The following is a 216,966-nucleotide window of genomic DNA, read 5'->3' on the forward strand; positions in this document are numbered from 1 at the left end:
CGACTGGCTGGACTGGTACAACTACCACCGACCCCACACCGGCATCGGCGGCCACACCCCAGCCAGCCGCGTCACCAACCTCTCCGGACAGCACAACTAGCGCGGCTCAAGGGGCGAACGGTGACCGTCCGTTCGCCCCTTTTCGCTCACTCCACCGTCACCGACTTCGCCAGGTTCCGGGGCTGGTCCACCTCGTTGCCCCGGGCCGTCGCCAGCTCGCACGCGAAGACCTGGAGCGGCACCGTGGCCACCAGCGGCTGGAGCAGCGTCGGCGTGGCCGGGATCCGGATCAGGTGGTCGGCGTACGGCACCACCGTCTCGTCCCCCTCCTCCGCGATCACGATCGTCCGCGCGCCCCGCGCCCGGATCTCCTGGATGTTGGACACGATCTTGTCGTGCAGGACGGACCGGCCACGCGGCGACGGCACGACCACCACCACCGGCAGGTCCTCCTCGATCAGCGCGATCGGGCCGTGCTTCAGCTCGCCCGCCGCGAAGCCCTCGGCGTGCATGTAGGCGAGTTCCTTCAGTTTGAGCGCGCCTTCCAGCGCCACCGGGTAGCCCACGTGCCGGCCGAGGAAGAGCACCGTGTTCTTCGAGGCCAGCGTGCGTGCCAGCGCGCGCACCGGCTCCATGGTCTCCAGGACCCGCTCGACCTCCACCGAGATCCGGGACAGCTCCCTGACCACCGCCTGGATCTCGTCGCCCCACTTGGTGCCGCGGACCTGGCCCAGGTACAGGGCGACCAGGTAGCAGGCGACCAGCTGGGTCAGGAACGCCTTCGTGGAGGCGACGGCGACCTCGGGGCCCGCGTGCGTGTACAGCACCGCGTCCGACTCACGGGGAATCGTCGAGCCGTTGGTGTTGCAGATCGCCAGCACCTTGGAGCCCTGCTCGCGCGCATGCCGGAGCGCCATGAGGGTGTCCATGGTCTCGCCGGACTGGGAAATGGCGATCACCAGCGACTGCGCGTCGAGGATCGGGTCCCGGTAGCGGAACTCGCTGGCCAGCTCCACCTCGCAGGGGATCCGCGTCCAGTGCTCGATGGCGTACTTGGCGATCAGGCCGGCGTGGAAGGCCGTACCGCAGGCGACGATCACCACCTTGTCGATCTCGCGCAGCTCGGAAGGGCTGATCCGCACCTCGTCCAGGGTCAGCGAGCCGGCGTGGTCGATGCGTCCGAGCAGGGTGTCGGCGACCGCCTTGGGCTGCTCGGCGATCTCCTTGAGCATGAAGTAGTCGTAGCCGCCCTTCTCGGCCGCGGAGGCGTCCCAGTCCACGTGGTAGGAGCGGACGTCGGCCGGGCGGCCGTCGAATCCGGTCACCGTGACACCGTCGCGGCGCAGCTCCACCACCTGGTCCTGGCCCAGCTCGATCGCGGAGCGCGTGTGGGCGATGAACGCGGCGACATCGGAGGCCAGGAACGCCTCGCCCTCCCCGACGCCCACCACGAGCGGGGAGTTGCGGCGTGCGCCGACGACCACGTCCGGCTCGTCGGCGTGCACCGCGACGAGCGTGAACGCGCCCTCCAGCCGCCGGCACACCAGCCGCATCGCCTCGGCCAGGTCGGCGGTCGCCGAGAACTCCTCGGCGAGGAGGTGGGCGACCACCTCGGTGTCCGTCTCGGAGGTCAGCTCGTGGCCCCGCCCGGCCAGTTCCGCCCGCAGCGCGGCGAAGTTCTCGATGATGCCGTTGTGGACCACGGCGACCCGGCCCGCGTTGTCCAGGTGCGGGTGGGCGTTGGCGTCCGTGGGGCCGCCGTGCGTGGCCCAGCGCGTGTGTCCGATGCCGGTCGAGCCCGCCGGCAGCGGCCGGTCGACCAGCTCCTTCTCCAGGTTGACCAGTTTCCCGGCTCTCTTCGCGGCGGCCAGCCCGCCGTCCGCCGGCACGGCGACACCCGCCGAGTCGTACCCCCGGTACTCCAGCCTCTTCAGCCCGGCCATCACGACGTCGAGCGCCGACTGCGTCCCTACGTATCCCACGATTCCGCACATGGGCGGCAGCCTACGGGCGGATGACGTCACGAAACCGTCAGCGCGTGCCCGTAATCGGAAATCCGCGGCGGAACGCGGGGCTGCCGGGCATCCGGGCGGGTGGTTCCCACCGGTGTGAATCGGCCATCTCCCCGCGGTCGAGGCGCGCGAACGCGGTGTTCACGCACACAGGACCCGCACAGAAATCCCACGAACGAGGGGACTCGGCGAGCTGGAGGCGCCAGGCCGGGGCATGGGTGGATTTCGGCCAGCGACCCTCCGCACCGAGGAACTCCCTGTACGAGGGCGTTCGCCTATGTCTAGGGTGGCGCGGCGTGACGGGTACCTGACCATCCCGTCTCTGCGCATGACATTTCAGCGACCGGGGGAACGCCGTCGCCTACGGGGAGGTGCGTGGTCATGCCATCGGCCCAGTCGTCCGAACGCATCGATCCAGCCACCGGCACGCCTGTCCGAGCCTTCTGAGGACACCGGCGCTTCACAGCTCTCACTCCTGCGGCTCTTGGGTGACCCGTCCGGCCACGCACCCTTGAACAAGAAAGGAATGCCTCGTTGCGTTCCAGACCATGGTTCCGCCTGCCCGGAACCCGAAGATCAGCCACGTTCACCTCCGCCGTGACCTCGGTGGCCGCGCTGGCCGTTGTGGCCGGTGTCGCGGTGCAGCCCGGTTCCGTCCGGCTGTCCGCCGATCCGGTCGGTGACTCCTCCCCCTGGTACGAGGACACCGCCGCCGAGCAGTTGCGCCAGGACCAGTGCCTGATGGCGGACGCACTGCGCCTGGGCGGGCCGTCGATGGCCAGTACCGCGCAGGACGGCCTCAACCAGCCTGCCGACAAGCTCCATGTCCTGGCGGACAGGAAGAACTGGGAGCAGACGCCGCTCGCCGTCGCGTTCAAGAAGGACCGGGACGCGGCGGACAAGCAGTTGGACGATCTCGCCGCTCTCCGGGACGGATGGGCGAAGCCCCTCAACGGCCTGTCGACGCCGGGCGGGTTCACCGTCACCGGGTTCGCGTGGCCGCCGGACGGGGAGCAGAGCTTCTACAACCAGACGGGTCTGAGCAAGTGGGTCGCCGACCGGTTCTGGCAGAGTGACGACGGCTTCTACGACGACGCCACGCCGGAGGCCGACGACAAGACGCTCAAGGCGGTCGACGACCTGGGCATCCCCCTCTACGGCAAGGATCCCGAACCGGCCGGGACGACCCAGGACGAGTGGAACCGTGCACTGGACGAGCACGACGCCTTCGAATGGATGCACGGCCGGCCCAGCGCGAACGCGGGTGCCGACGACGCCCGCATCTTCCTGACCTCCGGTGGTTTCCCGCGTACCGCGCCGCAGCCGGGCACGCCCGAGTACCGCATCGCCGTGGAGGACGTGAAGACACGGTTCGCGACCTGCGCGTGGCGTGACCCGCTCGACCCGGACCGGGTGCTGGGCGACATCACGACCACCGCGGCCGGTGAGTGGCAGCAGGAGGTCTCCTCGCAGGCCGCCCAGCGCAACCAGACCGTCGACGCGAACAAGTCCGCGGTCGACGCCCTGTCCAAGGGTGCCAAGGCCCTCAGCGACATGCTGGGCCACTCCTGGGTCGCCGACCACCTCACCCGCTGGCAGGACTACTGGTCCCCCGGCGGCATCGGTTACATCGGGGACGCCCCACTGGTCATCCAGGTCGAAGGGGCCAAGGGCAAGTGCCTCGACGTCCAGGGCGGCGGCAAGACCAACGGCACCCCGGTCCAGATCTACACCTGCAACGGCGGCTCTGCCCAGAAGTGGCAGCTGTGGGGCGCCTACGACGGCGGCTACACCCTGTGGAACGCCAACGCGCAGAAGTGCCTGGAGGTGCTGAACGGCAACAGCGCCGACGGCACGAAGATCCAGATCCGGGACTGCGGCAGCGCCACGGCCCAGCAGTGGAAGTTCGGCGTCCGTTCGGCGGGCGAGCTGCGCAACGCGGCCACCGGCAAGTGCCTGCACCTGCCGTCGTTCGACAACAGCAAGGACGCGGTGCTGTCGACCTGCAACGGGTCGAGCGGGCAGAAGTTCCGGCTCGTTCCGCAGGGGCACACCGGCGACGACAAGCTGGATTACCCGACAGCGGCCCAGTTCACCAAGGCCAAGGCGGGGCTCGCCGCCGCGCAGGCCGGCGCGAAGAGCCAGCTGGCCGTGCTCAAGGCGCAGTTGGCCGTCGCGCAGAAGGCCGCGACCGCCTCGGACACGGCCGTCCAGGCCGCCTACGGCATCGCCGACGCCAGCGGCGCGCCGCGGGGCCGTGGTCTGCTGGTCGGTCAGCAGAAGGACCAGGTCACCAAGGGCGCGGCTGCCGCGCTCGCGGCGCTGGAGAAGGCCGGTGAGACGGCGGAGGCCGCCACCCGTGCCACCGCCGGGGACAGCGCCACCATCGCGCAGCGCGCGCTCGCGCAGGCCGCGCAGTCCAAGGCGGAGTTCCGCAAGAAGGCCGCGGAGACGGCCGAGTGGCAGGCCAAGGCCGCCGCGGACGCCGCCAAGATCCACCGGGACAACGCCAAGAAGGACAAGGAGACCGCGCAGGCCAAGCTCGCCGTCGCCGTGAAGGCGGAGGGCGACGCCAAGGCCGCCGCTGCCGACGCGCACGCCAAGCGGCTCGCCGCCGAGGCCGAGGAGAAGACGGCCAAGGCGGAGAAGGAGAAGGCTGCGGCCAAGCGGGCCGAAGCCGCCGAGCACAAGAAGAACGCCGAGTCCGAGGCGACGAAGGCGAAGGACGCCAAGGACAAGGCCGAAGCGGCCGAGAAGACGGCCGACGACCGGCGCGACGACGCGGTCAAGGCCAAGGACCACGCCAAGGCCATGCGCGACGACGCCTGGGACGCCGAGCAGAAGGCCGAGGCGGCCCGCGCCAAGGCCGACGCCAAGGAGGCCTACGCCGACTCCCTGGACGCCGGGGACGCGGCCGACGCCGCACGCACCGCCGCGAACCAGGCGGACACCGCGGCCGACGACGCCGAGACCGCGGCCGGCCGTGCCCGTTCCGAGGCCGACGCGGCGACCAGGGCGGCGGCCGACGCCGACGCCGCGGCCACCCGCGCCGAGGCTGCCGCCAAGCGGGCCCGCTCCGACGCGGACGCCGCCCAGGCCGACAAGGAGAAGGCCGACGCGGCGGTGAAGACCGCGACCAGTGCGGCGGCCGACGCCATCAGCGCGGCGAAGGATGCCGCGACCGAGGCGAAGGCGGCGGTGAAGCTCGCCGACGAGGCCGAGCAGCACGCCAAGGACGCCAAGACCCAGGCGAACGCCGCCAACGCGGAGGCCGGCAAGGCCGTGGCCGCCGCGGCGAAGGCCGCCGGGTTCGCCCACGTCACCGCGCAGGCGGCCGTGGACGCCGGTGAAGCGGCCAAGAAGGTCGCCGCTCCCGCCAACGACGCGATCCAGCTCGGTTCGCCCTACGTGGACACCGACTCGGCCGCCGGCCTGGTCGTGCTGACCGGACAGGCGTCGAAGTCGATCGCGGAGCAGCAGCAGGCCGTCGCGGACGCGCACGCCAAGAACGCCGCCGCCGAGGCCGACGCCGCGAAGAACCTCGCCGACCAGGCCAAGGGTGACGCCAAGGAGGCCTACACCCACGCGGCCAACGCGGCCAAGTACGCCGCCGACGCCCGCACCTACTCCAAGGACGCCCTCGGCTACGCGGCCGACGCCGCCAAGGCAGCGGCAGCGGCACAGGCCTCACTGGCCCGCACCATCGACTACGACAAGCAGGCCACCGACGACGCCGCGGCAGCCGACAAGGCGGCCGGCAACGCCGAGGGCTACGCCAAGGACGCCCGCGACTCCGCCGACGCCGCCGAACTCGACGCCGAAGCAGCCCGCTCCGCCGCCGCCCAGGCCGAACAGGACGCCAAGGACGCCCGCGCCGCCGCCACCCGCGCCGACGCCGCCGCCACTGAAGCAGAGCAGGCCGCCAAGGACGCCGCGAAGTACGCGGAGGAAGCCCAGGAGGCGGCCGACCGGGCCGAGAAGGCGGCCAAGGCCAAGCAGATCGGCACCGGAACCGTCCCCGACGGAAGCGGCGGCTCGATCGGCAACATGTTCTACGTCATCGACCACATCGAGAAGGTCGGCGCCCCGGAGGTCACCAAGAAGTCGGAGAGCTGCGACGACTGGATCGACAAGCTCTTCTACAAGGGCGACTGCACGATCACCGCGAAGGTCCGGTACAAGGCCGTTCTCGACCTGTACCTGTGCACCGCCGAGGGCATCGACCCGCAGAAGTACATGTGTCCCGCCGACGCGACGGTCTACCTCGGTGAGGTGAAGACCAAGGAGCTGGCCCAAGAGGTCACGCACACCATCACGATGGAGGAGTACCAGAAGAACATCGACCCGATCGACATCCTCTTCGGCAGCTGGATCAAGTGCGCCGAGAAGTTCACCCCGAGCAATGACGGAGGAAGCTGGGGAGGATGCGCCTGGGCGGCCGTGGACGTCGCGAGCCTGTTCGCGGGCAAGCTTCTCAAGCCGCTCGCGGAAGCGATACGCGCCGTGGATGCATCGATCGTCACCGGCGTCGGCATCCGGGACGCGTTCAAGGCCCTCAAGTCCCTCGAAGGCGTGGACGCGGCGGCGGTCGCCGCGATCGAGACCGAGGTCGAGCTGTACGAGGACGTGGTGACCGCGTGCACCCGGAACAGTTTCCCCGGGGGCACACAGGTGCTCATGGCGGACGGAAGCCACAAGGCGATCCGCGACATACGCGTCGGTGACGCGGTCCGTGCGACGGACCCGGAGACCGGCCGGGCGTCGGCACGTCGGGTGACCGACACCATGCGGCACGACACCCGACGGCTCCTCGACATCACGGTTGCCGGCGGACGACTGTCCAGCACGGCGGGCCACCGGTTCTTCGTCGAGGGCCGTGGCTGGACCCTGGTCTCCGCCCTGCACGTGGGTGACAGCCTGCGCACGCCGGACAGCACGTTCCGTACCGTCACCGCGGTCAGGGACCGAGCCGGCCTGGCTCCCCGCCAGGTCTACGACCTGACGGTCGACGGCATCCACACGTTCTACGTCGGCACGGAAGGTGCTCACCCGCAGAGCGTCCTGGTGCACAACTGCCAGGACATCGTCGCCGACGAGGGCGTCGACGGGGCTCACACCGTCAGCGAGCACGTGAACAAGACCGACAGGCAGATGGAGGACAAGGCTCTCGACCCGCGCACCACAGGCGGTGTGGCCACCCGTTGGGCCAGCCTCGACATCGCCCGGGAGGCAGTCGACAAGGCCGTCACCCAGTGGCTCGAGCACAGTCCGAAGCACCTGCAGGAACTCACCAAGTGGCAGACCGAGCAGTCGCAGCGAATGGGGCGCAAGCTGCCGACGAAGTTGAAGACGATCCGCTGGGAAGTCAGAGACATCGAGACCAACGGCGGTCCGCTGGGCCACAAGTGGGTGAAGACCGGCGATACTGCCCAGAAGAGCGAAGTCACGTCCAGGTGGGTCAACGTGCAGCTGAAGTACATCGGCAAGAAGAACGCACAGCACCCGCACGGCAAGTGGGTCGTGTACACCTCCTACCTGGAGGGGTGACCGAGGGGTGACCATGACGGACGAGCCCGGGAACGACAGCGAGGACGGCTTCCTCGAGGGCCTCTACACGACCGACATCGGGCTGACCTGGCTGGCCTCCCAGTGGGAGGTGCTGGAGGACGCCTACAGGACCTACGTCCAGTCCCATCCGGACGGCGGCCCCGTCATGGTGTGGCTCAGCATCGCGGAGACGTCGGTCGAGGAGTTCGACCGCTCGAAGGCCGCCCAACTGGGCCAGGACGTCCAGCGGCTGCTGGGCTCCGCGCTGCCGGACGAGACCCTCCGCACGGTCTGGCTCGCCGCCACCCACGGCGTCTTCGACCCGAGCGAGCACGGCATGAGCGCCGGCGCCTGGCTGCGGAGAGCCGGAGAGACATGGCTGGCCCGGGTACGCCGGGACGATCCGGCGTTCACCCCGCCGCCGCCACAGCCGGTGGTGAACGGGGAGCTGCGGCGGGCCGTGCTGGACGTGATCCGTCCGGTCGCGGACCAACTGAGCCACGCGGTCGGGAACCCTCCGTTCGGTACTCCCGTGACCGGCCTCGTCCCCGCACTGGAACGGGTGGTCACCGAGTCCTGCGCGGACCTCGGCTACCGGCTGTTCCTGCGTGCCATGAAGGCGTATCACGTACCGGCCGACAGACCGGCCCTCGTCGCCCTCGGCGAACGGTTCGGCTACCCGGAATGGGTCGTACCCGAGGGGCTCAACGACCGGGTCGACTGACGCCCGGACACAGGGGCGGGTGGGCGGACTGTCCACCCGCCCCTGTGGCATGTCCCGGGCCCGGCGCCCACGTGACGCACCCCACCCGCCACCCCGTTCGTACTCCGTTAACAATGGACTGTGATCTCACCGGTCTCCCCGATGCCCCGGAGCGCCCACCGGCACAGGCCGGAGGCGACTCCCTACGTCGACCTCACCCGCGCCGAGTGGAGCGCGCTGCGAAACAAGACGCCCCTGCCGCTCACCGCCGAGGAGGTGGAGAAGCTGCGCGGCCTCGGAGACGTCATCGACCTGGACGAGGTGCGGGACATCTACCTCCCGCTCTCCCGGCTCCTCAACCTCTACGTCGGCGCCACGGACGGCCTGAGAGGGGCGCTGAACACCTTCCTCGGTGAGAAGGGCTCCCAGTCCGGCACCCCGTTCGTGATAGGCGTCGCCGGCTCGGTGGCCGTGGGCAAGTCCACCGTCGCCCGGCTGCTGCAGGCCCTGCTCTCCCGCTGGCCCGAGCACCCGCGCGTGGAACTGGTGACGACCGACGGCTTCCTGCTGCCCACCCGGGAGCTGGAGGCCCGCGGCCTGATGTCGCGGAAGGGGTTCCCCGAGTCCTACGACCGCCGGGCCCTCACCCGTTTCGTCGCCGACATCAAGGCCGGCAAGGCCGAGGTGTCCGCGCCGGTCTACTCCCACCTCATCTACGACATCGTGCCGGGCGAGAAGCTCACCGTCCGCCGGCCCGACATCCTGATCGTGGAGGGCCTGAACGTCCTCCAGCCCGCGCTGCCCGGCAAGGACGGCCGTACCCGGGTCGGTCTCGCCGACTACTTCGACTTCAGCGTGTACGTCGACGCGAGCACCGAGGACATCGAGCGCTGGTACCTCAACCGCTTCAGGAAGCTGCGTCGCACGGCCTTCCAGGACCCGTCGTCGTACTTCCGCAAGTACACCCAGGTCTCCGAGGAGGAGGCCGTGGACTACGCCCGCATGCTGTGGCGGACCATCAACAAGCCGAACCTGGTGGAGAACATCGCCCCGACCCGCGGCCGGGCCGGCCTCATCCTGCGCAAGGGCGCGGACCACACGGTGCAGCGCCTGCGTCTGCGCAAGCTGTGAGCCGGCCTGTTAGATGGGGCGCATGCTGCATCTGCGTCTGATCACCCCGGAGGAACGGACCGACGAGGTGGTCCGTCTGATCGAGGAGACGGTCGGCACCACCCACCTCGTCGTACTGCCGGGTGCCGCCCGTGACCCGGCCGGGGACGTCGTCCTGTGCGACGTGGCCCGCGAGGCGGGTGACGGGCTCATCGCCGGGCTGCGGCGCCTGGGCCTGGACGACACCGGCTCGATCGCCGTCGACGACATCGACCTCTCCCTGTCCCGCCGGGCCGACGAGGCGGAGGAGGCGGCGCCGGGCGAGGGCGCGGACGCGGTGCTGTGGGAGGGCCTGACCGAGGCGACCCACGAGGAGTCGACGCTGTCGTTCACCTATGTCGCGTTCATCACACTGGCCACGATGATCGCGGCCTGCGGTGTGGTGCTGGACAACGCCATCCTGATCGTGGGCGCGATGGCGGTGGGACCGGAGTTCGGTCCGCTGGCCGGCATCTGCACGGCCCTGGTCCGGCGCCGCCCACGCCTGGCGTGGCGGTCGGTGATCGCACTGGTGGTGGGCTTCGCGGCGGCCATGGCGCTGACGAGCGCGTTCAGCCTGTTCATGGACGCGGTCGGCCTGTTCCACAAGTCCCAGCTGGAGGCCGACCGGCCCAACACCGGCTTCATCTACGCCCCGGACTGGTTCTCGTTCGTCGTGGCGGTGCTCGCCGGGATCGCCGGCACGCTGTCACTGACCTCCGCCAAGTCGGGTGCCCTGGTCGGCGTCGCCATCTCGGTGACGACCGTGCCCGCCGCCGCGAACGCGGCCGTGGCCCTGGTCTACAGCGACACCCACCAGGCGGTGCGTTCCTCGGAGCAGCTGCTGCTGAACCTGATCGGCATCATCGTCGCCGGGACGCTGACGCTGCTCGCCCAGAAGTTCTTCTGGCGACGGCGGGGCCAGCCGGCCTGAGAGGTGCCGGGGACCGCAGCCGGCGGGCGGCGGTCCCCGGCATCTCTGCCCGGCGTCAGCCCAGCGCCGACTTCACCGCGTCGGCCAGCCGCCCGGCGACCGCCCGGGCCTGGTCGATGTCCGCGGCCTCGACCATCACCCGGACCAGCGGTTCGGTGCCGGAGGGGCGCAGCAGCACCCGCCCGGTCTCCCCCAGCTCCCGCTCCGCCTCGGCGACCGCGGCGGCGAGATCCGCGGACGTCCCCACCCGCGACCTGTCCACGTCCGGCACGTTGATCAGTACCTGCGGCAGCCGCTCCATCACGGACGCCAGCTCGCGCAGCGTGCGGCCGGTCTCCGCGACCCGCGCCGCCAGCAGCAGGCCGGTCAGTGTGCCGTCGCCGGTGGTGGCGTGGTCGAGGATGATCACGTGGCCGGACTGCTCGCCGCCGAGGGCGTACCCGTGCTCCTTCATCTCCTCGAGCACGTACCGGTCGCCCACGGCCGTCTGCACGAGCCGGATGCCCGCCCGCTCCATGGCCAGCTTGAAGCCGAGGTTGGACATGACCGTGGCGACCACGGTGTCGGCGCGCAGCGTGGAGCGCTCCCGCATCGCCAGCGTGAGGACGGCGAGGATCTGGTCGCCGTCGACCTCCGCACCGGTGTGGTCCACGGCCAGGCATCGGTCGGCGTCACCGTCGTGCGCGACACCGAGGTCCGCGCCGTGGGCGACGACCGCGGCCTTCAGCTGGTCCAGGTGGGTCGAACCGCAGCCGTCGTTGATGTTGAGCCCGTCCGGCTCGGCGCCGAGGGTGACGACCTCGGCACCCGCCCGGGCGAACGCCTCGGGCGAGACCCCCGAGGCCGCGCCGTGCGCTTCGTCCAGGACGATCTTGAGTCCGTCGAGCCGGTTGGGCAGGACCGACAGCAGGTGGGCGATGTACTGCTCGGAGCCCTCCTCGTAGGACCGCACGCGGCCCACCCCGGCGCCCGTCGGCCGCTGCCAGGGCTCGCCGTGCCGGTGGGACTCGTAGACCGACTCGATCCGGTCCTCCAGCTCGTCGGCGAGTTTGTGGCCGCCGCGGGCGAAGAACTTGATGCCGTTGTCGGGCATGGCGTTGTGGCTGGCGGAGAGCATCACGCCGAGGTCGGCGCCGAGCGCGCCGGTGAGATGCGCCACCGCGGGGGTCGGGAGCACCCCGACACGCAGGACGTCCACGCCGGCACTGGCCAGGCCGGCCACGACCGCCGCCTCCAGGAACTCCCCGGACGCGCGCGGGTCACGTCCGACCACCGCCGTCGGCTTGTGGCCCTCGAAGGTGCCCGCCTCGGCCAGTACGTGCGCCGCGGCGACCGAGAGGGCGAGTGCCATCTCGGCCGTCAGATCCGCGTTGGCGACACCGCGCACGCCGTCCGTGCCGAAGAGTCGTCCCACTTGTCCTCCTGAGGAAACGTCATTGTCGGAAGCGGAGGGGTGCCGCGTCGGGTGGCAGGCGCCTCGGCATCCGATCACACAAGCCTTTGAGCGTCTTGTGTCGTTATACGCCCTTGGCTGGGATAAACGAACGCCCCGGCGGCACATATGGCGTGCCGCCGGGGCGTTCGGAGTACGCGGAGCCGAAGCCCGTACCACGTACGAGCAGGCAGCGAAGCTTAGCGCTTGCTGTACTGCGGAGCCTTACGGGCCTTCTTCAGACCGGCCTTCTTGCGCTCGACCGCACGGTCGTCACGCGTGAGGAAGCCGGCCTTCTTCAGCGGGCCGCGGTTGTTGTCGACGTCGGCCTCGTTCAGCGCACGGGCGACACCGAGACGGAGCGCACCGGCCTGACCGGAGACACCGCCACCCGCGATGCGGGCGACGACGTCGTAACGACCTTCCAGCTCGAGCACCTTGAAGGGCTCGTTGACCTCCTGCTGGTGCACCTTGTTCGGGAAGTAGTCCTCGAGGGTGCGGCCGTTGATCTTCCACTTGCCGGTGCCCGGAACGATCCGGACGCGGGCGATGGCGTTCTTGCGGCGGCCCAGGCCGGCGGCCGGCTGGGGCTCGCCGAAGCGGGAGGCCAGGGACTCCGAGGTGTACTCACCCTCGACGGGGACCTCGGACTCGGTGGTGTAGCTGTCGATGTCAAGCTCTTCGAGCGGCTGCTCGGCAGTGGTCTCGGCCACGATTCTCCTCAGATTCTCTTCGGTCTTAGGGGGTGGCCGGACTTACTGCGCGACCTGGGTGATCTCGAACGGCACCGGCTGCTGGGCAGCGTGCGGGTGCTGGTCACCCTTGTAGACCTTCAGCTTCGAGAGCATCTGACGGCCCAGAGTGTTCTTGGGGAGCATGCCCTTGACGGCCTTCTCGATGGCCTTCTCGGGGTTCTTGTCGAGCAGCTCGTCGTAACGGACGGAGCGCAGACCACCCGGGTAGCCGGAGTGGCGGTACGCCATCTTCTGGGTCCGCTTGTTGCCGGACAGGTGCACCTTGTCGGCGTTGATGATGATGACGAAGTCACCAGCGTCGACGTGCGGCGCGTAGATCGGCTTGTGCTTGCCCCGGAGAAGGGTGGCTGCGGTGGTGGCGAGACGGCCCAGGACTACGTCCTGAGCGTCGATGACGTGCCACTGGCGCGTCACATCGCCGGGCTTGGGGCTGTACGTACGCACGGTTCGTAGCCTTCGCTTCGAGTGAATGGTCCTAAACAAGGTCACCGAAACGATCACGACAGCCCTGACCGCACTGCGGTGACGCAAACCGCGTGCTGGTCGCTGGTCATCGGCCCGGTGGACCGGTGTAAGGGCCCGTCCCGTGAGAATGAGCAAGCCAATACACAACGAAGAAGTAGGTTACCGGTCGGCCCCCGGACGGGTCAAAACGAGTCCGTGCGACACCCCGCACGAAACGCCCCGGAACCGGACGGCGGACAAAGACGGCATGCCGCCCGACGCTCTCCGGCACCCCCCGCGCCCCGTCTAAGATGCGCCCCATGACTTACGGGCAGGGGGGACCCCAGTCTCAGTGGGATCCCTGGAAACCGCATTCCCAGCAGCCGTGGAACAGCGCAGCCGACGACGGGTCGCCGGACTGGGCCGCGCTCGCCGAGGCCTCGGAGACGCGGAACAAGCGCCGCAAGCTGCTGTTCACAGCCGGCGGCGCGCTCGCCACCGTCGCGATAGGCACTGCGGTCGCCATGGCCGTCGTCTCCGCGAACGGCGGTGACGACCGCGCGGGCCCCGGCAGCCTGCCCGCCAGCGCCTCGCTGCCCGGCACCGGCACCGCGACGCCGTCGTTCGCGCCCACCAGCGCCCCGCCGCCGCTGGACCCCAAGGAGTTCATCTCCAGCGCCAGGAAGGACACCGCCCCGCTCAGCCCCGACACGCTCTTCCCGGGCACCCGGCTGACCATCGGCGGCACGGTGTACAAGAAGGGCCTCACGGCGGACACCACGAGCTGTGCCACCGCCGCCGGCGCGACCCTGCCCAAGATCCTCACCGCCAACGGCTGCACCCGTCTGATGCGGGTGACCTACACCGACGGCGGCATCGGGGTCACCGTGGGTGTCGCCGTCTTCGACACCGCGGCCCAGGCCACGAAGGCCCGCTCCCAGACCGACGACAGGAGCATCGTGCGTTCGCTGTTCGGCAAGGGGGTCAAGCCGTTCTGCGACGGGGCGTTCTGCCGCTCGACCCGCAACGCCTACGGCCGCTACGCCTACTTCACGATCTCCGGCTTCACCAGCGGCAAGGACGTCACCACCAAGGACACCACGGTCTTCCGCACCGGCAACGACCTCGCCCAGTTCACCGTCAACCAGATCCACCGCCGCGGACAGGCCCAGGCGTCGGCCGCCGCCGAACGGTAGCGCCGGGCGGCAGCCGCCGGGCGCCCGGCAACGCTTCGGACGCAGCCGCAGCGGTACCACCGCCGGCTCCAGCCGGGTACGCAGGGTCGTCCTCGACACGCCCTCCGACCGCCCGGGCTCGTGGAGGGGGACCCGGCCGGCGCCGGACGCGGCGTCTCCAGAGGCGCCCGTCCACTACCCGCGTGACAGGACCAGCCACCGGCAGTGGCAGGGCGTCTTCGCGAGGGAGTACACGGACCGCGCGGGTGCCTACCACTCCGGTGACGCGGCCTACCGCACACCCGCCATCGGCGCGGCCAAAAAGCGGGCCGGAACCGACGTGCTCGAACAGCGGGACCACGGTCCCCAGGTGCACCCGCAACGTCACTGACAGATATCGCAACCCGTGGCTCGGGAGAGCGACCGCTTGTTCCGGGCCTCCTTGTTCCGGGCCGCCAGCAGCTCGTCGGCGGGATAGCCGACCTCCTCCAGGGTCAGCCCGTGCGGCCTCACGACATGAACGGCGGAGTCCCGCACCCCGGCGGCCAGCACCTTCCCCGGCCACTCCGGCCCCCGGTGCCCGTCACCCACGAACAGCAGCGCCCCGATCAGCGAACGCACCATGTTGTGGCAGAACGCGTCCGCGCGCACGGTGGCGGTGATGATCCCGTCGGCCCCCCGGACCAGGCTCAGCTCCTGGAGCGTCCGGATGGTCGTGGCCCCCTCCCGGCGCTTGCAGTAGGCGGCGAAGTCGTGCTCCCCCAGCAGCGCCCGGGCCGCCTCGTTCATGGCGTCCACGTCGAGCGGCCAGTCGTGCCACAGCACGTGGTGGCGCAGCAGCGGATCCACCCCGCCCGGCTGGTCGGTGACCCGGTACGCGTACCGCCGCCAGACCGCCGAGAACCGGGCGTCGAACCCGGCCGGGGCCTCGGACAGCCGCCACACCCGGACGTCCTTCGGCAGCCGCCCGGCGAGCCGCTTGAGCAGCTTCTCCCCGTGCTCCGCCCACAGCCCGGCCGGCAGGTCGACATGCGCCACCTGCCCGCGCGCGTGCACGCCCGCGTCGGTCCGCCCGGCCACGGTCAGGTCGTACGTCTCCTTCGACCGCGTCACCGTCCGCAGGGCGTCCTCGATCTCCCCCTGCACGGTCCGCCGGCCGCCGGCCTGCTTGGCCCAGCCGTGGAAACCGCCGCCGTCGTAGGACAGGTCTAGGCGGATGCGTACGAGTCCGGGCTGTACTTCGTCACTCACGTAGGGATCCTCTCAGGGCGGAGTCGTGGGCGGAGAACGCGAGAGCGGGCCCGCCCCGGAGGGCGGACCCGCTCACAGCGTCAGGCGGAGCCTCAGGCGTCCTTGGACTCCTCGGCCGGAGCCTCGGTGGCCTCGGCCTTGGTCTCCTCGGCCTTGGCCTCGTCGGACTCCTTGACCGCACGCTTGGTGGCGGCCTCGGCCTCACCCACGGCGTTCTGCTGCACCGTCAGCGCCTCGACCAGCTCGATGACGGCCATGGGCGCGTTGTCGCCACGGCGGTTACCGATCTTGGTGATGCGGGTGTAGCCACCCGGACGGTTCTCGTACCGCGGGCCGATCTCGGTGAAGAGCGTGTGCACGATGCTCTTGTCCGTGATGACCTGGAGCACCTGGCGGCGGTTGTGAAGGTCGCCCTTCTTCGCCTTGGTGACCAGACGCTCGGCGTACGGACGCAGCTTGCGCGCCTTCGCCTCGGTGGTGGTGATACGGCCGTGCTCGAAGAGCGCCTTCGCGAGGTTCGCGAGGAGCATCTTCTCGTGCGCGGCGCTGCCGCCCAGACGGGCACCCTTGGTGGGCTTCGGCATGGTGTCTCTCCTAGGTGTCTGCCCCGGCCGTGTCAGGTACCGGGGTCAGTGTCCGAGCGGGCGATCGCCCGTCGGAGATCCGGGCGCCTTGTGCAAGGCGCCCGGAGGGTCCGCGCCCCGAGGGGCGCGGGGGACCGTGCGACCGGCCACAGCGGGCCGGCAGCCGGAATCCGGCGGCCGAACCGGGTTCTAGTACTGCTCGGTCTCGACGAACCCGGCGTCCGCGTCGTCGTCGGCGCCGAAGGCGTCGGCGGCGGCGGTCGGGTCGAATCCGGGCGGGCTGTCCTTCAGGGCCAGGCCCATGCCGGCCAGCTTCGCCTTGACCTCGTCGATGGACTTCGCACCGAAGTTGCGGATGTCCAGCAGGTCGGCCTCGGAGCGCGCGACCAGCTCACCCACGGAGTGGATGCCCTCACGCTTGAGGCAGTTGTAGGAGCGGACCGTCAGCTCCAGCTCCTCGATCGGCAGCGCGAGGTCGGCGGCCAGGGCGGCGTCCGTCGGGGACGGACCCATGTCGATGCCCTCGGCGTCGATGTTCAGCTCGCGGGCGAGACCGAACAGCTCGACCAGCGTCTTGCCCGCGGAGGCCATGGCGTCACGCGGACGCATCGCCTGCTTGGTCTCGACGTCGACGATCAGCTTGTCGAAGTCGGTGCGCTGCTCGACACGCGTGGCCTCGACCTTGTACGTGACCTTCAGCACCGGCGAGTAGATGGAGTCGACCGGGATACGGCCGATCTCCTGGCCCACCTGCTTGTTCTGCACGGCGGAGACGTAACCGCGACCGCGCTCGACGGTCAGCTCCATCTCCAGCTTGCCCTTGCCGTTGAGCGTGGCGAGGACGAGGTCGGGGTTGTGCACCTCGACACCGGCCGGGGGCGCGATGTCGGCGGCGGTGACCAGACCCGGGCCCTGCTTGCGCAGGTACATCACGACCGGCTCGTCGTGCTCCGAGGAGACGACCAGCTGCTTGATGTTGAGGATCAGGTCGGTGACGTCCTCCTTGACACCCGGCACGGTGGTGAACTCGTGCAGCACGCCGTCGATCCGGATCGAGGTGACGGCGGCACCCGGGATCGAGGACAGGAGGGTACGGCGCAGGGAGTTGCCGAGGGTGTAGCCGAAGCCCGGCTCCAGCGGCTCGATCACGAACCGGGAGCGGAACTCGTCGACGACCTCTTCGGTCAACGAGGGACGCTGAGCGATCAGCATGAGTGGATCACCTTCATTCGTGGACGCCCGCTATTTGACGTCCGACGGAGCCGTGCGTTCTCACCGCACGGGTATGGCAAGGGTACGGGCGATACGGCCCTTTCACAGAGCCGTACCGCCCGAGAACCACAGACCGGCACGCGGCCGACGCGTCAGACGCGGCGACGCTTCGGCGGGCGGCAGCCGTTGTGCGGGGTCGGGGTGACGTCCTGGATGGAGCCGACCTCGAGACCCGTGGCCTGAAGGGAACGGATCGCGGTCTCACGACCGGCACCCGGGCCCTTGACGAACACATCGACGCGGCGCATGCCGTGCTCCTGCGCGCGGCGGGCAGCCGACTCGGCGGCCATCTGCGCGGCGAACGGCGTGGACTTCCGGGAGCCCTTGAAGCCGACGTGGCCGGCGGAGGCCCAGGAGATCACGTTGCCGGACGGGTCCGTGATGGAGACGATCGTGTTGTTGAACGTGCTCTTGATGTAGGCGTTGCCATGAGCGACGTTCTTCTTTTCCTTGCGGCGCACCTTCTTGACGGCGCCCTGACGTCCCTTGGGGGGCATCTACTTACTCCTAGGGAGGTGGTCGGTCCTACAGCGAAGACCGTGGACAGATGTCCGCTGCGGACTACTTCTTGCCCGGCTTCTTCTTGCCGGCGATGGCGCGACGCGGACCCTTGCGGGTACGAGCGTTGGTGCTGGTGCGCTGACCGCGGACGGGCAGACCGCGACGGTGACGGAGACCCTGGTAGGTACCGATCTCGACCTTGCGGCGGATGTCGGCCTGGATCTCGCGACGGAGGTCACCCTCGGTCTTGATGTTGTTGTCGACGTACTCGCGGATCGCGACCAGCTGCTCTTCGGACAGGTCACGGACGCGGGCGTTGGGGTCGACGCCGGTCGCAGCCAGCGTCTCCTTCGAGAGGGTCCGGCCGATGCCGAACACGTAGGTGAGCGCGATCTCCACGCGCTTGTCGCGCGGGATGTCGACACCGGAAACGCGTGCCATTCAATGGCTCCTGGTGAATCTTCGGAGGTCTTCCACAGGACCGGCTCCCGGCCGCCGTACCAGGTACGAACCGGGTCCCCGGCCTCCGACCGGGGGTGTCAAGCCGCTCGCGACGACTTGGGCCCTGCGTATGAACATATTCAGCTCGCGTCGCGCGAATCTCTGCGATAGCGGTGCAGAGGGTGGTGTTCCTGCGTCAGCCCTGGCGCTGCTTGTGGCGCGGGTTCTCGCAGATGACCATGACCCGGCCGTGACGGCGGATCACCCTGCACTTGTCGCAGATCTTCTTGACGCTCGGCTTGACCTTCATGGGGTGAGGTTCTCCGGGTCAGTGCCATCGCTCCGGGCGGGCCCGGGGCTCGGGCAAGATCTACTTGTACCGGTAGACGATCCGGCCACGCGTGAGGTCGTACGGAGAAAGCTCCACCACGACCCGGTCGTCAGGGAGGATGCGGATGTAGTGCATACGCATCTTGCCGCTGATGTGCGCCAGGACCTGGTGGCCGTTCTGGAGCTCGACCTTGAACATGGCGTTCGGCAGAGACTCAACGACAGTGCCCTCGATCTCGATGGCACCTTGCTTCTTGGCCACGCTTTGCCCTTCGAATCGACTACCTTGATCGACCCTCGGGCGTTCCCTGAGATTCCCTTGCGGGAGCATGCGGACATGCGGGTGCACGAGAGCCGACGAGTCAGTCTACGTCGGCGCACCCGGAAAGGCGAATCGAGGAAGTCTGCCCCATGCGGGCGATCCTTATGCGAGAGGGTCCGGAGCGGTCGTGATGCCGTACTCCGCCAGCTTCGCCCGGCCGCCGTCCGGAGCGGTCAGGACCAGCGGCCCCTGCTCGGTGAGGGCGACCGAGTGCTCCCAGTGGGAGGACCAGGTGCCGTCCGTGGTGATGACGGTCCAGTCGTCCTCGAGGACCTCGGTGCGCGGCGTGCCGAGAGAGACCATCGGCTCGATCGCCAGGCAGAAACCGGGGACCAGCTTCGGGCCCTTGCCGCGCCGGCGGTCGACGTAGTTCAGCAGGTGCGGGTCCATGTGCATCTCGGTGCCGATGCCGTGGCCGCCGTAGTCCTCGATGATCCCGTACCTGCCGCCGCCGGGCTTGGGCTGGCGGCGGATGTACGTCTCGATCGCCCGGGAGATGTCGACCAGGCGGCTGCCCGGCTTCATGGCCGCGATGCCCGCCCACATCGACTCCTCCGTCACCCGCGACAGCTCGATCAGCTCCGGCGCGTGGCCGGAGCCGACGAACGCCGTGTAGGCCGCGTCGCCGTGCCAGCCGTCGACGATCGCACCACAGTCCACGGAGATGATGTCGCCGTCCTTCAGGACGACCTCGTCGGAGGGGATGCCGTGCACGACGACGTCGTTGACGGAGGTGCAGATGGTGGCCGGGAAACCGCCGTAGCCGAGGAAGTTCGACCGCGCGCCGTGCTCGGCGAGGACCTTGCGGGCCACCTCGTCCAGGTCCTTGGTGCTGGCACCCGGCACGGCGGCCTCGCGCGTGGCCGCGTGGATGGCGGCGACGACCAGGCCCGCCGCCCGCATCCTGGCGATCTGCTCGGGGGTCTTGATCTGCACCATGGGGGGCCTGCGCTCTCCGTCACTCACGTCGACTGGGTTACCTACACAACAGTACGGCCGCGGCGCCCAGGGGGTCTCCCCGGACGGCATCCGGGAGGAGGGGGGCACCGCGGCCGGAAAGGACCGGGATCTACTGCTCGGCCTTCTCGCGCTTGAGGGCCTCCAGCGCCCGCTGCGTGATCTCGTCCACGGGGCCCAGGGCGGAGATCGTCACGACCAGGCCCTGCGCCTTGTAGTAGTCGATGATCGGCTCGGTCTGCGTGTGGTAGACCTCCAGCCGCTTGCGGACGGTCTCCTCGGAGTCGTCGTCGCGCTGGTACAGCTCACCACCGCAGACGTCGCACACGCCCTCCCGCTTCGGCGGGCTGTACGTCACGTGGAAGACGTGCGAGGAGTCGTTGCGGCAGATGCGCCGGCCGGCGATCCGCTTGACGACCTCGTCCTCGGGGACCTCCAGGTCCAGGACCGCGTCCAGCGTGATGCCCTCGGTCTCCAGCAGCTCGTCCAGGGCCTGGGCCTGCGAGACGTTGCGCGGGAAGCCGTCCAGCAGGAAACCGTCCTCGGCGTCCGGCTGCTCCATGCGGTCCTTGGCCATCGCGATGGTGACCTCGTCGGGTACGAGGTTGCCGGCGTCCATGTAGGACTTCGCGAGCTTGCCCAGCTCGGTCTGCTGGCTGATGTTGGCCCGGAACAGGTCGCCCGTGGAGATGTGCGGGATGCCCAGCTTCTCTGCGAGCCGAACAGCTTGCGTTCCCTTACCAGCACCCGGCGGCCCGACGAGGACGATACGCATCAGCGGAGGAACCCTTCGTAATTGCGCTGCTGGAGCTGGCTCTCGATCTGCTTCACCGTCTCGAGGCCGACACCCACGATGATGAGGATGCTGGTGCCGCCGAAGGGGAAGTTCTGGCTTGCCCCAAAGCCCACCAACGCCATTGTCGGTACGAGAGCGATCAGGCCCAGATACAGCGAACCCGGCCAGGTGATCCGGTTGAGCACGTAGCTGAGGTACTCAGCGGTCGGTCGGCCAGCCCGGATGCCCGGGATGAAGCCACCATACTTCTTCATGTTGTCGGCGACTTCCTCGGGGTTGAAGGAGATCGCCACATAGAAGAACGCGAAGAAAACGATCAGCAGGAAGTACGTGGTGATGTAGACCGGGTGGTCGCCCTTGGTGAGGTTCTGCTCGACCCAGGTCTTCCAGCCCGACTTGTCGTTCCCCGCGAACTGGGCCACGAGTGCCGGGATGTAGAGCAGCGACGAGGCGAAGATGACGGGGATCACACCCGCCTGGTTCACCTTGAGCGGGATGTAGGTGGACGTACCGCCGTAGGACCGGCGGCCGATCATCCGCTTCGCGTACTGCACCGGGACGCGGCGCTGGGCCTGCTCGACGAAGACGACGAGCCCGACCATGACCAGGCCCACGGCGATGACGGTGCCGAACTCGATCCAGCCGCCGGCCAGCGTGCCCTGCTTCTTGATGGCCCACAGCGCGGACGGGAACGTCGCGGCGATCGAGATGAACATCAGGATCGACATGCCGTTGCCGATACCGCGGTCGGTGACCAGTTCACCGAGCCACATCACGACGGCGGTACCCGCGGTCATGCAGATGACCATGGTGATCGTCGTGAAGATGGCCTGATCGGGAACGATGCTCGACGCGACCGAGCAGCCGCTGAAGAGAGCGCCGCTGCGGGCGGTGGCGACCAGGCCGGTGCCCTGGAGGATGGCGAGCGCCACCGTCAGGTAGCGCGTGTACTGCGTGATCTTCGCCGTGCCGGCCTGGCCCTCCTTCTTCAGGGCCTCCAGGCGTGGGATGACCACGGTCAGCAGCTGAAGGATGATGCTGGCGGTGATGTACGGCATGATGCCGAGCGCGAAGACCGTGATCTGGAGCAGCGCGCCACCGCTGAACATGTTCACGAGGCCGAACAGGCCCTGGTTGCCCGACGCCTCGTTCACACACTTCTGGACGGCCTGGTAGTTGACGCCGGGGATCGGGATGTGGGTACCGACCCGGTAGACCACGATGATGCCCAGCGTGAAGAGCAGCTTCTTGCGCAGGTCGGGCGTCCTGAACGCCCGGGCGAACGCGGTGAGCACGGTGCCTCCTGCGACCCCCGCGCAACTGCGTCAAGGGTGACGGTCTGAGGTTCGACGAATACGAAAAAGAACAGTGCAGGCCACCATACCGGCGACACTGCCTCCCTAGGAACGACCAACCGGGGATACCTCATTGTGAGGTATCCCCGGTCGGGTTCGTCTACGTCATCGAGGCGTCGCCTGAGCGACTCAGACGAGCTCGGTGACCGTACCGCCGGCGGCGGTGATCTTCTCCTTGGCGGAACCGGAGACGGCGTCGACCGTCACCTGGAGCGCCACGGAGATCTCGCCCTGGCCGAGGACCTTGACGAGGCTGTTCTTGCGAACGGCACCCTTCGCGATCAGCGACTCGACGGTGACCTCGCCACCCTCGGGGTAGAGCGCGGCCAGCTTGTCGAGGTTCACGACCTGGAACTCGGTCTTGAACGGGTTCCTGAAGCCCTTCAGCTTCGGGAGACGCATGTGGAGGGGCATCTGGCCACCCTCGAAGCGCTCCGGAACCTGGTAGCGGGCCTTGGTGCCCTTGGTACCACGACCGGCCGTCTTACCCTTCGACGCCTCACCACGACCCACACGGGTCTTCGCGGTCTTGGCGCCCGGGGCGGGACGGAGGTTGTGGATCTTGAGCGGGTTGTTCTCCGCCATGATCAGTCGACCTCCTCGACCGTCACGAGGTGGCGGACGGTGTGCACCATGCCGCGGAACTCGGGGCGGTCCTCCTTGACGACCACGGTGTTGATCCCCTTGAGACCAAGCGACCGCAGAGTGTCACGGTGGTTCTGCTTGCTGCCGATGTAGGACTTGACCTGCGTGATCCTGAGCTGAGCCATTACGCAGCACCAGCCCCGGCACGCGCACGCAGCAGAGCCGCGGGAGCGACGTCCTCGAGGGGCAGACCACGGCGAGCCGCGATCTCCTCGGGACGCTGCAGGCCCTTCAGGGCCGCCACGGTCGCGTGCACGATGTTGATCGCGTTCGACGAGCCGAGCGACTTCGACAGGATGTCGTGCACGCCGGCGCACTCGAGCACGGCACGCACCGGGCCACCGGCGATGACGCCGGTACCGGGGGAAGCCGGCTTGAGCAGGACGACGCCCGCAGCCTTCTCGCCCGTGATCGGGTGCGGGATGGTGCCCTGGATGCGGGGGACCTTGAAGAAGTGCTTCTTGGCCTCCTCAACACCCTTGGCGATGGCGGCCGGCACCTCCTTGGCCTTGCCGTATCCGACACCCACGGTGCCGTCACCGTCGCCCACCACGACCAGCGCGGTGAAGCTGAAGCGACGACCACCCTTCACAACCTTGGCGACGCGGTTGATCGCGACGACGCGCTCAACGTACGCGGTCTTCTCGGCGGCAGCTGCGCCGCCGTCACGGCCCTTCCGGTCCCGCCGCTCGCCGCCACCGGCACCGCCACCGCGGCGCTGGGGTCCAGCCATTGGAATTACCTCTCTCTGTTTCCGCTAGCTACGGAACCGGCTCAGAACTTCAGGCCGGCTTCGCGGGCGGCGTCCGCCAGAGCGGCGATGCGCCCGGCGTACTGGTTGCCACCACGGTCGAATACGACAGCCTCGACACCGGCGGCCTTGGCACGCTCGGCGACCAGGGCGCCGACCTGCTTGGCCTGCGCGGACTTGTCGCCCTCGCCACCGCGGATCGTGGTGTCCAGGGTCGACGCCGACGCCAGGGTGTGACCCTTGATGTCGTCGATGACCTGGGCCACGATGTGGCGGTTGGAGCGCGTCACGACGAGGCGCGGACGCTCAGCCGTACCCGAGATGTGCTTGCGGATCCGGATGTGGCGACGCTTGATCGCGGCGCGCTTGTAAGCGTCGCCCTTGAGGATCTTCTGTCCGTATGCCATGGCTTACTTACCCGCCTTTCCGACCTTGCGGCGGATGACTTCGCCCTCGTACTTGACGCCCTTGGCCTTGTACGGGTCGGGCTTGCGCAGCTTGCGGATGTTGGCCGCAACCTCGCCGACCTTCTGCTTGTCGATGCCCTCGACCGAGAAACGCGTAGGCGCCTCGACCTTGAAGGTGATGCCCTCGGGGGCCTCGACCACGATCGGGTGGCTGTAGCCGAGCGCGAACTCGAGGTTCGCGCCCTTGGCGGTCACACGGTAACCGACACCACTGATCTCGAGCTTCTTCACGTAACCCGTGGTCACGCCGGTGATCATGTTCGCCACCAGCGTGCGGGACAGGCCGTGGAGGGCCTTGTTCTGACGCTCGTCGTTGGGGCGGGTGACGTTCAGAACGCCGTCCTCACCCTTGACGATCTCGATCGGTGCCACGACGGTGTGGGTCAGTTCGCCCTTGGGGCCCTTGACCTTGACCGTACGGCCGTCGATGGTGACGTCCACGCCGGCGGGAACCGCGATGGGGAGCTTGCCGATGCGCGACATAGCTGTTTCCTCCGTTCCCTTCCGCTACCAGACGTAGGCGAGGACTTCCCCACCCACGCCCTTCTTGCCGGCCTGCTTGTCGGTGAGGAGACCGTGCGACGTGGAGATGATCGCCACGCCGAGGCCGCCCAGCACCTTGGGCAGGTTGGTGGACTTCGCGTACACCCGGAGACCGGGCTTGGAGATGCGCTTGATCCCCGCGATGGAGCGCTCACGGTTGGGGCCGAACTTCAGCTCCAGGACGAGGTTCTTGCCGACTTCGGCGTCCTCGACCTTCCAGCCCGTGATGAAGCCCTCCTGCTGGAGGATCTCCGCGATGTGAGACTTGATCTTCGATGCCGGCATCGTCACGGAGTCGTGGTATGCCGAGTTCGCGTTCCGCAGACGCGTAAGCATGTCTGCGATCGGATCAGTCATGGTCATGAATTGGCCTTCGGCCTCTCTCGCCGGGGTTTCCTGGTGCGCCATCCCTCTCCCCGATCCGAGACGGGACGGGTGCGGCGCGGTGGACCTACGGCGTAGTAAGTCGTACGGGCGGCAGACGCCCAACCCCGCTAGCCTACGGCATGCGGAGACGGGCCTCTGCCGACCCAGATGCTTACCGAGAGCTTCCGGAATCCCTGGAAGGGGATTACCAGGAGCTCTTGGTCACGCCCGGCAGCTCGCCACGGTGAGCCATCTCACGAAGGCACACGCGGCACAGGCCGAACTTGCGGTACACGGAGTGCGGACGGCCGCAGCGCTGGCAGCGGGTGTAGCCACGCACACCGAACTTGGGCTTGCGAGCAGCCTTAGCGATCAGAGCCTTCTTCGCCATCTCGCTCACGCCTCCTTGAAGGGGAAGCCGAGGTGACGAAGGAGCGCGCGGCCCTCAGCGTCGTTGGTCGCCGTGGTGACCACGGTGATGTCCATACCCCGGACACGGTCGATCTTGTCCTGGTCGATCTCGTGGAACATGACCTGCTCCGTGAGACCGAAGGTGTAGTTGCCACGGCCGTCGAACTGCTTGGGGGACAGACCACGGAAGTCGCGGATGCGCGGCAGCGCGAGCGACAGGGTGCGGTCCAGGAACTCCCACATGCGGTCGCCACGAAGCGTGACGTGGGCGCCGATCGGCTGACCCTCACGCAGCTTGAACTGCGCGATGGACTTGCGGGCCTTGGTGACGGCCGGCTTCTGACCGGTGATCGTGGTGAGGTCGCGGATGGCGCCCTCGATCAGCTTGGAGTCGCGGGCGGCGTCGCCCACACCCATGTTGACCACGATCTTGACGAGACCGGGGATCTGCATGACGTTCTCGTACTTGAACTCGTCACGCAGCTTGCCCGCGATCTCCTCGCGGTACTTCTGCTTCAGACGCGGAGTCGTGGTGGTAGCCATCAGATGTCCTCACCCGTCCGCTTGGCAACGCGGATCTTGTTGCCCTCGTCGTCGAAGCGGTAACCGACGCGCGTGACGACCTTGTTGCCGTCCTTCTCCACGACCAGCTGAACGTTGGACACGTGGATCGGGGCCTCGGTGGTCACGATGCCGCCGGCCTGGGAACCGCTGGCGGTCGGGCCGGCCTTGGTGTGCTTCTTGACCCGGTTGACACCCTCGACCAGGACGCGGTCCTCGCGCGGGTAAGCGGCAATGACCTTGCCCTGCTTGCCCTTGTCCTTGCCGGTGATGACCTGGACCAGGTCGCCCTTCTTGATCTTCATGCTTACAGCACCTCCGGAGCCAGCGAGATGATCTTCATGAACTTCTTCTCGCGCAGCTCGCGCCCGACCGGGCCGAAGATGCGGGTGCCGCGAGGGTCACCGTCGTTCTTCAGAATGACGGCGGCGTTCTCGTCGAAGCGGATGTACGAGCCGTCCGGACGGCGGCGCTCCTTGACGGTGCGAACGATGACCGCCTTGACGACGTCACCCTTCTTCACGTTGCCACCGGGGATCGCGTCCTTGACGGTGGCGACGATGACGTCACCGATGCCCGCGTAGCGGCGACCGGAGCCACCGAGCACACGGATGCAAAGGATTTCCTTCGCACCAGTGTTGTCGGCGACGCGCAGTCGCGACTCCTGCTGGATCACGTCTATCTCCTGATCGTCTGCCGGTTCCCGGCAGGGGCCTCAGTGACGAGGACCCCTGCCGAGCCTGGCGGAACTGACCTGCGGGTTTGCCCGCAGGAATTACTTGGCCTTCTCGAGGATCTCGACGACGCGCCAGCGCTTCGTCGCGGACAGCGGCCGGGTCTCCATGAGGAGGACACGGTCGCCGACACCCGCGGCGTTCTGCTCGTCGTGGGCCTTGAGCTTGTTCGTACGGCGGATGACCTTGCCGTACAGCGCGTGCTTGACACGGTCCTCGACGGCGACGACGACGGTCTTGTCCATCTTGTCGCTGACGACGAGACCCTCACGGGTCTTGCGGAAGCCGCGGGCCTCTGCAGTCTGCTCAGTCACGTTGCTCTCACTCATCAGGCGCTCTCCACCGTCTCGATGCCCAGCTCGCGCTCACGCATCAGGGTGTAGATCCGCGCGATGTCCTTGCGGACGGCCTTGAGCCGACCGTGGTTCTCGAGCTGACCCGTCGCCGCCTGGAAGCGGAGGTTGAACAGCTCTTCCTTGGCTTCGCGAAGCTTCGCCAGAAGCTCCTCGTCACCCAGTTCGCGCAGCTCGGACGCCTTGGTACCGGCCGACATCACGCTTCACCTGCCTCGCGCTTGACGATCCGGCACTTCATCGGCAGCTTGTGGGCTGCGCGAGTAAGCGCCTCACGGGCGATCTTCTCGTTCGGGTAGGACAGTTCGAACATCACCCGGCCCGGGTGAACGTTCGCGATCCACCACTCGGGGGAACCCTTACCGGAACCCATGCGGGTCTCGGCGGGCTTCTTGGTCAGCGGGCGGTCCGGGTAGATGTTGATCCAGACCTTGCCGCCACGCTTGATGTGGCGGGTCATCGCGATACGAGCCGCCTCGATCTGGCGGTTGGTCACGTACGCCGGCGTGAGGGCCTGAATGCCGTACTCGCCGAACGCGACCGTCGTACCACCCTTGGCCTGACCGCGGCGCTTCGGGTGGTGCTGCTTGCGGTGCTTGACCCTACGGGGGATCAGCATGTCGGTCAGGCCTCCGTTCCGGTGCTCTCAGCCGGAGCGGACGCGGGAGCCTCGGCCTTGGGGGCCTCGGCGCCGGCAGCCTGCTGCGGCTTGCGACCGCGCCGCTCGCCACCGCGGCCACCACGGGCCGGGCGGTCGGCACCGCCACGGGCCGGGCGGTTACCCGCACGGGCCGCAGCGTTCTCGGCGCGGACCTCGGCGATGTTCTTGACGTCGCCCTTGTAGATCCAGACCTTCACACCGATGCGGCCGAAGGTCGTCTTGGCCTCGAAGAAGCCGTAGTCCACGTTCGCGCGGAGCGTGTGCAGGGGCACGCGGCCCTCGCGGTAGAACTCCGAGCGGGACATCTCGGCGCCACCGAGGCGGCCACCGCACTGGATCTTGATGCCCTTGGCGCCGGCCTTCATCGTGCCCTGCATGCTCTTGCGCATGGCACGACGGAAGGAGACGCGGGAGGAGAGCTGCTCGGCGACGGCCTGGGCGACCAGCTGGGCATCGGTCTCGGGGCTCTTGACCTCGAGGATGTTCAGCTGGACCTGCTTGCCCGTGAGCTTCTCGAGGTCACCGCGGATGCGGTCGGCCTCGGCGCCACGGCGGCCGATGACGATGCCCGGACGAGCGGTGTGGATGTCCACACGCACGCGGTCACGGGTGCGCTCGATCTCCACCTTGGAGATGCCGGCGCGCTCCATGCCGGACGTCATCATCCGACGGATGGCGACGTCTTCCTTGACGTAGTCCTTGTACAGCTTGTCGGCGTACCAACGCGACTTGAAGTCGGTGGTGACACCGAGCCGGAACCCGTGCGGGTTTACCTTCTGGCCCATTACCGGGTTCCTTCCTTGCTGCTGACGACCACGGTGATGTGGCTGGTCCGCTTGCGGATCCGGTAGGCACGGCCCTGGGCACGCGGACGGAACCGCTTCAGGGTCGGGCCCTCGTCGACGTAGGCCTCGGAAATGACGAGGCTGTCGACGTCGGTGTGGTCGTAGTTGTGCGCGGCGTTGGCGATGGCGCTGTCGAGCACCTTGCCGACCGGCACGGAGGCGGCCTGCGGAGCGAATCGCAGGACGGCCTGGGCCTCCGTGGCGTCCATGCCACGGATGAGGTCCACCACGCGGCGGGCCTTCATGGGCGTGACGCGGATGTACCGCGCCTGGGCCCTGGCTTCCATGGTTGTCCCTTCAGTTACTTACGTGTCTGAATGCGATCCGCTGCTAGCGGCGCTTCGACTTCCGGTCATCCTTGACGTGGCCCCGGAAGGTGCGGGTCGGCGAGAACTCGCCGAGCTTGTGGCCGACCATCGACTCGGTGACGAACACCGGGATGTGGGTCTTGCCGTTGTGCACCGCGATCGTGTGGCCGAGCATGGCCGGGACGATCATCGAGCGACGGGACCAGGTCTTGATGACGTTCTTGGTGCCGGCTTCGTTCTGCGAGTCCACCTTCTTGATCAGGTGGTCGTCGACGAAGGGCCCCTTCTTCAAGCTACGAGGCATCTCAACCCGTCCTTAGCGCTTCTTGTTCGTCTTGCGGCGGCGGACGATGTACTTGTTCGACGCCTTCTTGGGCGAACGAGTACGGCCTTCCTTCTTGCCCCACGGGGACACGGGGTGGCGACCACCGGAGGTCCGGCCCTCACCACCACCGTGCGGGTGGTCGACCGGGTTCATGACCACACCACGGACGGTCGGGCGAACGCCCAGCCACCGCTTGCGGCCCGCCTTGCCCCAGTTGATGTTGCTCTGCTCGGCGTTGCCGACCTCACCGACGGTGGCGCGGCAGCGGACGTCGACCAGGCGGATCTCACCGGACGGCATGCGCAGGTGGGCGTAGGCGCCCTCCTTCGCGAGCAGCTGCACGGAGGCACCGGCGGAGCGGGCGAACTTGGCACCGCCACCGGGACGGAGCTCGATCGCGTGGATCGTGGTACCGACCGGGATGTTGCGGAGGGCCAGGTTGTTGCCCGGCTTGATGTCGGCCCCGGGACCGTTCTCCACGGTGTCGCCCTGCTGGAGGTTACGCGGGGCGAGGATGTAGCGCTTCTCGCCGTCCGCGTAGTGCAGCAGCGCGATACGCGCGGTGCGGTTGGGGTCGTACTCGATGTGCGCGACCTTCGCCGGCACGCCGTCCTTGTCGTGACGACGGAAGTCGATCACGCGGTAGGCGCGCTTGTGTCCGCCACCCTGGTGGCGAACGGTCACACGACCGGCGTTGTTACGGCCGCCCTTGCTGTGCAGGGGACGGACCAGCGACTTCTCCGGCGTGGACCGCGTGACCTCGACGAAGTCGGCGACGCTGGCGCCACGACGGCCCGGCGTAGTCGGCTTGTACTTGCGGATTCCCATTTCTCAGTCCTCGTCCGATATCGGACGATCCGACCGCCCTCAGGCGGTCGGACCGCCGAAGATGTCGATACGGTCGCCCTCGGCGAGGGTCACGATCGCGCGCCGGCTGCCGGCACGCTGACCGAAGCCGGTCTTCGTGCGCTTGCGCTTGCCCTGGCGGTTGATCGTGTTGACCCCGGTGACCTTGACGTCGAAGACCGCCTGGACGGCCTGCTTGATCTGGGTCTTGTTGGCGCCCGGGGCGACGATGAACGTGTACTTGTTCTCGTCGAGGAGCGCGTAGCTCTTCTCGGAGACGACCGGCTTGAGCAGCACGTCACGGGGGTCCGTGAAGGACTTGCTCAGCGGGGTCTCGACCGTGTTCTTGCCCTCGGCGGCGTGGCGACGCGCCTTGGCGACGCGCGCGGCCTTGGCGGCCTTGGCGGCCTTCGAGGCGATAGCGGGGTGACGGATGGCCATCAGACCTCGCTCCCTTCGGTGTCAGTGGCCTTCGGGCCGGACACGAAGGACTCGAAAGCGGCCTGGGTGAAGACCACGTCGTCCGAGACGAGAACGTCGTACGTGTTCAGCTGGCCCGGCTCCAGGATGTGGACCTGGGGCAGGTTGCGGGCGGACAGCCACGCGGCCTCGTCGGCGCGCTCGACGACCAGGAGCAGGTTCTTGCGCTCCGAGATCTTGCCGAACAGGCTCTTGGCGGCCTTCGTGCTGGGGTTCTCGCCCTCGATCACGCCGGAGACGACGTGGATGCGGTTGTGACGGGCCCGGTCGGTGAGGGCGTGGCGCAGGGCCGCGGCCTTCATCTTCTTCGGGGTCCGCTGCGAGTAGTCACGCGGCTGCGGGCCGTGGACGACGCCACCGCCGGCGAACTGCGGCGCACGGGTCGAACCCTGACGGGCGCGGCCGGTGCCCTTCTGGCGGTACGGCTTCTTGCCGCCACCACGGACTTCGCCGCGGGTCTTGGTCTTGTGCGTGCCCTGGCGGGCAGCGGCCAGCTGTGCGACGACGACCTGGTGGATCAGCGGAATGCTGATCTTTTCGACGTCGAAGATCTCCGCGGGGAGCTCGACCGAACCGGCCTTGTCGCCCGCCGGCGAAAGGATGTCAACAGTGCTCATCGGTTACCTCAGGCCCCCTTGGCCGCGGTGCGGACCAGGACGAGGCCGCCGTTCGGACCGGGAACCGCGCCCTTGATGAGCAGCAGACCCTTCTCCGCGTCAACGGCGTGGACGGTCAGGTTCTGGGTGGTGACCCGCTCGTTGCCCATGCGACCCGCCATGCGGAGGCCCTTGAACACGCGGCCCGGGGTGGCACAGCCACCGATGGAGCCGGGCGAGCGGTGCTTGCGCTGGGTGCCGTGTCCGGCGCCGAGGCCCTTGAAGTTGTGACGCTTCATGACACCGGCGAAACCCTTGCCCTTGCTCTTGCCGGTCACGTCGACCTTGATGCCGGCCTCGAACACCTCAGCGGTGATCTCCTGGCCGAGGGTGTACTCGCTGGCGTCAGCGGTACGGATCTCGACGAGGTGGCGGCGGGGAGTGACGTCGGCCTTGGCGAAGTGGCCCTTGAGGGGCTTGTTCACCTTGCGCGGGTCGATCTCGCCGAATGCGATCTGGACGGACTCGTAGCCGTCGACATCGTTCGTACGGACCTGGGTGACGACGTTGGGGCCGGCCTTGACGACGGTGACCGGAACAACACGGTTGTTCTCGTCCCACACCTGCGTCATGCCGAGCTTCTCGCCCAGGATGCCCTTGATCTGCTTAGCCATCTCTCAGATCACCCGGCCTCAGAGCTTGATCTCGATGTCGACACCGGCCGGGAGGTCGAGTCGCATCAGAGAGTCAACGGTCTTGGGAGTCGGGTCGAGGATGTCGATCAGGCGCTTGTGCGTGCGCATCTCGAAGTGCTCGCGCGAGTCCTTGTACTTGTGCGGCGACTTGATGACGCAGTACACGTTCTTCTCAGTGGGCAGCGGCACCGGGCCCGCGACCGACGCGCCCGTGCGCGTCACAGTCTCGACGATCTTCTTCGCCGAAGAGTCGATGACCTCGTGGTCGTAGGCCTTGAGCCGAATGCGGATCTTCTGTCCCGCCATGGCTACTCAGTAGTCCTGTCTCTTCTCACGCTCTGGAACCCGGTGGTTCCGTATCCTTTCTTCCGACCCACGAGGTCGGGCGTGTCGCGTTCCCGCTGACACGGATGTCCCTTGTTCGAACATCCCTGCGGGGGAATGCACACGGCCCTTCCGGAACCGTAGGCCGGGGGCGAAAGGCCCACCGGGTGCCTGGCCGGTGCCGCACCGCACTTCCCGAAAGATTCCCGTACGTCCGCCCCAGCGCTGCCGTGGTGGCAGTTAGGGCGACGAGTACTGTGGGACTCGCTTCCGGTCCTCCCGGCGGGAGGCGCGCAGCATCAACACTCGACCGAGCAACTCGGACAGTCTGCCATACAGGACAGGTGCTCCGCCAATCGAGCGGAAGAGATTACCCCGATAGTGACGTAGGTCAAACCCGGGGCCGTCGCGACCGCTACACCCGCCGGCTCTCCAGCGGGCCCAGGTACGACGCCGGCAGGCCTCCCGTGTCGATCAGCAGGCGCTGGAGCACCACCGTCGGGTCCACCATCCAGAATCGCAGCGGCTGGGCGCCGGCCCTCGTCACCGTGTGCCGGGTGGCCGTCGCGTTGATGTTGTCCGAGGTGTGCCGGGCCCATACCGCGTTGAGCGCGCCGTCGTCGGCTCCCGCCGTGATGTCCACGGTGCGGACGGGGCCGTCGTCGAGCGAGATGCCGTAGCGCAGGCCGGTGGTCCGGGGCAGAGCCGCGTTGCGGGGGGAGAGGTGGGCCCAGACCGTCACCTCGGTGCCGGGCTCCGCCAGGAGGGTCACCTCGTACTCCAGGTGCGGGGAGGAGCCGCCGGGGGTGCGGCGGGCCGCGGTCACCGGCCAGGGGGTCACACCCGCGCCCGTACGTCCGATGCCGTCGATACGGCGCCACGGGCCGACCGCCCGGTGGTGGTGCTCGGCGTCGATCGCCACGTATCCGCCGGCCTCCACGAATCCCCGCGGGGCCCGCGACGACGGCCGTTCCGTCACGCAGCGCACCGGCACCGACGAACCGGCCCCGGTCACGGTCAGCGTCGCCTCCGCGCGGCCCGTGGGGGCCCGCGACCAGTCCACGCCGACCTCCAGCCGGACCTGCTGTTCGACCCGGCCGCTCGGGCGGTCCACGCGCAGCCAGGGCGCCGACGTCCGCACCTCGTAGGTGAACGGCGTCCGGCCCCGGTTGAAGATCTCCACGTACTGCTGGGGGCGGGTCTGGCAGGGGCTGAACGACGGCAGCACCGCCTCCCTGCCGCCCGCGGCGCCTCCCGGCCACCACTCCCCCGCGTCCTCCGCCCCGTCGACCGACACGCCCAGCTCCGCCGCCTGCGGCACCTCGATGCGCCGGACGGCCGGGAAGAGCACGTCCGGCAGGGCGACGCCGTCCTTCTCCGGCTGCTGCCAGCCCGCGTCGGGCCCGTACCGGTCCACGTCCCCGTAGTCGATGTGCGGCTGGGTCTGGAAGCCCCGCCATTTCCCGCCCGCCACCGCGGAGCCGAAGCGTTCGGCCAGCGCGAGATCGCGGGCCAGGGCCGCTTCCGCCCGTGCCGCGAGGTCGTCGGCCGTGGACCGGCCCTGCCGGGCGTGGAGCAGGTTGGTGAACTCGGCCTCCCGGAGCTCGTACAGGTTCGCGGTCGCCGTCACCGCGTAGCCGGCCAGTTCGAACCAGGCGTCCCGCAGCCGGGCGGGCAGCCGGCGCTCGATGTCCTGCGCGCGGCGGCCCAGCTCGCGCCACTCCGCGGTGACCCGCTCCAGTTCGCGGTGCGCGAAGTAGTACGGGCTCCGCTGGTCGTCGTTGACCACCGTGCCGGCGGACTCGGTGATGCGGCGGTTGAGGAGTTCGGGCTTGCGGCGGGCCTGGAGCCGGCCGTAGGCCGCCAGGAGTGAGGCGATCCGCCGTGCCTGGGCGTCACCGAAATTCTGGCGGGCGTAGCGTTCCTCCCATGCTCCGAGGCGCTCCAGGGGCCAGGCGGCGGGGTTCCAGGCGTACGTCAGGAAGAACTCGGTGGGGAGTTCGTTGCCCTTGAGATCGCCGACGTTGGCCACCCACAGGCCGTGGTTGCCGTAGGCGTGCGCCTGGTGGAGCTGGTCCCAGACGTTCCGCAGGTTCGCCGTGTCGACCCACTTGTAGTTGCGGCCGGCGCCGACGTAGTCGAAGTGGTAGTAGAGGCCGTAGCCGCCGGCGCGGGGACCGTCCGGGTGCTTGCGGATGTTGCCCCAGTTGTCGTCGGTGAGGACCACGGTGACGTCGTCGGGCGCGCGCAGGCCCCGGTCCCAGTAACGCTGCACCTCCTTGTACAGCGTCCACACCTGCGGGGTCTCGGACGCAGGGCGTCCGGTCACCTCCTCGATGATGCGGCGCTGGTCGGCGATGATCTGCTGCATCAGTTCGATGCCGTCGCCGTCGGGGAGTCCGGTGTCGCCGTTGCCCCGCATGCCGAGGGTCACCACGCCCTCGAAGTCCTGGTCGACCATGCGCTGGATGCCGGCGCGCCAGTACCGGCGGACGGCTTCCGCGTTGCGGCGGTACGACCAAGCGCCGTTGCCCCCGTAGGGGTCCGTCCCGGAGCCGGCGTGCCGGTTCCACTCCTCGATGCCCCGCATCATCGGCGCCTCGTGGGAGGTGCCGATGACGACGCCGTACTCGGCCGCCCGCCGGTGGTTCTCCGGGTCGTCCTCCGCGAAGGCCCGGCCCCAGACCGCGGGCCACAGGTAGTTGCCCTTCAGGCGCAGCAGCACCTCGAACACCTTCGCGTAGAAGTCCGCGTTGAAGCCCCCGGGGTGGCCGGGCGCCTTCCCGGGCCCGAAGTACGCCGGCGCCCAGGTGCCGAGCGCCGGGTTCTCGTCGTTGACGAAGATCCCCCGGTACCTCACCACCGGGGTGCCCTGGGTGAAGCGGCCGGCCTTCACCCACACCGCGTCGCGCCGGGCCGGCGGCACGTCGTCCCACCAGTGCCAGGGCGAGACACCGATGCCGTACGAGACGTCGTAGGCCCCGAAGACGGTGCCCCGCAGATCGCTGCCCGCGATGACGAACGCCCGCTCCACGCCGGGCAGCGGGCGGTCCACGACCGTCTGGAGCGAGGTCTCCCACTTCCCGCGCACGCCCGTCACGTCCAGCTTCCCGGACCGGACCAGCCCGTCGATCAGCGGGCTGCGGCCGATCGTGCCGAGCAGGACCGGGAAGCGGCCGAGTGCGGCGCCCGGACGCACCCCCGTGACCCGCGCGAGGTCCTCCCGCAGGTCTCCCGCGACGCGTACGACGCCGGGGTGGTCCTCGGGGCTCACCACCACGGGGGCGCCGACGAGGGAGAACACCCCGTCCGTGAAGGAGACGTAGGCCCCCGGGTCCGTCACGAGCGGCCCCTCTCCCGCGGCGGACGCGGTCCCCGGCGTCCCCACCGGCAGCGCGGCCAGCCCGGCACCCAGGACCGTCCCGCCCACTACCGTCCTACGGCTGACGTGCGCAGAGGACATGTGTCACCCCTCCAACTCCTATTTGGTCAGTGACATGACAAATAGTGGGCGGAGGGAGCGGCGGGGGGAACGGGTCGTGCACGCCGAATAGTTTCGGGACACAAGCAGAGGAGGCCCGTACGACCGGAGTCGTACGGGCCTCCTCTGGGTCAGCTGGTGACCTGGAAGCAAGCGGAGCTTACTTCAGGATCTTGGTGACCTGGCCGGCGCCCACCGTGCGACCACCCTCACGGATGGCGAACTTCAGGCCCTCTTCCATGGCCACGGGCTGGATGAGCGCCACCGTCATCTCGGTGTTGTCACCCGGCATGACCATCTCGGTGCCCTCGGGGAGGGTCACCACGCCGGTCACGTCCGTCGTGCGGAAGTAGAACTGCGGACGGTAGTTGTTGAAGAACGGCGTGTGGCGGCCACCCTCGTCCTTGGACAGGATGTAGGCCTGCGCCTCGAACTCGGTGTGCGGGGTGACCGAGCCCGGCTTGATGATGACCTGGCCGCGCTCGACGTCCTCGCGCTTGATGCCACGGAGGAGCAGACCGACGTTCTCACCGGCCTGGCCCTCGTCGAGCAGCTTGCGGAACATCTCGATACCGGTGACCGTGGTGGTGGTCTTCTCGGTCTTGATGCCGATGATGTCGACGGTCTCGTTGACCTTCAGGACACCACGCTCGATACGGCCGGTGACGACCGTACCGCGACCGGTGATCGTGAAGACGTCCTCGATCGGCATGAGGAACGGCTTGTCGACCTCGCGCTCGGGCTGCGGGATCGACTCGTCGACGGCGTTCATCAGGTTGAGGACCGAGTCCACCCACTCCTTCTCGCCCTCAAGGGCCTTCAGAGCGGACACCTTGACGACCGGGAGGTCGTCGCCGGGGAACTCGTACTCGGAGAGGAGCTCACGAACCTCGAGCTCGACGAGCTCCAGGATCTCCTCGTCGTCCACCATGTCGGCCTTGTTCAGCGCGACGACGATGTACGGCACGCCGACCTGGCGGGCCAGGAGCACGTGCTCCTTGGTCTGCGGCATCGGGCCGTCGGTGGCGGCGACCACCAGGATCGCGCCGTCCATCTGCGCGGCACCGGTGATCATGTTCTTGATGTAGTCCGCGTGACCAGGGCAGTCGACGTGGGCGTAGTGACGCGCCTCGGTCTGGTACTCGACGTGCGCGATCGAGATGGTGATACCGCGCTGGCGCTCCTCGGGCGCCTTGTCGATGTTGTCGAACGGGGTGGCCTCGTTCAGGTCCGGGTACGCGTCGTGCAGCACCTTGGTAATGGCGGCCGTGAGGGTCGTCTTACCGTGGTCGATGTGACCGATGGTGCCGATGTTGACGTGCGGCTTAGTCCGCTCGAACTTCGCCTTCGCCACTGGGGTCCTCCTGTGGAGTGGTTCTGTACGCCTTACTTCATCGGCGCCAGGTGATCTTTGCTGTAAAGGCCCGGAACCCGGGGCGAACATCCGCGTTTTGCGGCTGTTTGCCCCATGAGGCTCCGGAGTCAAGCCTACGGCGTGTTAACGCGGTGCGTTACTCGCCCTTGGCCTTCGCGATGATCTCCTCGGCGACGTTCCGCGGAACCTCGGCGTAGGAGTCGAACTGCATCGAGTAGCTTGCGCGACCCGACGTCTTGCTGCGGAGGTCGCCGACGTAGCCGAACATCTCCGACAGGGGCACGAGGCCCTTCACGACGCGGGCACCTGCCCGCTCCTCCATGGCCTGGATCTGACCACGGCGGGAGTTGATGTCACCGATGACCTCGCCCATGTAGTCCTCGGGCGTGGTGACCTCGACGGCCATCATCGGCTCGAGCAGCACGGGGCTGGCCTTGCGCGCGGCCTCCTTGAAGGCCTGCGAACCGGCGATCTTGAAGGCGAGCTCGGAGGAGTCGACCTCGTGGTAGGCACCGTCGTGGAGGATGACGCGCACGCCGGTCATCTCGTAGCCGGCGAGGATGCCGAACTGCATGGCCTCCTGCGCACCGGCGTCCACCGAAGGGATGTACTCCTTCGGGATGCGGCCACCGGTCACCTTGTTCACGAACTCGTACGAGGTGTCGCCACCCTCGAGCGGCTCGATGCCGATCTGCACCTTCGCGAACTGACCGGTACCACCGGTCTGCTTCTTGTGGGTGTAGTCGACGCGCTCGACGGCCTTGCGGATCGTCTCACGGTAGGCCACCTGCGGCTTACCGACGTTGGCCTCGACCTTGAACTCACGGCGCATACGGTCGACCAGCACCTCGAGGTGCAGCTCGCCCATGCCGCCGATGATGGTCTGGCCGGTCTCCTCGTCCGAGTGGACCTGGAAGGACGGGTCCTCCTCGGCCAGGCGCTGGATCGCGATGCCCAGCTTCTCCTGGTCGCCCTTCGACTTGGGCTCGATGGCGACCTGGATGACCGGCGCCGGGAAGTCCATGGACTCCAGGATCACCGGCTGCTTGTCGTCGCACAGCGTCTCGCCGGTCGTGGTCTGCTTCAGACCCATGACCGCGACGATGTCGCCGGCGCCCACCGAGTCGATCTCCTCACGCTTGTTGGCGTGCATGCGGTAGATCTTGCCGATGCGCTCCTTCTTGCCCTTGACGGAGTTCAGCACCGAGGTGCCGGACTCCAGGCGGCCGGAGTACACGCGGACGAAGGTGAGCTTGCCGAGGTGCGGGTCGCTCATGATCTTGAACGCCAGCGCCGACAGCGGCTCGTCGTCGGACGGCTTGCGCTTGACGACCTTCTCCGGGTCCTTGACGTCGTGGCCCTCGATGGCCTCGATGTCGACCGGGGACGGCAGGTAGCGCACGACCGCGTCGAGCAGGGGCTGGACGCCCTTGTTCTTGAACGCGGTACCGCAGAACACCGGGGTCACCGTGGTGCCGGTGCCCTTGCCGGAGGCGATGGTGATACGACGGATCGCGGCGTACAGCTGCTCCACGGAAGGCTCCTCGCCCTCCAGGTACAGCTCCATGATCTCTTCGTCGTTCTCCGCGACGGCCTCGAGCAGCTTGCCGCGCCACTCCTCGGCAGCCTCGGTGTGCGTGGCCGGGATGTCGACGGTGTCGTACATCTCGCCCTTGGTGGCCTCGGCGGACCAGACCAGGGCCTTCATCGTCACGAGGTCGACGACGCCCTTGAAGTCGGCCTCGGCACCGATCGGGAGCTGCATGACGATCGGCTGAGCGCCGAGGCGGTCAGTGATCATGTCGACGCAGCGGTGGAACTCGGCACCGGTCCGGTCGAGCTTGTTGACGAAGCAGATGCGCGGGACGCCGTAGCGGTCCGCCTGACGCCACACGGTCTCGGACTGCGGCTCCACGCCGGCGACACCGTCGAACACCGTCACGGCACCGTCGAGCACGCGCAGCGAACGCTCCACCTCGACGGTGAAGTCGACGTGGCCCGGGGTGTCGATGATGTTGATCGTGTGGTCGACGTCCTCCAGCGGCCAGTGACAGGTGGTGGCAGCAGAGGTGATCGTGATGCCACGCTCCTGCTCCTGCTCCATCCAGTCCATGGTCGCGGCGCCGTCGTGGACCTCACCGATCTTGTACGACACACCGGTGTAGAACAGGATCCGCTCGGTGGTGGTCGTCTTGCCCGCGTCGATGTGGGCCATGATCCCGATGTTGCGGACCTTGGCCAGGTCAAGTGAAGTGGTAGCCATAAGGCTTCAGTCTTCTCTCGGTCTCGATGTGGGTAGCGACTACCAGCGGTAGTGCGCGAAGGCCTTGTTGGACTCGGCCATCTTGTGGGTGTCCTCACGCTTCTTCACAGCGGCGCCGAGGCCGTTGGACGCGTCGAGGAGCTCGTTCAGCAGACGCTCGGTCATGGTCTTCTCGCGACGGGCGCGGGAGTAACCGACGAGCCAGCGCAGCGCCAGGGTGTTGGCACGGCCGGGCTTGACCTCGACCGGGACCTGGTACGTCGCGCCACCGACACGGCGGGACTTGACCTCGAGGGTCGGCTTGATGTTCTCGAGAGCGCGCTTGAGCGTGATGACCGGGTCGTTGCTGGTCTTCTCGCGCAGACCCTCCATGGCGCCGTACACGATGCGCTCGGCGGTGGAGCGCTTGCCGTTCAGCAGCACCTTGTTGATCAGCGACGTGACAAGAGGAGAACCGTAGACCGGGTCGATGATGACCGGGCGCTTCGGGGCGGGGCCCTTACGAGGCATTCTTACTTCTCCTTCTTGGCGCCGTAGCGGCTGCGGGCCTGCTTGCGGTTCTTGACACCCTGGGTGTCGAGCGAACCGCGGATGATCTTGTAGCGAACACCGGGCAGGTCCTTCACACGGCCGCCGCGCACGAGCACGATGGAGTGCTCCTGCAGGTTGTGCCCCTCACCCGGAATGTAGGCGGTGACCTCGATCCCGCTGGTCAGACGCACACGCGCGACCTTACGCAGGGCCGAGTTCGGCTTCTTCGGGGTGGTCGTGAACACACGCGTGCAGACGCCACGCCGCTGAGGGGAACCCTCGAGTGCGGGCGTCTTGTTCTTCTCGACCTTGTCCTGCCGGCCCTTCCGGACCAGCTGCTGGATCGTAGGCACTACTTCTCCGGTTTCTGTGTGCCGATGGGTACAGCTAACCTGGAACGTCGCCGACCCACGCGGTCGGGTGTGTCGAATCCGCCAGACTCCCGCCGCGAGGCGGGAAGGACGCGGATCACGGTGGCCGCTCACGGCTCGCCATGCGGTTCACAGGCACGCACAGGAGCCAGGGCACACCCCAGGCACAAGGTATGAGCGTACCTACCTCATGGGCTGTGGTCAAAACAAATGGGGTTCGCGCCGACACGCCGGACCTTGACAATACGTCCGCGGGCACTCCCACGCGATAGCGGATCAGCGGGACGACACTCCGACCACCGCGCCGGGTCGACCTCTCGTCGCAGGTCAGACGCCGCTCAGCGGCCCTCCGGGCGCCGCCGGTCCCGTTCCGCCCGGGCGCCGGCCGTCCCGCCCACAGGGCCCCGCCCCGTACGCCGGAGGGCGGCCACCCCGTCAACAGGATGGCCGCCCTCCGGCTCATGCTCGCTTACTGGTTGTACGGACCGTAGTCGTAGTCCTCCAGCGGAACGGCCTGGCCGGAGCCCGTGCCGAACGGCGAGTAGTCGATGTCGTCGTAGCCGACGGCCGAGTACATCGCGGCCTTGGCCTCCTCGGTCGGCTCCACCCGGATGTTGCGGTAGCGGGACAGACCCGTACCGGCCGGGATGAGCTTACCGATGATGACGTTCTCCTTGAGGCCGATGAGGCTGTCGGACTTGGCGTTGATCGCCGCATCCGTCAGGACTCGGGTCGTCTCCTGGAAGGAGGCGGCCGACAGCCAGGACTCCGTCGCCAGCGAGGCCTTGGTGATACCCATCAGCTGCGGACGACCGGAGGCCGGGTGACCGCCCTCCTGGACCACACGACGGTTCTCCTGCTCGAAGCGGGAGCGCTCGACCAGCTCGCCGGGCAGCAGCTCGGCGTCGCCGGACTCGATGATCGTCACACGGCGCAGCATCTGCCGGATGATGATCTCGATGTGCTTGTCGTGGATCGACACGCCCTGCGAGTTGTACACCTTCTGGACCTCGCCGACCAGGTGGACCTGGACGGCACGCTGACCCAGGATGCGCAGCACGTCGTGCGGGTTGGTGGCACCCACGGTGAGCTGCTGGCCGACCTCGACGTGGTCGCCCTCGCGGACCAGGACCTTGGCACGCTTGGAGATCGGGTACGCCGTCTCGTCGCTGCCGTCGTCCGGGGTGACGACGAGCTTCTTCGTCTTCTCGGTCTCCTCGATCCGGACGCGGCCGGAGGCCTCGGAGACCGGGGCGACACCCTTCGGCGTACGGGCCTCGAACAGCTCGACGACACGCGGCAGACCCTGCGTGATGTCGTCACCGGCCACACCACCGGTGTGGAAGGTACGCATCGTCAGCTGGGTGCCGGGCTCACCGATGGACTGGGCGGCGATGATGCCGACCGCCTCACCGATGTCGACCAGCTTGCCGGTGGCCAGCGAACGGCCGTAGCACATCGCGCAGGTACCGACGGCGGACTCGCAGGTCAGGACCGAGCGGGTCTTGACCTCCTCGACGCCGTGCCGGACCAGCTCGTCGATGAGCACGTCGCCCAGGTCGGTGCCGGCCGGGGCCAGCACCTTGCCGTCGACGACGATGTCCTCGGCGAGGCAGCGCGCGTACACGGACGTCTCGACGTCCTCCGCCTTGCGCAGCACACCGTCCGCGCCCCGCTCCGCGATGAGGAGCTTGAGACCGCGCTCGGTGCCGCAGTCCTCCTCGCGGATGATGACGTCCTGGGAGACGTCGACCAGACGACGGGTGAGGTAACCCGAGTCGGCGGTACGCAGGGCGGTGTCCGCCAGACCCTTACGGGCACCGTGCGTGGAGATGAAGTACTCCAGCACGGACAGGCCCTCACGGAACGAGGCCTTGATCGGACGCGGGATGGTCTCGTTCTTCGCGTTCGACACCAGACCGCGCATACCCGCGATCTGCCTCATCTGCATCATGTTTCCTCGGGCACCCGAGTCGACCATCATGAAGATGGGGTTGGTCTTGGGGAAGTTCTCGTTCATCGCCTCGGCGACCTCGTTGGTCGCCTTGGTCCAGATCGCGATGAGCTCCTGCGTGCGCTCTTCCTTGGTGATCAGACCGCGCTCGTACTGCTTCTGGACCTTCTCGTCCTGCGCCTCGTAACCCTTGACGATCTCCTTCTTCGCCTCGGGAACGACGACGTCGGAGATGGCCACGGTGACACCGGAACGGGTCGCCCAGTAGAAGCCGGCCGCCTTCAGGTTGTCGAGCGTCGCCGCCACGATGACCTTCGGGTAGCGCTCGGCCAGGTCGTTGACGATCTCGGAGAGCTGCTTCTTGCCCACCGAGTAGTCGACGAACGGGTAGTCCTCGGGCAGCAGCTCGTTGAAGAGCGCGCGGCCCAGGGTCGTGCGCAGCCGGAACGAGTCACCCTGCTGCCACTCGGGCTCGCCCTCCTCGCGGACCGGCGGGGTCCAGCCGCGCGGCGGGATGGTGCCCACCGGGAAGCGGATGTCGACCTGCGACTGGAGTGCCAGCTCGCCGGCGTCGAACGCCATGATCGCCTCGGCCGTCGAGCCGAACGCACGGCCCTCGCCCTTGGTGTCACGCAGCTCGCCGTCCGTGGTGAGGAAGAACAGACCGAGGACCATGTCCTGGGTCGGCATCGTCACCGGGCGGCCGTCGGCCGGCTTGAGGATGTTGTTCGAGGACAGCATCAGGATGCGGGCCTCGGCCTGCGCCTCCGCGGACAGCGGCAGGTGCACGGCCATCTGGTCACCGTCGAAGTCCGCGTTGAACGCGGTGCAGACGAGCGGGTGGATCTGGATGGCCTTGCCCTCGACCAGCTGCGGCTCGAAGGCCTGGATGCCGAGGCGGTGCAGGGTGGGAGCACGGTTCAGCAGCACCGGGTGCTCGGCGATGACCTCTTCGAGGACGTCGTACACGACCGTGCGGCCGCGCTCCACCATGCGCTTGGCGCTCTTGATGTTCTGCGCGTGGTTCAGGTCGACCAGCCGCTTCATCACGAACGGCTTGAACAGCTCCAGCGCCATCGCCTTGGGCAGACCGCACTGGTGCAGCTTCAGCTGCGGGCCGACGACGATGACGGAACGCGCCGAGTAGTCGACTCGCTTGCCGAGCAGGTTCTGACGGAAGCGGCCCTGCTTGCCCTTCAGCATGTCGCTGAGGGACTTCAGCGGGCGGTTGCCGGGGCCCGTGACCGGGCGGCCGCGGCGGCCGTTGTCGAACAGCGCGTCGACGGCCTCCTGGAGCATGCGCTTCTCGTTGTTCACGATGATCTCGGGCGCGCCGAGGTCGAGAAGCCGCTTCAGGCGGTTGTTGCGGTTGATGACACGGCGGTACAGGTCGTTCAGGTCGGAGGTCGCGAAGCGGCCACCGTCCAGCTGCACCATCGGACGCAGGTCCGGCGGGATGACCGGGACGCAGTCCAGGACCATGCCCTTGGGGCTGTTGGACGTCTGGAGGAACGCCGAGACGACCTTCAGCCGCTTCAGGGCGCGGGTCTTCTTCTGGCCCTTGCCCGTGCGGATGATCTCGCGGAGCCTCTCGGCCTCCTCGTCGAGGTCGAAGGACTCCAGGCGCTTCTGTAGCGCCGCGGCACCCATCGAGCCGTCGAAGTACGTACCGAAGCGGTCACGCAGCTCGCGGTAGAGCAGCTCGTCGCCCTCGAGGTCCTGGACCTTGAGGTTCTTGAACCGGTTCCACACCTCGTCGAGGCGGTCGATCTCGCGCTGCGCACGGTCGCGCAGCTGCTTCATCTCACGCTCGGCACCCTCGCGCACCTTGCGGCGCACGTCGGCCTTGGCGCCCTCGGCCTCCAGCTCGGCCAGGTCGGTCTCGAGCTTCTTGGCGCGGGTCTCCAGGTCGGCGTCCCGGCGGTTCTCGATCTGCTGGCGCTCGACGGAGACGTGCGCCTCCAGGGAGGGCAGGTCGCGGGTACGGCGCTCGTCGTCGACGTACGTGATCATGTACGCCGCGAAGTAGATGACCTTCTCGAGGTCCTTGGGAGCCAGGTCGAGCAGGTAGCCCAGCCGGCTCGGGACACCCTTGAAGTACCAGATGTGCGTGACGGGGGCGGCCAGTTCGATGTGGCCCATCCGCTCACGGCGTACCTTGGCGCGGGTGACCTCGACGCCGCAGCGCTCGCAGATGATGCCCTTGAAGCGGACGCGCTTGTACTTGCCGCAGTAGCACTCCCAGTCCCGGGTCGGACCGAAGATCTTCTCGCAGAAGAGTCCGTCCTTCTCGGGCTTGAGGGTGCGGTAGTTGATCGTCTCGGGCTTCTTGACCTCGCCGTGGCTCCACTGACGGATGTCGTCAGCGGTGGCCAGGCCGATCCGGAGCTCGTCGAAGAAGTTGACGTCGAGCACTATGCGTCAATCCCTCTCAGGGTTGTAAGTCTGTGGTCTGAAACGGGGGCCTGGGGGTCGGCGGGGCCCTGTGAGCAAGGGCCCCGCCGGACTCCCGTCAGACCTCTTCGACGCTGCTCGGCTCGCGCCGCGACAGGTCGATACCGAGCTCCTCCGCTGCGCGGAAGACGTCCTCGTCGGTGTCGCGCATCTCGATGGACATGCCGTCCGAGGACAGCACCTCCACGTTGAGGCACAGGGACTGCATTTCCTTGATGAGCACCTTGAAGGACTCGGGAATGCCGGGTTCCGGGATGTTCTCGCCCTTGACGATGGCCTCGTAGACCTTCACGCGGCCGGTGACGTCGTCGGACTTGATGGTCAGCAGTTCCTGGAGGGCGTACGCGGCGCCGTAGGCCTCGAGTGCCCACACCTCCATCTCGCCGAACCGCTGGCCACCGAACTGGGCCTTACCACCCAGCGGCTGCTGGGTGATCATCGAGTACGGACCGGTCGAACGGGCGTGCAGCTTGTCGTCGACCAGGTGGTGGAGCTTCAGGATGTACATGTAGCCGACGGAGATCGGGTCCGGGAACGGCTCACCGCTGCGGCCGTCGAACAGCCGCGCCTTGCCGGTCGGCAGCACCATGCGCTCGCCGTCCCGGTTCGGGATGGTGTGCTGGAGCAGACCCGCCAGCTCGTCCTCGCGGGCACCGTCGAAGACCGGGGTGGCGACGTTGGTGCCGGGGTCGACCTGGTCGGCGCCGATGGCCTGGAGACGCTGGGCCCACTCGTCGGCGAGACCGGAGACGTCCCAGCCGCGGCTGGCGAGCCAGCCGAGGTGGATCTCCAGGACCTGTCCCGGGTTCATTCGGGACGGCACACCCAGCGGGTTGAGGATGATGTCGACCGGGGTGCCGTCCTCCAGGAACGGCATGTCCTCGATCGGCAGGATCTTGGAGATGACACCCTTGTTGCCGTGCCGGCCGGCGAGCTTGTCACCATCGGTGATCTTGCGCTTCTGCGCGACGTAGACGCGGACCAGCTGGTTCACGCCCGGCGGCAGCTCGTCGCCCTCCTCGCGGTCGAAGAGGCGCACGCCGATGACCTTGCCGATCTCGCCGTGCGGCACCTTCAGCGAGGTGTCACGGACCTCACGGGCCTTCTCGCCGAAGATCGCGCGCAGCAGGCGCTCCTCCGGGGTCAGCTCGGTCTCACCCTTGGGCGTGACCTTGCCGACGAGGATGTCGCCGGCGACGACCTCGGCACCGATGCGGATGATGCCGCGCTCGTCGAGGTCGGCGAGGACCTCCTCGGAGACGTTCGGGATGTCCCGGGTGATCTCCTCGGGGCCGAGCTTGGTGTCACGGGCGTCGACCTCGTGCTCCTCGATGTGGATCGAGGAGAGGACGTCGTCCTGCACGAGGCGCTGCGACAGGATGATCGCGTCCTCGTAGTTGTGACCCTCCCACGGCATGAACGCCACGAGCAGGTTCTTGCCGAGGGCCATCTCACCGTTCTGGGTGGCCGGACCGTCGGCGAGGACCTGGCCCTCGATGATCCGGTCGCCCTCGTTGACGATGACCTTCTGGTTGACCGAGGTGCCCTGGTTGGAGCGGGCGAACTTGGCCAGGCGGTACGTGATGTACGTGCCGTCGTCGTTGGCGGTGGTGATGTAGTCCGCGGAGACCTCCTGGACCACACCCGCCTTCTCGGCCTTGACCACGTCGCCGGCGTCGACGGCGGAGCGGTACTCCATGCCGGTGCCGACGAGCGGGGACTCGGACTTAATCAGCGGCACGGCCTGACGCATCATGTTCGCGCCCATGAGGGCACGGTTGGCGTCGTCGTGCTCGAGGAAGGGGATCATGGCGGTCGCGACCGACACCATCTGGCGCGGCGAGACGTCCATGTAGTCCACGTCCTCGGGGCCGACGTAGTCGACCTCGCCGCCACGGCGGCGGACCAGCACGCGGGCCTCGGCGAACCGCATGTCGTCACCGAGCGTGGCGTTGGCCTGCGCGATGACGAAGCGGTCCTCCTCGTCGGCGGTCAGGTAGTCGACATCGTCGGTGACCTGGCCGTCGATGACCTTGCGGTACGGGGTCTCGACGAAACCGAACGCGTTGACCCGCCCGTAGGACGCGAGCGAGCCGATCAGGCCGATGTTCGGGCCTTCCGGCGTCTCGATCGGGCACATGCGGCCGTAGTGCGAGGGGTGCACGTCACGGACCTCGAAGCCGGCCCGCTCACGGGAGAGGCCACCCGGGCCGAGCGCCGACAGACGGCGCTTGTGGGTGAGACCCGACAGCGGGTTGTTCTGGTCCATGAACTGCGACAGCTGGCTGGTGCCGAAGAACTCCTTGATGGAGGCGACGACCGGCCGGATGTTGATCAGGGTCTGCGGCGTGATCGCCTCGACGTCCTGGGTCGTCATGCGCTCGCGGACGACGCGCTCCATACGTGCCAGACCCGTACGGACCTGGTTCTGGATGAGCTCGCCGACGCTGCGCAGACGACGGTTGCCGAAGTGGTCGATGTCATCGGTCTCGACGACGATCGAGTCGCCGTTGTCACCGGTGGTCTCGGTCTCGCCGGCGTGCAGCTGCACCAGGTACTTGATCGTCGAGATGATGTCCTCGACGGTCAGGATGCCCGCGTCGAGCGGGGCGTCCGCACCCAGCTTCTTGTTGACCTTGTAGCGGCCGACCTTGGCGAGGTCGTAGCGCTTGGGGTTGAAGTAGAGGTTCTCCAGCAGCGTCTGCGCGGCCTCACGCGTGGGGGGCTCGCCCGGACGCAGCTTGCGGTAGATGTCGAGCAGCGCGTCGTCCTGGCCCTGGGTGTGGTCCTTCTCCAGGGTGGCGCGCATCGACTCGTACTCGCCGAACTCCTCGAGGATCTGCTCGGTCGTCCAGCCGAGCGCCTTGAGCAGAACGGTGACCGACTGCTTGCGCTTGCGGTCGATACGGACACCGACCATGTCGCGCTTGTCGATCTCCATCTCCAGCCAGGCGCCCCGGGAAGGGATGATCTTGGCGGAGAAGATGTCCTTGTCGGACGTCTTGTCGATGCTGGAGTCGAAGTAGACACCGGGGGATCGGACCAGCTGGGACACCACGACACGCTCGGTGCCGTTGATGACGAAGGTGCCCTTGTTCGTCATGAGCGGGAAGTCGCCCATGAAGACGGTCTGGGACTTGATCTCGCCGGTCTCGTTGTTGGTGAACTCGGCCGTGACGAAGAGCGGGGCGGCGTACGTGAAGTCGCGCTCCTTGCACTCGTCGATGGAGTTCTTGGGAGGCTCGAAGCGGTGGTCGCGGAACGTCAGCGACATCGACCCGGAGAAGTCCTCGATCGGGGAGATCTCCTCGAAGATCTCCTCGAGGCCGGACTTGGTGGGGACGTCCTGACCGGACTCCAGAGCCGCCTCGACGCGAGCCTTCCAGGCGTCGTTGCCGAGCAGCCAGTCGAAGCTCTCGGTTTGCAGCGCGAGAAGGTTCGGAACCTCGAGGGGCTCCTTGATCTTTGCAAAGGAAATGCGCAGCGGGGCGGTGCTGGCGCCGTTGTTCATATTCGCGGTCGAGGCAGTGCGCGAGGCGGCCAAGAGGGGGTCCTTCCGAGGGCTCGGACTCACTACGCGCGTACCGGTCCCTCTCGTACACAGAGACGGAAACCCCAGGTCGGGGGGCTCTGGTCGACTGTGCTCAAGAGAGGGCAGACCCCTGGTGACGGGCAGGGGGCAGCTAACAGGCAGCGCAAAGGGTCAGTGTAGCCACTTGGCACACTGATGTCCAATGCGGGTTTTCGAAGACCCTCGTTGTCGTCACCCTCGTCGTCGTCAGCGCCCTCGGCATCCTGCCCTCAACGCACGTTGATACTGCCCTCTTCGTCGTCGATCCATGCCTCGTTCCGGATCCTTGTGACGACGCGTCCTGAGAATTGCGCGCTGCGTGCGGTTCGTCAAGGCCCCCAGCCGGAAGCCGACCGTCCGGAGACACGACGAAGATCACCATACCCCCCGGCGCCGCGAGGACAAGGTAACCGCGGTCGGCTCCACCGATACGCCGAAGAGCGACCACCCGGATGGATGATCGCTCTTCGGTACGTTCGCGTTACAGCCTCCGGGGCACTGACTTCAGCGCCCCGGAAGACCGTGTGCGGCGTGTGTTCGGATCCTGCGGACCCGAAGGGTGTTACTTGACCTCGACGGAGGCGCCGGCGCCCTTGAGGGACTCGGCGGCCTTCTCGGCGGCGTCCTTGGCGACCTTCTCGAGGACGGGCTTCGGGGCGCCGTCCACGAGGTCCTTGGCCTCCTTCAGACCCAGGGAGGTCAGCTCACGCACGACCTTGATGACCTGGATCTTCTTCTCGCCGGCGCCGGTGAGGATGACGTCGAACTCGTCCTTCTCCTCCTCGGCCTCGGCAGCGGCGCCACCGGCGGCACCGCCGGCGACGACGACCGGCGCGGCAGCGGCGGCGGTGACGTCGAACTTGTCCTCGAAGGCCTTCACGAACTCAGAGAGCTCGATGAGGGTCATCTCCTCGAACTGAGCAAGCAGCTCGTCCTGGGTGAGCTTCGCCATGGTGGCGGTCCTTCCACTCAAATCGGCAGGTGCCGGATGTACTGGATAAGGCGGGCGTACGTCGGCCCGCTGCGACCCGCGCCTGTGGTGCGGGTCAGGAAGCGAGCCGAATTACTCGGCACCGCCCTGCTCGGCCTGCTTGGCGCGCAGCGCGTCCACGGTGCGGACGAGCTTCGACGGCAGCGCCTGGAAGACGGAGGCAGCCTGCGACTGCTTCGCCTTGAAGGCACCGGCCAGCTTGCTGAGCAGAACCTCGCGGGACTCGAGGTCCGCAAGCTTCTTGATCTCGTCGGCGGACAGCGCCTTGCCGTCAAGGACACCGCCCTTGATGACGAGATTCGGGTTGTCCTTGGCAAAGTCACGGAGACCCTTCGCCGACTCCACCGGGTCACCGGTGACGAAGGCGACAGCCGTCGGACCGTTGAACAGGTCGTCCAGCGTCGTGATCCCGGCCTCGTTGGCCGCAATCTTGGTCAGCGTGTTCTTCACCACGGCGTACTGGGCGTTCTCACCGAGCGACCGGCGCAGGTTCTTGAGCTGCGCCACGGTGAGACCGCGGTACTCGGTAAGCACGGCAGCGTTGGAGTTGCGGAACTGCTCCGTCAACTCGGCCACTGCGGCAGCCTTGTCGGGCCTCGCCATAGAGCCTCGGCCTCCTTCCGGGTGATTCTGACCGCGCGGACTCGAAGGAGGACTGGGAAAACGAAACGCCCCGGCGCAGGCGCACGGGGCGGGCTCGACCGGCAGCACACGCCTTCGCGTGTGTTCCAGGAGTCTTTCCACGGTCACCTGCGCGGGTCGTCCACTTGTCAGCGGATCCTTCGGCCACCGCACCCTCATTCGAGCGCACGGCAACGACCAGCGGTCTTTGGCTTCTTCAAGAGAGTACGGGACCGGGACGCCGTCGAGCAAATCGGCCCGTTCGGGGCCGGGAGCGGCCCTCGCCGGGGCGTGTGGTGCGGGGCCCTGCCGGTGCGCCGCGCGGCCGGGTGCCGGCGCGGCCCGCGGCTGCCCGCCGGGGTGCCGCTGTCCTCACCGGGCCGGTGTGCGGCGGCGACCGGGGCGCGGGCGGCCGTGGGCGGCGACGCGGGTGCCCGGGGCCGGGCCGGCGCGGAGGGCGGTGATGGTGCCTCCCACGCCCCCTGCGTCCGGGCCGGGCCCTTGTCAGACATGTGCGGCCGTACGCCGTGTGCACGGCCGCCGGCGGCCCGCCGCGGTCCGGCGCCGACCCGGCCCCGGGGCCGGGTCCGTCCTGGTGTCGCCGGTCAGGAGACGGTGCCGGTGCCGCCCGTCGCGGTGCCGGACTTCAGGATGTCGGCGAAGTCCTTGGTGTCACTCGCCGGAGGCGCCTCGGCGGTGACCTTCACGCCGTAGTCGCTGAAGAAGGTGGTGTTCGTCATGGCGCCGTTGGCCGTGTCGGCCTTCTCGGTCTTCTTGACGAGCAGGTTGTCGTCGTTGATCCACAGGTCGACGGTCTCGGTGGTGACGCCCGCCTGGGTCAGCTGCTTCTTCAGGGCCGACAGCTGCTCGGCGCTGAGGTCGCTGGTCTTGTGCGCGAGGTCGGCGACATTCACCTTGCCCGAGTAGTGCGTGGTGTGGGCACCGGAGACCGTCTCCTCGCCGACCTTCCTGACGTCGCCGGAGGCCAGCAGCATCTTCACGGACTGGTTCGGCGTCGCGTTCTGGATCTGGTCCTTCATGTACGACCCGCTGGCGCCGCCGAGCTTGGCGAGGTCGTCGTAGGAGTACCTGAGCCAGTGCTTGCCGCCGGTGTGCTGGGCGTACGCGTCGCTCATGTGCGCGTAGTAGGCGTCCGGCAGATACCGGGCCTCCATCGACGAGGTGCCGGCCTTCTTCATCATCTCGGCCATCTGGCCGCCGGTGTACGTGATGGTGAGGTTGCCCTTGAGGCCACCGGACCAGGTCAGCGCGCCGTTCGCGGTCATCGCCATGAGCTTGCCGACGGACGTGCTGGAGCGCACCTTGGCCGAGTCGGCCTTGTCGGTGGACTGCTCGGCGGTGCGCAGGGCGGCTATGGGGCTGACGTGCGTCACGCTCTTGCCGGCCGCGTCGCTCCCGTCCTTGCCCGAGTCGGAGGAGCCGCAGGCGGCCACCCCGGTCAGCGCGGCCGCGACCGCGATGGAAAGGGTCGTCCGGCGCACGGTCGTGCTGTTCATCTGGTCCCGTTCCTGTTTGGAGTTCTGTGCCTGCACCGTAACCCAGGCCACTGACAGTCGTACGAAAGGTCGCACAAAGAAAGGACGGACCCCGCACCTGGAAGGTTGCAGGGTCCGCCCTTTTCTTACGCGTACCTGACGCGGCTACCGGGCTGAGCGAGGGCTCAGACGGCCGCCGGGTCCTCCTCGACGAGGAGGTTGCGGGTGCGGTTCGGGTCGACCGGGATGCCGGGGCCGATCGTGCTGCTGATCGCGGCCTTCTTGATGTAGCGACCCTTGGCGGCGGACGGCTTCAGCCGGAGGATCTCCTCCAGCGCGGCGCCGTAGTTCTCCACCAGCTTGGTGTCGTCGAACGACGTCTTGCCGATGATGAAGTGCAGGTTCGAGTGCTTGTCGACGCGGAACTCGATCTTGCCGCCCTTGATCTCGGTCACGGCCTTGGCGGTGTCCGGGGTCACGGTGCCGGTCTTCGGGTTCGGCATCAGACCACGCGGGCCGAGGACGCGGCCGAGGCGGCCGACCTTGCCCATGAGGTCCGGGGTGGCGACGACGGCGTCGAAGTCCAGACGGCCCTTCGCCACCTCGTCGATCAGCTCGTCGGCGCCGACGATGTCGGCGCCCGCGGCACGCGCGGCCTCGGCACGGTCGCCGGTCGCGAAGACCAGGACCCGGGCGGTCTTACCGGTGCCGTGCGGGAGGTTCACGGTGCCACGGACCATCTGGTCGGCCTTGCGCGGGTCGACACCCAGACGGAAGGCGACCTCGACGGTGCCGTCGAACTTGGACGTGGAGGTCTCCTTGGCGAGACGGACGGCCTCGAGCGGGGCGTACAGCTTCTCCCGGTCGATCTTGGCGTCCGCAGCGCGGAGAGCCTTGCTGCGCTTGCTCACAACTTGCTCCTGTGTGTTCTGAAAGGAGTCGTGGTCCCTGGGCCGAGCAGGCCCTGCCACGTGCGACCGGCTACGGCCGCATGACTGCTAGGGGTGGGGTTCAGCCCTCGACCGTGATGCCCATGGAGCGGGCGGTGCCGGCGATGATCTTCGACGCGGCGTCCAGGTCGTTGGCGTTCAGGTCGGGCATCTTGGTCTGGGCGATCTCGCGGACCTGCGCCTCGGTGATCTTGGCGACCTTGGTCTTGTGCGGCTCGCCCGAGCCCTTCTCGACACCAGCGGCCTTGAGGATCATCTTCGCGGCCGGCGGCGTCTTGGTGATGAAGGTGAAGGAGCGGTCCTCGTAGACCGTGATCTCCACCGGGATCACCCAGCCACGCTGCGACTCGGTCGCGGCGTTGTAGGCCTTGCAGAACTCCATGATGTTGACGCCGTGCTGGCCCAGCGCGGGGCCGACCGGCGGAGCCGGGTTCGCCGCACCGGCGTTGATCTGGAGCTTGATAAGCCCCGTGACCTTCTTCTTCTTGGGAGGCATGCTCTCTCCGGGTCCTTGCTGAGAGGTTGACTGCCATCCGCGCACCCGGATCCATGCCGTGCACGATCCCGCAGATGGCATACCGCACAACGATAGCCGCTGTCCCCTCGGGACAAGAAATCGTCCAGCTCAGGCGGCCTGCGCGGGCTGTCCGGGCCATCGGCCGCGCAGCCGGCGCACGGCTCCGGCGGCCGGCGGGCAGCACGGGGCGGGTCGTACCGTCCGGCACGGTTTGCCGCGCGGCCAGGGGCCGGCACGCCCGGTGCCACCGGCGGGCCCGATCCGTCGCGGCTCGCCGGGTGCGGCCCGTACGTCCCCCCGCCGCGCAGCCGTCGCCGGTGCGGCTTCACGCGCGCGCCGGACGGAAAGGCCGGCCGTCACCGGCTCCGCACACGCCGAGGGCGCCCCGGCCCGGTTGTCACCGGTGGGGCGCCCTCGGGGCGATGCTCAGTTCTTCTGGATCTGGTCGAAGGACAGCTCGACCGGCGTCTCGCGGCCGAAGATCTCCACGAGGCCCTTGACCTTCTTCGAGTCGGGGTTGATCTCGTTGATGGTCGCCTGGAGCGTGGCGAACGGGCCGTCGGTGACGGTGACCGAGTCGCCGACCTCGAAGTCCAGCACCTGGACCTCGACCTTGCGCTGCGGGGCGGGCTTGCCCTCGGCCTCGGCGGCCTCGCGGGCGGCCTTCTCCTCGGCCTCCGGGGCGAGCATCTTGACGATCTCGTCCAGGGTCAGCGGGTACGGGTCGTAGGCGTTGCCGACGAATCCGGTGACGCCCGGGGTGTTGCGGACGACGCCCCAGGACTCGTTGGTGAGGTCCATGCGGACCAGGACGTAACCCGGCAGCTTGTTCTGCTTGATCGTCTTGCGGTCGCCGTTCTTGATCTGGACGACCTCCTCCTGCGGCACCTCGGCCTGGAAGATGTAGTCCTCGACGTTCAGCGAGACGGCGCGCTGCTCCAGGTTGGTCTTCACGCGGTTCTCGTAACCGGCGTAGGTGTGGATGACGTACCACTCGCCGGGCAGGGCGCGCAGCTCGTCGCGCAGCGCCTGGATCGGGTCGACGGGAGCGGCCGGCTCCTCGTCGGCAACCTCCGCGTCGGCGTCCTCGTCCGCGGGGGCGCCCTCGTCCTCGACCTCGGCGACGGGGGTCTCCTCGTCGGCGTCGTCGGCGTCGTCGCCGTCTTCGTCCTCGACGTGCAGGGCGGCCTCTTCGGCCGGCACGCCCGACTCGGCCTCGGCAGCCTCGAACTCGTCCTGTTCGTCCGCGCCCTCGACGATGTCGAGTTCGTCATCGACCGTCTTGTCCGGCTCGATGGCGTCGTTCAGGTTCGGGTCAGACACGATGGCTGCTTCTTCCTGGATACATAGGGGTGGTACATGCGAAAACGGGCGCCGGTACCACGGCGCCCTTCGCTTTTGGCTCAGCCGAAAACGTACTTGGCCGCGTGGTTGAGCCCATAGTCAATCACGGTCACCAGCGCGATCATGATGGCGACGAAGAAGATCACCACGGTGGTGTACGACGTCAGCTGGTTGCGTGACGGCCAGACGACCTTGCGGAGTTCCGCGACGATCTGGCGGTAGAAGGTGGCCAGGCGCTTCAGCGGGCCCTTCTTGGCGCGCTTGCCGCCCTTACGGGCCTTCTTGGACTCGGGCACCTCGTCCTGGGCATCAGGCGTATCGATGGAGCCCACGGCGTCCGTCATAGTCCTCACCTGATCCCGGGTCGTGGCCGTGCCGCGCCCGGTTTCTGAGCCGCACGGCGGTGCATTGCTGGACGTACATGCGCACACATCCTGGCGGTGTGTGTAGCAGGGCCGGAGGGACTTGAACCCCCAACCGCTGGTTTTGGAGACCAGTGCTCTACCAATTGAGCTACGACCCTTTGTGTGCCCACCAACGTACCGCATCCGGCCGGGTGCTCGGTGTGCACCTGCTGGAACGCGGCTGCTGAAGGCCAACGAGGTGAGAGTGTACGTGGTCCACGGCCCGGCGTCGAACAGAAAGCGCCCGTCCGGGACCCCGCGACCGAAGATCGTCCTGGCCGGTGGCCGGATTCGGACCCGTGTTCACGACTCGACCCGTAGCTGTTCAGTCTGTGAAACCCGTGTGCCGGGGACATTTCCGGTCTGGAACGATGGCCGCATGAGCGCTGCAACCCCTCCCACCGAGCGCCGGGTCTCCGCCCGCGTCGGTGCGATCTCCGAGTCCGCCACCCTCGCCGTGGACGCCAAGGCCAAGGCCCTGAAGGCCGCCGGACGTCCGGTGATCGGCTTCGGCGCCGGCGAGCCCGACTTCCCGACCCCCGACTACATCGTCGAGGCGGCCGTCGAGGCCTGCAAGAACCCCAGGTACCACCGCTACACGCCGGCCGGCGGCCTGCCCGAGCTGAAGGCCGCGATCGCCGCGAAGACGCTGCGCGACTCCGGCTGGGAGCCCGACGTCTCGCAGATCCTCGTCACCAACGGCGGCAAGCAGGCGATCTACGAGGCGTTCGCCGCCATCCTCGACCCGGGCGACGAGGTCATCGTCCCGGCGCCGTACTGGACGACGTACCCGGAGTCGATCCGTCTCGCCGGCGGTGTCCCGGTCGAGGTCGTCGCCGACGAGACGACCGGCTACCGGGTCTCGGTCGAGCAGCTGGAGGCGGCGCGCACGGAGAAGACGAAGGTCGTGCTGTTCGTCTCCCCGTCCAACCCGACCGGCGCGGTGTACTCCGAGGCCGAGACCGACGCGATCGGCCGCTGGGCCCTGGAGCACGGCCTGTGGGTGCTGACCGACGAGATCTACGAGCACCTGGTCTACGGCGACGCCGTCTCCGTGTCGCTGCCGGCACTCCTGCCCGAGCTGCGCGACAAGTGCATCGTGGTCAACGGTGTGGCGAAGACGTACGCCATGACCGGCTGGCGCGTGGGCTGGGTCATCGGCCCGAAGGACGTGGTCAAGGCCGCGACGAACCTTCAGTCGCACGCGACCTCCAACGTCTCCAACGTGGCCCAGGTGGCCGCGCTGGCCGCCGTGTCCGGCGGCCTGGAGGCCGTGGCGCGGATGCGCGAGGCCTTCGACCGGCGCCGCAGGACCGTCGTGCGGATGCTCAACGAGATCGACGGCGTGGTCTGCCCGGAGCCCGAGGGCGCCTTCTACGCCTACCCGTCGGTCAAGGGCCTGCTCGGCAAGGAGATCCGCGGCAAGCGCCCGCGGGACACCGTCGAGCTGGCCGCGCTGATCCTGGAGGAGGCCGAGGTCGCGGTCGTCCCGGGCGAGGCGTTCGGCACGCCGGGTTACCTGCGGCTGTCGTACGCGCTCGGCGACGAGGACCTGGTCGAGGGCGTGAGCCGGATGCAGAAGCTGCTGGCGGAGGCGCGGGACTAGTTCCCTCCCCTCCCCTTCCCTTCCTTTCCTTCGTGCGCGCGTGCGGGCCGTCTCCCTCCGGGGAGGCGGCCCGCTTCTGTGTGCGGGCAAGACCACGAACGGGGAAACGACTACCGGGACGGTGGGGACATACGGCAGGATCTGGGAATGGAGCGTGTACGTGATCTCTCTGAGCTGCCGAAGGCCCATCTGCACCTGCACTTCACCGGCTCGATGCGGCCGGGGACGGTTCTGGAACTGGCCGACAAGTACGGAGTACATCTGCCCGAGACGCTGACGGAGGCCCTCACCAGCGGGGAACCGCCCAGGCTGCGCGCCACCGACGAGCGGGGCTGGTTCCGTTTCCAGCGGCTGTACGACGCGGCCCGCTCCTGCGTGCGCAGTGCCGAGGACATCCAGCGGCTGGTGCGGGAGGCCGCCGAGGAGGACCTGAGGGACGGCTCGGGCTGGCTGGAGATCCAGGTGGACCCGACGTCGTACGCGCCACGGCTGGGGGGTCTGATCCCGACGCTGGAGATCATCCTGGACGCGGTGGACACGGCCTCCCGGGAGACCGGCCTCGGCATGCGCGTGCTGGTCGCCGCGAACCGCATGAAGCATCCGCTTGACGCCCGCACGCTGGCCCGCCTCGCGGTGCGGTACGCGGACCGGGGCGTGGTCGGCTTCGGGCTGTCCAACGACGAGCGGCGGGGCCTGGCGCGTGACTTCGACCGGGCCTTCCACATCGCGCGGGAGGGCGGCCTGTTGTCGGCACCGCACGGCGGCGAGCTGAGCGGCCCGGCCTCCGTCCGGGACTGCCTGGACGACCTGCACGCCACGCGGCTCGGGCACGGGGTGCGCGCCGCCGAGGACCCGCGGCTGATGAAACGGCTGGCCGACCGCGGCGTGACCTGCGAGGTGTGCCCGGCCTCGAACGTGGCGCTCGGTGTGTACGAGAAGCCGGAGGACGTCCCGTTGCGCACGCTCTTCGAGGCGGGCGTCCCGATGGCGCTCGGCGCCGACGACCCGCTGCTGTTCGGCTCCCGGCTGGCCGCCCAGTACGAGATCGCCCGCCACGCGCACGGCTTCACGGATGCCGAGATCGCGGAGCTGGCCCGGCAGTCCGTGCGGGGCTCGGCCGCCCCTGAGGAAGTCAGGGCGCGGCTGCTGGCCGGCGTGGACGACCGGCTGACCCGCCCGGCGGCCTGAGGCCGGGGTGGGCGGGTCGCCCGGCCGGCAGGGCCGGAGGCTCACGCCCACGGGCCTGAAGCGGGCCGCCGCCGGTACGGCTACAGGCTCACGCCCACCGTCACCGGCTCGTTGACCAGCGTGACGCCGAAGGCCGCGCGGACGCCGGCGACCACCTCGCGGGCGAGGGCCAGCAGGTCCTCGGTGGTGGCGTCGCCCCGGTTGGTGAGGGCGAGGGTGTGCTTGGTGGAGATGCGGGCGGGCCCGGTGCCGTAGCCCTTGGTGAAGCCCGCCTTGTCGATCAGCCAGGCCGCGGACGTCTTGGTGCGGCCCTGTCCCGCCGGGTAGGCGGGCGGCTCGACACCGTCACCCAGCCGCTCGCGCACGCGCGCGTGGAACGCGGCGAACTGCTCGTCGGTGAGGATCGGGTTGGTGAAGAAGGATCCGGCCGACCAGGTGTCGTGGTCCTCGGCGTCCAGCACCATGCCCTTGCCCGCGCGCAGCTTCAGCACGGTCTCGCGGGCGTCTGCCAGCGACACCCGGTCGCCGGGGCCGACACCGAGCGCGCGGGCCGCCTCGGCGTACTTCACCGGCGCGGACATCCCGCCGGCGTCCTCCAGCTCGAAGCGGACCCGGAGCACGACGTAGCGCTCGGGGTCGGCCTTGAAACGGCTGTGGCGGTAGGAGAACGCGCACTCCTCGTTGGCCAGCGTGACGGTCTCGCCGGCACGCCGGTCGTAGGCGATCACCTCGGTGATCGTGGAGGACACCTCCTGGCCGTAGGCGCCCACGTTCTGCACCGGCGTGGCGCCCGCGGATCCGGGGATGCCGGCCAGGCACTCGATCCCGGCGAGTTTGGCCTCGACCGTGCGGGCCACGGCGTCGGTCCACACCTCGCCGGCCGCCAGCTCCAGGGTCGTGCCGCGCAGCTCGACACCGCGCGTGGCGATGCGCAGGGCGGTGCCTTCGAAGCCCTTGTCGCCGATGACCAGGTTCGATCCGCCGCCGATCACCAGCAGCGGCGTGCCGCTCTCGTCGGCCTCGCGGACGGCGGCGATCACCTCGGCGTCTGTCGTGGCGGTCAGCAGCCGCGTCGCGGGACCGCCCAGCCGGAAGGTGGTCAGCGGGGCAAGGGGGGCGTCGTGGAGTACCTGCACGGGCCCAAGACTACGAGACGGCTCCGGCACCTCCGACAGCCCCGCACGTCGCACGCGCACGAACGGGCCGACGGAGCCGGGGCTTCTCCCCCGCGTCTCCCCGCCTGACGTGGCGGGGCCGGGACGGGCACGGGGCGGAGAACCGCACGCCCGCGCGTGGGCCTGTCGTGGCCCACGCGTGCGTGCACGCTGTTTCCTCCGCCCGGCGGTCGCGGCGGTCGGTCACCCGGCATCCGGGCGACCGCCGGGTCCCGGGTCAGCGAGAGGTGGTCTCGAGGAGCGGTGCCGAGGGCTGTCCGGCCGCCGGCGCCGACCGGCCGGCGCCGCGGCGGCCCGGGATCAGCAGGGCCGCGACCGCGGCGAGGGCGACCACCGCCGAGCCGGTGACCAGGGCCGGCCGCAGCCCGTCCACGAAGGACTGCGCGGAGTCGTAGCCGCCCTGTGCGGAGAAGATCGACGCCATGACGGCGATGCCGAGCGCACCGCCCACCTCCCGCAGGGCGTTGTTCGCCCCGGAGGCGACGCCCTGCTCCTGGGGGCTGACGCTGGACATGACCAGGGCGGCGGCCGGGGCGAAGTACAGGGCCATGCCGACGCCGCTGATGATCAGGGCGGGCAGCTGGACGGCGTAGGAGGCGTCCGTGGTGGCCACCCGGGCCATGTAGCCGAGGCCGACCGCCTGGAGGAACAGGCCCGCGGCGACGACCGGCCGGCCGCCGATGCGGTCGGAGAGGATCCCGGCGACGGGCGCGACGAGCATCGGCATGCCGGTCCACGGCAGCATCCTGAGGCCGGCCTCGGTGGGCGAGTAGCCGAGCACGCCCTGCATGTACTGGCTGAGCAGGAAGATCGAGCCGAACATGCCGACGAACATCAGCAGGCTGGCCGCGTTGATCCCGGAGAAGGCGCGGGAGCGGAACAGCCGCATGGGCAGCATGGGGGCCGCGGCGCGCGAGCTGTAGAGCACGAAGCCCGCCAGGAGCGCTCCGCCCGCCGTCAGCGCGGTCAGGACGACCGGGTCGGTCCAGCCGTCGGCGGGCCCGCGGACCAGGCCGTACACGATCCCGAAGAGCCCGCCGCTGGCGAGCAGTGTGCCGGGGACGTCGAGCCGGGTACCGGCGCCGTACGACTCGGCGAGTCGCAGCCGGGCGAGCGGCAGCGCGACCAGACCGAGCGGCACGTTCAGCCAGAAGATCCACTGCCAGGAGACGTGCTCGGTCAGGCTGCCGCCGATGAGCGGCCCGGAGGCGACGGCGAGCCCGTTGACGGCGCCCCAGATGCCGTACACGGTGCCGCGTCTGGCCGCGGGGACGGCCGCGGTCAGCAGGGTCAGCGTGAGCGGCATCATCACGGCCGCGCCGACGCCCTGGACCGCGCGGGCCGCGATCAGCGAGCCGATGCCGGGTGCCAGGGCCGCGGCGGCGGAGGCGCCGGTGAAGACGGCCAGTCCGGCGGCGAACAGCCGGCGGCGTCCGAAGCGGTCGCCGAGCGCGGCGCCGGTCATCAGCAGGACGGCGAAGGTGAGCGTGTAGGCGCTCACCGTCCACTCCAGGTCGTCCAGCGCGCCACCGAGGTCCTGGCGTATGGAGGGCAGCGCCGTGGTGACGACGAGGTTGTCCAGGGCCGCCATGAAGCCGGCGACGCTGGTGATGACGAGGGCCCACACGGCACTCGCGCGGGACGGTGTGGTCGTGCCGGGTGCTGCGGTCTTCTCTGGCATCGCTCCCCCTGAGCGTGAAATTCCGGTTAGTTATCAATGACTAACTTGTGTGGCCATGAACTGGCCACGACGGCGGTGAAGCCCGGCGGGAGGACACACGAGGCGCCCTCCCGGTCGCGCTACGCCTCCGGGTGGCCCGTGATCCGGGCGGACGGGTAGAGCCCCTCCCACACCCGGTGGCCGGGCGGAAAACCCATGGCCACGAGGCAGTTGATGAGCATGCCGCACGCCAGGAAGTCGGTCGTCTCCTCGACGTCCGCGCCGAGGACCAGCCGTACGGTGTCCCACAGCCGCATCCAGCCGGCGCGGACGCTCTCGCCGAACTCGCGGTCACCCTCCTGCTCCGCGGACGCCACGGCGACGTACATCTGCATCTGCATCATCAGCCGCTCGGGCCGTTCCGCGATGACCTTGGTGTACGCGTCCGCCATGGCGTGCAGGGCCTCCTCGCCCCGCAGCCCCTGCGATGCCTCCTCGAAGGTCCGGATGGTGTCCTCCACGCAGCGCTCGGCCGCCGCCAGGAAGATCGCCTTCTTGCCCGGGAAGAGCCGGAAGAGGTACGGCTGCGAGACACCGACCCGTCTGGCGATCGCCTCCGTGGAGGTGCCGTGGTAGCCGCCGCGCGCGAACTCGGCGGTCGCCGCACGTACGACACTCTCGCGCCGTTCCTCTGCGCTCATCCTGGGCATGCGAGTAAGTTAGTACTCAATCACTAACTTGACAAGGCCCCGCCTGCGCGCGGGCGCACGTGTGAGGGGCGCCTCCCCGAAAGGGAGGCGCCCCTCACATCCGAACCGCCCGACCGTCAGGCCAGCCGTACGACCGCCCGGGACATGCCCAGCACCTTCTGACCGCCGCTCATGGCGGTCAGGTCGACACGCACGGTGTTGTCGTCCAGCTTGGCCGCGATCTTGGCGCTGACCTCGATGAGGGCGCCCCGGTCGTCGTTCGGGACGACGACGGGCTTGGTGAAGCGGACGCCGTACTCCACGACCGCGCCGGGATCCCCGGTCCAGTCGGTGACCACCCGGATCGCTTCGGCCATGGTGAACATGCCGTGCGCGATGACGTCCGGCAGGCCCACCTCCTTGGCGAACTTCTCGTTCCAGTGGATCGGGTTGAAGTCCCCGGAGGCACCCGCGTACCGCACGAGCGTGGCGCGGGTCACGGGGAAGCTCTGCGCGGGCAGTTCGGTGCCGATCTCGACGTCGTCGTACGCGATCTTCGCCGTCATCGTGTCCTCAGGCCTCCTCGGCCGCGCGGGCCACCAGCTTGGTCCAGGCGGTCACGACGCGTTCGCCCGTCTCGTCGTGCACCTCACCGCGGACGTCCAGGATGTCGTTGCCCGCGAGGGACTTGATCGCCTCGATCGTGGAGGTGACCGTGAGCCGGTCGCCGGCGCGGACCGGGCGGGCGTAGGCGAACTTCTGGTCGCCGTGCACCACGCGGCTGTAGTCCAGTCCCAGCTGCGGGTCCTGGACGACCTGCCCGGCGGCCCGGAACGTGATGGAGAACACGAACGTGGGCGGGGCGATCACGTCGGGGTGACCCAGCGCCTTGGCGGCCTCGGGGTCCGTGTACACCGGGTTGGTCTCGCCCACCGCCTCGGCGAACTCGCGGATCTTCTCCCGGCCCACCTCGTAGGGCTCGGTGGGCGGGTACGTCCGTCCCACGAAGGACTGGTCGAGCGCCATGGCCCGCACCTCCTGATGTCTGCTGTGCTGGCCCCAAATTAGCCGGAAACCAGCCACGGTATGCGCAGGGGGCCAGGCGCGGGCGGGGCTGGACGCCGAGGTGGTGGAAAACGCCGTGAGGCCGCCCCCACGGAAGGGGACGGCCTCACGGACGAGCCTGTTTTATCGCGTTTCGCGATGCGCGGTGTGCGCATTGCAACGCGGGCAGTGCTTCTTCATCTCAAGACGATCCGGGTTGTTACGCCGGTTCTTCTTGGTGATGTAGTTCCGCTCCTTGCACTCCACGCAGGCCAGCGTGATCTTCGGGCGGACGTCGGTGGCAGCCACGTGAGTGCTCCTAAGACGAACGGATGGACTGGTTCAACGCAAGAAAGAGTAGCCGATCGAAGGACCGACCCCGCAATCGGCTACTGTCAGTAGCGGTGACCGGACTTGAACCGGTGACACAGCGATTATGAGCCGCTTGCTCTACCGACTGAGCTACACCGCTTTGATGAGATCAGCCCCCGCCTTGCGACGGGAACCTCTCACACCAGAGCCCCAAAACGGAATCGAACCGTTGACCTTCTCCTTACCATGGAGACGCTCTGCCGACTGAGCTATTGGGGCGAGCGATGAAGACATTACACGGTCCGCCGCCGTTCACCCAAATCCGTATCCCCCCGCCCACCGCGGCCCGCTTCCCCGGCCTCTCACCGGCCTCCTCGGCCTCAGGGGGGGGCGCTCGCCGGGCCGGGCACGGCGGGCGAGGGCCGTGGCGGGCGGGGCGGGAGGACCGGCACGCGCCGCGTGGGCGACGTCGCGGGTACGGACGCCTTCGTGTGCGCGTCAAGGCGCCTTCGTACGCCGGGGCGTCGTCGTGCGTCCGGGCGTCGTCGTGCGTCCGGGCGTCGTCGTGCGTGGCGCGGGCCACGCGGGTGGGCGACACCTGTACCACCTGGGGCGGACCACGCCGGTACGACTATTGCGCTCCTACCCGCCCCGCGCGGCTCGCCACCCTAGGCTCGACTCACTCTGCGTGATCTTGGGGCGTGCACGGCCCCGAGGTTTCCCACCCGGTCCGACCGAGCCCCCGGCCCCGACCCTGGAGCGCGATGCCCGACAGCCAGCCGCAGCCGCACCCGCCGTCGAACTCGCCGGGCTCATCCGGGCCGTCCGATCCGGGCGCCCTCCTGCTCAGCGGGGCCCGGCTCACCGACGGGCGGACCGTGGACGTACGGCTGGGCGGCGGGCGCATCGAGGCGGTGGGCACGACCGGCAGTCTCGCCCCGGGACCGGCCCGCACGGCCACCGCGCGCGTGGACCTGAGCGGCTACCTGCTCCTGCCGGCCCCGGCCGAGCCGCACGCCCACGGCGACACCGCCCTCACCGCCGAGCGCCCCGGCCCGGTGTCGTACGCGCCCGAGGACATCCAGCGCCGGGTGACGGAGGCGGCCCTGCTCCAGCTCGGGCACGGGGCGACGGCGGTGCGCGCGCACGTGCGCGTGGGCGACGTCCAGGGGCTCGGCGCGCTGGGCGCGGTCCTGCGGGCACGGCGGTCGCTGCGGGGGCTCGCGGAGCTGACGGCGGTGGCGATGCCGCGGCTGCTGACCGGAGTGGCCGGGGCCGACGGGCTGGCCGTGCTGCGGGACGCGGTGAAGATGGGCGCCTGTGTGGTGGGCGGTTGCCCGGACCTGGACCCGGACCCCACCGGCTACGTGGAGGCCGTCCTGGAGGTCGCTTCCGAACACGGCTGTCCCGTGGACCTGCACACGGACGCCGCCGATCCGGCCCGGCTGTCCCGGCTCGCGGCGATGGCGGGTGGCCTGCGCCCCGGCGTGGCGATCGGGCCCTGCGCCGGTCTCGCGCGCCTGCCCGTCGAGGTCGCCCGCCGGGTCGCCGACCAGCTCGCGGCGGCCGGTGTGACGGTGGTGTGCCTGCCCCAGGGCGGCTGCGGCAGCGCCGACCGGCGGGGCTCGGCTCCGGTACGGCTGCTGCGTGCGGCCGGGGTGCGGTTGGCGGCCGGCAGCGGCGCCCTGCGCGACGTCTCGAACCCCGTCGGCCGCGGTGATCCCCTGGAGGCCGCCTACCTCCTCGCCTCCGCCCACGGCCTGCGCCCGCAGGACGCCTACGACGCCGTGTGCGCCTCGGCCCGTACGGCCCTGGGCCTGCCCGAGGTCCGCGTGGAGGCGGGCTTCCCCGCCGAACTCCTCGCCGTACGCGGTGACCGTCTGGCCGGCGTCCTCTCCCTGGCCTACAGCCGGATCGTGGTGCACCGGGGCCGGGTGGTGGCCCGGACGAGCGCGGTGCGCGAGTACTGCGACTCGGCGGCGACGGCGGAGCTGGGGCTGCCGCGCCAGGGGCGCGGAGAGCCGTCCTGAGCGGCCACGCGCGCGTGCACCCCGCACGTCCCGCGCCCGCCGGTCCACTCGTGCGGCGGACGCGTCTTCTCGGGCGTACGGTCGGAATCATGCGCATTGTCATTGCTGGTGGTCATGGTCAGATCGCGTTGCGGCTGGAGCGCCTGCTCGCCGCGCGCGGAGAGCAGGTGGCGGGCATCATCCGCAAGGCCGAACAGGGCGACGATCTGCGGGCGGCCGGTGCCGAACCGGTCCTGCTGGACCTGGAGTCGGTCTCGGTGGAGGAGGTCGCGGCGCATCTCCAGGGGGCGGACGCGGCGGTCTTCGCGGCCGGCGCGGGCCCGGGCAGCGGTGTGACCCGCAAGGACACGGTGGACAGGGGCGCGGCGGTGCTGTTCGCGGACGCCGCCGTACGCGCGCGCGTACGCCGCTTCGTCGTGGTGTCCTCGATGGGCGCGGATCCGGCCCACCAGGGCGACGGGGTCTTCGACGCGTACCTGCGTGCGAAGGGCGAGGCCGACGCGTACGTCACCCGGCAGGAGTCGCTCGACTGGACGATCCTGCGCCCGGGTTCGCTGACGGACGACGCGGGCACCGGGCTGGTCCGGCTGGAGGCGCACACGGGTCGCGGCGCGGTCCCGCGGGACGACGTGGCGGCCGTTCTCGCGGAGCTGGTGGACACGCCGGCGACGACCGGGCTCACGCTGGAGCTGGTCAGCGGTTCCACGCCCGTGTCGGTCGCGGTGAAGTCGGTGGCCGGGAACTGAGAGCGGTCGCCGGCCGTTGCCGGTCCGTACCCGCTGAGCGGTGGCGAGTTGACGGGCCAACGAGTCGACGGGACGGCGGGCCGCGGCACGCATCCGCCGGGTCGTCCCGCCGCACGACGTCCCGTCAGAGTCGGCTCGCGTCAGAACAACGGCAGCTGCCCGGGAAAGTCCGGTAGGACGTACCCGTCCAACGACGGCTGGGCCGCCCCGAGTTGTGCCGGCCGCCGGGAGCCGGCACAGGAGACGAGGTCCGCGCTCTCCCGTGCCCCGGGCGGGTCGTGCCGCGCGAAGCGGCCCGCGACGACGGCGATCTCGCGGTGACACACGGGGCAGGTTCTGCGTCGGGAGGACATGCCCGCCAGTGTGCCCGGTACGGGCCGTCGGCGCGTCTGCGCCGGGGTCGGGGCGGGCCCCGGATGTGCCTGCCCGGCTCACGAAGGGTGACGGCGGCGTGGGGCAGGCCCGCGGGCCGTCACCTCATGTCCGGGTCTCCGCCTCCCACCGGTCGGGTCCCACTCCGCGCCAGTCGATCAGCGGTGAGTCGGCCACTTCCTCCGGTTCGATCTCCAGCCCAGCCCGGCGCAGGAACTCCACCAGGTCCCGCACGTTGTGTGCGAGGCCGAGGATCTCGCCGTCCACCCGGACCCGGCGACCGCCGGTCGGGGACGGCAGGTGCACGATGATCGGACGTTTCCCTGCCATGGCTCCAGCATCATCCGGACGGCTCGGGCCCGCACCCGGGCCGGTCATTCGAGAATCCCCAGCGTGGTGTCCGGCCGGCACAGCGGGCACGCGGGGACCCCTTCCTCGGTCAGGGCGCGTACCGCCTGCTCGCGGTCCACGCCTTTCGCCCGTCCCCCGGCGGCCGTACAGGCGCCGGCGTGGACGTACACCGCGCTGCGGCCGTTCAGGCCGCGCTCGACAGCCCACTCGGCGGCGGACTGCCGGGCGCTGAGCCGGCGCTGCCGTCCGGCCTCCCGGCGCTCCTCGTCCGCGATCCACCGATCCATCAGCGCAAGCTGCCGGGCAGCCTGGTGTTCGACGACACGGCGGGCGAAGCGCAGCATGTCGAGACGCGTCAGCGGACGGTCATCGTTCACACGTTCGATTCTAGTGGCGCCGGCACGGCACGCGACAGCGGGGCCCGGCTCGGGGCGGTCATGAGCCCGGCCGGACGGCCCGGACAGCACGACGACGAGGGCCCCGGGACCTGCGCTCGCGGGTCACGGGGCCGAGGACGGCAGGGCGGGTGGAGTTCGTACAACCTTCACCTAATCACGTGCGTCTAGTTGCAGACGGCATGTACCACGCCGCATGAACTCAGGAGCACCGTATGTCCAGCAGCGCGCTGATGACTTTCAAGAGCCACATCGAGGGCAAGAACGCCGACGTGGCCATCTATCACGACCGGGTCGAGTGGACCCGGGGCGGCATGAGCGCCAAGAAGCTCACGGCAGGCTTGCTGACCGGCGGCGCGTCGCTCCTGGCCACGGGGGTCCGCAGCTCCAAGGCGGGCAGCGAGATGATCCCGGTCAAGAGCATCTCCAGCGTAGTGACCAAGCGGGACGGCCTGCTGTACACCAAGGTCGTCGTGGTGGCTTCGGGTAACACGATCGACTTCCGAGTGCCGCACGACTCGGCTCCCGGCATCAAGGCACTGCTCACCGACCTGGTACTCGGGAAGATCCCCGCCCCGAACCAGGCCCCTCCTGCCGCTCGCCCTGTTCAGGCCGCGGCCCCCGCACCGCAGGCGAGCACGCCTGTCGAGCAGTTGCGACAGCTGGCGGAACTGCTCGACGCGGGCATCCTCTCGGAGGAGGAGTTCACGGCCAAGAAGGCGGAGATCCTCGCCCGCATGTGATGCGCGCCTCGCTCACCGCACGCGCCCGCGCCCGGGCTCCTGAGCCAGTACGTCGCGTTCTGGGGCTCACTGTGGAGGAGAAGTACTCCGCCCTCCACAGTGAGCCCGCCCGTCGCCATGGAGTGGAACGAGCCGGAGTGACAGCACGCTCCCCCGGGGTACACCTGGGGGACACGCGCTGATCGGTGCCGGGACACGGACGGTACGAAGTGAGACACGTCCGGCTGGTGGGAGAGGTCTTCCCCGGCGCGGCGGCGCCAGGAAGCGAACCTGGGAAGGCCGAGCCGGCAGATGGGCAGACCGCGCGGAGGACGACCGCCGAGCTGCGGTTCCCCAGCCGCCCGCGACGGTCACCCCACGCCTGCCCCACCGGAAGGTGACTGTGGTGGGCCGTCGCACCGGTCGACCAGGATCATCGCCACATCGTCGGCCAGGGCACCGCCGGTGTGACGGATCAACCCCTGGTGCAGTTGCTCCAGGAATCCCGGCGGGCTCAGGTTGACACCCATCCGCTCCACGGCCTCCGGCAGAGCGAAGAACGTGCCGTCGCGGTCGCGGGCCTCGATCACACCATCGGTGTACATCAACAGGCGGTCACCGGGGACGAACGCATAGCTCTCAGGCTTCCCGGGAAGGTCGGTGATGAGATCCTCGAGGCCGAGGGGCGGCGACGGCAGGCTCGGCATGAGTGGTGACGCCCTGCCCCGGTGCAGCAGCAGCGGTGGTGGGTGTCCACGGTTGACCAGCTGCACCACGGGTTCGTCCGGCACCTGTGCGATGAGAGCCGTGGTGAACCCTTCCAGCAGAACCTCCTGACCGTACGCACCCGGGACGGCGAGCTCCCGTCGCAGCGCAGCCGCGCAGCGGTTCATGACCTCCACCAGGTCGTCCTCGTAGTGAACGGCCTCCCGGAACGCGCCCAGTGCCACTGCGACGGCCCGCACCGCGGACAGCCCTTTGCCCCGGACGTCTCCGACGATCATCCGGACGCCGTACCGCGTCTGCACGGCCTCGTACAGATCACCGCCCACCCGTGCGCCCGTCCCAGCCACGAGGCACAAGCTGCCCGCCCGCAGTGGGCCCAGGTCCGGGGCCACGGGCCGCAGCACGACGTCCTGGGCCGCCACGGCGATGCGGCCGACCTGGTCGAGCTCTCTCTGCCTGCGCTCCTGCATGGCGCGGCTGGTGATGAACCCAGCCACGGAAACCAGGATCAGGGCCAGGAAGTTGCTGTAGACCTGCAGGGTGCCCCACGCCCCGTTGTGCGTCGCGGTGGTCACACTGATCGCCAACGCGAGGGCCGCCGCCGCGGTCGTGCCCTTGGGCCCCAACGTCACTGCGGCCAGCGCCGGCACCGCGGTGAGAAAGGGGCCGGTGTAGATGAAGTGCGCAGGCGTGAGCTCGATGACCAGTACGGCCAGGGCGATCAAGAAGGGCACGCACTGCATCAGCGTGAAGAGGACCCGGTTATGACCGCCCGCTCCCGGCACCGGGGGTGAGCGCAAGAGCGACCTCATGCACCAAGCCTGCCTCGCTGGATCCCACGGCTCCAACCCAGTCCGCCGCGGTCACCCGGTTCATCCTGCACCGGGGACTCCCGATGGCGGCCGGCCCAAGTGCTGGCTCCTCGTGCCGGCCATCATCGGTGGGGTCGCAGGACACGTGATCGCGGAGCCCGTCCGGCAGAGGCGCGGGCGCCGGTGCGCTGCCTGTCCTCATTCGGACATGGCCCAGGGGCCGCGGAATCAGCTTCGCAGAAGACCCGCGACCGCCCCTTTCGACCAGTGGCCCGCCGCGCCCGGGCAAGCCGCGACGTACGCAGCGACCGTTTCCACGTCCCACGCCTCCGCCGAGAGCAACCCGGCCGCCAGGTAGCGCACATAAGCGGCTGACGGGGGGTTCCATGGAACATCGTGCAGCTTCCAGGGGGCGGTGAAGGTCAGCAGGGGTCGCCCGTCCACTTGGCCGGCACATACCAATGTCTCGTAGCGCCCGTCACCCAAGACCGCCGCGCCCCGCGTCAGCACTTCGGTGAGGTCGATCCCTTCACCTGGCTCCCGGTACATCTCCTGGGCCGCGATATCCGAGAACTGCCCCGCCGTGACCAGATGCGCTCGCGCGAGAACCCGCCCTTCTGCCTTCGGGTCGTAGAAGGCTCTTCCGCCGCCCCATACCGGCGACTCGGTCGCGAAGTACATGGCGCCGCACAGTTCGACCGGGATCGAACGGGTGGGCATCCGTGGATCTCTGCACCCGGGACACACCTTCGCGGTTCCGGGTAGCCGGCCGCCCCGGATGTAGAACGCGAGACGATCCAGGTGCATGTTGGAGCCGTACGAGGCGTACCAGACGCACTCGGGGTGGAGATCGCCCGGCGGTGTCGGGTCGATGCTTCGTAGCGCGTTCACGGGTGGTGACTCCTGGAGAACGTCTTCACTCGGCGGATACGTCGTACCCGATGCGTGACGGTCTGTGCGCCGAACCCGGACAAGCGGCCGAGCTCTGGGCGCCGTGCGGGACCGAAGTCCGCGCGGTCGTCTCTTGCTGAAGCACCGGCCACGTAGGGCGGTCCGCCACGTTCCGGTCCCGCCCGAGTCGGTCCACTCGGCTGGAGCGACGCCGATGACGTACCGAAGATCCCGTCCACGCCCCGTCCACACGCATCGGATGGAACGTCCGAACGCTGGACAGCGTGAGACAGTCCTTCGCTCGCCAGGGGGAGCATGACGAAGGGCCCGTGACCTGCTGTGCAAGCAGGCCACGGGCCCTTCGTTCTCAGCGTGGCGGCGCCAGGATTCGAACCTGGGAAGGCTGAGCCGGCAGATTTACAGTCTGCGCACCTAGTGGCACGTGAGCAGCGTGTTTACGCGGGCACTACCCACCCGTCCCACATCGACCCCACAACGGGATCGCCTGGCGCACGGTCTTCCCCTCAGTGAGAGTCGCTGTGATCAAGAGGACCGCTACTTCCATGCGTGTCTTCGTTGGACGTGCTGTGGTTTGCGACCGATCGCTCTCGCTGGTTGGTCCATCGGCCCCTAAGGAGGGGAACTGATGCAGCGAGGACAGCAGCGGCTGTACTTACCGGTGCCGCAAGGTACGGGTAGATGCACGCTGCCGGGATTACTCCGAGCGCCAGCACGATGGGCACGTAGATCGTCAATCGTGTACGGCAGCCCTGTGTTCGCACGGCGCGACCGCGTAAGGTCATGACAACACCTTCTTCCTCGCATGCTTTGGGATGGGTGTGACGAGCGGCCTCCCGATGGCGCGGGGGGCCGCTCCCTGCTTGCTGCTAGTGCGATGCGAGTGCGTCCAGTCCTGTAGTCGCCGCATCGTCGGCATGGCCTTGGCGTCAACCATGCGATCACGAGCGTCGCACTCACGCCCCGAGTATGGAAGCGCGCCTTATTTCAGTGGCCAAGCCCCGTAGGGTGTGCAGGGCGTCCACCCCGTTTCCCGAGCAGGTCAGGATGCACATAGGGGGTGGTTGGGCCACGGGAAGCCCGGGTTTGGAAGGTTGGCCGGAAAGAGCCATCCAATCGGTGCATAACAGGTCGCGCCACCCGCCTTATATCGCAGGTTGGAACCGGTGCCGCGTGTCTGGCCGGCTTCTCGTCGTGATTCACTCGTTTTGACTGACAGGCATTCACTGGGCTCCTAATGGCCCCAAAGGGGCAGCCTGTCGTGGGCAGTCGCATTGGCCGCGCGGCACAACTGCCGTCACACCTGGAGCCTGTGAAGTGCGCCGCTGCCGGACCCCTTAGAGCCGCGCTGCGCGGCAGAGCCACTTTGGGTCCGCCCCGCGTGCCGACATATTCACACGACCAGCAGGCGGCAAAGCGGCAGCTTTACAGACCGCGCAGGAGACATCCTCCTAGCTGCTCTCCAGCCGCACGGTTGAATCTCTGCCCCACGCCTTCCTCAAATGAAGCCGATTCAAGGTGTGCCGGCAGCCCACCGCATCCCACTGCGAGCACAGCCGGTCGACCACCACAGGCTGACGTCCTCTACCGCATGGGTCAGTCCGCCACGGAAACTCGACGGATGGACTGGACGGCACCAGTGAGCGCTGTGATCGGCGGCCTAGTCGCCGTCGTCGCTACCTACCTCACAGACCGCAGGCGCTGGCGCCGCGAGGAACAGGCGCGGGTCAGAGATCGCCAAGAGGTTGCCTACGCGGCGTTCCTGACTGCCCTGTTCGGTGCACGGGAGCGAATCTTTGCCGCGAGCCGATGGCCGCGGAGCGCGTCCGCGCGCAGGAACATGGCAGCCATGGCGGTCCGCGAGCACGACGTCTACGCCTGCCGCTATCAAATGGAGCTGATAGCAAGCCATCTCGTGCGAGAAGCTACGCGAACCGCCCTCGCCGCCTTGCTCGACTACCGGAAGGAGGTCGCATCCGGAAGCCGCTGGGACACACCGGGATGCGAGGCTCGACGGGAGAGGTTCCGTGCCTGCCAGCAGAGCCTGTTAGAAGCTATGCGCGCTGACCTGGGTACTAGCAATTGGACGCAAGCGCCCTGACGCAGCGGCAGCTTTACAGTCCGCGCGACAGACGGCGTGTGGCCTGCACCTCTGGCCGCTTCAGGCTCGACTACCCCGACGATGCCCCACGGTTGGTTACACCCGGTGGTTCAGCGTCCAGCCGAGCTACCGTGGTCGCTGCTCGGCATCCGCGACTGCTACTCAGCAGTCCTTCGGGAGTTCGGGAATGGGCCACACCCTGAGCATCTGCAGTTTCGCAGTAGCGCGCTGCAGGCCGCCACAGGCGTACAGTCTCACCTCACGTTACTCCCTTAGCTGCCACGGCCCTAAAGAGCGCCGAGACTTGTTCCGGCGCAACAGGCTCCCGAATAGCCGTCCCCGCAGGTTCAGCCGGGTGAGGCGCGAAGATCATTGGTCCGGGGGAACCGGGGGGATCGTCTTGTGTAACAAGCAAGGTGGCGACGGGCGCTCGAACAATAACGGTCTCGTGAATCGATCGGGCTGGGATTTCATACATCTCACCAGCCGTCACGTATCGGCGACCGGTCTCCTGCAGGACCACTCTACCTTCGTGAGCGAACTCGTTCACTTTCCCATATGTTACGCGGATCGCGTCATGAGAGCCTTGCGGATCAGGAACTGCCCTGAATGCGATATCGGCCAGCTGACCAAGTAAAACCATACTGCTGAGGCGCCACATGTGATCGTGAACTAGCCCGAGTGCGTCACCGCTCGAAGTGGCCTCGGTCCAAACATGCACGCGCACCCTAGTGCCGCGCGGTAGCCCACCCGCAAGAGCGGTGAGTTCAGCGTGCACAAACCCCAGAGGGTGCTGGAAAGCAGTAAAGCTGTCCGATTCATCGGCGAGAAACCGTAGAAGCTCCGGACCATCAGGAAAATCCTGGTCACTCAGTGGAGCTGTGCGAAAAATATCAACGGCATGCCGGAGTGGGTTCATGTTAGCTGGACCTCCCCATAAAGGGCATGCTTGCGATCTTCTCAAAATCTAGATTCGAGCTGTCGGCCCACCCTGTCAGCAAAGAGTGACTTGGCTGGGCAGAGAGCCTGCTGGGTCGGACCCTAACAGCTTCCAAAGCTTCCCTTACGTGAGGCGCGCGAACATCTCTCCACTGCTGCGGAAACATGCCCTGACCCGACGGCAGTACGACAGCTGGGAGCGCCTTGCTTGCCTGATCCATCTCATCCCGAACCGAAGTGCAGTACCAACCGCCGGCCGGAGCGTAGATGGCCCGCTCCTGCATGTCGGGCACGGTGACGATAAGCCCCGCATCACTCAAGTCGTAGCGTAGCGGGCTGTAGCTGTGAAGGAATGACACTTCAGCCTTGATGCGAGTTCGCTCATTATACCAGGATACCGCGTAGAGAAGAGCAAGTAGCTCATCGCGCACATTCTCAGGACCTGTAGTTCCGGTCCGCTGTCCCGCACTTGCACGATAACTTGCATATCGACGACACAGATCCTCGTCGGCCGGATTCAAGATATGCATAGAATATGCAATATCTCGATTCGTAACGGTCGACAGAGAAGGAAGCGCGGTGCTTCGCTGCCAGCCGCCCAAGCCTCCACGAAAATGCCAAGAATGCGTTGAACTCAAAAGCCCATCAAAGCGGCCACCGATTTCCTCTTGTGGGATCTCAATGACATGAGCCCCCACTCCTCGGATTTCAATATCTCGCCTGATGATGCTTAGGTCAGTTACGACGCCATGCAGCACTTGTTTCTGCTCGACAGCATCCTTCCGGCTAGCCAGCAGAGTCATTAGGAATGCGCTCAGCACCACAATCGCCGCTCCGGACAGGAACTCCTGACTAAGGGAAATTACCTCGAACATGTCGAGCAGTGTGACTGCAACGACTGCCGCAACCGTAAGGTATGTAACAGCATCACCGGGAGACTCTTTTACCGCGTTGAGAATGTGCCTGAATCGAGAGGACGCCATGTTGAGATCATAGCCACCGCCCGGCAACACTGCTGATGAATCTGCATCGAAGCACCTTTAGGCCCTTGCCCGGGGTGCGGTTGTAACCGCAGTAGGTGAAGGTGCCGGTCTCGGTGTCCAGGTGATCCGGCTAGTCCACCGCTCCGCCGCTGGTATACAGCACTGCCAGGCGCCCCGTCCCCTTCACCGGGGACCCGGCATAGGGGAACCCTCCCTGGTTCCCGGTACCAGGCAGCAGCTTGCCGATGGGGTCATCACCGGAGTGCCCGAGGGTCCCACCGGCGTAGACAGCGTCGACCACCAAGTCAGCTTCACCAAGGTCCGCGAACGGGATGTCTAGTGGGGCTGAGCGAGATGTAGGGATCATGGGCTACGTCTACCGCGCATCCACGAGAAGCAGGGTCACGCCCTGCGCAACCAGCTCGCCAAATGGGCCGACACCGTCCGCGACCAGGTCGCCCAAACCTGGCCCGCCATGCCCGACGGAGTCACCGACCGGCCGGCCGACGTGTGGGAACCCCTGCTTGCCGTCGCGGACGCGACGCACGCCGTCCGAGCTGGACGCCCGCCGCGTCCGCCGGGCTCACCGCCGCGTGCTCAGCGCCCGCCGGGACCTGGCCACCGCGGTGAGGGTGGCCCACAGCGGGAAGCCGTGCCGGCTGCGCAGGTTCGGGCGGACCGAGCGCAGCAGCGGAGACCGTGGTCTACCGCGAGCAGAGCACCGGCCGCACCCGGGTGCTGAACGCGTTCACCACGTTCAAACGGGGCTGCCCGTTTCGGAGCTGCGCGCGAAGCAGGGCTCCGTCACCTGGTACGAACACAGCCGGGCCTACGTCGACCGCAAGTGGGCGCCGGCCCCGGCGAAGTCGCGGAAGAACTACGCCGATGCGCTTGCCACGATCACGCCCGCGCTCGTGCGGACGAAGTCGGGCATGCCCGATGCCGCCCTCATGCGGCGGGCGCTCTACGGGTGGGCGTACAACCGAAACCGGTGGGACGAGACCCCACCGGAGGATGTGGCCCGCGCTCTCGCCTGGATTGCCAAGAACTCCATGCCGGTGTCTGCGCTGGAAGATCCTGCGACCGTGCGCCTGGCCCTGGACGCCCTGTCGCTGCGCCTGGACGGAAAGGCTGCTTCCCCGCGCACCGCGAAGAGGAAGCGCGCGTGTCTGAGCGACGTTCTGGGCCTCGCCGTGGAGGAGAAGTACTTCGCCCTTCCAGTCAACCCGCTCACAGCTGTGAAATGGGCCGCGCCCAAGTCGGTGGAACAGGTCGACCCTGAGAGTGTCGCCAACCCCCGTCAGGTGCGTGCGCTGCTGGCCGGAGTCCGAGAGCAGGGGCCCCGCGGGCAGCACTTGGAGGCATTCTTCGGCTGCCTGTACTACGCGGCCATGCGGCCGGCTGAAGCCACTGGGCTGCGCGTGGCCCAGTGCCACCTCCCTGAATCCGGGTGGGGCATGCTCACCCTGCGGCAAGGTGTCGTCCGGGCAGGTCGGGGCTGGACGGATGACGGCACGGCGCACGAGCTGCGGCACCTCAAAGCCCGCGCTGAGAAGGATTCCCGACCGGTCCCCATCCCGCCGCATTTCGTCCGCATGCTGCGGCAGCACATCGCCGTGCACGGGACGGCTCCGGACGGCCGGCTGTTCCGGACCAACCGCAACGGCCTGCTCCAGGAGACGGGATATGGGGAGGTGTGGACGCGGGCCCGCCGGGACGTGCTGAGCGAAGCGGAGACGGTTTCACTGCTGGCCCGCCGCCCTTACGACCTGCGGCACGCCGGGGTGTCGTTCTGGCTCAGCTCGGGTGTGGACGCGATGGAGTGCGCGCGCCGCGCCGGTCACAGCATCGCGGTGCTGCACAAGGTGTACGCGAAGGTGCTGGACCAGACCCGGGAGCGTGCGAACAACCGGATCGATGCGGCTCTGCGGGAGTGGAACGAGCCGGAGTAATCGCCCGCTCCCCCGGGGGACACCTGGGGGACACGCGCTGATCCATGCCGGGATACGGGCGATATGAAGTGAGACACGTCCGCGTCTCGACCACGACGAATCGAACGGACGCCGGTAACGAGAAACCCCCTCTCACCTGCCGTTATGGCTGATGAGAGGGGGTCTTCCCCAATGTGGCGGCGCCAGGATTCGAACCTGGGAAGGCTGAGCCGGCAGATTTACAGTCTGCTCCCTTTGGCCGCTCGGGCACACCGCCGGGGTTGTGCTGCCGTTCGCACCCGCTTTCGGCGGTGCTCCCCGGCAACGACGTAAACAATACCCGATGCCCAGGGGTGCTTCGCCACCCGATTGATCGCCACGTCTCGGGCCACGGGGTGGCTAGGCTGGTGCGGATGCGGCCCGGTGCCCACCGGGCCCGGCGGCTGCCGCCGCGCACGCCGGTACGCATCCGATACGCACCCCGATACAAGGAGCCACAGGACATGGCCGACTCCAGTTTCGACATCGTCTCGAAGGTCGAGCGGCAGGAGGTCGACAACGCCCTCAACCAGGCCGCCAAGGAAATCTCGCAGCGCTACGACTTCAAGGGTGTGGGCGCCTCGATCTCGTGGTCGGGTGACAAGATCCTCATGGAGGCGAACTCCGAGGACCGGGTGAAGGCCGTCCTCGACGTCTTCCAGTCCAAGCTGGTCAAGCGCGGCATCTCCCTGAAGGCCCTGGAGGCGGGCGAGCCGCAGCTCTCCGGCAAGGAGTACAAGATCTTCGCGTCGATCGAGGAGGGCATCTCCCAGGACAACGCGAAGAAGGTGGCGAAGATCATCCGCGACGAGGGCCCGAAGGGCGTGAAGGCCCAGGTCCAGGGGGAGGAGCTGCGGGTCAGCTCCAAGAGCCGCGACGACCTCCAGACCGTGATCGCCCTCCTGAAGGGCAAGGACTTCGACTTCGCGCTCCAGTTCGTGAACTACCGGTAGGCGGACGCCGAAGAGGAAGGGCGGGCACCCGGTGGTGCCCGCCCTTCCGTGCTGTCGTGCCGTGCTCAGTCCCGCGAGTTGCCGAACAGCAGGCGGTAGACGATCAGCAGCACCAGGGAGCCGCCGATCGCCGCCACCCAGGTGGGGCCGTCGTAGAAGTGCTTGCTGATCGGGTGGTCGAGCCAGCGGGAGGAGATCCAGCCTCCGATGAAGGCGCCCGCGATGCCGATGAGGGTCGTACCGATGAAGCCGCCGGGGTCGCGGCCCGGCAGGAGGACCTTGGCGATGGCTCCGGCCAGCAGTCCGAGGATGATCCAACCGATGATGCCCATGCCGTGAACCTGCCCTTCCGCGCTCTGTCCGCACGGCCCGGTTCCCGGGTTTCCCGCGAGGACCGCCGCGCGTCGCGCGCGTGTTCGTGCCGTGTCGGTGAGGAGGACGTCGCGGGACCGTCCGGCGGTTGCCGCGATCAGTAGGGTCTGGCACATGACAAGTACCGGGACCGGTCTGCGCCGCACTCTGGGCGTGCGGGACGCCGTGGTCGTGGGCCTCGGCGCCATGGTCGGCGCCGGAGTCTTCACGGCTCTGGGGCCCGCCGCGCGCGCGGCGGGCCCGGGGCTGCTGCCCGGGCTGGCCGTGGCCGCCGTGGTGGCCTACTGCAACGCCATGTCCTCGGCCCGGCTCGCCGCCCGCCATCCGGCGTCGGGCGGGACGTACGTGTACGGCAGGGAGCAGCTGGGCGCCTTCTGGGGGTATCTGGCCGGCTGGGCCTTCGTGGTCGGCAAGACGGCCTCCTGCGCGGCCATGGCGCTCACCGTGGGCGTGTACGTCTGGCCGGGGCAGGCACACGTGGTGGCGGTCGTGGCCGTGGTGGCCCTGACGGCCGTGAACTACGGCGGTGTCCAGAAGTCGGCGTGGCTGACGCGGCTGATCGTGACGGTCGTGCTCGCCGTGCTCGCGGCCGTGGTCGTCGTGTGCCTCACCTCCGGCCGGGCCGACGCCGGCCGGCCGGCCCTCGGTCTCCCGTCGGGGGCCGGCGGGGTGCTCCAGGCGGCCGGGCTGCTGTTCTTCGCGTTCGCCGGGTACGCGCGGATCGCCACGCTCGGGGAGGAGGTGCGCGATCCGGCGCGCACGATCCCGCGGGCGGTCCCGACGGCCCTCGGGATCGCACTGGCCGTGTACGCGTGCGTGGCCGTCGCGGTGCTCGCCGTCCTCGGTGCGGGCCGGCTCGGGCAGGCGGCGGCGCCGCTGGCCGACGCGGTGCGGGCGGCCGGGGTGCCGGGGCTCGTCCCGGTGGTCCGGGCCGGGGCGGCGCTCGCCGCGCTGGGCTCGCTGCTCTCGCTGGTGCTCGGCGTGTCCCGTACGACGCTCGCCATGGCCCGGGACGGGCACCTGCCGGGCGCGCTGGCGGCCGTGCACCCGCGCTTCCAGGTCCCGCACCGGGCGGAGACGGCCGTGGGCGCGGTGGTGGCCGTACTGGCCGCGACGGTGGACGTGCGCGGTGCGATCGGCTTCTCGTCCTTCGGTGTGCTGGCCTACTACGCCGTCGCCAACGCCTCGGCCTGGACGCTGAGCCGGGCCCCGCTGTCGCGCGTGGTGCCGGCGGCGGGTCTGCTGGGCTGCGCGCTCCTGGCGTGCGCGCTGCCCGTGGCGTCGGTGGCCGTGGGCACCGGGGTGCTCCTGGCGGGTGCGGCGGCCTACGGCGTACGGCGGTGGTGGGCGGCCGGACGCGGGTCGTGACGCGTCGTCAGCGGGTCCGCGGGGGTTGCGGCGTCGGCGTGGTCAGCGGGTCGCGAACGGCTCGTCGGTGCGGACGATGTCGCGGCCCAGCGGCAGCAGGGAGACCGGGATCAGCTTGAAGTTGGCGATGCCGAACGGGATGCCGATGATGGTGACGCACAGGGCGATGCCGGTGGCGATGTGGGCGAGGGCCAGCCACCAGCCGGCCAGGAGCAGCCACAGGACGTTGCCGACGCAGGAGGGGGCGCCCGCGTCGCGGCGCTCGACCGTGGTGTACCCGAACGGCCACAGGGCGTAGACGCCGATGCGGAACGCGGCGACACCGAAGGGGATGCCGATCACCGTGACGCACAGCAGGACGCCGGCGAGCACGTAGCCGAGGAACAGCCAGAAGCCGCTCAGCACGAGCCAGATGAGGTTCAGGACGGTTTTCACTGACGGCCTGCCAACTTCTCGAGCCGGGAGATGCGCTCCGCCATCGGGGGATGCGTGGAGAACATCTTGGACAGCCCCTGGCCCGGGCGGAACGGGTTGGCGATCATCATGTGGCTCGCCGTCTCGATCCGGGGCTCGGGGGGCAGCGGAAGCTGCTGGGTACCGGTCTCCAGCTTGCGCAGGGCGCGGGCGAGCGCGAGCGGGTCACCGGTCAGCCGGGCGCCCGAGGCGTCCGCCTCGTACTCCCGGGAGCGGCTGACGGCCAGCTGGATCAGGGTGGCGGCGAGGGGGCCGAGGATCATGATCAGCAGCATGCCGAGCAGGCCGGGACCGTCGTCGTCGTCCGACCGGCCGATCGGGATCAGCCAGGCGAAGTTCACCAGGAACATGATCACCGAGGCGAGGGCGCCGGCGACCGAGGAGATGAGGATGTCCCGGTTGTAGACGTGGCTCAGTTCGTGGCCGATGACGCCACGCAGTTCACGCTCGTCCAGCAGGCGCAGGATGCCGTCGGTGCAGCACACGGCCGCGTTGCGCGGGTTGCGGCCGGTCGCGAAGGCGTTGGGGGCTTCCGTCGGCGAGATGTACAGCCGGGGCATGGGCCGGCGGGCCTGCGTGGACAGCTCGCGCACCATCCGGTACAGCGCCGGGGCCTCGAACTCGCTGACCGGGCGGGCACGCATCGCGCGGAGCGCCAGCTTGTCGCTGTTCCAGTACGCGTACGCGTTCGTACCCAGGGCGACGAGGACCGCGACGATCAGTCCGGCGCGTCCGAAGAAGCTGCCGATGACGATGATGAGTGCGGACAGCCCCCCGAGGAGTACGGCGGTCCTGAGCCCGTTGTGCCGGCGGTGCACGGTGCGCCCTCCAAGTCGTGCAGCTGGGGAACACTCTGATCCAGTGGACCCTCCCGCTGGTGACAACGCCGGGCGGCTGTCGCGAGTTCCCCGGTGCCCGCGGTGGCGCGCGTCGGCCGTACGGGTGGCGGGCCGGTACGGCGTGGCGCGCGCGGGGCGGCACGAGTGCCCCGCGCGCGTGGCGACTCCTCAGAAAAGTCCGGTGGCCGCGAAACGGAGGACCAGCTGCGGTGCTCCGGACAGGGCGACGCCGAGCACCCCGGTGAGGGCGATGGCAGCCGTGAGGGGGGCCGGGACGCGGTGCCGGGCGGGCTCGCCCTCGGGGGCGCGGAACAGCGCGGCCGTCCACTGGAGGTAGTAGAAGAGGGCGATGACGACGTTGACGGCCATGACGACGGCGAGCCAGCCGAGGCCCGCGTCGACGGCCGCCGAGAACACGGTGACCTTGGCGAACAGGCCGATGACACCCGGCGGCAGGCCGGCCAGGCACAGCAGGAAGAAGGCCAGGAGCAGCGCGGTGAGCGGGTTGGTGGCGTACAGGCCCCGGTAGTCGCTGATCCGGTTCAGGACGCGCTCGCGGCCCACCAGGGCGGCCACCGCGAAGGCACCCAGGTTCACGGCGGCGTACATCAGGGCGTAGGCGACCGTGGAGCCGATCGCCTTCTCGGCGTCCTCGGTGTATCCGGCGGCGGCGATCGGCACCAGCAGGTAGCCGGCCTGGCCGACGGAGGACCAGGCGAGGAGCCGTACCGCGCTGTGCGCGCGCTTGGCCTGCTGGCGCAGGGCGGCGACGTTGCCGACGGTCATGGTGAGGGCGGCCAGCACGGCCAGAGCGGGCCCCCAGACGTCGGCGTACGACGGGAACGCGATGACGGTGACGAGGATGAGGCCGGAGAAGCCGACCGCCTTGCCGACGACCGACAGGTAGGCGGCGACGGGCAGCGGGGCGCCCACGTAGGTGTCGGGCACCCAGAAGTGGAAGGGGACGGCGGCCGTCTTGAAGGCGAAGCCGACGAGGGTGAGGACGACGCCGGTCTGGGCGAGGGTGTGCAGCTGCCCGTCGACGTGCGGCAGCCGCTGCGCGATCCGGGTGAGGTAGAGGGTGCCGGTGGAGGCGTAGACGAAGCTGACGCCCATCAGGCTGACCGCGGTGGCGGTGACCGAGGACAGGAAGAACTTCAGGGCGGCCTCGGAGGACCGCTTGTCGCCGTGCCGGATGCCGACGAGGGCGAAGGCGGGCAGGGAGGCGACCTCCAGGGCGACGATCAGGGTGGCCAGGTCGCGGGAGGCGGGCAGCAGGGCGGCGCCGGCGGCGGAGGACAGCAGCAGGAACCAGAACTCGCCCGGCGGGACGCGCCGCCGCTCGTCGTCCAGATGGGTGACGGAGAGCAGGGCCGCGAGCAGGGCGCCGCCGAGGACGAGGAACTGGATGACGAGGGTGAAGTGGTCGGCGGTGTAGCTGCACGCGCGCGCGTGGCCGTCCGTGCAGAAGGTGCCGCGGTCACCGTCCCGGAGGGGCAGGAGCAGCAGGGCCGCCGCGCCGAGTCCGGCGACGGAGGCCCAGCCGAGGACGGCCTTGCGGGACTCGGGCAGGAACAGGTCGGCGACGAGGACGCCGAGGGCGACGGCCGCGGTGACGACGGGCGGGGCGACGGCGAGCCAGTCGACGGACTGGACCACCGACTGGGCGAGCGGCTGGGCCAGGGCGCTCATCGGGTGCCTCCTGCGAGGAGCTGCTGCACGGCCGGGTCGGTGAGGCCGAGCAGGGCCCTCGGCCACAGTCCGGCGACGACGGTGAGGGTGACGAGCGGGGTCCAGGCGGCGAACTCGTACCCGTGGACGTCGGCGAGCCGCGGGACTTCCCGTTCGGCGCCGCCCATGCAGACGCGGCGGACCACGATCAGCATGTACGCGGCGGTGAGCAGGGTGCCGAACGCGCCGATCGCCATGAAGGTGAGGAAGGCCGGCCGGCTGAGGCCGGCGGCGGGCCGGAACGACCCGAACAGCGCGAGCATCTCGCCCCAGAACCCGGCGAGGCCGGGCAGGCCGAGGGAGGCCACCGCGCCGAAGGCCAGCAGACCGCCCAGGCGCGGTGCCCTGCCGTACAGCGCGCCGCCGGTCCCCTGGGCGAGGGTGTCGAGGTCGGTGGTGCCGGTGCGGTCCTTCAGCCCGCCGACCAGGAAGAACAGCAGACCGGTGATGAGGCCGTGGGCGATGTTGGCGAACAGGGCGCCGTTCACTCCGGTCGGGGTCATGGTGGCGATGCCGAGCAGGACGAAGCCCATGTGGCCGACGGAGGAGTAGGCGATGAGTCGCTTGAGGTCGCCCCTCGCGCCCCGTCGGGCGAGGGCCAGGCAGGCCAGGGATCCGTAGATGATCCCGACGACGGCGAACGCGGCGAGGTACGGCGCGAAGGTGTGGAAGCCGTGCGGGGCCACCGGCAGGAGAATCCGGACGAACCCGTACGTGCCCATCTTCAGCAGGACGCCGGCCAGCAGGACGGAGCCGACGGTCGGCGCGGCGGTGTGGGCGTCGGGCAGCCAGCTGTGCAGCGGCCACATCGGCGTCTTCACCGCGAGCCCGAGCCCGATTGCCAGAACGGCGATGACCTGCACGGACGCGGTCAGCGACCGGCCGTTGTCAGTGGCGAGTGCCACCATGTCGAATGTGCCCGCCTTGATCCCGATCAGGAGCAGGCCGAGCAGCATGACCACGGAACCGAGCAGTGTGAACAGGATGAACTTCCACGCGGCCCGGGTCCGGCCCTCGCCGCCCCAGCGGGCGATGAGGAAGTACATGGGGATGAGCACCATCTCGAACGCGAGGAAGAACAACAGCAGGTCGAGGACGGCGAAGGTCGCGAGGGTGCCGGACTCGAGCAGGAGCAGCAGCGCGACGTACGCCTTCGGGGACGGACCCGACGGCGGCCTGGAGTAGGAGTACAGCGCGCAGAGGAAGGTCAGCAGCGCGGTCAGGACCAGGAGGGGGAGGGAGATGCCGTCGGTGCCGAGGTGGATGCGCACGTCGAGCGCGGGGATCCAGCTGATGTCGGTCGTGGCCTGCATCTTCGACGGGTGGTCGTGGTCGAAGCCGAGCGCGAGGACGACCGCGGCGATGAGGATCACGCCGGTGACGGTCACGCCGTGCCGGAGCACGGCCTGCTCGGGGGACTTCCCCTTCAGCCCGGGCGGGGCCGGGAGGAGGGCGGCGACGGCGCCGAGGAGCGGGCCGGCGACCATGAATGCCAGAAGGAACTGCATCACGGACTCGTTGATATCGAACACGCCTGCTCACACTCCCGAGGCGACGAGGAGGACGGCGACCGCCAGGACGACGGTGCCGGCGAGCAGCGCGCTCACGTAGGTCTGCACATTGCCCGTCTGGGCGCGCCGTACGGCGGACCCGAGCAGCCGGGGCAGGGCGGCGGCGCCGCGTACGTAGGTGTCGACGACCTCGCGGTCGAGGAACCGGACGAGACGCGCCCCGGCCTGCACCGGACGGACGAACAGCGCTGTGTACACGGCGTCCAGGTGGAAGCCGTCGGCCGCGTGCCGGTGCAGCGGGCCGAGCAGCAGCCGCCCGGGGTCGGCCGGGTCCGGGGCGTGGGCGATGTCGCCGTAGGCCGGTTCGTGGGTGGCGATGGCCTCGGCCTCGACCAGCCCGGCGTCGCCCCCGGGGTGGGCGGCGACGGCGCCCATCGGAGTGCGGGCGGCGAGCGGGGCGGTGCGCTGCCAGGCGCCGTAGGTGAGCAGTCCGCCGACCAGTGCGAGGCCGGTGCCGAGGACGGAGGTGAGGAAGGTCGGGGTCAGGTCCCGGCCGTCGAACCAGTCGGGCAGCGCCCGGTAGGCGAGCCCGCCGAAGGCGAGGGAGGGGATCGCGAGGACCCACAGCACCACGGTCATCGTCAGGGGCTGGCGGCCGTGGTCGGGGGCCTCGGCGCCCCGGCCGCGGAAGGCCAGCAGCCACAGCCGGGTGGCGTAGGCCGCGGTCAGCAGGGCGGTCAGCAGGCCGGCGACGAGGACGATCCAGCCGGCGGCGGCGGGGGCGTGCCCGGTGTGGCCGGCCGTCACGTGCTCCGCGGCGCCGAGGACGGACTCCTTGGAGAAGAAGCCGCTGAAGGGCGGGATCGCGGCGAGCGCGAGCAGCGCCACGGTCATCGTCCAGTAGGCGTCCGGGACGCGGTCGCGCAGGCCGTGCATGCGGGACATCGCGGCGAGCGAGTTGGTGCCGGCGGCGTGGATGACCACGCCGGCCGCGAGGAACAGCAGCGCCTTGAAGGCGCCGTGCGCGAGGAGGTGGAAGACGGCGGCACCGCGCTCACCGACGGCGAGCGCGCCGGTCATGTAGCCGAGCTGGCCGATCGTCGAGTAGGCGAGGACGCGCTTGATGTCGTCCTGGGCGAGCGCGGCGAGACCGGAGCCGGTCATCGTGACGGCGGCCATGACGGCGAGGACCACCATCGCGGCCTGCGAGGCCTCGAAGACGGGGAGGAGACGGGCGACGAAGTAGACACCGGCGGCGACCATCGTCGCGGCGTGGATCAGCGCGGAGACGGGTGTCGGGCCCGCCATCGCGTCCGGCAGCCAGGTGTGCAGCGGGAACTGCGCCGACTTGCCCGCCACGCCGGCGAGCAGCAGCAGCGCGATCACGGTCGGGTGGCCGAGGCCCCCGCTCGCGACGGTGCCGAGGACACGGGTGATGCGGAACGATCCGGCGTCGGTGGCCAGCGCGAACAGGCCGATGAGGAACGGCACGTCACCGAGCTTGGTGACCAGGAAGGCCTTCAGGGAGGCGGCGCGGGCCTCGGGCGTCTCCCAGTAGTGGCCCACCAGGAAGTAGGAGCAGATGCCCATGACTTCCCAGCCGACCAGCAGCACGATCAGGTCGCCGGAGTAGACGACGAGGAGCATCGCGGAGGTGAACAGGGAGACCAGCGCGGCGTACGAGGGGTAGCGCGGGTCGTCACGCAGGTAGCCCGTCGAGTACGTCTGCACGCAGGCCGCGACGAACGCGACCAGGACGGCGACGAGTGCGGCGAAGCCGTCGATGTGCAGGCCCAGCTCGATGGGGACGGACCCGGTGGGCGTCAGTTCGGTGTGGCCGTCGACGGCCGCCCCGCCGCCCTGGCGCACGGCCACCAGCGCGGCCAGCACGAGGGAGGCCAGCGTCGGCAGTACCGCCAGCGGGCGCACGAAGCCGGGGGCCGTGCGGCCGGACAGCAGGCCGGCCGCGGCACCCAGGAACGGCAGGAGGGGGACGAGTACGGCGAGAGTGTTCGTGGTCACGCGGCGGCCTCGGCCTTCTCGCCCGCCGAGCCGCCGGGGCCCCTGGTGCCGGGGCCTTCCGTCTCGGGGCCCTCGGCGGTGTCGCGGAGCTTGTCGATGTCGGAGGTGCCGCGGTTGCGGTACACGGCCAGCACGATGGCCAGGCCGATGCCGATCTCGGCGGCGGCGACGGCGACGGTGAACAGGGTCAGCGCCTGGCCGGAGTGCAGGGTGTCCCGCGCCGTCCGGCTGAGCCAGACGTCGAAGGCCACCAGGTTGAGGTTGACGGCGTTGAGCATCAGCTCGACCGACATCAGGACCAGGATGGCGTTGCGGCGGGCGAGGACGCCGTAGAGGCCGGTGCAGAAGAGGAGGGCGGAGAGCACGGCGGGGTAGGCGAGGTGCATCAGCGGGCGCCTTCCTTGCCTGGGGCCGCGGGTGCGGCGGTTCCGTCCCCGGGGGCCGCGGGTTCGGCGGCTTCGTCCGCGTCCGCCTTGCGGGAGAGGACGATCGCGCCGACCAGGGCCGCGAGGAGCAGCACGGACAGGGCCTCGAAGGGCAGCACCCAGTGCCGGAACAGGCTGGAGCCGGTCACCCGGGTGGTTCCGGCGGCCGGGCCGTCCAGGTCGATCCAGGTCGTGCGGAAGGCGTCCACGACGACCCACACCAGGGCGACGGCGGCGGCGACCGCGACGGCCAGGGCGGCCCAGCGGTTGCCGGAGTCGGCGTCCGGGGAGCGGCCGATGGGGGCCCTGGTGAGCATCAGGCCGAACAGGAGGAGGACGACGACGGAACCGACGTAGATCAGGACCTGCACCCAGGCGATGAACTCGGCCGTCAGCAGCAGGTACTCCACGGCGAGGCCGCCGAGCGCGACCACCAGCCACAGGGCGGCGTGCACCAGTTGCCGGGTGGTGACGGTGACGAACGCGGCGCCCAGGGTGACCAGGCCGACGAGCAGGAAGGCGATCTCGACGCCGGTCGGCGACAGGAAGCCGTGCCCGGCCGCGGCGAGGTGCGCGCTCTGTCCGGCCGCCGCGAGGGTGGCTGCGGCGAGGATCACGACCCACCTCCCTGCGGCTGCTCCGGTGCGGCCTGCGAGGCGGCCAGTTTCTCGGCGGTCTTGCGGGCGGCGGCGATCTCCTTGGGCTCCTCCGCGCCGGGGTCCAGGGCGGGCGGGGCCGGGACGGTCCACATCCACTCGCGGAGCTTGTCCCGCTCGTGGGTGAGGTCGCGGATGTCGGTCTCGGCGTACTCGAACTCCGGGGACCAGAACAGCGCGTCGAAAGGACACACCTCGATGCAGATACCGCAGTACATGCACAGGGCGAAGTCGATCGCGAACCGGTCGAGGACGTTGCGGCTGCGCTCGCGGCCGCCGGGGGCGGCCGGCGGGACCGTCTCCTTGTGGGAGTCGATGTAGATGCACCAGTCCGGGCACTCGCGGGCGCACAGCATGCAGACCGTGCAGTTCTCCTCGAACAGTCCGATCACTCCGCGGGTGCGGGGCGGCAGCTCGGGCAGGGCGTCCGGGTACTGCTCGGTGACCGTCTTCCTGGTCATCGTGCGCAGGGTGACGGCCAGGCCCTTGGCGAGGCCGGAGCCGGGAATGGGGGCCATGGTTAGCTGATCACCACCTTGACGACGCCGGTGAGGGCGATCTGGGCGAGGGAGAGGGGGACGAGGAGGGTCCAGGAGAGCTTCTGGAGCTGGTCCTCGCGCAGCCTCGGGTAGGTGACGCGGAGCCAGATGACCAGGAAGGCCAGGACCGCCGTCTTCAGCAGGGTCCAGACCCAGCCCAGGCCGTCGGCGCCCCAGGGGCCGTGCCAGCCGCCCAGGAAGAGCACGGTGGTGAGACCGCACAGGACGACGATGCCGGCGTACTCGGCGAGCAGGAACAGGGCGAAGCGCAGACCGGTGTACTCGGTGTACGCGCCGAAGATGATCTCCGAGTCGGCGACGGGCATGTCGAACGGCGGGCGTTGCAGCTCGGCGAGCCCGGCGACGAAGAAGACGACCGCGCCGACGATCTGCCAGGGCACCCACCACCAGTGGAACGAGTGCAGGATGCCCGGCAGGGAGACCGTGCCGGCCGCCATCGCGACCGAGGCCGCCGCCAGCAGCATCGGCAGTTCGTAGGCGAGCAGCTGGGCGGCCGTGCGCAGGCCGCCGAGCAGGGAGAACTTGTTCGCGCTGGCCCAGCCGGCCATCAGCGAGCCGAGCACGCCGACGCCCATCACGGCGAGCACGAAGAAGACGCCCGCGTCCAGGACCTGGCCGACGGCGCCCTCGCTCGGGCCGATCGGGATGGCGAGCAGCACGAGGAGGTACGGCAGCAGGGCCACGGCGGGGGCCAGCTGGAAGACGCGGCGGTCGGCGCCCGCCGGGACCACGTCCTCCTTCTGCGCGAACTTCACGCCGTCGGCGATCAGCTGGGCCCAGCCGTGGAAGCCGCCCGCGTACATCGGGCCGAGGCGGCCCTGCATGTGGGCCATCACCTTGTGCTCGGTCTGGCCGATGATCAGGGGGAAGGTGAGGAAGACGACGAAGACGACCAGAAGTCGCAGCGCGACGTCCGAGGCGCCGTTCACTGCGGACCTCCTGCGGGGTGGTCGGGGGTGTGCGGATCCGGGTCCGGGTCGCGGGGGGCGTCCGAGGTGTCCGGGCCCTCGGGCTCCCCGGGGTCGTGGGGCTCCCCGGCGTGCGGGTCCGGCTCCGGCCGCGGATCGGGCTGCGGCCGCGGATCGGGCTGCGGCCGCGGATCGGGCTGCGGCCGCGGATCAGGAGTCCGGTCGGGCTCAGCGGCCTGTTCGGGCTCCTCGAACGCCGGGCGGGCGTGATGCCAGGGCGCGTCCGAACTGCGCGGCGCCGCGCCGCGGCCGGCGGGGCGTGCGGCGGCGTCCGGTTCCGTCGGCGTCGGCTCGGTGCCCGCCGGTTCCGGGGTCCGGGCACGCTGTGTGGCCGAGCCCTCCGAGGCGCTGCGAGCGCGGCGCGGCCGTGCTGGTGGCGGCACCGGACCGGGCTCGTATGCCACCGACGCCTCGGCGGCCGGACCTTCCGCCGGGCTCTTGGCCGCCGCCTGGGTGGCGTCACCCTGGGCCGCGGCCTCCTTGCGCGTCGCCGCGTCCCCGGCCTGCGCCGCGTCCTTGGTCCGTGCCGCCTGTGCCGACTCCTCGGCCCCCGTCGTCCGGCCGGTCCCCGCGGCCTGGCTGGCCGATCCCTCCGATGCCGAGCGGGTGCGCCGGGGCGGGCGTTCGCCCGCGGCGCGGGCCGGGCGCTCCGCGGCCGCGCGGCCCGCGGCGCGGGCCGGGCGGGCCGGGGCAGGGGGGAGCTGGCCCTTGAGGGGGCCCCACTCGTTCGGGTCGGGGACGCCCGGGGGCAGCATCTGGCGCCGTTTGGGGCCGCCGTGTTCGGACTCGCCGGGTTCCTTCGCGCCCGGCCAGGCCTTGGCGACGCGGGCGGCGAGGACGAAGTCCTTGCGAAGCGGGTGGCCCTCGAAGTTCTCGGGGAGCAGCAGGTGGTCGAGGCCCGGGTGGTCCTCGAAGACGACCCCGAACATCTCGTGGGTCTCCCGCTCGTGCCAGGCGGCGCCCGCGTAGACGCCGATCGCGGAGGGGAGGGCCGGGGCGTCGTGCGGGACCGTCGTGCGCACGAGGAGACGGCGGACCGGGTTCAGGGCGACGACGTGCGCGGCGACGCGGAAGCCCGTGCCGGGTTCGTCGACCGCGCTGAGCCAGTCGAAGTAGGTGCACGACAGGGTCGTACGGGCCGTCTCCAGGGCGGTGAGCCAGGAGGACGGCGGGACGTCCACGGTCAGGAGGTCGTACGACTCCTCGGCCGTGGCGTCCGTACCGAAGAGTTCCCCGGCGGGGGCGGGCAGCCAGCCGGCCGTGCTCATCGGGCCTCCCCCTCGGGGGCCGGAGCCGGGGGCCGGACCAGGTCGCTCTGGAGGGCGGCGGCCGACGGCCGGGCGGGCCCGGTGCCGTACCGCTCCCCCAGCGACTCGCGGGCGATCTTCTCCTGGAGCTTGAGGATGCCCTGGAGCAGCGCCTCGGGGCGCGGCGGGCAGCCGGGGACGTAGACGTCCACCGGGATGATCTGGTCGACGCCCTTGGTGACGGAGTAGGAGTCCCAGTAGGGGCCGCCGCAGTTGGAGCAGGCGCCGAAGGAGATGACGTACTTCGGCTCGGGCATCTGCTCGTACAGGCGCTTGACGGCAGGTGCCATCTTGTCCGTGACCGTGCCGGAGACGACCATCAGGTCGGCCTGGCGGGGGCCCGGCGCGAAGGGGATGACGCCGAGGCGGATGAAGTCGTGCCGGGCCATCGACGCGGCGATGAACTCGATCGCGCAGCAGGCGAGGCCGAAGTTGAAGACCCAGAGCGAGTAGCGGCGGCCCCAGTTCAGGACGACCTTCATCGGTTCGGGGGCGAGCCGGGCGAGCGTGCCGAGCCGCTTCGGCTCCGGCAGCGGCACGGGCTCCGGGACAGTCGGGTTCACGTCCATGTCAGGACGCCCTTCTTGTATGCGTACAGCAGGCCCACGGTGAGGAAGCCGAGGAAGACGAACATCTCCACGAGGGTCGTCGCGCCGTAGCCGGGGGCGGCGAAGACCGTCGCCCAGGGGAACAGGAAGACCGAGTCCACCGCGAAGATCACGTAGAGGAAGGCGTAGACGTAGTAGCGGACCTGGGTGTGGGCCCAGCCCTCGCCGACGGGGTCGACGCCGCACTCGTAGGTCAGGAGTTTCTCCGGTGTCGGCACGACCGGGCGCAGCAGGCGGCCGGCGCCGAAGGCGACCGCGACGAACAGCACGCCGACGAGGGCGAGCAGTCCGACCACCGAGTAGGACCGGAAGTAGCCGGCCGCGACGACGTTCGCCGCGGCGGTCGTCGAGTCCCCCAACGTCTCCCGCACGTCCGTCCCTCGCTCCCTGACCTCGTGATCTGAGTGAACTCTGTGATGCAACGTGATTCGAGGATCTGTACGCACGGGAGTCTAGGCCCTGATAAAGAACCGGTAAGCAGCCCGTCACGCCATGGGACAGCCGGACCCGCCGGGGGGTGGGGTTTTCCCCCGGCGGCGGAGGGCGGCGTACCGCATGGCGTGAGCGGTGCCGCGCACGGCAGGCTGGCCACCATGACCGCTCCCAGCCCCGCCGCCGGCCGGACCGACGGCACCGACGGCACCGACAGACGTGACGGACGTGACGGACCTGACGGACGTGACGGCACCGGCGTACGTGACCGGCACGACGGCCTCGACCGGCTGCCTCCGCCCCGGCCGGCCTACGACGCGCACACCTGGAAGGAGATCGTGTATCTCCTGCTGAACCTGCCGGTGGCGGTGTTCGGGTTCACGTACGCGTTCACGGTGCTGGTGGCCGGCGGCACCCTCACCCTCACCGTGGTCGGCCTCCCGCTGCTCGCGCTCTGCCTGCTGGGCGCCCGGCAGCTGGGGAAGCTGGAGCGGGCCCGGGCCCGGAAACTGCTCGGGGTGCGGGTGGAGGAGCCGACGCCGCTGCCGCTCTCCAGGGGCGGGGGGCCGGTGCAGCGGTTGTGGCTGGCGCTGAAGGACCCGGTGGGCTGGCGCACGCTGCTGTACGACGCGATCCGGCTGCCCTGGGGCGTTGTCACCTTCTGCACCGTGCTGGTCTCGCTGTTCGTGCTGTGGCCGGTGCTGCCGTATCTGGCACGGTTCCTCGCCAACGCCGACCGGGCGATGGTGCGCGGCCTGCTGTCGCCGTCGGACGAGCTGGAGCGCCGGATCGCCGAACTGGAGTCCGACCGCGGGATCGTGGTCGACACGGCGGCGGCGGACCTGCGCCGGATCGAGCGGGACCTGCACGACGGCGCCCAGGCGCGGCTGGTCAATCTGGCCATGGGGCTCGGCCTGGCCAAGGAGAAGCTGCTGGAGGACCCGGACACGGCCGCCTCGATGGTGGCGGAGGCGCACGGCGAGGTGAAACTGGCCCTTCAGGAACTGCGTGACCTGGCCCGGGGCATCCATCCGGCCGTGCTCACCGACCGCGGCCTGGACGCGGCCCTGTCCTCGGTCGCCTCCCGCTGCACGGTGCCGGTGGCGGTGACCGTGGACCTGCCGGCCCGGCCCGCGGCCGCCATCGAGGGGATCGCCTACTTCACCGTCTCGGAGCTGCTCCAGAACATCAGCAAGCACAGCCGGGCCCGGACCGCCTCCGTCGACGTCTGGCGCGCGGACGACCGGCTGCTCGTCCAGGTCCGCGACGACGGCAGGGGCGGCGCGCGGCTGGACGCCGGCAGCGGTATGCGGGGCCTGGCGGACCGGCTCGGCGCGGTGGACGGCCTCCTCGTCGTCGACTCGCCGGACGGCGGCCCGACGGTGGTCACCGCGGAGCTGCCGTGGCGCGACCGGCAGGAGTGACCGGCCGCAGTGCGGCACACACACGCGCGGGACGGCCGGAGTGCTGACGGCCGCCCCGCGCGTCCGCGCGCGTGCGGCCCGCCCGGGCGACCACGCACGCCCGCGTGCACTGCCCGGACGCGGCCACCCCCGCGCCGTCGTCGCCCGCCGTCCCTCCCGGCACGCCCCCGGGCGCACCGGGAGGGTGGGGAAAACCCCCCGGTCAAGACGCCGACGGACGCCATGGCCCGGGAGCACGGGGCGGGCGACCCTGGTGGTGCGGCTGAGGCGCCGCTCGGACGAGGAGAACGGGACGGCATTCGATGGCCACGGAGTACGGGCGGGAGTACGGACAGGGTTACGGGCGGGGGCGCCGTGCCGGAGGCGGGTACCGGCTGCCCGGCGCGCTGCGGGCGCCCGTCGAGGGGCGCACCTGGCGTGAGCTGGGCTACGTCCTGCTGGGCCTGCCGGTGTCCCTGGTGCTGTTCACCTGGACGGTGACGCTGGTGACGCTCGGCGCGGGTCTGCTGGTCACCTTCCTCGGCATCCCGGTGCTGGCGGCGGCACTCGCGGGCTGCCGGGGATTCGCCGTGCTGGAGCGGGCGCGGGCGCGCGCGCTGCTCGGCCTGGACGTGGCCGGCCCGGAACCGCTGCGGGTGCGCAAGCCGGGTGCGGCGGCCTGGATGGCGGCGGTCCTCAAGAGCGGCACCTCCTGGCGGAACGCGCTGTACGCGCTGGTGCAGCTGCCGTGGGCGGTGTTCACCTTCTCGGTGGCGGTCGCCTTCTGGACGCTCGGCTGGGCCCTGCTGACCTACCCGCTGTGGTTCTGGGCGTTCCCGGCGTACGCCGGCCAGGGCGGCCTCCGGCTGTACGGCGACAACCACCACCGCATCTACCTCGACAACCCGTTCGAGATCACGGTGACCGCGCTGGTCGGGCTGGTGTTCACGCTGGTGACGCCGTGGCTCGTCCGGGCTCTGACGACGGTGGACGGGCTGCTCGTGCGCGGGCTGCTCGGGCCGTCGCCGCTGTCGGCACGGGTGGTGGAGCTGGAGTCGGACCGCGGGACCGTGGTCGACACGGCCGCCGCCGACCTGCGGCGTATCGAGCGGGACCTGCACGACGGCGCCCAGGCCCGGCTGGTCGGCCTGGCGATGGATCTGGGGCTGGCGAAGGAGAAGCTGCGGGAGGATCCGCAGGCGGCGGCGCGGATGGTGGAGGAGGCGCACGGCGAGGTGAAGACGGCCCTCCAGGAGCTGCGTGACCTCGCCCGGGGCATCCACCCGGCCGTGCTCACCGACCGCGGCCTGGACGCGGCCCTGTCCTCGGTCGCCTCCCGCTGCACGGTGCCGGTGACGGTGGACGTCGACCTGCCGGCCCGGCCCGCGGCCGCCATCGAGGGCATCGCCTACTTCACCGTCTCGGAACTGCTCCAGAACATCAGCAAGCACAGCCGGGCCCGGACCGCCTCCATCGACGTCTGGCGCGCGGACGACCGGCTGATGGTGCAGGTGAGCGACGACGGGGTGGGCGGAGCCGGTCTCGCCGGCGGTTCCGGACTGGCCGGGCTCGCCGCCCGCCTGGACGCGGTGGACGGCGTCCTGGTGATCGACTCCCCCGCCGGTGGCCCCACCCGGGTGATCGCGGAACTGCCCTGGCGGCCCTGAGGACGGACGCCGGGCCCGGTATTCGCCCAGGACGGCGGCGGCCCGGCAGGAATGCTGGAATGCTGGACCTCCTTAGGACGTCACGGACGCACGTCACCGCCCATCACCGGGGCGGGCGTGGTCGCCGGACCGGGCTGTGGGGGGCCGAAGGATCGTGGAGGACAGGGTGCGGGTGGTCATCGCCGAGGACTCAGTGCTGCTCAGGGAGGGCCTGACCCGGCTGCTGACCGACCGCGGGCACGAGGTCGTGGCCGGTGTCGGGGACGCGGACGCGCTGGTGAAGACGATCTCGGGGCTGGACGAGCAGGGGCAGCTGCCCGACGTGGTCGTGGCCGACGTACGGATGCCGCCGACGCACACCGACGAGGGGGTACGGGCGGCCGTACTGCTGCGCCGGCTGCACCCGGGGCTGGGGGTGCTGGTGCTGTCGCAGTACGTGGAGGAGCGTTATGCCACCGAGCTGCTGGCCGGATCCAGCCGCGGCGTGGGCTATCTGCTGAAGGACCGGGTCGCGGACGTACGGGACTTCGTGGACGCGGTGGTGCGGGTCGCCGAGGGCGGTACGGCGCTGGACCCGGAGGTGGTGGCCCAGTTGCTCGGCCGCAGCCGCAAGCAGGACGTGCTGGTGGGGCTGACCCCGCGGGAGCGCGAGGTGCTCGGGCTGATGGCGGAGGGGCGGACGAACTCGGCGATCGCCCGGCAGCTGGTGGTCAGCGACGGGGCCGTGGAGAAGCACGTCAGCAACATCTTCCTGAAGCTCGGTCTGGCCCCGAGCGTCGGGGACCACCGTCGGGTTCTGGCCGTTCTCACGTACCTGAACTCCTGACCCGGACGGCCCGGCGTCAGCACCGTGTCAGCGCGCCGTCAGTGCGCCCCGCTTCCGTTGGAGGCGGGCGCCCGGAGGGAGGGCCGGAAGGAAGCCCCCGAGCGGTACCCGGGAAACGCGCGGCCGGACCGGAATCCCGGAGAGGGAGACCGAGGACGCGCGGCCGGGTGAAAGGTCCGGAGGAGAACCGGGAACGCGCGGGGAGCGCCGTTGCCGACGGTGCGGCGACGCGGGACATGATGTGACTCAGCGCGACAGGCCGTCTCGAAATGTCGTCCGATTCAAGGAAGACCTCGGGAAGGCGACCCTAACCGACGTAGGGTTGATCCGGGATGGTCCGTGGGACGACCGCGCCCCGGACAGCCGCCTCGAAGGAGGTCCAGTTCAGTGACCAGCCAGGTCAGCAGCCCAGCGGAGCAGGCCGACGACGGATCTGTCGTGGGAGAACAGCGCAAACCGGGCGGCGCGAAGGACGTGCGGCGCCTGGACCGGGTGATCATCCGGTTCGCGGGGGACTCGGGTGACGGCATGCAGCTCACCGGTGACAGGTTCACCTCGGAGACCGCCACCTTCGGCAACGACCTCTCCACCCTGCCGAACTTCCCCGCCGAGATCCGCGCCCCCGCCGGCACCCTGCCGGGTGTCTCGTCCTTCCAGCTGCACTTCGCCGACCACGACATCCTCACCCCGGGAGACGCGCCGAACGTCCTGGTCGCGATGAACCCGGCCGCCCTGAAGGCCAACATCGGCGACCTTCCGCGCGGGGCCGAGATCATCGTCAACACCGACGAGTTCACCAAGCGGGCCCTCCAGAAGGTCGGCTATGCCGGCTCTCCGCTGGAGGACGGCTCGCTCGACGGCTACAGCCTTCACCCGGTGCCGCTGACCACGCTCACGGTCGAGGCGCTGAAGGAGTTCGCCCTCTCCCGCAAGGAGGCCGAGCGCAGCAAGAACATGTTCGCGCTGGGCCTGCTGAGCTGGATGTACCACCGGCCCACCGAGGGCACGGAGGCGTTCCTGCGGAGCAAGTTCGCGAAGAAGCCGGACATCGCCGCCGCGAACATCGCCGCGTTCCGGGCGGGCTGGAACTTCGGCGAGACGACGGAGGACTTCGCGGTCTCCTACGAGGTCGCCCCGGCCGCCCGGGCGTTCCCGGTCGGCACCTACCGGAACATCTCCGGGAACCTCGCCCTGGCCTACGGCCTGATCGCCGCGTCGCGGCAGGCGGATCTGCCCCTGTTCCTGGGGTCGTACCCGATCACGCCGGCCTCGGACATCCTGCACGAGCTGAGCCGGCACAAGAACTTCGGCGTGCGCACCTTCCAGGCCGAGGACGAGATCGCGGGCATCGGCGCGGCGCTGGGCGCGGCGTTCGGCGGTTCGCTGGCGGTGACGACGACGTCGGGCCCGGGTGTGGCGCTGAAGTCGGAGACGATCGGTCTCGCGGTGTCGCTGGAGCTGCCGCTGCTGGTCGTCGACATCCAGCGCGGCGGCCCGTCCACCGGTCTGCCTACCAAGACCGAGCAGGCCGACCTGTTGCAGGCGATGTACGGCCGCAACGGCGAGGCGCCGGTGCCGGTGGTCGCGCCGAGGACCCCGGCCGACTGTTTCGACGCCGCCGTGGAGGCGGCCCGGATCGCGCTGACGTACCGCACGCCGGTGATGCTGCTGTCGGACGGCTACCTGGCCAACGGTTCCGAGCCGTGGCGCATCCCCGAGATCGACGAACTGCCCGACCTGCGGGTGCAGTTCGCCTCCGGCCCGAACCACACGCTGCAGGACGGCACGGAGGTCTTCCAGCCCTACAAGCGGGACCCGCGGACCCTGGCCCGGCCCTGGGCGGTGCCGGGCACTCCGGGCCTGGAGCACCGGATCGGCGGCATCGAGAAGCAGGACGGCACGGGCAACATCTCCTACGACCCGGCCAACCACGACTTCATGGTCCGCACCCGGCAGGCCAAGATCGACGGCATCGACGTCCCCGACGTGGAGGTGGACGACCCGCACGGCGCCCGGACCCTGGTCCTGGGCTGGGGTTCCACCTACGGGCCGATCACGGCGGCGGTACGGCGGCTGCGGACGGCCGGGGAGCCGATCGCGCAGGCCCATCTGCGCCACCTCAACCCCTTCCCCCGCAACCTCGGCACGGTCCTGAGGAGCTACGACAAGATCGTGATCCCCGAGATGAACCTCGGGCAGCTCGCCACTCTGGTCCGGGCCAGATACCTGGTCGACGCCCACTCCTACAACCAGGTCAACGGCATGCCGTTCAAGGCGGAACAGCTCGCCACGGCGCTGAAGGAGGCCATCGATGACTGACGCCGGCAACGGACTGCTGCACCTGGTCCCCAAGGCCGAGGCCAAGCAGTCGATGAAGGACTTCAAGTCGGACCAGGAGGTGCGCTGGTGCCCGGGCTGCGGTGACTACGCGATCCTCGCGGCCGTGCAGGGCTTCATGCCGGAGCTGGGCCTGGCGCGCGAGAACATCGTCTTCGTCTCCGGTATCGGCTGCTCCTCCCGCTTCCCGTACTACATGAACACCTACGGGATGCACTCCATCCACGGGCGTGCCCCGGCCATCGCGACCGGCCTGGCCGCCTCCCGCCGTGACCTGAGCGTGTGGGTCGTCACCGGTGACGGCGACGCGCTGTCCATCGGCGGCAATCATCTGATCCACGCCCTGCGCCGCAACGTCAACCTGAAGATCCTGCTGTTCAACAACCGGATCTACGGCCTGACCAAGGGCCAGTACTCGCCGACCTCCGAGGTCGGCAAGATCACCAAGTCGACGCCGATGGGCTCGCTCGACGCCCCCTTCAACCCCGTCTCGCTCGCCATCGGCGCGGAGGCGTCGTTCGTGGCGCGCACCATCGACTCCGACCGCAAGCACCTCACGGAGGTGCTCCGGCAGGCCGCCGCCCACCCGGGCACGGCCCTGATCGAGATCTACCAGAACTGCAACATCTTCAACGACGGCGCCTTCGACGCCCTGAAGGACAAGCAGCGGGCCGAGGAGGCGCTGATCCGGCTGGAGCACGGGCAGCCGATCCGCTTCGGTGCCGACGGGGCGAGAGGCGTGGTACGGGACCCGCGGACCGGTGATCTGAGGGTGGTGACGGTGACCGCGGAGAACGAGGCGGACATCGTGGTGCACGACGCCCACGCCGCGTCGCCCACCACCGCGTTCGCCCTGTCCCGGCTGGCCGACCCGGACACCCTGCACCACACTCCGGTCGGCGTGTTCCGCTCCGTCGAGCGGCCGGTCTACGACACCCAGATGGCCGACCAGCTCGACACGGCCGTCGAGCAGCGCGGCAAGGGCGACCTGGGCGCGCTGCTGGCCGGCGGGGACACCTGGACGGTCGTCGGCTGACCCGTCCGCCGGTTCACGAGGCCCGGGGCGGGATGCCCCGGGCCTCTTCGTTCGCGCGCCGCCGCTCGTCGTAGGCCCGGCGGGCCCTCTCCACCTCGTCCATGCGGTGCCGCGTCCAGCCGGCGAGGGCGCGCACCTGTTCCGCCGCCTCGCGGCCGAGGCCGGTGAGCGAGTAGTCGACGCGGGGCGGGATGACCGGTTTGGCGTCGCGGTGCACCAGGCCGTCGCGTTCGAGGGTCTGGAGGGTCTGGGTGAGCATCTTCTCGCTGACGTCCCGGCCCCCGGTCCGGCTGATCGTCCGGCGCAGCTCGCTGAAGCGGTACGGCCGCTCTAGCAGTTCCACGAGGACGAGGACGCCCCAGCGGCTGGTGACGTGTTCCAGGACGAGCCGGTAGGGGCAGAGCGTCTCGGCGTCCAGGGTCCGCCTGCTTACTGTCATGCCAGTACCTTACTTCAAAGTGGGTACTTTCCATTTGATAGCGCCATCCCTACGGTGAGTGTCAGCGAGAGCGAGACCCCCGAGAACCCACAGGAGCGCTGAACCATGAGCATCATCGTCACCGGAGCCACCGGACAGCTCGGCCGTCATGTCGTGGAGCAGCTGCTGAAGAAGGTCCCGGCGGAACAGATCACCGCCGTCGTGCGCGACGAGGCGAAGGGCGCCGGCCTCGCGGCCCGGGGCGTGCGCCTGGCCGTCGCCGACTACAACGCCCCCGAGACCTTCGACGGCCTGTTCGCCGCCGGCGACAAGGTCCTGCTGATCTCCGGCAACGAGTTCGACAAGGGCCGGGCGCGCCAGCACGGCGTGGTCATCGACGCCGCCAAGGCCGCCGGGGTGGCGCTGCTGGCCTACACCAGCGCCCCGGGCGCCCTGACGGCCGCGCTGGCCGACGACCACCGGGCCACCGAAGAGGTGCTGCTCGCCTCCGGTCTGCCCTACAGCCTGCTGCGCAACGGCTGGTACCACGAGAACTACACCGAGCACCTGGCCCCGGTCCTGGAGCACCGGGCGGTCGTGGCCGCCGCCGGCGACGGCCGGGTCTCCTCGGCCGCCCGCGCCGACTACGCCGCCGCCGCGGTCGCGGTGCTGACCGGCGAGGGGCACGAGAACACGACGTACGAGCTGGGCGGCGACGAGGCGTGGAGCTTCGCCGAGTACGCGGCCGAGCTGAGCCGGCGGACCGGCCTGGAGATCGCCTACACCCCGGTCACGGTCGAGGCCCTCACCGGCATCCTGACCGGCGCCGGGCTGCCCGCGCCGGTGGCCGGGATCCTGGCCGGAGTGGATGCCTCGATCGAGAAGGGGGAGCTGGTCGTCTCCTCCGGCGACCTGTCCCGGCTCATCGGCCGGCCGGCCACTCCGCTCGCCGCGGCAGTCGCCGCCGCGCTCGAGGGCTGACCCCGGCGTCTCCCCGACTGTCATGACCGTATGGCGATACGGGCATGACAGTCGAGGGTGCCCGGCGTTACCTTCGTTCTCGCGTGCGTACGCCGGGTGCGCGGGCGGAAGGAGGGGACGTGGCCGGGACGTCCGAGGGTGAGCACCGCACAGGCCTGCTGAACGGCTTCGCCGCGTACGGGATGTGGGGGCTGGTCCCCCTGTTCTGGCCCCTGCTCAAGCCGGCCGGGGCCGCGGAGATCCTGGCCCACCGCATGGTGTGGTCCCTCGCGTTCGTGGCCGTCGCGCTGCTCTTCGTCCGCCGCTGGGCCTGGGCCGGCGAGCTGCTGCGCCGCCCCCGACAGCTCGGCCTCATCACCGTGGCGGCCGCCGTCATCACCGTGAACTGGGGCGTCTACATCTGGGCGGTGAACGCCGGCCACGTCGTGGAGGCCTCGCTCGGCTACTTCATCAACCCGCTGGTCACCATCGCGATAGGCGTGCTCGTCCTGAAGGAACGGCTGCGGCCCGTGCAGTGGGCCGCGGTCGCGGTCGGCCTGACCGCCGTCGTCGTCCTGACCGTCGGCTACGGCCACCCGCCGTGGATCTCCCTCTGCCTCGCCTTCTCCTTCGCCACGTACGGGCTGGTGAAGAAGAAGGTCGGCCTCGGCGGCGTCGAGTCGCTGGCCGCCGAGACCGCGGTCCAGTTCGTCCCGGCGCTCGGCTATCTGGTGTGGCTGACCACGCGCGGCGAGTGCACCTTCGTGACCGGGGGGACCGGCCACGCCGCCCTGCTCGCCTCGACCGGTGTCGTCACCGCACTCCCCCTGGTCTGCTTCGGCGCGGCGGCGATCCGGGTGCCCCTGTCGACGCTGGGCCTGTTGCAGTACCTGGCCCCCGTCTTCCAGTTCCTGCTCGGCGTCGTCTACTTCCACGAGGCCATGCCGGCCGAGCGGTGGGCCGGGTTCGCGCTGGTCTGGCTGGCGCTGATCCTGCTCACGGGCGACGCGCTGCGCACCGCGCGGCGGACGGCACGGTACGCCGTACCGGCGCCGGCCGGCGCCACGGCTCCCGCGTCGGCGCCCACGTCGGCTCAGGCGTCGACTCCCGCCGACGCCTGACCGGCGCGGAACGGATCCTTCCGCGCCGGGTCCGGTTATAAGTGGGAGCCATGACCACACAGGCGCCCGCCCCGCTGCACTGGAAGCTCGTCGTCGACGCGGCCGACCCGCACACCCAGGCCGATTTCTGGGCCGCCGCGCTGCACTACACGGCCGAGGACAACAGCGCCCTCGTCGAACAGCTGCTGTCCCTGGGCGCGCTGTCGGGCGAGGCCACCGTCGAGTACCACGGGCGGCTCGCCTTCCGGGACCTGATCGCCGTACGGCACCCCGACGACCCGTACGACCCGCAGAGCGGCACCGGGCTCGGACGGCGGCTGCTGTTCCAGCGCGTTCCGGAACCGAAGACCGGCAAGAACCGGCTCCACCTCGACCTGCACCCCGGCCCGGACCGGCGCGCACAGGAGGTGGCACGGCTGGAGGCGCTGGGCGCGCGGGTGCTGCGGGAGATGGCGGAGCCCGCCGGCCAGTGGGTGGTGATGGCCGATCCGGAGGACAACGAGTTCTGCGTCCACTAGGGTCTTTCGTTCGGATCAGGCCGGAGAGGGCCCAGGGGTGCGGCCGGGGCCGGCAGGGGTGCGGTGACGGTGGGCGGCGGGGTCAGGGCCGGGCGGCGCGGGCCGCGCGGTCGGACAGGCGGACCATGCGGGCGCGAGCGGACTCCAGGGGGCGCGGATCGTCGGCTGCGGGGCCGGGCTCGGCGCTGAGGTCCGTCCACAGGTCGATCAGGTCGCGCCCCAGCCGCAGGCCCTCCTCGGGGTCGCGCACCGCGCGCCAGGCCGTCGCCGCGCTCTGCACGTTGCCGTAGGCGGCCTCCCCATCCCGTGCGCTGCGGCGCAGCCGGGCCAGGTCCAGGGACAGCCGGAAGGCGCGGACCGGGTCGCCCGCCAGGTAGGCGATGTAGGCGGACAGTTCCCGCAGGTGCAGCACCTCGGCGTGGTGGGTGCCGAGCACGGCGGTGGCCTCGGCGAGCGTACGGTCGACCAGTTCCGCCGCCGCGTCGATACGGCCCGCCCGTACGGCCTCGTTGATGCGGGTCATCGGCTCGGTGAGCAGCTCGGCCCCCTCGGCGGTCTCGGTCAGGGGCCCGTCTCCGAGCACCTCCTCGGCGACGGCGTCGAACCCGCGGGCCGGAGTGGGGGCGACAGCCTCCCGCGACACGGCGAGGACGGCCTCCGGCGGTATGGCGGCGACGGACCTCGCCGGTACGGCGGTGGCGGCATCCGTACGGACGGCGGTGGCGGTGGCTGCCTCCGTACGCACGGCGGCGGCCCGCGGTACGGCGGCGGCCCGCGGCACGGCGGCGGCGGTCCTCGTCGGTGTGCCCGCGCCCGGTTGCGGAGGCGCCGGCACCCGGACCGGCTCCCCCGTCGTCCGGCTGGAGCCGTCCGTCGCGACCTCCAGGGGGACCACCCAGCCCGTGCGGTCGTCGCGGACCGTGGCGCGTATGGGGGCGCCGACGCTGATGGCCAGGCGCTGGAGGTGGTTCAGGACGGCCTGCTGGATCTCCTCGCCCGGTGCCGCGACGACCGGGGCCCCGTCCACCGCCGCGTCCCCCGTGCCGAACACCTGGACGGACGCCGCCGCCGGATGCGCCACGGGCTGAAGCGCCCGCTTCTTCTCGAAGCTGACTCGAGCCATCGGTTGCCCCTCACTCCCCAGGCGCCGCGATCCGGTCGTACGCGTCCCGCCACCCAGTCTGTCGGGTAGGCCGGGTTCCCGCGTCACCGCGACGTCACAGCCTCGCACCAGCCACACTCTGGTCAAATTTACATGCACGTGCATAAGATGCACGTGCCTTGATTCGCGGTACGACCTCACCCACCTGGGGGACCCATGACCCGCCGCTTCCTCTTCGTCCTGGGCAGCGCCCGCGCCGGGGGCAACACCGAGATGCTGGCCCGCGCGGCAGCCGAGCAGCTGCCCGAGGACGTCGAGCAGCGCTGGATCCGGCTCGCCGACCACCCCCTGCCCGACTTCGTGGACCTGCGGCACGACAGCGACCACGTCCGGCCGTCGCCGGACACCCCCGCCGGCCTGCTGCTGGACGCCACGCTCGCGGCGACCGACATCGTGATCGCCTCACCGCTGTACTGGTACTCGGTGTCCAGCCTCACCAAGCGCTACCTCGACTACTGGTCGGCCTGGCTGCGCACCCCCGGCGTCGACTTCAGGGGCACGATGGCCGGCCGTACGCTCTGGGGCGTCGCCGCCCTCGCGGCCGACGAGCCGTCGGTCGCCGCCCCCTACGCCGGCACGCTCACCCACTCGGCCGCCTACCTGAGGATGCGTTTCGGCGGGGTCCTGCTCGGCAACGGCAGCGCGCCCGGTGACGTACGCGGGGACACGGACGCGCTCGCGCGCGCGAAGACGTTCTTCGCGCAGGACGCTCCGCTCGCGCGCTTCCCGCACGAGACGGCCGGCGTCCGAGCCGCGTGGCCCGAGGTCACGCGCTGATGTCCCTCGTCGTGAACCGCGCCCAGGCCGCCGAGCCGAACACGGCCGCGTACAACGCCTGCAGGCCGAGGTCGCGCGTCAGGCCGTCCCAGTAGACGGGGTCGCGCATCAGGTCGGCGAAGGACAGCCAGTAGTGCGGGAACAGATACGGCTGGAGCGCGTGCAGCTGGGGTATCTGGTCGACGATCTGGACGGTGATGAGCAGGCCGACCGTGGTCGCCATGGCCGCGATGCCGCTCTGGGTGAGCGTCGACACGAACAGGCCGACGGCCGCCACCCCGACCAGCGAGGCCGCCACGACCAGGGCGATGAGCAGGGCCCGGCCGAGCCCCTCGGCGAGGCTGATCCGGGTGCCGGAGATCGTGGTCAGGTCGCCCAGCGGGAAGAGCAGCGCCCCGACGGCCAGCGCGGAGACCGCGACGACCAGGGTGGCGAGCAGGCAGAAAACCAGCACCGTCGCGTACTTGGTGAGCAGCAGCCTGGTGCGGCCGGCCGGAGCGACCAGCAGATAGCGCAGGGTGCCGCCGCCCGCCTCCCCCGCGATCGCGTCGCCCGCGACGACGGCGACGGCCATCGGCAGGAAGAACGGCAGGGTGGCGGCCAGCGCGGTGAAGACCAGGAACAGTCCGTTGTTGGTGACCTGCGTGAGGAACGCCGGGCCCGCGCCGTTGCCGCCCGCCCGGGCGCCGTCGCGCGTCTCGATCCGCACCGCGATCCCGATCAGTACCGGCACCGCCGCCAGCACCCCGAGCAGGGCGAGCGTGCGCCAGCGGCGGACGGTGGTGACCAGCTCGCTGCGCAGCAGTCCGAACGTCCACAGCGGGTTCGGCCGGCGCACGGCGTCCGTTCGGGGCGGGTCAGCGCGCGACATCGAAGCCCTCCCCCGTCAGCGCGACGAACGCGTCCTCCAGCGAGGCCCGTTCGACGGTGAGACCCCGGACGCGGACGCCCGCGGTGACGAGGGCGGCGGTCACCTCGGCGAGGTCCCGGGCGGGGGGTTCGCCGGTGACCCGGTCGCCGTCGGCGGTCACGTCCCCGACGCCCTGCTCCTTGAGCACCCGGGCCGCCTCGGCCGCGTCCGGGGTGCTCACCACCAGCCGGCCGCGCGCTCCGGCCGCCAGGTCGGCCACCGGCCCCTGGGTGACGAGCCGGCCCCGCGTCATGACCGCCGCGTGCGTGCACACCTGCTCGATCTCGTCGAGGAGATGGGAGGAGAGGAAGACGGTCGTGCCGTCGGCGGCCAGCTCCCGGATCAGGCTGCGGATCTCCCGCATGCCCTGCGGGTCGAGGCCGTTGGTGGGCTCGTCCAGGACCAGCAGCCTGCGGGGCCGGAGCAGCGCGGCAGCCAGCCCGAGGCGCTGTTTCATGCCCAGCGAGTACGCCTTCGCCTTCTTCCCGGCGGCGGCCGTGAGACCGACCCGGTCCAGTGCGGCCGCGACGCGGGCGCGCCGGGTGCGCGGGTCGGCGGCCGGGTCGGCGGCGTCGTAGCGCAGCAGGTTGTCCCGGCCGGAGAGGAAGCCGTACAGGGCGGGGCCCTCGATGAGCGCGCCGACCTGCGGAAGGACCGTGCGGGCGGCCCGGGGCATGGGCCGGTCCAGGACCCGGACCGTGCCCGCGGTCGGTTCGATCAGGCCCATGAGCATGCGGATGGTGGTGGTCTTGCCGGAGCCGTTGGGGCCGAGGAAGCCGAAGACGCTGCCCGCCGGGACGGTCAGGTCGAGACCGTCGACGGCGAGCTGTCCGCCGCGGTAGCGCTTGGTGAGCCCGCGCGTGGCGATGACGCTCGCCCGCGCCACCGCCGGCCCGGGATCCGGCGTGTGCCCCGGGCCGGGTCTCGCGGCGGACGGTTCGTCCATCGGCTCCCCTCCCCCTCGCTTCGTCGTGCCCGGACGGGCTACTTCGCCGCGTCGGCCGCCTTCACCAGGGCGTCCTTGGTGACCGCGCCGGCGTAGACCTTGCCGTCGTCGGTGATCAGGGCGTTGACCAGACGGGTGGAGAAGACCGTGCCCTTGCCGAAGGCGCCGGAGACCGGCTCGCCGAGCGAGCCGAGGAAGCCGCCGAGGTCACCGCCCTCGGCGCCGGTGGGCAGGCCGCCCTTGGCGCCGGTGTCGAAGGCGGCGACGGACGTCCAGCCCTTGCCGAGGACCGTGGCCCCGCCCAGTCCCTTGGCGAACTCCCCGCCGTCCCGCGGGGCGTGCCCCCGCGCCGGGGACCCGTCCCTGAACTTCCCGCCGTTCCCCGGGGCGTGCTCCCGTCCCGGGGACCCGTCCTTCTCCTCGGTGACCTTCGCGCCCTTGGGCGGGGTGAAGTCGAAGGTGGAGGCGGCCGGTTCGGCGAAGGAGACCCGGGTGAAGCCGGCGTCGACGACGGCGGCACCGCCGCCGCTCGGGGTCAGCGTGAACTTCAGCGGCAGGCCCGTCCGCGCGTCCACGGCGATGCTGATCGCGCCGACGGTGGTACCGGACTGCCTGGGCTTGATCAGCAGCTTGTAGGCGTCGCGCCCGGCGACCTGGGCGGTGCCGTCGACGGTGACGGACGTGGTGTCGTCGACCGATTTCAGGGCCTTGTCGGCGAAGTCCTTCGGCATCGCCGGCGGTTCGGCCCCGTGGCCCCCAGAGCCGGCCGCGGTGGAGTGGTGGACCTCGTTGCTCTTGCTGTCGTAGCCCCAGACGTCCTTGCCGTCGTGGATCAGGCTGTACTCGGCGCCGCTCTCCAGCAGCGACAGCTTCTGCCGGTCGGGGCCGTCGGCTGCGACGCGCAGGGTGTGCGTGCCGGAGACCAGCTCGGTGAGCCTGGTCCGCGGGTCGGCGGAGGAGCCGTCGCCGGAGCCCTTGTCCGCCCCGGAGAGCAGGCTGTTCTCCAGGCCGCCGAGTTCGGGCAGCCCGAGGTCGGTGCTGATCTTCACGGTGCCGGACAGCTGCTGCACGTCCGACCTGGCGATCTTCTCGACGAGCTGTTGTGCGCTGATCTTCGGCAGGTCGGGGTCACCGGAGTCGGCGAGCGCCGGGACGAGGCCGATCGTGACCGCGGCCACCCCCACCACCGCGACCGGGACGGCGTACCGGGCGGCCTTGCGCCGGCCGGAACGCGGGTCCTCGTCGCGCGCGGCGTCCACTGCGTCGTCGGATGCGTACGGTGCCATGTGTGCCTTACCTCCGTCGTCGGCGGCGGCTGTCCTCGCGCTGGTCCACCTGAGCCGCCATTCTCACCCGAATCGGTGAGGAGTGGTGTTTTCCGTAGTGACCATCTGACCAAATCGGCCGCACGGAAGCGTCAGCCCTCGGGGCCAACTCCGTGTACGCCTGCGGTATGACATACGAAGGCGGCATCTCCCCCGACCCGTAGGGGTCGTACGGAAGACGCCGCCCGAAGGGGTGCCGGGCCGGTTCAGCCGGCGCGGTGCACCACCGCGTCGCACAGCTCCAGCAGCGCCGCCTTGGCGTCGCACTCGCGCAGCGGCGCCAGCGCGGCCCGCGCCTCCTCCGCGTACCGCACGGTGTCCCGGCGGGCCTGTTCCAGCGCGGGATGCGCGCGCAGCGCGGTCAGCGCCTCGGCGTGCCGGGCGTCGTCGCTGAGGTCGGAGTCCAGCAGCTCGCACAGCGCGAGGTCCTCGGACCGGCCCAGCCGGGCGGCCCGCTCGCGCAGCCGGAGCACGGGGAGGGTGGGGATGCCCTCGCGCAGGTCGGTGCCCGGGGTCTTGCCGGACTCGTGGGAGTCGGAGGCGATGTCCAGGACGTCGTCGGCGAGCTGGAAGGCGACGCCCAGCCGTTCGCCGTACTGGGTGAGCACGTCGACGACCCTCTCGTCGGCGCCGGACATCATCGCGCCGAACCGGCACGACACCGCCACCAGGGAGCCCGTCTTGCCGCCGAGCACGTCCAGGTAGTGCTCGACCGGGTCGCGGCCGTCCGAGGGGCCCGCGGTCTCCAGAATCTGGCCGGTTACCAGTCGTTCGAACGCCAGGGCCTGCACCCGGACCGCCTCGGGCCCGAGGTCGGCGAGGATCTGGGAGGCGCGGGCGAAGAGGAAGTCGCCGGTGAGGACCGCGACGGAGTTGCCCCAGCGCGTGTTGGCGCTGGCCACGCCGCGCCGCACGGCCGCCTCGTCCATCACGTCGTCGTGGTACAGCGTGGCCAGATGGGTCAGCTCCACGACCACGGCGGAGGGTACGACACCCGGCGCGTAGGGGTCGCCGAACTGTGCCGCGAGCATCACGAGCAGCGGCCTGAACCGCTTCCCACCGGCCCGTACGAGGTGCTGCGCGGCCTCCGTGATGAACGGGACCTCGCTCTTGGTGGCCTCGAGCAAGCCTTCCTCGACAGCCGTCAATCCGGCCTGGACATCGGCTTCCAGAGCCTGGTCCCGCACGCTCAGCCCAAACGGCCCGACGACGGTCACGAGGGGTCTCCTGTCTGCTGCTGTCTGCTGGCGATCACACGGTTTGTCGATAGGTCGCTGCCCTCACTCAACTCAGCGTATCCGGTCCTCTTTCGATCACCGATAGCGCCCACCGGTCCAGCCTGGGCGGTATCAGATCAGAGCGGGCAGGAGTGTGATCGGGTGGTAAGAAGGGACATTTATCGACTTAACGGTAATTTGCCTACGGTGTCGTAATGTCTCCACTTCTTCCGCCCGCCCCCTTTCGGCCAACCGCCCGCACCCGCGGCAATGACGTGCGCCCGATCCCGGTTCCCCCGCCACCGGACTTCAGGACCGGAACGCCCCGATTCCCTTCTTGTCCGTTTTGGAGCGATTTGCTATTTCGTGAATTGGGTCACGCGCCGGTCCGGCCGATCCGCACGCCCACACCCTCCCGAGCCCCTGCGCCATAGGCGAGTTGAGGGTTGGCAGCCGCAAAGGATCAAGTGCCCCATACAGCGTCGATCAAGGTCAAATAGTGCGTTGTGTGATTCCGGCACTTGTTCCCGACATGTGCTCTCGCATACGTTCCCGGCCGTCGGGCGGACGCCTAATCCTGCCGCCGCCCACATCACCCATCCACGAACTCATTCGTACGGCAGGAGCGGGGGACCCAGGTAAGCCGCCGTTCCGGCACGGCACACGCCGCGCCGGAACGGCTAGGGGTGAAGCCGTGCCTTCTCCAGGGCGCGGCCGGGCGCCTCCCCGCCCGAACCCGACAGCTCACCTCGCAGGCGTCGGAGAGGAACACCCATGTCTGCCGCCGTTCAGTACCGCCGCCACCGCAACAGCCGCCTCGTCCGCGCCCTCGCCGCCGCGGGCACCGGCGCCGCCCTCCTCGCACTGCCGCTCGTCGGCGCCACCAGCGCCGCCGCGGCCACCACCACCGCCGTGACGGCCGCCGGCACCCCCGCCGGCTACCCGAACACCCTCGACGGCTGGATCCGCGAGTCGCTCGCGATCATGGCTCAGAAGGGCATCCCGGGCACCTACAACGGCATCTACCGCAACATCATCCGCGAGTCGTCGGGCAACCCGGCCGCCATCAACCTGTGGGACTCCAACGCGGCCGCGGGCATCCCGTCCAAGGGCCTGCTCCAGGTCATCGACCCCACCTTCAAGGCCTACCACGTGGCCGGAACGTCGTTCGACATCTACGACCCGGTCGCGAACATCACCGCCGCCTGCAACTACGCGGCCGCGCGGTACGGCTCGATCGACAACGTGTTCGGCGCGTACTGACCGGCACCGGCGGCGGGCGCTGCTGACATCCCGGTCAGTCGGCCGGGAACAGTCTCTCGAGGACGACGGCGATGCCGTCGTCCTCGTTGGACGAGGTGACCTCGTCCGCGACCGCCCTGAGCTCGGCGTGGGCGTTGGCCATCGCGACGCCGTGGCCGGCCCACTCGAACATCGGGATGTCGTTGGGCATGTCACCGAAGGCGAGGGCCCGTCCGGCCCCGATCCCCAGCCGCTCGGCGGCCAGCGCCAGCCCCGTCGCCTTGGTCACCCCGCTCGGCTGGAGCTCCACGGTCCCCGGCCCCGACATCGTGACCGTCGCCAGCGAGCCCACCACCGCACGCGCCACGGCCGCCAGGTCGTCGTCGGACAGGGCGGCATGACGCAGCAGCACCTTGCTGATGGGCGCGCGCCACAGGTCGTCCCGCCGGCGGACCCGCAGCGCGGGCAGCGTCGGATGGGGCATCCGGTAGCCGGGCTCGATGAGCGTGAGGCCGTCCACGCCGTCCTGGTCGACCGCCGCGAAGACCTGCCCCACCTCCGCCTCGATCTTGCCGAGCGCGGTCTCCGCCAGCTCCCGGTCCAGCCGGACCGACCACAGCAGGCGGCCGGTCCCGGCGTCGTAGAGCTGCGCGCCCTGCCCGCACACCGCGAGCCCCGTGCAGCCGAGGTGCGCAAGGAGCGGCCGTACCCGCGGGGCGGGACGGCCCGTCACCACCAGGTGACGGGCACCGGCCCGCGCCACCCGCGCGAGCGCGGCGAGCGACCGGTCGGAGACGGTGTCGTCGCCGCGCAGCAGCGTCCCGTCCAGGTCGGTGGCGATCAGGGCGTACGCGGGGGTGGGTGCCATGATCAGAGAATACGGACACCGCACCCCGCCGACTCACCTGTCCCTACTGGCACTTACGTGCTGACCGGCCCCAACCGGCCGGTTCCGGCTGGTCCCTGCGGGCCCCTGGACGGTGGGCCCCGGCGGCTTCGGCACCGGCTGCCCGGACGGAGGCGGAACGGGTGACGGGCCCGGACGCAACGCCTCACCCGTGGGCCGCCGCCAGGTGCCTCGCCAGACGCGGGGAGGCGAACTCCGTACCGCAGACGAAGCGCATCACCGGCCCGTACGAGGACGCCGCCGGCAGGCCGGTGAAGTACAGACCCGGTACGGAGGAGACGTAACCGGGGCCGAGTCGGGGCGTGCCGCGGCTCACCGCCAGCCGGGTGCGCAGTCCGTGGCCGAGGAAGTCCATCGCCGCGAGATCGACGCGGTAGCCGGTGGCGGCGATGACGTGGTCGGCGGTGAGCCGCTCGGTCCGCCCGGCGTGGGTGCGGACGGTGAGCACGGGGCTGCCGTCCGGGGCCTCGGCGCCCACCACCCGCTCGACGTCCCGCACCCGCACACCGCTCTCGAAACGTTCGCGCAGCCACCAGGCGCCGAGCGGGCCGAGGACCCGGCGGACCAGGTAGTGGCGGGCGGCCTCGGGCAGGAAGCGGTACGGGTGCGGGTGGTGGCTGAGCGCCCACAGCGACCAGGCGCGGCCGAACGGGGAGCGCGGCCGGAACGCCGGCTGCTGCCAGGGCGGACTGCCGAAGGCGACCCGCCCGCGTCCGCGCGCGACCACGCGCACGCGCGCACCCGCTTCGGCCGCGAGCGTCGCCGTCTCCAGCGCGGACTGCCCGGCGCCGATGACGATCAGTTCCCGGCCGGCGAACCGGCCGAGGTCGTGGTGCTGGGAGCTGTGCGAGACGGGACCGGACGGGGACGGTCCGCCGGTCGCCGCTCCCGCCAGCTCCGGCGGCAGGTGGGCGAGCCCGGCCAGACCGGTGGCGACGACGACCGCGCGCGCGGTGAACACCTCCCCGGAGTCCAGCCCGAGGGTGAAACCGCCGCCCGGGTCCCGGTCGGCCGAGACGACACGCACCCGCTCCAGGCCGGGGACCAGCCTCTGCTGGAACCACTCGCCGTAGGCGGTGAACGTCTCCACCGGGATGATGTCCTCGTCGCTCACCAGGCGGCGGACGCCGGCCGCGTCGCAGTAGTCGGCGAGGGTGTGGCCGGGCTGGGGGCAGTCGAGGTTCGAGGCGGCGGGCGTCGACTTGAGGAGCATGCCCTCCGGCATGTGCTCACGCCAGCTGACCATGGGCTCGCCGAAGACGCGGACGGGGATGCCGCGTGCCCGCAGATGCGCGGCGGTGGACAGGCCGAACGGCCCCGCCCCGATGACTGCAACCGGTCGAATCACGAAGTCCCTCCCCAGGACGCGGTGCGCCACACCGTCGTGGCCTTGCCTACTTCGTGGCCGTACTTCCGCGGCGGTGGGTCCGCCACAGTTGACCAAGGTGCTTCGCGCCCGGGCGCACGAAGCGGGCGAGCATCGTGAGGAACGGCAGCGGGTCGTCACCCGCGAACCAGGCCAGCTCCGTCCCGCTCGCCCGCACCGGTGCGTGCGGTGTCGTGTAACCGCTGCGGTGGTAGGCGAGGAGGGCGGGGAGGTCGATGTTCTCCACGATGTAGCGGTGGCCGGAGCGCTGTTCCCCCTGCGGGACGGCGCGGCCGGTCAGGTGCAGGTGCAGCGCGCGCACGACGTCCACGCCCGACTCGTTCTCGAAGAGCCGGAACTGGGCGCCCACGCGCGGGTTGAAGTCGAGGAGCTTGTACCGTCCGTCGCGCCGGTCGAAGCGCAGGTCGAGGTCGATGACGCCGCTGAAGCCGATCTGCTTGACGAAACGCGCGGCGAGCCCGGCGAGTTCCGGGTTGTCGACGACGTACGCGTTCGCCGTCATGCCGGCGTGCGGCGGCCAGGAGCGCACCTTGACGCCGGTGAACAGGGCGAGCGGGCTGGAGTCCTGGTCGAAGCAGGCGTGCACGATCCAGTCCTCCGCGTCCTCGCGCGGCAGGTACTCCTGGAGGATGACGCCGGGCTCCCCGCCCCAGCCGCGGGCCAGGCTGAGCAGTCCCTCGCGCGTACCGATCCTCGTGGTGCCGTTCACCGCGGGCTGCCTGCGCCGCACGAACGCCTCACGGTTCTTGGCCACCACCGGGAAACGTGTGCGGTCCGCGAAGGCGACGACGTCCTGGTACGACCGTGGGAACGCGGCCGTGGGGCTCGCGACGCCGTGCTCCGCGCACAGTTCGTGCAGCCCCTGCTTGCTGGCCAGCCGGCGCGGCAGCACCGGGTCCACGCGCGGGAAGAGGAAGGAGCCGGCCAGGTGGTCCTGGTGCTCGGCGATCAGGACGGCGGCCTCCTCGTCCGTCGGGATCAGGACGGCCGGGCGGCCGATCCGGCGGCCGATCCGCAACAGGCCCTCCACCAGGTGGCCCGGGTCCTCCGCACCGGTCGTCGGCCACACGAACGCCTTCCTCAGGTACCGGGAGGAGGCCGCCGGCGTGTACGGGTCCTCGGTGATCGCGTACATGGGCACACCCAGGCGGCCCAGGCTGCGGATCACACCGACGCCGCCGTGGTGCAGCGGATAGTGGCCGAACTTGACGATCAGGCCCGGCACGTCGCGGTCGGCCGTCCACGGCGTGCCGGCGGCGTCTTCGGCCACGGGTCCCCCCACGTGTCCCCCTCGTCGGAACGGATCCGCCCCGTCCGCGTCCCGAAAGGACGCTAAGCCGGAACTACCGCCTCCGACAAGATTTATCCGGACATTGCGAACTCTTTAGACACTGAGCGGGCAACCTCCCAGGCGCCTTGGAAGGCACTGCCCAAGACACGTGGATCGGCCGTAACGTGTGGCGCGACCACATGGAACGCAGCGCCATGCATGGCCTGGATGAGAGCGAGGCAGCACCCCATGCCCCCCTTCGACGTCCCCGAGGGCGACCCCTTCGGCCCGCACAACCTTCCCTACGGCGTGTTCTCGCCCGCCGGCAGCACCGAGCGGACGATCGGAGTCCGGCTCGGGGACCACGTCCTCGACGTGGGCGGCGCCGCCGCGGTACTCGGCTCGCCCCACCGCTCGCTGCTCGACGGGCCCACCCTCAACCCGCTGCTGGCCGCCGGCCGGGACACCTGGTCGGACGTACGGCGCGACCTCGTCTCCTGGGTGACGGACCCCGCGCACCGCGCCACGGTCGAGCCGCTGTTCCGCCCCCTGTCCGAGGTGACCCTGCACCTGCCCTTCGAGGTGGCGGACTACGTCGACTTCTACGCCTCGGAGCACCACGCCCGCAACGCCGGCCGGATCTTCCGCCCGGACGCCGCGGACTCCCTCATGCCCAACTGGAAGCACCTCCCGGTCGGTTACCACGGGCGCGCCGGCACGGTGGTGGTCTCGGGCACGGACGTCGTGCGGCCGTCCGGACAGCGCAAGGGCCCGGGCGACCCGGCGCCCGTCTTCGGCCCGTCGGTACGGCTGGACATCGAGGCCGAGGTCGGCTTCGTCGTGGGCGCTCCCTCGCAGCCGGGCCGTCCGGTCGGGCTCGGTGACTTCCGGGAGCATGTCTTCGGGCTGTGCCTGCTGAACGACTGGTCCGCGCGGGACATCCAGGCCTGGGAGTACGTCCCCCTCGGCCCCTTCCTCGCCAAGTCCTTCGCCACCTCGGTGTCGGCGTGGATCACCCCGCTGGAAGCACTGGAGCACGCGCGCGTGGCACCCCCGGAGCGCACGCACCCCCTGCTGCCCTACCTGGACGACACGGCGCCCGGCGTGGATCCCGGCGGTTACGACCTGCGCATCTCCGTCGCGATCAACGACCACGTGGTCTCGGAGCCGCCGTTCTCCACCATGTACTGGACCGCCGCCCAGCAGCTCGCCCACATGACGGTCAACGGCGCCCCGCTGCGCACCGGCGACCTGTACGGCTCCGGCACGGTGAGCGGGCCGGCCGAGCACCAGCGCGGCTCACTGCTGGAGCTGACCTGGAACGGCCGTGACCCCCTCGAACTGCCGGACGGCAAGCGGACGTTCCTGGAGGACGGCGACGTGGTGACGTTCACGGCATGGGCTCCCGGCGCGGACGGACGCCGGGTGGGACTGGGCGAGGTCACCGGACGGGTCGTGACGGCGTGACACCCGGGTCAGCGGCCCCGGGCGGCTGACCCCGTACACCGGCCCCACCGCGCTGTGCCGACGCTCGGCCTCCTCGCCGTCCTCCCGGCCCGGGCGCCCGGCCGTCGCGCGGCCTTGCCGGCCGTCGTCGCGGCCTTCGGCCGACCGGGCCCGCATCGCTGCCGGGCGCCGCCTCCACGGCGTCCGGCACGGCGCGGGCTCGCGCGCGTGACACCGCGGAAGCCGCCCACGCGCGCGGGCGCGGTCCGGCCGGATCGGCGCCGACACCTGACTCCGAGCGCCCGTCTTCGTCATACTGGCAGGGACATGCACCCCACGCGGCGCGCAGCCGCCCGCCGCGTGCCCGGCACCACCGACACCCGCACGCCTCTCCGACCGAGAACCGGAGCCCCGGCATGACCGTCTGCCTGCTCCTGCTGAGCGTCGTCGCCCTGACGGCCGCCGTGCCGGCACCGCGCGCGCTGACCCGCGCCGCCTGGCCCGAGCGGGACCCCGTGGTCGCGTTGTGGGTGTGGCAGTGCCTGGTCGCCACCGTCCTGCTGTGCTGCCTGACCGCGCTGGTCCTCGGCACGGCGGCCGTCTTCCACACCGTCCGCGACCGTGTGTTCGCACCCGCGCCGCCCGCCGTCACCGCCGCGTACGACCTGTCCGCCGCGCCGGCGTGGGCCGCCGCGCTCACCATGCTGCTGGCCTGCGGGGCCGCCTGGACGACGGCCATGCTGGGCCGGGAACTCGTCGAGGCCCGCCGCAGCCGCGGCCGGACCAGGGCGCAACTGCGGGAACGCGCCCCCGACCTGCCGGCCGGACTGCCGGCGGCGCGCGGGCCGATGCTGGTACTGGAGGACGAGTACCCGGACGCCTGGTGGCTGCCCGGACACCCGCCGCAGCTGGTCGTCACCACGGGGGCGCTGCACCGCCTCACCGACCACCAGCTGGACGCCGTCCTCACCCACGAACGCGGCCACGCCCGCGCCCACCACGACTGGCTGCTGCACCTGTCCGCCGCGCTGGCCACGGGCTTCCCGCGCGTGCCGCTCTTCGCCCACTTCTGCGACCAGACGCACCGCCTGGTCGAACTGGCCGCCGACGACACGGCGTCCCGGCGCTGCGGGCACCTCACCACGGCCCTGGCGCTGATCGAGCTGAACCAGCACCGGGGTGTCCTGTCCTGCGACTCCAGCCGCCGTCTGCTCGGCGAACGCGTGGACCGCCTGCTGGAGCCGCCACCACGGCTGCTGCGCCGGCACCGGGCCCTGACGTCGGCGGTGGCCGCGCTGGTGCCGCTGGTGCCGCTGCTGATCACTTTCGCGCCGGGTCTGACGGCACTGTCCTGACCGTCTGCCGGGTGGCGGAGCCTGCCCGGCGACCAGCGACAGCCGGCATCCGGCGCGGGTCCGCCGGGCTCGGGGCCCGTACCGGCTACATCCAGTCGTCGGGCTCCGGCTCGTCCCCCGGCTCGGGCCAGTCGTCGTCCGGGGACGGGGCGCCCCCCGCGGTGGCGGCGGCCGGGGCGGTGGCGCCCGGGGCCGACCCGTTCAGAGAGGCCAGGACCTCCAGTACGCCTTCCCCGTACGTCACCAGCTTCTTCTCGCCGACGCCGTTCACCGTGCCCAGTTCACGCACCGAAGCCGGCCGCTGGGTGACGATCTCCCGCAGGGTGGCGTCGTGGAAGATGACGTACGCCGGGACGCCCTGTTCCCGGGCCTGTTCGGCCCGCCAGGCCCGCAGGGCCTCGAAGGCGGGGAGCAGTTCCCCGGGCAGCTCGGCCGCGGCGGCTCTGGCCCTGCGGTCGCCACCGGAGGCGCTGCCCGACCGCGACCGGGCGACGGCCGGCTTCTTCGGCTCCTTGCGCAGCGGCACCTCGCGCTCCCGCCGCAGCACCGAACCGCTCGCCTCGGTGAGCGTCAGGGTGCCGTACTCCCCCTCGACCGCGAGCAGGCCCTGGGCGAGCAACTGGCGGACCACGCCCCGCCATTCGCCCTCGGTGAGGTCCTGGCCGATGCCGAAGACGGACAGCTGGTCGTGATCGAACTGGATCACCTTGGCGGTGCGCTTGCCGAGCAGGATGTCGATGATCTGGACCGCGCCGAACTTCTGTCCGCGCTCCCGCTGCAGCCGCACGACGGTGGACAGCACCTTCTGCGCGGCGACGGTGCCGTCCCAGGTCTCCGGCGGGGTCAGGCAGGTGTCGCAGTTGCCGCAGGCCACCGGCTCGGGGTCCTGGCCGAAGTAGGCGAGCAACTGGCTGCGGCGGCACTGGGCCGTCTCGCACAGGGCGAGCATGGCGTCGAGGTGGGCGGCGGCGCGGCGGCGGAACGCCTCGTCGCCCTCGCCGGACTGGATGAGCTTGCGCTGCTGTATGACGTCGTTGAGGCCGTACGCCATCCACGCCGTGGACGGCAGTCCGTCGCGGCCCGCGCGGCCGGTCTCCTGGTAGTAACCCTCGATGGACTTGGGCAGGTCCAGATGCGCGACGAAGCGGACGTCCGGCTTGTCGATGCCCATGCCGAAGGCGATGGTCGCCACCACCACCAGGCCGTCCTCGCGCAGGAACCGCGACTGGTGGTCGGCGCGGACCCGGGCGTCCAGGCCCGCGTGGTAGGGCACCGCCGCGATGCCGTTGGCGGTCAGGAACTCCGCCGTGCGCTCGACCGAGTTGCGCGAGAGGCAGTACACGATGCCGGCGTCGCCCGGGTGCTCCTCCCGGAGGAAGGTCAGCAGCTGTTTCCTGGGGTCGGCCTTGGGCACGATCCGGTACTGGATGTTGGGCCGGTCGAAGCTGGCGACGAAGTGGCGGGCCGCCGGCAGGTTCAGCCGCTCGGTGATCTCCTGGTGGGTGGCCCGGGTGGCCGTGGCGGTGAGGGCGATCCTCGGGACGTCCGGCCAGCGCTCGCCGAGCAGGGAGAGGGAGAGGTAGTCGGGGCGGAAGTCGTGGCCCCACTGGGCCACGCAGTGTGCCTCGTCGATGGCGAAGACGGAGATCTTGCCGCGGGAGAGCAGGTCCAGCGTGGCGTCCAGGCGCAGCCGCTCCGGCGCCAGGTACAGCAGGTCCAGCTCACCGGCGAGGAACTCGGCCTCGACCGTGCGCCGCTCGTCGAAGTCCTGGGTGGAGTTCATGAATCCGGCGCGGACACCGAGGGCGCGCAGGGCGTCCACCTGGTCCTGCATGAGGGCGATCAGCGGGGAGACCACCACGCCGGTGCCGGGCCGGACCAGGGCCGGGATCTGGTAGCACAGCGACTTGCCGCCGCCGGTCGGCATGAGGACGAGGGCGTCGCCGCCCGCGACCACGTGCTCGATGACGGCCTGCTGCTCGCCCCGGAAGGCGCCGTATCCGAAGACCCGGTGCAGCGTGGCCAGTGCCTCGCTGTCGGTGGCCAGCGCCTCGCTGTCGGCCGTGCCCGGCCCCTCGGTCACCTGTGGCATCTCACTGATCCCGCCCGTCGCGCGCATCGTCCTGGCCCCCGTCGGTCCCCCGTGTGTCGTCTCTCGACCGCTGCCTCAACCATAGGGGCCCGGACCGACAGCGCCGGAGTTATCCACAGCCTCGGCCCCGGAATGGTGATCCGCGGTGATCCGCACGTGCCGCTGCCCGGCGCCCTCGGAGCGAGGGTGCCGGGCAGCGGCGGGCACGGGCCGGGGATCAGCGGACGAAGACTCCGGCCTGGCCGGCCAGGTCCAGGAAGTACTGCGGAGCCACACCGAGGACCAGGGTCACCGCCACTCCCATGCCGATCGCGACCATGGTCAGCGGTGACGGCACGGCGACGGTGGGGCCGTCGGGCCGGGGCTCGCTGAAGAACATCAGGACGATCACCCGGATGTAGAAGAAGGCGGCGATCGCCGAGGAGATCACACCGACCACGACCAGCGGGGCCGCCCCGCCGTCCGCCGCCGCCTTGAACACGGCGAACTTCCCGGCGAAGCCCGAGGTCAGCGGGATGCCGGCGAAGGCCAGCAGGAACACCGCGAAGACGGCCGCCACCAGCGGTGAGCGGCGGCCCAGCCCCGCCCACTTGGACAGGTGGGTCGCCTCGCCGCCCGCGTCGCGGACGAGCGTGACCACGGCGAACGCGCCGATCGTCACGAAGGAGTAGCCGGCCAGGTAGAAGAGGACGGACGACACCCCCTCCTTCGACGTGGCGATGACGCCCGCGAGGATGAAGCCGGCGTGCGCGATGGACGAGTACGCCAGCAGCCGCTTGATGTCGGTCTGGGTGATGGCGACGATCGCACCGCCCAGCATGGTGATGACGGCCACGGCCCACATGACCGGCCGCCAGTCCCAGCGCAGCCCGGGCAGGACGACGTACAGCAGACGCAGGAGCGCGCCGAACGCGGCCACCTTCGTCGCCGCCGCCATGAAGCCGGTCACGGGGGTGGGCGCGCCCTGGTAGACGTCGGGCGTCCACATGTGGAACGGCACCGCGCCCACCTTGAACAGCAGTCCCATCACGATCATGGCGGAGCCGATCAGCAGCAGCGCGTCGTTGCCCATGGTGCCGGCGAGTGCCGGGTCCACGTCGGTGGCGGTGCCGTCGACGACCTGGGCGATGCGCGCGTACGACACCGAGCCGGCGTAGCCGTACAGCAGGGCGATGCCGAACAGGGTGAACGCGGAGGCGAACGCGCCCAGCAGGAAGTACTTGACCGCGGCCTCCTGTGACATCAGCCGCTTGCGGCGGGCCAGTGCGCACAGCAGGTACAGCGGCAGGGAGAGGACCTCCAGGGCCACGAAGAGGGTCAGCAGGTCGTTGGCCGACGGGAAGACCAGCATGCCGCCGACCGCGAAGAGGAGGAGCGGGAAGACCTCCGTGGTGGCGAACCCGGCCTTCACCGCTGCCTGCTCGTTGTCGCTGCCGGGTACGGCGGCGGCCTGCGCGGCGAAGGAGTCGACGCGGTTGCCGTGTGCGGCCGGGTCCAGGCGCCGCTCGGCGAAGGTGAACAGGCCGGCCAGGCCGGCCAGCAGGATCGTGCCCTGGAGGAAGAGGGCCGGGCCGTCGACCGCGATCGCGCCCATGGCCGCGATGTGCGCCTTCGTGGTGCCGTACCCGCCGGCCGCGAGCGCGACGACCGCGGCGAACGCGGCGCACAGGGCCGCGGCGGACAGGATCAGCTGTGCGTGGTAGCGGGACCTGCGCGGTACGAACGCCTCGACGAGCACCCCGGCCAGCGCCGCGCCGATGACGATCAGGGCCGGTGACAGCTGTCCGTATTCGATCTTCGGCGCGTCGATCTTCGCGATCGGGTCGACCGCGGTTGTCCACAGGCTGTGGACGGCTGCTGCGCTCACTTGGCCGCCTCCACCTCGGGCTTGGGGTCCTTCTTCTGGACGTCGGACATGGTCTGCTTGACCGCCGGATTGACTATGTCGGTGACGGGCTTCGGGTAGACGCCCAGCACGATCAGCAGCGCGATCAGCGGTGCGACGACCACCAGCTCGCGCACGCGGAGGTCGGGCATCGCCGCCACCGCGGGTTTCACCGGTCCCGTCATCGTCCGCTGGTACAGGACGAGGGTGTAGAGCGCGGCGAGGACGATGCCGAGGGTGGCGATCACGCCGATCACCGGGTAGCGGGTGAACGTGCCGACCAGGACCAGGAACTCACTGACGAACGGCGCGAGGCCGGGCAGCGAGAGGGTGGCGAGGCCGCCGATCAGGAAGGTGCCGGCGAGTACCGGGGCCACCTTCTGCACGCCTCCGTAGTCGGCGATGAGCCGCGAGCCGCGCCGGGAGATCAGGAATCCGGCGACCAGCATCAGCGCGGCCGTGGAGATGCCGTGGTTGACCATGTAGAGGGTGGCGCCCGACTGGCCCTGGCTGGTCATCGCGAAGATGCCCATGATGATGAAGCCGAAGTGCGAGATCGACGCGTAGGCCACCAGGCGTTTGATGTCCCGCTGGCCGACGGCGAGCAGCGCGCCGTAGAGGATGCTGACGAGCGCCAGGACGAGGATGACGGGCGTCGCCCACTTGCTGGCCTGCGGGAACAGCTGGAGGCAGAAGCGGAGCATCGCGAAGGTGCCCACCTTGTCGACGACCGCGGTGATGAGGACGGCGACCGGGGCGGTGGACTCCTGCATGGCGTTGGGCAGCCAGGTGTGCAGGGGCCACAGCGGCGCCTTGACCGCGAAGGCGAAGAAGAAGCCGAGGAAGAGCCAGCGCTCCGTGCTGGTCGCCATGTGCAGCGAGCCGCTCGCGCGGGCCTCGGCGATCTGCTGGAGGCTGAAGTTCCCGGCCACCACGTAGAGGCCGATCACCGCGGCCAGCATGATCAGGCCGCCGACCAGGTTGTAGAGCAGGAACTTCACCGCTGCGTACGACCGCTGCGTGGCCGCCGCCTCCTCGCCGTGCTCGTGGGCACGGTCCCCGAAACCGCCGATGAGGAAGTACATCGGGATGAGCATGGCTTCGAAGAAGATGTAGAAGAGGAAGACGTCGGTGGCCTCGAAGGAGATGACCACCATCGCCTCGACCGCCAGGATCAGCGCGAAGAAGCCCTGGGTGGGCCGCCAGCGGCGGTTGCCGGTCTCCAGCGGGTCCGCGTCGTGCCAGCCGGCCAGGATGATGAACGGCATCAGGACGGCGGTCAGCGCGAGCAGCGCGACCGCGATGCCGTCGACGCCCAGCTCGTACCTGACCCCGAAGTCGCTGATCCAGGCGTGGGACTCGGTGAGCTGGTAGCGGGCGCCGTCCGGGTCGAAGCGGACCAGGACGGTGACGGCCAGGACGAGCGTGGCGAGCGAGACGACCAGCGCCAGCCACTTGGCGGCGGTGCGCCGGGTGGCCGGTACGGCGGCCGTGGCGACGGCCCCGAGGGCCGGGAGCGCCGCCGTCGCTGTCAGCAGAGGAAAGGACATCGGTATCAGACCGCCCTCATCAGCAGGGTCGCGGCGACCAGGAGTGCCGCGCCGCCGAACATCGACACCGCGTAGGAGCGGGCGAAGCCGTTCTGGAGCCGGCGCAGCCGGCCGGACAGGCCGCCGAAGCCGGCCGCTGTGCCGTTGACGACGCCGTCGACCAGGGTGTGGTCGACGTAGACCAGGGAGCGCGTCAGGTGCTCGCCGCCGCGCACCAGGACGACGTGGTTGAAGTCGTCCTGGAGCAGGTCGCGGCGGGCCGCGCGGGTGAGCAGGGAGCCGCGCGGGGCGACGGCCGGGACGGGCCTGCGGCCGTACAGGGCCCAGGCGATGGCGACGCCGATGACCAGGCAGACCATGGTGGCCCCGGTGACCACGCCCGCGCTGACCGGCGAGTCGCCCTCCTGGTGGCCGGTGACCGGCTCAAGCCAGTGCAGGAAGCGGTCGCCGATGCTGAAGAAGCCACCGGCGAAGACCGAGCCGACGGCCAGCACGATCATCGGGATCGTCATGACCTTCGGGGACTCGTGCGGGTGCGGCTCCGCGTGCTCGCCGCGGTGCTCGGCGACGGGCTCGGCGCTCGGCGCCTCGGGGGAGCGAGTGGGTCGGTTCTTCCAGCGCTCCTCTCCGAAGAAGGTCATCAGCATCACGCGCGTCATGTAGAAGGCGGTGATGGCCGCGCCGAGCAGGGCCGTGCCGCCGAGGATCCAGCCTTCGGTGCCGCCCTTGGCGAAGGCCGCCTCGATGATCTTGTCCTTGGAGAAGAAGCCGGACAGGCCGGGGAAGCCGATGATGGCGAGGTAGCCGAGGCCGAAGGTGACGAAGGTGACCGGCATGTACCTGCGCAGGCCGCCGTACTTGCGCATGTCCACCTCGTCGTTCATGCCGTGCATGACCGAGCCGGCGCCCAGGAACAGGCCGGCCTTGAAGAAGCCGTGCGTCACCAGGTGCATGATCGCGAAGACGTAGCCGATGGGGCCGAGGCCGGCCGCGAGGACCATGTAGCCGATCTGCGACATGGTCGAGCCGGCCAGCGCCTTCTTGATGTCGTCCTTGGCGCAACCGACGATCGCACCGAACAGCAGCGTGACCGCGCCGACGACGGTGACGGCCAGCTGGGCGTCGGGGGCGGCGTCGAAGAGCGCCCCGGAGCGGACGATCAGGTAGACACCCGCGGTCACCATGGTCGCCGCGTGGATCAGGGCCGAGACCGGTGTCGGGCCCTCCATGGCGTCCCCGAGCCAGGACTGGAGCGGCACCTGGGCGGACTTGCCGCAGGCGGCGAGCAGCAGCATCAGCCCGATCGCGGTGAGCTTGCCCTCGGAGGCGTCACCGGTGTGGCTGAGGACCGGGCCGAAGGCGAAGCTGCCGAAGGTGGTGAACATCAGCATGATCGCGATCGACAGGCCCATGTCGCCGACGCGGTTGACCAGGAAGGCCTTCTTCGCGGCGGTGGCGGCGCTGGGCTTGTGCTGCCAGAAGCCGATCAGCAGGTACGAGGCGAGGCCGACGCCCTCCCAGCCGACGTAGAGCAGCAGGTAGTTGTCGGCGAGGACGAGCAGCAGCATCGCCGCGAGGAAGAGGTTCAGATAGCCGAAGAAGCGGCGGCGGCGCTCGTCGTGCTCCATGTACCCGACCGAGTACAGGTGGATCAGCGAGCCGACGCCCGTGATCAGCAGCACGAACGTCATCGACAGCTGGTCCAGGCGGAAGGTGACGTCCGCCTGGAAGCTGCCGACCGAGATCCACGTCCACAGGTGCTGGGTCAGCGTGCGGTGTTCGGCGCCCCTGCCGAGCAGGTCGGCGAAGAGGACGACGCCGAACACGAAGGAGGCGGTCGACAGCAGCGTGCCGATCCAGTGGCCGGCGCGGTCGAGGCGCCGGCCGCCGACCAGGAGGACGGCCGCTCCGAGCAGGGGCGCCGCGATGAGCAGCGCGATCAGGTTCTCCACGATTCTTCCGACCCCTTACAGCTTCATCAGGCTGGCGTCGTCGACCGAGGCCGAGTGGCGGGTACGGAACAGCGACACGATGATCGCGAGGCCCACCACGACCTCCGCGGCGGCGACGACCATCGTGAAGAAGGCGATGATCTGGCCGTCGAGGTTGCCGTGCATCCGGGAGAAGACGACGAACGCGAGGTTGCAGGCGTTCAGCATCAGCTCGATGCACATGAAGACCACGATGGCGTTGCGCCGGATCAGTACGCCCGTCGCGCCGATCGTGAACAGCAGGGCGGCGAGGTAGAGGTAGTTGACCGGGTTCACTTGGACGCCTCCTCGGGCCGCTTGAACGTCGCCGGTTCGACCCGCCTGCGCTCCAGGCGCTCCTCGGCCCGCTGTTCCAGCGCCCGCAGGTCGTTCAGCGCCTCCGCGGACACGTCACGGACCTGGCCGCGCTCGCGCAGCGTCTTGCTGACGGTCAGCTCGGAGGGGGTGCCGTCGGGGAGCAGGCCCGCGACGTCCACGGCGTTGTGCCGGGCGTAGACACCGGGAGCGGGCAGCGGCGGAATGTGCGTGCCCTCGCGGATGCGCTGTTCGGACAGCTCGCGCTGGGTCCTGGCGGGTGCGGTGCGCTCGCGGTGGGTGAGCACCATGGCGCCGACGGCGGCCGTGATCAGCAGGGCGCCGGTGATCTCGAAGGCGAAGACGTACTTGGTGAAGATGAGGGTCGCGAGGCCCTCCACGTTGCCGTTCGCGTTCGCCCCGCCGGTGCCGGCGAACTCCGTCAGGGAGGCGTTCGCGATGCCGGCGAACAGCAGGACGCCGAAGCCGACCCCGCACACGAGGGCCAGCCAGCGCTGGCCCTTGATGGTCTCCTTCAGCGAGTCCGCGGCCGTGACGCCGACGAGCATCACCACGAACAGGAACAGCATCATGATCGCGCCGGTGTAGACGACGATCTGGACGATCCCGAGGAAGTAGGCGCCGTTGGCGAGGTAGAAGACCGCCAGGACGATCATCGTGCCGGCGAGACAGAGCGCGCTGTGCACGGCCTTCTTCATGAAGACGGTGCACAGGGCGCCGATCACCGCGACCGTGCCGAGGACCCAGAACTGGAAGGCCTCACCGGTGGAGGTCGCGTAGGCGACGAGGTGCTGCGCGTTCATCCGCCGATCACCTTCTCCGAGGCCGGCTCCTCCTCGCCGAAGGTGGACGTGGCCTCCTGCGGGACCTCGCCCCTGGAGACGGCGGTCTGCCGGACCGTGCCGGGCGCGGCCTGTGTCACCAGCCCGCGGTAGTAGTCCTGTTCGTCCGTGCCCGGGAAGATCGGGTGGGGCGTGTCGACCATGCCGTCCTCGAGACCGGCGAGCAGCTGCTCCTTGGTGTAGATGAGGTTGGCGCGGCTGGAGTCGGCCAGTTCGAACTCGTTGGTCATCGTCAGCGCGCGCGTGGGGCACGCTTCGATGCACAGGCCGCACAGGATGCAGCGGGCGTAGTTGATCTGGTAGACGCGGCCGTACCGCTCGCCCGGCGAGTAGCGCTCCTCGTCGGTGTTGTCGGCGCCCTCGACGTAGATGGCGTCGGCGGGGCAGGCCCAGGCGCACAGCTCGCAGCCGACGCACTTCTCCAGGCCGTCCGGATGGCGGTTGAGCTGGTGCCGTCCGTGGAACCGCGGAGCCGTGGTCTTCTTCTGCTCCGGGTACTGCTCGGTCAGCCGCTTCTTGAACATGGCCTTGAAGGTCACGCCGAAGCCGGCGACGGGGTTCTGGAAGCCGGGCTCGGTGTGCCCGGCCTCCTGAGGCTCCTCAGCCATCGGACGCCTCCTTTCCATCCGTAGATCCGTCACTGACAGTGTCCGGTCCACCACTGACAATCAGCTCACGCTCGCGGTGCGGGCGGCGCCTCGGCACCGGCGGCAGCTCCTGTCCGGGCAGCGGCGGTACGGGGAATCCGCCCGCCATCGGGTCGAAGGCCGCCGGCTGCTCGGCGGGTTCTCCGGCGCTCTTCGCCTTGTCGCGGAACATGTCGGCGATGAAGGAGATCAGGAGCAGGGCGAGGACACCGCCGCCCACGTAGAGGGCGATGTCGGCGAAGTCGTAGTTCTCGTTGTGCAGGGCCCGTACGGTCGCGACCAGCATCAGCCAGGTCACGGAGACCGGGATGAGGACCTTCCAGCCGAGCTTCATCAGCTGGTCGTAGCGGACGCGGGGCAGCGTGCCGCGCAGCCAGATGAAGAAGAACAGCAGCAGCTGCACCTTGATGACGAACCAGAGCAGCGGCCACCAGCCGTGGTTCGCGCCCGCCCAGAAGCCGCTGATCGGCCAGGGGGCGCGCCAGCCGCCGAGGAACAGGGTGGTCGACACGGCGGAGACGGTCACCATGTTGACGTACTCGGCGAGCATGAACATCGCGAACTTGATGGACGAGTACTCGGTGTTGAAGCCGCCGACCAGGTCGCCCTCGGACTCCGGCATGTCGAAGGGGGCGCGGTTGGTCTCGCCGACCATCGTGACGATGTAGAGGATGAAGGAGACCGGCAGCAGCGCGATGTACCAGCGGTCGTGCTGCTGCGCCACGATCGTGGACGTCGACATCGAGCCCGAGTACAGGAAGACGGAGGCGAACGCGGCGCCCATGGCGATCTCGTAGGAGATCATCTGGGCGCAGGAGCGCAGGCCGCCCAGCAGCGGGTAGGTGGAGCCGGAGCTCCAGCCCGCCAGGACGATGCCGTAGATGCCGACGGAGGCGATCGCGAGGATGTAGAGCATCGCGATCGGCAGGTCGGTCAGCTGCATCGCGGTGCGGTGGCCGAAGATCGAGATCTCGTTGCCGGCCGGCCCGAAGGGGATCACCGCGATCGCCATGAAGGCCGGGATGGCCGCGACGACCGGCGCGAGGACGTAGACGACCTTGTCCGCGCGCTTGACGACGAGGTCTTCCTTGAGCATCAGCTTCACGCCGTCGGCGAGCGACTGGAGCATGCCCCAGGGGCCGTGCCGGTTGGGGCCGATGCGCAGCTGCATCCAGGCGACGACCTTGCGTTCCCAGACGATGGAGAACAGTACGGTCACCATCAGGAACGCGAAGCAGAAGACCGCCTTGACGACGACCAGCCACCAGGGGTCGCGGCCGAACATCGAGAGGTCTTCAGCGGCGAGGTACCCGCTCATGCCTCCACCTCCTTGGGGGCCTCGCCGGCGCGTGCCGCCGGGCCGATGCGGACGAGGGAGCCGGGCCGGGCCCCGGTGCCGGAGGCCACGCCGGTGCCGGTGGAGTTCAGCGGGAGCCAGACCACCCGGTCGGGCATGTCGGTGACCTGGAGGGGCAGTTCCACGGAGCCGGCGGGGCCGGTGACGGCCAGGAGGCCGCCGTTGTCGACGCCGGCCTCGGCGGCCGTCGCGGCGGACACGCGCGCGCGTGCGGCGTGCCGGGTGCCGGCGAGCGCCTCGTCGCCCTCCTGGAGGACGCCCCGGTCGAGCAGCAGCCGGTGCCCGGCGAGCACGGCCTCGCCGGCGGCCGGGCGGGGCAGTACGCCCGCGGACTGCGTGGGTGCGGCGGCGCCGGGGCCGTTCCAGGGGCCGAGCCGGTCGATCTCCGCGCGCGTGGTGCGCAGGTCGGGCAGCCCCAGGTGGACGTCCATGGCGTCGGCGAGCATGTGCAGGACGCGCGTGTCGGCGGGTGCCGGCCGGCGGGTCATCTGGTCGGGCTTGAGTGCGGCCTCGAAGAAGCGCGCCCTGCCCTCCCAGTTGAGGAAGGTGCCCGCCTTCTCGGGGACCGCGGCGACCGGCAGGACGACGTCGGCGTGCTCGGTGACCTCGCTGGGCCGCAGTTCGAGCGACACCAGGAAGCCGACGTTCGCGAGGGCCTCACGCGCGCGTGCCGGGTCGGGAAGGTCGGTGACCTCCACACCGGCGACCAGGAGCGCGGACAGTTCACCGCCGGCGGCGGCCTCCACGATCTGGTGGGTGTCGCGGCCGTGGCGCAGCGGGAGTTCGGCGACGCCCCAGACGGTGGCGACCTCCTCCCGGGCGCGCGGGTCGGTCGCGGGGCGGCCTCCCGGCAGCAGCGACGGCAGCGCACCTGCCTCGATCGCGCCGCGCTCGCCGGCCCGGCGCGGGACCCACACCAGTTCGGCGCCGGTCGCGGTCGCGGCGCGCAGGGCGGCGGTGAGGCCGCCGGCGACGCCGGCCAGGCGCTCGCCCACGACGATGACCGCACCCTGTGTGCGCAGCGCCTCGGCGGCGTGGGAGCCGGGCTCCTCCAGGCCGACGCCGTCGGCGAGGGCGTCCAGCCACTCGGGCTCGGTGCCGGGCGCGGCCGGCAGCAGCATGCCGCCCGCCTTCTCCAGGCCCCGGGTGGCGTGTGTGGCCAGCGAGAACACCCGCTGCTTGCGCTTGCGCCAGGCCTTGCGCAGCCGCAGGAAGACGCCGGGCGCCTCCTCCTCCGACTCGAAACCGACGAGCAGGACGGCGGGCGCGTTCTCCAGGGAGGTGTACGTGACGCCCGTGCCGTCGAGGTCACGGCCGCGGCCGGCCACCCGGGCCGCCAGGAAGTCGGCCTCCTCGCCGCTGTGCACGCGCGCGCGGAAGTCGATGTCGTTCGTGTCGAGGGCGACGCGCGCGAACTTGCTGTACGCGTAGGCGTCCTCGACGGTGAGCCGGCCGCCGGTGAGGACGCCGGCCCGGGAGCGGGCGGCGCTCAGGCCCTGTGCGGCCGCTTCCAGCGCCTCGGGCCAGGAGGCGGGTTCCAGGACACCGTCGGCGTTGCGGACCAGCGGGGTTTCGAGCCGGTCGCGTGCTTGCGCGTACCGGAACGCGAAGCGTCCCTTGTCGCAGATCCACTCCTCGTTGACCTCGGGGTCGTCGGCGGCGAGCCGCCGCATGACCTTGCCGCGCCGGTGGTCGGTGCGGGTGGCGCAGCCGCCGGAGCAGTGCTCGCAGACCGAGGGTGAGGAGATCAGGTCGAAGGGGCGGGAGCGGAAACGGTAGGCCGCCGAGGTGAGGGCGCCGACCGGGCAGATCTGGATGGTGTTGCCGGAGAAGTACGACTCGAACGGGTCGCCCTCGCCGGTCCCGACCTGTTGCAGCGCGCCCCGCTCGACCAGCTCGATCATCGGGTCGCCCGCGACCTGGTTGGAGAAGCGGGTGCAGCGGGCGCACAGTACGCACCGCTCGCGGTCGAGCAGCACCTGGGTGGAGATCGCTACGGGCTTCTCGTAGGTGCGCTTCCTGCCCTCGAAGCGGGACTCGGCGTTGCCGTGCGACATGGCCTGGTTCTGGAGCGGGCACTCCCCGCCCTTGTCGCAGACCGGGCAGTCCAGCGGATGGTTGATGAGCAGCAACTCCATCACCCCGTGCTGGGCCTTCTCGGCGACCGGTGAGGTGAGGTGGGTCTTGACGACCATGCCGTCGGTGCACGTGATCGTGCAGGACGCCATGGGCTTGCGCTGGCCCTCGACCTCGACGATGCACTGGCGGCAGGCGCCGGCCGGGTCCAGCAGGGGGTGGTCGCAGAACCGCGGGATCTCGATGCCGAGCTGCTCGGCGGCCCGGATGACCAGGGTGCCCTTGGGCACGCTGATCTCGGCGCCGTCGATCGTCAGGGTGACGAGGTCCTCCGGTGGAACCGCCGGCCGGCCCCCTCCGGTGGGGGCGCTGGTGGTCACGGTCATGCGTTCACCTCCGGGCGGTCCGCCCAGGCCGTGGACTTGGCCGGGTCGAAGGGGCAGCCCCGGCCCGTGATGTGCTGCTGGTACTCCTCGCGGAAGTACTTGAGCGAGGAGAAGATCGGGGATGCGGCGCCGTCACCGAGGGCGCAGAAGGACTTGCCGTTGATGTTGTCGGCGATGTCGGCGAGCTTGTCGAGGTCGGACATGCTGCCCTTGCCGGCCTCGATGTCCCGCAGCAACTGCACCAGCCAGTACGTTCCCTCGCGGCAGGGTGTGCACTTGCCGCAGGACTCGTGGGCGTAGAACTCGGTCCAGCGGGTCACCGCCCGCACCACGCAGGTCGTCTCGTCGAAGCACTGCAGGGCCTTCGTGCCCAGCATGGAGCCCGCGGCGCCCACCCCTTCGTAGTCGAGGGGGACGTCGAGGTGCTCGTCGGTGAACATCGGTGTCGAGGAGCCGCCCGGCGTCCAGAACTTCAGGCGGTGTCCGGGCCGCATGCCGCCGCTCATGTCGAGGAGCTGGCGGAGCGTGATGCCGAGCGGGGCCTCGTACTGGCCGGGGCTCGCGACATGGCCGCTGAGCGAGTAGAGCGTGAAGCCCGGGGACTTCTCACTGCCCATCGACCTGAACCATTCCTTGCCGTGTCGCAGGATGGCGGGAACCGACGCGATCGACTCGACGTTGTTCACCACGGTCGGACAGGCGTAGAGGCCTTCGACCGCGGGGAAGGGGGGACGGAGCCGCGGTTGACCACGGCGGCCCTCGAGCGAGTCGAGCAGCGCGGTCTCCTCGCCGCAGATGTACGCGCCGGCGCCCGCGTGCACGGTGAGTTCGAGATCGAGTCCGCTGCCCAGGATGTTCTCGCCGAGGTAGCCGGCCTCGTGGGCCTCGCGCACGGCCTCGTGCAGCCGCCGCAGGACGGGGACGACCTCACCCCGCAGATAGATGAAGGCGTGCGACGACCTGATGGCGTAACACGCGATCACGATGCCCTCGATGAGGCTGTGCGGGTTCGCGAAGAGGAGCGGGATGTCCTTGCAGGTGCCCGGCTCCGACTCGTCGGCGTTGACGACCAGATAGTGCGGTTTTCCATCACCCTGGGGGATGAACTGCCATTTCATTCCGGTCGGGAATCCCGCGCCGCCGCGGCCACGCAGCCCGGAGTCCTTGACGTACGCGATCAGGTCGTCGGGGGACATGGCGAGCGCCTTGCGGAGCCCCTCGTACCCCTCGTGCCTCCGGTAGACGTCGAGGGTCCAGGACCGGTCCTCGTCCCAGAAGGCCGACAGTACGGGTGCGAGCAGTTTCTCCGGGCTGGTGTCCTTCACCTCGGGTACCACGGTCATCACTCCCCCTCCTCGGCGGTGGGCCCTGCCGGGTGGGCGGGGTCGGAGGCCGATGTGTCCTGCGGGGCGTCATGGGAACTGAGGTGCTCGGCCGGCGACGGCTCGTGCGCCGCCCGGTCGTGCGGTTCCCCGGACGCTCCCCTCTCGTGCGGGCCGCCGTCCCGCGGGTGCACCACGCGCGCGGGTGCGGTCTCCCCCTTTGCCAGGCGGAGGCCCACCAGCGACGCGGGTCCCGCGCTGCCGCCCTCCTCGACGGCCCCGGGCCGCTCGTCGGGGAAGCCGGCCAGGATCCGGGCGGTCTCCTTGAAGGTGCACAGCCGGGCGCCGCGCGTGGGCTGTACGGGGCGTCCCGCGCGCAGGTCGTCGACCATGCGCTTGGCGCTGGAGGGGGTCTGGTTGTCGAAGAACTCCCAGTTGACCATCACGACCGGTGCGAAGTCGCAGGCCGCGTTGCACTCGATGTGCTCCAGGGTGACCTTGCCGTCGTCGGTGGTCCCGCCGTTGCCGACGCCCAGGTGCTCCTGGAGGGTCTCGAAGATGGTGTCGCCGCCCATGACCGCGCAGAGCGTGTTGGTGCACACGCCGACCTGGTAGTCGCCGGAGGCCTTGCGCCGGTACATGGTGTAGAAGGTGGCGACCGCGGTGACCTCGGCGGTGGTCAGGCCGAGCATGTCCGCGCAGAAGTGCATGCCGGTGCGGGTGACGTGGCCCTCCTCCGACTGCACGAGGTGGAGCAGCGGCAGCAGGGCGGACCGGGAGTCGGGGTAGCGGGCGATCACCTCGCGCGCGTCCGCCTCGAGCCGGGTCCGGACGTCGTCCGGGTATGCGGGGGCGGGCAGTGCGGGCATGCCCAGGCTGACGCCCCGCTCCGAGGAAGAGGTGGTCACCGGTCGACGCCTCCCATCACGGGGTCGATGGATGCGACGGCGACGATGACGTCGGCGACCTGGCCGCCTTCGCACATCGCCGCCATCGCCTGGAGGTTGGTGAAGGACGGGTCGCGGAAGTGGACCCGGTAGGGGCGGGTGCCGCCGTCGGAGACGGCGTGCACGCCGAGTTCGCCCTTGGGTGACTCCACGGCCGTGTACGCCTGTCCGGGCGGGACGCGGAAGCCCTCGGTGACCAGTTTGAAGTGGTGGATCAGGGCCTCCATGGAGGTGCCCATGATCTTCTTGATGTGGTCGAGGGAGTTGCCGAGTCCGTCCGGTCCCAGGGCGAGCTGGGCGGGCCAGGCGATCTTCTTGTCGGCGACCATGACGGGGCCGGGCTGGAGCCGGTCCAGGCACTGCTCGATGATCCTGAGGGACTGGCGCATCTCCTCCAGGCGGATGAGGAAGCGGCCGTAGGCGTCGCAGCTGTCGGTGGTGGGGACGTCGAAGTCGTACGTCTCGTAGCCGCAGTACGGCTGTGCCTTGCGCAGGTCGTGGGGCAGGCCGGTGGAGCGCAGGATCGGGCCGGTGGCGCCGAGGGCCATGCAGCCGGCCAGGTCGAGGTAGCCGACGTCCTGCATGCGGGCCTTGAAGATGGGGTTCCCGGTGGCGAGCTTGTCGTACTCCGGGAGGTTCTTGTTCATCTTCTTCACGAACTCGCGGATCTGGTCCACCGCGCCGGGCGGGAGGTCCTGGGCGAGTCCGCCGGGCCGGATGTACGCGTGGTTCATGCGCAGGCCCGTGATCAGCTCGTAGAGGTCGAGAATCATTTCACGATCACGGAATCCGTAGATCATGATCGTGGTGGCGCCCAGTTCCATGCCGCCGGTGGCGATGCACACCAGGTGGGAGGAGAGCCGGTTCAGCTCCATCAGGAGCACCCGGATGATCGTGGCGCGTGCGGTGATCCTGTCCTCGATACCGAGGAGCTTCTCCACGGCGAGGCAGTAGGCGGTCTCGTTGAAGAAGGAGGTCAGGTAGTCCATGCGCGTGACGAAGGTGGTGCCCTGCGTCCACGTGCGGTACTCGAGGTTCTTCTCGATGCCGGTGTGCAGGTAGCCGATGCCGCAGCGGGCCTCGGTGACCGTCTCGCCGTCGATCTCCAGGATCAGGCGGAGCACTCCGTGGGTGGACGGGTGCTGGGGACCCATGTTGACGACGATGCGCTCGTCGTCGGCGCGGGCCGCGGACTGGACGACCTCGTCCCAGTCGCCACCGGTGACCGTGTACACGGTGCCCTCGGTGGTCTCGCGCGCCGAGGCGGCGGAGGCCGCGGATGCTGACTGCGTGCTCACGAGTACGACCTCCGCTGGTCCGGAGACGGGATCTGGGCGCCCTTGTACTCGACGGCGATGCCGCCGAGGGGGTAGTCCTTGCGCTGGGGGTGGCCCTGCCAGTCGTCCGGCATCATGATCCGGGTGAGGGCCGGGTGACCGTCGAAGACGATCCCGAAGAAGTCGTAGGTCTCGCGCTCGTGCCAGTCGTTCGTCGGGTAGACGGAGACCAGGGACGGGATGCGCGGGTCGCTGTCGGGGGCGCCGGCTTCGAGGCGGATCAGCCGGTTGTGGGTGATCGAGCGCAGGTGGTAGACGGCGTGCAGTTCGCGGCCCTTGTCCTGCGGGTAGTGGACGCCGCTGACGCCGGTGCACAGTTCGAAGCGCAGCGCCGGGTCGTCGCGCAGGGTGCGGGCGACGAGGAGCAGGTGCTCGCGTTCGATGTGGAAGGTCAGCTCGCCGCGGTCGACGACCGTCCTCTCGATGGCGTTCTCCGGGAGGAGTCCCTGTTCCTCCAGGGCGCCTTCCAGCTCGTCGGCGACTTCGTCGAACCAGCCGCCGTAGGGGCGGGTCGCCGGTCCCGGGAGGCGGACCGAGCGGACCAGGCCGCCGTAGCCGGAGGTGTCGCCGCCGTTGCCGGCGCCGAACATGCCGCGCTGGACGCGGATCTCCTCGCCGCCCTGGCCGCGCCGGCCGGGGAGGTTGGAGGCGGAGAGGTCGTTCTCGGGGTTGACCCCGTTCGCTCCGTCGGCGCCGCCGTTCGCTCCGGCGCCGTGGGTGCCGTTCGCGTCGCTCACCGCAGCAGCCCCTTCATCTCGATCGTGGGCAGGGCCTTGAGCGCCGCCTCCTCCGCCTCGCGGGCCGCTTCCTCGGCGTTCACGCCGAGCTTGGCGGACCGGATCTTCTGGTGGAGCTTGAGGATCGCGTCCATCAGCATCTCGGGGCGGGGCGGGCAGCCCGGCAGGTAGATGTCGACGGGGACGATGTGGTCGACGCCCTGGACGATCGCGTAGTTGTTGAACATGCCGCCCGAGGAGGCACAGACGCCCATGGAGATCACCCACTTGGGGTTGGGCATCTGGTCGTAGACCTGCCTCAGGACCGGCGCCATCTTCTGGCTGACCCGGCCGGCGACGATCATGAGGTCGGCCTGGCGCGGCGAGCCGCGGAAGACCTCCATGCCGAAGCGGGCCAGGTCGTAGCGGCCGGCGCCGGTGGTCATCATCTCGATGGCGCAGCAGGCGAGGCCGAAGGTGGCCGGGAAGACGGACGCCTTGCGCACCCAGCCCGCGGCCTGCTCGACGGTGGTGAGCAGGAATCCGCTCGGCAGCTTTTCTTCGAGTCCCATGTCTTTAAAGGCCCCTCAGTCCCATTCCAGGCCGCCGCGCCGCCATACGTACGCGTACGCGACGAAGACGGTGAGCACGAAGAGCAGCATCTCCACGAGCCCGAAGATCCCCAGGGCGTCGAAGGTGACGGCCCAGGGGTAGAGGAAGACGATCTCGATGTCGAAGACGATGAAGAGCATCGCCGTCAGGTAGTACTTGATGGGGAAGCGCCCGCCGCCGGCCGGCGTGGGGGTCGGCTCGATGCCGCACTCGTAGGCTTCGAGCTTGGCGCGGTTGTACCGCTTCGGACCGATCAGCGTGGCCATGACCACGGAGAAGATCGCAAAGCCTGCCCCGAGGGCTCCCAGTACGAGGATGGGCGCATACGCGTTCACCGCTCCTCGCTCCTCTCAGTCGGCGCTGACTGCTGGCGGTTGCACTGGGCTCACGTCCGCCTCGCGGGTGCCACGAGCCCCGCTCGTCCCGGGCGAAGATCGAGAACATGTGAAGCAGGTCACAAGCCCAACTGCCTCGCATCTTATGCCTGCCGCTCTGTGATCTGCGACACGGGGTATTCCACAAGCTTTGTGATCTCCACCACCTGACGAAGGATCATGAAGCCGGATGATGGGTGATCTTCGTACGCGAAGCGTTCAGTTGATCACCAGAAGTGACATTTCCGCTCGTCACCGCAGGCCGGAGGGGTCGTCTCAATATCAAGATGCTTCCGATGCATGCAAATTGGTGCTGGACGCGAGGGGCTGGTAGGGGATCGCGTTCACACATCAGAGGGAGGGGAGGGGCGGGGTGTGGACGCGGGGGCGGAGCGCGTGCGCGCGTTCACCAGTCGCGCACGGACGGGACGCCATGGATCCGGCGACCGTTCCGTGACCTCCGCCACACCCGTGAAGGGACCGTGAGAACCGGGCTTGGCCAACGACCCTCACCGATGGTAGGCGCGGGGCAATCCGGACGTAATGATCAAAGACCGTGATCAAGGGCTTGATCATGACAGTCCGCAATGTCCGTTAGGGCGTCAATAAAGAGCGACACGCCCGGCATTACGGGGTGCGATTGAGCAACTGTGGCGCACCACACGTTTCTTGAAGATATGAAGGAGCCCCTGGTACCGGTTGTTCCCATGTCCCACACCGCTCACATACGCAGCCACCGGAAGCCCCGCCGCAGCGCGTCGACCCTCGCGATGCGGGCCGGAGTCGCCGGTGGTGTCCTCGGCACCCTGGCGGTCGCCGGGGCGTCCGGCTCGGCGAACGCGGCCGAGCCGGTGACGCAGACGCTCGAACTGCCCACCCTGACGGCCGACCTGGCCGCTCAGGCCGCCCAGTCCGCGGACGCCACCCAGCAGGCCGCCGCGAACTACCAGTTGCAGGCCGAGCGTGACGCGGCTGCCGCAAAGGCCGCGAAGCAGGCCAAGGCGGACCTCGCCGATGCCAGGCAGAAGGCGACGGAGGCCAAGAAGAAGGCCGACGAGGCCGCCCGCAAGGAGGCCGCCGCACGCGCCACGCGCAACGCGGAGCGGACGACGCTGTCCACCACGGCGAGCGGCGACACCAGCACCACGTCCACCTCCACGTCCACGTCCACCAGCACCTCGACCTCCACCGGCACGTCCACGGCCACCGGTTCCGCCGCGGCCGTCGTCGACTTCGTCAGGGCGCAGGTCGGCAAGGCCTACGTCTCGGGTGCCACCGGCCCCTCCGCCTACGACTGCTCCGGCCTGGTCCAGACGGCCTTCCGGCAGGTCGGCGTCAGCCTGCCGCGCGTCTCCCAGGACCAGTCCACCGCCGGCACCCAGGTCTCGCTGAGCAGCCTCCAGCCGGGCGACATCCTGTACTGGGGCAGCGCGGGCAGCGCCTACCACGTCGGGGTGTACGTCGGCGGCGGCATGTTCGTCGGCGCGCAGAACCCCTCCACGGGCGTCGTGGAGCGCCCGCTGTCGTACGACCCGCCCACCGGCGCCGTGCGGGTGCTCTGAGCGCCTCCCGCACCTCTCACGCGCGTGAGGGCCGCGGCCCCTTCGGGGGGCTGCGGCCCTCACGCCGTCTCCGGGCGCCCGTCGAGCCGGGCTCAGGGCGGGCTCACGCCTTCGGGGCCACCCTGCTCAGGCCGTTGATGATGCGGTCCATCGCGTCGCCGCCCGTCGGGTCGGTGAGGTTCGCGAGGAGCTTCAGCGTGAACTTCATCAGCAGCGGGTGCGTGAGACCGCGCTGGGCGGCGATCTGCATGACCTTCGGGTTGCCGATGAGCTTCACGAAGGCCCGGCCGAGGGTGTAGTAGCCGCCGTAGGTGTCCTTGAGGACGCGCGGGTAGCGGCTCAGGGCGATCTCGCGCTGGGCGGGCGTGGCCCGCGCGTGGGCCTGGACGATGACGTCGGCGGCGATCTGGCCGGATTCCATGGCGTAGGCGATGCCCTCGCCGTTGAAGGGGTTCACCAGGCCGCCGGCGTCGCCCACGAGCAGCAGCCCGCGCGTGTAGTGCGGCTGGCGGTTGAAGGCCATGGGCAGGGCGGCGCCGCGGATCGGGCCGGTCATGTTCTCGGGGGTGTAGCCCCAGTCCTGCGGCATGGAGGCGCACCACGCCTTGAGGATCTCGCGCCAGTCCAGCTCCTTGAAGGAGGCGGAGGTGTTGAGGACGCCGAGGCCGACGTTGGAGGTGCCGTCGCCCATGCCGAAGATCCAGCCGTAGCCGGGCAGCAGGCGGTCCTGGGCGCCGCGCCGGTCCCAAAGTTCCAGCCAGGACTCCAGGTAGTCGTCGTCGTGGCGCGGCGAGGTGAAGTACGTGCGCACGGCGACGCCCATGGGGCGGTCCTCGCGGCGGTGCAGGCCCATCGCGAGGGACAGGCGGGTGGAGTTGCCGTCGGCGGCGACGACGAGCGGCGCGTGGAAGGTGACCTCGCGCTTCTCCTCGCCGAGCTTGGCGGTGACGCCGGTGATGCGGCCGGTGCGGTCGTCGGTGACCGGCCCGCTCACGTTGCAGCGCTCGTACAGGCGGGCGCCGGCCTTCTGCGCGTTGCGGGCGAGCTGCTCGTCGAAGTCGTCGCGCTTGCGGACGAGTCCGTAGTCCGGGAAGGAGGCGAGGTCCGGCCAGTCGAGCTGGAGGCGGGCGCCGCCGCCGATGATGCGCAGGCCCTTGTTGCGCATCCAGCCGGCCTCCTCGGAGATGTCGATCCCCATGGCGACGAGCTGCTTGACCGCGCGCGGGGTGAGACCGTCGCCGCACACCTTCTCGCGCGGGAACGCGGTCTTCTCCAGGAGCAGGACGTCGAGGCCGGCCTTGGCGAGGTGGTACGCGGTCGTGGAGCCGGCTGGCCCCGCGCCCACGACGATCACATCGGCGGTGTGGTCGGAGAGGGGCTCGGTCACGGCGGGATCTCCCCAAGGTTCGGAATATGCGTGCCGACCGGCACTGGACATGGGCAGTCTATTCAGCAGAATTGATCACCCGGCTGAAGGGCTGCCCTGTGAACCGACCTCTTCCCGCGGTACGGCTGCGCGTCCCCACGCACGAGGACGCGGTCGCCTGGCACCGGGTCTTCGACGACCCGGAGGTCATGGAGTTCTACGGCGGCAGGCCGGCGGCGCTGTCGGTCTACGAGGAACTCACCGCGCGCCAGCGGCGGCACGACGCGGAGCTGGGCTTCTGCCTGTGGACCCTGCTGGACGCGACCGGCGAGGTGATCGGGTTCACCGGCGCCCAGCCGTGGCGGCCGGACTGGGGTCCCGTGGGTGAGACGGAGATCGGCTGGCGGCTGGGCCGGGCGCACTGGGGCCGGGGGTATGCCACCGCGGCGGCGCGGGAGACGCTCAGGCGGGTCCGGGCGGCCGCGGTGCCGGGTGTGGTGGCGATGGTCCGGCCGGACAACGAGCGGTCGGTAGCGGTGACACGGCGGCTCGGCATGGAGCCGGCGGAGACCTACACGCATCCGGCGCGGGACGAGCCGGCGCTCTGCTTTCGACTCAGCCTGAGTGACGCACAGTAGTTGTCTGTCACGGAAAGACACCGAAGCCTTCCGGGTGGACCGGGCGGGAGTTACCCTTCCAGTACCGCTGGGGGTGACATCTGTGCGTATACCACCCGAAACATCCGACGTGCGCGTCCCGCGTCTGGTCGGTCAGATGGCCGTGGACGCGCGGGAGACGGCCCGGGCGCACGGCCTGTTCCTCAACGCGCCGGACCGCCCGGACTTCCACCGCACCGTCGTCGACTACGTCGTACGCCAGTATCCGCAGCCCGGTGCCGAGGTGCCGCCGGACTCGATGGTGCACGTGTGGTTCGACTTCGGTGAGGGCGAGGGCGGCGGAGGTGTGCGGGAACCGCGCGTTCCCCGGCCCCCGACGGGTGGACTGCCACGCGAACTCGGCGAGCCCGGCGACGCGCTGGAGATGATCGGGCGCTGAGCCGCGCGGGAGGGGCTCAGGCCTGCTTGAAGCCCCGGTGCAGCGCGACGACACCGCCGGTGAGGTTGCGCCACGCCACCTTCGACCAGCCGGCCCCGCGCAGCCGTCCGGCGAGGGCGGGCTGGTCGGGCCAGGCACGGATGGACTCGGCCAGGTAGACGTAGGCGTCCGGGTTGGAGGAGACCGCGCGCGCGGCCGGCGGCAGCGCCCGCATCAGGTACTCGGTGTAGACGGTCCGGAAGGGCGCCCAGGTCGGGTGCGAGAACTCGCAGATCACGACGCGTCCGCCGGGCCGGGTCACCCGGAACATCTCCCGCAGGGCGGCGTCCGTGTCCTGCACGTTGCGCAGGCCGAAGGAGATCGTCACGGCGTCGAAGGTGTCGTCCTTGAAGGGCAGTTCCGTCGCGTCGCCCGCCGTGAACGGCAGCCAGCTGTGCCTGCGCTTGCCGACCTGGAGCATGCCGGTCGAGAAGTCGCAGGGGACGACGTACGCGCCGGTCCGCGCGAAGGGCAGCGAGGAGGTGGCCGTGCCGGCCGCGAGGTCCAGGACCTTCTGCGCGGGACGCGCGTCGACCGCCTTCGCCACCTCCCTGCGCCAGCGCCGGTCCTGGCCGAGCGACAGCACGTCGTTCGTCAGGTCGTACCGTTCCGCCACGTCGTCGAACATCGAGGCGACTTCGTGCGGCTGCTTGTTCAGGGAGGCGCGGGTCACCCGGCCATTCTTGCAGCCCGGTCCCACGGCGGGAGCCCCGGCTTGCGGCGCGGGCCGGCGGCGGCAGCCGGAGTCCGGCGCGGGTCAGCGGCGGCGGTACAGCAACCGGCCCTCGATGACGGTCGCCACGCAGGTGGCGGCCCCGCGGCCGGCGAGCGCCGTCTCGTCCGGCACGTCGAAGACGGCGAAGGTCGCGGCCCGGCCCTCGTACGGCAGGAGCGGCGTCAGGACCGCCTCGGCCAGGGGCCGCCCGGCCAGCGGGTCCAGGGACGGCGGACCCGGCGGCTCCGCGGTCCGCTGCCGGCTCGTCATCCCGGCCCGGCGTACGGCGTCCGCCACGGCCGGGCGCCGCAGCGGCCCGGCCACGGCCACGGTCCCGTGGGCGAGCATCCGCTGCACCCCGCGCCGGGCGCTCGCGCCCCACCGCGCGTCGGTCATGCCGAGGGCGGTCAGGGCCGTTCCGCCGGTGAGCGGCTCGGTGCCGAGCGCGTCGGCCTCACGCGGGTCGGGGTGGTAGGCCCCCTCCAGCAGTTCGGGCCCGTAGGGGTTGAGCAGGCCGGGCGTGAGGAGCCCCGGCCAGCGGCGTACACGCGCCGCCGGGTGTGCGGCGGCCACCTCGTCGTACGGGCCGACGGCCGCGATCGTCCGGCCGTCGGCCAGGAGCGCGCCCCCGGGCACCGGGGCGTACCGCGGGTCGCCGGTGACGAGGAGGTCCGCGGTGTGAAGGGTCAGCACGGCAGGCTCAGTTGGACGCCAGCAGCTTCAGCTCGGGGTGGGCGGTGCCGCCCTCGATGGCCGTGGAGGAGATGTGGGAGGCCACGCGGTCGTCGGCGGGATCGTTCGCCGGGTCGTCGTGGACCACGAGGTGCTCGTAGGTGGTGGCGCGCTGGGCCGGCACCCGCCCGGCCTTCCGGATCAGGTCGATGATCTCCAGGCGGTTGGAGCGGTGCCTGGCGCCGGCCGAGGAGACCACGTTCTCCTCCAGCATGATCGAACCGAGGTCGTCCGCGCCGTAGTGCAGGGACAGCTGGCCGACCTCCTTGCCGGTGGTGAGCCAGGAACCCTGGATGTGGCGGACGTTGTCCAGGAAGAGGCGGGCGATCGCGATCATCCGCAGGTACTCGAAGAGGGTCGCCTGGGTGCGGCCCTTCAGGTGGTTGTTCTCCGGCTGGTAGGTGTACGGGATGAACGCGCGGAAGCCGCCCGTGCGGTCCTGCACGTCACGGATCATCCGCAGGTGCTCGATGCGCTCGGCGTTGGTCTCGCCGGTGCCCATGAGCATCGTCGACGTCGACTCCACGCCCAGCCGGTGCGCGGTCTCCATGATCTCCAGCCAGCGTTCGCCGCTCTCCTTGAGCGGGGCGATGGCCTTGCGCGGCCGTGCGGGCAGGAGTTCCGCGCCGGCGCCCGCGAAGGAGTCGAGGCCGGCCTCGTGGATCCGGGTGATGGCCTCCTCGACGGACACACCGGAGATCCGGGCCATGTGCTCGACCTCGGACGCGCCCAGCGAGTGGATCACCAGCTGGGGGAAGGCGTCCTTGATGGCCTTGAAGTGCTTCTCGTAGTACTCGACGCCGTAGTCCGGGTGGTGGCCGCCCTGGAACATGATCTGGGTGCCCCCGAGTTCGACGGTCTCCGCGCAGCGGCGCAGGATGTCGTCGAGGTCTCGCGTCCAGCCCTTGGCGGTGTCCTTGGGGGCCGCGTAGAAGGCGCAGAACTTGCACGCCGTGACGCACACGTTCGTGTAGTTGATGTTCCGCTCGATGATGTACGTGGCGATGTGCTCGATGCCGGCGTACATGCGGCGGCGCACGGCGTCGGCGGCGGCGCCGAGGGCGTGCAGGGGCGCGTCGCGGTACAGCTCGAGCGCCTCTTCGGGGGTGATCCGCCCACCGGCGGCGGCACGGTCGAGGACGGACTGGAGGTCGGCCTTCTCGGTCACCGGCGTCCCTTTCGCAAGGTTTTCGTCAGGGTTGTGGACGGAACCGAACCAGCCTACGCCAGCGGGTTTCCCGGGCTGACCTCAGGCCGCGTACGCGCCGATCAGCACTCCGGTGAGGACGCCGGCCAGGAGGAACGGGCCGAACGGTACGGCGGCCTTGCGGCTCGCGCGCCGGGCCAGGACGAGCGCGCCGCCGTAGAGGGCGCCGAGGAGGAAGCCGGCGAAGGTGCCGAGCAGCACGGTGGGCCAGCCGTACCAGCCGAGTACGGCGCCCGCCCCCACGGCCAGTTTCACGTCGCCGAAGCCCATGCCGGCGGGGTTGACGAGGTACAGCACGCAGTAGCCGGCGCCGAGGGCGAGGGCGCCGTAGAGGGCGGTGGGCCAGTCGCCGGCGTGTTCGGGAAGCAGGGCGGCGACGCCGAGCAGGGCGAGGGCGGTGACGGCGAGCGGCAGGGTCAGCGGGTCGGGCAGCCGCCGCACCCGCAGGTCGACGGCGGCCAGCAGCACGCCGACGGGCGCGAGCAGCAGCCAGACCGCCAGTTCGGGCCGGGTGCCGGTGGCGGCGGTGAGGGCGGCGCAGACGAGGGCGGTGGCGGTGGCCATGAGGGGTGCGGAGGGAGCGCCGGCGTACGGCCCACCGCTCGCGCCGCACTCGGCGCACCGCGCGGGGCCCAGCCAGCCGCGGACGGGGTGGCCGGTGGGGCAGTGGGTACGCCATGCGTCGCCGGGCGGGACGGCGAAGCGGTAGCCGGCGCGGGGCAGCAGCGTGCCCGCCAGCGCGCCCCACACCCCGGCGACCAGCACCAGCGCCCCCGTGGTCAGCTCCACGTCACCCACCCCCGTCGCCCTGCCTGCTCCCGGTCCCTACCCGGTTCGGACCGGCCGCACCGCTCGCGCGGCCGGGGACCCGGCAGCCCCTACGGCTGGAGCAGCTCGACCTTCACGTCGGCGGGGAAGCCCGTCGTGGGGCCGACCCGGCGGGCGAACTCGGCGACGGCCGCCAGCTGCGGGGCGCCGAAACTGAAGTCCAGGGTGGTGAAGTACTGGGCCAGGGTCGCCTCGTCGAAGGCCTCCCAGCGGGCGGCCTGTTCGGCGACCTTGCCGACCTCCTCCAGGGAGAGGTTGCGGGAGTCGAGGAAGGCCTCGTGGACCCGGTGGGTGATGAACGGCTCGCGCTCCAGGTAGTCGCGGCGGGCCGCCCACACCGCGAAGACGAACGGCAGGCCGGTCCACTCCTTCCACAGCGCGCCCAGGTCGTGCACCTCCAGGCCGTAACGGGGGCCGTCGAGGAGGTTGGCGCGCAGGGCGGCGTCGCCGATGAGGACGGCGGCCTCGGCCTCCTGCATCATCAGGCTGAGGTCGGGCGGGCAGGTGTAGTACTCGGGCTCGACGCCGTACCGCTCCGCGAGCAGCAGCTGCGCGAGCCGGACGGAGGTGCGTGAGGTCGAGCCGAGGGCGACGCGGGCGCCGTCCAGCCGGTCCAGCGGGACCTGGGAGACGATCACGCAGGACATCACCGGGCCGTCGCAGCCGACGGCGATGTCGGGGAAGGCGACCAGTTGGTCGGCGTGCTTGAGGAACTCGACCAGGGTGACGGGGCCGATGTCGAGGTCGCCGCGCACGAGCCGTTCGCTGAGCTTCTCCGGCGTGTCCTTCGTCAGGTCGAAGTCGAGGAGCGTGCCGGTTCTCGCGAGCCCCCAGTAGAGGGGCAGGCAGTTCAGGAACTGGATGTGGCCGACGCGCGGCCGGGTGCGAGAATTGTCCACATCGCGACACTAGACCCCGTGCGTCACGGTGCCGGGACCGGCCCCACCGCCGAACGGCGTACCGCACGTTCAAACGTCCGGGTGACGTGATCTATACCTCTATTGCTTTCGGTAGCCCGCGTGCTAGGCTCGCCGCAAGTTGCAGTTTGGTTTCCCTTGCAGTACAGAGCCTGCGGAGCATGTGACCGCGGGCTCTCGTCGTATTCAGACGAATGCAGTTGTGCAGCACCGTTTCGCACGTGCAGGTTCTGGAGCAGGGCAACCCTTTTGAGCCCAGGGAGGGCTTATGGCTACCGGAACCGTGAAGTGGTTCAACGCCGAAAAGGGCTTTGGCTTCATCGCCCAGGAGGGCGGCGGCCCCGACGTCTTCGTCCACTACTCCGCGATCAACGCGCAGGGTTTCCGTTCGCTCGAGGAGAACCAGCCGGTCTCCTTCGACGTGACGCAGGGCCCGAAGGGTCCGCAGGCGGAGAACGTCACCCCCGTCTGATCACTCCCTGATCGCAGAACCTGAGTGCAGTACCCAAGGAGCCCCGCGCCGTTCGGCAACGGGGCTCCTGCCTTTTTCCGTTCGTTCGCCGTTCACCCCCGCCGCCGCACCCGGAATACGCGGTGCGGAATCCGGGGCTTTCCGGTGCGGTGTGCCTAGGGTGTCCGCCAGACCGTCAGGTCGCCCTCGACGAAGGCGGCCTCCGGTATCGCGGTCGACTTCGTCTGGACGACGAACAGGGCGATGTCCCCGGAGGGGCCCTTGACGCAGATCTCGCTGCCGGCCGTCGCCCCGGCCAGCGGGAGGCGGTGACTCCGCGCGTTCTTCAGGATGAGACGGCACTCGCCGAGGGTGGTGCCGTGCGCACCGAACATCTGGACGAGCACGCTGGTGTCGCTCTCCAGTTCGCAGCCGCTCGTCCCGCAGTCGAAGCGGAGGTCCCCCTTGCGGTCGTCCAGGTCGGCGTCCGGGTCGTCGAGGCTCAGCGAGTTCTTCCGGGTCAGGTCCCGCAGGGGGTAGGAGAAAGCCGGCGGTGCCGTGGCCGTGGCGGCCGACGGGTGCCTTGACGGTGACTTCGGTGACGCCGACGGAGACGGCATGGTCGACTCCTCCGAGTCCGACGTCGACCAGGCCTGCGACCCCGACCCCGACCCGGCGGCCGTCCCGGGGCCGAACCGGTCGGCCACCGCGTCCCTGACCGCCCACACCAGGCCCGTCAGCGTCAGCGCCCCCGCCACCACGGCGGCCGCCGTGATCAGTGCGGTGCGCCGCCCGCGTGTCTTGTGCTCCCCGGGCGCCGGCTGTGGTCCCCCGCCGAGCGACAGCGTGCGCACCGCGGTCGGCTCCGGCACCGGCACCGGAGCCGGGACGACGACCTCCGGTCCGGTGACGTCCCGCCACACGGCCGGGCCGCCACCCGCGTCGGCGTCCGCGCCGAGCCGCCGCCGGCACCACTCCAGTACCTCCGCCGCCGTGGCGCGCTGAGCCGGATCGGCGGCCAGGCACCGGGCGAGCAGCGGACGCAGCGGCTCCGGCAGCAGGGACAGGTCGGGCCGGGAGTGCACGATCCGGTACAGGATGTTGACCGCCGCGCCGTCGCCGTACAGCGGCCTGCCCAGCGCCGCGAACGCCGCGGTCTGCCCGAGCGCGAAGACATCGGTCGCCGCCGTGGCCTCGCCCCCGGACGCCTGCTCCGGGGCCATGAACGACGGCGTGCCGATCGTGCCTCCCGTCGCCGTGTACGCCGTTCCGTCCGCGGCCAGCGCGATGCCGAAGTCGATCACCCGCGGCCCGTCGGCGGCCAGCAGCACGTTCGACGGCTTCAGGTCCCGGTGCACGATGCCCGCGTCATGGATCGCCTGGAGCGCCTCCGCCACCCCCGCCATCAGCCACAGCACCGCCGGTACGGGCAACGGCCCGCGCCTGGCCACGGCCTCCGTCAGGGACGGTCCCGGCACGTACAGCGTGGCCAGCCAGGGGGGTGTGCCGTCCGCGTCCGCGTCGATCAGTTCGGCCGTGTACGCGCCCCGCACCCGCCGGGCCGCCCTGATCTCCCTGCCGAACCGCCGCCGGAAGTCCGGGTCGTCGGCCAGCTCCGGCCGTACGACCTTGATCGCCACGGGACGGCCGCCCTGGGTGTGCGACAGGTAGACCCGGCCCATGCCGCCCGCGCCGAGGCGCGCGGCGAGCCGGTACCCCGCCACCACCGGCGGGTCGTCCGCCCGGAGTGGCTGGAAACCCTCCGTCGCTTGGCTCATCGCCCCACTCCCCCCCGACCCGACGCACCGGCCAACGACAAGCAGCCTAAAGGGGGTTGTCAGTGCTCCCCGCTACGGTCCCTCCCCATGACCGGTACCGACTTCCTCACCGCCACCCGCACCTTCTACGACACCGTCGCCGAGGACTACGCCGGGCACTTCCCCGAACCGCTCGCCGACAGGCCGCTGGAACGGGCGCTGCTCGGCGCGTTCGCCGAACAGGTCGGCCCCGGCGGCACGGTCGCCGACCTCGGCTGCGGCCCCGGCGCGGTCACCGCGCACCTGGCCGAGCTGGGCCTGTCCGTCTTCGGCCTGGACCTCTCCGAGTCCATGGTCGCCATCGCCCGCCGCGATTTCCCCGGGCTGCGGTTCGAGCAGGGCTCCATGCTGGACCTCCCCATCGCCGACGGCACGCTGGCCGGGGCCGTCTCCTGGTACTCCAGCATCCACACCCCGGACGACCGGCTCCCCGCGCTCCTCGCCGAGTTCCACCGCGTCCTCGCCCCCGGCGGCCGGCTCCTCCTCGCCTTCCAGACCGGCGAGGCGCCGCTCCGCCTCGACCGCCCGTGGGGCCGGCCCGTGGTACTCGACTTCCTCCGGCGCCGACCCGACCGGATGGCCGAGCTGCTCACCGACGCGGGCCTCACCGTCCGCTCCACCACCGTCCGCGAGCGGGAGGAGTCGCACGGCGAGTCAGCCCCGCAGGCCTTCCTGCTCGCCCAGAAGAAAGGCTGACCACGCGGCGGGCGTGACGGTGAGGTGGGGGGCGGCGGGGCGCTTGGAGTCACGGATGTGGATGGCGGCGGGGTGGGGGGCTGTCTCCAGGCACTGGCCGCCTTCTCCGCTGCTGTAGCTCGATCTGCGCCAGGCGTAGGCGAGTTCGACGCAATCGCCGCCCTCACCACTGCTGTAGCTGGACTTGAACCAGGCCAGGTTCACGATGCTCATAGCTCCTCCAGCTTCTGCTTTATCAGAGACCGGGACTCCGCAGGACTGAGTGCCACTGCGCGCATGATCCCATAGCGGTCGGCGATCTTCCGGACCTCCTCCCGGTCAGTGATGAGCTGAGGAAAGCCTTGTGCCTCCGTGTACGCCACCTGCATCTGTCCCTTGGGTACCAAGAGGTTGAAGGCACTGTCCAGGTTGGGATGTTCGTGTAGGTGTGTGGGCATCACCTGGATCTCAACGTTCTGCATGCCGCTGACCTCCAGAAGGTGGCGCAGTTGGTCGGCGTGGACTCGCGGGCCTCCGATCGGCCGGTCGAGCACGACCTCTTCCAGGATGTAGCTCACGATAGGCGGTGGCCACCTCTCGAAGACCTGTTGGCGTGAGAGGCGGTCGGCCACCCGCTTCTCGATGGTCTCCTCGCTGAGGAACGGCCGCCGTTTGGCGAACACCACACGCGCGTGCTCCTCGGTCTGCAACAGGCCCTGCACCGCGTGGTTGGAGTAGTGGTGCAGCTCCAGAGCCTCTGCCTCCATCACGGCATAGCTCCGGTACCACTCCGGATGCCGCGTCCGTGCCCTGGTCATCGCCTCCTCGACCTGCGGGATGACCGCCGTGAACAGCCCGCCCGCCTGGAGGATCTCGTCCGCCCTCCGCAGGAACTCCGGCCTCGGCGTCCGCACTCCCCTCTCCATGGCCGAGATCTGGTCGGGGCCGTACCCGACCAGGTTGCCGAACTCCCGTTGGCTGAGCCCCGCCCGCTCCCTCATCAGCCGCAACTGCTTGCCCAGTACGACGAAGACCGCCGTCGACCCGTTCTCCTCCGCGGGTGTCTCCGGCCTCCGCTCGTGTTCTTCCAAGACGCCACCTCCGACGAGTCGTACACCAGCGGTCCGCACCCGTACGACTACGCACAGTCGCCGGGTCTCCCCTGGTCAGCGTAGAGAGAACCGGACACGCTCGGTGATGTGAACGCAGAAATCTCCACCCCCACAACCGAACTCGCGCAACGGCTCAGCGCGACCCCCCGAGGGGCTCGGCTCGCCCGGCGGCTGACCGGCGGTCAGCTCGCCGCCTGGGGATACCCGTACGACGGCGACCTGAGCCACACCGCCCAGCTCGTCGTGTCCGAGCTCGCCGCCAACGCCGTCACCCACGGTCGCGTCCCCGGCCGGGACTTCGAGCTGCGGCTGAAACTGCTGCGCGAGAGGCACACCCTGCGTATCGAGGTGAGTGACACCCGCGGTGACCGCAGCCTGCGGTTCCTGGACGGGGGCCTGCTGGACGAGTCCGGGCGGGGGCTGGTCGTCGTCCAGGTACTGGCGACGCTCTGGGGCGTCACGGAACGGGAGGTGGGCAAGACGGTCTGGGTGGAGCTGGCGGTGGCAGGGTCCCCGCAACCGCGGTCCGTCAGCGCTGGTACAGCCCCTCCACCTCGCGGGCGAAGTCGGACAGGACGCGGTCCCGGCGGAGTTTCATCGACGGGGTGAGGTGGCCCGCCTCCTCGGTGAAGTCCACCGGCAGGACGGCGAAGCGGCGAATGGACTCGGGGCGGGAGACCATGCGGTTCGCCTCGTCCACCGCCCGCTGGAGGACCTCGGTCAGCTCCGGGTCACCGACGAGGAGTTCCGGTGGTACCGGGTGTTTGCCGAGCATCTGGCGCCAGTGCGTGATGCCGTCGGCGTCGAGGGTGATCAGGGCGGCCACGTACGGGCGGGCGTCGCCGACCAGCATCACCTGGGAGATCAGCGGGTGCTGGCGCAGCCAGTTCTCCATCGGGGCCGGGGCCACCGACTTGCCGCCCGCGGTGATGAGCAGTTCCTTCTTGCGGCCGGTGATGGTGAGGTAACCCTCGTCGTCCAGCTCGCCGATGTCGCCCGTGGGCAGCCAGCCGTCGCGGGTCGCGGGGACCACTCCGCCCGCCTGCGGATCCCAGTACCCGCGCAGCACGTGGTCGCCGGCGAGGAGGATCTCGCCGTCGGCCGCTATCCGCACCCGGGTGCCGGGCAGCGGCCAGCCGACCGTGCCCAGACGGGGTTTGAGGGGCGGGGTGACCGTCGACGCGCCGGTCGTCTCGGTGAGGCCGTAGCCCTCGAAGATCTCGATGCCCGCGCCCGCGTAGAACGCGGCGAGGCGGCGGCCGAGCGGGGAACCGCCGCAGATGGCGTACCGGACGCGGCCTCCCATCGCGGCGCGGATGCGGCGGTAGACGAGCGGGTCGTAGAAGGAGCGCTGCGTCTTCAGGGCGCGGCTCGGGCCGCTGCCGGTGCCGGTCTGGCGGGCCTCCAGCGCCTCGCCGTAGCGCTGGGCGACGGCCGCCGCCCGGTCGAAGACCGCCGCCCGGCCGGCGGCCTCCGATCTGGCCCGCGCGGAGTTGTACACCTTCTCCAGCATGTACGGGATGGTCAGCAGGCACGTCGGCCGGAACGCGGCCAGGTCCGGGAGCAGGTCCTGCGCGGCCAGGCTGGGGGTGTGGCCGAGGCGGACGCGGGCGCGGACGCAGGCGACGGCCACCATCCGGCCGAAGACGTGCGACATGGGGAGGAAGAGCAGGACCGAGGGTTCCTCGTCCTGGGACTTGAAGACCGGATGGAGGAGCTCGATGGCGTTGTCGACCTCGGCGAGGAAGTTGCCGTGCGAGAGGGCGCAGCCCTTGGGGCGGCCGGTGGTGCCGGAGGTGTAGATGAGCGTGGCGAGCGTGTCGGGGCCGAGCATGCCACGGCGCACCGCCACCTCCCCGTCCGGCACCGGCTCGCCCGTCCCGGCGAGCCGGGCCACGTCGTCGCGGTCCATCACCCACACGTGGCGCAGGTCGGGCAGGTGCGGGCGTTCGGGGCCGATGGCGGCGGCCTGGGCGACGGTCTCCGTCACCAGGGCGACCGCGCCGGAGTCGTGCAGGATCCAGCGGGTCTGGAAGACGGAGGAGGTGGGGTACACCGGGACCGTGACCAGGCCGGCCGCCCAGGCGGCGAAGTCCAGCAGGGTCCAGTCGTAGGTCGTCCGGGCCATGACCGCGATCCGGTCGCCCGGCACGAGACCCGAGGCGATCAGGCCCCTGGCGACCGCCTGCACCTCGGCGGCGAACCGGGCCGCCGTCACGTCCGTCCAGCTGCCGTCGGCCTGTCTGCGGCTGAGGACGGTCGCGTCCGGGGCCGCTTCCGCGTTGTCGTACGGCAGGTCGGCGAGGGAGCCGTGGGTGACCGGGGGTGCGAACGGGGGGACGGACGCCTCGCGTACGGCGCCGTCCAGCCGGCGTGTCTCCGGTGCGACGAGGACCGGGCGGCCGTCGTAGTCGACGGCGTGGACGGGGGTGCCGGAGGAGGTGGGGGTGTGCGGGTACGGGGTGGACACGGGCGGCTCCTCTGGCATGCGTGCACCTGCGGTGGGCCCGGGCAGCAAGGGGTTACCGCTGGTTAGGCAGGTGATCGTACGGGCCTGCTGTGAGGGGGTTGTGCGGGTCCGGGGAGCATCCGGGGCCGGGAACGTGCAGCCTCGGGGGTTATGTGAGGGACGTTCAACTTCGGACGTGCCAGGAGTGCGGATCGGTCTCGCATCAGGCCCCGGGCGCGGCGACCCGCCTTGCCTTACCTCCGGTAACCTTACTCTGGAGTAAGCATCTTGGACCACGACGCGCGGGAGTCGCACATGGCCGACCGCAGTCGCCCGCTGGAGGCCTGATGAGCGCCGTCACCCTCACCGCCGCCCCCGCACTCGCCCCGCTGCTGGCCCGCGGCGCCCTGCACTCCCCCTTCAAGCGCCCCGCCCCCGATGCGGCCTTCCCGCGCACCCGGCTCGTACTGCCCGGCCTGCGCGTGGATCTGGTCAGACTGACCGCCTACGAGCGCGTCTGCGGCTTCCCCACCGGCGAGCCCGACCTCCCGGTCACCTACCCGCACGTCCTCGGCTTCCCGCTGGCCATGCGGCTGATGAGCGGCCGGGACTTTCCGCTGCCGCTGCTGGGGCTGGTCCACACGTCGATCCAGATCGTCCGCACCGGCGCGCTGCCGGCCGGCGGGGAGTACGAACTCTCGGTGTGGATCCAGGGGCTGATGCCGCACCGGCGCGGCACCGAGGCCACGGTGGTGACCGCGCTGCGGTCCGGCGGGGCCCTGCTCTGGGAGTCCCGCAGCACGTACCTCGCACGGCACCGGGCCCGCCCGGCCTCCCCGGCAGGCGCCCCCCACCCGGCCTCCCTCCCCGAGGGCGCCGCGCTGCCGGTCCTCGCCGAGTGGCGGCTCGCCGGGGACGTGGGACGGCGGTACGGCGCCGCCTCCGGTGACCGCAACCCCATTCACCTGCACCCCCTCACCGCCCGCCTCTTCGGCTTCCCGCGCGCCATCGCCCACGGCATGTGGACCGCCGCGCGCTGCCTGGCCGCCCATGGCACGCCCGACGCGGCGGTCGTCAGGGCGCGCTTCCGGGCGCCGGTGCCGCTGCCGGGCACGGTGACCTACGGCGCCGACGGCAGCGGACGGTTCGCCCTGCGGGCCCCGGGCGGCAAACTCCACCTGACCGGCGAGGTCCAGCCCCTGCCCTGACGGTCCCAGGGGGCACACCGCCATCGCCGGGTGCGGGCACGCGGGGGCCGTTCGTCCCCGCGCCCCTGAGGCACACCGCACCCGACCCACCCAAGGGGCGCGGGGAACCGCGCGACAAGCCACGACGGACCCGCGCCCGGAAAACGGATCGCTGCCAGCCCCCCAGGGGCGCGGGGAACCGCGCGAGCGGCCGCGGCGGGCCCGCCGTCGACAACGGGTCGTTCCTAGGAGTCGGCCGGCGGCGGAGCCCAAGGGTGGCCCTGCATGAGGTTGGCCAGGCCCGCCCAGGCGAAGTTCATCAGGGTCGCCGCCGACTGCCGCGCGGTCACCCCGGGTGTCGCGTTCGCCCACGCGGCGAGCGACTCCGCCGCGCCGACCAGCGCCTCCGCGATCCCGGCCACCTCGCGCTCGGGCAGGTCCGGATCCCGGTGCGCCTCCCGCGCCGCGACCACGACCAGCCGGGTCACGAACGCGACGATCTCCGCGCGCATCGCGGCGACCTCGGCCGCGAAGGGCTCGCCGTGCGTCCGGGCCTGCAGGTGCAGCACGGACCAGGCGTCGGGATGCTCGGCGGTGTGCGCGAAGAACGCCCGCAGCCCGTCCCAGAGCTGCCGGTCGGCGGGCAGGTCCGGCCGGATCCCCGCGCGGACGGCCTCCGTGAGCGCGGCGGCCTCACGGCGGATGCAGGCGGTGAAGAGGCATTCCTTCGAGGTCAGGTACAGATAGACCAACGGCTTGGACACGCCCGCGAGTTCGGCGATCTCGTCCATCGAGGCGGCCATGTACCCGCGTTGGCCGAAGATCCGTACGGCCGCGTCGAGCATCTGCTGCTCCCGCACCGCTCTCGGCATCCGTTTGGTCTTGACGCCACCCATGAGGGCAAGCCTAGTTGGGCGCGGCAGCCCCGCCCTGCGTCCGGGACGCGTCGTCGGCCAGATCCTCCTGGCTGCGGTTGGCCTCCAGGTTGGCCTTCATCCGGTCGACCTTGTGCACGATCTGCACCGAGGCCCGCTCCCGTTCCTTGCGCAGCACGACCCAGCTGACCGGCGCGGAGACGACGAGGGCGAGCAGCAGGACCCAGAGGACGTTGGAGTCGCCGAAGCCGCGCGGGAAGATGCCCGAGTAGACGGCACCCCAGACGACCAGGAGGCAGCCCGCGAAGATTCCGAGGCGCATCAGCGTGTAGCGGAGCATCTCAATCCACTCGTCCGATTCCAAAAGGGGTCAGCGTCCAGTGAAGCACGAGACGTGGGCGGTGACGCAGGGGGGGCGGCGTCAGCCGAGCGGCAGCAGCATGACGATGTCGTCCCGGTCGTCGCCGGGCGCGACCCGGATGGCGTCCGGTACGCGGCCGACCTCCTTGTAGCCGCAGGAGGCGTAGAACCGCTCCAGGCCCAGGCCGCCCCGGCAGGTCAGCCGTACCGCCTCGACGCCCTCGATCTCCCGGGCCGCGTCCGCGGCGGCGGCCAGCAGGTCGCGGCCGTAGCCCCGGCCCTGGTGCCGGGGGTGGACCATCACCGTGTACAGCCACACCCAGTGGGTCATCAGCCGGTGCGTGTTGCGGGTGAGGAAGGCGGTCGCGGCCACCTCGCCGGTCTCGTCGTGGCCGACGAGCAGCCGGGTGTGCCCCTCGGCCATCTGCACGAAGTGCCGTACCAGCTCGGGCCGTACCTCCTCGCGGGTCACCGGGGCGACGAAGCCGACGGCCCCGCCCGCGTTCGTGACGTCCGTCCACAGACCGAGGATGCCGTCGCGGAGGGCGGGGGTGACCGGCGGATCCAGCGTGAAGGTAAGGGGCATGTGAGAATAGTAGCTATTACAGAGGCAGTGGTGCCGGCCATGCGGCCGGGCCCGGGTACCCGTGACGGGGGCCCGGACCCGTGCCGGCGGGACGTCAGACCCGCATCGGCTGGGGGGACTCGCGGCGCGCCGGGTCCGGGCCCTCGTACTCGCGGATGATCTCGTAGCGGGTGTTGCGCTCCACCGGGCGGAAACCCGCGTCCCGGATCAGGTCCAGAAGGTCCTCGCGGGTCAGCTTGTTCGGCGTGCCGTAGTTGTCCGCGTCGTGCGTGATCTTGTACTCGACGACCGAGCCGTCCATGTCGTCGGCACCGTGCTGAAGGGCCAGCTGCGCGGTCTGCACACCGTGCATGACCCAGAACACCTTCACGTGCGGGACGTTGTCGAACAGGAGCCGGGAGACCGCGAACGTCTTCAGGGCCTCCGCGCCCGTCGCCATCTGGGTGCGGGCCTGGAGGGTGTTCCTGACCTTGCCGTCCTTCACGTCCACGAAGTCGTGCTGGTAGCGCAGCGGGATGAAGACCTGGAAACCGCCGGTCTCGTCCTGGAGCTCACGCAGCCGCAGCACGTGGTCGACGCGGTGGCGGGGCTCCTCGATGTGGCCGTACAGCATGGTGCACGGGGTCTTCAGACCCTTCTCGTGCGCCAGGCGGTGGATGCGGGACCAGTCCTCCCAGTGGGTGCGGTGGTCCACGATGTGCTGCCGGACCTCCCAGTCGAAGATCTCGGCGCCGCCGCCGGTGAGGGACTCCAGGCCCGCGTCGATCAGCTCGTCGAGGATCTCCGACGCCGACAGCCCGGAGATCGTCTCGAAGTGGTGGATCTCGGTGGCCGTGAACGCCTTCAGCGAGACGTTCGGAAGGGCCGCCTTCAGCTCCCGCAGCGAACGCGGGTAGTACCGCCACGGCAGGTTCGGGTGCAGGCCGTTGACGATGTGCAGCTCGGTGAGGTTCTCCGACTCCATCGACTTGGCCAGCCGGACGGCCTCCTCGATGCGCATCGTGTACGCGTCCTTCTCGCCCGGCTTGCGCTGGAACGAGCAGTAGGCGCAGGACGCCGTGCACACGTTGGTCATGTTCAGGTGCCGGTTGACGTTGAAGTGCACCACGTCACCGTTCTTGCGGGTCCGCACCTCGTGGGCGAGCCCGCCCAGCCAGGCCAGGTCGTCCGACTCGTACAGCGCGATGCCGTCCTCGCGGGTCAGCCGCTCCCCGGAACGGACCTTCTCCTCCAGCTCGCGCTTGAGCCCGACGTCCATGCCCACACCTTTCTCCGACAACCCGGCCAACGGTATCCCTAGACCTCTTCCGGCAGCTCGCCGACCCGGTTCTCCCACTTCGTGGAGAGCACGATGGTGGTCCGGGTCCGGGACACGCCCCTGGTACCGCTCAGCCGCCGGATCGTCTTCTCCAGGCCGTCCACGTCCGTCGAACGCACCTTGAGCATGAAGGAGTCGTCACCGGCGATGAACCAGCAGTCCTCGATCTCCGGCAGGTCCCGCAGCCGCTGCGCCACGTCCTCGTGGTCGGCGGCGTCCGACAGCGAGATGCCGATCAGGGCGGTCACGCCGAGGCCCAGCGAGGCCGAGTCCACCGTCGCGCGGTAACCGGTGATGACACCGGCCGCCTCAAGCCGGTTGATGCGGTCGGTGACGCTCGGGCCCGACAGGCCGACAAGGCGTCCCAGTTCCGCGTAGGAAGCCCGGCCGTTCTCCCGCAGAGCCTGGATGAGCTGCCTGTCCACCGCGTCCATGCGATCGAAGCCTTCCGGTGAATGTTCCTGAAGTGATGAGAGGTACGTACGTACTGCTACTTGCCCGCCGTGCCGCCGCCGCCCAGCTCGCCCCGCCAGCGCCGGTACAGGCCGTGCCCCACTCCCGCCGCGTCCAGCACCCGGCCACCGACGAAGTCCACCAGGTCCTGGATGTGGGTGGCGCCCGCGTAGAAGGCGGGCGAGGCCGGGACGACCACGGCACCGGCGTCGTCCAGGGCCACCAGGTGCCGCAGCGTCTGCCCGTTCAGCGGGGTCTCCCGTACGGCCACGACCAGCGTCCGGCGCTCCTTCAAGGTCACGCTCGCCGCGCGCTGGAGCAGATCCTTGGACAGGCCGAGCGCCACACCCGCCACACAGGCGGTGGAGGCGGGCACGATGAGCATCCCCTTCGCCGGGTACGAGCCCGAGGACGGGCCGGCGGCGAGATCACCCGCGTTCCAGTACCGCACCCCGCTGACGTCCACCTCGAAGGTCTCCGGCTTGCCGTCCGCGCCCCGCGCCAGCCAGGCGCGCAGGTCGTCCCGCCAGTGGGCGTCGCGGAACGAGATCCCCGTCTCGTCCAGGAGCGTCAGCCGCGAGGCCCGGCTGACCACCAGGTCCACCGCTTCCCCCGCCGCCAGCAACGCGCGCAGCACGGCCGCCGCGTACGGCGTCCCGGAAGCTCCGGACACCCCCACGATCCAAGGCACGCGCTGCGTTTCTCCTGCGTTCACACCTTGAGCGTACCGGCGGACGCGAAAGGGCTCAGGACCGGTGGTACCCAGGCCCTCAGACGGTGAGTCCGCGCACCAGCAGATCCAGCAGCGCGCACACGAACAGGGCAATGCCGATGAAGCCGTTGACCGAGAAGAACGCCCGGTTCAGCCGCGACAGGTCGTGGGGGCGCACGATGCGGTGCTCGTAGACGAACGCGGCGGCGACGACCAGCAGGCCCACCCAGAAGAAGGCACCGGCGTGGGTGGCGACGCCGTACCAGGCGAACAGGGCCGTCGTCACCGTGTGGCAGGCCCGGGCGCCCCAGATCGCGGCCGGGACGCCGAAGCGGGCCGGCACCGACCGGACGCCGACCTCACGGTCGGTCTCGACGTCCTGGCAGGCGTAGATCAGGTCGAAGCCGCCGATCCAGACGCCCACCGCGAGTCCGAGGACGACCGCGTCCCAGGACCAGGAACCGGAGACGGCCAGCCAGCCGCCGATGGGCCCCATGGCCTGGGCGAGGCCGAGGATGGCCTGCGGGAAGTCGGTGAACCGCTTCCCGTAGGGGTAGACCACCATCGGGATCACCGCGACCGGCGCCAGGGCCAGACAGAGCGGGTTCAGCAGGGCCGCCGCGCCGAGGAAGACCACCAGGGCGATCAATGCGCCCGTCCAGGCGTGCTTCACCGACATCGCCCCGGTCACCAGCTCGCGGTGGGCCGTGCGCGGGTTACGGGCGTCGATCTCGCGGTCGATGATCCGGTTGACGGCCATGGCGAAGGTGCGCAGACCGACCATGCAGACCGTGACCAGGAGCAGGCGGGCCCAGTGGATGTTCCTGTCCCACGCGTACATCGCCGTCAGGGAGGCGATGTACGCGAAGGGCAGCGCGAAGACCGAGTGCTCGATCATCACCAGGCGCAGAAACGCCCTGGTGCGTCCCGGCCGCGGCATGGCGGCGGACACCGACGTCACAGTCCGTACTCCTTCCAGCGGCGGTCCACCAGAGCCGCCGTTCCCGGGTCCGACAGGACCATCTCCGGCCACCCGCCGTCACGGGTGTAGCCCTCCTCCGGCCACTTCCGCGTGGCGTCGATGCCCGCCTTGCCGCCCCAGAACTGCTGGTAGGAAGCGTGGTCGAGATGGTCGACGGGGCCCTCGACGACCGTGAGGTCACGGCCGTAGTCCGTGTTGCCGAGCGCCCGCCAGGCGACCTCGTGCAGGTCGTGGACGTCGCAGTCGGCGTCCACGACGACGATCAGCTTGGTGAGGGACATCATGTGCGCCCCCCAGACGGCGTGCATCACCTTCTGCGCGTGCTTCGGGTACTTCTTGTCGATCGAGACGATCGCGCAGTTGTGGAAGCCGCCGGCCTCCGGCAGGTGGTAGTCCACGATGTCCGGGACGATGATCTTCAGCAGGGGCAGGAAGAAGCGCTCCGTGGCCCGGCCGAGGGGACCGTCCTCCGTCGGGGGGCGGCCGACCACGATCGACTGGAGCAGGGGGCGCCTGCGCATCGTCACACAGTCGATGGTCAGCGCCGGGAAGGGCTCCTGCGGGGTGTAGAAGCCGGTGTGGTCGCCGAAGGGGCCCTCGGGAAGCGTCTCGCCGGGCTCCAGCCACCCTTCCAGGACCACCTCGGCCTGCGCCGGCACCTGGAGCGGGACCGTCTTGCAGTCGACCATCTCGGTCCGCTTGCCGGCGAGGAACCCGGCGAACAGGTACTCGTCGATGTCGCCGGGCAGCGGGGCGGTGGAGGCGTAGGTGACGGCCGGCGGGCAGCCGAAGGCGATGGCCACGGGGAGGCGCTCACCCCGGCGGGCGGCCACCTGGTAGTGGTTCCGGCTGTCCTTGTGGATCTGCCAGTGCATGCCGATGGTGCGCTTGTCGTGGCGCTGGAGGCGATAGAGCCCGAGGTTGCGGATCCCCGTCTCCGGGTCCTTGGTGTGGGTCAGGCCCAGGTTGAAGAAGGAGCCGCCGTCCTCGGGCCAGGTGAACAGCGCCGGCAGCCGCTCGAGGTCGACGTCGTCACCGTGCAGGACGACCTCCTGCACCGGGGCGTCCTTCACCTTCCTCGGCGGTACGTGCGCCATCGCCCCGAGCTTGCCGAACGCCTCGCGCACACCGACGAATCCGTGCGGCAGCTCGGGCCGCAGCAGGCCGCCGATCCGCTCGGAGATCTCGGCGTACGACGTGAGGCCCAGCGCCTTCAGCAGGCGGCGGTCGGTGCCGTACACGTTCATGGCGAGAGGCATGTCCGAGCCGCGCACGTTCTCGAAGAGCAGCGCCGGCCCGCCGGACTTCTGCACCCGGTCGACGATCTCCCCGACTTCCAGATGGGGGTCGACCTCGGCCTTGATGCGCCTGAGGTCTCCCTCGCGCTCCAGTGCCCGCAGCAGGGAGCGAAGATCGTCGTAAGCCATGTGTCCCAGTATCGGCCACCCGCTACTCTGGCCGGGTCACCAGGGTCGTCTCACGGTGTGGGGAGTTCGCGCGGCCATGCTCAGGTATCTGCCGTTCCTGCTGGTCCTTGCGCTGTGGATCTACGCCTTCGTGGACTGTCTGAACACCCCCGACGACGAGGTCCGCCACCTGCCGAAGGCGGCGTGGCTGGTCATCGTCCTGCTGTTCGGGGAGGTGCTGGTCGGACCGGTCGCCTGGCTGCTCACCGGCCGGGTGCGGCAGGGTCCCGCGGACGGCACGGCCCCGGGACGGCACGGCGACGCCGCCGCACGCTGGGTCGCACCGGACGACAACCCCGAGTTTCTCGCCTCCCTGAACAAGCGGGACAAGTCGGACAAGGACGACGACCCCCGCCACGACTGATCCCGCGGCCGCCCGGCCGGGCCGGTCACGGTCGGTTATTCACTTCCGCGTTCGGCCTGCCACCCGTTCCGTTGAAATGAACCGGACGGGCATGTCCCGGCCGCGTCCCACGGCATTGCCTTGCAGGGGGAGCCCGCACCCAGGGGTCCCTTTGTGATGGGAGACGCGTGCGAATCACTGACATCCAGCGCTGCGAGGTCCGGCCGGGACGGCTCGTCGAGTGGACGCTGAGCCCGGCGACCGTCGAGGCGGCGAGGGCACTCCCGGACGACTCCCGGCCGCCCGCCTACATCCAGGAGTCGCACATCAGGACGGCCAAGTGCGTACGGGACGACGGGCTGTTCGTGCCGACCTGGCTCGGCACCGCCTTCGACCTGCCCGGCCCGGTCGACCTGGACGTGCTCCAGGAGGCGCTGCGCACCTGGACCGTGCGGCACGAGACGCTGCGCAGCGGCTTCCGCTGGGCGGGCGGCGCGGGCGACGAGCTGCGCCGCTTCACCCTCGACGCGGCCGACGTGTCCCTGCACCGGGAGGTGGTCGGCGACTTCCCCGACCCGGACCGGCTCGTGCGACACCTCCAGGACCGCTTCGACAAGGTCGCGGACGCGCTGCGCTGGCCCAACCTCATCTACACGGCGGTCCTCCGGGACGACTGCGCCAGCGTGTACATGGCCTTCGACCACAGCAACGTCGACGCCTACTCCGTGCACCGGATCGCCGCGGAGATCCACGAGCTGTACACCGCCGGCGCCACGGGCGTCACCGCCGAGACCCCGGCCCCCGTCGCGAGCTACGTCGACTTCTGCGAGATCGAGCGGGCGGACGCCGACCGGCTCGACGGCGGACACGACATCGTCGCGCGCTGGCGGGAGTTCATCCGCCGCTGCGACGGGACACTGCCCGGCTTCCCCATCGACCTCGGCCTGGACCACGGCGGTCCGCTGCCGCGGCAGCAGATGCTGTGCGAGCCGCTGGCGGACGCGGACGACGCGGCGGCGTTCGAGGCGTACTGCCGGCCCCACGGCGGCAGCATGGTCGGGCTGCTGGCCGCGACCGGGCTCATCGTCCACGAACTGGGCGGGCAGCCGGTGTACCGGACGGTGGTGCCGTTCCACACCCGGGTGAAGACGCGGTGGAGCGACTCGGTGGGCTGGTACGTGGGCGGCGCCCCCATCGAGGTGCCCGTGAGCCGCACCCGCGGCTTCCCGGAGACCGTGCGGGCGGTGCGTGCCGAACTCCAGGCGAACCGGCCGCTGGCCCGGATGCCGCTGGCCCGGGTGCTGGCCCTGCTCGGCACGGACTTCCGGCCGACCTCCCCCGACCTGTACTCGATCGTCTCCTACCTCGACGCGCGCGGCATCGTGGGCGCCGAGCGGTGGCCCGAACAGCGTGCGCACGGCCTGCTGCGGGTGTCGTACGGGGACCAGGTGTGCGTGTGGGTGAACCGGCTGCACGAGGGGCTGTGGCTGGCGAGCCGCTACCCGGACACGGACGTCGCGGCCAAGAACATGCGGCTGTACGTCGAGCGGCTGCGGGACCGGATCGCCTCGGTGGCCCACGGACGCCTCCCGGCGGTTTCGTGACCCAACGGTCACCACCGGCACTGGTGTGGATCAACTATCCCTTTCTACACTGTTGTTGAGGGGGAGATGCGGTGCACAGACGGTTGCACGGGCGCGGGGCGCTGTTCGATGTGGATCCGGCCGGCCTCGCGCCGCGGCTCGTGGGCCTGCGCCCGCACCAGCACCGCGGCCATCCGTACGAGCACCCGGACGAACCGCCGTTCGTGGTGCTCACCGGGGGACGCGGACTCGGCAAGAGCGCGGTCCTCGCCGAGCTGCGGGACGCCTACCGGGGGCACACGCCGGTCGCGCTGGCCGACTGCGCGGAGGACCAGTTCGCGGCGCCGCCCGCGGACCGGCCCGCCGCCTCCTGGTCACCGCTCGCGCAGGCGTTGCTGGTGATCGCCGAGCAGCTCGCGGCGCCGGTGACGGGCGCCGGCCGGATCACGTTCCCGCGGCTGATGCCGGGCCTGGTCGCGGTGGCCGCGGGCGGCTGGGGCGACGCCGACTCGGAGCGGATCCGCCGGGAGGTCGAGCGGATCCTGCTGCTGAACGAGAGCGGCACGTGGATCAGCGGGCTGGCCGGACGCTGGGCCGGGAAGGTGGCGGCCAAGGTGGTCGCCGCGGCCACCGGCACCGGACCACTGGTGTCGGGCGCCATCGAGGCGACCCTGGAGTCCGTCGCCGAGGGGTTCACCAGCCGCCGGCAGCAGAAGGCGTCGGTGTGGTACCGCACGTATCCGAACGCGGGCGGCAACGCCCAGCGCGGCCTGATGCTGCTGTCCGGGCACTTCCGGGACGGCGGCGGCTCGCGGGAGCACGCCGAGCGGCATCTGGTGCGGGCGCTGCTGGCCGACCTGACGGAGGCCTACGCGGGGATGCTGCCGCGGATGCAGCGGCTGGGCCGGCCGCTGGTGCTGCTGGACAACGCGCAGTCGGCGCCGGGCCCCGGGCTGATGGCGGCCGTGCTGCGGGACCGTACCGAGGGCATCAGGGACCGGGTGGTGTTCGTCGCGGCCCGGCGCGGCGAGGGCCATGACGAACTGCCGGGCGCGGCGCGGCGGGAACTGGCGGAGGCGGCCCGGCGCTGCGACTGGGCACCGGACGCGGCCCCCTCCTCGCGGGCGCTGCTGCTCGCACTGCCGCCGCTGAGCCAGGACGACACCCTGCACATCGTCGGCGCGGTCCGCGCGGACCTCGCGGTCCCGCCGCAACTGCCGCCCGCCGTGCACCGGCTGACCGGCGGGAACCCGCTGGGGATCGCGCTGCTCGCCGAGTCGGCCGCGCAGGCCCTGCCCGGCGTGTCCTCGCTGGGCGGACTCCTCACGGCCGGCCTGCGGCCCGCCGAGGACCGGCCCGCCGTACCCGCCTACGAGGCGCTGCTGGACCGGCTCGTGCCGGCCGAGCACCTGGACGAGCTGACCGTGCTGGCCGCCGCCCACGACCACGGCTCGGCCTGCGCGCTGGCCGCGGCGCTGCTGCCGGACACCTTCGGACCGGCGAGCGTGCGGGCGCTCCAGACGCTGCTCGTCGAGGAGGGGCTGCCCGCCGTGCCGGGCCGCTTCGTCGGCGACCCGTTCGTGCGCACCCTGCTGCTGCTCCGGCTGCACCTGCGCGACGCCGACCACGCGTCCTGGCGTACCGCCCACGAGACGCTGGTCGCCCACTACCCCGGCCCCGAGCACGCCCGGTACCGGCTGCACCACGAACTCGCCCTCGGGGACACCGGACCGGCGGTCGCCCACCTGTGCGACACCTTCGCCACCGCGGACCCCCGGGCCTGGCTGCGCACCCTGCGCTTCGTCGCGTCCGCGCCCTACTTCCACGCACACGACCCCGAGGGCCGCGACTTCACCGGCTGCGACGACCGGCGGGCCGCGGTCGCGCTCGGCCGCACGGACGCCGGCCACCCCGTGCCGGAGGGCGCGGACGCCGTACTGCACCTGCGGATACGGCGGCTGCTGCACGCGGTGTGGCTGCTGGCGGACCCGCTGGTGCTGCCCGACCCACGGGTGTGCGACCGGCTGCGCTTCGAGCTGGAGCAGCTGTCCAACCTGCGGCCGGCGGGCAACGCGCTGCTGTGGCGGGCCTCCCGGGACTGGCCGGCGGCGGCGCTCGCCGGGCGCCCGATGGACGGCCCCGCGCCGGACGGGGACGACCCGGTGGACGCCGGCGGCACGAACGACCCGGACCACCCGGACGACGCGGACCCCGCGGACGACGGCCCGGACCACCGACGGGGGGAGGCGTGATGGCGCGCAGGGGTGTGGGCACGCGGCTGCGGGAGGGCGTGTGGGAGATCCCGCTGCGCCGCTACGCGGCCCTGCTGGTGACGGTGGCCCTGGTGGCCGGCCTGGGGTTCGCGGTGCGGGCCCTGCTGCACGAGGACCGGTCCTGCGCGGCCGGGGTGTCCCGGCCGGCCGGAGGCCACGAGTGCGTGGGGGTGGCGACCGGACCGTACGACTTCGGGCAGCCCCGGCTGCGGGACGTGGTCCGGGCGATCGGCCGGGAGAACGACCGTCTCCGCTCCGGCAGTTATGTGACGGTGGCCCTGATGCTGCCGTACACCTCGACGTCAGCGACCAACCAGAACGACATCCGCCACCAGCTCCAGGGCGCCTACCTGGCGCAGTACCAGGCCAACCACGACGCCAACGGCGAACGCCCGCTGATCCGGCTGGTCCTCGCCAACCCGGGCGCGACCGGCTCGCACTGGCGGCAGACGGTCGACCGGCTGATCGCGATGACGACGGGCCCGGACCGGCTGCGGGCGGTCGCCGGCATCGGGCAGAGCACCGACCCGAACAAACGGGCCGTCAGGGAGCTGACCCGGCACCACATCCCGGTGGTCGGCTCCTCCATCACCGCCGACGACCTCGCCAACGGGCAGCGGGACGCGGATCCCTTCCCCGGGCTGGCCCGGGTGGCACCGACCAACACCGACGAGGCCCGCGCGCTCGCCTCCTTCGCCAAGGTCAGCGCGGGCAAGGCGCTGCTGGTGTACGACAGGCCCGGCGACCCCTACACGCGCACCCTCCAGCAGTCCTTCGCGGCACTGATCAAGGGCTCGCCGTTCGAGTCGCAGCCGTTCACCCCGCCCGCCGACCGCAGCGAGGAGGGCACGACCGCGAACACGTTCCGGCAGATCACCCACCTGGTGTGCGACACCCCGCGGGAGACGGACACGCTGCTGTTCGCCGGCCGGCACACCCAGCTGCGCCAGTTCATCAACGCCCTGGGCGGGCGCGGCTGCCAGGACCGGAGGTTCACGGTGCTGACCGGCGACGAGGCGTCGTACCTGACCCATGAGAAGGACCTGGACCGCGGCGCGCTGGGACGCAACCTCGCCGTCCGCTACACCTCCCTCGCCCACCCGGAGGCCTGGACGAAGGACCCGGCGCGGACGGGCGGCTCGGCGGCCGACTTCGCGGCGGTGCGGAAACTGCTGACGGCCGCGGACCGCGGGCCGCTGGGCCCGGTCGGCTCGGTCGCCCTGGACGACGGGCAGCTGATCATCGGCTACGACGCCCTGCGGCTCGCCGTGCACGGCATCCGCGAGGCGGTGCCGGCCGGCCGTACCGTCCCGGCGCTCGCTGACGTCGGACTGCAGTGGCCGCAGGTCAAGGGCTCGCTGCGGGTGGACGGGGCGAGTGGCTGGATCTGCCTGGACGTGCACGGCAACCCGTACGACAAGGCGGTGCCGATCGTGGAGCTGACCCCCGCGGGCGCCTCGCGCTTCGTCCGGATCGCCTGGCCGGAGGGGAAGCCGCCGGGGAAGGAGTGTCTGCCTCCGTCGTAGGCGCGACCGGCCTCCCCAGGGGCGGGAGGCGATGGTTACGAAGGGTGGGAAGGCTCCAGTTTCTCGATCAGTCGTTCGAAGTGCGTCCGCCAGCCCCGCTCCGACGCCTCCTCGCCCTGGAACTCGTGCGTGAACCGCAGAGCGGTGCCGCCCTCCCCGTCACGCTCCAGATGGAACCGGATGCGGCCACCGCCCCCGACCGTGTACTCCGCGATCCGGTCCACGTCCCACGCGGTGATCTCCCCGCTGCCCAGGTCGCGCAGGGTGACGGCGCCACCGAGCCGGGGTTCGAGCACGTCGGCGGGGGTGAGCCAGGCCCCGAGCCCCTCGGGCGTGGCCAGCGCGGCCCAGACGTCCTCCATGCGCCGCGGCAGCCGCACCACGAAGTGCAGGATGTGCGTGTTCCCGTGGGTCTGGCTCATGCCCTGTGCGATGGAACCGCTCATGACACCAGCCTGCCCCCGGCACCGGGGATGCGCACGCGGTTACGGGGCCCGGGACGACCGTGTCAGACGCCCGCGTACGAGTGCTTGCCGCTGACGAAGATGTTGACGCCGTAGTAGTTGAACAGCCAGCAGCCGAAGGCGATCATCGCCAGGTAGGCGGCCTTGCGGCCCTTCCAGCCGGCCGTGGCCCGCGCGTGCAGGTAGCAGGCGTAGGCGATCCAGGTGATGAAGGACCAGGTCTCCTTCGGGTCCCAGTTCCAGTACCGGCCCCAGGCGTCGCCCGCCCAGATCGCGCCCGCGATGATCGTGAACGTCCACAGCGGGAAGACGGCGGCGTTCACCCGGTAGGCGAACTTGTCCAGGGACGCGGAGGCGGGCAGCCGCTCCAGCACCGAGGTCGCGAACCGGCCGGGCCGGCCGCCGCCGAGGAGCTTGTTCTCGTACGAGTCCTTGAACAGGTAGAGGATCGTGGCGACCGCGCCGACGTAGAACACCGCGCCGCAGAAGATCGCGGTGGAGACGTGGATGTACAGCCAGTACGAGTGCAGGGCGGGCACCAGCTGGTCGCTGGCCGTGTACAGGACGGTGACCGCGAGCCCCAGGTCGAGCAGGACCGTCGTGATGAGGAACAGGCCGAGCCAGCGCACGTTCTTCCTCAGCGCCAGCAGCGCGAGGTACACGCCGACGGCGACCGTGGAGAAGGTGATGTTGAACTCGTACATGTTGCCCCACGGCGCCCGCTGCACGGAGGCCGCGCGGGCGACGACGCCCACCAGCTCCACGAGGAAGGCGAGCGCGGTGAGCGAGACGGCGATCCGGCCGTACAGGTCGCCCTGGACGTCCCCGCCGTGCGCGCCCGGCCCGTCCGGCACGTCCCGCGCGCCGGACGCCGAGCGGACGACGACCTTCGGCCGCTCCAGCACGGCGGTCCCGCCGGCCTGCCGCACGGTGACGGCCGGGGCCTGCCCGGTCCCGGCCGGCGCCGTCAGCGCCGCGGCCGTCCGGGCCACTTTGCTGCGGCTGCCCAGGAGCCACTCCGCGATGTACGCGAAGAACGCCAGGGTGTAGACGGCCATCGACGAGTAGATCAGCGTGTTGCTGATACTCGCGAGGTGTTCGTTGGTTGCGGCGGCGAGAGTCACTTCTCAGCCCCTTCGGCAGGTACGACTGGGGATTCGGAGGAGTCGTCGCCGGGGTCGGGTGCCCCCGGCGCCTGGTCGTAGAGGATGCCGGCGAGGTCGCCCAGCTCCTCGGGCACCTTCGCGGACTCGCTGCGGCCGAGCCCGGCCATCTCCACCACCGTGACGCCGTCGGCGCCGCGCACCGCACGCACCCACACGCGGCGGCGCTGGATGAACAGGGAAGCGGCCAGACCGAAGATCGCGGCGAGGGCACCACCGAGCGCCCAGCCGCCGCCCGGCTCCTGGACGATCTCGAAACCGGCCCACTCCTTGACGTCCTTCTCGAAGGTGATGGACCCGGCGCCGTCGGGCAGCTTCAGCGAGTCGCCCGGCTGGAGCAGCTTCTTCAGCAGCTGACCCTTGGCGTCCTTGAACGCCTTCATATGGGTCTTGTCGAGCTGGTACACGTTCTGGGGGCCCGCGTCCACGCCGAGGTCGCCGTGGTACGCGTTCACCGCGAGCAGCGGGTTCAGCAGGGCCGGGTACTGCGAGAGCATCGTGCCGCTGCGGGCGCTGAACGTCGGCACGAAGAACGTCTGGAAGCCGAGCTGCTCCTTCACGCCCTTGCCGTCGCGGTAGTCGTCCATCACCTTCACGACGCCGTTGGAGGTGACGTTGCCGTCGAGCGGCAGCAGCGGCACCGCGTCGCGGTAGACGACCTTGCCCCTGCCGTCGCGGACGGTGATGACGGGCGCGTAGCCGTGGCTGACCAGGTAGACCTTGGCGTCGCCGATCTTCAGCGGCTCGTTGACCTTGACGGTGCTCGGCCGCTCCTTGCCGTAGGCGCCCTCGCTGTAGCGGATCCGCGCCTCGAAGGTGCGCGGGGTGCCGCGGTTGGGGCCGCTGGTCTCGTAGGTGGCCCGGAAGTCCTTCAGGTCGAAGCTGAACGGCACGAGGTCGTCGGTGCGGAACAGGCTGCCGGACTTGAAGTCGTCGTACATCGGCAGCGCGTTGGAGAAGCCGTCGCCCTCCACCACCAGCTTGGTGCCGTCGGACTTGTACAGCTGGCCCGAGGCGAAGGCGACCAGCAGCACGATCAGCGCGACGTGGAAGACCAGGTTGCCCACCTCGCGCAGATAGCCCTTCTCGGCGGCGACGGCGTCACCGGCGGCATGGGCGCGGAAACGGCGCCGGCGCAGCAGGGCGAGCGCGGCCTCGCGGACCTGCTCGGGGTCCGCCTCGGTGCGCCAGGTGGTGTAAGCGGGCAGCCGGGTCAGCCGCCGGGGCGCGCCCGGCGGACGGCCGCGGAGCTGGCCGACGAACTGCCAGGTGCGCGGGATGATGCAGCCGACGAGGGAGACGAACAGCAGGATGTAGATCGCGGAGAACCACACCGAGCTGTAGACGTGGAACAGGCCGAGCCTGTCGTAGACCGGCGCCAGCGTCCGGTGGGCGGCGCGGAAGTCCTCGACCTTGCTCGCGTCGGCGCCGGTCTGCGGGATCAGCGAACCGGGGATCGCGCCGAGCGAGAGCAGCAGGAGCAGCAGCAGCGCGACCCGCATCGAGGTCAGCTGCCGCCAGAACCAGCGCACCCAGCCGACGACCCCGAAGCCGGCCGGGGCGGCCTGCTCCTCCCGCGGCGCGGTGGACAGCTGGGAGCCGGCCGCCCCCAGGTCCTCCTGCTCCGCACTCTTGCCGGTGTCGGTCTTGCTCATCGGTCAGATCCCCACATCGAAGCCGTCGGACCAGGTCTGCATGTGCTGGATCAGACCGCTCCAGGCGCCGGTCAGCAGCAGCACACCGGTGAGGATCATCATCGAGCCTCCGATGCGCATCACCCACACATAGTGGCGCTTGACCCAGGCGAAGGCGCCGAGCGCCTTGCGGAAGGCGATCGCGGTGAGGACGAAGGGCAGGCCGAGGCCGAGGCAGTAGACCAGCATCAGCAGCGAACCGCGCGCGGCGCTCGACTCCTGGAAGGAGAGGAGGTTGACCGAGGAGAGCGTCGGGCCCATGCAGGGTGTCCAGCCGACACCGAAGAGGGCGCCGAGGAAGGGCGCCCCCAGCAGGCCGCCCGTCGGCCGCCGGTGGAAGCGGAACTCGCGCATGGTGAACCAGGGCATCAGCCCCATGAAGAACACGCCCATGGCGATCATGAGCACGCCGAGCACCTTGGACAGGGTGCCCTGGTACTCGATCAGGTTGGCGCCGAAGTAGCCGAACAGCGCCCCGCTGGAGACGAACACCGCGCTGAAGCCCAGCACGAACAGGGCGGCGCCGGCGACCATCCGTCCCCGTCGTGCCTCGGCCAGGTCGGAGCCGGCGACGCCGGTGACGTAGGAGAGGTAGCCGGGGACCAGCGGAAGCACGCAGGGCGAGAAGAAGGAGACGAGCCCGGCGAGCAGGGCGACGGGCAGGGCGACCAGCAGGGCGCCGTGCAGAACGGTCTGATTGCGTCCCGGGCCCGCCTCCGCGGCCAGCGTCAGCAGTGCGCTCACGTCACTTCTCCGCGAGGACCGGCTCGACCATCTTCAGCAGGGTCGTGTCGTCGAGCGCCTCCAGGGCGCGCGCGGCGATCCTGCCGTGCCGGTCGATGATGAGCGTGGAGGGCACGAGCTGCGGGTTGAGGGTGCCCTTCTTGAAGCGGAGCATCAGCCGGCCGGTGGGGTCGTAGAGGCTCGGGTACGTGATGCCGCGCGCCTTCTCGAAGGCGAGCGCGGGGATGGTGCTGGCGTCCCGGGTGTTGATGCCGACGAACTGGACACCCTTGCCCTCGTACTGCTTCGAGACCTTGGCGAAGTACTTCCCCTCCTCCCGGCACGGTCCGCACCAGGAGCCCCACACGTTGAGGACGACGACCTTGCCCCGGTAGTCGTCGACGTCGAGGGACTTGCCGTCGACGGTCTTGCCGGACAGGTCGGGGACGGCGGCGCGCTTGCCGGCCGGGACGGTGTCGATGCCGTCGTGGCCGGTGACGAAGTTGGTGTCGCCGCCGCCGCCGGAGATACCGCCCTTACCGCACGCGGACACGGTCAGGGCCGCGACGGCGGCCACAGCGCTGAGCAGGACGGCGCGGCTACGGGTACTCATGTGAAAAGTTTCGCATGCCTGTCCGGCGCATTTCGCGCGCCCCCCTGCCGGGCGGAAAACCGCATTTCAGGGCGTATTTACAAGGGACATATCAGGCAACAGCGACACCGGCCCCCTCAGGTGGCGTCGGAGGAGGCCGCCTTGCCGCCCCGCAGGAACTGCTTCCACCCCCCGGCGGGCCGCTGCCCGACCTCCAGCGTCCGCAGCCGGGCGAGCACCTCGGGCTTCTGCACGTCCATCCAGTCCACGAACTGCCGGAAGGAGACCAGCCGGACGTCGGCGCCCTTCTCCTTCTCCCGCGCGATGTGCCGGAAGGCCTCCTCGACGGCATCCATGTAGATGCCGCCGTTCCACTGCTCGAAGTGGTTGCCGACGAAGAACGGTGCCCGGTTCGTCTCGTACGCCCGCCGGAACCCCTGGATGTACGCCTGCGCGGACTGCTTGCGCCAGGCCGGGTAGTTGTACGCGGGCGCCTTGGTCGAGTTCACGGACTGGTTGGCGAGCATGTTGTAGTCCATGGACAGGACCTCGAACGAACGACCGGGGAAAGGTATCTGCTGGAGGGGCAGATCCCAGATCCCCAGCTTCTTCGCCGGCCATACCTGACGGCCGCCCGGCGAGGAGGCGTCGTAGCGCCAGCCCAGCTCGCGGGCGGTGGGCAGCAGGTTGTCCTGGCCGAGCAGACAGGGCGTACGGCCGCCGGTCAGCTCCTTGTCGTAGTCGAACGGCAGCGACGGCAGATCGGTCCACCCGGTGTTGGTCCGCCACTCCTTCACGAACGCCTTGGCCTGCCGGATCTCGCTCCCCCACTGCTGCGGGGTCCAGTTGCCGACCGTGCCGTGACCGGCACAGAAATGTCCGTTGAAGTGCGTGCCGATCTCGTGACCCTCCAGCCAGGCCCGGCGCACGTTGGCCAGCGTGGCCTTGATGTGCGGGTCGGTGAGGTAGCCGATGTCGGAGGCGCCGCGCGGGTTGTTCGGGGGCTCGTACAGCCGCCGCTTCGCCTCGGGCAGCAGATACAGCCCCGAGAGGAAGAAGGTCATGCTCGCGCCGTGCTCCTTGGCCAGGTCCAGGAAGCGCGGGAAGAGACCGTTGCCGACCTCGCCGGCGCCGTCCCAGGAGAAGACCACGAACTGCGGCGGGGTCTGCCCCGGCTCCAGCGGCTCGGGCCTGGCCGGCTGGTGCGGCTGCCGGCCGGTGAAGGAGGTCGAGCCGTCGCCGATGGGCCGCGCCGGACGCGTGCCGCCGTTGCTTCCCTGCTCCTTCTTCCGCCCGCCGGAACCGTCCGGGTGGCCGGCACCGTCCGAGGACGTGGAGCTCCCGCACCCGGCCAGCGAGGCGGCCGCCGCCGCCCCCGCGCCGAGGCCGAGTGCTCCCCTCCGGGAGAGGGTGCGGGAGAAGGTGCGCATGGAGATCCCCGATCGTCACGCCTGCTGGTGGTCACCCAGTCAGAGGGCACGAAGATCGGGGAGGTTCCTATGATTCTTATGTTTTTCGCAATATCTCTGGCGGAATACCCTAAGTCACACCAATCGGACTCTGTGTTCCCGCAAGCCCGTACGGTCAGGCGCCGAAGGCCTTCCCCTGCGCCGTGCCCCCGCCCTTCTGCGGCTTGGCACCGGCGCGCAGATGGACCGGGACGAGATCGATGGCGGGCTCGCTGTAACCGACCGACACGATCCTGTCGCCCTGGTACGTGAACGTCGTCAGGGACGCGAGCGTGCACTGCCGCCTGCGCGGATCGTGCCACAGCCGCCGCCGCTCGACGTACGACCGCACGATCCAGATCGGCAGCTGATGACTGACCAGCACCGCCTCGTGCCCGCGCGCCCGGTCCTTGGCCGCGTTCAGCGCGCCCATCATCCGCACGACCTGGTCGACGTACGGCTCGCCCCAGGACGGCCGGAACGGGTTGACGAGGTGCTTCCAGTTGTCCGGGTTGCGCAGCGCGCCGTCCCCGACGCCGAACGTCTTGCCCTGGAACACGTTCTCGGCCTCGATCAGCCGATCGTCGGTGTCCAGGTCCAGCCCGTGCGCCTTGGCGATCGGCGTGGCCGTCTCCTGCGCCCGCTCCAGCGGCGAGGCGCAGACATGGGTCACGTCCCGCGGGGCGAGGTGCTCGGCGACCCGGTCGGCCATCTGCCGCCCCAGCTCCGAGAGGTGGTACCCGGGCAGCCGCCCGTACAGGATCCCGTCCGGGTTCTCGACCTCGCCGTGCCGCATGAGGTGGACGACGGTGATGTCCTTGTTGTCACTCATGCCGCTGTGGCCTCCGCAGCCGCCCGGGCCGCCGCCGGAAGGGCGTCGGCGATCTTCTGGATGGCCCGCTCGTCGTGGGCCGTGGAGACGAACCAGGACTCGAAGGACGACGGCGGCAGGTAGACGCCGTTCGCCAGCAACGAGTGGAAGAACGCGGTGAAGCGGAACGATTCCTGCCGCTTGGCGTCCTCGTAGTCACGCACCTGCCGGTCCGTGAAGAACACCGAGAACATGTTGGAGGCGGTCTGGAGCCGGTGCGCGACACCCTCCTTGGTGAGCGCCTCGCTGACGAGGGACCGGATCTGCGCCGAGACGGCGTCCACGGTCTCGTACGCCTTGTCGTCCAGCAGTCGCAGCTGGGCGAGCCCGGCGGCGGTGGCGACCGGGTTACCGGAGAGGGTGCCGGCCTGGTACACGGGCCCCGCGGGGGCGAGGTGGGCCATGACGTCGGCCCGGCCGCCGAACGCCGCGGCGGGGAACCCGCCGCCCATGACCTTCCCGAAGGTCATCAGGTCCGGCCTGACCCCGTCGACCCCGTACCAACCGGCCCGGCTGGTGCGGAACCCGGTCATGACCTCGTCGGAGATGTACAGGGCGCCGTTCTCCCGGCAGGCGTCCCTCAGCCCCTGGTTGAACCCGGGGTCCGGCGGCACGACACCCATGTTGCCCGGCGAGGCCTCCGTGATCACGCAGGCGATCTCACCCGGGTGCCGGTGGAAGGCCTCCTGCACGGCCTGCAGGTCGTTGTACGGCAGCACGATCGTGTCGCCCGCCTGCGCACCGGTGACACCGGGGGTGTCGGGCAGCGCGAACGTGGCGACCCCGGACCCGGCGGCGGCGAGCAGCGAGTCGACGTGCCCGTGGTAGCACCCGGCGAACTTGATCACCTTCGACCGCCGGGTGAAGCCGCGGGCGAGCCGGATGGCGGACATGGTGGCCTCGGTCCCGCTGCTCACGAGCCGCACCTGCTCGACGGGCTCGACACGGGCGACGATCTCCTCGGCGAGCGCGACCTCGCCCTCGCCGGGCGTGCCGAAGGACGTACCGCGGGCGACGGCCTCCTGGACGGCGGCGATGACCTCGGGGTGGGAGTGGCCGAGGATCATCGGCCCCCAGGAGCACACGAGGTCGACGTACTCGCGCCCGTCGGCGTCGGTCAGCCAGGCCCCCTTGCCCGACACCATGAAACGGGGGGTGCCGCCGACGGCGCGGAAAGCACGCACCGGGGAGTTCACACCGCCCGGCGTGACGACGGAGGCGCGGTCGAAGAGCGCCTGTGAGACGGGCGCGTCGTAGGGATAGGGCGTTTCGCTCAGGGCACTCATGACGTGCGTCTTCTCCGACTTCTCGGACTCCGGTTGCGGGGTGACCTCCTCAGGGTAGGCCGCGCCCCGACCGGACCGCGGTCGGCCTCGGGATCGCAGCGCCGCCATCCGGCGGGCATCTGCGAGACTGGCAGCTGATACACACAGCTCCTGCGCACGTAATCATCAGAAGCCGGGTGATCAGGGGCCGGACGGATCCCGTGGACTGTTGTTCCACCGCACGTTTCGGCGGGCGGCCGTGGGGGAGGTCACTGACACGATGATCGGGTTGCGCGGCGGGGGCCACGCGTCCTAGAAAAGCAGTCGGGTGGAGATATGCATCGCGGTGGCGGACTGGGCGAGGGGACTGACGACCTGGGTCCTCGACGTGCCCGGCGGGGAAGGCACCGGCGCGACGCGGAGGAAACGACCGAGAGACGACAGGAAACACGGCAGGCCGACGCACGGCAGTCCGAGGCGCGGCAGGCCGACGCATGGCAGTCTGAGGCCCGACAGGCACAGGGTGTACCGAGCGAGCCCGAGCGGTACGAACGGCAGATCGACCGGGAGCGGATCGACCTGGAGCTGGACCGCGAACTGCACCGGGATACCGACCGGGATCCGGAGCAGCGGCGGGACGGCAGGCAGGACCGGACGGCCGACCGCCGGCTCGACCACCGGGTCGACCGCCTCCGGGCGGAGAGCAGGAATGGTGGTCGGGTGGGGGTGACGTACAAATACTTCGGCGCGCCGGACGGTGCGACCGCGGCCCGCGTTCCCATCTCGATGCGTCCGGAGGAACTCGGCGGGGACGAGCTGGGCATGAACGGCATGTTCACCAAGATCAAGCCGGAGACGATGGCCGCGATGGTCCTGACCGGCATCGAGGGCGTCCCCCTGCACAAGGTGCCACCCCTGGAACTGGTCGTCCTGCACCCCGACTACGCGGTCGTCAAACTCCCCATGACGGTCGTGGACCCCCTGCGGGGCATCGGCGAGGAAGCGGTGGGCGCGGCGGCGTTCATCTGGTCGACGGTTCCGGACCGGGGCGGACCACGCGACGCGTTCAACGTGTACCAGCTGCTGCACGAGTGGCAGGACTTCAGCCACCGGCTGCATGAGGCGGGGCATCAGCCTTATTGCCTGGTATGGCCCTGAGCTGGGTTTCTTGCGGATCGGGCGGGGTCTTCGGGCCTCGCCCTTTTTGGTGCCGGAGGGGGCCGTCAGGCGGCCAGGGCACATTGAGGGCACAGTCGTACTGCTGGGGGCGCGGATGTGCAACCATGCCGTCCAACCTGCGGCAGCAACTCCTTCGCCACCGCCGCAACCGGCACAGCGACGCTGATCACGCCCGCGCGGACAGCTTGGGAGTGAGCAGGTCCAGCGCCTCCTTCCAGCAAAAGCGGTCCGCCCCACCCCCGGCCTTCGGCCGATGCGGCTCGTACGAGCCGAGCAGGACACCCATCTCCCGCAGCCGCTCCAGGCTCTGCCGGTACGCGGGATGCACACTGCGCCGAAGCCCAAGCCGCCCCACGAAGCCCGGCCATCCCGCCCCCCACGCTGAGAAAGGTGCTGGATGTACTCGCCACCACCTGACCCCACGAATCAGCAACGCATGCGCCGAGCCTTCACGCGGTCCGCAGAGACACCGGGCGTCGGTACCCGCCCAGCCTGTGCAGGTGAAGGATGCCGGACAGGACCCGGACGGCGACTCCGGCGGGACTCTGCCGCCGTGTCGTTCCATTTCAAGGTCGAGCCGGCCATTGAGGGGCTGTTGATCGTTAGGGTCGAGATCACCACAGCGACGGATGGGGGAACCATGCATTCAGTGGACAGTGCGCTCGTGCTCGGCCCGGGCGGGCACGTCGGTACCGCCTGGATGGCGGGACTCGCCCACGGGCTGCGCGGCCTGGGCGTCGACCTGGGCGCGGCGGATCTGGTCGTCGGCACCTCAGCCGGCGCGATCGTGGGTGCCGCGCTGGCCACGGGCAAGGACCTCGCACACTTCGCCGACCCCGCCGGCAGCAGCGGCGGCGGTCCCCGGCCGCCGCAGGCCGATCCGCAGCGCATGGGTGAGGTCTTCGCGGTCCTCGGTGCCGGCCTGCCACCGGAGGAGGCCCGTCGGCGGGTCGGGCGGATCGCCCTCGACGCGGCCGATCCGGAGGCCGAGCGGGCCCTGGTCGCGGTGCGACGTCGGCTCGTCGGCACGGACGCCTGGCCGGCTGGGCGTCGCCTGCTCATCCCTGCCGTGGAGGCGGGAGGCGGCGAACCGGTGGTCTGGGATCGCGACAGTGGCGTTCCACTGGCGGCTGCTGTCGCGGCCTCCAGCGCGTTCCCGGGCGCGGCGCCTCCCGTCTCGATCGGCGGGCGCCACTACATCGACGGCGCGCTGCGGGCAGGCACCAACATGGACCTCGCGGCCGGTGCACGTACGTTGGTCGTCGTGGAGCCGATGGCGCGTCAGGCCCCCGGGCGGGCAGCGTCGGCCGCGCCGGGCGCGGAGACGGTGGTGTCGCTGTTCCCGGACGAGGCATCGGCGGCGGCGCTCGGCACGGACCCGTCGGACCCGTCGGCGTGGGTGCCTGCGTTCCAGGCGGGGCGGCTGCAGGCCGCTGCCGCGCGGAAGCAGCTGGCCGACTCCTGGGCGCCGGCGAGAGGCGAAAACTTGGCCTGAACGCCTCCCCAGGCACGTGCCCCGAGGGCACACCCAGGGCACATGAGTGCGGGAAACGGCGTTGACCACTTCAGCCACAGGCTGCATGAGGCGGGGCATCAGCCGTGCCGCCTGGTGTGGCCCTGAGCTGAAAGTTTGGTGGGTTCGGCGGGGTTTCGGGCTGCGTACTGTCCGGGGCCACCACCGCCCGGTGTTCCGCATCGGCCCGCACCACCTCTCCGGCGGCGTCCGGGAGGTACCCGTTCGCCGGCGGCAGGTGCTCACTACGATCGGCGGTCATGGACTGGCTCGAGCGTGTCGCGAGGCTCAGGCAGTGGACCAGGAGCGGGAAGCGGGCCCCGCACAAACCGCTGCTGCTCCTGTACGCCCTGGGCCGGTTCCAGCGGGACGGGGACGGTGAGCTGCGCTACAGCGCGGTGGAGGCGGATCTGCAACGGCTGCTGGCCGAGTACGGGCCGCCGAACAGGACGACGCCCGCCTATCCGTTCCACCATCTGGTGAACGACGAGGTGTGGGAGGTGCGCACGGACCGTGGGTACGGCAGTCCGGGCAGCGGTGTGCGGGATCTCCGGGAGACGGGTGCCACCGGGCGGCTCGCTCCGGGACTGAGGGATGCCCTGCGGAGCGAGCCCGAACTGCTCGGCCGTATGGCGCGGTTGTTGCTCGACCGGCATTTCCCGCCCTCGCTCCACAGTGAGCTGTGTGAGTCGGCCGGGCTGGAGACGGAGCCCGGGGACGTCGTACGGCTCCCGGTGGTACGCAGGCAACGGGACCGGCGCATGCGCGAGCTGGTGCTGACCGCTTACGAGTACCGGTGTGCCTTCTGCGGTTACGACGGCAGGATCGGTACCGTCCCGGTGGGGCTGGAGGCCGCACACGTGCGCTGGTGGGCCTTCGGCGGTCCGGACGACGTCGACAACGGGCTGTGCCTGTGCTCCCTGCACCACAAGCTGTTCGACAAGGGCGTCCTCGGGATCGACGGCGGCCACCGCGTGCTCGTCTCCCAGCGCTTCGTCGGCCACAGCCCCGCCGCCCGCGAGCACGTCATAGCCCTCGCGGGCCGGCCGCTCCTCGGGCCGCAGCCCGGCGCGCGGCCCGTCGCCGCCGGCCACCTCGCCTGGCACGCCGGCCAGGTGTTCCACGGCACGCCACGCCCGGCCGTCACGGCCTGAGCCGCCGGGTGGCCGTGCCGGCAGACGGTCAGGTGCTCGCCAGCGGGTCAGCCGGGCCTGTGCGCGACCGTGAAGTGGCGGTCCGGGCCCGGGTTCTCCAGTTCGTCGAGCACGGCCACCGCCAGGTCCTCCGCGCTGATCCAGGAGCGGCCGTCGGCGTCGGTGAGCAGGGTGTCGGTGCCACGGCGGTAACGGCCGGTCCGGGGGCCGGGTTCGAGGAGGGCGGGCGGGCTCAGGTAGACCCAGTCGGCGCCGGCATGGGTCCGGCAGGTCCTCAGCTGGGCGACGCCGGCCGCAGCGGTCGTCGTCACCTCCGGGGGTACGTACGCGGGGTTGTCGGCCACGAGCAGGCCGGGGTCGCCGGGGCTGCGCAGGGCGCCGGCGCCGCCGGTGACCAGGACGCGGATGCCCAGGTGCGCGGCCTCGTCCAGCACCGTGCGGGTGGCGGTCACCAGGAAGTCCCGGTCGGCGGGGAACGTCCGTACCGCCAGGACGACCGCCTCCGCTGTCGAGTCGGCCAGGGCCCGGCGTACGGCGCCCGGGTCGCTCACGTCCACCGCGAGTGGTGTCACGGCCGGGTCGTCGTGCGCCGGTTTCCGGGACAGGGCGACCACCCGGTGTCCGCGTGCACGGGCTTCGGTCACCACCCGGCTGCCCACCATTCCGGTGGCGCCGAGCACCGCGATCGTCTTGCGCGTCCTCATCGGATCCGTCCCCCTGATATCGGCTCGTGCGCAGTGGTTCTGCCGTCCCGGGCCGCGATCAGCGGGGAGCCGATCGAGGTGGGAGGCATGGGTGAAGTCTCGGGCGCGGCCGCGCATGAGAACAACGCATGGTTGTGATCGCAGTGATGAGTACTGACCATGGATATGTGGATCTTCAGCAGATGCGGTACGCCGTCGCCCTGGCCGAAACCCGTCACTTCACCCGCGCCGCCGAGCGCTGCGGTGTGGTGCAGTCGTCCCTCAGCCACGGAATCGCCGCTCTGGAGCGAGAGTTGGGGGTGACGCTGTTCGCTCGCTCCAGCCGGCGGGTCGAACCGACCGGTGCCGGGGAGGCGTTCGTGGGCCGGGCGCGCGGGTGCCTGGCCGCCGCCGACCTCGCGGTGGCCGACGCCGTCGCGGCGACCGGTGTGCTGCGGGGGCGGCTCGGCGTCGGGGTGATCGTGACCACCGCCGCCGTCGACGTACCGGAGCTGCTCCAGCGCTACCGCGGCCGGCATCCTCAGGTGCGCGTCGCCCTCCGGTCGGGGCGCAGCGACGAGCTGGTGGCGGCGGTCCGCGACGGCGGACTGGACATCGCCTTCGTCGGGCTGCCGGAGGGTGAGCTGCCCGCCGGTGTGGAGTACGTCGCTCTCGATCACGACGCGCATGTGCTGGTGGCGCCGTCCGCGCATCGGCTGGCCGGCGCCTCCCGGGTGACGCTGCGGGAGATCGCGGAGGAGACGTTCGTGGACTTCGTGGCCGGGACGCCCGGACGGGCCCAGTCGGACCGGGCGTTCACCGCGGCGGGGCTGGTCCGTGACGTCGCGTACGAGGTCGGTGTCGTGGAGCTGATCACCGGGCTGGTCGCGCGGGGCCTCGGCGTCGCGCTGCTGCCCTCGGCGTTCGTCCGGCCGGTGGTCGCCGCCGATCCGGGTCTGGCGCTGGTCCCGGTGGCCGACGGGCCGCGGCGCGTGGAGCATCTGGCGTGGAGCCGCTTCAATCCCAGTCCCGCCACCCTGGCGATGCTCGACGTCCTCGGGGTGCGGCGGCCGGCGTGACCGTGACGGTCGGGCGGGGTTCGGGGCGGGGGCGGGTGGGGGGTCGACCTGGGGGACGTGGTCGTGTTCGCCGGCAGGCGCAGGCCCGCGTCGGACGGGGTGCCGGGTTCGGCCGTGTACGTGATGAGGCGCCGGCCCGCCGCCCCGGGCAGGCACAGGTTCCCCAGGCTCAGGCGCCGTGGCCACCACCGCGACGTCGGGTACGGCGCGGTGGCGGTCCTCGGCGGTCCGCGGACCGCGATCGCGGTGAACGCGGCCGTCGCCCACCCCGGCACCCCTGCCGGCGGGTTCTTCCCGCGGCGCGGGGCGCGGTGAACCCACCGGTCAGACCGGCTGGAGCACGTCCGTCAGCCCCGCCTCCTCGAACGCCCGGACCACGTCGTCCCGGCTCTCGGTGAAGTGCGCCCAGCTGTCGCAGTGGGCGGCGACCACCCGGCGCGCCCCGAGGAGCTGGGCGGCGGTCGCGGTGCCCCTGCCGTCGAGGACGAGGAGGGCGTTGTCCAGGACGGGCAGGCGGGGCGCCCCGGAGAAGAGGACGGCGGTGTCGACGGGGCCGTACCGGACGGCGATCTCCTTGACCAGGTCCAGGGAGGCGTTGTCGCCGCTGACGTAGACGGTGGGCAGGTCGGTGGCGGTCAGCAGGAAACCGGTGACCTCGCCGACGATCGGCTCGGATCCCTCGGGACCGTGCAGGGCGGGGGCCGCGGTGACGGTGAGTGTGCCGCCGTCCGGGCGGGGCAGCTCGACGGACTGCCAGGGGGTGAGCGGTTCGGTACGGCCGCCGAGCCGGCCGGCCGCGGCGGGGGTGGTGAACGTGCGGGGCACGTCGGCGAGCAGGGCGCGGCCGGAGTGGTCGAGGTTGTCGGCGTGCTGGTCGTGGGAGAGCAGGACGACGTCGACGGGGTCCAGTTCGGCGAGGGGGATGCGGGGCGGGGCGGTCTTGGTGAGCACCCGGCCGCTGGGCGCCGGGTAGTCGCCGGGGTCGTCGAAGGTCGGGTCGGTGAGGAAGCGCAGACCGCCGTACTCGATGAGGACAGTGGGGCCGCCGAGGACCTCTACGGGAATCCGCATACCAAGTCACCTCATGGATAGAAGGGGTGTCATCCGTGAGAGACGCTAGCCCTGTCTCACGGATGCGCGCAAGCCCTACCATGAGATACGTGAGTGAGCGCGACGAGACACCGGAGAGCACGGAGACGGCCGAGACCGCCGGGGCCGCAGCAACGCCCGGGGCACCAGAGGGAGAGGGCGCGGGAGGGCCGGGGGAAGACCGGGGTTGGCCGCCGGTGCCTGCCGCCCCCGGCGCCGCGCACCATCCCGCGCTCGACCTCGCCAACACCGACGTCGCTCTGCCCGGCGGACAGTCGGTGGACTTCCTCGCCACGCCCGCCGCCGCCCGGCGCTGGCTGGTGGACCGCGGCCTCGCCCCCGCCGACGCCGATCTGCGCGAGACCTGCGCGAGCCGGCTGCGCGCCCTGCGCGTACAGATCCGGGCGCTGCTCGCCGCCCGGACCACCGGCGCCCCCGCGCCCCGGGCCGCGCTGGACGCCCTCAACGAAGCGCTCACCCGGGCCCCGGCCGCGTCTCTGCTGCACTGGTCCCCGGAGCGCGGCCTGTACCGGGTGGCCGCCCACCCCACCACACAGATCGTGGAGCACGCCCTGGCCGCGCTCGCCGCCGACGCCGCCGACCTCCTCACCGGCCCCGACGCCGAGCGCCTCACCGCGTGCGGCTCCGCCCCCTGCAACCGCTATCTGCTCCGCCACGGACGCCGCCACTGGTGCTCCACCCGCTGCGGCGACCGCGCCCGCGCGGCCCGCGCCTACGCCCGCAGAACCGCCACCGCCCGCACCACGCGGGAATGACCGCCCGGCGGCTGGCCGGTCAGCAGTACGGTGATTGGCCGGTCAGCAGTACGGGGGCTGGTTGGTCAGTGACGACGCCACCCGCATCCACACCCCGAACTGCCGGTACAGCGCGGGCAGCCGGTCCGACGCCCGAACCGTCCGCGCGTCGTCGGCCGTCACGCCGGGGATGCCGAGCAGGGTGGCGGCGACCGAGGCGGACTGCCAGCGGACGGTGAGCGTGGCCTCGGCGGTGGACGGCGTGGGGCGGGGCGGAGCCGCGCTCAATGCTCGCCTGACCGTCTCCTCGATGGCCTCGCGGGCCTCCGCCTCCGGCCGCAGCTCGGCCGCGAACCGGTCGCGGGCGTATTTCACGGGCACGGTGGCGACCGACGCGTCCCACTCCGTCATCTCCGCGCACGCCGCGTCGTCACCCGTGAGGGCCACCACGGGCACCCCGAGGGCCGCCGCCGTGGCGTGTGCGAGGCCGATCTCGCCGACCGGGCGGCCGTCCAGCCACATGTCCTCGATCTCGTGCCCCATGAAGCTGTGGCTGAGCACGCCCAGCGCGCCGGCCCGGGAGTGGTAGCCGACGCACAGCACGGCGTCGTACTCCCCGGTCAGGCCCTCCAGCATCCCGAGGCGCTTGGGCTTGCCGCGCACCAGGCGGGCCGCCGGGTGCAGGGCCTCGGGGAGCAGGTTGCGCATCGTTCCGTGGGCGTCGTTGACGAGGATGTCGGTGACGCCGGCCGCCAGCGCGCCCCGTACGGCGGCGTTCACGTCCTCGGCCATCATGGAGCGGCCCCGCTCGTAGTCCCGGCCGCCCGGCTGCACGTCGTCGGCGTCGACGAGCCCCGTGATGCCTTCCATGTCCGCGCTCAGGTAGATCGGCACGGCGTCGACCCTAACCCGGGCCTACGTATTGTGGTTTTCCAACCGCCAGCGGCCACCGGGCTGTTCAGACGTCTGTTCATCGGGGGATTCATGCAGGACACCACGGAAGCGGAGCCCACCGGGGAGGTCTGTGCGCGCAGCCTCGTGCCGACGCTGGCCGTCCTCGTCGTCAGCCTCGCGATCGCCGCCGTCGGCGTGTACGAGTTGTGCGGCTTCGGCCTGCACAGCCTGGACCGGCGCCCGCACCTGTTCAGCGACGGCCTGGCGACCGGCGGGGTGATCGTCGCCACGGTGGCCGCCGGGGCCGCGGTGGGCAACCTGGCCTGGCTGCTGACGGCGGCCCGGCGCGACGGCGACGGCTGACGGGCGGCGGTCGACGGCTCACGGCCGGCGGCCGGCGGGCGGCAGCTCACTGCCGGCGGGATCCGACGTGCGGCCGCCGTCGCACCGGCGGCCCCGTCGGATCCCGCCGACCCGTCAGACCCCGTCAACCCCTGCCGGAGCTCGTCAGCCTGTCAGACCCCGCCGCCCCCGCTGCGCGTGAACCCGCCCCCGGCCGTGAAGCCGATGACGGCCCCGCCGCCCTCCCGCCGGAAGGCGAACGGTGCCCCGCCGTGTGCCGTCGCGACCTCGCGCACGATGGACAGGCCGAGGCCCGAGCCCGGCAGGGAGCGCGCGTCGGCGGCGCGGTAGAAGCGGTCGAAGATGCGGTCGAGGTCGCCCTCGGCGATCCCCGGCCCCCGGTCCCGCACCTCCACCCGGACCGTGCCCGGCCGCGCCGGCCCGGTGACGGTGACCTCGATCGGCGCCCTGCCGTCCCGGTCGAACTTGGCCGCGTTCTCGACCAGGTTGGAGATGGCCCGCTGGAGCATCCCGGGCCGGCCGTCGGTCGTCGTGTCACCGCTCGTGCGCAGCACGATGTCCCGGCCGGTACGGCGCCGGGCCAGCCCGACCACGTCCTCGGCCAGATCGGCGAGGTCCACCCGCTGGGGCGGCTCGCCGTCGGACTGCCCGGCGGCGAGGTCGACCAGCTCGTTGACGAGGTCGGTGAGTTCGCGGGCCTCCTGGCCGAGGTCCGCGACCAGCTCCTCCCGCGCGTCGGGCGGCAGTTCGTCGATCCGCCGCAGCAGGGAGATGTTCGTCCGCAGCGAGGTCAGAGGGGTGCGCAGCTCGTGCCCGGCGTCCTGCACCAGACGCCGCTGGTCCTCCTCGGACTGGGCGAGCCGCCCCAGCATGCGGTCGAAGGCCCGGCCGAGCCGTCCCACCTCGTCCAGACCGGCCACCGGTACCTGGATGCCGAGCTGGCGGGTGCGGGCCACGTCCTCCGCGGCCGAGGTGAGGACCACCAGGCGCCGGGTGATGCGCCGGGCCAGCCACCAGCCGAACAGCCCGGCCGCCACCACGACCGCCGCCATCAGGATCAGCGTGCGCCGCTGCAACGCCCGCAGCAGGTCCTCGGTGTCGCTGAACTCCTGCGCGACCTGGACCGCGCCCCGCCCGTCGCCGAGCGAGACGGTGGCGATGCGGAACAGGTCCTCGTCCACCCGTACGTCCTTGTGCTGGACCACTCTCCCGGCCGTCCGCGCGAGGGCCGTGGACCGGTCCCGGGAGGTGACCGGCAGCACCGGGTTGCCGTGGTCCATGATCTGCCCCCGCGCGCCGAGCACCTGGACGTCGGTGCGGGCGGGGCGGACCAGGTCGTGCCCGGGGCGGGAGGACGAGAAGTCCCCGGGGACCATCTCGTGCTGCCGTACCTCGTCCTGGACGTCCCGGACGACCTGCGTGAACACCGACTGCTGGTCGACGCGGACCAGCCGCGCGGCGGAGTTGTACGACAGGATGCCGACGAGGATCGTGACGGCGGCGGTGACGGCCGCGAAGGAGACCGCGAACGTGGTGCGCAGGGAGACCAGCTTCGGCCGGGGCCGGGCCGGCAGCCGCCAGCGGCGTCCCACCTAGTCCTCCCGGAGCACGTAACCCACGCCGCGCACGGTGTGGATCAGCTGGGGTGCGCCGGGCTCGTCCAGTTTGCGGCGCAGGTAGCCGACGTACACGGCGAGGTTCTTGGATCCGGGCCCGAAGTCGTACCCCCAGATCCGGTCGTAGATCGTGGAGTGGTCGAGCACGATGCCCGCGTTGCGCACGAGCAGTTCGAGCAGCTCGAACTCGGTGCGGGTCAGTTCCAGCTCGCGCCGGCCGCGCCAGGACCGGCGGGCCCGGAGGTCCATGCGGAGACCGGCGGCCGCCAACTGACGGTCGGAGGAGCCGGACGTCTCCCGTCCGGGCCCTTCCCGTCCGGGCCCTTCGCGTACGGCGCTCTCGCGTACGGCGCCCTCGCGTACGACGCCCTCGCGTACGGCGCCTTCGGGGGTGGCGTCGCCGGCGGGCACCGGGCCGGTGCGGCGCAGCAGGGCGCGCAGCCGGGCGAAGACCTCCTCCACGTCGAACGGCTTGACCACGTAGTCGTCGGCGCCGGCGTCCAGGCCGGCGATGCGGTCGGCGGTCTCCACGAGGGCGGTGAGCATGAGGATCGGGGTGCGGTTGCCCTCGGTGCGCAGCACGCGGCAGACCTGGAGGCCGTCGATCCCGGGCATCATCACGTCGAGGACGAGGACGTCCGGCGGGTTCCGGTGGGCCTGGGCCAGCGCTTCCACGCCGTCGGCTACCGCCGTCACCTCGTACCCCTCCAGGGTCAGGGCGCGCTCCAGGGCGTGGCGGATGGCGCGGTCGTCTTCGGCGAGCAGCACAGTCGGGGGCACGCCCCCAGTCTGCCAAGGCCGCCGCCGGTTCAGCCGGGGGCGACGGCCCCGCGATCACCCTTTTTACCGGGCTCTCACCGTCACAGCCGTCAGCCGTCGTCGCGGCGTCACAGCCGTCAGCCGAAGTCCCGGCGTCACAGCCGTCAGCCGAAGTCCCGGCGTCACAGCCGTCAGCCGTCGTCCCGGTGTCACAGCGGCCGTCCCGTCCCGGCCGCCCCCGGTCCCGCCCCCGCCTCCGGTCAGGCGCCGAGCCGGGCGAGCCGGTCCGCGAAGGGGACGACCTCGAAGCCGGCCGTGTCCGTCTCCCCGGTGTCCTCGGCCTCCCCCGAGGACCCCGCGGGCTTCCGCCCGGGCCCCGCGGACAGGCCCGTCATCAGCACCGCCAGTTCCCCCGCGGCCCGTTCGATCCGCCCCGGCAGTCCCTCGGCCCCCCAGTCCTCCGACGCCGCGTACACGCCGGTCGGCACGACCACGGCCCGCAGGTAGGCGAACAACGGCCGCAACGCGTGCTCCAGCACCAGCGAGTGCCGGGCCGTACCGCCGGTCGCGCCGACCAGCACGGGCTTGCCGGCCAGCGCGTCCTTGTCCAGCACGTCGAAGAACGACTTGAACAGTCCGCTGTACGAGGCGCTGAACACCGGTGTGACCACGATCAGCCCGTCGGCCGCCGCCACCGCGTCCTGGGCGGCGGCAAGCCCCTTCCCGGCGAACCCGTTGGTGAAGGCGTGCGCGATCTCCACCGCGAGGTCCCGCAGCTCGACCACCTCGATGTCCACCGGCGTGTGCCGGTCCACCGCGACGGCCAGCCGGTCGGCCAGCAGCCGGGTGGACGACGGCACGCTCAGTCCTGCCGAGACGATGACAAGTCTCATACGGTGGCCGCCTCCTTCGTGGCGAGCAGAGACTGGTGGGTCGGCGCCTCCGGCACGTCCGCCGGGCGCCCCTTGGCGAACTCCTCGCGCAGCACCGGTACGACCTCCTCGCCGAGCATGTCGAGCTGCTCCAGCACGGTCTTCAGGGGCAGCCCGGCGTGGTCCATGAGGAACAGCTGGCGCTGGTAGTCACCGGCGTACTCGCGGAACGACAGGGTCTTCTCGATCACCTGCTGCGGCGAGCCCACGGTCAGCGGGGTCTGCTCGCTGAAGTCCTCCAGCGAGGGCCCGTGGCCGTACACCGGCGCGTTGTCGAAGTACGGCCGGAACTCCCGCACCGCGTCCTGGGAGTTGCGCCGCATGAACACCTGGCCGCCGAGACCGACGATCGCCTGCTCCGGTGTGCCGTGCCCGTAGTGGGCGTAGCGGGTCCGGTAGAACTCGACCATCCGCCTGGTGTGGTCGGCGGGCCAGAAGATGTTGTTGTGGAAGAAGCCGTCCCCGTAGTAGGCGGCCTGCTCGGCGATCTCCGGGGAGCGGATGGAGCCGTGCCAGACGAACGGCGCCACGCCGTCCAGCGGGCGGGGCGTCGCGGTGAACCCCTGCAGCGGCGTGCGGAACTTGCCCTCCCAGTCGACGACGTCCTCGCGCCACAGCCGGCGCAGCAGGGCGTAGTTCTCGATGGCGAGGTCGATGCCGTCCCGGATGTCCTTGCCGAACCACGGGTACACCGGTCCGGTGTTGCCGCGGCCCGTCATCAGGTCGACGCGCCCGTCGGCCAGGTGCTGGAGCATCGCGAAATCCTCCGCGATCTTCACCGGGTCGTTGGTGGTGATCAGGGTGGTGGAGGTGGAGAGGAGGAGCCGTTCCGTCCGCGCGGCTATGAAGCCGAGCATGGTGGTCGGGGACGACGGCACGAACGGCGGGTTGTGGTGCTCACCGGTCGCGAAGACGTCGAGTCCGACCTCCTCGGCCTTCAGCGCGATGGCGACCATGGCCTTGATCCGCTCGCGCTCGGTCGGGGTGCGCCCCGTGGTGGGGTCCGGCGTGACATCGCCGACCGTGAAGATCCCGAACTGCATGGTCGCTCACCCTCCAGTTTGTTGACCGTTCAACTATACCCGCCCAACGGTCCCCCTCCCCCGGTTATTCCGGCCCAGGCCACTCGCCGGGAGGAACAGGCGCAGACCCGCTCCGGCGGGGTCCTCGCGGCCCGCGGGCGCCGCGACGAGAGGGACTCCGGCCGGCCCGGTGGGTCAGAAGGCGTACGAGTCCCCCGTGGCCAGCACCAGCACCGTCAGCCGGTCGTTCGACCGGTTCGCGTCCACCGCGCTCCCGATCCAGACGGTGTCGATGTCCAGCGTCACCTCCGCCGCCAGCTCCGCGAGCCGTACCGGCACACGCAGCTGCTCCCCCGCCGCGTCCGCGGCCAGCGCCCCGGTCGCGCACAGCACGGTCCGCCCGTCCGCACGCAGACACCCGGTGGGCAGCTGCTGCCGGCCTGCCAGTGGCACCGACCAGCGCAGCCGGACGGTGGCGTCCGTGACGGCGCCGGGCCCCTCGTTGCGCGGGGTCAGCCGCAGATCCACCTGGTCCGCCTCCAGCACCGCACTCCCGTGCAGAGCGAGGTCGGCCTCCGGCGCGGGCGCGGCCACCGCGGTCCCCGGGACCAGGACGGCGCCGGCACACAGTCCGGACAGCACCCACGTCCGCATCCGCACGGCTCCTCACCACTTCTCGCTCGTGCCCGGCCCGCCGTACGGATGTATGCCACGCCCGTCGCCGGCCAGGCACCCTCCAACAGGTGACACGGCCACGGCATGGGAAGCTGCCCGCATGCCCGTCCTGCGCTCCGCCGCCCTCTTCGCCGTCGCCGCGCTGTTCGAGATCGGCGGCGCCTGGCTGGTCTGGCAGGGCCTGCGCGAACACCGCGGCTGGCTGTGGATCACCGGCGGTGTCCTCGCCCTCGGGGCGTACGGCTTCGTCGCCACCCTCCAGCCCGACGCCCACTTCGGCCGCATCCTCGCCGCCTACGGCGGGATCTTCGTGGCCGGCTCCCTGCTGTGGGGCGTCGTCGCCGACGGCTACCGCCCCGACCGCTGGGACATCACCGGGGCACTGATCTGCCTCGCCGGGACCGCGGTCATCATGTGGGCGCCGCGGAACGGCGGCTGAGGCCTCACTTACGCTGGACGCGACCGACCCCGACGCAGTCCCAGGAGCAGCCATGGCCCCCGCCGCCCCGTCCGCCGCCTCCCGCATCGCCGTCGTCACCGGTGCGAGCAGCGGGATCGGCGCCGCCACCGCCCGGCAGCTCGCCGCGGCCGGTTACCGCGTCGTCCTCACCGCCCGCCGCAAGGACCGGATCGAGGCGCTGGCCGAGGAGCTGACGGCGGCGGGTCACTCGGCGGTGGCGTACGAGCTGGACGTCACGGACCGCGCGGCCGTGGACGAGTTCGCCACGGCGTTCCAGACGATCGGAGTCCTCGTCAACAACGCGGGCGGCGCGCTGGGCGCGGAACCGGTGGCCACCAGCGACCCGGCCCACTGGCGCACGATGTACGAGACGAACGTCATCGGCACCCTGAACCTCACCCAGGCCCTGCTGCCCAAGCTGGTGGCGAGCGGCGACGGCGTGGTGGTGGTCGTGTCCTCCACCGCGGGTCACGGCACCTACGAGGGCGGCGGTGGTTACGTGGCGGCCAAGCACGGCGCCCACGTCCTCGCCGAGACGCTCCGCCTGGAGATCATCGGCAGGCCGGTCCGGGTCGTCGAGATCGCGCCCGGCATGGTCCGCACGGAGGAGTTCGCCCTGACCCGCTTCGGCGGGGACGCGGAGAAGGCGGCGAAGGTGTACGAGGGCGTCGCCGAGCCCCTCACCGCGGACGACGTGGCCGAGACGATCGCCTGGGCGGTGACCCGTCCCAGCCATGTCAACGTCGACCTGCTGGTCCTGCGTCCGCGCGCCCAGGCGTCGAACACCAAGGTGCACCGGGAACTGTGACACCCACCGGGGACCCCGACTCCGCCGCCGGAGCCGCCGCCGACTCCGCGGAGAGGCGCCGCCTCGCGCAGGAGACCAAGGACGAGCGCCAGGTCTGGTACTTCCTGGCCTACTTCCTCTTCGGCATCCACATCCTGGCGTTCGTCATGATCTACGCGGTCCGGCACGCGAAGTAGCGCGCCGGACCGGCCGGCCCTCAGGCGAACGCCGGCAGGTTGCGTGCGGCCCAGGACGCGAAGGGGGCGGCCGGGCGGTGCAGGACGGTCTCCACGTCCGGGCTGACCCGCCGCTCGGCGGGCAGCGGCTCACCGAGGACGTCCAGCGTGCCGGTCACGGCCTCCTCCGGCATGAACCGGGCCATCGCCGCGTGCGCCTCCTCGCGGGACAGCTCCACGAAGGCCACCTCCTCGCCCAGCGCCGCGGAGAGCGCCCGCGCCTGCCCGCGCGGACTGATCGGCTCGGGGCCGGTCAGCTCGTACACGCGGCCCGCGTGGCCGTCCTCGCGCAGCGTCGCGGCGGCGACCGCGGCGATGTCCGCCGGGTCGACCACGGGCAGCGCCACGTCACCGAAGGGCGCGAGGACGGTACGCCGGGTGCGCACCGACTCGGCCCAGGCGAGGGCGTTGGAGGCGAATCCACCGGGCCGCAGGATGGTGAACTCCCGCCCGGACGCCCGTACCGCCGCCTCGAACGCCCGCAGCCGGGCGTACGCGGGCGCCTCGGGGCGGGTGGCGCCGGCCTGCGACGACACGAGGACGATCCGCTCGACACCGGCGCCCGCGACCACGTCCAGCAGCGCGTCGGGGCTCTCCCCCCGGCTGTTCAGCTCGCCGCCCAGCAGCAGGAACAGCGCACGCGAGCCGTCGAGGGCCGCCCGCATGCCCGCGGCGTCCCCGGCGCTCCCCCGCAGCCACCGCACCCCGGCCGCGGGTCCGGCGGGCCGGTCCCGCCGGGACACGGCGACGACCTCCTCGCCGCCCGCGGCCAGCATCTCCACCAGTGTCCGCCCGATGTTCCCGGTGGCACCCGTCACTGTGATCACAACGCCCCCTGCTGAGCCCAGTTGTTAGTCAGTCAGCTGACTAATTAAGAAGCTACTCTATAGTCAGTCAGGTGACAAACTCAGTGGACCGGCGGGTACGGGCGTCCCAGAAGCGGCGGCGGCTCACGGCGGCGGCGGCCCGGGTCCTGCACGAGCAGGGCGTCGAGCGCACCACCCTCGCCGACATCGCGCGCGAGGCCGGTGTCCCGGTCGGGAACGTCTACTACTACTTCAAGACCAAGGACGAGCTGGTCCGGGCCGCGCTCTCGGAACACCGCGCCCACCTGGACGAACTCACCGCCGCACTGGAGGAGTCGGCGGATCCGCGCGACCGTCTCAAGGGCCTGGTCAGGGCCTGGGTCGACCAGCGTGAGACCGCCGCCCGCCACGGCTGCCCGACCGGCACCCTGGCCGTCGAGCTCGACAAGCGCGCCGACGGCACCCTGGACGCGGAGGCCGGCGCGGTGATCCGGCACCTGCTGGACTGGGCCGCCGCGCAGTTCCGCGCGCTGGCCCTGCCCGCCCCGGACGACCTCGCCCTCACCCTGGTCTCGGCCTACCAGGGCATGTCCCTGCTGGCCAACGCCCTGCGCGACCCGGCGGTCATGACGCGCGAGGGCGCCCGGCTGCTGCGCTGGCTGGACTCCCTCGGGGAGCCGGACGGACCCGGCCGCCCCGGCGCGCGGTGATCAGCCCTTCACGCAGACGACCTGCTTCAGCTTCGCCACGACCCGGACCAGGTCCCGCTGCTGGTCGATGACCTGGTCGATCGACTTGTAGGCGGCCGGGATCTCGTCCACGACGCCGGAGTCCTTGCGGCACTCCACGCCCCGGGTCTGCTCCGCCAGGTCCTGCGCCGAGAAGCGCCGCTTGGCCGCGTTGCGGCTCATGCGCCGGCCCGCGCCGTGGGACGCGGAGTTGAAGGCCAGCTCGTTGCCGAGCCCCCGCACGATGTACGAGCCCGTGCCCATCGAGCCGGGGATGATCCCGTACTCCCCGGAGCCGGCCCGGATCGCGCCCTTGCGGGTCACGAGCAGGTCCATGCCGTCGTAGCGCTCCTCCGCCACGTAGTTGTGGTGGCAGGAGATCTCCGCCTCGAAGACCGGCCTGGCCTTCTTGAACTCCTTGCGGACGACGTCCTTCAGGAGCGCCATCATGAGCGTGCGGTTGTACCTGGCGTACTCCTGCGCCCAGAAGAGGTCGTTGCGGTAGGCCGCCATCTGCGGGGTGTCCGCCACGAAGACGGCGAGGTCGCGGTCGACCAGGCCCTGGTTGTGCGGCAGTTTCTGGGCGACGCCGATGTGGTGCTCGGCGAGTTCCTTGCCGATGTTGCGGGAACCGGAGTGGAGCATGAGCCAGACCGAGCCGTCGTCAGCCACGCAGACCTCGACGAAGTGGTTGCCCGACCCGAGCGTCCCCATCTGTGCGACCGCCCGGCTCCGGCGGAAGTGCACCGCGTCCGCGACCCCGTCGAACCGCCCCCAGAAGTCCTCCCACCCGGACGTGGCCAGCCCGTGGAAGCCGCCCGGCTCGACCGGGTCCTCGTGCATCCCGCGGCCGACCGGGATCGCCTGCTCGATCTTCGACCGCAGCCGCGACAGGTCCCCGGGGAGGTCGTTCGCGGTCAGCGACGTCCTCACCGCGGACATGCCGCAGCCGATGTCCACGCCGACCGCCGCCGGGCACACGGCGTCCCGCATCGCGATGACCGACCCGACGGTCGCGCCCTTGCCGTAGTGCACGTCCGGCATCACGGCCAGGCCCTTGATCCACGGCAGGGTCGCCACGTTCTGGAGCTGACGCAGGGCCACGTCCTCGACCGTCGCCGGATCCGTCCACATCCGGATCGGCGTCTTCGCGCCCGGCATCTCCACGTACGACATACGTTCCTCATTCCCCCGGAATCGACAAAAAGGCTATAAGCGGCAGAACGCAAAAGCGGCGCCAAGGTCGACGAAAAGAGACAGGGGACCGGCGTCCACGGCAGTGCGTGCGATACACATTGTCTCCAGGGGGCGCCCCGCCGCGGCAAGCGAATAACCGGCGGGGACACTGGAGCACCAGCGATCACAGACCGTCGAGAGGAGCCCGACCGTGCAGCGGAAGGCGTACGTACCCGGCACCGCCGCCCTCCTCGCGGCGCTGCTGGCCGGCTGCACGAGCGGCTCCGGGGAAGCCGGCCCGCCCGACAACGCCAACCCGGGCGACGCCGGCACCACCGCGGTCGCCGCCCAGCCCGGCAAGTACCGCACGCTGCCCGAACCGTGCGGCGTGGTCGGCCACGACAACCTGGCCGCGCTGCTGCCCGGCATCCAGCAGATCACCGACCCCGACCAGCGGGACAAGGCCTACCAGGGCGAGGCCACGCTCACGTACGACACCGACCGCAAGGTCGGCTGCCGCTGGAAGGTGGAGTCGGCCGGCGCGACGGACCGCCTGTCGGTCGACTTCGAGCGCGTGGTGTCGTACGACAACGCGGTCAGCGACGACGACCAGGCGCAGGAGCTGTTCCAGGAGAAGGAGACGGCCGCCGACCTGCCCGAGCCGAGCGGCGCCTCGGCGACGGCCGCCGTCCCGACGGCCACCCCCTCCCCGACGGGCTCCGCGGGCGACGACGCCTCCCCGTCCGTGACGCCGTCCTCCCCGGCGGCCTCGGCGTCGTCCGCCGGCGCCCCGCCCGCCGATCTCCAGCCGCGCGCCCTCGCCGACCTCGGTGACGAGGCGTATCTGGACGACCAGCTCAGTACGTCCGGCTCGACGGCCGAACAGCGGACGGTGACTGTGGTGTTCCGCACGTCCAACGTCGTCGTAACCGTCCAGTACGAGGAGCAGCCGACGGCCACCGGAACGGTCCCGGACAGCAAGGAAATGCAGGACAGGGCCGGTGATCTGGCCTCTCAACTGGCCGACGCGTTCACCGGTTGACGGCCGTCGCGGCCTCACCACCGTCCGCGCGCAAAGGAGTCGGACGCGAACCGCACAGCTTCCTCACCGCGTACCGTGGCCCCGCAGGAACCCGCACGAACACCGAGCGTCATGAGTGAAGGAACCATGCAGCGAGCAGCCCAGCGAGACGACCGTGCCCTGGAGGTACCTCCCACGCCGTCGAGGCGGTCGGGGAGCGACCGGCGGGCCAGGCGCCTGCGCCGCGCCCTTGTCTGCGCGGCCGCCGTCCCCGCGATGCTGATCACGGCCGCCTGCTCCTCCGGCTCCGGGGACTCCAAGGCCGAGGCCGGCAGCGAGAACACGTCACAGTCCGCGGCCGGCAGCACCACGCCCTCGGCGAGCGCGTCCCCGACCGTGCGGGCCGCCGCCTACCAGAAGCTTCCCGAGCCCTGCGGTGTGCTGTCGAAGAAGACCCTGACCGAACTGGTGCCCAAGGGTGCGAAGTCGGGCAAGGACGGCGGCTCGGACGACCCGTCGGCACGCTCCTCCTGCTCCTGGGACAGCCTGGACAACAACGGCGTCAAGGGCTCCCAGTTCCGCTGGCTGCACGTCTCCCTGCTGCGCTTCGACTCGGACGCCACGCGCGGCTCCGGCGACGACCAGGCCCACACGTACTTCGGCCGGCAGTCCGAGGACGCGAAGGCGGTGGACGGCGCCAAGAACGTCAAGGTCGTCCCGCTGAGCGGCACGGGCGCGGAGGCGGCGGCGGTGCGCTACGACCTGAAGAAGAAGGAAGGCCTCTTCCGGCAGCAGACGGCCGTCGCCCGGGTCGAGAACGCCGTCGTCACCGTGGACTACAACGGCGCCGGTCTCGCGGGTGAGAAGACCCCGGACGCCGACGACCTGGCGAAGGCCGCGGAGAAGGCCCTGAAGGAGGCGGTCGCGGCCGTCTCCGCGGCCAACGGTGAAGGTTCCGCGCAGAATTCGGCCACGACGCCCCCAGCGTCGCCGTCCAGGTCGGCGTCCAGGTCGCCGTCCGGATCGCCGTCGAAGTCCGCCTCCAAGTCGCCGTCGAAGTCGCCCTCGGCGAAGGCGTCCGCGGCCAGGGCGGCCGTCGCGAAGAGCTGACCGGAGGGTCGTGACGACCTACCGGCAGCGCGTTCGGCGCACACGTGTGCCACTCTGTTGCGCGCAACAACACGCAAGGGGAGGGGAGTACGAGTGGCCGCGCCACCGCCGCAGCTGACTCGGATGCACCGCGTACTCATCGGCGTGGTCGTGACCGGCGCTTTGATCATCGCCGGGATCGGCTTCGCCGGCTCGTACGCGGCCGTCCGTGAGCTGGCCGTCAAGAAGGGCTTCGGGAACTTCTCCTATGTGTTCCCGGTGGGTATCGACGCGGGCATCTGTGTCCTGCTCTCCCTCGACCTGCTGCTGACCTGGATCCGCATCCCCTTCCCGCTCCTGCGCCAGACGGCGTGGCTGCTGACGGCGGCGACGATCGCCTTCAACGGCGCCGCCGCCTGGCCGGACCCGCTGGGTGTGGGCATGCACGCGGTGATCCCGGTCCTGTTCGTCGTGTCCGTGGAGGCCGCCCGCCACGCGGTCGGCCGCATCGCCGACATCACGGCGGACAAGCACATGGACGGGGTCCGCCTCACCCGTTGGCTCCTCTCCCCGCTCCCCACGTTCCTGCTGTGGCGCCGGATGAAGCTGTGGGAACTGCGCTCCTACGAGCAGGTCATCAAGCTGGAGCAGGAACGTCTCGTCTACCAGGCCCGCCTGCGTTCCCGGTTCGGCCGGGCCTGGCGCCGCAAGGCCCCGGTGGAGTCGCTGATGCCTCTGCGCCTGGCCCGCTACGGCGTTCCCCTGGCGGAGACGGCCCCGGCGGGCCTGGCGGCGGCGGGCATCGACCCGGCGCTGCTGCCGCCGGCGCCGCAGTCGCCGCAGCCGGCGGTCGCAGCCGGTCCCGCGGCACTCGCGGGCGCCCGCGCCACCGGGTCGGCGCCCGCCCCGCAGCGGGCGGAGCCGTCCCGCGAGCAGCGTCCGGAGCCGCCCGTGGACGAGGAGAGCCCCTGGTTCCAGGCGCCGCGGGAGATCGAGTACCAGGGCGGCTACGACCCCGCCTACGAGCCGCCCCCCGAGCCGCAGTACGAACCCGAGGAACAGTACGAGGACTGGTACGACGAGCAGCCCCCGGAGCAGTTCCAGCAGCCCTCCCCGGAGGAGACCGGCAGCTTCCCCATCCCGGTGGGCCCGTACCGCACCCGTGAACTGGGCGAGGGCGGCGGCGTCCCGGAGCCGGAACCGACCGAGGAGGACTACTACCAGGTCTTCCGCAAGTCGATCGACGGCAGCTATCCCACGGCCGCCCAGTTCCGGGACGACGTGGAGGCGACCTTCGCCATCGCGCTGCCCCCACCGGAGGCCACCCGTATGGTGAACCGTTTCACCAACCGGCACACGGCGGAACTCCAGGACGACCACATCGCCTGACGGACGACGCCACAGGAAAAGGGGCCCTCCGCGGAGGGCCCCTTCCTCATGCGCCGTCACTCATGCGCGTCCCTGACGCGACGTCAGTCCCCGAGCAGCTCCCGCACCCGCTCCTGCCCCACGGCGAGCAGCAGCGTGGGCAGCCGGGGGCCGGTGTCCCGGCCGACCAGCAGGTGGTACAGCAGGGCGAAGAACGCCCGCTGAGCCGTCTTGATCTCGGCCGGCAGCTCCTTGGGCGTGGCGTCGGCGGAGAAGCCGGCCTGGACCTTCGGCACGCCGTACACGAGGTGCGTCAGCCCGTCGAGCGACCAGTGCGCGGCGAGCCCGTCGAGCAGCAGCCGCAGCGACTCCCGGGACGCGTCGTCGAGGGACTTCAGCAGCTCGGCGTCCGGCTCGTCCCGGACGATGGTCCGCTGGTCGGCGGGCACCTGCGTGTTGATCCACGCCTCGGCCCGGTCGAACCGCGGGCGCACCTCGTCCAGCGAGGCCAGCGGCTGCTCCGGGTCCAGCTCGGACAGGATCCGCAGCGCCTGGTCCTCGTGCCCGGCGGTGATGTCGGCGACGGACGCGAGCGTGCGGTACGGCAGCGGACGCGGCGTCCTGGGCAGGTCACCGGCGGCGGTCCCGACGGCCCGCGTGTAGGCGGCGACGTCCGCGGGCAGGGCGGAGCCGTCGGCGACCTTGCCCGCCAGCTTGTCCCACTCGTCGTACAGCCGCTGGATCTCCTGGTCGAAGGCGATCTTGAAGGACTGGTTGGGCCGGCGCCGGGCGTACAGCCAGCGCAGCAGCTGCGGCTCCATGATCTTCAGCGCGTCGGCCGGGGTCGGCACCCCGCCGCGCGAGGACGACATCTTGGCCATGCCGCTGATGCCGACGAAGGCGTACATGGGCCCGATCGGCTGCTTGCCGCCGAAGATGCCGACGATCTGCCCGCCGACCTGGAAGGACGATCCCGGGGAGGAGTGGTCGACGCCGCTCGGCTCGAAGACGACGCCCTCGTACGCCCAGCGCATCGGCCAGTCGACCTTCCAGACCAGCTTGCCGCGGTCGAACTCGCTGAGCCGGACGGTCTCCGAGAAACCGCACACGGTGCACGTGTACGACAGCTCGGTGCTGTCGTCGTCGTAGGAGGTGACCGTCGTCAGGTCCTTCTCGCAGTTGCCGCAGTACGGCTTGTACGGGAAGTACCCGGCGGAGCCGGAGCTGCCGTCGTCCTCGGCCGCGGCGCCGGAGCCCTCCGCGGCCTCCAGCTCGGCCTCGTCCAGCGGCTTCTGCTGCTTCTTGGCCGGGGCCTTCTTCGTCCGGTACTGGTCGAGGATCGCGTCGATGTCGCCGCGGTGCTTCATGGCGTGCAGGATCTGCTCGCGGTAGGCGCCCGAGGTGTACTGCGCGGTCTGGCTGATGCCGTCGAACTCGACGCCCAGCTGGGCCAGCGACTCGGTCATCGCGGCCTTGAAGTGCTCGGCCCAGTTCGGGTGCGGGGAGCCCTTGGGCGCCGGGACCGAGGTCAGCGGCTTGCCGATGTGCTCGGCCCAGGACTCGTCGACGCCCGCGACACCGGCCGGCACCTTGCGGTAGCGGTCGTAGTCGTCCCAGGAGATCAGGTGCCGCACCGGGTACCCGCGGCGGCGGATCTCGTCGGCGACCAGGTGCGGGGTCATGACCTCCCGCAGGTTACCGAGGTGGATCGGACCGGAGGGAGAAAGGCCGGACGCGACGACGATCGCCGCTGCGGTGGCGTCCGGCGTCACTTTGCCGGGGGCACGGCGCTCCGACTCCTCGATGACCTCATCCGCGAAACGGGAGACCCAGTCGGTGGTCTCGGTGCTCTGAGCCACGATCGGCACGTCCTTCTTTCTGAACGGGTGAAACCCCATTGTCACAGACCCTCTCGCGACCAGGAAAATCACTTTGCCCCCCATGGGATACTGGCCGGGTCTATCCATCCCCACGAGGAGAACGGCACCCCTTCCTATGGCCTCGGTCACGTCCCTCAGCGATTCCGTCCAGCAGCGCCTCGCGTCCGCCCTCTCGGCCACCCTGCCGGAGGCCGCCGACGCCGACCCGCTGCTGCGACGAAGCGACCGGGCGGACTACCAGGCCAACGGCATCCTCGCGCTCGCCAAGAAGGCCAAGGCCAACCCGCGGGAGCTGGCCGCACAGGTCGTCGGGCGCGTGGAGTCCGGCGACCTGATCAAGGACATCGAGGTCTCGGGCCCCGGCTTCCTGAACATCACCATCAGCGACAGCGCCATCACGGCCACGCTGGCGGAGCGCTACGCGGACGACACCGGCCGCCTCGGCGTGCCCTACGCCGCCGCGCCCGGTACGACGGTGATCGACTACGCCCAGCCGAACGTGGCGAAGGAGATGCACGTCGGCCACCTGCGCAGCGCGGTGATCGGTGACTCGGTGGTGCAGCTGCTGGAGTTCACCGGCGAGAACGTGGTCCGGCGCCACCACATCGGCGACTGGGGCACCCAGTTCGGCATGCTCATCCAGTACCTGGACGAGCACCCGCACGAGCTGGACCACAAGGACGCCCAGGTCTCCGGCGAGGAGGCGATGTCGAACCTCGACCGCCTCTACAAGGCCGCGCGCAGGCTGTTCGACTCCGACGAGGAGTTCAAGACGCGTGCCCGCCGCCGGGTGGTCGACCTCCAGGCCGGCGACCCGCACACGCTCGCCACATGGCAGCGCTTCGTGGACGAGTCGAAGATCTACTTCTTCTCCGTCTTCGAGAAGCTGGACATGGAGGTCCGGGACGCCGACATCGTCGGCGAGTCCGGCTACAACGACATGCTGGCCGAGACCTGCCGCCTGCTGGAGGAGTCGGGCGTGGCGGTCCGCTCCGAGGGCGCCCTGTGCGTGTTCTTCGAGGACATCAAGGGCCCGGACGGCAACCCGGTCCCGCTGATCGTGCAGAAGTCCGACGGCGGCTACGGCTACGCGGCCACCGACCTGTCCGCGATCCGCGACCGCGTCTTCCACCTGAAGGCCAGCACCCTGCTGTACGTCGTCGACGCCCGCCAGGCGCTGCACTTCCGGATGGTCTTCGAGACCGCCCGCCGGGCCGGCTGGCTGAACGACGACGTCACCGCGGTCCAGCTGGCCTTCGGCACGGTCCTCGGCAAGGACGGCAAGCCGTTCAAGACGCGTGAGGGTGAGACGGTCCGCCTGGTCGACCTGCTCGACGAGGCGATCGAGCGCGCGTCGGCCGTGGTCCGCGAGAAGGCCCAGGACCTGTCCGAGGGGGAGATCGCCGAGCGGGGCGCCCAGGTGGGCATCGGCGCGGTGAAGTACGCCGACCTCTCGACGTCGGCGAACCGGGACTACAAGTTCGACCTGGACCAGATGGTCTCGCTCAACGGCGACACGTCCGTCTACCTCCAGTACGCCTACGCCCGTATCCGGTCGATCCTCCGCAAGGCCGGCGACGTCCGCCCGGCGGCCCGCCCGGAGCTGGCCCTGGCCGACGCCGAGCGCGCCCTCGGCCTGCACCTGGACTCCTTCGCGGAGGCCGTGGCGGAGGCGGCCAGGGAGTACGCACCGCACAAGCTGACGTCGTACCTGTACCAGCTGGCGTCCCTGTACACGACGTTCTACGACAAGTGCCCGGTCCTGCGGGCCGAGACGCCGGAGCAGGTGCAGAACCGCCTCTTCCTGTGCGACGTGACGGCCCGCACCCTGCACCGGGGCATGGCCCTGCTGGGCATCCGGACCCCCGAGAAGCTCTGACGGACGGCCCTCACCCCTGCGCGTCGAGGAGTTCCCGGGTGCGCCGGGCCAGGGCTTCGCGCACCTCGTTGGGGGCCAGGACCCGCAGGGGCGTCGCCAGGCGGAGGAGATAGCGGGCGAGTCCGTCCGCGTTCGGGCCGCCGATGTCGACAAGAGTGGCGTCGGGGCCGTCGGGGCGATGGGTGCCGACCGTCGCCGGGACGAGCCGTAGCGCCTGGTCCAGGGGCAGGGCCAGGCGGACGGTCGCGGACAGGGGGTACGGGCCGATCGCCGTGTTGTGGGAGACGAGCCGCGCCGGGTCGGGCGGGTCGGTGATCTCCACCGGCCGCCCCGTCAGGGTCAGCCGCTCGACGCGGTCGGCGCGGAAGGTCCGCCAGCCCCGGGTCACGTCCCGCGCGACGAAGTACCAGCGCCGCCCGGTGTGGACGAGCCGGTACGGATCGACCTCCCGCACCGTGTTCCGGCCCTCCCCGTCGCGGTACGACAGCCGGGCCCGCTCACCGCGCCGGCACGCGGCGGCCAGCTCCAGCAGCATGCCGGGCCGCAGCCGCGGCTCCTCGGGCCCGGGCAGCCGCACCAGCGCGTCGTCCCACTCCCCCAGCCGCCCGGCGATCCGCGCCGGCAGCACCTGACGCAGCTTCAGCAGCGCCGACAGCGCGGCCTGGTCCCCGCCGAGGGCGCCGCTCAGCGCCGCCTCCCGCAGCCCCACCGCCACGGCCAGCGCCTCCTCGTCGTCCAGGATCAACGGCGGCACACGCACCCCCGCGCGGAGCCGGTAACCGCCCCAGGGCCCGGCGTCGGAGTCGACGGTGTAGCCCAGTTCCCGCAGCCGGGCGATGTCCCGCCGGACGGTGCGGTCGGTGACGGCCATGCGCTCGGCCAGCTCGGCGCAGGTCCAGGCGGGCCGGCCGGCGAGCAGCGCGAGCAGGCGGAGCAGACGGGCGGACGCGCTGATCACGTGCGGAAGTCTCGCACACGGGCCCGCACGACCAGGACCGGAACTGTCCGGGTCATGGCCTACGGTCGCTCCCATGACCACACCGAGCACATCCGCACCCGCGTTCCGCTACGCCGCCGTCACCCTGGACTGCGCCGACCCCGCCGAACTGTCCGGCTTCTACGCCGGAATGTTCGGCCTGCCCGTCGCCTACTCCTCCGACGACTTCGTCTTCCTCGCCGGCAAGGACGGCGGGCCGGGCCTGGGCTTCAGCCGGGTGCCCGACTACCGCCGCCCCACCTGGCCGGACCCGGCCGAACAGAAGCAGGCCCACATCGAGGTGGGCGTGGACGACCTGGAGGCTGCCGAGGCCCACCTGCTGGCGCGGGGCGCGGCCAAGCCGGAGACCCAGCCGCAGCCGGACCGCTGGCGGGTGCTGCTCGACCCCGCCGGGCACCCGTTCTGCATCACGACCCTGGTCTGACCCGGCGTACCGGCCGTTGTCAGTGGGTGCCCCTACAGTCACCGGCATGGCGACTCTTCCGAACCCGCTGCCCAGGCTGGCCACCGACCCCAGCGGGCGCTCCCTGGGGCTGCAACTCCCGCCCGGCAGACTGGTGGACGAGACGGACGACGGTCCCTGGCACGAGCCGCTGCTGTGGCACGCGGAGAAGCCGTCCGCGCCCGGCACCTGGAAGGCACTGGGGGCGCCGGCGGCCCGCGCGGGGCTGCTCCCGGTGCTGGTGGACCTGGCCGGCTGCCGGGCCGGTATCGAGAACTGGGTGCTGTTGCCCGGTGAGGCGTCGTATCCGGGGGACCACGAGGCCGAGGAGGTGCTCTCGGAGTACTGGCACGAGGAGACCGACGGGCAGTCCGGCGACGAGACCGAGCCGTTCGGTGCGGACTGGCCGGGGCTCGCGCCGGCCGGGGTGCTCTGCGCCGATCCGGACTCCCGTGCCGCGCAGGTCGCCGACGCGGTGCACGGCGACCCGGACACCTGGGCCGAGTGGGTGGAGGAACCGCACCTGGCCCTCGTGCCGGCCCGCCGGTCCGCCGACATACCCGCGGCGCTCGGGTGGACCGGCCCCCTGAACTACGAGAGTGACGTGGCCCGGGTCTGCGCGGTGCTGCGGTCGTGGGAGGAGCGGTTCGGGGTACGGGTGGTGGCGCTCGGCCCGGACACCCTGGTGGTGTCCGTGGCGGCGCCGCCCGCCACCCTCGACGACGCGCAGATGCTGGCCGCCGAGCACTACGCCCTGTGCCCGGACAGCGTCGTGCAGAGCGGGCCGGGGAGCGTGGGGGCGTACGCCAAAGAGCTGGTCGGAGCCACCAGTTGGTCCTTCTGGTGGGACTGAGGCACCCCTGCCGGGGTGCGCTCAGCCGGTCTCCGACGCCGGTTGCCACTTCTCGCCGCCGAGCGGGAAGGCATACGCCGGGCGCCCGTTGTCGCCGCTGGTGCGGAACGGGCGTCCGGCGTCGTCGATCAGCAGGGTGCCGTGCCGGTTCCCGCTGGACCAGGCCAGCTCCAGGTACCAGCTGACGTCGTACGCGGACGCGTCGGCCCTGATGTAGAAGACCTCGGGGTCGGACCGGCTCACCTTGAACGGGAAGTCCCGCTGCCCGGCCTCCGGCACGGGCGCGGGGCGCATCCCGTCCAGGGCGACCGTGAAGGAGTGGGTCGGCACGCCGCCGCCGCAGCCGACGCCCGGATAGCCCATGGCGTAGTCGTTCCAGGCGAGCGGGGACCGTTTGCCCGCCATGCGCACGGACAACTCCTCCAGGACGACGGTCTCCTCGCCGGTGCCCTGCACGGTGAAGGTGACGAACTGTTCCCCGGCCGACACCGCTTGGTGCACGTCCACCCAGGCGGGTGCGTCCTGCTCCGAGGGCGGCGGGGAGACCTCGGCCGGCCGCCGGTCGATCAGGTAGTGCTGGGAGCACGGGTCCTCCCAGGCGAAGGGGTGCGTCGTGACCGTGAGGGGCGGGGCGGCGGACGTCCGCCCGGTCGCGGAGGCAGCCGGCCTGCCCGCCGGCGCGCCGGTGCCGGTGCCGGTGCCGGGGGCCTCGGCGGAGTCGGCCGAGGGCGAGACCGAGCGGGCGGCGGACCCGCGTGGCGTCGGGGTCCCGGCCGTCGGCGTCGTCGGCGTGCGGTGCGGTGCGGCGGCCCCCGCGGTGGGGGTGCCCGCCGTGGCCGCCGAAGTGACCTTGCCGTCCCGCTTCCCGTCCCCCGGGGGCAGGTTCAGGGCGACCGCCATGCCGCCGAGCAGCGCGGTGACGGTCACGGCGGCGAGCAGAACGGACCGGCTCCGCCGCCGCACCCCGGCCGCCGGCTCCCTCATCGGCTCCCGGCCGCCCACCGGCGCCGGTTCCGGCCGGGCCGCCTTCTCCTGCCCGACCGCCTTCTCCGGCTCCGGCTCGGACTTCGCCTCGGACTCCGGCTCCGCCTCGGGTTCCGGCTTCCCGGCCCCCACCGGCGCCGGTGTCCGCGCGGCCCGCACCTGCTCCGGGCTCTTCCGCCCCCGCCCCGCGTCGGCCAGGATCCACCGCCGGTGGAGCTCCAGCAGTTCCCCGGGCGTGGCCTTGCACAGCCTGGCCAGCCGCTCCACGGGCGCGTAGTCGGTCGGTACGGCATCCCCGTTGCAGTAGCGGTGCAGCGTCGACGTGCTCATGTGCAGCCGTTTGGCGAGCGTGCCGTAGCTGTGCCCGGAGCGGTTCTTCACCTCCCGCAGCAGCTCGGCGAAACCGCTCTCAGACGTGCCCTCCGACACCGTTCTCCCTCCCCCACGTCCCACCCCGGCGTTCCAGGCAGGAGCTGTTTCCACAGGTCGAAGCCGGTGTGCGCGTTCCAGCGTCCCGGATCACCGGCAGGTGCTGGCCACCGGGACGGGCCCGCCCACAGGCTGTTGGTCATCCAAGCACGACAACCGGCCCAGCCCGAAAGAGGACTTGCCATGCGTATGCGCCACATTCGTCTGTTCGCCGCCGGCGGCACCGCCGTCGCCGCCCTGGCACTCACGGCGTGCGGCGGCGGGACGGGCACCGAGGACGAGGGCGCCTCCCGGCCGGCCGCGACGGCGGCGGAGCCGGGCGCGGCGAAGACGCCCCGGAGCACCGCCGCCACCGGCACCGGCACCGGCACCGGCACCGGCACCGGCACCGGCACCGTCGGTGGTACGGCGAACGGCACGCCCGTGACCCGTACTCACACGCCCGGCGCCCAGCCCCCCGCCTCCGCCACCCGGGGAAGCGAGAAGACCCGCGCCGGCGGCTCCACGGCGCTGTGCAACGGCACGAACACCACCGTCACCGCCCAGCCGCTCTCCCGGCCCCTCAACCACATGCTGCTCACGGTGAAGAACACCGGGAGCAAGATCTGCGAGCTGCCGTACTGGCCGGTCCTGCGTTTCGACCAGATGCAGTGGGTGCCGCAGGCCGACGAGGCCACCCAGCCGCAGGCCGTGGTCTCGCTGCGGCCCGGCGAGTCGGGGTACGCGGGTGTCCTGCTGTCGGCCGCCGACGGCAGCGGCACCGGCGGGAGGACCGCCCACAAGCTGACCATGGCTTTCCAGGGCTACACCCCGAACAGCAGCGGCGGGCCGTCCGCGACCCCGGCCCTGCCCGCCAAGGGCGTCTACTACGACAGCTCGCTGAAGGTGACGTACTGGCAGCAGGACCTGGACGACGTCGTCAGCTGGTGAACGGCCCCGCGGACCGCCGCAGCTTCTGGGCCGCCTCGGTGGCCCAGTAGGTGAGGATGTTCCGCGCACCGGCCCGCTTGATACCGGTCAGGGTCTCGAAGACGGCGCGGTCGCGGTCGATCCAGCCCTTCTCGGCGGCGGCCTCGATCATCGCGTACTCGCCGGAGATCTGGTACGCGGCGACGGGCACGTCCACGGCGTCCGCGACCCGGGCGAGGATGTCGAGGTAGGGGCCGGCCGGCTTGACCATCACCATGTCGGCGCCCTCGGCGACGTCCAGCTCCAGCTCCCGCAGGGACTCGCGCCAGTTGGCCGGATCCTGCTGGTAGGTCTTGCGGTCGCCCTGGAGCGAGGACCCGACGGCCTCGCGGAAGGGGCCGTAGAAGGCCGAGGAGTACTTGACGGTGTAGGCGAGGACGGCGACGTCCTCGCGGCCGATCTGGTCGAGCGCGTCGCGGACGACGCCGATCTGTCCGTCCATCATCCCGCTGGGGCCCACGACATGGGCCCCGGCGTCTGCCTGCACCTGCGCCATCTCCGCGTACCGCTCCAGGGTGGCGTCGTTGTCGACCCGCCCCTCGGCGTCCAGCACCCCGCAGTGCCCGTGGTCGGTGAACTCGTCCAGGCACAGGTCCGCCATCACGAGCAGGTCGTCACCGACCTCGGCCCGCACGTCGCGCAGCGCCACCTGCAAAATCCCGTCCGGGTCGGTCCCGACCGTGCCCAGGGCGTCCTTCTTGCCCTCCTCCGGCACGCCGAACAGCATGATCCCGGAGATCCCGGCCTCCACCGCCTCCAGCGCGGCCTTCTTCAGGCTGTCCCGGGTGTGCTGCACGACCCCGGGCATCGCCGCGATCGGCACCGGCTCGCTGACGCCCTCCCGGACGAACGCGGGAAGGATGAAGTCGGCGGGGTGCAGCCGCGTCTCGGCGACCATCCGCCGCATGACGGGCGAGGTCCGCAGCCGCCGGGGACGCGTACCGGGAAACGATCCGTACTTCGACATGGCTCCTACGCTACGCCCGCCGGACCCGCGCCTTTGCCGACGGGATGTCGGACGGGAACCCCCCGCCCGCCCACCTCCGGCCGACCGGGCCGGAGGTGAGCGAACGGGGGGCAAAAGGGCCGCACCTCAGGTGGTCGAGCGGCGCCTGCGCGCACCGGGCCGGCGCTCGCTCGGCCGGGTGACCGGGTCGCCGGCCTCCAGGGCCGCCGCGCGACGGCGCATCCCGAACTCGGCCAGTGCCTCGGCCAGCTTGTGCACGGACGGCTCCGGAGCCATCACGTCCACCCGCAGTCCGTGCTCCTCGGCGGTCTTGGCCGTGGCCGGACCGATGCACGCGATCACGGTGACGTTGTGCGGCTTGCCGGCGATGCCGACCAGGTTCCGCACGGTGGACGACGACGTGAACAGCACCGCGTCGAAGCCGCCGCCCTTGATCGCCTCCCGGGTCTCCGCCGGCGGCGGCGACGCCCGCACGGTCCGGTAGGCCGTGACGTCGTCCACCTCCCAGCCCAGCTCGATCAGCCCGGCCACCAGCGTCTCCGTCGCGATGTCCGCCCGCGGCAGGAACACCCGGTCGATCGGGTCGAACACCGGGTCGTACGGCGGCCAGTCCTCCAGCAGACCCGCCGCCGACTGCTCCCCGCTCGGTACCAGGTCCGGCTTCACGCCGAAGGCGACCAGCGCCCTGGCGGTCTGCTCGCCCACCGCGGCCACCTTGATGCCCGCGAAGGCCCGCGCGTCGAGCCCGTACTCCTCGAACTTCTCCCGGACGGCCTTGACGGCGTTCACGCTCGTGAAGGCGATCCACTCGTACCGTCCGGTCACCAGACCCTTGACGGCGCGTTCCATCTGCTGGGGCGTGCGCGGCGGCTCGACGGCGATCGTCGGCACCTCGTGGGGCACGGCACCGTAGGACCGCAGCTGGTCGGAGAGCGACGCCGCCTGCTCCTTCGTCCGCGGCACGAGCACCTTCCAGCCGAACAGCGGCTTGGACTCGAACCACGACAGCTGGTCGCGGCGGGCGGCGGCGGAACGCTCACCGACCACGGCTATCACCGGCCGGCCGCCGTCCGGCGACGGCAGCACCTTCGCCTGCTTCAGCGTCTGCGCGATCGTGCCGAGCGTCGCCGTCCACGTCCGCTGACGGGTCGTCGTACCGGCGATCGTCACCGTCAGCGGGGTGTCCGGCTTGCGGCCCGCCGCGACCAGTTCGCCGGCCGCCACGGCCACGGAGTCCAGGGTCGTCGAGACGACCACCGTGCCGTCCGAGGCACCCACCTCCGTCCAGCAGCGGTCGGAGGCGGTCCGGGCGTCCACGAACCGGACGTCCGCGCCTTCGGCGTCCCGCAGCGGCACACCGGCGTACGCGGGCACGCCGACCACGGCCGCGACACCGGGGACGACCTCGAAGGGCACCCCGGCGGCGGCGCAGGCGAGCATTTCCTCCGCGGCGTACGTATCAAGTCCCGGGTCCCCGGGCACCGCACGGACGACCCGCCTGCCGCCCCGTGCGGCCTCCATGACAAGATGGACGGCATCCCGGGCAGGAGACGGGACCGCAGCCGCCGTTGACGTGCCGTCAACGACCGTGAGCTGCGGCGTGCCCGTGCCCGGCGGTGAGACCGAGGAGGGTTCCGCGTTCGTTTCCACGACCGAGACGCCCTGTCGAGCGTGTGTCCGGATCACATCGAGCACCTCGTGCTCGGCGACCAGGACGTCCGCGTGCGACAGCGCCTCCACGGCGCGCAGAGTCAGCAGTCCCGGATCCCCGGGTCCGGCACCGAGGAAGGTGACGTGACCGTGTTCCAGGCCTGCGGTAAGGGTGGTGGGGCTCATCGTGCTTGCTCCCCCATCAGACCGGCCGCGCCCTGGGCGAGCATCTCGGTGGCGAGTTCGCGACCGAGTGCCGTCGCCCGGTCGTGCGTCTGGGGCACGGGACCGGTGGTGGACAGCTGCACCGTGCGAGTGCCGTCGGTCGTGCCGACCACACCCCGCAGGCGCATTTCCTTGACAATCTGCCCGTCGGCCAGCAGGTCGGCCAGCGCGCCCACAGGGGCGCTGCAGCCGGCCTCCAGGGCGGCGAGCAGTGACCGTTCGGCGGTGACGGCGGCCCGCGTGAACGGGTCGTCCAGTTCGCCGAGCGCCGCGACGAGTGCGGCGTCGTGGGCGGTGTTGCCCGCCCTGCACTCGATCGCCAGTGCCCCCTGGCCGGGGGCGGGCAGAACAGTGTCGACCGACAGGAAGTCGGTCACCTCGTCGATCCGGCCGATCCGGTTCAGTCCGGCGGCGGCCAGTACGACCGCGTCCAGCTCACCGGCGTGGACGTATCCGATCCGCGTGTCGACGTTGCCGCGGATCGGGACGGTCTCGATGTCCAGGCCGTGGGCGCGGGCGTACGCGTTGAGCTGCGCCATGCGGCGCGGCGAACCGGTGCCGATGCGCGCCCCGCGCGGGAGGTCGGTGAACTTCAGGGCGTCCCGCGCCACGATCACGTCCCGGGGGTCCTCGCGCACCGGTACGGCGGCCAGGACGAGTTCCTCGGGCTGCGTGGTCGGCAGGTCCTTGAGCGAGTGCACCGCGAAGTCGACCTCGCCCCGCAGCAGCGCGTCGCGCAGCGCCGTCACGAAGACGCCCGTGCCACCTATCTGCGCCAGGTGCTCCCGGGAGGTGTCTCCGTACGTGGTGATCTCGACCAGTTCGACGGGCCGCCCAGTCACCTGGCGGACGGCCTGAGCCACCTGCCCGGACTGGGCCATGGCGAGCTTGCTCCGCCTCGTCCCCAGCCTCAAAGCCTTCTCAGTCATGCCGGTCGGCCCTTCGTGTCTGTGCTGTCCCCGGCCCGGGAGACGGCGGCGACCGTCTCGGGGTCGAGGTCGAACAGGGTGCGCAGCGCGTCCGCGTACCCGGCACCGCCGGGCTCGGCCGCGAGCTGCTTGACCCGTACCGTCGGCGCGTGCAACAGCTTGTCGACGACCCGGTGCACGGCCTGGCGGATCTCCCCGCGCTGGCGTTCGTCCAGGTCGGGCAGGCGGCCGTCGAGCCGCGCGATCTCGCCGGCGACGACGTCGGCGGCCATGGTGCGCAGCGCCACCACGGTCGGCGTGATGTGCGCCGCCCGCTGGGCCGCCCCGAAGGCCGCCACCTCGTCGGAGACGATACGCCGGACCTGGTCGACGTCGGCCGCCATCGGCGCGTCGGCGGACGCCTCCGCGAGCGACTCGATGTCCACCAGGCGCACCCCGGCCAGCCGGTGCACGGCCGCGTCGATGTCGCGGGGCATGGCCAGGTCGAGGAGGAAGAGGAAGAGGGCCGGCCGCTCGGCGGGCGGCTCGGGCCTGCGCCGCTCGGGGATCCGGGCGCCCGTGGCGACGGTCGCGGCCAGCGCGGTGATCAGCTCGGCGTCCGCCTCGGGCGTACGGCGCTCCCGACGGTCCACCACCCCGTTGTCCACCCAGGCCGCGTGCTGCTCCAGGGTGGCCGCGTCCAGGCCGGCCACGGCGGCCTCGCCCATGACGGAGAAGCCGGGCTGTACGGCGGCCAGGTCGAGCGGGCAGTTGTCGTCGGCGCCGGCGGACGGCGAGATCCGGGCGTTGCCGGCCTTCCCCGCCGGCTGGGCGGTGTGCGCGACGGCCGGCTGCCCGGTGCGTCCCTCGACCGCCTGCGCGACCGTCTCCGCCGTGAGCACCAGGCCCGTCGCCCCGGTACAGGAGACGACGACGTCGGCACGTGTCAGCTCGTCCCGTACCGCCTCCATCGGCACCGCGCGCACGGTCACGGCCGCGTCGCCCCCGGTGGGGCGCTGTCCGTGGTGCTCCGCGAGCAGGAGCGCGAGCCGCTCGGCGCGCTCGAGGGTGCGGTTGGCGACGACTATCTCGGCGACTCCGGCGCGCGCGAGCGTGGCGGCGGCCAGCGAGGACATCGACCCGGCGCCGATGACCAGCGCCCGGCGGCCCGCCGCCCAGTCCTGCACGGCACCGCCCGCGGCCAGCTGTTCCAGGCCGAAGGTGACCAGGGACTGCCCGGCGCGGTCGATGCCGGTCTCGGAATGGGCGCGCTTGCCGACCCGCAGGGCCTGCTGGAACAGGTCGTTCAGCAGCTTGCCGGCCGTGTGCAGATCCTGGGCACGGGCCAGGGAGTCCTTGATCTGGCCGAGGATCTGCCCCTCGCCCACGACCATCGAGTCCAGGCCGCAGGCCACCGAGAACAGGTGGTGGACGGCCCGGTCCTCGTAGTGCACGTAGAGGTAGGGGGTGAGTTCCTCCAGGCCGACGCCGCTGTGCTGGGCGAGCAGCGTGGACAGCTCGGCGACACCGGCGTGGAACTTGTCCACGTCGGCGTACAGCTCGATGCGGTTGCAGGTGGCGAGCACCGCGGCCTCGGTGGCCGGCTCGGCGGCCACCGTGTCCTGCAAGAGCTTCCCCTGGGCGTCCGTGCTCAGTGCGGCCCGTTCCAGGACGCTGACCGGGGCGCTGCGGTGGCTCAGCCCGACGACGAGCAGACTCATGCCGGCATCACGGCGGGTACGTCCCCGTCGGGCCCCTGGTCGGCGGAAGCGTCGCGGGTGGTGGCGGCGGGCCGGGCGCCGTCGCCGGCGGCGGCGATCTCCTCGCCGGCCTTGCGCTGCTCGTGGAAGGCGAGGATCTGGAGCTCGATGGAGAGGTCGACCTTGCGCACGTCGACGCCGTCCGGGACGGACAGCACGGTCGGCGCGAAGTTCAGGATGGACGTGACACCGGCGGCCACGAGGCGGTCGCAGACCTGCTGGGCGGCGCCGGCCGGGGTGGCGATGACGCCGATGGAGACCCCGTTGTCCTTGATGATCTTCTCGAGGTCGTCGGTGTGCCGCACCGGGATGCCCGCGACCGGCTTTCCGGCCATCGCCGGGTCGGCGTCGATGAGCGCGGCCACCCGGAAGCCACGGGAGGCGAAGCCGCCGTAGTTGGCGAGGGCGGCGCCGAGGTTACCGATGCCGACGATGACAACCGGCCAGTCCTGGGTGAGGCCGAGTTCGCGGGAGATCTGGTAGACGAGATACTCCACGTCGTAACCGACGCCGCGCGTCCCGTAGGAACCCAGGTACGAGAAGTCCTTGCGCAGCTTGGCGGAGTTGACCCCCGCCGCCGCGGCCAGCTCCTCGGAGGAGACCGTGGGGACCGAGCGCTCCGACAGTGCGGTCAGGGCTCGGAGGTACAGCGGAAGCCGGGCGACGGTGGCCTCGGGAATCCCTCGGCTACGGGTCGCCGGTCGGTGTGTTCGGCCAGTTGCCACGGTGCTCCTGCGGGTAGAGCGGGGCTGTAGGCGGTCATACGTCACCAGACCGCCCCGTCGACAGCAGGCTATGTCTTTGTGAACGCGTGCACAAAGATGGTGTCCGATTTGCCCGGCAGAAGTGACCGGGGTCACGCGCCTTTCGCGCCCTTGGCAGGAACCGGCGCACACGCACCGACGCTCCTTCGTTACTGGGGGCAAAACCGCACACTCTCCTCACGAATCCCGCCCCCGAGACCAGACCGCCGTCGATCCTAAGCGAACTTTCCGGCCAGTTTGGACTAGTCGGTCAGTGCGCGGCGCAGCCGCTCCTCGTTCACACGCCAGAAGGTGTGCTGTTCACCGTCGATCAGGACGACCGGGATCTGCTCCCAGTACCGGTCGTGCAGATCCTGGTCCTCGGCGATGTCCCTGGGCTCCCACGGCACGCCCAGCTCGCCGCACACCTTCTCGACCACCAGCTGCGCGTCGTCGCACAGATGACAGCCGGGCTTGCGGACGAGGGTCACCCGCCGCTCACGGGGTTCTGCCTTACGTCGGAAGAGGGCGCTCATACCGGCCATTCTCGCGCGCTCCACGCCCGTTCCGGACCGCTCGTCGCACGCCCCGGTCGGGCAGAGTTCACCCGCCCCCACCCGCACCGCCCCGGAACCGCCGGACAGACTGGCTATGCTCACGTCATGGCCGCTCTCGGATGGCTCACTTCCCGTAGGCGCTCCGCCACGGCGCGGAGCGTTTTGGCAGGCGAGGCCTCGGCGGAGGCTGCCCGCAAGTCCACGCAGGAAGCCCAGGGGATCCCGCGGGCCGCGCCGGAGGAACCGGTGTTCCCGGTCATCGGCGACGACAAGGCCGCCGCCTTCTTCGACCTCGACAACACGGTGATGCAGGGCGCCGCCCTGTTCCACTTCGGCCGGGGGCTGTACAAGCGGAAGTTCTTCGAGACCCGCGACCTGGCCAGGTTCGCCTGGCAGCAGGCGTGGTTCCGGCTGGCCGGCGTCGAGGACCCCGAGCACATGCAGGACGCCCGCGACTCGGCCCTGTCCATCGTCAAGGGCCACCGGGTCGCCGAGCTGGAGACGATCGGCGAGGAGATCTACGACGAGTACATGGCCGGCCGCATCTGGCCCGGCACCCGCGCCCTGGCCCAGGCCCACCTGGACGCCGGCCAGAAGGTGTGGCTGGTCACCGCGGCCCCCGTCGAGATCGCCCAGGTCATCGCCCGCCGCCTGGGCCTGACCGGCGCCCTCGGCACGGTCGCGGAGTCGGTCGACGGCGTCTACACCGGCAAACTGGTCGGCGAGCCGCTGCACGGCCCGGCCAAGGCGGAGGCGGTCCGCGCCCTGGCCTCGGCGGAGGGCCTGGACCTCACCCGCTGCGCCGCCTACAGCGACAGCCACAACGACATCCCGATGCTGTCCCTGGTGGGCCACCCCTACGCCATCAATCCGGACGCCAAGCTCCGCCGGCACGCCCGCGAGCAGGACTGGCGCCTGCGTGACTACCGCACGGGCCGCAAGGCGGCCAAGGTCGGCATCCCGGCCGCGGCCGGGGTCGGCGCGGTCGCCGGCGGCACCGCGGCCGCGATCGCTCTGAGCCGACGGCGCCGATAACCACGCCCGGCGGGGGACACGGCACCCCCTCGGCGTCCCGGCCCGTCCGGACCACGGCCCGCACCAGGCCAGTCCGCGTTCCCCAAGCCTTCCGAAGGCCCACGGGCCTCGGTCCCGCGCGCCCAGGATTGTGCCGCGACCATTTCAACTCGTCCGGTACTTCACCGGAATCCGCCCCGAACCGTTCACGAACCGATCACTCTGTGGCGTGCAATAGGGCATCAATCGGTTACGGAAGCGAAGCAATCGACAGTTTGAGCAACTCGGTGTAGCAGAGCCTGCACGAAGCGTTATTCTCCTCAGACGCATACCGGTACCCCTCCGTCGCCACGACGGGTGAAAGGTCCCGCACTGCACGTGATGGAAGCTCTGCCTCTGGGAGTCCCGTGTACCCACACGTCGGGGTTGACGCCTCGGGCCTGGCTACGCTGCGCGCAACGATCGCGACGGTCAAAGAGATGCTGCGCGGCTATGTCCCCACCGCGTACGCCGGCCCCGCCTTCGCCGCCGCCGCGCCCCTGGGCCCGTGCTACGCACTGGCCGACGGCGGCGCCGCCGTCGGCAGACGAGGGCGTGCCACCGGCGCCGCCACCGCCCGCCGCCCTGCCGCCGACAGCGACAGCGCCCGGATGATGGACCTGGTCGAACGCGCCCAGGCCGGGGAGGCTGAAGCCTTCGGGCGGCTCTACGACCAGTACAGCGACACCGTCTACCGGTACATCTACTACCGCGTCGGCGGCCGGGCGACCGCGGAGGACCTCACCAGTGAGACCTTCCTGCGGGCGCTGCGCAGGATCGGCACGTTCACCTGGCAGGGCCGCGACTTCGGCGCCTGGCTGGTCACGATCGCCCGGAACCTCGTCGCCGACCACTTCAAGTCCAGCCGCTTCCGGCTGGAGATCACCACCGGCGAGATGCTCGACGCCAACGAGGTCGAGCGCTCCCCGGAGGACTCCGTCCTGGAGTCCCTGTCCAACGCGGCCCTGCTCGACGCCGTACGGCGGCTCAACCCCCAGCAGCAGGAGTGCGTGACGCTCCGTTTCCTCCAGGGCCTCTCGGTCGCCGAGACCGCCCGGGTCATGGGCAAGAACGAGGGCGCCATCAAGACCCTCCAGTACCGCGCCGTCCGCACCCTCGCCCGGCTGCTGCCGGACGACGCCCGCTGAGCCGTGCCACGCCGGGCGACGCTCAACTCACGTTCGGTGATGGAGTGTTGCCTTTCTGATCCGATCATCCGCCGTCCGTAACCCAAGTGCCGCGCCACTCGTTGTGCGGGATACAGGCTCCCTGTGGTCACGTCCTGGCCCACCTGATCGCTCGATCGCGTGAAAGTGGTCGCGGACGTGCACCCTCAGGACCCCCTGGGGAGTCGACCGTCATGACGAGAGGAGGTGCCGCCAGTGATCGCGAACGTATCGGCGCACCGGCGGGCGAACGCCTTCGCCCAGGCCCTGGAGGAGCAGTCCGACCAGGACACGGCGGCCGAGCAGTCCGCAGCACCGGCGGAGTCACCGCCGGCCACCGAGGAACAGACCGACCAGGGCCGGCTGCTGGCCCTGTCGGCGGGTCTCGGCGCGCTGCCCAAGCCACAGCTCGACCCCGAGGTCAAGGTCGTCCAACGGGCCCAGCTGGTGGCCGCGATGGAGGCCATGCTCCAGGAGGGCACCGGGGCGGCGGACGCGTCGGTACCGGAACAGCGCTCCCACCGGGCCAAGGGCGCGCACCGGGCGAGCCCACTGGGCAAGCTCCGCCCGCGTACGAGACTGACCAAGGGTCTCGCGGCGGGTGGACTGAGCGTCGGCGTGGCCGCCGGAGCCTTCGGCGGCGTCGCCGCCGCCAGCTCCGACGCCCTGCCCGGCGACTCGCTGTACGGCCTGAAACGCGGCATCGAGGACTTCAGGCTCAACTACCTGGCCGACGGCAACGACCAGCGCGGCCAGACCTACCTCGACCAGGCCTCCACGCGGCTCAGTGAAGCCAGACGGCTGCTGGAGCGCGGCCGGGGCGGCCATCTCGACCACGAGTCCATCGGCGAGATCCGCCGCACCCTGTCCGGGATGCAGCACGACGTCACCGAGGGGCACCGCCTGCTCCACGCGGCGTACGAGGCCGATCCCGGATCCCTCGGCCCCATCCAGGCACTGTCCGTGTTCTCGCGGTCCCACCGCGAGGCCTGGACCGCGCTCAGCGACAAGCTGCCCTTGCAGCTCGGCGACGTCAAACAGGAGGTCTCCTCGGTCTTCGACGCCATAGACCAGGAAGTCGCCCCGCTCCGGGCCCTGCTTCCGCAGCCGCCCGCCGAGCCCGGCACCGGCAAGCACCGGGACGGCTCCGGTCCGGCAGCCACCGGTTCCTCCGGCAGCCACCGGTCGACGGCGCCCAGCTCCACCGGCACCACCCCGTCCACCGGCAAGCACGCCCGCACCGGCACCCCGAGCGGCTCGGCCAGCAGCAGCGGCGACGGCCTCCTCGGCGGCGACACGGGCGGACTGCTCGACCCGCCGAGGACCGGCACCACCACCCCGCCCAGCCTCACCCCACCGACCAGCGCCCCCGACGTCACCATCCCCCCGCTCCTGCCGGGCCTCCTGCCCGACCTGGGCATCCACGGCGACGACGCCGACTAGCCAATTCCCGGCCACGGTGTCGGGGCGTCCCTCCCGAGCGGGACGCCCCGACACCGTGGCCACCCACAGGTCAGAAGAAGACCGACCGCCGCTGCACCAGAAGCTTGTAGAGCGTGTGCTGGATCTGTTCGCGGACCTGGTCGGTCAGGTTGAACATCAGCATCGGGTCCTCGGCGGCCTCCGGCGGATAGCCGTCCGTCGGGATCGGCTCGCCGAACTGGATCGTCCACTTGGTGGGGAGCGGGACCGCGCCCAGCGGGCCCAGCCAGGGGAACGTCGGTGTCAGCGGGAAGTACGGGAAGCCCAGCAGCCGGGCCAGGGTCCGGGAGTTGCCGATCATCGGGTAGATCTCCTCGGCCCCGACGATCGAGCAGGGAATGATCGGCGCGCCCTGGCGCAGGGCGGTGGAGACGAAGCCGCCGCGGCCGAACCGCTGGAGCTTGTACCGCTCGCCGAACGGCTTGCCGATGCCCTTGAAGCCCTCCGGCATCACCCCGACCAGCTCGCCCTGCGCCAGCAGCCGCTCCGCGTCCTCCGCGCAGGCGAGGGTGTGCCCCAGCTTGCGGGCCAGCTCGTTGACCACGGGCAGGACGAAGACCAGGTCGGCGGCGAGAAGCCGCAGATGACGGTCGGCCGGGTGGTGGTCGTGCACGGCGACCTGCATCATCAGCCCGTCGAGCGGCAGCGTCCCGGAGTGGTTGGCGACGATCAGCGCGCCGCCCTCGGCGGGGATGTTCTCGATGCCCTTCACCTCGACCCGGAAGTACTTGTCGTACACGGGCCGCAGCAGCGACATCAGGACCTGGTCGGTCAGCTCCTGGTCGTAACCGAAGTCGTCGACCTCGTAGTCCCCGGTCAGCCGGCGCCGCAGAAAGGCCAGTCCGGCCGCCACGCGTCGCTCCAGGCCGCCGTCCAGTCCGTCGGCCGTCGACGGCTCGGGCGGCTCCTGAACGGGGCTCACAGGCCCGTCGTCCCGCGTCCGGGCCCGGCCGGGCAGCGGCTGGACCTCACCCATCTCGCCCGCCTCGCCGAGCGTGCCGCGCCGGCCGGCCCCGCTCCGGCGCCGCGCCGGGCGCTGCGCGGCGCTCCCGCGGGACCGGTCGTCGTCGAACGGAATGACCTTGGCGTCCGCCATCGTTGCTGCGCTCCTCAGTTGGCGCTGTCCGTCTGGAGGTGGCCGCTCGCCCGCACGGTCAGCGCGGCGATCCGGTCGACGGCCCCCGCGAGGGCCTCCGGCGGCAGCAGCCCGGGGCCCTGGCCGCGCGCGAAGTCCGCGAACGTCTCGGCCGTGGTGTACCGGGGCGTGAAGCCCAGCGTCTCGCGCATCTGCACGGTGTCGACCACCCGCCCGTGGGTGAGCAGCCGGATCTGCTCCGGCGAGAAGTCCGTCATGCCCAGCGTACGTACGAGGGAGCCGGCCCAGGTGACCGCCGGCAGCAGCAATGGCACGGTGGGCCGCCCGAGCCGCCGTGAACACTGCGAGAGCAGCAGCACCCCGTCCCCGGCGATGTTGAAGGTGCCGCTGTTGAGGGTGCCCCGGCGCGGTTCGTGCGAGGCGATCCGCAGCACCTCGATGACGTCGTCCTCGTGCACGAACTGGAGCCGCGGGTCGTAGCCCAACACGGTCGGCAGTACGGGCAGCGCGAAGTACGAGGCGAGCGGGGTGTCCGCGGCCGGCCCGAGGATGTTGGCGAACCGCAGCACGCACACGGCGACGTCCGGCCGCCGCCGCGCGAACCCGCGCACGTACCCCTCGACCTCGACGGCGTCCTTGGCGAAGCCGCCGCTGGGCAGGGACTTGGGCGGGGTCGTCTCGGTGGACACGGCCGGGTCGCGCGGTGCGGACCCGTACACGTTCGTACTGGACTTCACCACCAGGCGCTGCACGGTCGGCGACTTCTGGCAGGCGCCGAGCAGTTGCATGGTGCCGATGACGTTGGTCTCCTTGACCGTGGCCCGGTTGCCGCCGCCCAGGGCCGTGCCGGTCACGTCCAGGTGGACGACCGTGTCGGCGCCGGTCTCGGCGAGCACGCGGGCGATCGTCGGCTGCCGGATGTCGGTCTGGATGAAGTCGGCTCCGCCCAGGTGGTGCGCCGGCGGCACCGCGTCCACGGCGATCACCCGGTCGACCTCCGGGTCCCGCTGGACGCGCCGCACGAACCGGCCGCCCAGTTGCCGGGCGACTCCGGTGACGAGCACGACCTTTCCCAAGATCAGCGCCTTCCTTCCCGCGTACCGGTATCCCGCGTTCCCCTGTGCGGCCAACCTAGCGGGTCGTGGTCGCGCTGTGACGACCCCCGATGCGCGAGGTGACGGAATTTCCCCCGTCCGCAGACGCCTGTGGCCCCCCACCAGTGCTGATGGGGGGCCACAGAGTCACGCTCTCGCGCGTCGCCTACTTCTTGTTACGACGCTGCACACGCGTGCGCTTCAGCAGCTTGCGGTGCTTCTTCTTGGCCATCCGCTTGCGCCGCTTCTTGATAACAGAGCCCACGACTACCCTCGCTCACTTCTCATGACTCGGTTGTTTGGGCGCCATGGGCCCACACGACCTACGAGGGGCCAGCCTACCCAACCGAGCGCCGAGGTCGTAATCGAGGGTTCCCGGGCATCACACCCGGGCGTCGCCGTCAGGCGGTCTCCACCCCCACGTAGCTGTCGCGGAGGTACTCGTGTACCGCTTGTTCCGGGACGCGGAAGGACCGCCCCACCCGGATCGCGGGCAGATGACCACTGTGCACCAGACGGTACACGGTCATCTTCGACACTCGCATCACCGAGGCGACCTCCGCCACGGTAAGGAACTGGACCTCGTTCAGAGGCCTCTCGCCAGCTGCGGCCATGACACACCTGCACCTTCCGCACTCGACGGCCACCGGCTTCCCCTTCCGGTGACTCTTCGTCGCTGCGTGCTCACTCCCCAGACTAGGGGCGGGTGATGCGAGTGGGGAAGAGGTGCACCCACCGGCGGCTACTGTGACAGACATGCTCGATTGAGTACGTAGCGGGTCAGCGGCCGGTAGTGAGCAGACCGTACGGCGTCGTCAACCGGAACGGCGACGGACACCCTCCCCTCGGCCTCCCCCACGAACAGCGCGGGATCGTCGGTGTCGGCCAGCCCGATGGTCTCGAACCCCAGCTGACCAGCGCCGCAGACCCATCCGTGGTCCCCTACGACCAGCTCGGGCAGCGGGCCGCCGGCCTCCGCGGCGGCCTCCAGCGCGACCCGAACCGGGAGCGGGGAATGGCTGTGGACACCCGGCTCACAACCAGGGCGCTCGCCCGCCGGTTCCCGCACCAGGGCAACTCCTCGTACGTAGTCGAGGCGATGCGTGCGTAGACCGAACCGGGTCAATATGTCGACACAGCGACCCTGCGCCGGGGTGAGCACCTCACACCCCGCCGCCGAGAGAGCGTCCGCCAGGGCGGCGTAGAAACCGAGCAGCCGCTGCGGGTGCCCGGTGCCGAACAGCACGGGCGCGCCCCGCCGGGCCGCCTCCCCGATCCGGTTCGCGAAGGCGTCCAGCGCGGTCAGCGTCCGCTCGGGGTCGATCACGTCCGGCCCGGACGTGTGCCGGGGGTCGGCACGCACCCCGCACTTCTGCGCCATCAGCGCGAGCACGTCACGCTGCCCCCAGGCTCCCTCGGGGACGAGCCCGATCAGCACCCGCGGGTCCCGGGCGGCGAACAGCCGGTAGCTCCGCAGACTGTCCTCCCGCGAGGTGGCCACCACCCCGGCCAGCCGGACGGCCAGCAGATGCGCGCGGAGGCGGGCGGAGGTCGACACGGGTGCGATGGTGACGCATCCGGGCCGCGGTGGGGACGAGAACCGGCGAACTCCGCACGGTCGGCCCAGCCCCCAGGGAACCCTCCGGCGCCTTCCGCGGAGGCGACGACGACCGGACGAACCCTGCGGCGCCTTCCCGGAGCGGCGGCGGGCGTACTCTCCGGTGCCCTCCCGCAGCGGCAGCCGAACCACCCTCCGAAGCCCCCTGGAGCGGCGGCCGGGCGAGCCGGTCAGGGCAGCAGTCCCCGGAGCGGGAAGACGGCTCGCCGGGTCGCCAGTACCGCCTGGTCGACCCGGTCGGCGGGGTCGTAGCCCGCCTCCCAGTCGCCGTACCCGACCGGCCACAGCCCGTCCGTCATCCGCCACGGCCCCGACTGCCGCGTCCGCGCGAACACGTCCTGCCGCCATCCCTCGGGAATCATCGCCTCCGGGGCCACCGGCTTCCCGGCGGCGATCCCCACCAGATGTGTCCACGACCGCGGTACGACGTCCACCACCGCGTATCCGCCGCCACCGAGCGCGACCCACTTGCCGTCCGCGTACGCGTGCGCCAGCTCGTGACACGCCATCTGCACGGACCGCTGGGCGTCCAGCGAGACGGCGAGGTGCGCCAGCGGATCCTCGAAGTGCGTGTCGGCCCCGTGCTGGGAGACGATCACCTGCGGCCGGAATCCGGCCACCAGCTCCGGCACCACCGCGTGGAACGCGCGCACCCACCCCGCGTCCCCGGTCCCGGCCGGCAGGGCCACGTTCACCGCGGCGCCCTCCCCCGCGCCGGCACCGGTCTCCTGCGGCCACCCGGTCTGCGGGAACAGCGTCCGGGGATGCTCGTGCAGCGAGATGGTCAGCACCCGCGGGTCCTCCCAGAACGCGGCCTGCACCCCGTCCCCGTGATGCACGTCCACGTCCACGTAGGCGACGCGCTCGGCACCCAGTTCCAGCAGCCGCGCGATCGCCAGCGAGGCGTCGTTGTAGATGCAGAACCCGGACGCGCCGCCCGGCATCGCGTGGTGCAGCCCGCCCGCGAAGTTCACGGCGTGATCGGCGTCCCCGCGCCACACCGCCTCCGCCGCCCCGACCGACTGGCCGGCGATCAGCGCGGACACCTCGTGCATCCCGGCGAACGCGGGATCGTCGGGCGTACCGAGCCCGTACGAGCCGTCGGCCCCCGCCGGGTCCGCGGACGCCGCCTTCACGGCGTCGATGTAGTCCTCCCGGTGGACCAGCCGGAGCGTCGACTCGCCGGCCGGCTTCGCCGCGACGATCTCCAGCTCGCGGTCGAGCCCGAAGGCACCGACCAGTTTCCGGGTCAGCTCCAGCCGGACGGGATCCATCGGATGGCCCTGGCCGAAGTCATAGCCCGTTACTGCCTCGTCCCACATCAGCTGTGCGCGGCCGCTCATGCCCGCCACCGTATCTGTCCGGTTGAGCCGCGAACGACCTGGCGTACCCGAGCGTCACCAGCACCAACACCATCGGCACCAGCATGGCGCCCCGGTAGCTCCACGCGTCTCCGAGGGCGCCCACCAACGGCGAACCGACCAGGAAGCCCACGTAGTTGAAGATGTTCAGCCGCGCGACCGCCGCGTCCGAGGCCCCCGGGAACAACCGCCCGGCCGCCGCGAACGTCTGCGGCACCAGGACACACAGACCCAGCCCCAGCAGGGTGAACCCGAGCATCCCGGCCCACGCCCCCGACGCCGAGGCCACCACCGCGAACCCGCCGGCCGCCACCACCGCCCCGAGCCGTACGACCGCCACGGCCCCGAACCGCCGCACCCCGAAGTCCCCGATGGTCCGCCCCAGCAGCGTCGTCACCATGTACACGTTGTACGGGACCGTCGCCAGCTGTTCGGAGCTGCCCAGCACGTCCTTCAGATACTTCGCGCTCCAGTTGGAGACCGTCGAGTCCCCGATATAGGCGAAGGTCATCACCAGGCACAGCGGCAGCAGCAGCCGGAAGACGAGGACTCCGCCCCCGCCCGGCTGCTCGCCCCCACCGGGTACGGCACCCGCAGCGCCCGCGTCACCCGCGTCGACGTACCAGCGGCTCCCCACCAGCACCGCCGGCAGCAGAGCGGCCACCACCGGCAGGTACGACACCCACAGCGCGAGATGCCAGTGCGCACCCGCCCACGCCAGCGACGCCCCGATGATCCCGCCCAGGCTGTACGCGGCGTGGAAGCTGAGCATGATGCTGCGCCCGTACGACCGCTGGAGGCTGACCCCGAGCATGTTCATGGACGCGTCCAGCACCCCCACCGCCAGGCCGAAGACGCCCAGCGCCACCGCCAGCGCGGCCAGCTGCCCCGCCCCGCCCGCCCCGACGCCGAGCAGCCCCAGCAGCACCACCGGCTGGGACCAGCGCAGCAGCCGGCTGGGCGGTACCCGCTTCACCAGGTGCTCGGTGGTCACGCTGCCGGCCCCGGCGAGCACCGGTACGGCGGCCAGGAAGAGCGGCAGGAGCGCGTCGGAGACGCCGTACCGGTCCTGGACGGCCGGGATGCGCGTGACGAGCAGGGCGAAGGCGACGCCCTGGGCGAAGAACCCGAACGCCAGCGAGGCCCTGCCGCGCCGCAGCACATCAGTCATGGCGGCGAGCGTAGAGCCCCGGGCTACCCGTGGGTAGATCCAGCCAAAGCTGAATTCTCCTCAACTTCGGCTGTCCACCCGGCCGGTGGTCAGGCGGCGACGGTCATCGCGGGTCGCTCGGCGTGGCCGGCCTCCACCTCGTCGGCGAGCATTCGCTCCATCGGCCCCGCCGCCAGCCCACCGCTGACCACGAAGCCGATCACCATGGCGACGATCATGAAGACGCCGCCGAGCCACACCATCGTGTCCACCGGGATGGTGTAGGCGCCCACGAACCGGGCGACGCACTCGGCGAACAGCACCCCGCCCCACACGAGCGAGAACGCCTTCTCCTTACGGCGGAAGTCCGCGGACCCGGCCGCCGTACCGGACGCCAGTCGCTGCCAGGCCGCTTCCCTGGCCGGGTCACCCTTGACGAGGAAGGGCTTCATCCCGGCGGTCATCATGGGCTTCCCGAGCGCGACGGAGACCAGGATGCCGATGGCGACCGTGCTGCTGACACCGCTGTCCTTGGCGAGCATCAGCCGCGGATCGCCCGAGACGAAGCTCAGCAGCAGCGAAACCACGTTCACGACGAGAATGAGACCCGCCAGGCCGTTGGTCCTGCGGTCCCTGACCAGGCTCCACCCGGTCCGCACCGCCGGCACCACGCTGCTCCAGGCGAGCGCCGCGAACGTGCTCGTCCCGAAGGCGTCCTTGAGGACGTAGTAGGAGCCGAGTGGCACCGCCACATCGATGAGCAGCGGCTTGAAGTTGTCCAGCACGCTGGGGTTCTGAACCTGGGTCCCCGTCTTCTTCGTCATGCCCTCAGCTTCGCCGCCGACAGGGGTCCGGCAGTAGAACCGATCGTCCGGTGGTCCGCATGACAGATGTCAGGTGCAGTCCGATGGATGTGGTCATACCAGCAGGTCAGCCAGCTCGCTCATGTCGGCGAAGAGCCGCTGGGCCCCCGCGAGCCGCTCCGCCGGTGTCATCGCGGTGAACCCGTACACGTCCATCCCGGCCGCCACGGCCGCCTGTACGCCCAGCGGCGAGTCCTCCACGACCACACACCGCCCGGGGGCCACACCCATCCGCTCGGCCGCGTGCAGGAACAGGTCGGGCGCCGGTTTCCCGCGCCCCACGTCCTGTGAACTGAAGATCCTGCTCTCCTCGAACCACCGGTCGAGCCCGGTCACCCGGTGCCCCACCCGGATCCGCGCATGGCTCCCGGAGGAGGCCACGCAGTACGGCACCCCGTCCGCGGCCAGCTTCTCCAGCACGCCGGCCACGCCGGCCACGGGCTGGAGCTCCCGCTCGAACGCGGCGAAGACCCGGGCGTGGAAGACGTCGTCGAAGTCGTTCGGCAGCCGCTGCCCCGTCCGTTCCAGGACCAGCTCGTGAATCCGGTGCATCGCCGATCCCATGTAGTCCCGGACGGAGTCCTCGTACGAGGTGGGATGGCCCAGCTCGGTCAGACAGGCGGCCAGGTGCCGGTTGGATATCGGCTCACTGTCGACGAGGACACCGTCGTTGTCGAAGATGACGAGTTCGTAGCGCATGGCACCGACACTAAAGGACCTACAACGCAGAAAACCCCCGCATCGAAGATGCGGGGGTTTTCCCAAAAATTGTTCGGCGGTGTCCTACTCTCCCACAGGGTCCCCCCTGCAGTACCAT

Annotated in this window: 209 protein-coding genes, 5 tRNA genes, 5 pseudogenes and 1 riboswitch; of the genes and pseudogenes, 60 read left to right on the forward strand and 159 right to left on the reverse strand. The window is 70.8% G+C overall.

Annotated elements, in window-relative coordinates; genetic code table 11:
* Positions 1-100: integrase core domain-containing protein (locus tag ACF1BE_RS20775; protein ID WP_392200673.1), on the forward strand; the 100-nt coding region annotated here is incomplete at its 5' end.
* 46 nt (positions 101-146) lie between these two features.
* Here the strand turns inward: ACF1BE_RS20775 and glmS are convergent.
* Positions 147-1,994 (reverse strand): glutamine--fructose-6-phosphate transaminase (isomerizing), encoded by a 1,848-nt coding sequence (gene glmS, locus ACF1BE_RS20780; protein ID WP_392200515.1) that lies wholly within the window; start codon positions 1,992-1,994, stop codon positions 147-149.
* Positions 1,995-2,546: 552 nt separating this feature from the next.
* Here glmS and ACF1BE_RS20785 point away from each other — a divergent pair.
* The 4 genes from ACF1BE_RS20785 (at position 2,547) to ACF1BE_RS20800 (ending at position 10,345) form a co-directional block, all read left to right on the forward strand.
* On the forward strand, positions 2,547-7,559 hold the full coding sequence (locus ACF1BE_RS20785; protein WP_392200516.1) for an RICIN domain-containing protein: 5,013 nt from the start codon (positions 2,547-2,549) through the stop codon (positions 7,557-7,559).
* A gap of 13 nt (positions 7,560-7,572) precedes the next feature.
* Positions 7,573-8,283, forward strand: coding sequence for a hypothetical protein (locus tag ACF1BE_RS20790; RefSeq protein WP_392200517.1), 711 nt, complete (start codon positions 7,573-7,575; stop codon positions 8,281-8,283).
* 141 nt (positions 8,284-8,424) lie between these two features.
* Positions 8,425-9,393, forward strand: coding sequence for a type I pantothenate kinase (gene coaA, locus ACF1BE_RS20795; protein WP_392200674.1), 969 nt, complete (start codon positions 8,425-8,427; stop codon positions 9,391-9,393).
* A gap of 22 nt (positions 9,394-9,415) precedes the next feature.
* Positions 9,416-10,345, forward strand: a complete 930-nt coding sequence (locus ACF1BE_RS20800) for a DUF389 domain-containing protein (protein WP_392200518.1) — start codon at positions 9,416-9,418, stop codon at positions 10,343-10,345.
* Between the two features lie 55 nt (positions 10,346-10,400).
* Here ACF1BE_RS20800 and glmM read toward each other — a convergent pair whose 3' ends face one another.
* The 3 genes from glmM to rplM form a co-directional block, all read right to left on the reverse strand.
* Entirely contained in the window at positions 10,401-11,759 is a 1,359-nt protein-coding gene (glmM, locus tag ACF1BE_RS20805; RefSeq protein ID WP_392200519.1) for a phosphoglucosamine mutase, read from the reverse strand.
* Between the two features lie 218 nt (positions 11,760-11,977).
* Complete coding sequence (gene rpsI, locus ACF1BE_RS20810) at positions 11,978-12,490, reverse strand: 30S ribosomal protein S9 (protein WP_301972785.1); 513 nt, start codon at positions 12,488-12,490, stop codon at positions 11,978-11,980.
* A 42-nt stretch (positions 12,491-12,532) separates the two neighbouring features.
* On the reverse strand, positions 12,533-12,976 hold the full coding sequence (rplM, locus tag ACF1BE_RS20815; RefSeq protein ID WP_030345455.1) for a 50S ribosomal protein L13: 444 nt from the start codon (positions 12,974-12,976) through the stop codon (positions 12,533-12,535).
* Between the two features lie 320 nt (positions 12,977-13,296).
* Between rplM and ACF1BE_RS20820 the strand changes: the two genes are divergently transcribed.
* Positions 13,297-14,172 (forward strand): hypothetical protein, encoded by an 876-nt coding sequence (locus ACF1BE_RS20820; RefSeq protein WP_392200520.1) that lies wholly within the window; start codon positions 13,297-13,299, stop codon positions 14,170-14,172.
* A gap of 363 nt (positions 14,173-14,535) precedes the next feature.
* Here the strand turns inward: ACF1BE_RS20820 and truA are convergent, their stop codons facing one another.
* From truA to ACF1BE_RS21050, 46 genes are all read right to left on the reverse strand, one after another.
* A complete protein-coding gene (gene truA, locus ACF1BE_RS20825; protein WP_392200521.1) occupies positions 14,536-15,402 on the reverse strand; it encodes a tRNA pseudouridine(38-40) synthase TruA in 867 nt (288 codons plus the stop codon).
* Between the two features lie 92 nt (positions 15,403-15,494).
* Positions 15,495-15,986, reverse strand: coding sequence for a 50S ribosomal protein L17 (gene rplQ / locus ACF1BE_RS20830; protein WP_392200522.1), 492 nt, complete (start codon positions 15,984-15,986; stop codon positions 15,495-15,497).
* 189 nt (positions 15,987-16,175) lie between these two features.
* The gene (locus ACF1BE_RS20835; RefSeq protein ID WP_003966937.1) at positions 16,176-17,198 is read right to left on the reverse strand and encodes a DNA-directed RNA polymerase subunit alpha; all 1,023 of its coding nucleotides are present in this window, start codon (positions 17,196-17,198) and stop codon (positions 16,176-16,178) included.
* 152 nt (positions 17,199-17,350) lie between these two features.
* Positions 17,351-17,755: a 30S ribosomal protein S11 gene (rpsK, locus tag ACF1BE_RS20840; RefSeq protein ID WP_121787366.1), complete on the reverse strand. Its 405-nt coding sequence runs from the start codon at positions 17,753-17,755 to the stop codon at positions 17,351-17,353.
* 64 nt (positions 17,756-17,819) lie between these two features.
* Complete coding sequence (gene rpsM / locus ACF1BE_RS20845; protein ID WP_121787367.1) at positions 17,820-18,200, reverse strand: 30S ribosomal protein S13; 381 nt, start codon at positions 18,198-18,200, stop codon at positions 17,820-17,822.
* Positions 18,201-18,396: 196 nt separating this feature from the next.
* Positions 18,397-18,510 carry a 50S ribosomal protein L36 gene (rpmJ, locus tag ACF1BE_RS20850; RefSeq protein WP_003998809.1) on the reverse strand — a complete coding sequence of 38 codons (114 nt, stop codon included), beginning with the start codon at positions 18,508-18,510 and terminating at the stop codon, positions 18,397-18,399.
* 60 nt (positions 18,511-18,570) lie between these two features.
* A complete protein-coding gene (gene infA, locus ACF1BE_RS20855; protein WP_003948620.1) occupies positions 18,571-18,792 on the reverse strand; it encodes a translation initiation factor IF-1 in 222 nt (73 codons plus the stop codon).
* 162 nt (positions 18,793-18,954) lie between these two features.
* Entirely contained in the window at positions 18,955-19,791 is an 837-nt protein-coding gene (map, locus tag ACF1BE_RS20860; protein WP_392200675.1) for a type I methionyl aminopeptidase, read from the reverse strand.
* Between the two features lie 130 nt (positions 19,792-19,921).
* Positions 19,922-20,584 (reverse strand): adenylate kinase, encoded by a 663-nt coding sequence (locus tag ACF1BE_RS20865; RefSeq protein ID WP_392200523.1) that lies wholly within the window; start codon positions 20,582-20,584, stop codon positions 19,922-19,924.
* The gene (secY, locus tag ACF1BE_RS20870) at positions 20,584-21,900 is read right to left on the reverse strand and encodes a preprotein translocase subunit SecY (RefSeq protein ID WP_392200524.1); all 1,317 of its coding nucleotides are present in this window, start codon (positions 21,898-21,900) and stop codon (positions 20,584-20,586) included. The genes ACF1BE_RS20865 and secY overlap by 1 nt, the downstream gene beginning before the upstream one ends.
* A gap of 189 nt (positions 21,901-22,089) precedes the next feature.
* On the reverse strand, positions 22,090-22,545 hold the full coding sequence (gene rplO / locus ACF1BE_RS20875; RefSeq protein WP_392200525.1) for a 50S ribosomal protein L15: 456 nt from the start codon (positions 22,543-22,545) through the stop codon (positions 22,090-22,092).
* 2 nt (positions 22,546-22,547) lie between these two features.
* Positions 22,548-22,730, reverse strand: a complete 183-nt coding sequence (gene rpmD / locus ACF1BE_RS20880; protein WP_392200526.1) for a 50S ribosomal protein L30 — start codon at positions 22,728-22,730, stop codon at positions 22,548-22,550.
* On the reverse strand, positions 22,730-23,338 hold the full coding sequence (rpsE, locus tag ACF1BE_RS20885; protein ID WP_007384078.1) for a 30S ribosomal protein S5: 609 nt from the start codon (positions 23,336-23,338) through the stop codon (positions 22,730-22,732). Before rpsE ends, rpmD begins: the two co-directional genes overlap by 1 nt.
* A 41-nt stretch (positions 23,339-23,379) precedes the next feature.
* Complete coding sequence (rplR, locus tag ACF1BE_RS20890) at positions 23,380-23,763, reverse strand: 50S ribosomal protein L18 (protein WP_356818725.1); 384 nt, start codon at positions 23,761-23,763, stop codon at positions 23,380-23,382.
* Between the two features lie 3 nt (positions 23,764-23,766).
* Positions 23,767-24,306, reverse strand: a complete 540-nt coding sequence (gene rplF / locus ACF1BE_RS20895) for a 50S ribosomal protein L6 (protein WP_121787372.1) — start codon at positions 24,304-24,306, stop codon at positions 23,767-23,769.
* Positions 24,307-24,330: 24 nt separating this feature from the next.
* The gene (gene rpsH, locus ACF1BE_RS20900) at positions 24,331-24,729 is read right to left on the reverse strand and encodes a 30S ribosomal protein S8 (RefSeq protein ID WP_007384075.1); all 399 of its coding nucleotides are present in this window, start codon (positions 24,727-24,729) and stop codon (positions 24,331-24,333) included.
* A 208-nt stretch (positions 24,730-24,937) separates the two neighbouring features.
* Positions 24,938-25,123 carry a type Z 30S ribosomal protein S14 gene (locus ACF1BE_RS20905; RefSeq protein ID WP_003948630.1) on the reverse strand — a complete coding sequence of 62 codons (186 nt, stop codon included), beginning with the start codon at positions 25,121-25,123 and terminating at the stop codon, positions 24,938-24,940.
* A gap of 5 nt (positions 25,124-25,128) precedes the next feature.
* Positions 25,129-25,686 carry a 50S ribosomal protein L5 gene (gene rplE / locus ACF1BE_RS20910; protein ID WP_016434630.1) on the reverse strand — a complete coding sequence of 186 codons (558 nt, stop codon included), beginning with the start codon at positions 25,684-25,686 and terminating at the stop codon, positions 25,129-25,131.
* Positions 25,686-26,009: a 50S ribosomal protein L24 gene (gene rplX, locus ACF1BE_RS20915; protein ID WP_310764877.1), complete on the reverse strand. Its 324-nt coding sequence runs from the start codon at positions 26,007-26,009 to the stop codon at positions 25,686-25,688. Before rplX ends, rplE begins: the two co-directional genes overlap by 1 nt.
* Positions 26,010-26,011: 2 nt before the next feature.
* Positions 26,012-26,380 (reverse strand): 50S ribosomal protein L14, encoded by a 369-nt coding sequence (gene rplN, locus ACF1BE_RS20920; RefSeq protein ID WP_003998823.1) that lies wholly within the window; start codon positions 26,378-26,380, stop codon positions 26,012-26,014.
* 99 nt (positions 26,381-26,479) lie between these two features.
* Entirely contained in the window at positions 26,480-26,767 is a 288-nt protein-coding gene (gene rpsQ, locus ACF1BE_RS20925; protein ID WP_003992363.1) for a 30S ribosomal protein S17, read from the reverse strand.
* Positions 26,767-26,991: a 50S ribosomal protein L29 gene (gene rpmC, locus ACF1BE_RS20930; RefSeq protein ID WP_003998824.1), complete on the reverse strand. Its 225-nt coding sequence runs from the start codon at positions 26,989-26,991 to the stop codon at positions 26,767-26,769. Before rpmC ends, rpsQ begins: the two co-directional genes overlap by 1 nt.
* Complete coding sequence (gene rplP, locus ACF1BE_RS20935; protein ID WP_004927269.1) at positions 26,991-27,410, reverse strand: 50S ribosomal protein L16; 420 nt, start codon at positions 27,408-27,410, stop codon at positions 26,991-26,993. The genes rpmC and rplP overlap by 1 nt, the downstream gene beginning before the upstream one ends.
* A gap of 5 nt (positions 27,411-27,415) precedes the next feature.
* Complete coding sequence (rpsC, locus tag ACF1BE_RS20940) at positions 27,416-28,237, reverse strand: 30S ribosomal protein S3 (protein ID WP_370263032.1); 822 nt, start codon at positions 28,235-28,237, stop codon at positions 27,416-27,418.
* Positions 28,237-28,584 carry a 50S ribosomal protein L22 gene (gene rplV / locus ACF1BE_RS20945; RefSeq protein WP_026252021.1) on the reverse strand — a complete coding sequence of 116 codons (348 nt, stop codon included), beginning with the start codon at positions 28,582-28,584 and terminating at the stop codon, positions 28,237-28,239. Before rplV ends, rpsC begins: the two co-directional genes overlap by 1 nt.
* A gap of 43 nt (positions 28,585-28,627) precedes the next feature.
* Positions 28,628-28,909, reverse strand: a complete 282-nt coding sequence (rpsS, locus tag ACF1BE_RS20950) for a 30S ribosomal protein S19 (RefSeq protein WP_031076666.1) — start codon at positions 28,907-28,909, stop codon at positions 28,628-28,630.
* A 12-nt stretch (positions 28,910-28,921) separates the two neighbouring features.
* On the reverse strand, positions 28,922-29,758 hold the full coding sequence (gene rplB, locus ACF1BE_RS20955) for a 50S ribosomal protein L2 (protein WP_030601203.1): 837 nt from the start codon (positions 29,756-29,758) through the stop codon (positions 28,922-28,924).
* Between the two features lie 39 nt (positions 29,759-29,797).
* Positions 29,798-30,217 (reverse strand): 50S ribosomal protein L23, encoded by a 420-nt coding sequence (rplW, locus tag ACF1BE_RS20960; RefSeq protein WP_392200527.1) that lies wholly within the window; start codon positions 30,215-30,217, stop codon positions 29,798-29,800.
* A complete protein-coding gene (gene rplD, locus ACF1BE_RS20965) occupies positions 30,217-30,873 on the reverse strand; it encodes a 50S ribosomal protein L4 (RefSeq protein ID WP_392200528.1) in 657 nt (218 codons plus the stop codon). The genes rplW and rplD overlap by 1 nt, the downstream gene beginning before the upstream one ends.
* A gap of 8 nt (positions 30,874-30,881) precedes the next feature.
* On the reverse strand, positions 30,882-31,526 hold the full coding sequence (gene rplC, locus ACF1BE_RS20970; RefSeq protein WP_020135811.1) for a 50S ribosomal protein L3: 645 nt from the start codon (positions 31,524-31,526) through the stop codon (positions 30,882-30,884).
* Positions 31,527-31,544: 18 nt separating this feature from the next.
* Positions 31,545-31,853 carry a 30S ribosomal protein S10 gene (rpsJ, locus tag ACF1BE_RS20975; protein ID WP_003948644.1) on the reverse strand — a complete coding sequence of 103 codons (309 nt, stop codon included), beginning with the start codon at positions 31,851-31,853 and terminating at the stop codon, positions 31,545-31,547.
* 433 nt (positions 31,854-32,286) lie between these two features.
* Positions 32,287-35,334, reverse strand: a complete 3,048-nt coding sequence (locus tag ACF1BE_RS20980; RefSeq protein WP_392200529.1) for a glycosyl hydrolase 115 family protein — start codon at positions 35,332-35,334, stop codon at positions 32,287-32,289.
* 178 nt (positions 35,335-35,512) lie between these two features.
* Complete coding sequence (tuf, locus tag ACF1BE_RS20985) at positions 35,513-36,706, reverse strand: elongation factor Tu (RefSeq protein ID WP_361991941.1); 1,194 nt, start codon at positions 36,704-36,706, stop codon at positions 35,513-35,515.
* Positions 36,707-36,863: 157 nt separating this feature from the next.
* Positions 36,864-38,990, reverse strand: coding sequence for an elongation factor G (gene fusA / locus ACF1BE_RS20990; protein WP_392200530.1), 2,127 nt, complete (start codon positions 38,988-38,990; stop codon positions 36,864-36,866).
* 39 nt (positions 38,991-39,029) lie between these two features.
* Complete coding sequence (rpsG, locus tag ACF1BE_RS20995) at positions 39,030-39,500, reverse strand: 30S ribosomal protein S7 (protein ID WP_007384059.1); 471 nt, start codon at positions 39,498-39,500, stop codon at positions 39,030-39,032.
* 2 nt (positions 39,501-39,502) lie between these two features.
* Positions 39,503-39,874: a 30S ribosomal protein S12 gene (gene rpsL, locus ACF1BE_RS21000; protein WP_003948652.1), complete on the reverse strand. Its 372-nt coding sequence runs from the start codon at positions 39,872-39,874 to the stop codon at positions 39,503-39,505.
* A 487-nt stretch (positions 39,875-40,361) separates the two neighbouring features.
* Positions 40,362-44,261 (reverse strand): DNA-directed RNA polymerase subunit beta', encoded by a 3,900-nt coding sequence (locus tag ACF1BE_RS21005; RefSeq protein ID WP_392200531.1) that lies wholly within the window; start codon positions 44,259-44,261, stop codon positions 40,362-40,364.
* A gap of 97 nt (positions 44,262-44,358) precedes the next feature.
* On the reverse strand, positions 44,359-47,844 hold the full coding sequence (gene rpoB, locus ACF1BE_RS21010) for a DNA-directed RNA polymerase subunit beta (RefSeq protein WP_392200532.1): 3,486 nt from the start codon (positions 47,842-47,844) through the stop codon (positions 44,359-44,361).
* 589 nt (positions 47,845-48,433) lie between these two features.
* Positions 48,434-48,823 (reverse strand): 50S ribosomal protein L7/L12, encoded by a 390-nt coding sequence (gene rplL / locus ACF1BE_RS21015; protein WP_121787384.1) that lies wholly within the window; start codon positions 48,821-48,823, stop codon positions 48,434-48,436.
* Positions 48,824-48,934: 111 nt separating this feature from the next.
* Positions 48,935-49,465: a 50S ribosomal protein L10 gene (gene rplJ / locus ACF1BE_RS21020; protein WP_392200533.1), complete on the reverse strand. Its 531-nt coding sequence runs from the start codon at positions 49,463-49,465 to the stop codon at positions 48,935-48,937.
* Positions 49,466-50,088: 623 nt separating this feature from the next.
* Positions 50,089-51,000, reverse strand: coding sequence for a hypothetical protein (locus ACF1BE_RS21025; protein WP_392200534.1), 912 nt, complete (start codon positions 50,998-51,000; stop codon positions 50,089-50,091).
* A 164-nt stretch (positions 51,001-51,164) separates the two neighbouring features.
* Entirely contained in the window at positions 51,165-51,890 is a 726-nt protein-coding gene (gene rplA, locus ACF1BE_RS21030) for a 50S ribosomal protein L1 (RefSeq protein WP_392200535.1), read from the reverse strand.
* 100 nt (positions 51,891-51,990) lie between these two features.
* The gene (gene rplK, locus ACF1BE_RS21035) at positions 51,991-52,425 is read right to left on the reverse strand and encodes a 50S ribosomal protein L11 (RefSeq protein WP_061920803.1); all 435 of its coding nucleotides are present in this window, start codon (positions 52,423-52,425) and stop codon (positions 51,991-51,993) included.
* Positions 52,426-52,872: 447 nt separating this feature from the next.
* Complete coding sequence (nusG, locus tag ACF1BE_RS21040; protein WP_392200536.1) at positions 52,873-53,769, reverse strand: transcription termination/antitermination protein NusG; 897 nt, start codon at positions 53,767-53,769, stop codon at positions 52,873-52,875.
* 80 nt (positions 53,770-53,849) lie between these two features.
* Positions 53,850-54,134 (reverse strand): preprotein translocase subunit SecE, encoded by a 285-nt coding sequence (gene secE, locus ACF1BE_RS21045; RefSeq protein ID WP_121787390.1) that lies wholly within the window; start codon positions 54,132-54,134, stop codon positions 53,850-53,852.
* A 106-nt stretch (positions 54,135-54,240) separates the two neighbouring features.
* Positions 54,241-54,313, reverse strand: a tRNA-Trp gene (locus tag ACF1BE_RS21050).
* Positions 54,314-54,573: 260 nt separating this feature from the next.
* Between ACF1BE_RS21050 and ACF1BE_RS21055 the strand changes: the two genes are divergently transcribed.
* The gene (locus ACF1BE_RS21055) at positions 54,574-55,800 is read left to right on the forward strand and encodes a pyridoxal phosphate-dependent aminotransferase (RefSeq protein WP_392200537.1); all 1,227 of its coding nucleotides are present in this window, start codon (positions 54,574-54,576) and stop codon (positions 55,798-55,800) included.
* Between the two features lie 147 nt (positions 55,801-55,947).
* The gene (locus ACF1BE_RS21060) at positions 55,948-56,988 is read left to right on the forward strand and encodes an adenosine deaminase (protein WP_392200538.1); all 1,041 of its coding nucleotides are present in this window, start codon (positions 55,948-55,950) and stop codon (positions 56,986-56,988) included.
* A gap of 80 nt (positions 56,989-57,068) precedes the next feature.
* Here the strand turns inward: ACF1BE_RS21060 and ACF1BE_RS21065 are convergent, their stop codons facing one another.
* The 8 genes from ACF1BE_RS21065 to ACF1BE_RS21100 all read right to left on the reverse strand — a co-directional run bounded on the left by ACF1BE_RS21065 (position 57,069) and on the right by ACF1BE_RS21100 (position 62,147).
* The gene (locus ACF1BE_RS21065; protein WP_392200539.1) at positions 57,069-58,124 is read right to left on the reverse strand and encodes a UDP-N-acetylmuramate dehydrogenase; all 1,056 of its coding nucleotides are present in this window, start codon (positions 58,122-58,124) and stop codon (positions 57,069-57,071) included.
* 256 nt (positions 58,125-58,380) lie between these two features.
* A complete protein-coding gene (locus ACF1BE_RS21070) occupies positions 58,381-59,844 on the reverse strand; it encodes a DHA2 family efflux MFS transporter permease subunit (protein ID WP_392200540.1) in 1,464 nt (487 codons plus the stop codon).
* 119 nt (positions 59,845-59,963) lie between these two features.
* Positions 59,964-60,533, reverse strand: a complete 570-nt coding sequence (locus ACF1BE_RS21075) for a TetR/AcrR family transcriptional regulator (protein WP_392200541.1) — start codon at positions 60,531-60,533, stop codon at positions 59,964-59,966.
* A gap of 116 nt (positions 60,534-60,649) precedes the next feature.
* Positions 60,650-61,078, reverse strand: a complete 429-nt coding sequence (locus ACF1BE_RS21080; RefSeq protein ID WP_392200542.1) for a MaoC family dehydratase — start codon at positions 61,076-61,078, stop codon at positions 60,650-60,652.
* 7 nt (positions 61,079-61,085) lie between these two features.
* Positions 61,086-61,538, reverse strand: a complete 453-nt coding sequence (locus tag ACF1BE_RS21085) for a MaoC family dehydratase N-terminal domain-containing protein (RefSeq protein ID WP_361991901.1) — start codon at positions 61,536-61,538, stop codon at positions 61,086-61,088.
* A 162-nt stretch (positions 61,539-61,700) separates the two neighbouring features.
* Positions 61,701-61,865, reverse strand: coding sequence for a 50S ribosomal protein L33 (gene rpmG, locus ACF1BE_RS21090; protein ID WP_003948671.1), 165 nt, complete (start codon positions 61,863-61,865; stop codon positions 61,701-61,703).
* Between the two features lie 90 nt (positions 61,866-61,955).
* Positions 61,956-62,028 (reverse strand) — tRNA-Met (locus ACF1BE_RS21095).
* A gap of 46 nt (positions 62,029-62,074) precedes the next feature.
* A tRNA-Thr gene (locus ACF1BE_RS21100) sits at positions 62,075-62,147 on the reverse strand.
* 485 nt (positions 62,148-62,632) lie between these two features.
* Here ACF1BE_RS21100 and ACF1BE_RS21105 point away from each other — a divergent pair.
* On the forward strand, positions 62,633-63,898 hold the full coding sequence (locus ACF1BE_RS21105; RefSeq protein ID WP_392200543.1) for an amidohydrolase family protein: 1,266 nt from the start codon (positions 62,633-62,635) through the stop codon (positions 63,896-63,898).
* A gap of 89 nt (positions 63,899-63,987) precedes the next feature.
* A complete protein-coding gene (locus ACF1BE_RS21110) occupies positions 63,988-64,644 on the forward strand; it encodes an NAD(P)H-binding protein (protein WP_392200544.1) in 657 nt (218 codons plus the stop codon).
* A 140-nt stretch (positions 64,645-64,784) separates the two neighbouring features.
* On the opposite strand, the gene ACF1BE_RS21115 is transcribed toward ACF1BE_RS21110, so the two are convergent.
* The 3 genes from ACF1BE_RS21115 to ACF1BE_RS21125 form a co-directional block, all read right to left on the reverse strand.
* On the reverse strand, positions 64,785-64,997 hold the full coding sequence (locus tag ACF1BE_RS21115; protein WP_392200545.1) for a hypothetical protein: 213 nt from the start codon (positions 64,995-64,997) through the stop codon (positions 64,785-64,787).
* Positions 64,998-65,121: 124 nt separating this feature from the next.
* The gene (locus ACF1BE_RS21120) at positions 65,122-65,346 is read right to left on the reverse strand and encodes a hypothetical protein (RefSeq protein ID WP_030641125.1); all 225 of its coding nucleotides are present in this window, start codon (positions 65,344-65,346) and stop codon (positions 65,122-65,124) included.
* 44 nt (positions 65,347-65,390) lie between these two features.
* Positions 65,391-65,744, reverse strand: a complete 354-nt coding sequence (locus tag ACF1BE_RS21125) for a DUF6233 domain-containing protein (RefSeq protein WP_392200546.1) — start codon at positions 65,742-65,744, stop codon at positions 65,391-65,393.
* A 233-nt stretch (positions 65,745-65,977) separates the two neighbouring features.
* Between ACF1BE_RS21125 and ACF1BE_RS21130 the strand changes: the two genes are divergently transcribed.
* Positions 65,978-66,505: an SHOCT domain-containing protein gene (locus ACF1BE_RS21130; protein ID WP_392200547.1), complete on the forward strand. Its 528-nt coding sequence runs from the start codon at positions 65,978-65,980 to the stop codon at positions 66,503-66,505.
* A 350-nt stretch (positions 66,506-66,855) separates the two neighbouring features.
* Here ACF1BE_RS21130 and ACF1BE_RS21135 read toward each other — a convergent pair whose 3' ends face one another.
* A complete protein-coding gene (locus ACF1BE_RS21135; RefSeq protein WP_392200676.1) occupies positions 66,856-67,944 on the reverse strand; it encodes a PP2C family protein-serine/threonine phosphatase in 1,089 nt (362 codons plus the stop codon).
* Positions 67,945-68,020: 76 nt separating this feature from the next.
* Between ACF1BE_RS21135 and ACF1BE_RS21140 the strand changes: the two are divergent.
* Positions 68,021-68,185: pseudogene (locus ACF1BE_RS21140) on the forward strand (DUF6313 family protein); the annotation flags it as partial.
* Positions 68,186-68,250: 65 nt separating this feature from the next.
* On the opposite strand, the gene ACF1BE_RS21145 reads toward ACF1BE_RS21140, so the two are convergent.
* From ACF1BE_RS21145 to ACF1BE_RS21155, 3 genes are all read right to left on the reverse strand, one after another.
* On the reverse strand, positions 68,251-68,913 hold the full coding sequence (locus ACF1BE_RS21145; protein WP_392200548.1) for a histone deacetylase: 663 nt from the start codon (positions 68,911-68,913) through the stop codon (positions 68,251-68,253).
* A gap of 373 nt (positions 68,914-69,286) precedes the next feature.
* Positions 69,287-69,388: transfer RNA gene (locus ACF1BE_RS21150), tRNA-OTHER, on the reverse strand.
* Positions 69,389-71,952: 2,564 nt separating this feature from the next.
* The gene (locus ACF1BE_RS21155) at positions 71,953-72,954 is read right to left on the reverse strand and encodes a hypothetical protein (protein WP_392200549.1); all 1,002 of its coding nucleotides are present in this window, start codon (positions 72,952-72,954) and stop codon (positions 71,953-71,955) included.
* A 382-nt stretch (positions 72,955-73,336) separates the two neighbouring features.
* On the opposite strand from ACF1BE_RS21155, the pseudogene ACF1BE_RS21160 reads away from it, so the two are divergent.
* A pseudogene (locus tag ACF1BE_RS21160) lies at positions 73,337-73,495 on the forward strand (DUF3631 domain-containing protein); the annotation flags it as partial.
* Positions 73,479-73,544, forward strand: a pseudogene (locus tag ACF1BE_RS21165) (hypothetical protein); the annotation flags it as partial. The pseudogenes ACF1BE_RS21160 and ACF1BE_RS21165, both read left to right, overlap by 17 nt.
* A gap of 32 nt (positions 73,545-73,576) precedes the next feature.
* On the opposite strand, the pseudogene ACF1BE_RS21170 reads toward ACF1BE_RS21165, so the two are convergent.
* A pseudogene (locus tag ACF1BE_RS21170) lies at positions 73,577-73,645 on the reverse strand (integral membrane plasmid transfer protein); the annotation flags it as partial.
* Positions 73,646-73,886: 241 nt separating this feature from the next.
* Between ACF1BE_RS21170 and ACF1BE_RS21175 the strand changes: the two are divergent.
* Positions 73,887-74,906 carry a tyrosine-type recombinase/integrase gene (locus ACF1BE_RS21175; protein ID WP_392200683.1) on the forward strand — a complete coding sequence of 340 codons (1,020 nt, stop codon included), beginning with the start codon at positions 73,887-73,889 and terminating at the stop codon, positions 74,904-74,906.
* A 174-nt stretch (positions 74,907-75,080) separates the two neighbouring features.
* Here ACF1BE_RS21175 and ACF1BE_RS21180 read toward each other — a convergent pair.
* Positions 75,081-75,162: transfer RNA gene (locus ACF1BE_RS21180), tRNA-Tyr, on the reverse strand.
* A 226-nt stretch (positions 75,163-75,388) separates the two neighbouring features.
* On the opposite strand from ACF1BE_RS21180, the gene ACF1BE_RS21185 reads away from it, so the two are divergent.
* Positions 75,389-75,877: a YajQ family cyclic di-GMP-binding protein gene (locus ACF1BE_RS21185; RefSeq protein ID WP_392200550.1), complete on the forward strand. Its 489-nt coding sequence runs from the start codon at positions 75,389-75,391 to the stop codon at positions 75,875-75,877.
* A gap of 65 nt (positions 75,878-75,942) precedes the next feature.
* On the opposite strand, the gene ACF1BE_RS21190 is transcribed toward ACF1BE_RS21185, so the two are convergent.
* Positions 75,943-76,209: a GlsB/YeaQ/YmgE family stress response membrane protein gene (locus tag ACF1BE_RS21190; RefSeq protein ID WP_392200551.1), complete on the reverse strand. Its 267-nt coding sequence runs from the start codon at positions 76,207-76,209 to the stop codon at positions 75,943-75,945.
* A 154-nt stretch (positions 76,210-76,363) separates the two neighbouring features.
* On the opposite strand from ACF1BE_RS21190, the gene ACF1BE_RS21195 reads away from it, so the two are divergent.
* Positions 76,364-77,617, forward strand: coding sequence for an APC family permease (locus ACF1BE_RS21195; protein WP_392200552.1), 1,254 nt, complete (start codon positions 76,364-76,366; stop codon positions 77,615-77,617).
* A 42-nt stretch (positions 77,618-77,659) separates the two neighbouring features.
* Here the strand turns inward: ACF1BE_RS21195 and ACF1BE_RS21200 are convergent, their stop codons facing one another.
* From ACF1BE_RS21200 to ACF1BE_RS21255, 12 genes are all read right to left on the reverse strand, one after another.
* Positions 77,660-78,052, reverse strand: a complete 393-nt coding sequence (locus ACF1BE_RS21200) for a YccF domain-containing protein (protein WP_392200553.1) — start codon at positions 78,050-78,052, stop codon at positions 77,660-77,662.
* Positions 78,049-78,909, reverse strand: coding sequence for a zinc metalloprotease HtpX (gene htpX / locus ACF1BE_RS21205; protein ID WP_392200554.1), 861 nt, complete (start codon positions 78,907-78,909; stop codon positions 78,049-78,051). The genes ACF1BE_RS21200 and htpX overlap by 4 nt, the downstream gene beginning before the upstream one ends.
* 189 nt (positions 78,910-79,098) lie before the next feature.
* Positions 79,099-80,622 (reverse strand): NADH-quinone oxidoreductase subunit N, encoded by a 1,524-nt coding sequence (locus ACF1BE_RS21210; protein WP_392200555.1) that lies wholly within the window; start codon positions 80,620-80,622, stop codon positions 79,099-79,101.
* Positions 80,619-82,193, reverse strand: a complete 1,575-nt coding sequence (locus ACF1BE_RS21215; RefSeq protein WP_392200556.1) for an NADH-quinone oxidoreductase subunit M — start codon at positions 82,191-82,193, stop codon at positions 80,619-80,621. Before ACF1BE_RS21215 ends, ACF1BE_RS21210 begins: the two co-directional genes overlap by 4 nt.
* 6 nt (positions 82,194-82,199) lie before the next feature.
* Positions 82,200-84,194, reverse strand: coding sequence for an NADH-quinone oxidoreductase subunit L (locus tag ACF1BE_RS21220; RefSeq protein WP_392200557.1), 1,995 nt, complete (start codon positions 84,192-84,194; stop codon positions 82,200-82,202).
* Positions 84,191-84,580 (reverse strand): NADH-quinone oxidoreductase subunit NuoK, encoded by a 390-nt coding sequence (gene nuoK, locus ACF1BE_RS21225; protein WP_392200558.1) that lies wholly within the window; start codon positions 84,578-84,580, stop codon positions 84,191-84,193. The genes ACF1BE_RS21220 and nuoK (ACF1BE_RS21225) overlap by 4 nt, the downstream gene beginning before the upstream one ends.
* Positions 84,580-85,236 (reverse strand): NADH-quinone oxidoreductase subunit J, encoded by a 657-nt coding sequence (locus ACF1BE_RS21230; RefSeq protein WP_392200559.1) that lies wholly within the window; start codon positions 85,234-85,236, stop codon positions 84,580-84,582. Before ACF1BE_RS21230 ends, nuoK (ACF1BE_RS21225) begins: the two co-directional genes overlap by 1 nt.
* Positions 85,233-85,793, reverse strand: coding sequence for a NuoI/complex I 23 kDa subunit family protein (locus ACF1BE_RS21235; RefSeq protein WP_392200560.1), 561 nt, complete (start codon positions 85,791-85,793; stop codon positions 85,233-85,235). Before ACF1BE_RS21235 ends, ACF1BE_RS21230 begins: the two co-directional genes overlap by 4 nt.
* A gap of 2 nt (positions 85,794-85,795) precedes the next feature.
* The gene (locus tag ACF1BE_RS21240) at positions 85,796-86,764 is read right to left on the reverse strand and encodes an NADH-quinone oxidoreductase subunit H (RefSeq protein WP_392200561.1); all 969 of its coding nucleotides are present in this window, start codon (positions 86,762-86,764) and stop codon (positions 85,796-85,798) included.
* Positions 86,761-88,071 (reverse strand): NADH-quinone oxidoreductase subunit C, encoded by a 1,311-nt coding sequence (locus ACF1BE_RS21245; RefSeq protein WP_392200562.1) that lies wholly within the window; start codon positions 88,069-88,071, stop codon positions 86,761-86,763. Before ACF1BE_RS21245 ends, ACF1BE_RS21240 begins: the two co-directional genes overlap by 4 nt.
* Positions 88,068-88,679 carry an NADH-quinone oxidoreductase subunit B gene (locus tag ACF1BE_RS21250; RefSeq protein ID WP_392200563.1) on the reverse strand — a complete coding sequence of 204 codons (612 nt, stop codon included), beginning with the start codon at positions 88,677-88,679 and terminating at the stop codon, positions 88,068-88,070. The genes ACF1BE_RS21245 and ACF1BE_RS21250 overlap by 4 nt, the downstream gene beginning before the upstream one ends.
* Entirely contained in the window at positions 88,670-89,089 is a 420-nt protein-coding gene (locus ACF1BE_RS21255; RefSeq protein WP_392200564.1) for an NADH-quinone oxidoreductase subunit A, read from the reverse strand. The genes ACF1BE_RS21250 and ACF1BE_RS21255 overlap by 10 nt, the downstream gene beginning before the upstream one ends.
* 222 nt (positions 89,090-89,311) lie before the next feature.
* Between ACF1BE_RS21255 and ACF1BE_RS21260 the strand changes: the two genes are divergently transcribed.
* From ACF1BE_RS21260 to ACF1BE_RS21280, 5 genes are all read left to right on the forward strand, one after another.
* Positions 89,312-90,574: a sensor histidine kinase gene (locus tag ACF1BE_RS21260; RefSeq protein ID WP_392200565.1), complete on the forward strand. Its 1,263-nt coding sequence runs from the start codon at positions 89,312-89,314 to the stop codon at positions 90,572-90,574.
* A 302-nt stretch (positions 90,575-90,876) separates the two neighbouring features.
* Entirely contained in the window at positions 90,877-92,220 is a 1,344-nt protein-coding gene (locus ACF1BE_RS21265; protein ID WP_392200566.1) for a sensor histidine kinase, read from the forward strand.
* Positions 92,221-92,374: 154 nt separating this feature from the next.
* On the forward strand, positions 92,375-93,046 hold the full coding sequence (locus ACF1BE_RS21270; protein WP_392200567.1) for a LuxR C-terminal-related transcriptional regulator: 672 nt from the start codon (positions 92,375-92,377) through the stop codon (positions 93,044-93,046).
* Positions 93,047-93,433: 387 nt separating this feature from the next.
* Positions 93,434-95,365 carry a 2-oxoacid:acceptor oxidoreductase subunit alpha gene (locus ACF1BE_RS21275; RefSeq protein WP_392200568.1) on the forward strand — a complete coding sequence of 644 codons (1,932 nt, stop codon included), beginning with the start codon at positions 93,434-93,436 and terminating at the stop codon, positions 95,363-95,365.
* A complete protein-coding gene (locus ACF1BE_RS21280; protein WP_392200569.1) occupies positions 95,358-96,419 on the forward strand; it encodes a 2-oxoacid:ferredoxin oxidoreductase subunit beta in 1,062 nt (353 codons plus the stop codon). Before ACF1BE_RS21275 ends, ACF1BE_RS21280 begins: the two co-directional genes overlap by 8 nt.
* 13 nt (positions 96,420-96,432) lie before the next feature.
* Here ACF1BE_RS21280 and ACF1BE_RS21285 read toward each other — a convergent pair whose 3' ends face one another.
* Complete coding sequence (locus ACF1BE_RS21285) at positions 96,433-96,858, reverse strand: winged helix-turn-helix transcriptional regulator (protein ID WP_392200570.1); 426 nt, start codon at positions 96,856-96,858, stop codon at positions 96,433-96,435.
* 105 nt (positions 96,859-96,963) lie between these two features.
* Here ACF1BE_RS21285 and ACF1BE_RS21290 point away from each other — a divergent pair, with 105 nt between their 5' ends.
* The 3 genes from ACF1BE_RS21290 to ACF1BE_RS21300 all read left to right on the forward strand — a co-directional run bounded on the left by ACF1BE_RS21290 (position 96,964) and on the right by ACF1BE_RS21300 (position 99,436).
* A complete protein-coding gene (locus ACF1BE_RS21290; RefSeq protein ID WP_392200571.1) occupies positions 96,964-97,818 on the forward strand; it encodes an SDR family oxidoreductase in 855 nt (284 codons plus the stop codon).
* 119 nt (positions 97,819-97,937) lie between these two features.
* Positions 97,938-98,918: an EamA family transporter RarD gene (gene rarD / locus ACF1BE_RS21295; protein WP_392200572.1), complete on the forward strand. Its 981-nt coding sequence runs from the start codon at positions 97,938-97,940 to the stop codon at positions 98,916-98,918.
* Positions 98,919-98,968: 50 nt separating this feature from the next.
* Complete coding sequence (locus ACF1BE_RS21300; RefSeq protein ID WP_392200573.1) at positions 98,969-99,436, forward strand: VOC family protein; 468 nt, start codon at positions 98,969-98,971, stop codon at positions 99,434-99,436.
* Between the two features lie 82 nt (positions 99,437-99,518).
* Here the strand turns inward: ACF1BE_RS21300 and ACF1BE_RS21305 are convergent, their stop codons facing one another.
* On the reverse strand, positions 99,519-100,559 hold the full coding sequence (locus tag ACF1BE_RS21305; protein ID WP_392200574.1) for a hypothetical protein: 1,041 nt from the start codon (positions 100,557-100,559) through the stop codon (positions 99,519-99,521).
* Between the two features lie 195 nt (positions 100,560-100,754).
* Here ACF1BE_RS21305 and ACF1BE_RS21310 point away from each other — a divergent pair, with 195 nt between their 5' ends.
* Entirely contained in the window at positions 100,755-101,375 is a 621-nt protein-coding gene (locus ACF1BE_RS21310) for a flavodoxin family protein (RefSeq protein WP_392200575.1), read from the forward strand.
* On the opposite strand, the gene ACF1BE_RS21315 is transcribed toward ACF1BE_RS21310, so the two are convergent.
* The 4 genes from ACF1BE_RS21315 to ACF1BE_RS21330 form a co-directional block, all read right to left on the reverse strand.
* On the reverse strand, positions 101,365-102,246 hold the full coding sequence (locus tag ACF1BE_RS21315; RefSeq protein WP_392200576.1) for an ABC transporter permease: 882 nt from the start codon (positions 102,244-102,246) through the stop codon (positions 101,365-101,367). The two genes, ACF1BE_RS21310 and ACF1BE_RS21315, sit on opposite strands and share 11 nt — an antisense overlap.
* The gene (locus tag ACF1BE_RS21320; protein WP_392200577.1) at positions 102,233-103,231 is read right to left on the reverse strand and encodes an ABC transporter ATP-binding protein; all 999 of its coding nucleotides are present in this window, start codon (positions 103,229-103,231) and stop codon (positions 102,233-102,235) included. Before ACF1BE_RS21320 ends, ACF1BE_RS21315 begins: the two co-directional genes overlap by 14 nt.
* 38 nt (positions 103,232-103,269) lie before the next feature.
* On the reverse strand, positions 103,270-104,517 hold the full coding sequence (locus ACF1BE_RS21325; RefSeq protein WP_392200578.1) for an outer membrane lipoprotein carrier protein LolA: 1,248 nt from the start codon (positions 104,515-104,517) through the stop codon (positions 103,270-103,272).
* Between the two features lie 245 nt (positions 104,518-104,762).
* Positions 104,763-105,773, reverse strand: a complete 1,011-nt coding sequence (locus ACF1BE_RS21330) for a polyprenyl synthetase family protein (RefSeq protein ID WP_361991804.1) — start codon at positions 105,771-105,773, stop codon at positions 104,763-104,765.
* A 590-nt stretch (positions 105,774-106,363) separates the two neighbouring features.
* Positions 106,364-106,544: riboswitch (cyclic di-AMP (ydaO/yuaA leader) on the forward strand.
* A 3-nt stretch (positions 106,545-106,547) separates the two neighbouring features.
* Here ACF1BE_RS21330 and ACF1BE_RS21335 point away from each other — a divergent pair.
* Positions 106,548-107,036 carry a transglycosylase SLT domain-containing protein gene (locus tag ACF1BE_RS21335; RefSeq protein ID WP_392200579.1) on the forward strand — a complete coding sequence of 163 codons (489 nt, stop codon included), beginning with the start codon at positions 106,548-106,550 and terminating at the stop codon, positions 107,034-107,036.
* A gap of 34 nt (positions 107,037-107,070) precedes the next feature.
* Here ACF1BE_RS21335 and ACF1BE_RS21340 read toward each other — a convergent pair whose 3' ends face one another.
* The 3 genes from ACF1BE_RS21340 to ACF1BE_RS21350 form a co-directional block, all read right to left on the reverse strand.
* A complete protein-coding gene (locus tag ACF1BE_RS21340; protein ID WP_392200580.1) occupies positions 107,071-107,883 on the reverse strand; it encodes an HAD family hydrolase in 813 nt (270 codons plus the stop codon).
* 184 nt (positions 107,884-108,067) lie between these two features.
* Positions 108,068-109,270: an FAD-dependent oxidoreductase gene (locus ACF1BE_RS21345; protein WP_392200581.1), complete on the reverse strand. Its 1,203-nt coding sequence runs from the start codon at positions 109,268-109,270 to the stop codon at positions 108,068-108,070.
* Between the two features lie 46 nt (positions 109,271-109,316).
* Positions 109,317-110,579 (reverse strand): ATP-grasp domain-containing protein, encoded by a 1,263-nt coding sequence (locus tag ACF1BE_RS21350; protein WP_392200582.1) that lies wholly within the window; start codon positions 110,577-110,579, stop codon positions 109,317-109,319.
* A gap of 249 nt (positions 110,580-110,828) precedes the next feature.
* Here ACF1BE_RS21350 and fahA point away from each other — a divergent pair, with 249 nt between their 5' ends.
* Complete coding sequence (gene fahA, locus ACF1BE_RS21355) at positions 110,829-112,046, forward strand: fumarylacetoacetase (RefSeq protein WP_392200583.1); 1,218 nt, start codon at positions 110,829-110,831, stop codon at positions 112,044-112,046.
* Between the two features lie 395 nt (positions 112,047-112,441).
* Entirely contained in the window at positions 112,442-113,380 is a 939-nt protein-coding gene (locus ACF1BE_RS21360) for a M56 family metallopeptidase (RefSeq protein WP_392200584.1), read from the forward strand.
* Positions 113,381-113,465: 85 nt separating this feature from the next.
* On the opposite strand, the gene recQ is transcribed toward ACF1BE_RS21360, so the two are convergent.
* From recQ to ACF1BE_RS21435, 15 genes are all read right to left on the reverse strand, one after another.
* Positions 113,466-115,499 (reverse strand): DNA helicase RecQ, encoded by a 2,034-nt coding sequence (recQ, locus tag ACF1BE_RS21365; RefSeq protein WP_392200585.1) that lies wholly within the window; start codon positions 115,497-115,499, stop codon positions 113,466-113,468.
* A 190-nt stretch (positions 115,500-115,689) separates the two neighbouring features.
* On the reverse strand, positions 115,690-117,339 hold the full coding sequence (gene nuoN / locus ACF1BE_RS21370; protein WP_392200586.1) for an NADH-quinone oxidoreductase subunit NuoN: 1,650 nt from the start codon (positions 117,337-117,339) through the stop codon (positions 115,690-115,692).
* A complete protein-coding gene (locus tag ACF1BE_RS21375; RefSeq protein ID WP_392200587.1) occupies positions 117,336-118,907 on the reverse strand; it encodes an NADH-quinone oxidoreductase subunit M in 1,572 nt (523 codons plus the stop codon). The genes nuoN and ACF1BE_RS21375 overlap by 4 nt, the downstream gene beginning before the upstream one ends.
* Positions 118,908-118,912: 5 nt before the next feature.
* A complete protein-coding gene (nuoL, locus tag ACF1BE_RS21380) occupies positions 118,913-120,859 on the reverse strand; it encodes an NADH-quinone oxidoreductase subunit L (protein WP_392200588.1) in 1,947 nt (648 codons plus the stop codon).
* A 15-nt stretch (positions 120,860-120,874) separates the two neighbouring features.
* Entirely contained in the window at positions 120,875-121,174 is a 300-nt protein-coding gene (gene nuoK / locus ACF1BE_RS21385; protein WP_073901863.1) for an NADH-quinone oxidoreductase subunit NuoK, read from the reverse strand.
* Positions 121,171-122,016, reverse strand: coding sequence for an NADH-quinone oxidoreductase subunit J (locus ACF1BE_RS21390; protein ID WP_392200589.1), 846 nt, complete (start codon positions 122,014-122,016; stop codon positions 121,171-121,173). The genes nuoK (ACF1BE_RS21385) and ACF1BE_RS21390 overlap by 4 nt, the downstream gene beginning before the upstream one ends.
* The gene (nuoI, locus tag ACF1BE_RS21395; RefSeq protein WP_392200590.1) at positions 122,013-122,663 is read right to left on the reverse strand and encodes an NADH-quinone oxidoreductase subunit NuoI; all 651 of its coding nucleotides are present in this window, start codon (positions 122,661-122,663) and stop codon (positions 122,013-122,015) included. Before nuoI ends, ACF1BE_RS21390 begins: the two co-directional genes overlap by 4 nt.
* Entirely contained in the window at positions 122,656-124,020 is a 1,365-nt protein-coding gene (gene nuoH / locus ACF1BE_RS21400; protein ID WP_392200591.1) for an NADH-quinone oxidoreductase subunit NuoH, read from the reverse strand. Before nuoH ends, nuoI begins: the two co-directional genes overlap by 8 nt.
* A complete protein-coding gene (locus tag ACF1BE_RS21405; RefSeq protein WP_392200592.1) occupies positions 124,017-126,521 on the reverse strand; it encodes an NADH-quinone oxidoreductase subunit G in 2,505 nt (834 codons plus the stop codon). Before ACF1BE_RS21405 ends, nuoH begins: the two co-directional genes overlap by 4 nt.
* Positions 126,518-127,864: an NADH-quinone oxidoreductase subunit NuoF gene (gene nuoF / locus ACF1BE_RS21410; protein ID WP_392200593.1), complete on the reverse strand. Its 1,347-nt coding sequence runs from the start codon at positions 127,862-127,864 to the stop codon at positions 126,518-126,520. The genes ACF1BE_RS21405 and nuoF overlap by 4 nt, the downstream gene beginning before the upstream one ends.
* On the reverse strand, positions 127,864-128,751 hold the full coding sequence (nuoE, locus tag ACF1BE_RS21415; protein ID WP_392200594.1) for an NADH-quinone oxidoreductase subunit NuoE: 888 nt from the start codon (positions 128,749-128,751) through the stop codon (positions 127,864-127,866). Before nuoE ends, nuoF begins: the two co-directional genes overlap by 1 nt.
* Positions 128,748-130,088, reverse strand: coding sequence for an NADH-quinone oxidoreductase subunit D (locus ACF1BE_RS21420; RefSeq protein ID WP_392200595.1), 1,341 nt, complete (start codon positions 130,086-130,088; stop codon positions 128,748-128,750). The genes nuoE and ACF1BE_RS21420 overlap by 4 nt, the downstream gene beginning before the upstream one ends.
* Complete coding sequence (locus tag ACF1BE_RS21425) at positions 130,085-130,864, reverse strand: NADH-quinone oxidoreductase subunit C (RefSeq protein ID WP_392200596.1); 780 nt, start codon at positions 130,862-130,864, stop codon at positions 130,085-130,087. Before ACF1BE_RS21425 ends, ACF1BE_RS21420 begins: the two co-directional genes overlap by 4 nt.
* Positions 130,861-131,415: an NADH-quinone oxidoreductase subunit B family protein gene (locus ACF1BE_RS21430; protein ID WP_318201968.1), complete on the reverse strand. Its 555-nt coding sequence runs from the start codon at positions 131,413-131,415 to the stop codon at positions 130,861-130,863. The genes ACF1BE_RS21425 and ACF1BE_RS21430 overlap by 4 nt, the downstream gene beginning before the upstream one ends.
* 15 nt (positions 131,416-131,430) lie before the next feature.
* Positions 131,431-131,790 (reverse strand): NADH-quinone oxidoreductase subunit A, encoded by a 360-nt coding sequence (locus ACF1BE_RS21435; RefSeq protein ID WP_003992243.1) that lies wholly within the window; start codon positions 131,788-131,790, stop codon positions 131,431-131,433.
* A 746-nt stretch (positions 131,791-132,536) separates the two neighbouring features.
* Between ACF1BE_RS21435 and ACF1BE_RS21440 the strand changes: the two genes are divergently transcribed.
* Positions 132,537-133,391, forward strand: a complete 855-nt coding sequence (locus tag ACF1BE_RS21440; RefSeq protein ID WP_392200597.1) for a C40 family peptidase — start codon at positions 132,537-132,539, stop codon at positions 133,389-133,391.
* 103 nt (positions 133,392-133,494) lie between these two features.
* Here the strand turns inward: ACF1BE_RS21440 and ACF1BE_RS21445 are convergent, their stop codons facing one another.
* Positions 133,495-134,829 carry a geranylgeranyl reductase family protein gene (locus tag ACF1BE_RS21445; RefSeq protein WP_392200598.1) on the reverse strand — a complete coding sequence of 445 codons (1,335 nt, stop codon included), beginning with the start codon at positions 134,827-134,829 and terminating at the stop codon, positions 133,495-133,497.
* A 47-nt stretch (positions 134,830-134,876) separates the two neighbouring features.
* Here ACF1BE_RS21445 and ACF1BE_RS21450 point away from each other — a divergent pair, with 47 nt between their 5' ends.
* Together ACF1BE_RS21450 and ACF1BE_RS21455 are read left to right on the forward strand one after the other, a co-directional pair.
* Positions 134,877-135,395 carry a GNAT family N-acetyltransferase gene (locus tag ACF1BE_RS21450; RefSeq protein ID WP_392200599.1) on the forward strand — a complete coding sequence of 173 codons (519 nt, stop codon included), beginning with the start codon at positions 134,877-134,879 and terminating at the stop codon, positions 135,393-135,395.
* Between the two features lie 109 nt (positions 135,396-135,504).
* Positions 135,505-135,813 (forward strand): PASTA domain-containing protein, encoded by a 309-nt coding sequence (locus ACF1BE_RS21455; RefSeq protein WP_392200600.1) that lies wholly within the window; start codon positions 135,505-135,507, stop codon positions 135,811-135,813.
* A 16-nt stretch (positions 135,814-135,829) separates the two neighbouring features.
* Here the strand turns inward: ACF1BE_RS21455 and ACF1BE_RS21460 are convergent, their stop codons facing one another.
* From ACF1BE_RS21460 to ACF1BE_RS21480, 5 genes are all read right to left on the reverse strand, one after another.
* Complete coding sequence (locus ACF1BE_RS21460) at positions 135,830-136,525, reverse strand: demethylmenaquinone methyltransferase (RefSeq protein ID WP_392200601.1); 696 nt, start codon at positions 136,523-136,525, stop codon at positions 135,830-135,832.
* 84 nt (positions 136,526-136,609) lie between these two features.
* Positions 136,610-137,260 (reverse strand): hypothetical protein, encoded by a 651-nt coding sequence (locus ACF1BE_RS21465; RefSeq protein ID WP_392200602.1) that lies wholly within the window; start codon positions 137,258-137,260, stop codon positions 136,610-136,612.
* Between the two features lie 7 nt (positions 137,261-137,267).
* On the reverse strand, positions 137,268-138,467 hold the full coding sequence (gene mqnC / locus ACF1BE_RS21470; RefSeq protein WP_392200603.1) for a cyclic dehypoxanthinyl futalosine synthase: 1,200 nt from the start codon (positions 138,465-138,467) through the stop codon (positions 137,268-137,270).
* Positions 138,468-138,548: 81 nt separating this feature from the next.
* On the reverse strand, positions 138,549-139,289 hold the full coding sequence (locus ACF1BE_RS21475; RefSeq protein ID WP_392200677.1) for a prepilin peptidase: 741 nt from the start codon (positions 139,287-139,289) through the stop codon (positions 138,549-138,551).
* A gap of 95 nt (positions 139,290-139,384) precedes the next feature.
* Positions 139,385-140,233, reverse strand: a complete 849-nt coding sequence (locus ACF1BE_RS21480) for a menaquinone biosynthetic enzyme MqnA/MqnD family protein (RefSeq protein ID WP_392200604.1) — start codon at positions 140,231-140,233, stop codon at positions 139,385-139,387.
* 286 nt (positions 140,234-140,519) lie between these two features.
* Between ACF1BE_RS21480 and ACF1BE_RS21485 the strand changes: the two genes are divergently transcribed.
* On the forward strand, positions 140,520-140,723 hold the full coding sequence (locus ACF1BE_RS21485) for a cold-shock protein (protein WP_392200605.1): 204 nt from the start codon (positions 140,520-140,522) through the stop codon (positions 140,721-140,723).
* A 155-nt stretch (positions 140,724-140,878) separates the two neighbouring features.
* Here the strand turns inward: ACF1BE_RS21485 and ACF1BE_RS21490 are convergent, their stop codons facing one another.
* Positions 140,879-142,480, reverse strand: coding sequence for a serine/threonine-protein kinase (locus tag ACF1BE_RS21490; protein WP_392200606.1), 1,602 nt, complete (start codon positions 142,478-142,480; stop codon positions 140,879-140,881).
* A gap of 87 nt (positions 142,481-142,567) precedes the next feature.
* Here ACF1BE_RS21490 and ACF1BE_RS21495 point away from each other — a divergent pair, with 87 nt between their 5' ends.
* Positions 142,568-143,215, forward strand: coding sequence for a class I SAM-dependent methyltransferase (locus ACF1BE_RS21495; protein ID WP_392200607.1), 648 nt, complete (start codon positions 142,568-142,570; stop codon positions 143,213-143,215).
* Here the strand turns inward: ACF1BE_RS21495 and ACF1BE_RS21500 are convergent.
* Both ACF1BE_RS21500 and ACF1BE_RS21505 read right to left on the reverse strand, forming a co-directional pair.
* Complete coding sequence (locus ACF1BE_RS21500; RefSeq protein ID WP_392200608.1) at positions 143,174-143,428, reverse strand: DUF397 domain-containing protein; 255 nt, start codon at positions 143,426-143,428, stop codon at positions 143,174-143,176. The two genes, ACF1BE_RS21495 and ACF1BE_RS21500, sit on opposite strands and share 42 nt — an antisense overlap.
* Positions 143,425-144,285, reverse strand: a complete 861-nt coding sequence (locus ACF1BE_RS21505; protein ID WP_392200609.1) for a helix-turn-helix domain-containing protein — start codon at positions 144,283-144,285, stop codon at positions 143,425-143,427. The genes ACF1BE_RS21500 and ACF1BE_RS21505 overlap by 4 nt, the downstream gene beginning before the upstream one ends.
* 108 nt (positions 144,286-144,393) lie before the next feature.
* On the opposite strand from ACF1BE_RS21505, the gene ACF1BE_RS21510 reads away from it, so the two are divergent.
* Positions 144,394-144,915: an ATP-binding protein gene (locus tag ACF1BE_RS21510; RefSeq protein WP_392200610.1), complete on the forward strand. Its 522-nt coding sequence runs from the start codon at positions 144,394-144,396 to the stop codon at positions 144,913-144,915.
* Here ACF1BE_RS21510 and ACF1BE_RS21515 read toward each other — a convergent pair.
* Positions 144,836-146,776, reverse strand: coding sequence for an AMP-dependent synthetase/ligase (locus ACF1BE_RS21515; protein WP_392200611.1), 1,941 nt, complete (start codon positions 146,774-146,776; stop codon positions 144,836-144,838). The two genes, ACF1BE_RS21510 and ACF1BE_RS21515, sit on opposite strands and share 80 nt — an antisense overlap.
* A 326-nt stretch (positions 146,777-147,102) precedes the next feature.
* Here ACF1BE_RS21515 and ACF1BE_RS21520 point away from each other — a divergent pair, with 326 nt between their 5' ends.
* Positions 147,103-147,963: a MaoC family dehydratase gene (locus ACF1BE_RS21520; RefSeq protein WP_392200612.1), complete on the forward strand. Its 861-nt coding sequence runs from the start codon at positions 147,103-147,105 to the stop codon at positions 147,961-147,963.
* Positions 147,964-148,187: 224 nt separating this feature from the next.
* Here ACF1BE_RS21520 and ACF1BE_RS21525 read toward each other — a convergent pair whose 3' ends face one another.
* From ACF1BE_RS21525 to ACF1BE_RS21560, 8 genes are all read right to left on the reverse strand, one after another.
* Positions 148,188-148,838: a TetR/AcrR family transcriptional regulator gene (locus tag ACF1BE_RS21525; protein ID WP_392200613.1), complete on the reverse strand. Its 651-nt coding sequence runs from the start codon at positions 148,836-148,838 to the stop codon at positions 148,188-148,190.
* Between the two features lie 10 nt (positions 148,839-148,848).
* On the reverse strand, positions 148,849-149,157 hold the full coding sequence (locus tag ACF1BE_RS21530; protein ID WP_392200614.1) for a DUF4229 domain-containing protein: 309 nt from the start codon (positions 149,155-149,157) through the stop codon (positions 148,849-148,851).
* 81 nt (positions 149,158-149,238) lie between these two features.
* Complete coding sequence (locus tag ACF1BE_RS21535) at positions 149,239-149,763, reverse strand: GNAT family N-acetyltransferase (protein ID WP_392200615.1); 525 nt, start codon at positions 149,761-149,763, stop codon at positions 149,239-149,241.
* 94 nt (positions 149,764-149,857) lie between these two features.
* The gene (gene mqnE / locus ACF1BE_RS21540) at positions 149,858-151,021 is read right to left on the reverse strand and encodes an aminofutalosine synthase MqnE (protein ID WP_392200616.1); all 1,164 of its coding nucleotides are present in this window, start codon (positions 151,019-151,021) and stop codon (positions 149,858-149,860) included.
* Between the two features lie 38 nt (positions 151,022-151,059).
* Positions 151,060-151,515, reverse strand: coding sequence for an Lrp/AsnC family transcriptional regulator (locus ACF1BE_RS21545; protein ID WP_392200617.1), 456 nt, complete (start codon positions 151,513-151,515; stop codon positions 151,060-151,062).
* Positions 151,516-151,571: 56 nt separating this feature from the next.
* A complete protein-coding gene (locus ACF1BE_RS21550; protein WP_392200618.1) occupies positions 151,572-152,225 on the reverse strand; it encodes a UbiX family flavin prenyltransferase in 654 nt (217 codons plus the stop codon).
* Positions 152,226-152,304: 79 nt separating this feature from the next.
* Positions 152,305-153,207, reverse strand: a complete 903-nt coding sequence (mqnP, locus tag ACF1BE_RS21555) for a menaquinone biosynthesis prenyltransferase MqnP (RefSeq protein WP_392200619.1) — start codon at positions 153,205-153,207, stop codon at positions 152,305-152,307.
* A complete protein-coding gene (locus ACF1BE_RS21560; protein WP_392200620.1) occupies positions 153,204-154,655 on the reverse strand; it encodes a menaquinone biosynthesis decarboxylase in 1,452 nt (483 codons plus the stop codon). The genes mqnP and ACF1BE_RS21560 overlap by 4 nt, the downstream gene beginning before the upstream one ends.
* 76 nt (positions 154,656-154,731) lie before the next feature.
* On the opposite strand from ACF1BE_RS21560, the gene ACF1BE_RS21565 reads away from it, so the two are divergent.
* The 4 genes from ACF1BE_RS21565 (at position 154,732) to ACF1BE_RS21580 (ending at position 160,419) form a co-directional block, all read left to right on the forward strand.
* Entirely contained in the window at positions 154,732-155,058 is a 327-nt protein-coding gene (locus ACF1BE_RS21565; protein WP_392200621.1) for a PLD nuclease N-terminal domain-containing protein, read from the forward strand.
* 167 nt (positions 155,059-155,225) lie between these two features.
* Positions 155,226-156,641, forward strand: a complete 1,416-nt coding sequence (locus ACF1BE_RS21570) for a condensation domain-containing protein (protein WP_392200622.1) — start codon at positions 155,226-155,228, stop codon at positions 156,639-156,641.
* A 71-nt stretch (positions 156,642-156,712) separates the two neighbouring features.
* Complete coding sequence (locus ACF1BE_RS21575) at positions 156,713-158,872, forward strand: hypothetical protein (RefSeq protein WP_392200623.1); 2,160 nt, start codon at positions 156,713-156,715, stop codon at positions 158,870-158,872.
* Positions 158,872-160,419 (forward strand): ABC transporter substrate-binding protein, encoded by a 1,548-nt coding sequence (locus ACF1BE_RS21580; RefSeq protein ID WP_392200624.1) that lies wholly within the window; start codon positions 158,872-158,874, stop codon positions 160,417-160,419. Before ACF1BE_RS21575 ends, ACF1BE_RS21580 begins: the two co-directional genes overlap by 1 nt.
* A gap of 35 nt (positions 160,420-160,454) precedes the next feature.
* Here the strand turns inward: ACF1BE_RS21580 and ACF1BE_RS21585 are convergent, their stop codons facing one another.
* The 8 genes from ACF1BE_RS21585 to hemL form a co-directional block, all read right to left on the reverse strand.
* Positions 160,455-160,865, reverse strand: a complete 411-nt coding sequence (locus tag ACF1BE_RS21585; protein ID WP_392200625.1) for an SRPBCC domain-containing protein — start codon at positions 160,863-160,865, stop codon at positions 160,455-160,457.
* A 62-nt stretch (positions 160,866-160,927) separates the two neighbouring features.
* The gene (gene ccsB, locus ACF1BE_RS21590) at positions 160,928-162,007 is read right to left on the reverse strand and encodes a c-type cytochrome biogenesis protein CcsB (protein WP_392200626.1); all 1,080 of its coding nucleotides are present in this window, start codon (positions 162,005-162,007) and stop codon (positions 160,928-160,930) included.
* Positions 162,004-163,701, reverse strand: coding sequence for a cytochrome c biogenesis protein ResB (locus ACF1BE_RS21595; protein ID WP_392200627.1), 1,698 nt, complete (start codon positions 163,699-163,701; stop codon positions 162,004-162,006). Before ACF1BE_RS21595 ends, ccsB begins: the two co-directional genes overlap by 4 nt.
* 3 nt (positions 163,702-163,704) lie before the next feature.
* On the reverse strand, positions 163,705-164,484 hold the full coding sequence (locus tag ACF1BE_RS21600) for a cytochrome c biogenesis CcdA family protein (protein ID WP_392200628.1): 780 nt from the start codon (positions 164,482-164,484) through the stop codon (positions 163,705-163,707).
* Between the two features lies 1 nt (position 164,485).
* Positions 164,486-165,076: a TlpA family protein disulfide reductase gene (locus ACF1BE_RS21605; protein ID WP_392200629.1), complete on the reverse strand. Its 591-nt coding sequence runs from the start codon at positions 165,074-165,076 to the stop codon at positions 164,486-164,488.
* Positions 165,077-165,192: 116 nt separating this feature from the next.
* On the reverse strand, positions 165,193-166,485 hold the full coding sequence (locus ACF1BE_RS21610) for a hypothetical protein (protein WP_392200630.1): 1,293 nt from the start codon (positions 166,483-166,485) through the stop codon (positions 165,193-165,195).
* Between the two features lie 154 nt (positions 166,486-166,639).
* Entirely contained in the window at positions 166,640-167,335 is a 696-nt protein-coding gene (locus tag ACF1BE_RS21615) for a histidine phosphatase family protein (protein WP_392200631.1), read from the reverse strand.
* The gene (gene hemL, locus ACF1BE_RS21620; protein ID WP_392200678.1) at positions 167,332-168,651 is read right to left on the reverse strand and encodes a glutamate-1-semialdehyde 2,1-aminomutase; all 1,320 of its coding nucleotides are present in this window, start codon (positions 168,649-168,651) and stop codon (positions 167,332-167,334) included. Before hemL ends, ACF1BE_RS21615 begins: the two co-directional genes overlap by 4 nt.
* Before the next feature lie 708 nt (positions 168,652-169,359).
* Here hemL and ACF1BE_RS21625 point away from each other — a divergent pair.
* Positions 169,360-169,797 (forward strand): hypothetical protein, encoded by a 438-nt coding sequence (locus ACF1BE_RS21625; protein WP_003974483.1) that lies wholly within the window; start codon positions 169,360-169,362, stop codon positions 169,795-169,797.
* Between the two features lie 187 nt (positions 169,798-169,984).
* On the opposite strand, the pseudogene ACF1BE_RS21630 reads toward ACF1BE_RS21625, so the two are convergent.
* Positions 169,985-170,146, reverse strand: a pseudogene (locus tag ACF1BE_RS21630) (flavoprotein); the annotation flags it as partial.
* A gap of 225 nt (positions 170,147-170,371) precedes the next feature.
* Between ACF1BE_RS21630 and ACF1BE_RS21635 the strand changes: the two are divergent.
* Positions 170,372-171,313 (forward strand): patatin-like phospholipase family protein, encoded by a 942-nt coding sequence (locus ACF1BE_RS21635; RefSeq protein ID WP_392200632.1) that lies wholly within the window; start codon positions 170,372-170,374, stop codon positions 171,311-171,313.
* 278 nt (positions 171,314-171,591) lie between these two features.
* Positions 171,592-172,485, forward strand: coding sequence for a phosphorothioated DNA-binding restriction endonuclease (locus tag ACF1BE_RS21640; RefSeq protein ID WP_392200633.1), 894 nt, complete (start codon positions 171,592-171,594; stop codon positions 172,483-172,485).
* Between the two features lie 47 nt (positions 172,486-172,532).
* Here the strand turns inward: ACF1BE_RS21640 and ACF1BE_RS21645 are convergent, their stop codons facing one another.
* The gene (locus ACF1BE_RS21645; protein ID WP_392200634.1) at positions 172,533-173,189 is read right to left on the reverse strand and encodes an NAD(P)-dependent oxidoreductase; all 657 of its coding nucleotides are present in this window, start codon (positions 173,187-173,189) and stop codon (positions 172,533-172,535) included.
* Between the two features lie 167 nt (positions 173,190-173,356).
* Between ACF1BE_RS21645 and ACF1BE_RS21650 the strand changes: the two genes are divergently transcribed.
* Entirely contained in the window at positions 173,357-174,247 is an 891-nt protein-coding gene (locus ACF1BE_RS21650; RefSeq protein ID WP_392200679.1) for a LysR family transcriptional regulator, read from the forward strand.
* Positions 174,248-174,571: 324 nt separating this feature from the next.
* Here ACF1BE_RS21650 and ACF1BE_RS21655 read toward each other — a convergent pair whose 3' ends face one another.
* Positions 174,572-175,318, reverse strand: coding sequence for an MBL fold metallo-hydrolase (locus ACF1BE_RS21655; protein WP_392200635.1), 747 nt, complete (start codon positions 175,316-175,318; stop codon positions 174,572-174,574).
* Positions 175,319-175,533: 215 nt separating this feature from the next.
* Here ACF1BE_RS21655 and ACF1BE_RS21660 point away from each other — a divergent pair, with 215 nt between their 5' ends.
* Positions 175,534-176,112, forward strand: coding sequence for an ABATE domain-containing protein (locus tag ACF1BE_RS21660; protein WP_392200680.1), 579 nt, complete (start codon positions 175,534-175,536; stop codon positions 176,110-176,112).
* A 42-nt stretch (positions 176,113-176,154) separates the two neighbouring features.
* Here the strand turns inward: ACF1BE_RS21660 and ACF1BE_RS21665 are convergent, their stop codons facing one another.
* Positions 176,155-176,985: a M55 family metallopeptidase gene (locus ACF1BE_RS21665; protein ID WP_392200636.1), complete on the reverse strand. Its 831-nt coding sequence runs from the start codon at positions 176,983-176,985 to the stop codon at positions 176,155-176,157.
* 90 nt (positions 176,986-177,075) lie between these two features.
* Here ACF1BE_RS21665 and ACF1BE_RS21670 point away from each other — a divergent pair, with 90 nt between their 5' ends.
* Positions 177,076-177,348 (forward strand): hypothetical protein, encoded by a 273-nt coding sequence (locus ACF1BE_RS21670; RefSeq protein WP_392200637.1) that lies wholly within the window; start codon positions 177,076-177,078, stop codon positions 177,346-177,348.
* Between the two features lie 152 nt (positions 177,349-177,500).
* Here ACF1BE_RS21670 and ACF1BE_RS21675 read toward each other — a convergent pair whose 3' ends face one another.
* The 5 genes from ACF1BE_RS21675 to ACF1BE_RS21695 form a co-directional block, all read right to left on the reverse strand.
* Positions 177,501-178,940, reverse strand: coding sequence for an ATP-binding protein (locus tag ACF1BE_RS21675; RefSeq protein WP_392200638.1), 1,440 nt, complete (start codon positions 178,938-178,940; stop codon positions 177,501-177,503).
* Positions 178,941-179,744: a response regulator transcription factor gene (locus ACF1BE_RS21680; RefSeq protein WP_392200639.1), complete on the reverse strand. Its 804-nt coding sequence runs from the start codon at positions 179,742-179,744 to the stop codon at positions 178,941-178,943.
* A 239-nt stretch (positions 179,745-179,983) separates the two neighbouring features.
* Positions 179,984-180,616, reverse strand: a complete 633-nt coding sequence (locus ACF1BE_RS21685; RefSeq protein ID WP_392200640.1) for a CE1759 family FMN reductase — start codon at positions 180,614-180,616, stop codon at positions 179,984-179,986.
* Entirely contained in the window at positions 180,613-181,698 is a 1,086-nt protein-coding gene (locus tag ACF1BE_RS21690; protein ID WP_392200641.1) for an LLM class flavin-dependent oxidoreductase, read from the reverse strand. Before ACF1BE_RS21690 ends, ACF1BE_RS21685 begins: the two co-directional genes overlap by 4 nt.
* A gap of 174 nt (positions 181,699-181,872) precedes the next feature.
* The gene (locus ACF1BE_RS21695) at positions 181,873-182,331 is read right to left on the reverse strand and encodes a hypothetical protein (RefSeq protein WP_392200642.1); all 459 of its coding nucleotides are present in this window, start codon (positions 182,329-182,331) and stop codon (positions 181,873-181,875) included.
* A gap of 121 nt (positions 182,332-182,452) precedes the next feature.
* Between ACF1BE_RS21695 and ACF1BE_RS21700 the strand changes: the two genes are divergently transcribed.
* The 3 genes from ACF1BE_RS21700 to ACF1BE_RS21710 are packed head-to-tail and all read left to right on the forward strand — an operon-like array spanning position 182,453 to position 183,796.
* Complete coding sequence (locus tag ACF1BE_RS21700) at positions 182,453-182,791, forward strand: YnfA family protein (protein ID WP_392200643.1); 339 nt, start codon at positions 182,453-182,455, stop codon at positions 182,789-182,791.
* Positions 182,792-182,843: 52 nt separating this feature from the next.
* The gene (locus ACF1BE_RS21705; RefSeq protein WP_392200644.1) at positions 182,844-183,620 is read left to right on the forward strand and encodes an SDR family NAD(P)-dependent oxidoreductase; all 777 of its coding nucleotides are present in this window, start codon (positions 182,844-182,846) and stop codon (positions 183,618-183,620) included.
* Complete coding sequence (locus tag ACF1BE_RS21710) at positions 183,617-183,796, forward strand: hypothetical protein (RefSeq protein WP_392200645.1); 180 nt, start codon at positions 183,617-183,619, stop codon at positions 183,794-183,796. The genes ACF1BE_RS21705 and ACF1BE_RS21710 overlap by 4 nt, the downstream gene beginning before the upstream one ends.
* Before the next feature lie 20 nt (positions 183,797-183,816).
* On the opposite strand, the gene ACF1BE_RS21715 is transcribed toward ACF1BE_RS21710, so the two are convergent.
* On the reverse strand, positions 183,817-184,662 hold the full coding sequence (locus ACF1BE_RS21715; RefSeq protein ID WP_392200646.1) for an SDR family oxidoreductase: 846 nt from the start codon (positions 184,660-184,662) through the stop codon (positions 183,817-183,819).
* Positions 184,663-184,745: 83 nt separating this feature from the next.
* Here ACF1BE_RS21715 and ACF1BE_RS21720 point away from each other — a divergent pair, with 83 nt between their 5' ends.
* Entirely contained in the window at positions 184,746-185,351 is a 606-nt protein-coding gene (locus tag ACF1BE_RS21720; protein WP_392200681.1) for a TetR/AcrR family transcriptional regulator, read from the forward strand.
* Here the strand turns inward: ACF1BE_RS21720 and ACF1BE_RS21725 are convergent, their stop codons facing one another.
* A complete protein-coding gene (locus ACF1BE_RS21725) occupies positions 185,352-186,545 on the reverse strand; it encodes an RtcB family protein (protein WP_392200647.1) in 1,194 nt (397 codons plus the stop codon).
* Between the two features lie 211 nt (positions 186,546-186,756).
* On the opposite strand from ACF1BE_RS21725, the gene ACF1BE_RS21730 reads away from it, so the two are divergent.
* The 3 genes from ACF1BE_RS21730 to ACF1BE_RS21740 all read left to right on the forward strand — a co-directional run bounded on the left by ACF1BE_RS21730 (position 186,757) and on the right by ACF1BE_RS21740 (position 190,044).
* Positions 186,757-187,587, forward strand: coding sequence for a DUF3558 domain-containing protein (locus tag ACF1BE_RS21730; protein WP_392200648.1), 831 nt, complete (start codon positions 186,757-186,759; stop codon positions 187,585-187,587).
* Between the two features lie 126 nt (positions 187,588-187,713).
* On the forward strand, positions 187,714-188,676 hold the full coding sequence (locus tag ACF1BE_RS21735) for a DUF3558 family protein (RefSeq protein ID WP_392200649.1): 963 nt from the start codon (positions 187,714-187,716) through the stop codon (positions 188,674-188,676).
* A 123-nt stretch (positions 188,677-188,799) separates the two neighbouring features.
* Entirely contained in the window at positions 188,800-190,044 is a 1,245-nt protein-coding gene (locus ACF1BE_RS21740; RefSeq protein ID WP_392200650.1) for a DUF2637 domain-containing protein, read from the forward strand.
* 83 nt (positions 190,045-190,127) lie between these two features.
* Here the strand turns inward: ACF1BE_RS21740 and lysS are convergent, their stop codons facing one another.
* Positions 190,128-191,891 (reverse strand): lysine--tRNA ligase, encoded by a 1,764-nt coding sequence (gene lysS, locus ACF1BE_RS21745; RefSeq protein ID WP_392200651.1) that lies wholly within the window; start codon positions 191,889-191,891, stop codon positions 190,128-190,130.
* Positions 191,892-192,018: 127 nt separating this feature from the next.
* Between lysS and argS the strand changes: the two genes are divergently transcribed.
* Positions 192,019-193,782, forward strand: a complete 1,764-nt coding sequence (gene argS / locus ACF1BE_RS21750) for an arginine--tRNA ligase (RefSeq protein WP_392200652.1) — start codon at positions 192,019-192,021, stop codon at positions 193,780-193,782.
* Between the two features lie 10 nt (positions 193,783-193,792).
* Here the strand turns inward: argS and ACF1BE_RS21755 are convergent, their stop codons facing one another.
* Positions 193,793-194,740: a helix-turn-helix transcriptional regulator gene (locus ACF1BE_RS21755; RefSeq protein WP_392200653.1), complete on the reverse strand. Its 948-nt coding sequence runs from the start codon at positions 194,738-194,740 to the stop codon at positions 193,793-193,795.
* A 73-nt stretch (positions 194,741-194,813) separates the two neighbouring features.
* Between ACF1BE_RS21755 and ACF1BE_RS21760 the strand changes: the two genes are divergently transcribed.
* Positions 194,814-195,203 carry a VOC family protein gene (locus ACF1BE_RS21760; RefSeq protein ID WP_392200654.1) on the forward strand — a complete coding sequence of 130 codons (390 nt, stop codon included), beginning with the start codon at positions 194,814-194,816 and terminating at the stop codon, positions 195,201-195,203.
* 46 nt (positions 195,204-195,249) lie between these two features.
* A complete protein-coding gene (locus ACF1BE_RS21765) occupies positions 195,250-196,074 on the forward strand; it encodes a DUF4253 domain-containing protein (RefSeq protein WP_392200655.1) in 825 nt (274 codons plus the stop codon).
* 21 nt (positions 196,075-196,095) lie between these two features.
* On the opposite strand, the gene ACF1BE_RS21770 is transcribed toward ACF1BE_RS21765, so the two are convergent.
* Positions 196,096-197,487 carry a helix-turn-helix domain-containing protein gene (locus tag ACF1BE_RS21770; RefSeq protein WP_392200656.1) on the reverse strand — a complete coding sequence of 464 codons (1,392 nt, stop codon included), beginning with the start codon at positions 197,485-197,487 and terminating at the stop codon, positions 196,096-196,098.
* A 189-nt stretch (positions 197,488-197,676) separates the two neighbouring features.
* On the opposite strand from ACF1BE_RS21770, the gene ACF1BE_RS21775 reads away from it, so the two are divergent.
* Positions 197,677-198,417, forward strand: coding sequence for a DUF4232 domain-containing protein (locus ACF1BE_RS21775; protein WP_392200657.1), 741 nt, complete (start codon positions 197,677-197,679; stop codon positions 198,415-198,417).
* Here the strand turns inward: ACF1BE_RS21775 and hemB are convergent.
* The 6 genes from hemB to ACF1BE_RS21805 form a co-directional block, all read right to left on the reverse strand.
* Positions 198,407-199,423 carry a porphobilinogen synthase gene (gene hemB / locus ACF1BE_RS21780; RefSeq protein ID WP_392200658.1) on the reverse strand — a complete coding sequence of 339 codons (1,017 nt, stop codon included), beginning with the start codon at positions 199,421-199,423 and terminating at the stop codon, positions 198,407-198,409. The two genes, ACF1BE_RS21775 and hemB, sit on opposite strands and share 11 nt — an antisense overlap.
* Before the next feature lie 126 nt (positions 199,424-199,549).
* A complete protein-coding gene (locus ACF1BE_RS21785; RefSeq protein ID WP_392200659.1) occupies positions 199,550-201,259 on the reverse strand; it encodes a uroporphyrinogen-III synthase in 1,710 nt (569 codons plus the stop codon).
* Positions 201,256-202,227 carry a hydroxymethylbilane synthase gene (gene hemC / locus ACF1BE_RS21790; RefSeq protein ID WP_392200660.1) on the reverse strand — a complete coding sequence of 324 codons (972 nt, stop codon included), beginning with the start codon at positions 202,225-202,227 and terminating at the stop codon, positions 201,256-201,258. The genes ACF1BE_RS21785 and hemC overlap by 4 nt, the downstream gene beginning before the upstream one ends.
* Positions 202,224-203,927, reverse strand: coding sequence for a glutamyl-tRNA reductase (locus tag ACF1BE_RS21795; protein WP_392200661.1), 1,704 nt, complete (start codon positions 203,925-203,927; stop codon positions 202,224-202,226). The genes hemC and ACF1BE_RS21795 overlap by 4 nt, the downstream gene beginning before the upstream one ends.
* Positions 203,924-204,691: a redox-sensing transcriptional repressor Rex gene (locus tag ACF1BE_RS21800; RefSeq protein ID WP_392200662.1), complete on the reverse strand. Its 768-nt coding sequence runs from the start codon at positions 204,689-204,691 to the stop codon at positions 203,924-203,926. Before ACF1BE_RS21800 ends, ACF1BE_RS21795 begins: the two co-directional genes overlap by 4 nt.
* 281 nt (positions 204,692-204,972) lie before the next feature.
* Entirely contained in the window at positions 204,973-205,254 is a 282-nt protein-coding gene (locus ACF1BE_RS21805) for a glutaredoxin family protein (protein ID WP_392200682.1), read from the reverse strand.
* A 117-nt stretch (positions 205,255-205,371) separates the two neighbouring features.
* Here ACF1BE_RS21805 and ACF1BE_RS21810 point away from each other — a divergent pair, with 117 nt between their 5' ends.
* The 3 genes from ACF1BE_RS21810 to ACF1BE_RS21820 all read left to right on the forward strand — a co-directional run bounded on the left by ACF1BE_RS21810 (position 205,372) and on the right by ACF1BE_RS21820 (position 208,928).
* Positions 205,372-206,301 carry an HAD family hydrolase gene (locus ACF1BE_RS21810; protein WP_392200663.1) on the forward strand — a complete coding sequence of 310 codons (930 nt, stop codon included), beginning with the start codon at positions 205,372-205,374 and terminating at the stop codon, positions 206,299-206,301.
* A 386-nt stretch (positions 206,302-206,687) separates the two neighbouring features.
* A complete protein-coding gene (locus ACF1BE_RS21815; RefSeq protein ID WP_392200664.1) occupies positions 206,688-207,467 on the forward strand; it encodes an ECF subfamily RNA polymerase sigma factor, BldN family in 780 nt (259 codons plus the stop codon).
* Between the two features lie 234 nt (positions 207,468-207,701).
* Positions 207,702-208,928 carry a DUF5667 domain-containing protein gene (locus tag ACF1BE_RS21820; RefSeq protein WP_392200665.1) on the forward strand — a complete coding sequence of 409 codons (1,227 nt, stop codon included), beginning with the start codon at positions 207,702-207,704 and terminating at the stop codon, positions 208,926-208,928.
* Positions 208,929-208,998: 70 nt separating this feature from the next.
* Here the strand turns inward: ACF1BE_RS21820 and ACF1BE_RS21825 are convergent, their stop codons facing one another.
* From ACF1BE_RS21825 to ACF1BE_RS21865, 9 genes are all read right to left on the reverse strand, one after another.
* Entirely contained in the window at positions 208,999-210,063 is a 1,065-nt protein-coding gene (locus ACF1BE_RS21825; protein WP_392200666.1) for a lysophospholipid acyltransferase family protein, read from the reverse strand.
* A 14-nt stretch (positions 210,064-210,077) separates the two neighbouring features.
* Positions 210,078-211,139, reverse strand: coding sequence for an NAD-dependent epimerase/dehydratase family protein (locus tag ACF1BE_RS21830; RefSeq protein WP_392200667.1), 1,062 nt, complete (start codon positions 211,137-211,139; stop codon positions 210,078-210,080).
* Positions 211,140-211,323: 184 nt separating this feature from the next.
* Positions 211,324-211,422 (reverse strand): 30S ribosomal protein bS22, encoded by a 99-nt coding sequence (locus ACF1BE_RS21835; protein WP_003948845.1) that lies wholly within the window; start codon positions 211,420-211,422, stop codon positions 211,324-211,326.
* Positions 211,423-211,558: 136 nt separating this feature from the next.
* On the reverse strand, positions 211,559-211,771 hold the full coding sequence (locus tag ACF1BE_RS21840; protein ID WP_121791081.1) for a helix-turn-helix domain-containing protein: 213 nt from the start codon (positions 211,769-211,771) through the stop codon (positions 211,559-211,561).
* A gap of 128 nt (positions 211,772-211,899) precedes the next feature.
* On the reverse strand, positions 211,900-212,715 hold the full coding sequence (locus tag ACF1BE_RS21845) for a phosphatase (RefSeq protein ID WP_392200668.1): 816 nt from the start codon (positions 212,713-212,715) through the stop codon (positions 211,900-211,902).
* Between the two features lie 230 nt (positions 212,716-212,945).
* Entirely contained in the window at positions 212,946-214,118 is a 1,173-nt protein-coding gene (locus ACF1BE_RS21850; protein ID WP_392200669.1) for an acetoin utilization protein AcuC, read from the reverse strand.
* Positions 214,069-215,307 carry an MFS transporter gene (locus ACF1BE_RS21855; protein WP_392200670.1) on the reverse strand — a complete coding sequence of 413 codons (1,239 nt, stop codon included), beginning with the start codon at positions 215,305-215,307 and terminating at the stop codon, positions 214,069-214,071. Before ACF1BE_RS21855 ends, ACF1BE_RS21850 begins: the two co-directional genes overlap by 50 nt.
* Positions 215,308-215,396: 89 nt before the next feature.
* A complete protein-coding gene (locus ACF1BE_RS21860) occupies positions 215,397-216,110 on the reverse strand; it encodes a VC0807 family protein (RefSeq protein WP_392200671.1) in 714 nt (237 codons plus the stop codon).
* A gap of 93 nt (positions 216,111-216,203) precedes the next feature.
* The gene (locus ACF1BE_RS21865) at positions 216,204-216,848 is read right to left on the reverse strand and encodes an HAD family hydrolase (protein WP_392200672.1); all 645 of its coding nucleotides are present in this window, start codon (positions 216,846-216,848) and stop codon (positions 216,204-216,206) included.
* Between the last annotated feature and the right edge of the window lie 118 nt (positions 216,849-216,966).

It is taken from the genome of Streptomyces sp. NPDC014991, assembly GCF_043080665.1.
Classification (GTDB): Bacteria; Actinomycetota; Actinomycetes; order Streptomycetales; family Streptomycetaceae; genus Streptomyces.

Bases quoted from the DNA above. Each gene is read 5' to 3' on its own strand.
- ACF1BE_RS21080 (WP_392200542.1), bottom strand. From the start codon at position 61,078: ATGACGGCGAAGATCGCGTACGACGACGTCGAGATCGGCACCGAACTG.
- ACF1BE_RS21440 (WP_392200597.1), top strand. From the start codon at position 132,537: ATGTCCCACACCGCTCACATACGCAGCCACCGGAAGCCCCGCCGCAGC.
- ACF1BE_RS21110 (WP_392200544.1), top strand. From the start codon at position 63,988: ATGCGCATTGTCATTGCTGGTGGTCATGGTCAGATCGCGTTGCGGCTG.
- ACF1BE_RS21520 (WP_392200612.1), top strand. From the start codon at position 147,103: ATGAGCGCCGTCACCCTCACCGCCGCCCCCGCACTCGCCCCGCTGCTG.
- ACF1BE_RS21405 (WP_392200592.1), bottom strand. From the start codon at position 126,521: ATGACCGTGACCACCAGCGCCCCCACCGGAGGGGGCCGGCCGGCGGTT.
- rpsJ (WP_003948644.1), bottom strand. From the start codon at position 31,853: ATGGCGGGACAGAAGATCCGCATTCGGCTCAAGGCCTACGACCACGAG.
- ACF1BE_RS21595 (WP_392200627.1), bottom strand. From the start codon at position 163,701: ATGAGCAAGACCGACACCGGCAAGAGTGCGGAGCAGGAGGACCTGGGG.
- coaA (WP_392200674.1), top strand. From the start codon at position 8,425: ATGCCCCGGAGCGCCCACCGGCACAGGCCGGAGGCGACTCCCTACGTC.
- ACF1BE_RS21640 (WP_392200633.1), top strand. From the start codon at position 171,592: ATGGACTGGCTCGAGCGTGTCGCGAGGCTCAGGCAGTGGACCAGGAGC.
- ACF1BE_RS21070 (WP_392200540.1), bottom strand. From the start codon at position 59,844: ATGCCAGAGAAGACCGCAGCACCCGGCACGACCACACCGTCCCGCGCG.
- ACF1BE_RS21535 (WP_392200615.1), bottom strand. From the start codon at position 149,763: ATGCCCCTTACCTTCACGCTGGATCCGCCGGTCACCCCCGCCCTCCGC.
- ACF1BE_RS21860 (WP_392200671.1), bottom strand. From the start codon at position 216,110: ATGACGAAGAAGACGGGGACCCAGGTTCAGAACCCCAGCGTGCTGGAC.
- ACF1BE_RS21615 (WP_392200631.1), bottom strand. From the start codon at position 167,335: ATGAGTGACAACAAGGACATCACCGTCGTCCACCTCATGCGGCACGGC.
- ACF1BE_RS21285 (WP_392200570.1), bottom strand. From the start codon at position 96,858: ATGACAGTAAGCAGGCGGACCCTGGACGCCGAGACGCTCTGCCCCTAC.
- ACF1BE_RS21495 (WP_392200607.1), top strand. From the start codon at position 142,568: ATGACCGGTACCGACTTCCTCACCGCCACCCGCACCTTCTACGACACC.
- hemB (WP_392200658.1), bottom strand. From the start codon at position 199,423: ATGTCGAAGTACGGATCGTTTCCCGGTACGCGTCCCCGGCGGCTGCGG.
- ACF1BE_RS21105 (WP_392200543.1), top strand. From the start codon at position 62,633: ATGCCCGACAGCCAGCCGCAGCCGCACCCGCCGTCGAACTCGCCGGGC.
- ACF1BE_RS21175 (WP_392200683.1), top strand. From the start codon at position 73,887: ATGCCCGATGCCGCCCTCATGCGGCGGGCGCTCTACGGGTGGGCGTAC.
- nuoI (WP_392200590.1), bottom strand. From the start codon at position 122,663: ATGGCTGAGGAGCCTCAGGAGGCCGGGCACACCGAGCCCGGCTTCCAG.
- ACF1BE_RS21805 (WP_392200682.1), bottom strand. From the start codon at position 205,254: ATGGCCGGTATGAGCGCCCTCTTCCGACGTAAGGCAGAACCCCGTGAG.
- map (WP_392200675.1), bottom strand. From the start codon at position 19,791: ATGGTGCAGATCAAGACCCCCGAGCAGATCGCCAGGATGCGGGCGGCG.
- ACF1BE_RS21085 (WP_361991901.1), bottom strand. From the start codon at position 61,538: ATGGCGCTCGACCAGTCCTTCGTGGGACGGACGTACCCGCCCACCGAG.
- rpsE (WP_007384078.1), bottom strand. From the start codon at position 23,338: ATGGCTGGACCCCAGCGCCGCGGTGGCGGTGCCGGTGGCGGCGAGCGG.
- ACF1BE_RS20820 (WP_392200520.1), top strand. From the start codon at position 13,297: ATGACTTACGGGCAGGGGGGACCCCAGTCTCAGTGGGATCCCTGGAAA.
- rplC (WP_020135811.1), bottom strand. From the start codon at position 31,526: ATGGCTAAGCAGATCAAGGGCATCCTGGGCGAGAAGCTCGGCATGACG.
- ACF1BE_RS21560 (WP_392200620.1), bottom strand. From the start codon at position 154,655: ATGGCTTACGACGATCTTCGCTCCCTGCTGCGGGCACTGGAGCGCGAG.
- ACF1BE_RS21280 (WP_392200569.1), top strand. From the start codon at position 95,358: ATGACTGACGCCGGCAACGGACTGCTGCACCTGGTCCCCAAGGCCGAG.
- rpsG (WP_007384059.1), bottom strand. From the start codon at position 39,500: ATGCCTCGTAAGGGCCCCGCCCCGAAGCGCCCGGTCATCATCGACCCG.
- ACF1BE_RS21055 (WP_392200537.1), top strand. From the start codon at position 54,574: ATGAGCGCTGCAACCCCTCCCACCGAGCGCCGGGTCTCCGCCCGCGTC.
- rpmD (WP_392200526.1), bottom strand. From the start codon at position 22,730: ATGGCTCAGCTCAGGATCACGCAGGTCAAGTCCTACATCGGCAGCAAG.
- ACF1BE_RS21265 (WP_392200566.1), top strand. From the start codon at position 90,877: ATGGCCACGGAGTACGGGCGGGAGTACGGACAGGGTTACGGGCGGGGG.
- ACF1BE_RS21195 (WP_392200552.1), top strand. From the start codon at position 76,364: ATGACAAGTACCGGGACCGGTCTGCGCCGCACTCTGGGCGTGCGGGAC.
- ACF1BE_RS21375 (WP_392200587.1), bottom strand. From the start codon at position 118,907: ATGTCCTTTCCTCTGCTGACAGCGACGGCGGCGCTCCCGGCCCTCGGG.
- ACF1BE_RS21865 (WP_392200672.1), bottom strand. From the start codon at position 216,848: ATGCGCTACGAACTCGTCATCTTCGACAACGACGGTGTCCTCGTCGAC.
- ACF1BE_RS20835 (WP_003966937.1), bottom strand. From the start codon at position 17,198: ATGCTGATCGCTCAGCGTCCCTCGTTGACCGAAGAGGTCGTCGACGAG.
- ACF1BE_RS21810 (WP_392200663.1), top strand. From the start codon at position 205,372: ATGGCCGCTCTCGGATGGCTCACTTCCCGTAGGCGCTCCGCCACGGCG.
- rplB (WP_030601203.1), bottom strand. From the start codon at position 29,758: ATGGGAATCCGCAAGTACAAGCCGACTACGCCGGGCCGTCGTGGCGCC.
- ACF1BE_RS21320 (WP_392200577.1), bottom strand. From the start codon at position 103,231: ATGGACGAACCGTCCGCCGCGAGACCCGGCCCGGGGCACACGCCGGAT.
- ACF1BE_RS21685 (WP_392200640.1), bottom strand. From the start codon at position 180,616: ATGAGACTTGTCATCGTCTCGGCAGGACTGAGCGTGCCGTCGTCCACC.
- ACF1BE_RS21445 (WP_392200598.1), bottom strand. From the start codon at position 134,829: ATGTCCAGTGCCGGTCGGCACGCATATTCCGAACCTTGGGGAGATCCC.
- rpsS (WP_031076666.1), bottom strand. From the start codon at position 28,909: ATGCCTCGTAGCTTGAAGAAGGGGCCCTTCGTCGACGACCACCTGATC.
- ACF1BE_RS21075 (WP_392200541.1), bottom strand. From the start codon at position 60,533: ATGCCCAGGATGAGCGCAGAGGAACGGCGCGAGAGTGTCGTACGTGCG.
- ACF1BE_RS21695 (WP_392200642.1), bottom strand. From the start codon at position 182,331: ATGCGGACGTGGGTGCTGTCCGGACTGTGTGCCGGCGCCGTCCTGGTC.
- ACF1BE_RS21325 (WP_392200578.1), bottom strand. From the start codon at position 104,517: ATGGCACCGTACGCATCCGACGACGCAGTGGACGCCGCGCGCGACGAG.
- ACF1BE_RS21740 (WP_392200650.1), top strand. From the start codon at position 188,800: ATGCACCGCGTACTCATCGGCGTGGTCGTGACCGGCGCTTTGATCATC.
- ACF1BE_RS21130 (WP_392200547.1), top strand. From the start codon at position 65,978: ATGTCCAGCAGCGCGCTGATGACTTTCAAGAGCCACATCGAGGGCAAG.
- ACF1BE_RS20865 (WP_392200523.1), bottom strand. From the start codon at position 20,584: ATGCGTATCGTCCTCGTCGGGCCGCCGGGTGCTGGTAAGGGAACGCAA.
- ACF1BE_RS21120 (WP_030641125.1), bottom strand. From the start codon at position 65,346: ATGGCAGGGAAACGTCCGATCATCGTGCACCTGCCGTCCCCGACCGGC.
- ACF1BE_RS21250 (WP_392200563.1), bottom strand. From the start codon at position 88,679: ATGGACGTGAACCCGACTGTCCCGGAGCCCGTGCCGCTGCCGGAGCCG.
- ACF1BE_RS20790 (WP_392200517.1), top strand. From the start codon at position 7,573: ATGACGGACGAGCCCGGGAACGACAGCGAGGACGGCTTCCTCGAGGGC.
- fahA (WP_392200583.1), top strand. From the start codon at position 110,829: ATGCCCCCCTTCGACGTCCCCGAGGGCGACCCCTTCGGCCCGCACAAC.
- ACF1BE_RS21210 (WP_392200555.1), bottom strand. From the start codon at position 80,622: ATGAGCGCCCTGGCCCAGCCGCTCGCCCAGTCGGTGGTCCAGTCCGTC.
- nuoF (WP_392200593.1), bottom strand. From the start codon at position 127,864: ATGACCGTGGTACCCGAGGTGAAGGACACCAGCCCGGAGAAACTGCTC.
- rplK (WP_061920803.1), bottom strand. From the start codon at position 52,425: ATGCCTCCCAAGAAGAAGAAGGTCACGGGGCTTATCAAGCTCCAGATC.
- ACF1BE_RS21760 (WP_392200654.1), top strand. From the start codon at position 194,814: ATGACCACACCGAGCACATCCGCACCCGCGTTCCGCTACGCCGCCGTC.
- ACF1BE_RS21700 (WP_392200643.1), top strand. From the start codon at position 182,453: ATGCCCGTCCTGCGCTCCGCCGCCCTCTTCGCCGTCGCCGCGCTGTTC.
- rpsC (WP_370263032.1), bottom strand. From the start codon at position 28,237: ATGGGCCAGAAGGTAAACCCGCACGGGTTCCGGCTCGGTGTCACCACC.
- rplR (WP_356818725.1), bottom strand. From the start codon at position 23,763: ATGGCATACGGACAGAAGATCCTCAAGGGCGACGCTTACAAGCGCGCC.
- ACF1BE_RS21155 (WP_392200549.1), bottom strand. From the start codon at position 72,954: ATGGCGTCCTCTCGATTCAGGCACATTCTCAACGCGGTAAAAGAGTCT.
- rpsQ (WP_003992363.1), bottom strand. From the start codon at position 26,767: ATGAGTGAGAGCAACGTGACTGAGCAGACTGCAGAGGCCCGCGGCTTC.
- rplL (WP_121787384.1), bottom strand. From the start codon at position 48,823: ATGGCGAAGCTCACCCAGGACGAGCTGCTTGCTCAGTTCGAGGAGATG.
- rplW (WP_392200527.1), bottom strand. From the start codon at position 30,217: ATGGCCATCCGTCACCCCGCTATCGCCTCGAAGGCCGCCAAGGCCGCC.
- ACF1BE_RS21525 (WP_392200613.1), bottom strand. From the start codon at position 148,838: ATGGGTGGCGTCAAGACCAAACGGATGCCGAGAGCGGTGCGGGAGCAG.
- rpsK (WP_121787366.1), bottom strand. From the start codon at position 17,755: ATGCCCCCCAAGGGACGTCAGGGCGCCGTCAAGAAGGTGCGCCGCAAG.
- ACF1BE_RS21545 (WP_392200617.1), bottom strand. From the start codon at position 151,515: ATGGACGCGGTGGACAGGCAGCTCATCCAGGCTCTGCGGGAGAACGGC.
- ACF1BE_RS21605 (WP_392200629.1), bottom strand. From the start codon at position 165,076: ATGAGTACCCGTAGCCGCGCCGTCCTGCTCAGCGCTGTGGCCGCCGTC.
- ACF1BE_RS21290 (WP_392200571.1), top strand. From the start codon at position 96,964: ATGAGCATCATCGTCACCGGAGCCACCGGACAGCTCGGCCGTCATGTC.
- ACF1BE_RS21610 (WP_392200630.1), bottom strand. From the start codon at position 166,485: ATGCGCACCTTCTCCCGCACCCTCTCCCGGAGGGGAGCACTCGGCCTC.
- ACF1BE_RS21530 (WP_392200614.1), bottom strand. From the start codon at position 149,157: ATGCTCCGCTACACGCTGATGCGCCTCGGAATCTTCGCGGGCTGCCTC.
- ACF1BE_RS21490 (WP_392200606.1), bottom strand. From the start codon at position 142,480: ATGAGCCAAGCGACGGAGGGTTTCCAGCCACTCCGGGCGGACGACCCG.
- ACF1BE_RS21785 (WP_392200659.1), bottom strand. From the start codon at position 201,259: ATGAGCCCCACCACCCTTACCGCAGGCCTGGAACACGGTCACGTCACC.
- nuoK (WP_392200558.1), bottom strand. From the start codon at position 84,580: ATGCACCTCGCCTACCCCGCCGTGCTCTCCGCCCTCCTCTTCTGCACC.
- ACF1BE_RS21305 (WP_392200574.1), bottom strand. From the start codon at position 100,559: ATGGCTCGAGTCAGCTTCGAGAAGAAGCGGGCGCTTCAGCCCGTGGCG.
- rplQ (WP_392200522.1), bottom strand. From the start codon at position 15,986: ATGCCGAAGCCCACCAAGGGTGCCCGTCTGGGCGGCAGCGCCGCGCAC.
- rpsM (WP_121787367.1), bottom strand. From the start codon at position 18,200: ATGGCACGCGTTTCCGGTGTCGACATCCCGCGCGACAAGCGCGTGGAG.
- ACF1BE_RS21670 (WP_392200637.1), top strand. From the start codon at position 177,076: ATGCAGGACACCACGGAAGCGGAGCCCACCGGGGAGGTCTGTGCGCGC.
- rplO (WP_392200525.1), bottom strand. From the start codon at position 22,545: ATGGCGGAGAACAACCCGCTCAAGATCCACAACCTCCGTCCCGCCCCG.
- ACF1BE_RS21360 (WP_392200584.1), top strand. From the start codon at position 112,442: ATGACCGTCTGCCTGCTCCTGCTGAGCGTCGTCGCCCTGACGGCCGCC.
- ACF1BE_RS21765 (WP_392200655.1), top strand. From the start codon at position 195,250: ATGGCGACTCTTCCGAACCCGCTGCCCAGGCTGGCCACCGACCCCAGC.
- ACF1BE_RS21840 (WP_121791081.1), bottom strand. From the start codon at position 211,771: ATGGCCGCAGCTGGCGAGAGGCCTCTGAACGAGGTCCAGTTCCTTACC.
- recQ (WP_392200585.1), bottom strand. From the start codon at position 115,499: ATGCGCGCGACGGGCGGGATCAGTGAGATGCCACAGGTGACCGAGGGG.
- ACF1BE_RS21585 (WP_392200625.1), bottom strand. From the start codon at position 160,865: ATGAGCGGTTCCATCGCACAGGGCATGAGCCAGACCCACGGGAACACG.
- ACF1BE_RS21300 (WP_392200573.1), top strand. From the start codon at position 98,969: ATGACCACACAGGCGCCCGCCCCGCTGCACTGGAAGCTCGTCGTCGAC.
- ACF1BE_RS21335 (WP_392200579.1), top strand. From the start codon at position 106,548: ATGTCTGCCGCCGTTCAGTACCGCCGCCACCGCAACAGCCGCCTCGTC.
- argS (WP_392200652.1), top strand. From the start codon at position 192,019: ATGGCCTCGGTCACGTCCCTCAGCGATTCCGTCCAGCAGCGCCTCGCG.
- ACF1BE_RS21310 (WP_392200575.1), top strand. From the start codon at position 100,755: ATGACCCGCCGCTTCCTCTTCGTCCTGGGCAGCGCCCGCGCCGGGGGC.
- mqnE (WP_392200616.1), bottom strand. From the start codon at position 151,021: ATGGACGTCGGGCTCAAGCGCGAGCTGGAGGAGAAGGTCCGTTCCGGG.
- ACF1BE_RS21430 (WP_318201968.1), bottom strand. From the start codon at position 131,415: ATGGGACTCGAAGAAAAGCTGCCGAGCGGATTCCTGCTCACCACCGTC.
- ACF1BE_RS21655 (WP_392200635.1), bottom strand. From the start codon at position 175,318: ATGCGGATTCCCGTAGAGGTCCTCGGCGGCCCCACTGTCCTCATCGAG.
- ACF1BE_RS21500 (WP_392200608.1), bottom strand. From the start codon at position 143,428: ATGAGCATCGTGAACCTGGCCTGGTTCAAGTCCAGCTACAGCAGTGGT.
- ACF1BE_RS21825 (WP_392200666.1), bottom strand. From the start codon at position 210,063: ATGGCGGACGCCAAGGTCATTCCGTTCGACGACGACCGGTCCCGCGGG.
- rplV (WP_026252021.1), bottom strand. From the start codon at position 28,584: ATGGAAGCCAGGGCCCAGGCGCGGTACATCCGCGTCACGCCCATGAAG.
- ACF1BE_RS21705 (WP_392200644.1), top strand. From the start codon at position 182,844: ATGGCCCCCGCCGCCCCGTCCGCCGCCTCCCGCATCGCCGTCGTCACC.
- ACF1BE_RS21390 (WP_392200589.1), bottom strand. From the start codon at position 122,016: ATGAACGCGCAGCACCTCGTCGCCTACGCGACCTCCACCGGTGAGGCC.
- ACF1BE_RS21645 (WP_392200634.1), bottom strand. From the start codon at position 173,189: ATGAGGACGCGCAAGACGATCGCGGTGCTCGGCGCCACCGGAATGGTG.
- ACF1BE_RS20905 (WP_003948630.1), bottom strand. From the start codon at position 25,123: ATGGCGAAGAAGGCTCTGATCGCTAAGGCTGCTCGCAAGCCCAAGTTC.
- fusA (WP_392200530.1), bottom strand. From the start codon at position 38,990: ATGGCTACCACTTCACTTGACCTGGCCAAGGTCCGCAACATCGGGATC.
- rplJ (WP_392200533.1), bottom strand. From the start codon at position 49,465: ATGGCGAGGCCCGACAAGGCTGCCGCAGTGGCCGAGTTGACGGAGCAG.
- ACF1BE_RS21580 (WP_392200624.1), top strand. From the start codon at position 158,872: ATGGCGCGCAGGGGTGTGGGCACGCGGCTGCGGGAGGGCGTGTGGGAG.
- ACF1BE_RS21690 (WP_392200641.1), bottom strand. From the start codon at position 181,698: ATGCAGTTCGGGATCTTCACGGTCGGCGATGTCACGCCGGACCCCACC.
- ACF1BE_RS21795 (WP_392200661.1), bottom strand. From the start codon at position 203,927: ATGAGTCTGCTCGTCGTCGGGCTGAGCCACCGCAGCGCCCCGGTCAGC.
- ACF1BE_RS21855 (WP_392200670.1), bottom strand. From the start codon at position 215,307: ATGACTGATGTGCTGCGGCGCGGCAGGGCCTCGCTGGCGTTCGGGTTC.
- nuoH (WP_392200591.1), bottom strand. From the start codon at position 124,020: ATGAGCGGGTACCTCGCCGCTGAAGACCTCTCGATGTTCGGCCGCGAC.
- ACF1BE_RS21185 (WP_392200550.1), top strand. From the start codon at position 75,389: ATGGCCGACTCCAGTTTCGACATCGTCTCGAAGGTCGAGCGGCAGGAG.
- rplP (WP_004927269.1), bottom strand. From the start codon at position 27,410: ATGCTGATCCCCCGTAGGGTCAAGCACCGCAAGCAGCACCACCCGAAG.
- rplX (WP_310764877.1), bottom strand. From the start codon at position 26,009: ATGAAGATCAAGAAGGGCGACCTGGTCCAGGTCATCACCGGCAAGGAC.
- ACF1BE_RS21775 (WP_392200657.1), top strand. From the start codon at position 197,677: ATGCGCCACATTCGTCTGTTCGCCGCCGGCGGCACCGCCGTCGCCGCC.
- ACF1BE_RS20800 (WP_392200518.1), top strand. From the start codon at position 9,416: ATGCTGCATCTGCGTCTGATCACCCCGGAGGAACGGACCGACGAGGTG.
- secE (WP_121787390.1), bottom strand. From the start codon at position 54,134: ATGACGGACGCCGTGGGCTCCATCGATACGCCTGATGCCCAGGACGAG.
- ACF1BE_RS21115 (WP_392200545.1), bottom strand. From the start codon at position 64,997: ATGTCCTCCCGACGCAGAACCTGCCCCGTGTGTCACCGCGAGATCGCC.
- rplE (WP_016434630.1), bottom strand. From the start codon at position 25,686: ATGGCTACCACCACGACTCCGCGTCTGAAGCAGAAGTACCGCGAGGAG.
- ACF1BE_RS21850 (WP_392200669.1), bottom strand. From the start codon at position 214,118: ATGAGCGGCCGCGCACAGCTGATGTGGGACGAGGCAGTAACGGGCTAT.
- ACF1BE_RS21735 (WP_392200649.1), top strand. From the start codon at position 187,714: ATGCAGCGAGCAGCCCAGCGAGACGACCGTGCCCTGGAGGTACCTCCC.
- rpmC (WP_003998824.1), bottom strand. From the start codon at position 26,991: ATGTCGGCCGGTACCAAGGCGTCCGAGCTGCGCGAACTGGGTGACGAG.
- ACF1BE_RS20980 (WP_392200529.1), bottom strand. From the start codon at position 35,334: ATGTCCTCTGCGCACGTCAGCCGTAGGACGGTAGTGGGCGGGACGGTC.
- ACF1BE_RS21340 (WP_392200580.1), bottom strand. From the start codon at position 107,883: ATGGCACCCACCCCCGCGTACGCCCTGATCGCCACCGACCTGGACGGG.
- ACF1BE_RS21190 (WP_392200551.1), bottom strand. From the start codon at position 76,209: ATGGGCATCATCGGTTGGATCATCCTCGGACTGCTGGCCGGAGCCATC.
- ACF1BE_RS21245 (WP_392200562.1), bottom strand. From the start codon at position 88,071: ATGAGCACGGCCGGCTGGCTGCCCGCCCCCGCCGGGGAACTCTTCGGT.
- rpsH (WP_007384075.1), bottom strand. From the start codon at position 24,729: ATGACCATGACTGATCCGATCGCAGACATGCTTACGCGTCTGCGGAAC.
- ACF1BE_RS21725 (WP_392200647.1), bottom strand. From the start codon at position 186,545: ATGTCGTACGTGGAGATGCCGGGCGCGAAGACGCCGATCCGGATGTGG.
- ACF1BE_RS21565 (WP_392200621.1), top strand. From the start codon at position 154,732: ATGCTCAGGTATCTGCCGTTCCTGCTGGTCCTTGCGCTGTGGATCTAC.
- rplD (WP_392200528.1), bottom strand. From the start codon at position 30,873: ATGAGCACTGTTGACATCCTTTCGCCGGCGGGCGACAAGGCCGGTTCG.
- ACF1BE_RS21485 (WP_392200605.1), top strand. From the start codon at position 140,520: ATGGCTACCGGAACCGTGAAGTGGTTCAACGCCGAAAAGGGCTTTGGC.
- ACF1BE_RS21060 (WP_392200538.1), top strand. From the start codon at position 55,948: ATGGAGCGTGTACGTGATCTCTCTGAGCTGCCGAAGGCCCATCTGCAC.
- rplF (WP_121787372.1), bottom strand. From the start codon at position 24,306: ATGTCGCGCATCGGCAAGCTCCCCATCGCGGTTCCCGCCGGCGTGGAC.
- ACF1BE_RS21235 (WP_392200560.1), bottom strand. From the start codon at position 85,793: ATGGCCCCCATTCCCGGCTCCGGCCTCGCCAAGGGCCTGGCCGTCACC.
- hemC (WP_392200660.1), bottom strand. From the start codon at position 202,227: ATGACTGAGAAGGCTTTGAGGCTGGGGACGAGGCGGAGCAAGCTCGCC.
- ACF1BE_RS21025 (WP_392200534.1), bottom strand. From the start codon at position 51,000: ATGAACAGCACGACCGTGCGCCGGACGACCCTTTCCATCGCGGTCGCG.
- ACF1BE_RS21260 (WP_392200565.1), top strand. From the start codon at position 89,312: ATGACCGCTCCCAGCCCCGCCGCCGGCCGGACCGACGGCACCGACGGC.
- rpmJ (WP_003998809.1), bottom strand. From the start codon at position 18,510: ATGAAGGTCAAGCCGAGCGTCAAGAAGATCTGCGACAAGTGCAGGGTG.
- glmS (WP_392200515.1), bottom strand. From the start codon at position 1,994: ATGTGCGGAATCGTGGGATACGTAGGGACGCAGTCGGCGCTCGACGTC.
- ACF1BE_RS21315 (WP_392200576.1), bottom strand. From the start codon at position 102,246: ATGTCGCGCGCTGACCCGCCCCGAACGGACGCCGTGCGCCGGCCGAAC.